The 229,053-nt window shown below is 68.4% G+C and carries 209 protein-coding genes, 2 tRNA genes and 1 riboswitch (2 of these 212 only partly in view); of the genes, 108 read left to right on the top strand and 103 right to left on the bottom strand.

Annotated elements, in window-relative coordinates; translation table 11 throughout:
- A protein-coding gene (locus ACLD0U_RS03625) for a glycosyltransferase family 2 protein (protein ID WP_410339861.1) crosses the window boundary here: on the top strand, positions 1-555 show its 3' portion. Its footprint begins 510 nt before the window's first position; the window shows 555 of its 1,065 coding nt (coding positions 511-1,065); its start codon lies off the left edge, out of view; its stop codon occupies positions 553-555.
- A gap of 16 nt (positions 556-571) precedes the next feature.
- On the opposite strand, the gene ACLD0U_RS03620 is transcribed toward ACLD0U_RS03625, so the two are convergent.
- From ACLD0U_RS03620 to ACLD0U_RS03610, 3 genes are read right to left on the bottom strand one after another with little or no spacing between them, the layout of a single operon-like run.
- Positions 572-2,008, bottom strand: a complete 1,437-nt coding sequence (locus tag ACLD0U_RS03620; RefSeq protein WP_410339860.1) for a CDP-glycerol glycerophosphotransferase family protein — start codon at positions 2,006-2,008, stop codon at positions 572-574.
- A complete protein-coding gene (locus tag ACLD0U_RS03615; protein ID WP_410339859.1) occupies positions 2,005-3,258 on the bottom strand; it encodes a CDP-glycerol glycerophosphotransferase family protein in 1,254 nt (417 codons plus the stop codon). The genes ACLD0U_RS03620 and ACLD0U_RS03615 overlap by 4 nt, the downstream gene beginning before the upstream one ends.
- Before the next feature lie 49 nt (positions 3,259-3,307).
- Complete coding sequence (locus ACLD0U_RS03610) at positions 3,308-4,870, bottom strand: trypsin-like peptidase domain-containing protein (RefSeq protein WP_410339858.1); 1,563 nt, start codon at positions 4,868-4,870, stop codon at positions 3,308-3,310.
- Between the two features lie 96 nt (positions 4,871-4,966).
- Between ACLD0U_RS03610 and ACLD0U_RS03605 the strand changes: the two genes are divergently transcribed.
- Positions 4,967-6,184 (top strand): aminotransferase class I/II-fold pyridoxal phosphate-dependent enzyme, encoded by a 1,218-nt coding sequence (locus tag ACLD0U_RS03605; protein ID WP_410339857.1) that lies wholly within the window; start codon positions 4,967-4,969, stop codon positions 6,182-6,184.
- Here ACLD0U_RS03605 and ACLD0U_RS03600 read toward each other — a convergent pair.
- The gene (locus ACLD0U_RS03600) at positions 6,160-6,966 is read right to left on the bottom strand and encodes a carbon-nitrogen hydrolase family protein (protein ID WP_410339856.1); all 807 of its coding nucleotides are present in this window, start codon (positions 6,964-6,966) and stop codon (positions 6,160-6,162) included. The two genes, ACLD0U_RS03605 and ACLD0U_RS03600, sit on opposite strands and share 25 nt — an antisense overlap.
- Before the next feature lie 137 nt (positions 6,967-7,103).
- Between ACLD0U_RS03600 and ACLD0U_RS03595 the strand changes: the two genes are divergently transcribed.
- Positions 7,104-8,504 (top strand): glutamate decarboxylase, encoded by a 1,401-nt coding sequence (locus ACLD0U_RS03595; RefSeq protein WP_410339855.1) that lies wholly within the window; start codon positions 7,104-7,106, stop codon positions 8,502-8,504.
- 64 nt (positions 8,505-8,568) lie between these two features.
- On the opposite strand, the gene ACLD0U_RS03590 is transcribed toward ACLD0U_RS03595, so the two are convergent.
- The 4 genes from ACLD0U_RS03590 to ACLD0U_RS03575 all read right to left on the bottom strand — a co-directional run bounded on the left by ACLD0U_RS03590 (position 8,569) and on the right by ACLD0U_RS03575 (position 13,183).
- Positions 8,569-8,642 (bottom strand) — tRNA-Met (locus ACLD0U_RS03590).
- A 53-nt stretch (positions 8,643-8,695) separates the two neighbouring features.
- Positions 8,696-8,899: a DUF1918 domain-containing protein gene (locus tag ACLD0U_RS03585; protein ID WP_179411323.1), complete on the bottom strand. Its 204-nt coding sequence runs from the start codon at positions 8,897-8,899 to the stop codon at positions 8,696-8,698.
- A gap of 219 nt (positions 8,900-9,118) precedes the next feature.
- Positions 9,119-12,037 carry a UPF0182 family protein gene (locus ACLD0U_RS03580; RefSeq protein WP_410339854.1) on the bottom strand — a complete coding sequence of 973 codons (2,919 nt, stop codon included), beginning with the start codon at positions 12,035-12,037 and terminating at the stop codon, positions 9,119-9,121.
- 60 nt (positions 12,038-12,097) lie between these two features.
- Entirely contained in the window at positions 12,098-13,183 is a 1,086-nt protein-coding gene (locus ACLD0U_RS03575; protein WP_410339853.1) for a PDZ domain-containing protein, read from the bottom strand.
- A gap of 118 nt (positions 13,184-13,301) precedes the next feature.
- On the opposite strand from ACLD0U_RS03575, the gene ACLD0U_RS03570 reads away from it, so the two are divergent.
- Positions 13,302-14,702: a zinc-dependent metalloprotease gene (locus tag ACLD0U_RS03570; protein ID WP_410339852.1), complete on the top strand. Its 1,401-nt coding sequence runs from the start codon at positions 13,302-13,304 to the stop codon at positions 14,700-14,702.
- A 786-nt stretch (positions 14,703-15,488) separates the two neighbouring features.
- Here the strand turns inward: ACLD0U_RS03570 and ACLD0U_RS03565 are convergent.
- Positions 15,489-17,240 carry an ATP-dependent helicase gene (locus ACLD0U_RS03565; protein ID WP_179411915.1) on the bottom strand — a complete coding sequence of 584 codons (1,752 nt, stop codon included), beginning with the start codon at positions 17,238-17,240 and terminating at the stop codon, positions 15,489-15,491.
- Positions 17,237-18,148, bottom strand: a complete 912-nt coding sequence (gene nudC, locus ACLD0U_RS03560; protein ID WP_410339851.1) for an NAD(+) diphosphatase — start codon at positions 18,146-18,148, stop codon at positions 17,237-17,239. The genes ACLD0U_RS03565 and nudC overlap by 4 nt, the downstream gene beginning before the upstream one ends.
- A 179-nt stretch (positions 18,149-18,327) precedes the next feature.
- On the opposite strand from nudC, the gene ACLD0U_RS03555 reads away from it, so the two are divergent.
- Positions 18,328-19,728, top strand: coding sequence for a phosphotransferase (locus tag ACLD0U_RS03555; RefSeq protein ID WP_410339850.1), 1,401 nt, complete (start codon positions 18,328-18,330; stop codon positions 19,726-19,728).
- Here ACLD0U_RS03555 and ACLD0U_RS03550 read toward each other — a convergent pair.
- Complete coding sequence (locus tag ACLD0U_RS03550; RefSeq protein WP_410339849.1) at positions 19,674-23,156, bottom strand: UvrD-helicase domain-containing protein; 3,483 nt, start codon at positions 23,154-23,156, stop codon at positions 19,674-19,676. The two genes, ACLD0U_RS03555 and ACLD0U_RS03550, sit on opposite strands and share 55 nt — an antisense overlap.
- A complete protein-coding gene (locus tag ACLD0U_RS03545; protein WP_410339848.1) occupies positions 23,153-26,419 on the bottom strand; it encodes an ATP-dependent helicase in 3,267 nt (1,088 codons plus the stop codon). Before ACLD0U_RS03545 ends, ACLD0U_RS03550 begins: the two co-directional genes overlap by 4 nt.
- A gap of 148 nt (positions 26,420-26,567) precedes the next feature.
- Between ACLD0U_RS03545 and ACLD0U_RS03540 the strand changes: the two genes are divergently transcribed.
- Together ACLD0U_RS03540 and ACLD0U_RS03535 are read left to right on the top strand one after the other, a co-directional pair.
- Entirely contained in the window at positions 26,568-26,792 is a 225-nt protein-coding gene (locus ACLD0U_RS03540) for a DUF3107 domain-containing protein (protein ID WP_179411329.1), read from the top strand.
- Between the two features lies 1 nt (position 26,793).
- Positions 26,794-27,081, top strand: a complete 288-nt coding sequence (locus tag ACLD0U_RS03535) for a hypothetical protein (protein WP_410339847.1) — start codon at positions 26,794-26,796, stop codon at positions 27,079-27,081.
- A 191-nt stretch (positions 27,082-27,272) separates the two neighbouring features.
- On the opposite strand, the gene ACLD0U_RS03530 is transcribed toward ACLD0U_RS03535, so the two are convergent.
- The gene (locus ACLD0U_RS03530) at positions 27,273-27,983 is read right to left on the bottom strand and encodes a ferritin-like fold-containing protein (protein WP_179411331.1); all 711 of its coding nucleotides are present in this window, start codon (positions 27,981-27,983) and stop codon (positions 27,273-27,275) included.
- Between the two features lie 236 nt (positions 27,984-28,219).
- On the opposite strand from ACLD0U_RS03530, the gene ACLD0U_RS03525 reads away from it, so the two are divergent.
- Positions 28,220-29,746: a DEAD/DEAH box helicase gene (locus ACLD0U_RS03525; RefSeq protein WP_179411332.1), complete on the top strand. Its 1,527-nt coding sequence runs from the start codon at positions 28,220-28,222 to the stop codon at positions 29,744-29,746.
- A gap of 10 nt (positions 29,747-29,756) precedes the next feature.
- Here ACLD0U_RS03525 and ACLD0U_RS03520 read toward each other — a convergent pair whose 3' ends face one another.
- Together ACLD0U_RS03520 and ACLD0U_RS03515 are read right to left on the bottom strand one after the other, a co-directional pair.
- On the bottom strand, positions 29,757-30,659 hold the full coding sequence (locus tag ACLD0U_RS03520; RefSeq protein WP_410339846.1) for a DUF817 domain-containing protein: 903 nt from the start codon (positions 30,657-30,659) through the stop codon (positions 29,757-29,759).
- An 84-nt stretch (positions 30,660-30,743) separates the two neighbouring features.
- Positions 30,744-31,622: a PHP domain-containing protein gene (locus ACLD0U_RS03515; protein ID WP_410339845.1), complete on the bottom strand. Its 879-nt coding sequence runs from the start codon at positions 31,620-31,622 to the stop codon at positions 30,744-30,746.
- Between the two features lie 54 nt (positions 31,623-31,676).
- Here ACLD0U_RS03515 and ACLD0U_RS03510 point away from each other — a divergent pair, with 54 nt between their 5' ends.
- The 3 genes from ACLD0U_RS03510 (at position 31,677) to ACLD0U_RS03500 (ending at position 35,807) form a co-directional block, all read left to right on the top strand.
- Complete coding sequence (locus tag ACLD0U_RS03510) at positions 31,677-32,699, top strand: endonuclease/exonuclease/phosphatase family protein (RefSeq protein WP_274368665.1); 1,023 nt, start codon at positions 31,677-31,679, stop codon at positions 32,697-32,699.
- 156 nt (positions 32,700-32,855) lie between these two features.
- Positions 32,856-34,316 (top strand): S8 family peptidase, encoded by a 1,461-nt coding sequence (locus tag ACLD0U_RS03505; RefSeq protein ID WP_410339844.1) that lies wholly within the window; start codon positions 32,856-32,858, stop codon positions 34,314-34,316.
- A 72-nt stretch (positions 34,317-34,388) separates the two neighbouring features.
- Positions 34,389-35,807: an aminopeptidase P family protein gene (locus ACLD0U_RS03500; RefSeq protein WP_206550179.1), complete on the top strand. Its 1,419-nt coding sequence runs from the start codon at positions 34,389-34,391 to the stop codon at positions 35,805-35,807.
- Positions 35,808-35,888: 81 nt separating this feature from the next.
- On the opposite strand, the gene ACLD0U_RS03495 is transcribed toward ACLD0U_RS03500, so the two are convergent.
- The gene (locus ACLD0U_RS03495; protein ID WP_410339843.1) at positions 35,889-36,536 is read right to left on the bottom strand and encodes an HAD family hydrolase; all 648 of its coding nucleotides are present in this window, start codon (positions 36,534-36,536) and stop codon (positions 35,889-35,891) included.
- Positions 36,537-36,597: 61 nt separating this feature from the next.
- Here ACLD0U_RS03495 and ACLD0U_RS03490 point away from each other — a divergent pair, with 61 nt between their 5' ends.
- Positions 36,598-37,212 (top strand): phosphotransferase, encoded by a 615-nt coding sequence (locus ACLD0U_RS03490; RefSeq protein WP_410339842.1) that lies wholly within the window; start codon positions 36,598-36,600, stop codon positions 37,210-37,212.
- Positions 37,213-37,254: 42 nt separating this feature from the next.
- Positions 37,255-38,730 carry a DUF222 domain-containing protein gene (locus ACLD0U_RS03485; protein ID WP_410339841.1) on the top strand — a complete coding sequence of 492 codons (1,476 nt, stop codon included), beginning with the start codon at positions 37,255-37,257 and terminating at the stop codon, positions 38,728-38,730.
- Positions 38,731-38,754: 24 nt separating this feature from the next.
- On the opposite strand, the gene ACLD0U_RS03480 is transcribed toward ACLD0U_RS03485, so the two are convergent.
- Both ACLD0U_RS03480 and ACLD0U_RS03475 read right to left on the bottom strand, forming a co-directional pair.
- Positions 38,755-39,438 carry an alpha/beta family hydrolase gene (locus ACLD0U_RS03480; protein WP_410340267.1) on the bottom strand — a complete coding sequence of 228 codons (684 nt, stop codon included), beginning with the start codon at positions 39,436-39,438 and terminating at the stop codon, positions 38,755-38,757.
- Positions 39,439-39,451: 13 nt separating this feature from the next.
- Positions 39,452-40,252: a general stress protein gene (locus ACLD0U_RS03475; RefSeq protein ID WP_410339840.1), complete on the bottom strand. Its 801-nt coding sequence runs from the start codon at positions 40,250-40,252 to the stop codon at positions 39,452-39,454.
- Between the two features lie 70 nt (positions 40,253-40,322).
- Between ACLD0U_RS03475 and ACLD0U_RS03470 the strand changes: the two genes are divergently transcribed.
- The 3 genes from ACLD0U_RS03470 to ACLD0U_RS03460 are packed head-to-tail and all read left to right on the top strand — an operon-like array spanning position 40,323 to position 43,220.
- Positions 40,323-41,585, top strand: coding sequence for a magnesium transporter (locus ACLD0U_RS03470; protein WP_206550181.1), 1,263 nt, complete (start codon positions 40,323-40,325; stop codon positions 41,583-41,585).
- A gap of 2 nt (positions 41,586-41,587) precedes the next feature.
- Positions 41,588-42,106, top strand: a complete 519-nt coding sequence (locus ACLD0U_RS03465) for a DUF1003 domain-containing protein (protein WP_179411918.1) — start codon at positions 41,588-41,590, stop codon at positions 42,104-42,106.
- Positions 42,093-43,220, top strand: coding sequence for an Mrp/NBP35 family ATP-binding protein (locus ACLD0U_RS03460; protein WP_410339839.1), 1,128 nt, complete (start codon positions 42,093-42,095; stop codon positions 43,218-43,220). The genes ACLD0U_RS03465 and ACLD0U_RS03460 overlap by 14 nt, the downstream gene beginning before the upstream one ends.
- Before the next feature lie 30 nt (positions 43,221-43,250).
- On the opposite strand, the gene ACLD0U_RS03455 is transcribed toward ACLD0U_RS03460, so the two are convergent.
- Positions 43,251-43,655 carry a twin-arginine translocase TatA/TatE family subunit gene (locus ACLD0U_RS03455; protein ID WP_206820776.1) on the bottom strand — a complete coding sequence of 135 codons (405 nt, stop codon included), beginning with the start codon at positions 43,653-43,655 and terminating at the stop codon, positions 43,251-43,253.
- Positions 43,656-43,741: 86 nt separating this feature from the next.
- On the opposite strand from ACLD0U_RS03455, the gene ACLD0U_RS03450 reads away from it, so the two are divergent.
- Positions 43,742-44,374, top strand: a complete 633-nt coding sequence (locus ACLD0U_RS03450; RefSeq protein ID WP_179411344.1) for an O-methyltransferase — start codon at positions 43,742-43,744, stop codon at positions 44,372-44,374.
- 83 nt (positions 44,375-44,457) lie between these two features.
- On the opposite strand, the gene ACLD0U_RS03445 is transcribed toward ACLD0U_RS03450, so the two are convergent.
- The 3 genes from ACLD0U_RS03445 to dapE all read right to left on the bottom strand — a co-directional run bounded on the left by ACLD0U_RS03445 (position 44,458) and on the right by dapE (position 47,013).
- On the bottom strand, positions 44,458-44,631 hold the full coding sequence (locus ACLD0U_RS03445) for a DUF3117 domain-containing protein (RefSeq protein WP_179411345.1): 174 nt from the start codon (positions 44,629-44,631) through the stop codon (positions 44,458-44,460).
- 91 nt (positions 44,632-44,722) lie between these two features.
- Positions 44,723-45,958, bottom strand: coding sequence for a hypothetical protein (locus ACLD0U_RS03440; RefSeq protein WP_410339838.1), 1,236 nt, complete (start codon positions 45,956-45,958; stop codon positions 44,723-44,725).
- Positions 45,940-47,013 (bottom strand): succinyl-diaminopimelate desuccinylase, encoded by a 1,074-nt coding sequence (gene dapE / locus ACLD0U_RS03435; RefSeq protein ID WP_179411346.1) that lies wholly within the window; start codon positions 47,011-47,013, stop codon positions 45,940-45,942. Before dapE ends, ACLD0U_RS03440 begins: the two co-directional genes overlap by 19 nt.
- 83 nt (positions 47,014-47,096) lie before the next feature.
- On the opposite strand from dapE, the gene ACLD0U_RS03430 reads away from it, so the two are divergent.
- Complete coding sequence (locus ACLD0U_RS03430) at positions 47,097-48,044, top strand: DapH/DapD/GlmU-related protein (protein WP_410339837.1); 948 nt, start codon at positions 47,097-47,099, stop codon at positions 48,042-48,044.
- Positions 48,045-48,135: 91 nt separating this feature from the next.
- Here the strand turns inward: ACLD0U_RS03430 and ACLD0U_RS03425 are convergent, their stop codons facing one another.
- Positions 48,136-52,158: a S8 family serine peptidase gene (locus tag ACLD0U_RS03425; protein WP_410339836.1), complete on the bottom strand. Its 4,023-nt coding sequence runs from the start codon at positions 52,156-52,158 to the stop codon at positions 48,136-48,138.
- A 145-nt stretch (positions 52,159-52,303) separates the two neighbouring features.
- On the opposite strand from ACLD0U_RS03425, the gene ACLD0U_RS03420 reads away from it, so the two are divergent.
- Positions 52,304-53,275 carry a helix-turn-helix domain-containing protein gene (locus tag ACLD0U_RS03420; protein WP_179411349.1) on the top strand — a complete coding sequence of 324 codons (972 nt, stop codon included), beginning with the start codon at positions 52,304-52,306 and terminating at the stop codon, positions 53,273-53,275.
- A gap of 236 nt (positions 53,276-53,511) precedes the next feature.
- Positions 53,512-55,104, top strand: a complete 1,593-nt coding sequence (locus ACLD0U_RS03415; RefSeq protein WP_410339835.1) for a DEAD/DEAH box helicase — start codon at positions 53,512-53,514, stop codon at positions 55,102-55,104.
- A gap of 114 nt (positions 55,105-55,218) precedes the next feature.
- Here ACLD0U_RS03415 and ACLD0U_RS03410 read toward each other — a convergent pair whose 3' ends face one another.
- The 6 genes from ACLD0U_RS03410 to ACLD0U_RS03385 all read right to left on the bottom strand — a co-directional run bounded on the left by ACLD0U_RS03410 (position 55,219) and on the right by ACLD0U_RS03385 (position 59,686).
- Positions 55,219-56,538: a citrate synthase gene (locus ACLD0U_RS03410; RefSeq protein ID WP_179411351.1), complete on the bottom strand. Its 1,320-nt coding sequence runs from the start codon at positions 56,536-56,538 to the stop codon at positions 55,219-55,221.
- A 139-nt stretch (positions 56,539-56,677) separates the two neighbouring features.
- Positions 56,678-57,787, bottom strand: a complete 1,110-nt coding sequence (gene dapC / locus ACLD0U_RS03405) for a succinyldiaminopimelate transaminase (protein ID WP_206823367.1) — start codon at positions 57,785-57,787, stop codon at positions 56,678-56,680.
- Positions 57,788-58,108 (bottom strand): ferredoxin, encoded by a 321-nt coding sequence (fdxA, locus tag ACLD0U_RS03400; protein WP_179411353.1) that lies wholly within the window; start codon positions 58,106-58,108, stop codon positions 57,788-57,790.
- A gap of 47 nt (positions 58,109-58,155) precedes the next feature.
- Entirely contained in the window at positions 58,156-58,566 is a 411-nt protein-coding gene (locus ACLD0U_RS03395) for a histidinol dehydrogenase (protein WP_224817529.1), read from the bottom strand.
- Positions 58,567-58,628: 62 nt separating this feature from the next.
- The gene (locus ACLD0U_RS03390) at positions 58,629-58,943 is read right to left on the bottom strand and encodes an AzlD domain-containing protein (protein WP_179411354.1); all 315 of its coding nucleotides are present in this window, start codon (positions 58,941-58,943) and stop codon (positions 58,629-58,631) included.
- Positions 58,940-59,686, bottom strand: a complete 747-nt coding sequence (locus ACLD0U_RS03385) for an AzlC family ABC transporter permease (RefSeq protein WP_206550188.1) — start codon at positions 59,684-59,686, stop codon at positions 58,940-58,942. Before ACLD0U_RS03385 ends, ACLD0U_RS03390 begins: the two co-directional genes overlap by 4 nt.
- Positions 59,687-59,751: 65 nt before the next feature.
- Here ACLD0U_RS03385 and ACLD0U_RS03380 point away from each other — a divergent pair, with 65 nt between their 5' ends.
- The gene (locus ACLD0U_RS03380; RefSeq protein WP_179411356.1) at positions 59,752-60,297 is read left to right on the top strand and encodes an XRE family transcriptional regulator; all 546 of its coding nucleotides are present in this window, start codon (positions 59,752-59,754) and stop codon (positions 60,295-60,297) included.
- A 16-nt stretch (positions 60,298-60,313) separates the two neighbouring features.
- Here the strand turns inward: ACLD0U_RS03380 and ACLD0U_RS03375 are convergent, their stop codons facing one another.
- Positions 60,314-61,195, bottom strand: coding sequence for a phospholipase (locus ACLD0U_RS03375; protein WP_410339834.1), 882 nt, complete (start codon positions 61,193-61,195; stop codon positions 60,314-60,316).
- A gap of 273 nt (positions 61,196-61,468) precedes the next feature.
- Entirely contained in the window at positions 61,469-63,379 is a 1,911-nt protein-coding gene (gene typA, locus ACLD0U_RS03370; protein WP_179411358.1) for a translational GTPase TypA, read from the bottom strand.
- Positions 63,380-63,499: 120 nt separating this feature from the next.
- On the opposite strand from typA, the gene ACLD0U_RS03365 reads away from it, so the two are divergent.
- Positions 63,500-64,258, top strand: a complete 759-nt coding sequence (locus ACLD0U_RS03365) for a CPBP family intramembrane glutamic endopeptidase (RefSeq protein WP_410339833.1) — start codon at positions 63,500-63,502, stop codon at positions 64,256-64,258.
- Between the two features lie 19 nt (positions 64,259-64,277).
- Here ACLD0U_RS03365 and ACLD0U_RS03360 read toward each other — a convergent pair whose 3' ends face one another.
- The 9 genes from ACLD0U_RS03360 to ACLD0U_RS03320 form a co-directional block, all read right to left on the bottom strand.
- Entirely contained in the window at positions 64,278-64,835 is a 558-nt protein-coding gene (locus ACLD0U_RS03360) for a PH domain-containing protein (RefSeq protein ID WP_410339832.1), read from the bottom strand.
- A gap of 16 nt (positions 64,836-64,851) precedes the next feature.
- Positions 64,852-66,507, bottom strand: coding sequence for an ABC transporter ATP-binding protein (locus ACLD0U_RS03355; RefSeq protein ID WP_179411361.1), 1,656 nt, complete (start codon positions 66,505-66,507; stop codon positions 64,852-64,854).
- Positions 66,504-67,448 (bottom strand): ABC transporter permease, encoded by a 945-nt coding sequence (locus ACLD0U_RS03350; RefSeq protein ID WP_410339831.1) that lies wholly within the window; start codon positions 67,446-67,448, stop codon positions 66,504-66,506. Before ACLD0U_RS03350 ends, ACLD0U_RS03355 begins: the two co-directional genes overlap by 4 nt.
- Entirely contained in the window at positions 67,435-68,367 is a 933-nt protein-coding gene (locus tag ACLD0U_RS03345) for an ABC transporter permease (RefSeq protein WP_410339830.1), read from the bottom strand. The genes ACLD0U_RS03350 and ACLD0U_RS03345 overlap by 14 nt, the downstream gene beginning before the upstream one ends.
- 80 nt (positions 68,368-68,447) lie before the next feature.
- Positions 68,448-70,076, bottom strand: coding sequence for an ABC transporter substrate-binding protein (locus tag ACLD0U_RS03340; RefSeq protein WP_410339829.1), 1,629 nt, complete (start codon positions 70,074-70,076; stop codon positions 68,448-68,450).
- 180 nt (positions 70,077-70,256) lie between these two features.
- Positions 70,257-73,061, bottom strand: coding sequence for an aminomethyl-transferring glycine dehydrogenase (gene gcvP, locus ACLD0U_RS03335; protein ID WP_410340266.1), 2,805 nt, complete (start codon positions 73,059-73,061; stop codon positions 70,257-70,259).
- A gap of 56 nt (positions 73,062-73,117) precedes the next feature.
- Complete coding sequence (gcvH, locus tag ACLD0U_RS03330) at positions 73,118-73,495, bottom strand: glycine cleavage system protein GcvH (RefSeq protein ID WP_179411366.1); 378 nt, start codon at positions 73,493-73,495, stop codon at positions 73,118-73,120.
- Positions 73,492-74,622: a glycine cleavage system aminomethyltransferase GcvT gene (gcvT, locus tag ACLD0U_RS03325; protein ID WP_410339828.1), complete on the bottom strand. Its 1,131-nt coding sequence runs from the start codon at positions 74,620-74,622 to the stop codon at positions 73,492-73,494. The genes gcvH and gcvT overlap by 4 nt, the downstream gene beginning before the upstream one ends.
- A gap of 166 nt (positions 74,623-74,788) precedes the next feature.
- Positions 74,789-74,882: riboswitch (glycine riboswitch) on the bottom strand.
- Positions 74,883-75,012: 130 nt separating this feature from the next.
- A complete protein-coding gene (locus ACLD0U_RS03320) occupies positions 75,013-77,190 on the bottom strand; it encodes a chitobiase/beta-hexosaminidase C-terminal domain-containing protein (protein WP_410339827.1) in 2,178 nt (725 codons plus the stop codon).
- 160 nt (positions 77,191-77,350) lie between these two features.
- Here ACLD0U_RS03320 and ACLD0U_RS03315 point away from each other — a divergent pair, with 160 nt between their 5' ends.
- The 7 genes from ACLD0U_RS03315 to ACLD0U_RS03285 all read left to right on the top strand — a co-directional run bounded on the left by ACLD0U_RS03315 (position 77,351) and on the right by ACLD0U_RS03285 (position 84,931).
- Positions 77,351-78,034 carry an NUDIX hydrolase gene (locus ACLD0U_RS03315; RefSeq protein WP_410339826.1) on the top strand — a complete coding sequence of 228 codons (684 nt, stop codon included), beginning with the start codon at positions 77,351-77,353 and terminating at the stop codon, positions 78,032-78,034.
- A gap of 144 nt (positions 78,035-78,178) precedes the next feature.
- Positions 78,179-79,471, top strand: a complete 1,293-nt coding sequence (gene nadA, locus ACLD0U_RS03310; RefSeq protein WP_410339825.1) for a quinolinate synthase NadA — start codon at positions 78,179-78,181, stop codon at positions 79,469-79,471.
- 11 nt (positions 79,472-79,482) lie between these two features.
- Positions 79,483-81,024, top strand: coding sequence for an L-aspartate oxidase (gene nadB / locus ACLD0U_RS03305; RefSeq protein ID WP_410339824.1), 1,542 nt, complete (start codon positions 79,483-79,485; stop codon positions 81,022-81,024).
- The gene (gene nadC / locus ACLD0U_RS03300; RefSeq protein WP_410339823.1) at positions 81,021-81,872 is read left to right on the top strand and encodes a carboxylating nicotinate-nucleotide diphosphorylase; all 852 of its coding nucleotides are present in this window, start codon (positions 81,021-81,023) and stop codon (positions 81,870-81,872) included. Before nadB ends, nadC begins: the two co-directional genes overlap by 4 nt.
- Position 81,873: 1 nt before the next feature.
- Complete coding sequence (locus tag ACLD0U_RS03295; RefSeq protein ID WP_410339822.1) at positions 81,874-83,016, top strand: cysteine desulfurase family protein; 1,143 nt, start codon at positions 81,874-81,876, stop codon at positions 83,014-83,016.
- Positions 83,017-83,188: 172 nt separating this feature from the next.
- Entirely contained in the window at positions 83,189-84,136 is a 948-nt protein-coding gene (locus ACLD0U_RS03290; RefSeq protein ID WP_347401208.1) for a glycosyltransferase family 2 protein, read from the top strand.
- Between the two features lie 27 nt (positions 84,137-84,163).
- A complete protein-coding gene (locus ACLD0U_RS03285) occupies positions 84,164-84,931 on the top strand; it encodes an SDR family NAD(P)-dependent oxidoreductase (protein ID WP_410339821.1) in 768 nt (255 codons plus the stop codon).
- Positions 84,932-84,950: 19 nt separating this feature from the next.
- On the opposite strand, the gene ACLD0U_RS03280 is transcribed toward ACLD0U_RS03285, so the two are convergent.
- The gene (locus tag ACLD0U_RS03280; RefSeq protein WP_410339820.1) at positions 84,951-86,834 is read right to left on the bottom strand and encodes an ABC transporter ATP-binding protein; all 1,884 of its coding nucleotides are present in this window, start codon (positions 86,832-86,834) and stop codon (positions 84,951-84,953) included.
- Positions 86,835-86,977: 143 nt separating this feature from the next.
- Between ACLD0U_RS03280 and ACLD0U_RS03275 the strand changes: the two genes are divergently transcribed.
- Positions 86,978-88,444, top strand: a complete 1,467-nt coding sequence (locus tag ACLD0U_RS03275; protein ID WP_410339819.1) for an MDR family MFS transporter — start codon at positions 86,978-86,980, stop codon at positions 88,442-88,444.
- 62 nt (positions 88,445-88,506) lie between these two features.
- Here ACLD0U_RS03275 and ACLD0U_RS03270 read toward each other — a convergent pair whose 3' ends face one another.
- Positions 88,507-88,665, bottom strand: a complete 159-nt coding sequence (locus tag ACLD0U_RS03270; RefSeq protein WP_410339818.1) for a hypothetical protein — start codon at positions 88,663-88,665, stop codon at positions 88,507-88,509.
- 84 nt (positions 88,666-88,749) lie between these two features.
- On the opposite strand from ACLD0U_RS03270, the gene ACLD0U_RS03265 reads away from it, so the two are divergent.
- The 3 genes from ACLD0U_RS03265 (at position 88,750) to ACLD0U_RS03255 (ending at position 90,379) form a co-directional block, all read left to right on the top strand.
- A complete protein-coding gene (locus tag ACLD0U_RS03265; protein WP_410339817.1) occupies positions 88,750-89,247 on the top strand; it encodes a DUF6328 family protein in 498 nt (165 codons plus the stop codon).
- 149 nt (positions 89,248-89,396) lie between these two features.
- Positions 89,397-89,687, top strand: coding sequence for a Fe-S cluster assembly protein HesB (locus tag ACLD0U_RS03260; protein WP_410339816.1), 291 nt, complete (start codon positions 89,397-89,399; stop codon positions 89,685-89,687).
- A gap of 116 nt (positions 89,688-89,803) precedes the next feature.
- Entirely contained in the window at positions 89,804-90,379 is a 576-nt protein-coding gene (locus tag ACLD0U_RS03255) for a 1-acyl-sn-glycerol-3-phosphate acyltransferase (RefSeq protein ID WP_410339815.1), read from the top strand.
- Positions 90,380-90,389: 10 nt separating this feature from the next.
- Here ACLD0U_RS03255 and ACLD0U_RS03250 read toward each other — a convergent pair whose 3' ends face one another.
- The 3 genes from ACLD0U_RS03250 to ACLD0U_RS03240 all read right to left on the bottom strand — a co-directional run bounded on the left by ACLD0U_RS03250 (position 90,390) and on the right by ACLD0U_RS03240 (position 91,922).
- The gene (locus ACLD0U_RS03250) at positions 90,390-90,959 is read right to left on the bottom strand and encodes an alpha/beta hydrolase (RefSeq protein WP_347401110.1); all 570 of its coding nucleotides are present in this window, start codon (positions 90,957-90,959) and stop codon (positions 90,390-90,392) included.
- A 105-nt stretch (positions 90,960-91,064) separates the two neighbouring features.
- On the bottom strand, positions 91,065-91,502 hold the full coding sequence (locus ACLD0U_RS03245) for a VOC family protein (RefSeq protein WP_410339814.1): 438 nt from the start codon (positions 91,500-91,502) through the stop codon (positions 91,065-91,067).
- A gap of 39 nt (positions 91,503-91,541) precedes the next feature.
- Positions 91,542-91,922 (bottom strand): hypothetical protein, encoded by a 381-nt coding sequence (locus tag ACLD0U_RS03240; protein WP_410339813.1) that lies wholly within the window; start codon positions 91,920-91,922, stop codon positions 91,542-91,544.
- 293 nt (positions 91,923-92,215) lie between these two features.
- Here ACLD0U_RS03240 and ACLD0U_RS03235 point away from each other — a divergent pair, with 293 nt between their 5' ends.
- The 4 genes from ACLD0U_RS03235 to ACLD0U_RS03220 all read left to right on the top strand — a co-directional run bounded on the left by ACLD0U_RS03235 (position 92,216) and on the right by ACLD0U_RS03220 (position 95,146).
- Positions 92,216-92,950: a DUF981 family protein gene (locus tag ACLD0U_RS03235; protein WP_242519408.1), complete on the top strand. Its 735-nt coding sequence runs from the start codon at positions 92,216-92,218 to the stop codon at positions 92,948-92,950.
- Between the two features lie 99 nt (positions 92,951-93,049).
- Entirely contained in the window at positions 93,050-93,958 is a 909-nt protein-coding gene (locus tag ACLD0U_RS03230; protein WP_410339812.1) for a DUF2268 domain-containing protein, read from the top strand.
- Between the two features lie 29 nt (positions 93,959-93,987).
- Positions 93,988-94,758, top strand: coding sequence for a MerR family transcriptional regulator (locus ACLD0U_RS03225; RefSeq protein ID WP_410339811.1), 771 nt, complete (start codon positions 93,988-93,990; stop codon positions 94,756-94,758).
- 4 nt (positions 94,759-94,762) lie between these two features.
- Positions 94,763-95,146 carry a helix-turn-helix domain-containing protein gene (locus ACLD0U_RS03220; protein ID WP_179411386.1) on the top strand — a complete coding sequence of 128 codons (384 nt, stop codon included), beginning with the start codon at positions 94,763-94,765 and terminating at the stop codon, positions 95,144-95,146.
- A 2-nt stretch (positions 95,147-95,148) separates the two neighbouring features.
- Here the strand turns inward: ACLD0U_RS03220 and ACLD0U_RS03215 are convergent, their stop codons facing one another.
- The 4 genes from ACLD0U_RS03215 to ychF all read right to left on the bottom strand — a co-directional run bounded on the left by ACLD0U_RS03215 (position 95,149) and on the right by ychF (position 98,222).
- On the bottom strand, positions 95,149-95,679 hold the full coding sequence (locus tag ACLD0U_RS03215; protein ID WP_410339810.1) for a GNAT family N-acetyltransferase: 531 nt from the start codon (positions 95,677-95,679) through the stop codon (positions 95,149-95,151).
- A gap of 98 nt (positions 95,680-95,777) precedes the next feature.
- A complete protein-coding gene (locus ACLD0U_RS03210) occupies positions 95,778-95,960 on the bottom strand; it encodes a hypothetical protein (RefSeq protein ID WP_410339809.1) in 183 nt (60 codons plus the stop codon).
- A gap of 385 nt (positions 95,961-96,345) precedes the next feature.
- Positions 96,346-97,089: a class I SAM-dependent methyltransferase gene (locus ACLD0U_RS03205; RefSeq protein ID WP_410339808.1), complete on the bottom strand. Its 744-nt coding sequence runs from the start codon at positions 97,087-97,089 to the stop codon at positions 96,346-96,348.
- Between the two features lie 59 nt (positions 97,090-97,148).
- Positions 97,149-98,222: a redox-regulated ATPase YchF gene (gene ychF, locus ACLD0U_RS03200; RefSeq protein ID WP_179411395.1), complete on the bottom strand. Its 1,074-nt coding sequence runs from the start codon at positions 98,220-98,222 to the stop codon at positions 97,149-97,151.
- 251 nt (positions 98,223-98,473) lie between these two features.
- Here ychF and ACLD0U_RS03195 point away from each other — a divergent pair, with 251 nt between their 5' ends.
- Together ACLD0U_RS03195 and ACLD0U_RS03190 are read left to right on the top strand one after the other, a co-directional pair.
- Positions 98,474-99,064 (top strand): 3'-5' exonuclease, encoded by a 591-nt coding sequence (locus ACLD0U_RS03195; RefSeq protein WP_410339807.1) that lies wholly within the window; start codon positions 98,474-98,476, stop codon positions 99,062-99,064.
- A gap of 28 nt (positions 99,065-99,092) precedes the next feature.
- The gene (locus tag ACLD0U_RS03190) at positions 99,093-99,476 is read left to right on the top strand and encodes an ankyrin repeat domain-containing protein (RefSeq protein WP_410339806.1); all 384 of its coding nucleotides are present in this window, start codon (positions 99,093-99,095) and stop codon (positions 99,474-99,476) included.
- Between the two features lie 28 nt (positions 99,477-99,504).
- Here ACLD0U_RS03190 and ACLD0U_RS03185 read toward each other — a convergent pair whose 3' ends face one another.
- Positions 99,505-99,789 carry a hypothetical protein gene (locus tag ACLD0U_RS03185; RefSeq protein WP_410339805.1) on the bottom strand — a complete coding sequence of 95 codons (285 nt, stop codon included), beginning with the start codon at positions 99,787-99,789 and terminating at the stop codon, positions 99,505-99,507.
- Between the two features lie 92 nt (positions 99,790-99,881).
- Positions 99,882-100,868 (bottom strand): class II fructose-bisphosphatase, encoded by a 987-nt coding sequence (gene glpX, locus ACLD0U_RS03180; protein WP_179411399.1) that lies wholly within the window; start codon positions 100,866-100,868, stop codon positions 99,882-99,884.
- A 182-nt stretch (positions 100,869-101,050) separates the two neighbouring features.
- Here glpX and fbaA point away from each other — a divergent pair, with 182 nt between their 5' ends.
- Entirely contained in the window at positions 101,051-102,079 is a 1,029-nt protein-coding gene (gene fbaA, locus ACLD0U_RS03175) for a class II fructose-bisphosphate aldolase (protein WP_179411400.1), read from the top strand.
- Between the two features lie 57 nt (positions 102,080-102,136).
- On the opposite strand, the gene ACLD0U_RS03170 is transcribed toward fbaA, so the two are convergent.
- Complete coding sequence (locus ACLD0U_RS03170) at positions 102,137-102,895, bottom strand: GntR family transcriptional regulator (RefSeq protein WP_206550217.1); 759 nt, start codon at positions 102,893-102,895, stop codon at positions 102,137-102,139.
- 208 nt (positions 102,896-103,103) lie between these two features.
- On the opposite strand from ACLD0U_RS03170, the gene ACLD0U_RS03165 reads away from it, so the two are divergent.
- The gene (locus ACLD0U_RS03165) at positions 103,104-104,003 is read left to right on the top strand and encodes a transporter substrate-binding domain-containing protein (protein WP_410339804.1); all 900 of its coding nucleotides are present in this window, start codon (positions 103,104-103,106) and stop codon (positions 104,001-104,003) included.
- Positions 104,004-104,019: 16 nt separating this feature from the next.
- On the top strand, positions 104,020-104,745 hold the full coding sequence (ehuC, locus tag ACLD0U_RS03160; RefSeq protein WP_410339803.1) for an ectoine/hydroxyectoine ABC transporter permease subunit EhuC: 726 nt from the start codon (positions 104,020-104,022) through the stop codon (positions 104,743-104,745).
- On the opposite strand, the gene ACLD0U_RS03155 is transcribed toward ehuC, so the two are convergent.
- Positions 104,630-104,875, bottom strand: a complete 246-nt coding sequence (locus ACLD0U_RS03155) for a hypothetical protein (protein ID WP_410340265.1) — start codon at positions 104,873-104,875, stop codon at positions 104,630-104,632. The two genes, ehuC and ACLD0U_RS03155, sit on opposite strands and share 116 nt — an antisense overlap.
- Here ACLD0U_RS03155 and ehuD point away from each other — a divergent pair.
- The gene (gene ehuD, locus ACLD0U_RS03150; RefSeq protein WP_410340264.1) at positions 104,796-105,401 is read left to right on the top strand and encodes an ectoine/hydroxyectoine ABC transporter permease subunit EhuD; all 606 of its coding nucleotides are present in this window, start codon (positions 104,796-104,798) and stop codon (positions 105,399-105,401) included. The two genes, ACLD0U_RS03155 and ehuD, sit on opposite strands and share 80 nt — an antisense overlap.
- On the top strand, positions 105,385-106,200 hold the full coding sequence (ehuA, locus tag ACLD0U_RS03145) for an ectoine/hydroxyectoine ABC transporter ATP-binding protein EhuA (RefSeq protein WP_410339802.1): 816 nt from the start codon (positions 105,385-105,387) through the stop codon (positions 106,198-106,200). The genes ehuD and ehuA overlap by 17 nt, the downstream gene beginning before the upstream one ends.
- Before the next feature lie 89 nt (positions 106,201-106,289).
- On the opposite strand, the gene ACLD0U_RS03140 is transcribed toward ehuA, so the two are convergent.
- The 3 genes from ACLD0U_RS03140 to ACLD0U_RS03130 are packed head-to-tail and all read right to left on the bottom strand — an operon-like array spanning position 106,290 to position 109,208.
- A complete protein-coding gene (locus tag ACLD0U_RS03140; protein WP_410339801.1) occupies positions 106,290-107,564 on the bottom strand; it encodes a hypothetical protein in 1,275 nt (424 codons plus the stop codon).
- A gap of 37 nt (positions 107,565-107,601) precedes the next feature.
- Positions 107,602-108,159: a DUF6264 family protein gene (locus ACLD0U_RS03135; RefSeq protein WP_179411406.1), complete on the bottom strand. Its 558-nt coding sequence runs from the start codon at positions 108,157-108,159 to the stop codon at positions 107,602-107,604.
- Positions 108,156-109,208 carry a 4-hydroxy-3-methylbut-2-enyl diphosphate reductase gene (locus ACLD0U_RS03130; protein ID WP_206821692.1) on the bottom strand — a complete coding sequence of 351 codons (1,053 nt, stop codon included), beginning with the start codon at positions 109,206-109,208 and terminating at the stop codon, positions 108,156-108,158. Before ACLD0U_RS03130 ends, ACLD0U_RS03135 begins: the two co-directional genes overlap by 4 nt.
- A 117-nt stretch (positions 109,209-109,325) precedes the next feature.
- On the opposite strand from ACLD0U_RS03130, the gene xseA reads away from it, so the two are divergent.
- The 8 genes from xseA to ACLD0U_RS03090 all read left to right on the top strand — a co-directional run bounded on the left by xseA (position 109,326) and on the right by ACLD0U_RS03090 (position 116,062).
- Positions 109,326-110,603: an exodeoxyribonuclease VII large subunit gene (xseA, locus tag ACLD0U_RS03125; protein ID WP_410339800.1), complete on the top strand. Its 1,278-nt coding sequence runs from the start codon at positions 109,326-109,328 to the stop codon at positions 110,601-110,603.
- A 1-nt stretch (position 110,604) separates the two neighbouring features.
- Positions 110,605-110,844, top strand: a complete 240-nt coding sequence (locus ACLD0U_RS03120; RefSeq protein ID WP_179411408.1) for an exodeoxyribonuclease VII small subunit — start codon at positions 110,605-110,607, stop codon at positions 110,842-110,844.
- Positions 110,841-111,482, top strand: coding sequence for a DUF4245 family protein (locus ACLD0U_RS03115; RefSeq protein ID WP_179411409.1), 642 nt, complete (start codon positions 110,841-110,843; stop codon positions 111,480-111,482). Before ACLD0U_RS03120 ends, ACLD0U_RS03115 begins: the two co-directional genes overlap by 4 nt.
- Entirely contained in the window at positions 111,479-112,153 is a 675-nt protein-coding gene (locus ACLD0U_RS03110) for a carbonic anhydrase (protein ID WP_179411410.1), read from the top strand. The genes ACLD0U_RS03115 and ACLD0U_RS03110 overlap by 4 nt, the downstream gene beginning before the upstream one ends.
- A complete protein-coding gene (locus ACLD0U_RS03105) occupies positions 112,150-113,571 on the top strand; it encodes a class II fumarate hydratase (protein ID WP_410339799.1) in 1,422 nt (473 codons plus the stop codon). The genes ACLD0U_RS03110 and ACLD0U_RS03105 overlap by 4 nt, the downstream gene beginning before the upstream one ends.
- Positions 113,572-113,773: 202 nt before the next feature.
- Positions 113,774-114,613, top strand: a complete 840-nt coding sequence (locus ACLD0U_RS03100; RefSeq protein ID WP_410339798.1) for a DUF559 domain-containing protein — start codon at positions 113,774-113,776, stop codon at positions 114,611-114,613.
- Between the two features lie 55 nt (positions 114,614-114,668).
- Positions 114,669-115,229, top strand: a complete 561-nt coding sequence (locus tag ACLD0U_RS03095; RefSeq protein ID WP_410339797.1) for a hypothetical protein — start codon at positions 114,669-114,671, stop codon at positions 115,227-115,229.
- 284 nt (positions 115,230-115,513) lie between these two features.
- A complete protein-coding gene (locus ACLD0U_RS03090; RefSeq protein WP_410339796.1) occupies positions 115,514-116,062 on the top strand; it encodes a hypothetical protein in 549 nt (182 codons plus the stop codon).
- A 148-nt stretch (positions 116,063-116,210) separates the two neighbouring features.
- Here ACLD0U_RS03090 and ACLD0U_RS03085 read toward each other — a convergent pair whose 3' ends face one another.
- A complete protein-coding gene (locus tag ACLD0U_RS03085; protein WP_410340263.1) occupies positions 116,211-117,518 on the bottom strand; it encodes a PhoH family protein in 1,308 nt (435 codons plus the stop codon).
- 290 nt (positions 117,519-117,808) lie between these two features.
- Entirely contained in the window at positions 117,809-118,591 is a 783-nt protein-coding gene (locus ACLD0U_RS03080) for an isoprenyl transferase (RefSeq protein WP_179411415.1), read from the bottom strand.
- Between the two features lie 139 nt (positions 118,592-118,730).
- On the opposite strand from ACLD0U_RS03080, the gene trhA reads away from it, so the two are divergent.
- Positions 118,731-119,417 (top strand): PAQR family membrane homeostasis protein TrhA, encoded by a 687-nt coding sequence (gene trhA / locus ACLD0U_RS03075; RefSeq protein ID WP_179411926.1) that lies wholly within the window; start codon positions 118,731-118,733, stop codon positions 119,415-119,417.
- Between the two features lie 66 nt (positions 119,418-119,483).
- Positions 119,484-119,957: an S-ribosylhomocysteine lyase gene (locus tag ACLD0U_RS03070; protein WP_179411416.1), complete on the top strand. Its 474-nt coding sequence runs from the start codon at positions 119,484-119,486 to the stop codon at positions 119,955-119,957.
- 9 nt (positions 119,958-119,966) lie between these two features.
- Here ACLD0U_RS03070 and ACLD0U_RS03065 read toward each other — a convergent pair whose 3' ends face one another.
- Positions 119,967-120,215, bottom strand: a complete 249-nt coding sequence (locus tag ACLD0U_RS03065; RefSeq protein ID WP_179411417.1) for a hypothetical protein — start codon at positions 120,213-120,215, stop codon at positions 119,967-119,969.
- 74 nt (positions 120,216-120,289) lie between these two features.
- On the opposite strand from ACLD0U_RS03065, the gene ACLD0U_RS03060 reads away from it, so the two are divergent.
- Positions 120,290-120,676 carry a DUF4307 domain-containing protein gene (locus ACLD0U_RS03060; RefSeq protein ID WP_179411418.1) on the top strand — a complete coding sequence of 129 codons (387 nt, stop codon included), beginning with the start codon at positions 120,290-120,292 and terminating at the stop codon, positions 120,674-120,676.
- A 121-nt stretch (positions 120,677-120,797) separates the two neighbouring features.
- Entirely contained in the window at positions 120,798-121,286 is a 489-nt protein-coding gene (greA, locus tag ACLD0U_RS03055; RefSeq protein WP_179411419.1) for a transcription elongation factor GreA, read from the top strand.
- A gap of 85 nt (positions 121,287-121,371) precedes the next feature.
- Here the strand turns inward: greA and ilvA are convergent, their stop codons facing one another.
- Positions 121,372-122,601, bottom strand: coding sequence for a threonine ammonia-lyase (gene ilvA / locus ACLD0U_RS03050; protein WP_410339795.1), 1,230 nt, complete (start codon positions 122,599-122,601; stop codon positions 121,372-121,374).
- Positions 122,598-123,794, bottom strand: a complete 1,197-nt coding sequence (locus tag ACLD0U_RS03045; RefSeq protein WP_410339794.1) for an AI-2E family transporter — start codon at positions 123,792-123,794, stop codon at positions 122,598-122,600. The genes ilvA and ACLD0U_RS03045 overlap by 4 nt, the downstream gene beginning before the upstream one ends.
- A gap of 69 nt (positions 123,795-123,863) precedes the next feature.
- On the opposite strand from ACLD0U_RS03045, the gene ACLD0U_RS03040 reads away from it, so the two are divergent.
- Entirely contained in the window at positions 123,864-125,159 is a 1,296-nt protein-coding gene (locus ACLD0U_RS03040; protein WP_410339793.1) for a winged helix-turn-helix domain-containing protein, read from the top strand.
- 38 nt (positions 125,160-125,197) lie between these two features.
- Here ACLD0U_RS03040 and ACLD0U_RS03035 read toward each other — a convergent pair whose 3' ends face one another.
- The 18 genes from ACLD0U_RS03035 to ACLD0U_RS02950 all read right to left on the bottom strand — a co-directional run bounded on the left by ACLD0U_RS03035 (position 125,198) and on the right by ACLD0U_RS02950 (position 141,820).
- Positions 125,198-125,764 carry a LemA family protein gene (locus ACLD0U_RS03035; RefSeq protein ID WP_179411423.1) on the bottom strand — a complete coding sequence of 189 codons (567 nt, stop codon included), beginning with the start codon at positions 125,762-125,764 and terminating at the stop codon, positions 125,198-125,200.
- A gap of 71 nt (positions 125,765-125,835) precedes the next feature.
- Positions 125,836-127,149 (bottom strand): D-arabinono-1,4-lactone oxidase, encoded by a 1,314-nt coding sequence (locus tag ACLD0U_RS03030; protein WP_410339792.1) that lies wholly within the window; start codon positions 127,147-127,149, stop codon positions 125,836-125,838.
- Entirely contained in the window at positions 127,146-128,405 is a 1,260-nt protein-coding gene (locus ACLD0U_RS03025) for an alanine racemase (protein ID WP_224817484.1), read from the bottom strand. Before ACLD0U_RS03025 ends, ACLD0U_RS03030 begins: the two co-directional genes overlap by 4 nt.
- Before the next feature lie 28 nt (positions 128,406-128,433).
- Positions 128,434-128,823, bottom strand: a complete 390-nt coding sequence (locus ACLD0U_RS03020) for a DUF1304 domain-containing protein (protein WP_410339791.1) — start codon at positions 128,821-128,823, stop codon at positions 128,434-128,436.
- The gene (locus ACLD0U_RS03015; protein ID WP_410339790.1) at positions 128,820-129,395 is read right to left on the bottom strand and encodes a DUF1697 domain-containing protein; all 576 of its coding nucleotides are present in this window, start codon (positions 129,393-129,395) and stop codon (positions 128,820-128,822) included. The genes ACLD0U_RS03020 and ACLD0U_RS03015 overlap by 4 nt, the downstream gene beginning before the upstream one ends.
- A 41-nt stretch (positions 129,396-129,436) precedes the next feature.
- Positions 129,437-129,509, bottom strand: a tRNA-Leu gene (locus ACLD0U_RS03010).
- Between the two features lie 85 nt (positions 129,510-129,594).
- Positions 129,595-131,037 (bottom strand): NAD(P)/FAD-dependent oxidoreductase, encoded by a 1,443-nt coding sequence (locus ACLD0U_RS03005; protein WP_410339789.1) that lies wholly within the window; start codon positions 131,035-131,037, stop codon positions 129,595-129,597.
- A 20-nt stretch (positions 131,038-131,057) separates the two neighbouring features.
- Positions 131,058-132,410 carry a S8 family peptidase gene (locus tag ACLD0U_RS03000; RefSeq protein ID WP_410339788.1) on the bottom strand — a complete coding sequence of 451 codons (1,353 nt, stop codon included), beginning with the start codon at positions 132,408-132,410 and terminating at the stop codon, positions 131,058-131,060.
- Positions 132,407-132,970: a DUF501 domain-containing protein gene (locus ACLD0U_RS02995; RefSeq protein ID WP_410339787.1), complete on the bottom strand. Its 564-nt coding sequence runs from the start codon at positions 132,968-132,970 to the stop codon at positions 132,407-132,409. The genes ACLD0U_RS03000 and ACLD0U_RS02995 overlap by 4 nt, the downstream gene beginning before the upstream one ends.
- An 84-nt stretch (positions 132,971-133,054) precedes the next feature.
- The gene (locus tag ACLD0U_RS02990) at positions 133,055-133,618 is read right to left on the bottom strand and encodes an FtsB family cell division protein (protein WP_206550237.1); all 564 of its coding nucleotides are present in this window, start codon (positions 133,616-133,618) and stop codon (positions 133,055-133,057) included.
- 62 nt (positions 133,619-133,680) lie between these two features.
- Positions 133,681-134,961 (bottom strand): phosphopyruvate hydratase, encoded by a 1,281-nt coding sequence (eno, locus tag ACLD0U_RS02985; protein WP_206823273.1) that lies wholly within the window; start codon positions 134,959-134,961, stop codon positions 133,681-133,683.
- 74 nt (positions 134,962-135,035) lie between these two features.
- Entirely contained in the window at positions 135,036-135,560 is a 525-nt protein-coding gene (locus ACLD0U_RS02980) for a TetR/AcrR family transcriptional regulator (RefSeq protein WP_206550239.1), read from the bottom strand.
- Complete coding sequence (locus ACLD0U_RS02975) at positions 135,557-135,976, bottom strand: DUF4260 family protein (protein ID WP_410339786.1); 420 nt, start codon at positions 135,974-135,976, stop codon at positions 135,557-135,559. The genes ACLD0U_RS02980 and ACLD0U_RS02975 overlap by 4 nt, the downstream gene beginning before the upstream one ends.
- A 67-nt stretch (positions 135,977-136,043) precedes the next feature.
- A complete protein-coding gene (locus ACLD0U_RS02970) occupies positions 136,044-138,428 on the bottom strand; it encodes a metallophosphoesterase family protein (RefSeq protein WP_410339785.1) in 2,385 nt (794 codons plus the stop codon).
- A 173-nt stretch (positions 138,429-138,601) separates the two neighbouring features.
- On the bottom strand, positions 138,602-139,264 hold the full coding sequence (locus ACLD0U_RS02965; protein ID WP_224817477.1) for an O-methyltransferase: 663 nt from the start codon (positions 139,262-139,264) through the stop codon (positions 138,602-138,604).
- A gap of 139 nt (positions 139,265-139,403) precedes the next feature.
- A complete protein-coding gene (locus ACLD0U_RS02960) occupies positions 139,404-140,402 on the bottom strand; it encodes a CPBP family intramembrane glutamic endopeptidase (RefSeq protein ID WP_410339784.1) in 999 nt (332 codons plus the stop codon).
- Positions 140,403-140,417: 15 nt separating this feature from the next.
- Positions 140,418-141,473, bottom strand: a complete 1,056-nt coding sequence (locus tag ACLD0U_RS02955) for a DUF1648 domain-containing protein (protein ID WP_410339783.1) — start codon at positions 141,471-141,473, stop codon at positions 140,418-140,420.
- On the bottom strand, positions 141,470-141,820 hold the full coding sequence (locus ACLD0U_RS02950; RefSeq protein ID WP_206550244.1) for a GntR family transcriptional regulator: 351 nt from the start codon (positions 141,818-141,820) through the stop codon (positions 141,470-141,472). The genes ACLD0U_RS02955 and ACLD0U_RS02950 overlap by 4 nt, the downstream gene beginning before the upstream one ends.
- A 98-nt stretch (positions 141,821-141,918) precedes the next feature.
- On the opposite strand from ACLD0U_RS02950, the gene ACLD0U_RS02945 reads away from it, so the two are divergent.
- Both ACLD0U_RS02945 and ACLD0U_RS02940 read left to right on the top strand, forming a co-directional pair.
- Positions 141,919-142,392, top strand: coding sequence for a DUF4442 domain-containing protein (locus ACLD0U_RS02945; RefSeq protein ID WP_410339782.1), 474 nt, complete (start codon positions 141,919-141,921; stop codon positions 142,390-142,392).
- A gap of 38 nt (positions 142,393-142,430) precedes the next feature.
- A complete protein-coding gene (locus ACLD0U_RS02940; protein ID WP_410339781.1) occupies positions 142,431-143,663 on the top strand; it encodes an APC family permease in 1,233 nt (410 codons plus the stop codon).
- Positions 143,664-143,669: 6 nt separating this feature from the next.
- On the opposite strand, the gene ACLD0U_RS02935 is transcribed toward ACLD0U_RS02940, so the two are convergent.
- Genes ACLD0U_RS02935 through ACLD0U_RS02925 form a run of 3 tightly spaced genes read right to left on the bottom strand, consistent with a single transcriptional unit; the run spans position 143,670 to position 146,853 of the window.
- Entirely contained in the window at positions 143,670-144,935 is a 1,266-nt protein-coding gene (locus tag ACLD0U_RS02935) for a histidine--tRNA ligase (protein ID WP_410340262.1), read from the bottom strand.
- 60 nt (positions 144,936-144,995) lie between these two features.
- Positions 144,996-145,670 (bottom strand): MazG family protein, encoded by a 675-nt coding sequence (locus ACLD0U_RS02930; protein ID WP_410339780.1) that lies wholly within the window; start codon positions 145,668-145,670, stop codon positions 144,996-144,998.
- A 10-nt stretch (positions 145,671-145,680) separates the two neighbouring features.
- Positions 145,681-146,853 (bottom strand): Na+/H+ antiporter NhaA, encoded by a 1,173-nt coding sequence (locus ACLD0U_RS02925; protein WP_179411444.1) that lies wholly within the window; start codon positions 146,851-146,853, stop codon positions 145,681-145,683.
- Positions 146,854-146,921: 68 nt separating this feature from the next.
- On the opposite strand from ACLD0U_RS02925, the gene ACLD0U_RS02920 reads away from it, so the two are divergent.
- Positions 146,922-149,588: a phosphoenolpyruvate carboxylase gene (locus tag ACLD0U_RS02920; RefSeq protein ID WP_410339779.1), complete on the top strand. Its 2,667-nt coding sequence runs from the start codon at positions 146,922-146,924 to the stop codon at positions 149,586-149,588.
- A 130-nt stretch (positions 149,589-149,718) separates the two neighbouring features.
- Positions 149,719-151,086: an NADP-specific glutamate dehydrogenase gene (gene gdhA / locus ACLD0U_RS02915; protein ID WP_179411446.1), complete on the top strand. Its 1,368-nt coding sequence runs from the start codon at positions 149,719-149,721 to the stop codon at positions 151,084-151,086.
- Between the two features lie 99 nt (positions 151,087-151,185).
- On the opposite strand, the gene ACLD0U_RS02910 is transcribed toward gdhA, so the two are convergent.
- A complete protein-coding gene (locus ACLD0U_RS02910; RefSeq protein ID WP_179411447.1) occupies positions 151,186-151,782 on the bottom strand; it encodes a gamma carbonic anhydrase family protein in 597 nt (198 codons plus the stop codon).
- A 148-nt stretch (positions 151,783-151,930) separates the two neighbouring features.
- On the opposite strand from ACLD0U_RS02910, the gene ACLD0U_RS02905 reads away from it, so the two are divergent.
- Positions 151,931-152,791, top strand: coding sequence for an SDR family oxidoreductase (locus tag ACLD0U_RS02905; RefSeq protein ID WP_410339778.1), 861 nt, complete (start codon positions 151,931-151,933; stop codon positions 152,789-152,791).
- Between the two features lie 79 nt (positions 152,792-152,870).
- Here the strand turns inward: ACLD0U_RS02905 and cydB are convergent, their stop codons facing one another.
- Together cydB and ACLD0U_RS02895 are read right to left on the bottom strand one after the other, a co-directional pair.
- Complete coding sequence (cydB, locus tag ACLD0U_RS02900) at positions 152,871-153,908, bottom strand: cytochrome d ubiquinol oxidase subunit II (RefSeq protein ID WP_179411449.1); 1,038 nt, start codon at positions 153,906-153,908, stop codon at positions 152,871-152,873.
- A gap of 26 nt (positions 153,909-153,934) precedes the next feature.
- A complete protein-coding gene (locus tag ACLD0U_RS02895; protein ID WP_179411450.1) occupies positions 153,935-155,518 on the bottom strand; it encodes a cytochrome ubiquinol oxidase subunit I in 1,584 nt (527 codons plus the stop codon).
- 151 nt (positions 155,519-155,669) lie between these two features.
- On the opposite strand from ACLD0U_RS02895, the gene ACLD0U_RS02890 reads away from it, so the two are divergent.
- Both ACLD0U_RS02890 and ACLD0U_RS02885 read left to right on the top strand, forming a co-directional pair.
- Positions 155,670-156,026, top strand: a complete 357-nt coding sequence (locus ACLD0U_RS02890; RefSeq protein WP_179411451.1) for a BlaI/MecI/CopY family transcriptional regulator — start codon at positions 155,670-155,672, stop codon at positions 156,024-156,026.
- Between the two features lie 4 nt (positions 156,027-156,030).
- Positions 156,031-156,870: a M56 family metallopeptidase gene (locus tag ACLD0U_RS02885; protein WP_206823254.1), complete on the top strand. Its 840-nt coding sequence runs from the start codon at positions 156,031-156,033 to the stop codon at positions 156,868-156,870.
- Between the two features lie 20 nt (positions 156,871-156,890).
- Here the strand turns inward: ACLD0U_RS02885 and cydC are convergent, their stop codons facing one another.
- The 4 genes from cydC to ACLD0U_RS02865 form a co-directional block, all read right to left on the bottom strand.
- Positions 156,891-160,325, bottom strand: coding sequence for a thiol reductant ABC exporter subunit CydC (cydC, locus tag ACLD0U_RS02880; protein ID WP_410339777.1), 3,435 nt, complete (start codon positions 160,323-160,325; stop codon positions 156,891-156,893).
- Positions 160,326-160,370: 45 nt separating this feature from the next.
- The gene (locus ACLD0U_RS02875) at positions 160,371-161,177 is read right to left on the bottom strand and encodes an alpha/beta fold hydrolase (protein WP_410339776.1); all 807 of its coding nucleotides are present in this window, start codon (positions 161,175-161,177) and stop codon (positions 160,371-160,373) included.
- Between the two features lie 39 nt (positions 161,178-161,216).
- On the bottom strand, positions 161,217-164,771 hold the full coding sequence (gene mfd, locus ACLD0U_RS02870; protein ID WP_410339775.1) for a transcription-repair coupling factor: 3,555 nt from the start codon (positions 164,769-164,771) through the stop codon (positions 161,217-161,219).
- Positions 164,772-164,852: 81 nt separating this feature from the next.
- On the bottom strand, positions 164,853-165,770 hold the full coding sequence (locus tag ACLD0U_RS02865; RefSeq protein WP_410339774.1) for an EamA family transporter: 918 nt from the start codon (positions 165,768-165,770) through the stop codon (positions 164,853-164,855).
- Positions 165,771-165,842: 72 nt separating this feature from the next.
- On the opposite strand from ACLD0U_RS02865, the gene ACLD0U_RS02860 reads away from it, so the two are divergent.
- The 14 genes from ACLD0U_RS02860 to ACLD0U_RS02795 all read left to right on the top strand — a co-directional run bounded on the left by ACLD0U_RS02860 (position 165,843) and on the right by ACLD0U_RS02795 (position 180,993).
- Positions 165,843-166,412 carry a GNAT family N-acetyltransferase gene (locus tag ACLD0U_RS02860; RefSeq protein ID WP_410339773.1) on the top strand — a complete coding sequence of 190 codons (570 nt, stop codon included), beginning with the start codon at positions 165,843-165,845 and terminating at the stop codon, positions 166,410-166,412.
- Positions 166,413-166,650: 238 nt separating this feature from the next.
- Positions 166,651-167,514 carry an Fpg/Nei family DNA glycosylase gene (locus tag ACLD0U_RS02855; protein ID WP_410339772.1) on the top strand — a complete coding sequence of 288 codons (864 nt, stop codon included), beginning with the start codon at positions 166,651-166,653 and terminating at the stop codon, positions 167,512-167,514.
- 259 nt (positions 167,515-167,773) lie between these two features.
- A complete protein-coding gene (gene ribD / locus ACLD0U_RS02850) occupies positions 167,774-168,823 on the top strand; it encodes a bifunctional diaminohydroxyphosphoribosylaminopyrimidine deaminase/5-amino-6-(5-phosphoribosylamino)uracil reductase RibD (RefSeq protein WP_410339771.1) in 1,050 nt (349 codons plus the stop codon).
- A complete protein-coding gene (locus tag ACLD0U_RS02845; protein WP_410339770.1) occupies positions 168,823-169,458 on the top strand; it encodes a riboflavin synthase in 636 nt (211 codons plus the stop codon). Before ribD ends, ACLD0U_RS02845 begins: the two co-directional genes overlap by 1 nt.
- Positions 169,455-170,723, top strand: coding sequence for a GTP cyclohydrolase II (gene ribA / locus ACLD0U_RS02840; RefSeq protein WP_410339769.1), 1,269 nt, complete (start codon positions 169,455-169,457; stop codon positions 170,721-170,723). Before ACLD0U_RS02845 ends, ribA begins: the two co-directional genes overlap by 4 nt.
- A complete protein-coding gene (gene ribH, locus ACLD0U_RS02835) occupies positions 170,720-171,193 on the top strand; it encodes a 6,7-dimethyl-8-ribityllumazine synthase (protein ID WP_179411461.1) in 474 nt (157 codons plus the stop codon). Before ribA ends, ribH begins: the two co-directional genes overlap by 4 nt.
- Positions 171,194-171,246: 53 nt before the next feature.
- Positions 171,247-171,603, top strand: a complete 357-nt coding sequence (locus ACLD0U_RS02830; RefSeq protein ID WP_179411462.1) for a Fe-S protein — start codon at positions 171,247-171,249, stop codon at positions 171,601-171,603.
- 236 nt (positions 171,604-171,839) lie between these two features.
- Positions 171,840-173,012, top strand: a complete 1,173-nt coding sequence (locus tag ACLD0U_RS02825; RefSeq protein WP_179411463.1) for an ABC transporter substrate-binding protein — start codon at positions 171,840-171,842, stop codon at positions 173,010-173,012.
- A gap of 25 nt (positions 173,013-173,037) precedes the next feature.
- Entirely contained in the window at positions 173,038-173,916 is an 879-nt protein-coding gene (locus ACLD0U_RS02820; RefSeq protein ID WP_179411464.1) for a branched-chain amino acid ABC transporter permease, read from the top strand.
- Positions 173,916-175,637, top strand: coding sequence for an ATP-binding cassette domain-containing protein (locus tag ACLD0U_RS02815; protein ID WP_206550262.1), 1,722 nt, complete (start codon positions 173,916-173,918; stop codon positions 175,635-175,637). Before ACLD0U_RS02820 ends, ACLD0U_RS02815 begins: the two co-directional genes overlap by 1 nt.
- A complete protein-coding gene (locus ACLD0U_RS02810) occupies positions 175,630-176,355 on the top strand; it encodes an ABC transporter ATP-binding protein (RefSeq protein ID WP_410339768.1) in 726 nt (241 codons plus the stop codon). Before ACLD0U_RS02815 ends, ACLD0U_RS02810 begins: the two co-directional genes overlap by 8 nt.
- Positions 176,352-177,575: an alpha-hydroxy acid oxidase gene (locus ACLD0U_RS02805; RefSeq protein WP_179411467.1), complete on the top strand. Its 1,224-nt coding sequence runs from the start codon at positions 176,352-176,354 to the stop codon at positions 177,573-177,575. The genes ACLD0U_RS02810 and ACLD0U_RS02805 overlap by 4 nt, the downstream gene beginning before the upstream one ends.
- A 98-nt stretch (positions 177,576-177,673) precedes the next feature.
- The gene (locus ACLD0U_RS02800) at positions 177,674-179,554 is read left to right on the top strand and encodes an ABC transporter ATP-binding protein (protein WP_206820846.1); all 1,881 of its coding nucleotides are present in this window, start codon (positions 177,674-177,676) and stop codon (positions 179,552-179,554) included.
- A gap of 122 nt (positions 179,555-179,676) precedes the next feature.
- Positions 179,677-180,993 carry a DUF2254 domain-containing protein gene (locus ACLD0U_RS02795; protein WP_410339767.1) on the top strand — a complete coding sequence of 439 codons (1,317 nt, stop codon included), beginning with the start codon at positions 179,677-179,679 and terminating at the stop codon, positions 180,991-180,993.
- 78 nt (positions 180,994-181,071) lie between these two features.
- Here ACLD0U_RS02795 and ACLD0U_RS02790 read toward each other — a convergent pair whose 3' ends face one another.
- Positions 181,072-182,943: a phosphoenolpyruvate carboxykinase (GTP) gene (locus ACLD0U_RS02790; protein ID WP_179411470.1), complete on the bottom strand. Its 1,872-nt coding sequence runs from the start codon at positions 182,941-182,943 to the stop codon at positions 181,072-181,074.
- Between the two features lie 109 nt (positions 182,944-183,052).
- On the opposite strand from ACLD0U_RS02790, the gene ACLD0U_RS02785 reads away from it, so the two are divergent.
- Positions 183,053-184,498 (top strand): helix-turn-helix domain-containing protein, encoded by a 1,446-nt coding sequence (locus ACLD0U_RS02785; protein WP_206550268.1) that lies wholly within the window; start codon positions 183,053-183,055, stop codon positions 184,496-184,498.
- Positions 184,499-184,627: 129 nt separating this feature from the next.
- Here ACLD0U_RS02785 and ACLD0U_RS02780 read toward each other — a convergent pair whose 3' ends face one another.
- Positions 184,628-185,404 carry a thioesterase family protein gene (locus ACLD0U_RS02780; protein WP_410339766.1) on the bottom strand — a complete coding sequence of 259 codons (777 nt, stop codon included), beginning with the start codon at positions 185,402-185,404 and terminating at the stop codon, positions 184,628-184,630.
- Positions 185,405-185,584: 180 nt separating this feature from the next.
- Positions 185,585-187,033, bottom strand: coding sequence for a glyceraldehyde-3-phosphate dehydrogenase (locus ACLD0U_RS02775; protein WP_179411473.1), 1,449 nt, complete (start codon positions 187,031-187,033; stop codon positions 185,585-185,587).
- 261 nt (positions 187,034-187,294) lie between these two features.
- Here ACLD0U_RS02775 and ACLD0U_RS02770 point away from each other — a divergent pair, with 261 nt between their 5' ends.
- Positions 187,295-188,701 (top strand): amidase, encoded by a 1,407-nt coding sequence (locus ACLD0U_RS02770; RefSeq protein ID WP_410339765.1) that lies wholly within the window; start codon positions 187,295-187,297, stop codon positions 188,699-188,701.
- A gap of 19 nt (positions 188,702-188,720) precedes the next feature.
- Positions 188,721-189,371, top strand: coding sequence for an HAD-IA family hydrolase (locus ACLD0U_RS02765; protein WP_410339764.1), 651 nt, complete (start codon positions 188,721-188,723; stop codon positions 189,369-189,371).
- Positions 189,372-189,406: 35 nt separating this feature from the next.
- Here ACLD0U_RS02765 and ACLD0U_RS02760 read toward each other — a convergent pair whose 3' ends face one another.
- Both ACLD0U_RS02760 and ACLD0U_RS02755 read right to left on the bottom strand, forming a co-directional pair.
- Positions 189,407-190,486, bottom strand: coding sequence for a hypothetical protein (locus tag ACLD0U_RS02760; RefSeq protein ID WP_410339763.1), 1,080 nt, complete (start codon positions 190,484-190,486; stop codon positions 189,407-189,409).
- A gap of 24 nt (positions 190,487-190,510) precedes the next feature.
- Positions 190,511-190,948, bottom strand: a complete 438-nt coding sequence (locus tag ACLD0U_RS02755; RefSeq protein ID WP_179411477.1) for an Lrp/AsnC family transcriptional regulator — start codon at positions 190,946-190,948, stop codon at positions 190,511-190,513.
- 149 nt (positions 190,949-191,097) lie between these two features.
- On the opposite strand from ACLD0U_RS02755, the gene pdhA reads away from it, so the two are divergent.
- The 8 genes from pdhA to paaI all read left to right on the top strand — a co-directional run bounded on the left by pdhA (position 191,098) and on the right by paaI (position 200,287).
- Positions 191,098-192,228: a pyruvate dehydrogenase (acetyl-transferring) E1 component subunit alpha gene (gene pdhA / locus ACLD0U_RS02750; protein WP_410339762.1), complete on the top strand. Its 1,131-nt coding sequence runs from the start codon at positions 191,098-191,100 to the stop codon at positions 192,226-192,228.
- Entirely contained in the window at positions 192,225-193,262 is a 1,038-nt protein-coding gene (locus tag ACLD0U_RS02745; protein ID WP_410339761.1) for an alpha-ketoacid dehydrogenase subunit beta, read from the top strand. The genes pdhA and ACLD0U_RS02745 overlap by 4 nt, the downstream gene beginning before the upstream one ends.
- Complete coding sequence (locus ACLD0U_RS02740) at positions 193,259-194,797, top strand: dihydrolipoamide acetyltransferase family protein (RefSeq protein ID WP_410339760.1); 1,539 nt, start codon at positions 193,259-193,261, stop codon at positions 194,795-194,797. Before ACLD0U_RS02745 ends, ACLD0U_RS02740 begins: the two co-directional genes overlap by 4 nt.
- 104 nt (positions 194,798-194,901) lie before the next feature.
- On the top strand, positions 194,902-196,089 hold the full coding sequence (locus tag ACLD0U_RS02735; protein WP_410339759.1) for a thiolase family protein: 1,188 nt from the start codon (positions 194,902-194,904) through the stop codon (positions 196,087-196,089).
- Positions 196,090-196,231: 142 nt separating this feature from the next.
- On the top strand, positions 196,232-196,972 hold the full coding sequence (locus ACLD0U_RS02730; protein ID WP_179411482.1) for an enoyl-CoA hydratase/isomerase family protein: 741 nt from the start codon (positions 196,232-196,234) through the stop codon (positions 196,970-196,972).
- On the top strand, positions 196,969-197,820 hold the full coding sequence (locus ACLD0U_RS02725; RefSeq protein ID WP_410339758.1) for a 3-hydroxyacyl-CoA dehydrogenase family protein: 852 nt from the start codon (positions 196,969-196,971) through the stop codon (positions 197,818-197,820). The genes ACLD0U_RS02730 and ACLD0U_RS02725 overlap by 4 nt, the downstream gene beginning before the upstream one ends.
- On the top strand, positions 197,820-199,901 hold the full coding sequence (gene paaZ / locus ACLD0U_RS02720; protein ID WP_410340261.1) for a phenylacetic acid degradation bifunctional protein PaaZ: 2,082 nt from the start codon (positions 197,820-197,822) through the stop codon (positions 199,899-199,901). Before ACLD0U_RS02725 ends, paaZ begins: the two co-directional genes overlap by 1 nt.
- A gap of 5 nt (positions 199,902-199,906) precedes the next feature.
- A complete protein-coding gene (gene paaI, locus ACLD0U_RS02715; RefSeq protein WP_410339757.1) occupies positions 199,907-200,287 on the top strand; it encodes a hydroxyphenylacetyl-CoA thioesterase PaaI in 381 nt (126 codons plus the stop codon).
- Between the two features lie 16 nt (positions 200,288-200,303).
- Here the strand turns inward: paaI and ACLD0U_RS02710 are convergent, their stop codons facing one another.
- The gene (locus tag ACLD0U_RS02710; protein WP_410339756.1) at positions 200,304-202,418 is read right to left on the bottom strand and encodes a RecQ family ATP-dependent DNA helicase; all 2,115 of its coding nucleotides are present in this window, start codon (positions 202,416-202,418) and stop codon (positions 200,304-200,306) included.
- 100 nt (positions 202,419-202,518) lie between these two features.
- On the opposite strand from ACLD0U_RS02710, the gene paaA reads away from it, so the two are divergent.
- The 10 genes from paaA (at position 202,519) to ACLD0U_RS02660 (ending at position 211,060) form a co-directional block, all read left to right on the top strand.
- A complete protein-coding gene (gene paaA / locus ACLD0U_RS02705; protein WP_410339755.1) occupies positions 202,519-203,508 on the top strand; it encodes a 1,2-phenylacetyl-CoA epoxidase subunit PaaA in 990 nt (329 codons plus the stop codon).
- A complete protein-coding gene (paaB, locus tag ACLD0U_RS02700) occupies positions 203,508-203,795 on the top strand; it encodes a 1,2-phenylacetyl-CoA epoxidase subunit PaaB (RefSeq protein WP_179411488.1) in 288 nt (95 codons plus the stop codon). Before paaA ends, paaB begins: the two co-directional genes overlap by 1 nt.
- Complete coding sequence (gene paaC / locus ACLD0U_RS02695) at positions 203,792-204,607, top strand: 1,2-phenylacetyl-CoA epoxidase subunit PaaC (protein WP_206823167.1); 816 nt, start codon at positions 203,792-203,794, stop codon at positions 204,605-204,607. The genes paaB and paaC overlap by 4 nt, the downstream gene beginning before the upstream one ends.
- On the top strand, positions 204,604-205,134 hold the full coding sequence (gene paaD, locus ACLD0U_RS02690) for a 1,2-phenylacetyl-CoA epoxidase subunit PaaD (RefSeq protein WP_410339754.1): 531 nt from the start codon (positions 204,604-204,606) through the stop codon (positions 205,132-205,134). Before paaC ends, paaD begins: the two co-directional genes overlap by 4 nt.
- Positions 205,134-206,294 (top strand): 1,2-phenylacetyl-CoA epoxidase subunit PaaE, encoded by a 1,161-nt coding sequence (paaE, locus tag ACLD0U_RS02685; RefSeq protein WP_206823160.1) that lies wholly within the window; start codon positions 205,134-205,136, stop codon positions 206,292-206,294. Before paaD ends, paaE begins: the two co-directional genes overlap by 1 nt.
- Positions 206,295-206,328: 34 nt before the next feature.
- Entirely contained in the window at positions 206,329-207,099 is a 771-nt protein-coding gene (locus tag ACLD0U_RS02680) for an enoyl-CoA hydratase/isomerase family protein (RefSeq protein WP_410339753.1), read from the top strand.
- A gap of 56 nt (positions 207,100-207,155) precedes the next feature.
- Positions 207,156-207,761, top strand: coding sequence for a TetR/AcrR family transcriptional regulator (locus ACLD0U_RS02675; RefSeq protein ID WP_410339752.1), 606 nt, complete (start codon positions 207,156-207,158; stop codon positions 207,759-207,761).
- Positions 207,758-208,360: a GNAT family N-acetyltransferase gene (locus ACLD0U_RS02670; protein WP_206820864.1), complete on the top strand. Its 603-nt coding sequence runs from the start codon at positions 207,758-207,760 to the stop codon at positions 208,358-208,360. Before ACLD0U_RS02675 ends, ACLD0U_RS02670 begins: the two co-directional genes overlap by 4 nt.
- A 41-nt stretch (positions 208,361-208,401) precedes the next feature.
- Positions 208,402-209,214: a class II glutamine amidotransferase gene (locus tag ACLD0U_RS02665; RefSeq protein ID WP_410339751.1), complete on the top strand. Its 813-nt coding sequence runs from the start codon at positions 208,402-208,404 to the stop codon at positions 209,212-209,214.
- 121 nt (positions 209,215-209,335) lie between these two features.
- Entirely contained in the window at positions 209,336-211,060 is a 1,725-nt protein-coding gene (locus ACLD0U_RS02660) for a thiamine pyrophosphate-binding protein (RefSeq protein ID WP_410339750.1), read from the top strand.
- 18 nt (positions 211,061-211,078) lie between these two features.
- Here ACLD0U_RS02660 and ACLD0U_RS02655 read toward each other — a convergent pair whose 3' ends face one another.
- The 6 genes from ACLD0U_RS02655 to ACLD0U_RS02630 all read right to left on the bottom strand — a co-directional run bounded on the left by ACLD0U_RS02655 (position 211,079) and on the right by ACLD0U_RS02630 (position 217,956).
- Positions 211,079-211,711 carry a response regulator transcription factor gene (locus ACLD0U_RS02655; protein ID WP_206820867.1) on the bottom strand — a complete coding sequence of 211 codons (633 nt, stop codon included), beginning with the start codon at positions 211,709-211,711 and terminating at the stop codon, positions 211,079-211,081.
- 5 nt (positions 211,712-211,716) lie between these two features.
- Entirely contained in the window at positions 211,717-212,847 is a 1,131-nt protein-coding gene (locus ACLD0U_RS02650) for a sensor histidine kinase (protein WP_410339749.1), read from the bottom strand.
- A gap of 18 nt (positions 212,848-212,865) precedes the next feature.
- Positions 212,866-213,621 (bottom strand): ABC transporter permease, encoded by a 756-nt coding sequence (locus tag ACLD0U_RS02645; protein ID WP_179411498.1) that lies wholly within the window; start codon positions 213,619-213,621, stop codon positions 212,866-212,868.
- Between the two features lie 3 nt (positions 213,622-213,624).
- Complete coding sequence (locus tag ACLD0U_RS02640) at positions 213,625-214,578, bottom strand: ABC transporter ATP-binding protein (protein ID WP_410339748.1); 954 nt, start codon at positions 214,576-214,578, stop codon at positions 213,625-213,627.
- An 87-nt stretch (positions 214,579-214,665) separates the two neighbouring features.
- On the bottom strand, positions 214,666-216,522 hold the full coding sequence (locus ACLD0U_RS02635; protein WP_179411500.1) for an FAD-dependent monooxygenase: 1,857 nt from the start codon (positions 216,520-216,522) through the stop codon (positions 214,666-214,668).
- 60 nt (positions 216,523-216,582) lie between these two features.
- On the bottom strand, positions 216,583-217,956 hold the full coding sequence (locus ACLD0U_RS02630) for an MFS transporter (protein ID WP_410339747.1): 1,374 nt from the start codon (positions 217,954-217,956) through the stop codon (positions 216,583-216,585).
- A 156-nt stretch (positions 217,957-218,112) separates the two neighbouring features.
- On the opposite strand from ACLD0U_RS02630, the gene ACLD0U_RS02625 reads away from it, so the two are divergent.
- The 7 genes from ACLD0U_RS02625 to ACLD0U_RS02595 all read left to right on the top strand — a co-directional run bounded on the left by ACLD0U_RS02625 (position 218,113) and on the right by ACLD0U_RS02595 (position 225,959).
- On the top strand, positions 218,113-219,744 hold the full coding sequence (locus tag ACLD0U_RS02625) for a fumarylacetoacetate hydrolase family protein (RefSeq protein ID WP_410339746.1): 1,632 nt from the start codon (positions 218,113-218,115) through the stop codon (positions 219,742-219,744).
- Complete coding sequence (locus tag ACLD0U_RS02620) at positions 219,741-220,418, top strand: GntR family transcriptional regulator (RefSeq protein ID WP_410339745.1); 678 nt, start codon at positions 219,741-219,743, stop codon at positions 220,416-220,418. The genes ACLD0U_RS02625 and ACLD0U_RS02620 overlap by 4 nt, the downstream gene beginning before the upstream one ends.
- Complete coding sequence (gene hpaE / locus ACLD0U_RS02615; RefSeq protein ID WP_206550299.1) at positions 220,418-221,914, top strand: 5-carboxymethyl-2-hydroxymuconate semialdehyde dehydrogenase; 1,497 nt, start codon at positions 220,418-220,420, stop codon at positions 221,912-221,914. Before ACLD0U_RS02620 ends, hpaE begins: the two co-directional genes overlap by 1 nt.
- 15 nt (positions 221,915-221,929) lie before the next feature.
- Positions 221,930-223,096, top strand: coding sequence for a 3,4-dihydroxyphenylacetate 2,3-dioxygenase (hpaD, locus tag ACLD0U_RS02610; RefSeq protein WP_179411504.1), 1,167 nt, complete (start codon positions 221,930-221,932; stop codon positions 223,094-223,096).
- Positions 223,097-223,098: 2 nt separating this feature from the next.
- A complete protein-coding gene (locus tag ACLD0U_RS02605; protein WP_206551251.1) occupies positions 223,099-223,881 on the top strand; it encodes a fumarylacetoacetate hydrolase family protein in 783 nt (260 codons plus the stop codon).
- A complete protein-coding gene (locus ACLD0U_RS02600) occupies positions 223,866-224,666 on the top strand; it encodes an HpcH/HpaI aldolase family protein (protein ID WP_206820874.1) in 801 nt (266 codons plus the stop codon). The genes ACLD0U_RS02605 and ACLD0U_RS02600 overlap by 16 nt, the downstream gene beginning before the upstream one ends.
- A 63-nt stretch (positions 224,667-224,729) precedes the next feature.
- Positions 224,730-225,959: an MFS transporter gene (locus tag ACLD0U_RS02595; RefSeq protein ID WP_410339744.1), complete on the top strand. Its 1,230-nt coding sequence runs from the start codon at positions 224,730-224,732 to the stop codon at positions 225,957-225,959.
- Here the strand turns inward: ACLD0U_RS02595 and ACLD0U_RS02590 are convergent.
- Positions 225,949-227,313 (bottom strand): short-chain fatty acid transporter, encoded by a 1,365-nt coding sequence (locus ACLD0U_RS02590; RefSeq protein ID WP_224817429.1) that lies wholly within the window; start codon positions 227,311-227,313, stop codon positions 225,949-225,951. The two genes, ACLD0U_RS02595 and ACLD0U_RS02590, sit on opposite strands and share 11 nt — an antisense overlap.
- Positions 227,314-227,421: 108 nt before the next feature.
- On the opposite strand from ACLD0U_RS02590, the gene ACLD0U_RS02585 reads away from it, so the two are divergent.
- Together ACLD0U_RS02585 and ACLD0U_RS02580 are read left to right on the top strand one after the other, a co-directional pair.
- Complete coding sequence (locus tag ACLD0U_RS02585; RefSeq protein ID WP_410339743.1) at positions 227,422-228,135, top strand: DUF6882 domain-containing protein; 714 nt, start codon at positions 227,422-227,424, stop codon at positions 228,133-228,135.
- A gap of 26 nt (positions 228,136-228,161) precedes the next feature.
- Positions 228,162-228,719 carry a hypothetical protein gene (locus tag ACLD0U_RS02580; RefSeq protein ID WP_206550302.1) on the top strand — a complete coding sequence of 186 codons (558 nt, stop codon included), beginning with the start codon at positions 228,162-228,164 and terminating at the stop codon, positions 228,717-228,719.
- Positions 228,720-228,755: 36 nt separating this feature from the next.
- On the opposite strand, the gene ACLD0U_RS02575 is transcribed toward ACLD0U_RS02580, so the two are convergent.
- A protein-coding gene (locus ACLD0U_RS02575; RefSeq protein WP_410339742.1) for a bifunctional methylenetetrahydrofolate dehydrogenase/methenyltetrahydrofolate cyclohydrolase crosses the window boundary here: on the bottom strand, positions 228,756-229,053 show its 3' end. 578 nt of this gene lie beyond the right edge of the window; the window shows 298 of its 876 coding nt (coding positions 579-876); the start codon falls outside the window, past its right edge; it ends in the stop codon at positions 228,756-228,758.

Here is a 229,053-nt window from a genome sequence, read left to right as displayed (position 1 = left end):
ATGCGCCGCGAAGTGCTCGACGAGGTCGGCATGTTCGATGAGTCGATCCGTCGCGGCGAGGATTGGGAGCTGAACCTGCGCATTCGCGAGGCGGGCCACACGGTCTGGTTCGACCCGCGACTCTCGGTCACCTACTGGCCGCGCGAGAACTGGTGGCGCCTGGCGCGCCAGTTCCGCGCTACGGGCGCTTGGCGCGGCGAACTCGTGCGGCGGTTCGGACGCAGCAACGGGCTGCGGTTCTTCGCCCCGCCCGCGCTGGTGCTCGTGACCGCCCTCGCGCTGATCGTGGGCGTGCTGCAGCTGACCGGCGTGCTGCACGGCCTTCCGGGTGTGCTCGCCTCGATCGTGTACGCGCCCCTGATCGCATACGCCGTACTCGTGCTCGTTGTCGCACTGACGGGGCGCCGCGGACTACGAGAACGCCTCTGGACGCTGGCCGTGCTGCCGACCATGCACTTCGCCTGGGGGCTCGGCTTCCTCGCCGGGGTGCTGCGCGGCGCCGGCGACACCGTCGACGCCTCGCGGCTCGGCGACCGCAACACCCCGCTGCCCTGAGCGCCGGCGGGCACCGTCAGGCGGTCAGCCACCCCTGGTCGAGGATGCGCGCGACGACACGCTCGGCGGCTTCGCCGTCGTCGAGTCGGTTGAACTGCGACCGCCATGCGCCATACCGACGTTCGTACGCAGACGGCACGTCGGCATCTTCCAGGGCCCGCACGAGCTCTTCCTGCGAGTGTACCAATGGCCCCGGCGCGCGCTCGGCCAGGTCGAAGTAGAACCCGCGCAACTCGCCGCGGTAGTGCTCCAGGTCGGGCACCAAGAAGTACATCGGCCGTCCGGTGACACTGAAGTCGAACATCACCGACGAGTAGTCCGTGATCAGCGCGTCGGCGATCAGCAGCAGACGCGAGGTCTCGGGGTACCCGGTGACGTCGATCACGCGCGCGCCGGCGTGATCACGCCCGGGCTTGATGGTGCGCGAGTGGCCGCGCACGAGCACCACCGAATCGGTGTCGACCGCGAGCTGCTGCGGGTCGATGAAGTCGACCATCTCGGAACGGTCATCGCGCCAGGTCGGCGCATACAGCAGCACGCGCTCATCGGCGCCGATGCCGAGCGCGGCGCGGATCGGAGCCGGATCTCCTGTGGTGAGCAGATCGTTGCGGGGGTAGCCGTCGACCCAGATCGGCTTACCGAAGAACGCGTATGCCTTCTTCAGGATGCGCGCCGCGTACGTGTTCTGCGCCAGCAGCACGTCCCAGCGACGCGACTCCTTCACCACGGCAGCCATCCGCCGCGGCGCGAATCCGGGCCGATGCAGTGCAAGGCGCTTGAGCGGCGTGCCGTGCCAGGTCTGCAGCACACGCTGGCCGGGCTTGCGCACGAACCTGTGCCGCAGCCAGTCGTTGACGATCAGCATCCGCGACTCGGCACGCGCCCGCCACCACTCTGGGCCGCCCTCGATGACGGCGATGGCGCCGTCGGGCACTTCCACCGACAGATCGGTGACGCTCCAGTAGCGGGTGACGGCCGGGGCACGGTCGGCGAGCACCCGATCGATCGCCCGCGGGTTGCACCCCGCGGTCTGCCCGTAGAAGCTCTCGAAGAACACCGCGTTCTCGCCGGCGCCGATCTGCGACGCGTAGCGCTCCTCGAGCGTGCGCTGCCCTTCGGGAGTCTCGTAGATCGGGGCGATGGCCGGGGCGATCGTCACGTCTGCACCGTGCACCGAGACGCGTAGCGAGGGCAGCAACACCGGCTCGACGGCAAGGTCGTCGACATCGATGCCGTCGACGCTGAGCGCGTACTGCCCCGAGGGCAGGGGCAGTTCTGCGCCGCCCCACCGCGAGACGCGCAACGGAAAGGTCGCCTTCCACGTCTTGCCGCCGCCGGTCATCTTCGCGTCCAGGCGTGCGCGCGGTCCGTCCAGGCTCGCGGCGGCCGGCCGCGCGCCTGTGCCCGCGATGATCAGCGTCTGCGCGTCCTCGTCGATCCGAGCGGTCGTCATCGTGCTCCCTTCGGCGCGGGGATCCCCCGCGCGCGGATGGCCTGGTACACGCGGTGCGCATTGCGCCCGTCGCGATGTGCGTGCATGTGCGCGCTGAGCGCGGCAGAGCGATCGGATGCCCGTGAGTACGCTGCGGGATCACCGAGCATCTCGTCGATCCGATCGATCGCTGTCTCCCAGTCGTGGGCGTAGTCCTCGCCGGCGACGTCCTCGTAGCGTCCGTAGAACCCCCGCGTCGCGGAGTACTCGGCGACGTCCGGTGCCAGGTACACGACCGGCATCGACAGCAGCCCCACGTCGTAGGCCATCGACGAGTAGTCGGTGATCAGCACGTCGATCCGGGGCAGCGCCGGGGTCACATCCGGCAGCAGCTCGGCTCCCAGCATCCGCACCCGTCCGCTGGACCACGGTGGGGCGTACGCTCCCTCGCCCAGCGGATGCGAGCGGATGAACAGCACAGCATCGTGCTGTTCGAGCAGCCGCACGATGCGCACCCACTGCTCGGCGGTGGGCACGGCGGGATCTGCGGCGCCGTCGCGCCAGGTGGGCGCGTACAACAGGGCGCTCTGCTCGGATAGCAACGGCCCGGTGCGCGTCAGGATGGCGGTCGCGTCGGCGACGCGCTGTTCAGCAGTGCCCGTCGAGAGAACATCGACCCGCGGTTCGCCGGTGACGATGACGCGGTCATCCCCCAGTCCGAACGCCGATTCGAGGCGCCCACGCGAACGGTGCGAGGCGGCGGGGAGGATGCGGATGCGCTGCGCCGCACGGCGATACATTCCGGTGAGCACACGGCCCAGCAGGGCTGCGCCGGGGATACCCTTCGGCACCTGGACGGTGATGGGTGAGTCCAGTCCGATGCGCTTGAGCGGAATGCCGTGCCACAGCTGCACGACGAACCCGTCGCTGCTGCCATAGCGGTTCACATCTCCGAGGCCGTGTGTGACCACGAGCACGCCCGCGCGGGCGGTCGCCCACCAACCGCGCAGTCCGTCCCGCCGGCGCGTGCGGATGCCCAGCGCCTTCGCGTCGGCCTCATCACGGGCATCCCGGGTCAACCAGATCGTGCGGTGCCCGGCATCCGACGCCTCGCGCTGCAGGGCGAGCGCACCGTCGCCCACGCCGGCGCCGCAGCCGAACACCCAGATGTCGCCGCGCGGCACCAGGAACGTACCTATGCGTCCGAGGGCATACAACGGCAACCGGACCAGCTTGGCCGCGTTGCCGGTTCCGAATGAGAAGGACGCCACCCCGTGAGCCTATCGCGGGGTGGCGTCCTGATCTGAGAACGAACCGGGGTCAGAGCACCAATTCGCCCACGGTGACCTCGGCGGTGTAGGTCTGCCCGGAACGGACGTAGGTCACTTCAGCGGTGCTGCCGGCTGCAGCGGCGCGCACCTGCGCGGTCAAGTCGCTGGCGCTGGTGATCGGCGCCCCGTTGAACTCGGTGATGATGTCACCGGCCCGCAGGTCGGCCGTCGCTGCCGCACCGCCTGGCGTCGGCTCGACGATCACTGCGCCGGCGACCACGGCACCTTCGACGGTCGAGGCGTCGCGCACCGTCGCACCGAGCAGACCGTGCGTCGCCTCACCGTTCTCGATCAGCTCGTTCGCGACGCGCTCGGCGATGACCGACGGGATCGCGAAGCCGAGTCCGATCGACCCGGACTCGTCGGCGTTTCCTGCGGTGGCGATGGCGACGTTGATGCCGATCAGGCGGCCCTGACTGTCAACGAGCGCACCGCCCGAGTTGCCGGGGTTGATGGCGGCATCGGTCTGGATCACGGCGATCGAGATCGACTGCTGCGCCTGCTGGGCCCCCATGCCGGGGATGTCGAACTGGAAGGGGCCGCCCTCGCCGTTCTCGGAACCGTCGCCGGGCTGCTCGGACTCGTCGGCGTTGTCGGGCAGCGCCGAGGATGCGACCTGGATGCTGCGGTTGAGCGCGCTGACGATACCGGTCGTCACCGAGTTCGACAGCCCGAGAGGCGCGCCGACGGCCACGGCGGTGTCGCCGACATTCAGTTCACCCGAGTCGGCGAACTCGATCGGCGTGAGGTCTTCAGCCCCTTCGAGCTTGATCACGGCGAGGTCGTAGATCGGGTCGGATCCGACGAGGGTCGCCGAGTAGATGCGTCCGTCCGAGGTGGTCACGCGGATCGTCGGGTCGGCGACGGCGCCACCGAGCGTGGCGACGTGCGCGTTGGTGAGCACGTGCCCCTCGTCGTCGAGAATGACGCCCGAGCCGCTACCGGCCTCTTGGCTGCCGGCCACCTCGATCGTGACGACGGACGGCAGGACCTGGGTCGCGATGGCGGTGGTCTCGTTGACAGAACCGGGGTTGTTGACCGTCACCGTCTGCGGGCCGGTCGCCGACTGCGACACCGGCTGGTTCAGCATGGCTGAGCTCAGCGCACTGCCGCCGAACCCGGCAACGCCGCCGACGATGGCCGCGGCGAGCAGCAGGCCGGCGAACTTGACGGTGCTTCCGCCCTTCTTCGGTGCCTCAGCAGTGGCGTTCACGTCGGGAACGGGCTGCGTGGCACCGTACTGCGGCACGTGCGACGCCTGGGGGCCCTGCGGGGTCTGCGGTGCCGCGCCGAAGGCGGCGCCCTGCTGGGGTGCGCCGTGCTGGGGCGCCCCCTGCGCGGCCTGCCAGGTCGGGGCTGGCTGCTGGTGGGAGCCGAACGTCGGCGGGATGCTGTGACCGCCGGCGGCGGGCTGAACCGGCTGAACAGGCTGAACCGGCTGAGCCGGCTGTGCGGGCTGGGCGGACGCCTGGGCGTCCGACGGCGTCGGGGTCGCACCGACACTCGGCTGCTCGGGGGTGGAGGCTTCGCCGGAGGTGTTGTTGTCGTTCATATCTGCTCCTTCACAACGCCCCACTAGCGTGACAAGTGAGTCTGTGCGTTTGGTATGGCGAAGATGGATGTCTCCTATGGTCTTAGCCTGTTCTGCATGGATATCATTCCCGGCGCTTGGCGACGCACAGCAGCAGGGGCAGGCCTGCTCTCCCCGCAGGGCGAGGTGGCGCCCACAATCTTCGCAGAGATGTCCGCCGCGGCGGTGCGCACCGGTGCGATAAATCTGGGGCAGGGCTTCCCCGACGAAGACGGCCCCTCTGCCGTGCTCGACGCGGCGCGAGAAGCCATCGCGCAGGGCGCGAACCAGTACCCGCCCGGCCGTGGCATCCCCGATCTGCGGGCGGCGATCAGCGAGCATCAGCAGCGTTTCTACGGCCTCGATGTGAACCCCGAGACCGAGGTGATCGTCACGGCGGGCGCCACCGAGGCGCTGACCGCGACTCTGCTGGCGCTGATCGACGGACCGGACGACGAGGTCATCGTCTTCGAGCCGTACTACGACTCTTACGCCGCCGCGGTGGCACTGGCCGGTGCGCGGCTGCGTACCGTGGCGCTGCGCGCCCCCGGCTTCCAGCCCGATCTCGACGAGCTCGCGGCGGCGGTCACCGATCGCACCCGCATCATCCTGGTCAACGACCCGCACAATCCGACCGGCGCGGTCTTCACCCCGCAGGTGCAGGCCGAGGTGGTGCGCCTGGCTGAGCGGCACGATGCGATCATCGTCACCGACGAGGTGTACGAGCACCTGTCTTTCGACAACCCGCACGTGCCGATCGCGACGCTGTCCGGGGCCGCCGAGCGCACGCTGACGATCTCGTCGGCGGGCAAGACCTTCTCGGTGACTGGTTGGAAGATCGGCTGGGTACACGGACCCGCCGCCCTGATCACCGCCGTGCTGACCGTCAAGCAGTACCTGACGTATGTGAACGGCTCACCGTTCCAGCCGGCGGTCGCGGTCGGATTGCGGATGCCCGATGCCTACTTCTCGGATGCCCGTGACGCGCTGCGCGCAAAACACCGGCTACTGGGCGATGCACTGTCGGCAGCGGGCTTCACCGTGCACACACCGCAGGGCGGGTACTTCACCGTCGCCGACGCCACCACGCTCGGCGGGACCGACACCGCGGCGTTCTGCCGAGCCCTGCCCGAGCGGGCGGGCGTGGTCGCGATCCCGCTGAGCGCATTCGTCTCGGCCGCCCATCGCGCCGACTACGCCGGGCTGGTGCGTTTCGCCGCGTGCAAACGCACCGAGGTGCTCGAAGAGGCGGCCAGGCGGTTGGGCTCGCTTCACTCCACCGGTTCTACCCGGTAGCGGCGCAGCGCCAGCGCAGGATTCGTCGTGCGCGTCCGAGCGATCAGCTCGGGGTCGACAGGCGCCACGGCGATCCCCTCCCCCGAGCTGACCCCGGCGACGACGACACCCTGCGGGTCGATGATCTGCGACAGCCCGACTCCGACACCACCCGGATGGTCTGCCGCAACCACATAGGCGGTGTTCTCGATGGCACGTGCCGTCAGCAACGTCGACCAGTGGTGCTCCTTGAGCGGCCCGCGCACCCATTCGGCCGGCACGACCATGGCATCCGCCCCGGCATCCGCCAGTGTGCGCGCCACCTCGGGAAAACGCAGGTCGTAACAGGTCATCAGTCCGAACCTCACACCGTCGACGTCGAACACGGCGCTCACGCCGACCGGCCCCGGCGCGACCCAGTCGGACTCGCGCTGCCCGAACGCGTCATACAGGTGCTGCTTGCGGTAGACGGCCAGTACTCCGGCATCCGACACCGCGACGACGGTGTTGTGCACCCGCCGGCCTTCTGCCGGCTCGATCATGCCCGCGATCACGACCACGCCGTGTGCGGTGGCCGCCGCGCGCAGGGCGGCGACGAACGCACCGTCGACCGACTCGGCATGCGTAGCCAGGGTGTCATCGAACGACGGGATGAAGTAGTTCGAGTACTCCGGCAGCACGACCACGCGCGCGCCGCGCCGCGCCGCCTGCGCGATGAGCGCGGCGACGCGCTCGCGATTGCCCGCCGGGTCGACCCCGGGCGCGAACTGGCAGACGGCGACGAGCGGGGCGGATGCTGACATGTGCCCATCCTGGCACGCGGCAGCGACCACCTAGAAGGTCGAAGCAACCGCCGACCCGTAGTCAACACCTGCGCTCAGCACTAGGGTGTTGACCAACGACCGCAGGACCGCCCCGTTGACGACGCCGGGAGGCACACATGTCTGAGCTTTACCGTGCTGCGATTGCAGCGGATGACTCCGCGGAGTTCTCGATCAACCCCGTGTTCACGCGCCCCGGCGAGGCGACGACCCTGGCGAAGTACGAGATCCCCGAGGGGATGATGGACCCCGACACGGCCTATCAGATCGTGCACGATGCCGCGATGCTGGACGGCAATGCACGCCTGAACCTTGCAACCTTCGTCTCCACCTGGATGGACGACAACGCCAAGCGGCTGCATCTGGAGTCAGCCGACAAGAACATGATCGACAAGGACGAGTACCCGGCGACTGCCGAGATCGAGGATCGCTGCTGGCGGATGCTCGCCGATCTGTGGAACATTCCCGACAAGTCCGACATGATCGGCACATCGACGATCGGCTCGTCGGAGGCATGCATGCTCGGTGGCCTCGCGTTGAAGCGCCGGTGGCAAGAGCGCCGACGCGTGGAAGGCGCGTCGACCGAGCGTCCGAACCTCATCCTGTCGGCCGGGGTGCAGGTGGTCTGGGAGAAGTTCTGCAACTACTGGGATGTCGAGGCGCGCTACGTTCCCGTCACCGAGGATCATCTGGTGCTCGACGGCTTCGAGCTTGAGAAGTACGTCGACGAGAACACGATCGGCGTCGTGGCGATCCTGGGTCAGACCTACACGGGCCTGTACGAACCGGTGCAGCAGATCGCAGCGAAGCTCGACGAGATTCAGGCGGCCACAGGTCTAGACGTGCGGATCCACGTCGACGGGGCATCGGGCGCGATGGTCGCACCGTTCTGCCAGCCGGATCTGGTCTGGGACTTCCGCATCGATCGGGTCAACTCGATCAGCACGTCCGGGCACAAGTACGGTCTCGTCTACCCCGGTGTCGGCTGGGTCGTGTGGCGCAGCAAGGCCGCCTGCCCCGAGAGCCTCATCTTCCACGTCAGCTACCTGGGCGGTTCCATGCCCACGCTGGCGCTGAACTTCTCACGCCCCGGCTCACAGGTGCTGCTGCAGTTCTACCAGTTCTTGCGCCTGGGACGCGCGGGCTACCGCGCTGTTCAGCAAGAGGCGATCGATGTCGCGACGTATCTGTCCGGTGAGATCGCGAAGATGAACGACTTCGCCCTGATCAGTGCGGGCGACACCATTCCCGTGTTCGCGTGGAAGCTCACGGCAGGCTCGCGCTACTGGGATCTCTACGACCTTGCCGACCGGTTGCGCATGCGCGGCTGGTTGGTGCCGGCGTATCCGATGCCCGATGACCTGGCCGATGTGGTCGTGCAGCGCATCGTCGTCCGGTCGGACCTGAGTCGCGACCGCGCCGAGTACCTGCTGACCGCGATCCGTGAAGAGGTCGCGTTCCTCGATGGACTCACGGCGCCGCTCCCCCGCGAAGTGAAGCGGCAGGGATTCGCGCACTAGAACGCCCAGACTGCCGCGAATGCAAGAAGACCCGGCCTCTTTCGAGACCGGGTCTTCTTCTTTGTTGCGGGGGCAGGATTTGAACCTACGACCTCCGGGTTATGAGCCCGGCGAGCTACCGAACTGCTCCACCCCGCGGCACATCTATAGCCTAACACGGGTGTACAGACGGGGCGAATCGAGCGGGCCGCTCAGCCTCCGCCGGGCGTGTCGCCGCGGTGTTCGATCTGAAGATCCGGCCCCGGGAACAGCAACGTCTCGCTGCCGTCGTCAAAGCGGATGAGGAACGGGGCTCCCCCGTCGTCGCCCCGCACCTCCAGCACTTCGCCGTGCCGCTCGGCATCTCCCACATGTGCACCGTGGATCACGATCCGCGATCCGACTGCCACCTGCATCCTGACCACCTCCGTGCCCTCATTCTGCGGTGTGCGGCGCTGATACGCCAGGGGTCTCGCGATGCATCCTCGGAGATCTGCACAACTTCGGACGCCTCCTGCACGGGCATCCGAGATTGCGCAGAAGTCCGACGTTGTGCCGCGCGGGGCGTAACCGCGCCCCACGCAAAAGAGGTGGACGCCCCGTCAGGGACGCCCACCTCTCTCACACAGCGGATGCTACTGCTGAGCCTGCTCCTCCAGAGCGAGCAGTCGCTCGATCGCAGCGGTCAGCTTCTTGTCCTCGATACCGAACTGCTCCAGGTCGCCGGCCTTGAGAGCGGCTTCGCGCGCCGTGAGCGCGTTGCGTGCATCTTCCAGGGCCGCGGCCATGGCGTCCGACGGCGGCGCGGGCGTGCTGCCCTCGTCCGGGTCGGCGGGCTCGGTCGGCTCGGTCGGGGCATCCGGATCGGCCGGAAGCACGTCCTCATCACCACCGGTGGCGCCGGCGTCACCGCCGAACAGGGCATCGAGCGCCTCGGTCAGCGTGTCCTCGAACGCGACTCGGTCACCGAACGCGACCAGGATCTTGCGCAGGTTCGGCAGCTTCGTCCCCTCGGACGACTGCACGAACACCGGCTGCACATAGAGCAGACCGCCACCGACCGGCAGCGTCAGCAGGTTGCCGTACTTCACCTCGGAGTTACCGAGCGTCAGCACGTTGAGCTGATCGGCGATCTGGGTGTCGGAGTCGAACGTGTTCTGCACCTGGCCGGGGCCGGGCACCGTGGTAGCCGCATCGATCTCCAGCATTCGCAGTGTGCCGTAACTGTCGGACTTCACACCCGCTTCCGACCCGGCATCCGAGTCGACCGCGAGGTAGCCCATCAGCACCTCACGGCTCTCACCCTGCTGCGCGGCCGGAATGAACGTCGAGAACATCGAGAAGCTGGGCTCCTCCTGCCCCGGCATCTGCATCGACAGGTAGTACGGCGGCTGCAGACGGTCCTGCGCCCGCGGGTCGTTGGGCGTCTGCCAACGGTTGACCTCCTGAGCGAAGGCGTTCGCGTTGTCGATGTGGTAGACGCCGAGAATCTCGCGCTGCACCTTGAACAGATCGGTGGGGTACCGCACGTGGCTCATCAGCTCGCCCGACATCTCGCTGATCGGCTCGACCGTGGTCGGGTAGATGTTCGTCCACGCCTCCAGGATCGGGTCCTCTTCATCCCACGCGTACAGCGTCACCGAACCGTCGTACGCGTCGACGGTCGCCTTGACCGAGTTGCGGATGTAGTTGATGTTGTCGAACGCGACGACGGATGCCGGCGTGCGCGAGTCGGCGATGGCCTCCTGCAGGCTGACCGTCGTCGAATACGGGTACGTCGCACTCGTGGTGAAACCGTCGACGATCCAGACGATCCGCCCATCGACCACACTGGGGTACGGGTCCTGGTCGAGCGTCAGGTACGGCGCGACCTTCTGCACGCGCTCGCGCGGGTCGCGGTCGTAGAGGATCTGCGATTCCTCGTTGACGAGGTTCGAGAACAGGATCTGCTCGGACTGGAACTTCATCGCGTACAGCAGCTTGCGGAAGGTGCTGCCGATCTGCGGGCCACCGTCTCCATCGAAGGTCGTCTTCGTGTCGCTGGCGCCGTCCTGGCCACGCGGGAAGTCGATCTCGACCGGATCGGCGCCCTCGGGCGCACCCACGATGGAGTACTCGGGCGAGGACTCGCCGAAGTACACGCGGGGCTCGTAATCCTGAATCTCGGTCAGCACACCCTGCGTCGGGATGCCGCGCTCGAGGAACACTGGCTCGCCATCGTCAGTGCGCTGGTTTCCGGCCATCGCGACCAGGCCGTAGCCGTGGGTGTACACCGCGGCGCGGTTGTTCCAGCTGTCACCGCCACCGAGGCGGGTCATGTCGAGGTCTCGCACCGAGACCACGGTGTCCTGCATCTCGCCGTCGATCTCGTAGCGATCGACATCCAGCTCGGGGGCGAACTGGTAGTACGAGCGGTACTGCTCGAGCTGTCGCACCGTGGGGCTGATCACGGCCGGGTCCATGATGCGAACCGATGCCGTCGTCTCGGCGTCGGCGCGCAGCTGACCGGGCTCGGTGTCGGTCGTGGCCTTGAACGGCATGACCTCCATGTCATCGACGCCGTATGCGGCCTTGGTGCTGTTGATGTTGCGCTCGTAGAACTCGGCCTGGTAGGCGTTCTCGTTCGGCGCGACCTGGAAGGTCGTGACGACCCACGGGTAACCGACGCCGACGACGAGCGACGCGACCACCAGCAGCGCCGTACCCACCAGCGGAAAGCGCCAGCGTCCGATGATCGCAGTCACGAAGAACAGCACCGCGACGACGGCGGCAATGATCGACAGCACGGCGAGACCAGGAATGGTGGCATTCACGCCGGTGTATGCCGCACCGGTGATGCGCCCCTCGGGCTGCACGAGCGTCAGGTAGCGGTCGAGCCACAGGCTCACCGCCTGCACCAGCAGGTACAGCCCCGCGAGCACGGCGAGCTGAATGCGCGCCGGCTTCGAGATGCGCAGCTCACGCTGACCGATCTGCACCGAGCCGTACAGGTACGACACCAGCGCCGTGATCACCAGGCTCAGCAGCAGCACCGCCGAGACGAACGCGAGCAGCATCGAGTAGAACGGCATCGCGAACAGGTAGAAGCCGGTGTCGACACCGAACTCGGGGTCAAGTGCGCCGGTCGAGACACCGTTCGCCCAGAGCCATACCGTCTCCCAGTTGCCCGCGGCGGCGAAGCCGGCGAACACACCGAAGAAGATCGGCAGTCCCCACATCGCCAGGCGGCGCAGCGGCTCGATGACCTCCTGGTAGCGATCGAGCTGCGAGCTCAGCCGCACGTACACCGGGCGAAGCCGGTACGCGAGCTGGATGCACAGGAAGATCGGCACCGCCATCCCGAGGAACCCGATGACGAACATGGTCGCCGTGGCGAGCCACTGCGTCGTCAGAACCGACGCGAAGTCGAGCTGATCGAACCACAGGTATTCGGTGTACAGGGAGGCGAACACGAAGAACCCCGCGATGAGGGCGGCGATCACTGCCACCGAGATCACGAGGATTCTTCGGGAGGTGCTTGGTGTGGCCGGCTGGGGCGCTGAGGTGGTGGTCACCGTCCCATCCTATGAGGCGCCCCTATGCTGTGGCCGCGAGTACGCTCAGCGCGGACGCCCTCAGGGCGTGCAGGTCGCCAGTTGCGCCGTGTCATCGCCCTCGGCGACGACTTCCAGGATCTCGAGCGACTGCTCCAGCGAGTCGGTGCTGTACACGTCGAGCCCCGCCGGCACATGCCCGACGACCTCCTCGCAATTGCTCGCCGGTGCGAGGAAGACGGTGGCGCCGCCGTCGCGCGCCCCGTGCATCTTCTGTCGGATGCCGCCGATCGGCCCCACGGTGCCCGTGGCGTCGATCGTGCCGGTACCCGCCACGTTCTCTCCGCCATTGAGATTGCCCGGAGTCATCGTGTCGATGATCCCGAGCGCGAACATCATGCCGGCACTGGGCCCACCGACGTTGTCGAGCTGCAGGTGAACGTCCACCGGAAAGTCATACTCGGTCGTCAACGAGACGCCGATCAGCCAGAAGGGGTCGCCTGCGGCATCCGTCGTCTCGTCGGGCGTGAGTGAGAGCTCGAACTGCTCGCCAGCGCGGTCGACGACGAGGTCGACCGCGTCGCCCTCGCCCTGCTGGATCCTGTCGCGCAGCACGCTGGCGGAGTCGACGTCGATCCCGTCGACCGAGACGATCGTGTCACCCGGTGCGAGCACTCCCTCGGAGGGGGTGTTCACGAGCGCCTCGACCACTTTGACCTCGGCGCCGACGTCATACCCGAGCTCGATCAGCGCTGCCGCCGTCGCCTCGTGCTGCGAATCGACCATCAGATCGGCGTTGCGCGCATCGCGCTGCTCGGTCGTGACGCCCGCGGGGAAGACGGAATCGAGAGGAACGACCGCGCGCGACGGATCGAACCACGCGATCGCGAGCTCGAACCAGGTGGGCGTGCGCTCGCGGTTGCCGACCACCTGCAGAGTGGTGAGGTCGAGCGTTCCGGCGGTGGGATAGGTGCGGGCACCCTCGACCTCGATCAACGGCACCTCCTCGCCGTCGGCGTTCAGCGCCGTGCCGAGGGTGTCGTAGATCGGACCGGGACGCTGAATCACGTACTGGGTCGGCATGAACGTCAGTCCTACGAGGGCGACCAGCGCGACACTCAGTGCCACGACACCGGTAATGGTGCCGTTGTTGCGGCGTGATGACACGAGACCTCCGGGCGTTCGCGAGCGGCGTACAGGGATCCGGGGCCTTTGGGTCCGAGCACAGGATCGTGTGACTAGCGTAGAACGCACACGCTACGGGCATGCTGAAAGGGCTATCCGCATGGCACAGGACGATCAGGATCCGTCGGACTTCGAAGAAATGCTCCGACGCATGATGTCGGGCGGCCAGGTCGACCCCGAGGCACTGCGCGACGCGCTGTCGAACATGGGTGGCCCCGGCGGCATGCAGTTCGACCCGGCGCAGATGGCCGGCTTCATGTCGCAGATGCAGGGCATGTTCGGCGGCGACCCCTGGCAGAACGCCGAGCGCCAGGCGTTGCACATCGCCAACCGCGACGGGCTGGGCATCACCGACGGCTCGCGGTCGTCGCTGGTCGAGGCGTTCGGTCTGGCGAACCTCTGGCTGAGCGAGTCGACCACCATCTCGGAACTGGCTTCCGCGCCGCAGGCGATGACCCGCGGCGAGTGGGTGGAGCGCACCCTGCCGGTCTGGAAAGAGATCGCCGCCCCCGTCTCGACCTCGATCGCGGATGCCCTCACGGGCGCTCTCGAGACCCAGGTGCCCGAAGAGATGCAGGGCATGGTGCAGGGCGCCGGGCAACTGATGCGAGGTCTCGGCGGTTCGCTGTTCGCCGCCCAGTTCGGTCAGGTGCTCGGGCGCCTCTCGCTCGAGGTCGTCTCGGGCGGTGACGTCGGGATCCCGGTGCTTCCGGCCGGCACCGCCGCCGTGATCCCCCAGAACATCGCCGCCTTCGGTGAAGGGCTGGAGATCCCCGAAGACCAGATCGCCCTGTACCTGGCCGTGCGCGAACTGGCGTACGCGCGTCTGTACCGCCACGCCAAGTGGCTGCACCTGCACGTGCTGTCGCAGATCACCGACTTCGCGCGTGGCGTGACCGTCGACATCGACGCCCTCGAAGACGTCGCGTCGCGCCTGGACCCGTCCAACCCCGAAGAGCTCCGCGCAGCCATCGAGGGCGGTGCGCTGCTGCCGGCGCAGTCCGAGGCGCAGCGTGAAGCGCTCACGCGCCTGGAGAACCTCATCGCGACGATCGACGGCTGGGTCGATGTGGTCACCGAGCAAGCCATCGCCCGACTGCCCGACGGCGCTCGTCTCGGCGAGGCCGCCCGGCGTCGCCGTGCCGTTGGTGGCCCGGCCGAGGATGCCCTCGGCGCACTCGTGGGGCTCAAGCTGCGTCCGCGACGCCTGCGCGAGGCCTCTGCCATGTGGCGCGCTGTGACCGACGCCGTCGGCGTCGCGGCTCGCGACGCACTGTGGGACTACCCCGACATCATGCCGCAGTCCTCGGACATCGATGACCCGACGGCGCTGATCGCCCGCCTCGAAGCGATGCAGCGCGGCGAGGCACCTGCCGCCGACGAACTCGACGAAGCACTCGCGCGCCTGCTCGACGGCGAGGATTTCAGCGAGGGCGGCCCCGGTCGTGGTGACTCGGGCGATTCCGGTGACGAGCGTCCCGAGGGAGACCGCCCGGTCTGACCGTCGGTTGTCCCCACGTCGGTGCCAACCGGAATCCATCCACAGATCCGCGAAACTCGCCCCAGCCGCTGCGGCACACGGTGAGAATCGGTGGCATGAGTCGCCTGACCCCGCAACCGCTCACCCGTCTGGACCCGCGCCACCCCCTGCTGTGGCGCGATGAGAGCACCGTGCAGTTCGGGATGGAGGGGCAGTTCGGCATGGAGGGCGCCGTGCAGGTGGCGGTCGACGAGCCCTGGGTCGAGCCGCTGCTGCAGAAGCTGGTGACGGGCATCCGCGCCGGCTCGTTCGACGTCGTCGCGCACGGCGTCGGCGCCCCGCGCCTCGCGGCACGGCGGATGCTGGAGACTCTGCGTCCTGTGCTCGAGCGCGAATCGCCCACCGCTCCCCCGGTGTGGATCGACGAGGTGAACATCGCCGACGGCCGAGTGCCCTGGCGCATGCAGCAGGCGCTCGTCGATGAGGGGATCGGGCTCGCCCCGCGGGGCGCCGGCGACGCGGTGTCGGTCGTTGTGATCGGCGGTGCGGCCGCCGCACTGCAGTTGGCGCCCTATCTGCGCGATGACGTTCCGCATCTGCCGGTCGCGTTCGAGCAACGGGCGACCGTGGTCGGTCCGCTCGTCGTTCCGGGGCGCACACCCTGCCTCTCATGCCGTGACGCACATGAACGCGATCGGGATGCCGCGTGGCCGGCTCTGCACGCGCAGCTGGTCGGCCGGTCGGCAGACATCGGCACGGCGCGCATCGCGCACGCCGCCGCGCTGGTCACCCGACTGCTGCGCACACCTACGCCGGGGGCGGGGTTGATGGTGCGGGGCGAGCCTGACGGACGGAACGCCTGGCGCTCGGTGCGGTATCACGAAGAATGCCGGTGCCGCGAGACGTCGTTCCGATCTCGGCCAGAAAGCGCGATGGAGGCCGTTCCCCTCGACCTGCCGAGCGCGACCACGACACCGCCAGCGTTCGCGCGGCCCGCGTGATGCCGACGTAGGCGAGCCGGCGTTCCTCGTCGACCTGCTCGAATGTCGAGGCGTACGAGATCGGCAGCGCGCCCTCAGCCCAGCCGGCTAGCAGCACATGCGGCCATTCCAGTCCCTTGGCTGCGTGCAACGTCGACAACGTCACGGTGTGCAGCACCGGTTCGTGCTGATCCTGCGCGCGCGCCATCAGGTCGTCGGCGAAGGCCCGCAGGGTCGTGCCGACGGGTGCCTCCTCGGCCAGACGCAGGATCGCGCGGCGCGCCTCCCAGCCGTCGCGTTGCGCCCCACCGGCCGCGGGTGGTTCCTCGGTCAGGCCGAGGCCGCGCAGCACGTCTCGCACGGTCGGCAGGAATCCGGTATCCGTCGGCGCAACAGCCGCTCCCCGCAACGCCAGCAGCGATTGACGCACCTCGGGCATGTCGAAGAAGCGGGTGCCGCCGAGCACGCTGGTCGCGATGCCGCGCGCGGCGAGCGCCTGCTGCAGCACCGCCGACTGGGAGTGCGCGCGGTAGAGCACCGCGATGTCGGCCGGTGAGGCGCCGGTGCCGATGCGCTTGATGATCGCGTCGGCGATCCCGTCTGCCTCTTCGCGCTCGCTGTCGTAGGCGGTGAGGGTCGGCGTCTCACTGCCGATACCCGCGGCGCGGGGCACCAGAGCCAGTGCACCGGGACGCCCCCGCATCAGTGCGTTGGCCGCATCGAGGATCGGGGCCTGGGAGCGGTAGTTCGTCTCCAGGCGCACGACGGTGGCGTCGGGATAGCGCCGGTCGAACTCCAGCAGGTAGCGCTGCTGCGCGCCCGCGAACGAGTAGATCGTCTGGCTCGCGTCGCCGACGACGCAGATATCGCGGCGATCCCCCAGCCACAGCTCCAGCAGCCGGTTCTGCAGCGGCGAGACGTCCTGGAACTCGTCCACGGTGAAATGCCGGTACTGCTCGTGGACGGCGGCGGCGACCCGCGGCTCGCTCTCGAGCATGCCCGCACATGCCAGCAGCACATCCTCGAAGTCGAGTTGTCGACGGTCGTCCTTGAGCTGCTCGTACGCGGCCTGCAGTTCGACGAGCTGCTCGGGGCGGATGCCCGAGATCGGCCGTTCGAGTTCGGCGTACTGCTCGATCGTGAGCATCGAGACCTTGCGCCATTCGATCTCGCTCGCGATATCGCGCAGCGTCGCCGTGCTGGGGCGCAACCGCATTGCGTCGGCGGCCTGCCCCAGCATCCGCACCTTGTTGTCGATGATGCTCGGGGCGGGGTCGCCGGTGATGGTCGGCCAGAAGAAGTTCAACTGGCGGAGGGCGGCGGCGTGGAACGTTCGGGCGGCGACGCCCGCAACGCCCAGCGCGCGCAGTCGACCGCGCAGCTCACCCGCGGCCTTGGCCGTGAACGTGACCGCCATCACGCGTGAGGGTGAGTAGGCGCCGGTGTCGACGCCGTGCGCGATGCGGTGCGTGATCACTCGCGTCTTACCCGTGCCGGCACCGGCGAGGACGGCGACGGGACCGCGCAGCATCGCAGCGGCCTCGCGTTGTCGGTCATCCAGAGCGTCGAGCACGCTCACCGCGCGCACCCCGCCATCGTGCCACCGCTGGTGCGCGGATGGGCGTACCAGTCGGAGATCAGCCGTCGCGCAATCGAGGCTTCGCCCGGAAGTCCCACAGGCCCGTCACCGGCGAGCGCGCTACCGATCTCATCGCGTGTGAGCCAGCGCACGTCGACGATCTCGTCGCCGTCGGCGACCGCGCTCTCGTCAGCGGCGACGGCACGGAATCCGATCATCAGCGACCGCGGATACGGCCACGGCTGCGAACCGATGTAGTGCAACTCGCTGAGCCGCACGCCGGCTTCTTCTTCGATCTCGCGGTGCACCGCGCTCTCCAGCGACTCTCCGGCCTCGACGAAGCCTGCGAAGCAGGAGTACATCCGACCGCGCCAGTTGACGTTGGCGCCCAACAGCAGTCGCTCGCCGTCGGGGCTCTCGATCGCGACGATCACGGCGGGGTCGGTGCGCGGAAAGTGCTCGCGCCGGCACTGGTCACACCAGCGCGCCCAGCCGGCCTGGGTCAGGGTGAGGCGGGTGCCGCACGAAGGGCAGTGGCGTGCGTCGGCCAACCACGCGGCGAGCGCGATCGCGGTGACGAACACATCGGCGTCGTACGGCGTCAGGTCGCCGCCGACATCACGGAGCCCCAGCCAGGTCTCGTCGGGCGCGGCATCGATCGAGTCGGTGCGTGGCGGGACGGATGCCAAGAGCAGGGCGGTTCCATCCGCCTCGCGCCCGAGCAGTGCCCACTCAGCGTCGCCGACGGTGTGGGCGTCGACGCGCAACAGCGTTCCGTCGGCGATGCGCAGCCGCGCCTGTCTGACCACGATCACACGTGTGCCCGGTTCGGCGATCAGACGTTCGATGACGCCTGGCTCAGTACGCAGATCAGCGGCCCGGTCGAGGAGGGCTTCCGATGCGATCATGCGTTCCCCCTGGTGTTGTCGTGCAGTGTTTCTTCGTGCATGTTCTCGTTGCGTCCGTGTTCACGGTTCGCTTCCCGGGTGCCGCCGATCGCCTGTGCGCGGCACGACCCGCCCGGTTATCCCGCGGCGCGGGCGTGGCGCGAGCGCACCGGCGAGGCTGCAGACCTACCCTGGAGAACATGGCACGCTCTCCTTTCACTCTAGTGGCGGCGGTCACCGCGGCTCTGCCGGGCGCTGAGGTCGTCGGCGCCCGCGCGCTGACCTCGGACGGTGACGGAAGGTTCGATTCCGCGGTGGCGACGCTCGCCGACGGACGCGAGCTGGTGATTCGTGTCGCAGAGGACGACGCGGCCGCGCTGGAGCTCGCCGAGGAGGCGCTCGCGCTGCGGGCGCTCACCGCGGGCGCCCGCGAGATGCTGCCGTTCCGGGCGCCGACGCACGTCGGCGAGACGCGCGTCGGCGAAGCACGGGCACAGGTGACCGATCTGATGCCGGGCTTCCAGATCGATGCACCGTTGATCCCGGCGGGGCCCGGTGCTGCGGTGTCGATCGGTGAGACGATCGCCGCGGTGCACGCACTGCCCGAATCGGTGGTGCGCGCTGCGGGACTCGCGATGCACGATGCGACGACCGTGCGCGCCGAGGTGCAGCAGATGATCGATCGTGCCGCGGCCACGGGTCGGGTCCCTGGGCGGTTGACCACGCGCTGGCGCGATGCCGCCGCCGATGACGACCTGTGGCGCTTCGAGACGACCGTGGTGCTGGGCGGAATGCAGGCGCAGTCGTTCCTGTTCGAGGACGATCCCGACGCGGGCCCGCGAGTCATCGGAGTGCTGGGCTGGCGCGGCTTGGCCGTCGGCGATCCGGCAGAAGACCTCGGGTGGCTCTCGGGCGCTCCCGAGGCCAGCGCCGACGTGCACGACGCCTACATGGCCGCATCAACGCGGGCGATCGACGACGCGTTGCGGGTGCGGGCCCGCCTGCATGCCGAGCTGGGCTTTGCCCGGTGGCTCGTGCACGGTGCCGAGCTTCGCCGTCCGGAGATCGTCGAGGACGCCGCCGCGCTGTTGGAGTCGCTCTCCGACGGTCTGCGGAACGACGACCTGCGCGTGGTCGCCACCTACACCGGTGGTGTGGATTCGGCACTCGATGTGCTGGATCAGGTACCCGAGACGGTGGCCGCGTCGGTCGACACCTCGATGCAGACCGACGCGTACCGCCCGGAAGACCTCGTATGGCACACCGATGCCGGCGACGAGGATGCGGATGCTGCCGAGGACGAGAACGCCGCGGCGGAAGACTCCTCAGCCGATCGGCCGTCGTGGGAGGAGCCGACGCAGGACCTCACCGGCGCCGCGCGCCTGGCCGAAGCGGACCTCGACTCCCCCGAGACGACAGCATCGGATGCCGCGGGCGAGCCCACTGCCGCAAGCCACGGAGACGGCAAGCGCGCAGACGCCGACCAGGGCGAGACCGAGCACAGCGACGAGTCCGAGCACAGCGACATGGACTCCGCGGAGGAGGCTCAGCGTGCGGCGCGCGCGGCGCTCCAGCGCTGGACCAACTCGGGTTCCGAGTAGACGCGCTCCCCGCGGATGACGAGGTCGTCGGCGACGTAGTAGAGCGCCACGTCGATCTCTTCCAACGGCACGCCGAAACGGCGGTGGTAGGCGAGACGGTAGAGGGCGAGCTGCAGCATCCGCTCTTCGCGTTCCTCGGCGTTGCGCGGTGCACGTCCGGTCTTCCAGTCGACGATCTCGATGCGTCCGCCGCGGTCCTCGCGGCGGTACACCGCGTCGAGTTTGCAGATCACGATGTGGCCCCGAGCGTCGGTGGCGCTGCCAAAAGCGAAGTCGATCTCGATCTCAACGGCGATCGGCTGCAGCCCGGCCCATTCGCTCTGTTCGAACGTCTCGCGCAGTTGCGCCAACGCGCGCTCGTCGTCAGAGGCCCCCTCGGCGGCCATCTCGCCGAAGGGCGCGGACGTGTCCGGAGCGTCGGCGTCGATCTCCCACAGCGCCCCTTCGGGATCGGAATGCGCCCCGACCAGTCCTGAGCGCTGTTCGACCCAGGCGTGAAACAGCGTGCCGATACGGGTCTGCGTGTACGGACGCTCGGGCATCGGACGCCCGAGATCGCGCAGCGTGCCCCGGTAGTCGGTGACCCAGTCCTTGAACCGTGACGCCGGCACGCGCACCGGCGCTTCCTCGGCTGTTCCCGCCAACCGCTCCGCTCGCTCGGCGAGGAGACGCTCCAACTGGGCGGACGGCGTGACGACGACCCCCGACGAATAGGCAGCGCGGGCGTGCTGCTCGGCGTGCGCTACCCGGGAGCGACGGTCGCCCAGGGCATCCATCGGCCAGCTCCGGGTCAACCCCGGCCCGTCATAAGGGTTCTCCTCGGGATCGACCGGTGCGATGTCGTCGAGGCCGAGCACCTCGATCGCCTCACGCAGGAACGGGCTGGGCACGCGCGGTTTGGTCTGCCCGGCCCAGTGCGCGCCGGTGAGCAGCAGGTCCTGCCGCGCGCGGGTGACCGCCACATAGGCGAGTCGCCGTTCCTCCTGCTGCTGATACTGGCGATAGGCGTTCTTGAAGCGTCGCAGTGCCCCGCCCTGCGGATAGGCCTTGGTAACGCCCGCGGCGAGCGCATCAAGCGCCGCTTTGTGACGCTTGGCCGGCGTATCACCCGCCGCGTCCATCTCGGCCTGCGGATCCCAGTGGAACACCGGAAGCGCGTCGCGATCGCCACGCAGAGCGAACGGCACGACCCCGAAGCCGAACCAGCCCGCGGTGTCTTGAGCGCGACCGGGCAGTTCGTCCTCGACGAGACGCGCCACCGCGACGGCGTCCCATTCCAGTCCCTTCGAACCATGGATGGTCAGCAACTGCACGACGCCCGGCTCGGGCGGCTCGGGGCGCGGCATGAGCTCGTCGGTGCTCTCTGCCTTGGCGAGCCACGCCAGCAGGCTGCCGATCGTGCCGCGGTCGTCGGCGCTGAGGAACGCGCGCACCTCATCGGCGAACGCGCGCAGCTGCGTGGCGGCCACACGTGCAGGGCCGCGGGATTCGTTCGCAGCCAGCTCGATGTCCAGGCGCAGCTCGAGCTCGATCAGGCGGATCAGCTCGGGAATCGGCAGGCCCGCCGAACGCCGCAGCCGTTCGAGGATCTCACCGGCCTCGCGCAGCCGGCTTCGCCCCTGTGGGCTGATCCCTTCGAGCACGCGATAGTCGTCGGGCGTGCCGCGCACGAAGTCGACGGCGTCGACGATCGACACGGCCTCGTCGGCACCGCGCGATGAGCGCAGCCGCTCTCGCACCTCGTCCGAGAGCGGCGAGAGCGAGGCGTCGCGCCCGGCGAGCACATCGGCGAGGTCGTAGAGGGCGGCCATGTCGGCGACGCCGATCGCGAACCGCGGACCCACCAGCAGTCGGATCAGTGCCGATCCTGCGGTCGGGTCATGGATGACGCGCAGCATCGAGACGACATCGACGACCTCGGGGGTCGACAGCAGCCCGCCGAGCCCGAGGATTCGGTGCGGGATACCGTGGCGCGACAGCGCTCCGGCGAACGTCTGCATGTGCCGCTTCGAGCGGAACAGGATGGCTCCGGTGTGGGCGCGATCGGCTCCGGACGCGGCGTGCGCCGCGCGCCGCTGTCCGAACCACTCGGCCACACACTCCGCCTCATCGTCGACGGTGTGCGGAAAGAGCACCTCGACCCGCCCCGCACCCGCACCGGGGCGCGGTTCGAGCGCGGGAACGTCTAGTCCCTCGCGCTGCAGCGGTTCGAGCACACGGTTGGCGACGTCGAGGATGCGGGTGTCGTTGCGCCAGCTCGTCATCAGGCTGTACGTCGTGGCCGACTGCTCGTGCGCGAACGAGCGTCCGAACGCGTACAGGTTGTCGGCGCTCGCTCCGCGCCAGCCGTAGATCGACTGGTGCGGGTCGCCGACCGCCATCACGGCGCTGTCACGGAAGAGCGCCGCGAGGAAGCGCGTCTGAATCACCGACGTGTCCTGGTATTCGTCGAGCAGCACCACACGATGCTGCTCGCGCAGTTCGGAACGCACATCGGGGGCCGTCTCGACGATGTCGAAGGCGCCGCCGACCTGATCGGCGAAATCGAGCACGCCCCGGCGGTGCTTCTCGGCGATGTAGTCGCGCACCAGACGCACCAGCACCGGCATCCCCAGCAGGTTGACCACGGCGGTCTCGACGTCGCGGTTCGTGCGGTACGGCTCGAAGGCGGCGGCCTGCGCGGTCGTGATGCGCTCGATCTCGTCGAGGTCGGCGCGGTGATCGAGAACGTCCGCGGCGAGCTTCTGCACGGCGTCGATGAGGGAACCGAGCGACCGTTCGATCTCTTCCAGTCCCGGCAGGTCGGCGCGCAGCACGACCGCTCGGGCGATCAGCCAGGATGCCGATTGGCTCAGCATCGCTGCCTCGGGGTCACGGCCGATCCGCGCGGCGTGCTCGCGCACGATGCTGTCGGCGAAGGCGTTGTACGTCGACACGCGTGGTCTGACGAGCAAGTCCTCGGCCGTGCGTGCTGTGCGCGGATCCCAGCCGGTGTCGAAGCGCTCGGCCAGGTCGTCGAGCACCTGTGTGCGCACCGTATCGCGCTGTGCTCCCGCTGCCGCGTCGTGCACCCGGCGCAGGGCGTCGGTGCGCACGATCTCGGGCAGGTGCGGCAAGAGGCCACGACGACCGAAATGATCGATCATCTCCAGTCGGAGGCCGATGCGCTCGGCGAGCTCACCGGCCGCTTTGCGGGTGAAGGTCAGGCCCAGCACCTCGTCCGGACGCACATGGCCGTTCGCGACCAGCCACACCACGCGCCCGGACATCGTCTCGGTCTTTCCGCTGCCGGCACCGGCGACCACGAGCGCGGGCGCGGGCGGCGCATGGATGACGCGCTGTTGTGCCTCGGTGGGGACGGGCAGCCCGAGCGCGAGGGCGATGTGCTCGGCCGAGATCTCGGACGGCCGCGCCCACGCGGCGCTCACGCGCTCACCGCCGGCACGGTGTGGATGTGACACGGTGTGACGCGCACCTGGGTGTCAGCGCAGTGCGTCTCGACCTGGGCGGTGAAGCTGCTGGCGGCCATTCCGCGACCGGCATCCGCGACGCGGCGCAGAAACGCTGCCCGTGCGTCGTCATCCAGGGTGTGCTGATGGGCGACCCGGTAGTTCGCCTTGCCCACCGTCTTCGAAACGATCACCAGCCGGGCTCCGGCCAGAGCCTCGGCCGGCGCGTCGTCGAGCAGCCCCTCCTGCACCGCGACCTGATAGGCCGCCAGTTGCGCGTGCTCGAGCACATTGGCTTCCGTGTCGGGTTCGTACTTGCCCGTCTTGAGATCGACCACGATCACCCGTTGCTCTCCGTCACCATCACCCATCCGCTGCCACTTCTGCCCCCGCGCAGGAGCATGCTCGCCGCCGTCCACCGGGTAGACCTCCACGCGGTCGATCACGCCGCTGACCAGCGCACGCGGACGCTCAGCGATGACCGTCGCATCCGCTCCACCGGGCGTCGTCGCCGTAGCATCCGCAGCAGGTTCGGTGGGAAGCGCCTGCGCCTGCCCCGTCTCGAGATCGACGGTGAAGCGGAACCGCGCCTCGGCTCCGACGACCCGTCCCCCGTCACGAGCGACCTCACCGACGTAGTCGTGCACGCGCTCGACGTAGAGGTCGGCCCGACGACGTTCCTTGCGTCCGATCCACGCGGTCTCGAAGTCGAGTTCGGGCCAGTGCTCGTCAACGATGGCCCGCATGGCATCGAGCGCGCCATCGGGCACCTTCTCCATCGCCTCGTGCACGATCGTTCCGATGCCGGCAGAGGGCGGGGCGACGGTGTCGCCCCCGAGCGACGAGATCACCCAGTTCAATCCGCATTCCTCGAATGCCTCCAGACGCGAGGGCGACACGCGCACCGGTGCCGCGTCGAGGTCGCGCAGCGGCGCCGTGGTGGACGGCGGAGTGAGCCCGTACCACTCGTCGGGAGCGGCTCCCGGAACTCCGGACTCGGCGAGGACCCGCAGTTGTCCGGCAGCGTGCGCGAGGTCGGCGGGGTCGTCGGTCGTGCTCAGCGCACGACGATGGCGGGCGACGAGGCCGCGCAACGTCAGCGGGTGCGCGTAGCGCTCCTCGTCGTGCTCGGCGGGCGGCGCCGGCGGCAGGAACGAGAAGAACGGGCTCGGCGACATGTCGTCGTCATCCACCGCCGTCACGACCAGGCGCGTGCGTGCCCGCGATACGGCGCGCACGAACAACCGCAGCTCGTCGTGCAGTGCAGCGCGCCGCCGATCGAGAATCCCGGGTACCTCCTCGGGCAGGCCGTCCCGCGCAGCCGTGATGGCCTCGGCGAGACGCCACGTCTCGAGCATTCCGCCACGCAGCCGAACGTTGGGCCAGATGCCGTCCTGCACACCCGCCACGACGACGGCCTCGAACTCGGCGCCCAGCGCGGCCGCGGGTGTCATCAGCGTGACCAGCCCGGGCCGCTCGGGGGTGGACAGGGTGTCTTCGGGAACCTCGCTGTCGAGGATGTCGCGGATGAAGAGTGCCGCCTTCTCGTGCGGCGTGCGCTCGACGAAGCGTTTGGCCGCGGCGAACAGGGCGACGAGACTGTCGAGCGACCGCGCCACCTCGGCTCCGCCGGGCTGGTCAGCGGCGGCACGCCAGGCGCTCTGCAACGGTGTTCCGCCGATCGTGCGGGCGCGGTCCCAAACCGTCCAGAGCAGCTCGTGCACCGTCGCACCGGCCGTCGCCGCCTCATGCACCTGGGCGAGGGTATGCGCGAACCGTTGGGCGACGCGCGCCTCGGCCGCATCGACTCGGTCGAACGCGACCGGGAACTGCATCGCTTCGCGCAGCAGCTCGCGGGCGGGTGTTGATCCCCCGTCTTCGAGTTCGACATGCCGCAACCGTGCGCGCAGCCGCCGCAGACCCACCGCGTCGAGACCGCCGAACGGCGAGGTGAGCAGTTCGGCGAGCAGATCGGCCTCGCGGTCCTCGGGCGCCGTGAGACCGAGCCGCACCACCTCGGTGATCTCGCGCACGATCCGCTCGCTTCCGAGCGGTCGCGGCACACCGGCGGCTCTGGTGGGCACCTCACGTGCGGCGAGCTCTGCTTCGAGCATGACGATCTGCCGCGTATCGTGTGCGATCACGGCGATCCCGCTCCACGGGATGCCGTCCGTCAGGTGCCACTCGCGCAAGGTCGCGGCGATGCGATCGACCTCTTCGTACGGCGACGGCGCGATCAGTGTGCGCACGCCGGCGTTGCTCTGCCCGACAACCGGTTCCGTGGCCTCGGGAGGACGCCGGTGATCCACCCGGCCCGCCACGCCGATCGCCTGCGTGATGGTACGGGTGAGCGCGGTCAGCTCCGGGCTCTGACGATGCGCCCGGTCGAGCACGAACACCTCGCCCAGCGCCTGCGCGAGGTCGGCGAACAGCTGCGGGCTCGCCCCACGGAACGCACCGGACGAGATATCGGGGTCTCCGAATGCGAGCACCGCGATCTCGCGCGCACGCAACGCACGCACCAGGCGGATGCCGCCGCGGGTGAGTTCCTGGGCATCGTCGATCAGCACGACGCGAAGCTGCGCGAGCGGGCCGAGCGAGGCAGCATCCGCCGTGTGCAGGATGCCGGTGGCCTCACCGAGCAGTTCGGGAATGTCGCGGTGCGCGACGCGCATGCCCCCCATGACGTCGCGATACTCGTCGAGGAAGTCGGCGGCGGCCTGCCAGGTCGCGCGCCCCGAACGCTCCAGCTCGCCCGGTTCGACGGCCAGTTCAGTGCATTCGGCCAGGAACGCGCGCAGCTCGGAACGGAACGCCTTCGATGCGCGCACGCCGGGGCTCAGCGCCTCGGGCCATTCCCGGAGGCCGTCCTCGGCGTCGCCCGCGAGCAGGTCGGCGAAGATGCGGTCCTGATCGGCGCCGGTCAGCAGCGCCGGCGGGTCGTCGCCGCGGTGCACCGTGACACCACGCACGATCTGAAAGGCGAACGAGGCGAGCGACCGCGCCAGCGGCCCCGGCGTCGCCTGATCGATGCGCACGCCGATGCGGTCGCGCAGCACCGTCGCCGCCTGCCGGCTCGGGGTCAGAACCAGCATCTGTTCGGGGCGCAGCCCCGAGTCGAGCAGGTGCACGACACGGTCGACGAGAGCCGTCGTCTTGCCCGTGCCCGGTGCGCCGATGACCACCCCGGAGGTCGCCGCCGGCGCGTCGACGAGGGCCCGCTGCGCAGCATCCTGTGTCATGAGATCCACGCTATCGGCGCGTGCCGACACTCCCCCGGCGCACACCACCGAGCGCTGTGCGCCCCTGGCGAACGCACCGTCTGACGCCGCCTGCCCCGCGGCGCCAGCCGGTAGAGTTGCCGATGTTCGCAGAACGTCAGGAGATCGCGTGGAAATCCGCATCGGCATCGTCAACACCGGCCGTGAGCTCAGCTTCGAGACCAGCAGCAGCGCCGACGAGGTGCGCAAGCAGGTGACTGAAGCACTCGAGCAGAACGCGAGCCACCTCAGCTTCGCCGACGCCAAGGGCAGCTCGTACATCGTGCCCACCGCGAACCTCGCGTACGTCGAGCTCGGCAGCGAAGAGTCGCGCCGGGTCGGTTTCGTCGCCTGACATGTACATCCTGCTGGCGCTCATCGCCGCGTGCGCGCTCGGCGTCGCTCTGCACTTCCTGATGCCGCGCCGAGACCTGCGCGGCATCACGGTCACGCCCGCTGTCGCGACGGCAGCGGCCGCCGCGATCTACACGATCATGCAGTGGGCGGGCATCGGCGAGGGCAACGTCTGGCTGTGGATGGCGAGCATCGGCGGAGGTCTGCTGCTCGCCGGCCTCGCGACGGCCGGTATCAGCGCGCAGCGCGCGCACCACGACCGAGCGCAGAAGCAGGCACTCGGCATCTGAGACCGGCACCGGGCATCCGCCCCGCGCTTCCGGCATCCGTCACGCGTCCGCAGTGTCGGAAATCCCAGACGGAGCGCGTCGCCTGCGGTGTGTCGCCCAACGACACGCCGCGCGCACCGCGACTCGTCTGAGATTTCCCACGCAGACAGAGACAGCGGAATCCCCCGCGACGAAAGCGCCGGAGTCGGATGCTACGAAGCGAGCCCCATGGCGTCCATGCGCCGCGCGTGCGCACCCATCAGCTCGGTGTACACCGGCTCGATACGCGTGTCGTCCGCTTCGAGGCGTCCAGGACGCAGCGCACCTCGGCACACGAGCAACGTGTCACCGACCAGGCGTCGCCCCCACATCGATAGCAGCGAACGCCATTCGTCGTCGCTCTCGATCGTCTGCTGGATGATCGAGACGATCTCACTGCCGCCATCGTCCTCGCGCAGGATCGCGGCGACGCGCTCCCCCGTCTCGCCGTAGCTCGAGGCGAGGGCGAGATAGAAATCGTCGAGCATGCCGGCGGTGAGGTACACGGCCAGCAGCGTCTCTTCCTGATGCACGCCGATGGTCTTGCGGCGAAACGCGTCGAGGTTCTCACGAAAGGGCAGCATGACCTCGGTGGGGTCGTCGCCCAGGTCCGAGATGATCGCCACGATGCCGCGGTGCTTGTCGAGCGCCGCACCCGCGGCGCGAGACAGGGCCTCTTTGCGGGCGAGCTCGTGAGTTCCGCGGATGCCACGGGTGAGCGTCTCGAAGTACCCCAGCTGCAGGTAGGCGGCCTGTCCGAGGAAGCGGTTCAGCTCAGGGGCGAGCTCGGCGAAGTCGACGCGGGTCGCGCCACTGCCCTCGCCCTTGCTGCGCAACGTCAGGGTGCGCCGGGCCGGTTTACGCTTCCAGAACCAGTTGACCACGTGATCAGGTTACCGGGCAGGGCCCTCACCCACCGCACCCCGCATTCTGGCAGCCCGCCACGGGCCGGGCACCACAGGTTTTCTCGGGCTTCCGACTCCCCCTCCGGTAGGCTGGTCGCGTCCTGCCATCGGAGCAGGGCCCCGCGCCTGTGGCAGCAGTTGACGGCGTGGATCCGTAACGAGGCGCCGCTGGCACGACAACCGCCGCCCGGGCGCCGGACAGGCAATGACATACCGTGACCTCATTCGCTGATCTGGGAATTGATCAGGACATCGTCGACGCACTCGCCTCGAAGGGCATCGCCGACGCGTTCCCCATCCAGGAGCAGACCATCCCCCTCGGCCTTCCGGGCCAGGACATCATCGGCCAGGCCAAGACCGGCACCGGCAAGACCTTCGGCTTCGGCATCCCCGTGGTGCAGCGCCTCGGCGAGAACCCCGAGCCGGGCGTCAAGGCTCTGATCGTCGTACCCACCCGCGAGCTGGCGGTGCAGGTCTACGAAGACATGGACCTGCTGACCTCGAACCGCTCGACGAGCGTCGTCGCGATCTACGGCGGCAAGGCGTACGAGGGCCAGATCGACCAGCTCAAGGCCGGCGCGCAGATCGTCGTCGGCACCCCGGGTCGTCTGATCGACCTGGCCAACCAGCGTCTGCTCGACCTGTCGAACGCGACCGAGGTCGTGCTCGACGAGGCCGACAAGATGCTTGACCTGGGCTTCCTCGCCGACATCGAGAAGATCTTCTCGAAGGTGCCGCCGGTGCGTCACACGCAGCTGTTCTCGGCCACGATGCCCGGACCGATCGTCGCACTCGCGCGCCGGTTCATGACCAACCCGATCCACATCCGCGCCAACGACCCCGACGAGGGGCTGACGCAGGCGAACATCAAGCACATCGTCTACCGGGCGCACTCGCTCGACAAGGACGAGGTCATCGCCCGCATCCTGCAGGCCGAGGGACGCGGCAAGGCCGTGATCTTCACCCGCACCAAGCGCGCGGCGCAGAAGCTCGTCGACGAGCTGAGCGACCGCGGCTTCAATGTCGGCGGGGTGCACGGCGACATGGGCCAGGAGCAGCGTGAGCGCTCCATGGCCGCCTTCAAGGCGGGCAAGCGCGATGTTCTCGTCGCCACCGATGTCGCCGCGCGCGGTATCGACGTCGACGACATCACGCACGTGATCAACCACACCATTCCCGATGAGGAGAAGACGTACCTGCACCGTGCCGGCCGCACCGGCCGCGCGGGCCGCACGGGCATCGCGGTCACCTTCGTCGACTGGGAAGACCTGCACAAGTGGGCCTTGATCAACCGTGCGCTCGAGTTCGGCCAGCCCGAGCCCGTCGAGACGTACTCGTCGAGCCCGCACCTGTACACCGACCTCGACATCCCCGAGGGCACGAAGGGGCGCCTGCGCACGGCTCCGAAGGCCGAGAAGCCGGCGCAGCGTAAGCAGCGTCAGCCGCAGAAGGCGGCGGATGCTGCCGCTGAGGGCACCGACGAGGGCACCACGCGCCGCCGTCGGCGCCGGCGCCGCAGCTCGCCTGCCGAGCAGGTCGGTGCCACGTTCGTCGAGGGCGCCGAGGGTGCAGAGGCTCAGGCATCCGCTCCGTCGACGGGCACCCACGCGACCGACCGCGACGCCGAGGGTGCGGGCACGCACGACGGCGACGCGACCTCGGAGCACCGCGACGGCAAGCCGGCCCCGCAGCGCCGCCGCCGTCGTCGCCGCAGCGGGGGTGCCGCTCCGAGCGGTGCCTGACACCAGATCGTCATCGAGGCCTCTCCTGCTGAACGGGAGGGGCCTCGATCGGTTCCGGGGACGACGCCATCGGCGCGCGCGGTGGATACACCCATGCGACCAGCACCACCGAGATGATCATCAACAGGAACCACGAGCCCATCTTGCTGAGCGAGACGGGCTGCCATCCGGCGACCTGATCCGGGTACACCCATGCTCCGGCCCACGTGCCGATGTTCTCGGCCGCCCAGAGGAACAGGGCGACGCCCGCGAACACGAGCAACAGCGGCAGACGTACGATGCGCACACGAATCCGCGCGTGCATCACGGTGCCGCCCCACAGCACGACAACCGCGCCGAACAGCACCCATCGGGCATCCCACCAGAAGTGATGCGTGAAGAAGTTGACATAGATCGCCGCGGCCACGATCGCAGTCAGCCACCGACGGGGGTAGCGGGAGAAGCGCAGGTCGAACAGCCGGTACACCCGCACCATGTACGACCCCACAGCCGCGTACATGAAACCGCTGAAGAGGGGCACGCCACCGATGCGAAGGACTCCTTCGGCCGCATAGGCCCACGACCCGACATCCGTCTTGAACAGTTCCATCACCGTCCCCGTGATGTGGAACAGCACGATCACCCGCAGTTCTCGCACGGTCTCCAGCCCGAACACCAGCATCGCAACCTGGATGAGCACTGCCGCGAGGGTCAGCGCATCGTTCCGCGCGAGTGCGGCGTCATCCGGATAGAGCAGTCGCGCCGCGATGAGCGCCACGAGCAGCGCCGCACCGAAGATGCACGCCCACGCCTGCTTGAGCACGAAGACGATGAACTCGATCGCGGCGGCGCGCGCTCCACGGGCGGCCGCATCCTGCAGCATCCGATCGGCGATCGCGTCGATGCGCTGCTCGAGCGCGGTTCCCCATTGCATGGTTCGGACGCTAGCGGCACCACCCGAGCGGCCCCCGGGAACAACCCGACCATTCGCTGGACTGCCTCCGTCCGCAGCGCTCGCTCAGGGGTACTGCGGTGCAATCCCCGTCGCGCGGTCGATGAGACGCGACACCATCTCGTTCGTCGTCGTGTTCTCGCCGGGACGGTTCGGCTTGCCCGTCAGGCCGTGATAATCACTGGAGCCGGTGACGATCAGGTCGTGTCGCACGGCGAGGTCGCGCAGTGTCCGCTTGCCTGCTGCAGTGTTCTCACGATGATCGATCTCGAATCCGGCCAGCCCCTCGGCGATGAGCCGTTCGAGGTAGCTCACCGGTAGCATCCGATCGCGTCCCGCCGTGGCGGGGTGCGCGATGATCGCAACTCCGCCGGCGCGCGTGATCAACCGCACTGCCGTCAGTGGGTCAGGAGCGTAGTGCGGCTCGTAGTACCCGCTGCGCGGGTGCAGGATGCTCTCGAACGCCTCGGTGCGGTCGCGGACGAAACCGCGGGTGATCAGCGCGTCGGCGATGTGCGGGCGGCCGACCGTGGCATCCGCGGTGGTGTGCGCGAGCACGTCTTCCCAGACCAGTTCGTAGTCCCGCGAGATGTTGCGCACAATGCGTTCGGCCCGGCCCACCCGGTCGTCGCGGATGCGCGCCGTCTCGGCCGTCAACGCCGGATCGGTCGGATCGAACAGGTAGCCGAGCACATGCACACTGCGCCACTCGTGCTTGGCAGAGAACTCCATGCCGGGCAGGAAGGTCATGCGCAGCGCTGCGGCTGCGGCGGCCGCCTCGCCCCAACCGGTGGTGCGATCGTGGTCGGTGAGCGCGAAGGTGCGCACCCCGTGGGCATATGCCTGGCGCACGACCTCCGCAGGTGATTCGGTGCCATCGGAGTGGTTCGAATGCAGATGCAGGTCACTCGGCCCCGAGAAGCGGAACGCAGCATCCGACGTCATCCTCTGAGCGTACCGCCAGGGCGGACACAGCCGATTCCCCTAGGCTTTCGTCCGATGCTACGCACGGTCGGAATCCTCATCTCGGTGCTGTTCGCGATCGCGACGGCGATACTCGTGTGGCCGCAGTTCTTCCGGCTCGAGACGACGTTCCCGATCGCGCAGGTCATTGCCGCGCGCCCAGTGCTGATCGCTGCGTTCCTCGTCGTCGCCGTGCTGGCGCTGCTGCTGATGCTCGCCAGGCCGCTGCGCGGCTTCGCCGCATCGATCCTGATCATCGCGCTGCTGGGCGCCGGGGCCAACGGAATCGTGGGGGCGGTGCGAGGATTCGGCGACGATGCCCTCCCCGCGAAGTCGGATGCCAGCCTGCGCGTGCTCACGTGGAACACCGCCGGCGCTGCGGTTTCGGCCGAGACGATCGCCGGGGTGATCGAGGAGCAGCAGATCGACGTCGTCACCCTCCCCGAGACGTCGGAAGAGGTCGGTGAGCAGATCGCGCTCATGATGCGCGAGTCGGGCAATCCGATGTGGGTGCACCACGTCAACATCCATCCCGATGTGCCTGACGGGCCGCAGGCGTGGCAGACGACGATCCTCATCTCGGCCGAGCTGGGCGACTACTCGGTGATCGAGTCCTCGACGGACGGCACGAGCAACACCGGATCCGTGCCGAGTGCCGTCGCGATGCCCGTCGACGGCGAGGGCCCGACGATCGTCGCGGTGCACGCGATCGCCCCTCGTCTCGCAGCGATGGACCAGTGGCGATCGGATCTCGCCTGGATCGCCGACCAGTGCCCCGAGGGCGACTTCATCCTCGCGGGCGATTTCAACGCCACAGTCGACCATATGGCCGCGCTCGGCATGCATGACGGCACCATGGGGCACTGCCGCGATGCGGCGATCGACACCGGCAACGGCATGGTCGGCACCTGGCCCGCAGACCTGCCCCGTCTGGCCGGGGCGCCGATCGACCACATCATGGCCAGTGAGACGTGGCGGGCGTCCGGGTCGATCGTGCTCTCGGATGCCGGTGGCAGCGACCACCGCGCGATCGTTGCGCAGCTGGAGCCCGCGGACTGAGCGCGCCGTAGGCGGCATCTTTGAGAAGCCGTTGTATCGCCCGTGAGCTACCGATAGAAATGCTCAGGAGGGCCACCGCCCTTCCGGCAGAAGCCGGTCTTCCAACGATGAAAGGCCGTCATGAAACCCCAATCCCCACGTCGAGCGCTGCGCTGCATGATCAGTGCCGCCGCCGCACTCGCACTCGTCGTCGCGGGTGGCCTGAGCGCCACCGCCGCCACCGCCGAGACCTCAACGCCCGTTCCGATCTCCCCACCGGACGGCACCGTGATGAGCTATGTCGTCAACACCGGCCAGGCCAACCCCGGTCAAACGCGCAAGGCCGAGAACGCGGTAGCCGCGGCGGGCGGCATCGTCGTACAGAGCTGGCCGCAGATCGGCGTCATCATCGCGCAGTCCGACCGTGCGGCGTTCCGCGACGACGTCACGGTCGCCGGCAAGAACGCCATCGCCTCGGTGGGCGCCACACGCACCGCAGAGGTGAAGGACAAGGTCACAGGACCTGGAATCCCGTGGGGTCCGGGTTCGTCGGGCTGGAACCAAGGGAAGAACAAGCCCGTGAACGGCGATGAGCCCACCGAACCGATCCCCGGATCAAGCTCCGACCTGTACTCCGAACTGCAGTGGGACATGGAGATGATCCAGGCCGACGAGGCCAACCTGATCACGGATGGCAGCCGCAATGTGCTGGTCGGTGTGCTCGACTCGGGCATTGACCCCACGCACCCCGATCTCGTGGCCAACATCGATCCGGCAGAGTCGGTCAACTGCACGGTCGGCGGTCGCCCCGACCAGTCCGAGGACGGCTGGTACCCGACCACGTCGGACCACGGTACCCATGTGGCGGGCACGATCGCCGCCGCGCGCAACGACCTCGGAATCGTCGGCGTCGCGCCGAATGTGCGTCTGGCTTCGGTCAAGGTCGTCAACGACGACGGATACATCTATCCCGAGTACGCGATCTGCGGCTTCATGTGGGCCGCCCAGCGGGGCATGGACGTGACGAACAACAGCTACTACATCGACCCGTTCGAGTTCTGGTGCGATGACCAGCCCGACCAGGCCGCCGTTCAGGAGGCCGTGGCGCGCGCCGTCAGGTGGTCGGCGTACAAGGGCGTCGTCAGTGCCGCCGCTGCCGGCAACTCGGCGCTCGACCTGCGGACGAACACGGTCGACACGGGCAGCCCGAACGACAGCGAGGCCGTGGAGCGCACCATCAACTCCGGCTGCAAGGATCTGCCGACCCAGTTGCCGGGCGTCGTGACCGTGTCGTCGCTCACCGACACCGGGCAGCTGTCGTACTTCTCGAACCGCGGGCTCGGCGAGATCGACGTCGCCGCACCCGGTTCCCGCATCGCGTCGACCGTTCCCGGCGGATGGGCGTACAAGAGCGGCACCTCGATGGCGTCACCGCACGTCGCGGGTGTGCTCGCGCTGATGAAGTCAGTACACCCCGAGCTGACGCCGGCGCAGATGATCGACAAGCTGCGCGACGATGCCACACCGACGGCGTGCTCTGCGCCGCAGTACGACTATGGCCCGGCCTGCGAGGGTACGGAAGAGATGAACAGCTACTACGGTCACGGGATCGTCAACGCCCTGAAGGCCGTGCAGTGATCTGATCTCACGCACGCAGGGCCCGAGTGATCCCACTCGGGCCCTGTCAGTGAAGGGTGCGAGAATGGATGCATGAGTACTCCCGCTGACAGCGACACGATCGCCACGACCTCCGACGACGCTGCCGTCGCCGAGAACCCTCGCAAGCAGCCGTTCCCCCAGGGGTTCCTCGACACCATCTCGACGGGTTGGGCCGACCGCCCCGAGTCGATGCCGTCGGCCCGTGCGCAGGCCCCGTTCGCCGCGGCGCGGCGGGCGAAGGTCTCTGCGGCTTTCCCCGGCAAGCGCCTGGTGGTTCCGGCCGGTTCGTTCAAGCAGCGCAGCAACGACACCGACTACCCGTTCCGTGCCCACTCGGCGTTCGTGCATCTGACCGGCTGGGCGAACGACTCCGAGCCCGACTCGCTGCTCGTTTTCGACCCGACCGACGACGGCCACGACGTCACGCTGTACTTCCGCGAGCGCGCCGACCGCACCACCAGCGAGTTCTACTCGGATGCCACGATCGGTGAGTTCTGGATCGGTCCGCGCCCGTCGCTGGCCGGTGTTGCCGCTGATCTCGACGTCGCGACCGCGCACGTCGACACCTTCGTCGCCGGCGATGACGACCTGGTCGTCGAGAACGACGCCGACCTGACCCGTTTCGTCTCCGAGCTGCGGCTGGTCAAGGATGAGTACGAAGTCGCCGAGATGCGCCATGCGGTCGCGGTGACGGCATCCGGATTCGACGACATCATCCGCGACTTCGACAAGGCGATCGCCCACCCGCGTGGCGAGCGCATCGTCGAGGGTGCGTTCCACCAGCGCGCACGCAGCGACGGGCACTGGGAGGGCTACGACACCATCGCCGCCTCGGGCCACCACGCCTGCTACCTGCACTGGACCCGCAATGACGGGGCCGTCGTGCCCGGCGACCTGATCCTGATCGACGCCGGTGTCGAGGTCGACAGCCAGTACACGGCCGACATCACGCGCACGCTGCCGGTCAACGGCACGTTCTCCGAGGTGCAGCGTCGTGTCTATGACGTCGTGCTGGAGGCCGCGGATGCCGCCTTCGCTGCGGCGAAGCCCGGCGCCAAGTTCCGCGAGGTGCACGAGACCGCTATGTCGATCATCGCTAAGCGCACCGCCGAGTGGGGCGTGCTGCCGGTGACCGCCGAAGAGGCGCTCGACGCTGACAAGGGCGGTCAGCACCGCCGGTACATGGTGCACGGCACCTCGCATCACCTCGGCATCGATGTGCACGACTGCGCCCAGGCGCGCCGCGAGATGTACTACGACGGCGTGCTGGAGCCGGGCATGGTCTTCACGATCGAGCCGGGTCTGTACTTCCAGATCGACGACCTCACCGTCCCCGAAGAGCTGCGCGGTATCGGCGTGCGCATCGAGGACGACATCCTCATGACCGAGGACGGCCCCGTCAACCTCTCGGCTGACATCCCGCGTACCGCGGACGACGTCGAGGCATGGATCGCGCGGCTGAAGGGCTGATCACTGTCACAGGTGCTCGACGGCCCGCCGGCCGTCGATGAGGAACTCGCGGGCGACCTGATCGCCCGCGAGTTCCTGTGTCTATGGGGTGCGGTCGGAGCGGCGAACGCCGCCCACGAGTGGCGCCCGTGGCGTCGCGTACTCAAGCACCCCGGCAGCATGCAGCGCCTGTCGCAGTCCGTCGATTCCGACGAAGTGGTGCGTCGGAATGCCGAGAGAGACGGCGCCGGCGAGTTTCGAGTGCGAGTCGTCGGTGAAGAACACCTCGTCCGGCTCGAGCGCAAGCGCATCGAGCAGGTGTTGGAAGATCCGCACATCAGGCTTGGCGAAGCCGATCTCCGCGGAGTTGAAGACGATGTTGACCCGAGAGGCAATTCCGAGCTCGTGCAGTTCCGTGCGGATCGTGTCGGTTCCGTTCGTCAGGACAGCAGTGCGGATGCCCGATGCCCGAAGCTCATCGCTGAGCGCCAGCATCGACTCATCGGGCTCGGACGGGTGAGCCGCCCACTCCTGCGCAGCACCGGGACTACCCAGCACGGCACCGACGTGTAGCATCCACTCTGCCCGCGTCAGCGCTCCCGTCGTGACTGCGGACAACAGCGTCTCTTCGAAAGCCGCAGAGTGGATGCTCCCACTCGCGAGACCGTGCCGCGCTTCGATCTCTCCCACATGCGACGGGTCGAAGTGACGAAGCACGCCATCGAGGTCAAAGACAACCGCGCGAATCATGCTCTGCGTCCCCGGGTGTGCGCCGTCATGCGTCCCAGCGTCTCACGCGTACGCTGGTGCGGTGTTCGAAGACGAGGAACTGCTCACGGGCGGCAACGTCGCGGACGAGGTGATGCGCATCGGCAGCTCGGTGCGAAAGCCGGCGACCGGCGCGAGTCCCGCGGTGCACGCGTTGCTGCGCGCGGTTCGGGCGCGCGGTGTCGCCGCACCGGAACCGTACGGATTCGACGCGCAGGGACGACAGGTGCTTGAGTTCGTTCCCGGCGTGGCCCCCGACCACCTCGACCTCGCCGACCTCGCGCGCGTGGGAGCGCTGGTGCGCAGTATCCACGACGCCGCGGCCGACTTCCACTCCGTCGGCGACGCCGACTGGGATGTGCTGCTGCCCGCACCGGGAGCGCCTGAACTGATCTGCCACAACGACTTGACGCCGTGGAACCTCATCGTCGGCGAGCGCTGGCTGTTCATCGATTGGGACGGCGCCGGCCCCAGCACTCGCCTGTGGGATCTCGCGTACTCGGCATCCGCTTTCACGTTGAACGACCGCACCGAGAGGATCGGCGAATCCGCGGCGAGGCTGCGTGCGCTCGTTGACGGACACGGGGCGCACTGGTCTGCGGTCGCCGACCACGTGCGCACGCATCGGGAACAGTGGGCGCGAGCACTCCGCGACTAGATCAAACGTTCGAATGTCGGCGGCCGGGCGCACAATGAAGTCATGGCACTCTTCACCGAGATCGAGCAGCATGTCGCCGCTTTGCGTGCGCTGCTCGGTGACGATGTCGAGAGCGCCGAACTCGGCGCGGTCATGTCGCAACTTGCCGGCGACGAACTGATGGATGCGGTCACGTCAGCCGCGACGCTCGTGCGTTCCCTGGAGCGCATCAGCGTCGTCGGTGCTGGCATCACCGCGCGGCGATCGACTCGCGACGACGGGCACGGCGGCTTCGCGCAGGCACGCGGCCACCGCACGCCGGCCGCACTCGTGCAGGATCTCACCGGAATCAGCCGGGCAGAAGCGCAGCGGCAGGTTCGGCTCGGCCTGTCGGTACTCGAGGCAGGACTATCGGATGCCGGTGACTCGGCATCCCCGACCGATGAACAGCCCGCAGGCGTGCGCGCGGCGACACGGGCACCGTGGCACGCACCACTGTCGGCGGCCATGATGCGCGGGCTCATCTCGTCCACTCAGCAGGATGCGATCCAGCGGGGCCTCGGCGCCCCGCCCGACGACACCGAAGACAACCAGGCGGCGTGGAGCGCCGCCGCCGAACAGTTGATCGCCGACGCAGCGGAACGCACCGTCGAGGAGTTGCGTACCCAGGCCCGAGCGATCCGCGACCAGCTCGACCCCGACGGCGCTGCGCGCCGGTTCGCGGAGCGGTACGAACGGCGCAGTTTCCGCACGTGGATCGACGCGGACGGGCGCGAGTGCGGCCGGATCGAGTTCGAGGACGAAGGCGCCGCTTGGATGCGTGCGATTCGTGATGCCGCGCTGCGGCCACGACGGGGCGGCCCCCGATTCGTCGACGCGTCAGAGACAGAACGGGCCGACGGCCTCAGCGCCGACACGCGCACCAACGACCAGCTGTCGTACGACCTGCTGATCGACCTGCTGCGGGCAGGTTCGCTCGCCGAATCAGAGACCGTCTTCGGCACGCGACAGGCCGGAGTGCGACTGGTCCAGGTACACGATGCCGGCACCGGCGCACCGGTCAGCGCGCACACCGAGGACTACGGCATGCCGTTGCCGTTCGGCACCGTCGAACAGCGCATCTGCGACACGGGGACCGTGCAGATCACGGTCGACCCCACGGGCAACCCGCTGAACGTCGGACGGGAGCATCGACTGTTCACGCCGACACAGCGCGTCGCCCTGTCGATCCGTGACGGCGGATGCCGGTGGCGAGGCTGCGATCGCCCCGCCTCGTACTGCGAAGCACACCACATTGACGAATGGAACGCCCAGCAGGGCCGCACCGATATCGACCGCGGAATCCTGCTCTGCCGCTACCATCACGGCCAGTTGCACCACGGGGGATGGAGCATCACGCGCGAGCACAAGGGCGATTTCGTGTTGCATCCGCCGGGCGCTGAACCGCCTGTGCCGCTTCGCCCGCGCGCCGCACGCGTCGCTGCGTGGGCGGGCATCGACCCGCCGCCTCAGAGATTCAGACCGCCACCCGCGGCGTGAGGCTGCGGCGCAAGTCAGAGAGAACTACTCCCCCGTCGCAGACCGGCCGCGCTCGTCGATGAACTCTGCGACGAGCGGCGCCAGTGACGCACCGACCTCGTCCGCGGGACGCTTGCGCCCCTTCACCTCGAACGAATGCCCGCCGCCCTCGATCCACGCGATCCGGGCATCCTGGCACGCCGTAACCGCCTGCTCCAACTGCTGCACCGGCTGAACGAACGGGTCGTTCGTTCCCTCGACGAACAATTGTGCGGGACGCACGGCGGGCAGATGCTCGATCCGCGGCTTCTCAGGCTTGCCCGGCGGATGCAACGGGTACCCGAGATACACCAGCCCATCCACTTCCAGACCCTCAGCGACAGCCATCGACGCCATGCGACCGCCATAGGACTTTCCGCAGGCCCAGACGGCCCCGGACGCCCCGTCGGCATCGGCACGAATCGCCGACACGACCGCGCGCCACGTCAGGATCGCATGCGCGGCAGGACCCGGCATACGCCGCCCCGCCTCGACGTACGGAAAATTGAACCGCACCGTCGTGAAACCACGATCACGCAGCCCCGCCGCGAATCCCACCAAGAACGGATGATCCATCCCTGCGCCCGCACCGTGCGCGATGGCCACGGCGCCACGCGACTCACCCTCCGGGCGCTCCCACGCCGTCGATACCGAGATATCGCCGCTCGGCAACGCCACCTGCACGCTCATCGTCACGTCGACGTCAGCGGTCAGAGGTCTGCTGACCTGACGCACCGTCACCGGCATCCGACACGTCACCGCCGGCTGCGGCATCTGAACTCGCACCGTCTGAAGCATCCGATTCCGAGCCGGAGGCGCTTCCAGCCCCGGCAGCCGACTCAGCGACCGGCGCCGGAAGCGGCGGCGGGGGCGGCGGAGCCGTGTGCGGAGCGGGCGCAGCCACGTGCGGAGTCGACTGCGCACCCGACGGCTGCGAACCAGCCGCCGGCGCCCCGGCTCCCTGCGCTCCATCCGGGGTGATCCGCTCGCCATAGCGCGGCGGCTCGCTCAGATCGACCGGCGGCCGCGTCGAGGCGGGCCGCACGTGCCCCACCACCTGACGTGCCTTGGCGAGCGACGCCGCCTGCACACGCACCTCGTAGTGGTCGGCGATCATCTGCGAGACACTGGCAAAGTCCCGACGGCGCCGCACGATCGCGTACGTGATCAGACTCATGATCATGCCCAGCGCGACGCCGACGAGCAGGAATCCGAGGAACAGCGTGATCGGGGCCTCGGGGTTGCCGAACAGCATGATCGCCGACAGCAGCAGACCGATCAGCACACCGTTGATCGCCCCCGAGCGAGCCGCCGCTGCATAACCGAGCCGGCCCGTCACCCGCTCGACAGTGCGCACCCCCTCACCGACGATCGCGATGTCCCGGGCAGGAACCTCGCCCGCGATCAGCTTCGACACCGTCTTCTGGGCGGCTTCGTAGTCGCGCGTCGACGCAATCACCTCACCGAGATCATTGCCGGTCACCGGACGATTCAGCATGCTCATCCCGCCATTGTCCCATCGACACCTATCAGAGAGCACCGATCCCGCCGAAGCTCCGCACTACGCTGGAGCCGTGAGCACACAACGGGTCTTCGTCGCGCGATTGGCCGGATGCGCCGTGTTCGATCCCGCCGGCGATCGCGTCGGCAAGGTCCGCGACGTCGTCGTCGTGTATCGCAGCACCGCCGCACCGCGCGTCATCGGTCTCGTGATCGAGATCCCCGGGCGCCGCCAGGTGTTCCTGTCGATCGGACGCGTCACCTCGATCCGCGCGGGTCAGGTCATCAGCACCGGTCTGATCAACGTGCGCCGCTTCCAGCCCCGGCACGGCGAGGTGCGCGTGCTCGCCGAGTTCCTCGGCCGGCGCGTGCGCCTCATCGACGGCTCAGAAACAGCGACCGTCGAGGACGCCGCGATTGAGCAGGACCGCCACGGCGAGTGGGCGATCACGCAACTGTTCCTGCGCAAACCGAAGACGAACCCCTCGCCGTTCGCGAAGGGCCCCACCGCGTTCGCTGCGTGGAACGAGGTCGCGGAACTGCGGATGCCCGGCGAGAGCCAGTCCGCCGAGCAGCTCGTCGCCTCGTACTCCGAGATGCACGCCGCTGACCTCGCCACCTCGTTGCTCGACCTGCCCCAGCAGCGGCGCATCGAGGTCGCCGGTGAGCTTCCCGACGAGCGCCTCGCCGACGCGCTGGAAGAGATGCCCGAAGACGACCAGGTCGGCATCATCGACCGGCTCGGCGACGAGCGTGCCGCGGACGTGCTCGATGAGATGGAGCCCGACGACGCGGCCGACCTTCTCGCGCAGCTGCCCCCGGACCGCCTCGAGCATCTCCTCGCGCTGATGGAACCCGAAGAGGCCGCTGATGTGCGCACCCTGCTGCGATACGGGCCCGATACCGCCGGCGGGCTGATGACGACCGAGCCGATCATCTTGTCGGCCGACGCGACTGTCGCCGAAGCGCTCGCGCTCATCCGCCGGCATGAGCTGCACCCTGCCCTCGCGGCGGCCGTGTTCGTCACCCTGCCGCCGTTCGAGACCCCGACCGGACGCCTGCTGGGGGTCGTGCACTTCCAACGGATGCTGCGCTACCCACCGCATGAGCGCCTCGGAGCGATCCTCGACGACAGCCTCGAACCGGTATCGGTGGGAGCCTCGGCCGAAGAGGTCGCCCGCATGCTCGCCAGCTACGACCTGGTGTCCTTGCCGGTCATCGACGGCGCCCACCGCCTGGTCGGCGCCATCAGCGTCGACGACGTACTCGACTACCTGCTGCCCGACGACTGGCGCACCGCCGCGCACCCGTCCGAGTCTCCCCAGGGCGGTGCATGATGATGGCCCGCTCCCCTCGCCTGGACACGCCCCGCAACCGCTCCGGCGGCCGCTCCACCGGGCGCATGCCCGCTCCCTCGCGTGACAGGTTCGGCCGGTTCACCGAGTGGGTCGCCCGCGCCATGGGTACCCCGGCGTTCCTGGTCATCCTCACGCTGTTCTGCGCGGCGTGGATCACGTGGAACACGGTCATGCCCGAGCCCGTGCGCTTCGACGACGCGGCGCTGGGCTTCACAGCGCTCACCCTCATGCTGTCCTTGCAGGCCTCGTATGCGGCGCCGCTGATCCTGCTCGCGCAGAACCGCCAGGATGACCGCGACCGCGTGCAGATCGAACAGGATCGGCAGCGCGCCGAGCGCAACCTCGCCGACACCGAGTACCTGGCCCGCGAGATCGTGGCCCTGCGACTCGCCCTCGAGGAGCGCAGCTCGCAGACGGTGACCCGCGACGTGCTGAGACACGAGCTGAAGGCCATGCTGGCCGAACTGCAGGACGAGGAGAAGACAGATGACGCTCGCTGACCGCGTACGCACCGCCGTCGCCGCCGTCAGCGACCCCGAGCTGCGCCGCCCGATCGGCGACCTCGACATGGTGCGCGACATCACCGTCGAAGGCGAGACCGCACGCGTGGGCATCGTCCTCACCATCGTGGGATGCCCTGCCGCCGCGCGCATCGAGAGAGACGTGCACGATGCGGCAGCGTCCGTTGCGGGCATCGCCCAGGTCACGGTCGAGGTCGGTGTCATGACGTCTGACGAGCGCCGTGCGCTGACCGAGAAGCTCCGCGAGGGCCGCCCGGCCCGGCAGATGCCGTTCGGTCCCGACTCACTGACCCGAGTGATCCTCGTCTCCAGCGGAAAGGGCGGCGTCGGCAAGTCGACCCTCACCGCCAACCTCGCCGTCTCGCTCGCCCGGCAGGGGTTGCGCGTGGGACTGGTGGATGCGGACGTGCACGGCTTCTCCATCCCGGGCTTGTTGGGCATCGCACCGGGCACGCAGCCGACGCGCATCGACGATCTGATGCTCCCGCCGGTGGCGCACGATGTAAAGACCGTCTCAATCGGTATGTTCCTGCGCGAAGGCGAGGGGGCCGTCGCATGGCGCGGGCCGATGCTGCACCGCACCGTGCAGCAGTTCCTCACCGACGTGTTCTTCGGCGACCTCGATGTGCTGCTGATCGATATGCCCCCGGGAACGGGCGACGTCGCCATCTCGATCGGGCAGCTTCTGCCGCACGCCGAGGTTCTGGTCGTCACGACACCGCAGCCGGCCGCATCCGACGTCGCGATCCGCTCGGGACTGGTCGCCCGCCAGACGGGCCAGCGCGTGATCGGCGTCGTCGAGAACATGTCGGGGTTCACCCTCCCCGACGGCACCGTGCTCGATCTTTTCGGCGCGGGCGGCGGCGCGCAGGTCGCTGCCGCGCTCAGCGCAGATGCGGATGCCGCGGAGGTGCCACTCCTGGCATCCATCCCGCTCAGCCCGACGCTGCGACACGGGGGCGACGTGGGCGTTCCCGTCGTCCTGGATCAGCCCGACGACGTGGCCGCGCAGGCCATCAGCGCCCTGGCCCGTGACATCGCACGCAACGGTCGCGGTCTTGCCGGTCGCCCATTGCCTCTGACTCTGAACTGAGCCGGCCGGCCGACGCGCGCACCGGTCGGATCAGGTGGCTTCGGCGTCGAACGGGGGCGGCGTCGCTCGTGAGAACGCGGTGCGTGTCATCGGCGGACGCGCCGGCGCCGTGGGGTCGCTCGTGAAGGGATTGCTCGTGGCCGGGGTCGCCGCCGCTGACGGCTTCTGCTCGAAGTCGGGCTCTTCGATCAGCGCATCGCGGATGATCCGGCGCGGGTCGTACTGCCGCGGATCGAGCTTGCGCCAGTCGACCTCATCGATCTCGGGCCCCAGCTCGTCGCGCATCTTGCTGCGGGTGTCACGCAGATACTCGCCCGCGCGCCGCACGAACTTCGAGAACGCCTCGGCGGCCTTCGGCAGCCGCTCCGGGCCGATGATGAGCACAGCGACAAGGCCGATCAACAGCAGCTTGTCCATGTCCAGGCCCCAATTCATCACACCAGGCTACCCGCCGCGCCTCCCGTTCTGAGCCACCGGGTGCGCCTACGCTGTCAGTAACCCGTTTTTCCAGGAGAAGCACCATGAGCGAGCACGACGCGAACGCCCGATTCGCCCGCGAAACCATCGTGGAGCCGTCGGCGATCGCCCGCGCCCGCGCGCACGGCCTCGAGCTCGGCGCCACCCCGATCAGTCCCGGCGTCGGCGCCCAGTGCGCCGTGCTGGCCGCTGCGGTCGGAGCCCGCTCCATCGTCGAGATCGGTACCGGCGCCGGTGTCTCCGGCCTGTGGCTGCTGCGTGGCGCTCCCCAAGCGGTGCTGACCACGATCGACAACGAGCCCGAGCACCTGGGCGTCGCACGCCAGTGCCTCGCCGAGGCGAAGGTGCCACCGTCGCGCACGCGGTTCATCACCGGTCGTGCCGCTGATGTGCTCCCCCGCATGAACGAGGGCGCCTACGACATCGTGCTCGTCGACGCCGACCCCGAGAACGTCATCGAGTATGTGGCCCACGGCCTGCGCCTGGTGCGCACCGGCGGGCTCGTACTGATCCCCCGTGTGCTCGCCGGAGGCAAAGTCGCCGATCCTGTGCAGCGCGATGCGGTCACGACGGCCTACCGCTCGCTCATCCAGGAGACCCAGGAGTCTCAGGCGGTGATCGCCGCGCTGTCGACGACCGGCGAAGGACTGCTGCAGCTGGCGCGAGTCGCCGACTGATACCGGCCCCCAGACACGAACAAGAGCGAAGACGCGAAGAAGGGCGATGGAATCCTCCATCGCCCTTCTTCTGTGCGTTGTTGTCAGGCCGCGTTCACAACGGCAGCCAGCACGTCGTGAAGCTCCTTCGCTTCATCGTCGTTCACGGAGACGACCAGACGGCCGCCGCCTTCAAGCGGAACCCGCACGATGATGAGTCGCCCTTCCTTCACGGCCTCCATCGGTCCGTCGCCGGTCCTCGGCTTCATCGCTGCCATCGTGGCTCCCTTTCCTCGGTGGTATGAGACCACTTTATCGGTATGGATGGGGTCCTACGCGCGTAACCACACGATATATCGCGGTATGACGCTAGGGCACCTGCCAGTAGGTCTGCGCTGAGCCGTACATTGCGAGGATCCACAGCGCCTGAAGAAACAGGCACAGCAGCAGCACTCCCCACCGGTAGATCCGCGATTTCGGCACGCCCAGTGCTCCCGCGAGCGGCGCCAGTGGAACCAGCAGGCGGAACGTACTCGACTGAGGGAAGAACACGGCCAGCAGATACAGCAGGTAGCTGGCGCTCCACAGCCGGATATCGATGCCCAATCGTCGTACGGCCCGCGCGCGCAACAGCATCCATGCCGCCCCCGCGACGAGCGCGAGCAGAAGGATCCACCCCATCCACGCCGGCATCCCCCACTGCTGCGCCCAGAACTCCGCACCGCGCACGAACCCCTCGAAGGGGAAGAAGTGCGGGTTCGGGTCTTCCAACCAGTTGCGGCGCCACGACAGCTCGGTCTTCAGGTACGCGCCCGGGTCTCGGGTCACGACACCGGCGATGACCTGCCAGCTGAATCCGACGACCGTGGCCAGCGCGCCGAGCGCGACGATATGCACCATGTCGCGCACGGGAAGCGGCTCGCTGGTGCGGCGCACCCAACGCGCGATGCCGTGCAGCCCGAGGAACAGCGCGAAGGCGAGGATGCCGGGGCGCGTGAAGCCCATGACCGGAATCAGCAGGTACACCCACGCGTACCGGTGCCGGGAGACCAGGTCGATCGCGATCAGCAACAGCATGAGGAAGAGCGACTCGGCGTAGCCGACCTGGAACAGTGCCGCGAGCGGACCGTTCGCGAAGAACGCGACCGCCCACAGCGCCGCCGTCACCCCGATCCGTCGTCGGAGCAGGCGATACAGCGCGAGACAGGCGAAGAAACCGGCGGTCAGCGAGATCAGCAGGGCGCCGACGCCCCAGTCACCCAGCCCGACGAACTTCGCGAGATAGGCGTAGACCGGCATGAACGCCCAGGCGTTCTCGGTGACCTCACCCGACGGGGTCAGCGGCAGCGTCGACGGGTAGCCGTTCTCGGCCACCCACCAGTACCACTGCGCGTCCCACCCGAGCACGTACTCGCCGAGCGTGGGTTGGATGCCGAACCTCGATGACGATGACGACAGGCTCGATGCCAGCATCAGCAGGCCAGTGGTGGCCAGTCGCGCGCACAGATAGATGATCGCGATGCGGCCGACCACCGGCATCCGCTGCCAGGCGCGCAGCGCCGACGATCCGCCGCGCCCGCCGGCGGTCAGAACCCGCTCAGCCACGCCCGCAGCCCGCGCTCGACGTCGTCGATCTGCGCGACCGGCACACGCTCCTCGTCGTGGTGGGCCAGGTGAGGATCCCCGGGACCGTAGTTGACGGCGGGGACGCCCATCGCCGAGAAGCGCGCCACATCGGTCCAGCCGTATTTGGCGTGAGCCTCTCCCCCGACGGCGGCGAGGAAGCGCTGGGCGATCGGAGCGTCCAGACCAGGACGCGCGCCGGCGGCAGCATCCGTGAACTCCACCTCGAACCCCTCGAAAGCGCTGCGTACATGCGCTTGCGCGTCGTCGATGCTCTTGTTCGGGGCGAAGCGGTAGTTGACCTCGACCTCGCAGAGATCGGGGATGACGTTCCCGGCGATCCCGCCGCGGATGCCGACGGCGCTCAGCCCTTCGCGGTACGACAGCCCGTCGACGTCGATCGTGCGCGCGCGGTACTCGGCCAGCCGCGCGAGAATCGGAGCGGCCCCGTGGATGGCGTTCTCGCCCACCCACGAACGCGCGCTGTGGGCGCGCACACCGTGCGTGCGCACGATGGCGCGCAGTGTGCCGTTGCACCCGCCCTCGACCCGCCCGTCCGACGGTTCGCCGAGGATGGCGAAATCGGCGGCGAACAGGTCAGGACGCGATGCCGACAGCAGGAACAAGCCGTTCTGCGACTCATCCACCTCTTCGTTGTCGTACCACATCCACGTGATGTCGACACCGGGATCGACGAGCTCGGCGGCGAGCTTGAGCTGTACGGCCACTCCCGCTTTCATGTCGACCGTGCCGCGCCCGTGAATGTACGCCTCGCCGTCGATGACGACGTCGCGCGTCGGGACGTTGCCGTTGATCGGCACTGTGTCGATATGGCCGGCGATGACCACCCGCTGCGGGCGTTGGAGGTTCGTGCGGGCGACGACCGTGTTGCCGTGCCTACTCACCTCGAGGTGGGCGCAGCGCGATACCGCCGTCTCGATCTCGTCGGCGAGCGGTCTCTCACCGCCGGAGACGCTGGGGATGTCGCACAGCGCGCGAGTGAGGTCGGCGGCGGATGCGGTCAGATCGAGCACCATGCGCTCCAGCCTATCGACGCGCACCGCGCGCCGCCGGTGCGAACGCGCGCGCTGTCGCGGCGAGCGCGCGTTACCGTAGAAGGATGAGCAGCGTATGGGGCATCGGTCTGGCGACGATCACGACGGCGGAGTCCGCCGCACCCGACACCGTGCTCGACGCGTGGTTCGCCCGCGTCGGTCTCGGCGAGTCGGATGCCGATGACGACCCCGCACTCGAATCGTACGCCGGAGCCGATGAGCGCCGCGCCGTGCGCACCGAGATCGTGCGTCTGTCGCTCGATCTCGACGCTCCGGTCGCCTCTACACCGGACGCGTATCTGCGTCTGCACGCGCTCTCGCATCTGCTGGTGCGTCCGAACGAGATCAATCTTGAAGGCGTTTTCGCTCACCTTCCGACGAACGCGTGGACGAACGGCGGCCCGATGCTGCCCCAGGACGCTGCCCGCCTGCGCCCCATGCTGCTGCGCCACGGCCTGCAGGTGCAGGGCCTCGACAAGTTCCCCCGGCTGACCGACTACGTGCAGCCCGAGGGTGTGCGCATCGCCGACGCGTCGCGCGTGCGCCTGGGCGCGCACCTGTCGCCGGGGACGACGGTGATGCACGAGGGTTTCGTGAACTTCAACGCCGGCACCCTCGGACCGGCGATGGTCGAGGGGCGTATCTCGCAGGGCGTCGTCGTCGGAGCGAACAGCGACATCGGTGCGGGTGCCTCGATCATGGGCACGCTGTCGGGCGGCGGCAGCCACCGGGTGTCGATCGGCGAGCGGGCCCTGCTCGGTGCCAACGCCGGCATCGGCATCTCGCTCGGCGACGACAGCGTGGTCGAGGCGGGGCTGTATGTCACCGCCGGATCGAAGGTGGTGCTCAGCGACGCTCCACGCACCGCCGACGGCGCACGCCCGACGGTCAAGGCGGCCGAGTTGTCGGGGCGCCCCGGCGTCCTGTTCTGGCGCAACTCGGTCACCGGCGCGATCGAGGCGAAGTCGCGCACCGGTCACGGCGTCACGCTGAACGACGCGCTGCACGCCTGAGCGCACGGGTTCTTCGAGACCGAACACACCGCAACGGCGCCGCCGGGAGAGTTCCCGACGGCGCCGATGCTGTCTTGCTTCAGGACGCGAGTCAGTCCGCGAACGACGCGAGCACCTCGTCGAGCGTGATGCCCTTGTGCTTGCTCTTCGGAGTCGGAACCGTGTCGGCGGTGGGGTTGCGCACGAGGTAGTTCATCTCGACATAGGCGAGATCGTCGGCATCCACCGTGCCACTGAAATCGACGTCGGCGGCACGCACGTCGGTTCCCCGCGCATCGCGGATCGCGATGGCGTCGAGAATGTCGACGACGTCGTCGCCGTTGACATCACCGGCGACCATCGAGGCGGTGAAGGTCGCGGTCCGGCCGGCGAGCCCGCCGTCGCTGTCCTTCGTCGACAGCGCGAGCGGCTGGTACCACGTGAAGTGCCCCGGCAGTGTGATCGTCATCCGCCACGGCTGGTCGCGCAGCGGAACGCCACCGGCCTCAACCGATCCGCTCGCGCCGATGGTCATCGAGCGCGTCGTGCCGTCGGATGCCGTCAGCGTGCCCTCGGCACCCACGGTCGAGTGGTCGAGGTCGCGGTCGGGTGCGCCCGCATCGGTCAGCAGCCCCTGGGCGAAGAATCCGCCGCTGGCAAGGCCGGTCGGAGCCACGGCCGCGACCTGATCGAACGCACGCTGCATCTGCACGCCCGCGCCGCCGGTGGTCTTCACGTAGGTGCTGACCGTCGCGAATCCGGTCGTCTCGGCGGCGACCGTGTCGGCCACCTCGAACACCATGTCGATCAGCGGAAGGTCATCACCGGTGTACTCCTTCGGGCCGTCGAACACGATCGGCACGCTGAGCTTGCTGACGCCCGAGCTCGTCTCAGTCACGGTCATCTCGCCGGCGATCCTCCCGTAGTCGGCGAACGCGTCCTGCGCGACCGGGCGGATGTTCGTCGTATCACGGGGCTGGAAGTATGCTTCGAATCGCATCTCGCCGAAGTCACTCGCATTGTGCGTGGTGAACGACATCGTGACGGTGTCGCCGACGCGTGCCGACGTCTTGTCAGCATCGCCGAGCACGTACGCCTGCGTGTCCTTGAACCACATCGTCTGGATGCGTCCGCCGATGTTGCCGGCCGCATCGACGCCGAGGAACCGGTGCGACTGCACCGCGCTCGGCAGCAGCCCGATGTCCGTCGAGAAGCCACCGTCAGCGGCCGGGGCGATCGACTTGTAGGGCATGATCTGGGCCGAGAACAGCTGGATGCTGTTGTCGCTCTGGTCGATGTCGATGCCCGCCGCACGGATCGTCTCGACGTCGCCGTCGACGAGCGAACCCGTCAGCGGGAAGCTCGACTGTCCCTGAGTGAACTCGTGCACCGAGTCGGTCTCGTACGCGGCGGTGAACTGCGGCGCCGTGACATCGACGTAGAAGTCGACCGTTCGCGAGAACTCGGCACCGTTGTCGTCGCTGCCGACAGCACGCAGCGTGTGCAACCCGGGCGCGACCGTGGCGATCTTGTGCGAGATCGGGAAGTCCTTGTCACCTGTCAGCGGCAGGTAGTCGCCGTACCAGGCGAACGGTCCGTAGCGCAGGCCGTCCTTCATCAGCGACGGATCGATCCCGCCGACGTAGCCGATGTCGGCCCCGCTGTCGGCGTCCACGAGGAAGAGATCGAGCGTACGAGACGGCGTTGCCACACCCAGCGAGAACTTCGCGGCGGGATCGTACGAGTCGGCAACGGTCGTCATCACCGGCTTGATCATCGTGAAGTCCGAGATCTCGGCGTCGTCGACGCGCAAGCCGAGCGGCAGGCGCAGCGGCTCGTCGTCGTCGGGGACGGTCACGAGGACGAATGCCCCGTAAGTGCCGTCCTCAACGCCGGCGGGCACCTCCACGGTCACGGTGACCTTCTTCGTCTTCCCTGCCCCGACCTTGACCGACGACGGAACGTCGACGCGGATGCCCGAGGCGACGATGTCTCCGGTGCCGGCACCGTGCGCGGTGTCGTACGACAGTTCGTACGTCTGCGTGCGCGAGCCGTGGTTGGTGACCTCGATCGTGCGGCTGATCGTGCTCTTGGCCGTGGCGGGTGCCATCCCCAGCGACAGCGCTCCGGTGATGTCGTCGATCGCCTTGACGCCGCGCTGTGCCGGCATCCACAGCTCATCGATCACCTGCACGTCGACCGTGCTGGCAACGGCCTGTCGCGGATCCACCTGGCCGGCTCCCGATTCGAACACGCCGCTGTCATCGCGAAGATCATCGGCGGTGTTCATCAGACGCGTCTTGATGTCGGCAGGAGACAGCTCGGAGTCGGCCTGCAGCATGAGTGCGGCGAGCCCGGCGACGAACGGCGTCGCCATCGACGTGCCCGACTTGCGGCCGTACGCCTCGCTGTAGGGGATGTCGGCCTTCGGGTCGACGTCCCAGGTCGGGACGGTCGACATGACCGAGACGCCGGGAGCGGTGATCTCGGGTTTGATGTCGGTGGTGCCGTTGGCCGGTCCCCTCGAGCTGAAGCCCGCCAGGCGGTCGGCCTCGGTCGTCACCGTGTCGAACTCGCCGAAGGTGACCTCTCCGACACCGTCGACCAGCGCACCGCGCACCGCTTCGCCTGCGTCTGCTGTCGTGCCGAACGTCGGAACGTACCCGTCATTCTCGCCGAGGTACACATCGATGAGCCCTTCGGCGCGGTTGTTGACGACGATCGCACCGACGGCACCGCGGTTGCGTGCGTTGGCGACCATGTCGTTGAACGTGATCGCACCGCGCTGGATGAGGACGATCTTGCCCTTGACATCCTTTCCGCTGTAGCCGGCGGGTTTGCCGTCACCGACGTCGACCAGTGCGACCGTGCGCCCGGCGAGGTCGGTGACCGAGGCATCATCGCGCTTCTGCGCGATCACGCGCAGTCCGGCGACGGCTGAGCCCACGGTCGCGTCGGTGGTGGCGAGCGTGAGCGGGCTGTCGTTCGCGCCGACGGTGAGGGCGAGCGCCGAGCTACCGGGAGAGCCGAGCGTCGCCGCTCCGCCCTCACCGTCATTGCCCGCTGCAATAACGGTGGTGACGCCGGCCAGGGTGAGGTTGTCAGCGGCGATGCTCAGCGGGGAGCGGTGGTCGTTGTACGAGCCGCCGAGCGACATGTTCACGATGTCCATGCCGTCGGCGAGAGCGTGCTCCATGCCCTCGAGGATGTCCTCGGTGGTGCCGCCGCCGTAGGGGCCGAGCACGCGATAGGCGTACAGGTCGACGTCCGGCGCCACTCCGTAGGCGCTGCGGCCGCCGAAAGTCTTGTCCTGGCCGGCGATGATGCCCGCCACATGCGTGCCGTGACTGGTGTAGTAGGTGGCGCCGCGCACCTTCTCGGGACGGCCGGAGCCCTTCCAATCGTCGTACGTGGTTTCCATCGGGTCGTCGTCATCGTCGACGGCGTCATAGCCCCCGCGGTAGGCGTCGGCGAGCGCCGGGTGCCGGTAGTCGATGCCGGTATCGAGCACACCGACCTTGATACCGTCGCCATCGATCCCCTCGGCGCGCAGCGCGGCGACCTCGTCGTACGTCGCGCCCCCACCCGTGATTCCGGCCTCGGCATCCGCCTCGGGAAGATCGACAGTGAACGTCTGATTCGGCCACACCGACGCGACGTCGGATGAGGCGAGCAGCGCGCGGACGTCGGTGCCCTTGGCACGCACGACCACGGCGTTGATCGCCTGGTCGTAGCTGCGAACGACCTTGATGCCGTTGCCCTGTGCGTGGGCGCGCAGACGCTTCTGCGAGGCGGCAACGGCGCGCTTCGCGTCGGCCGCCGAGAGCTTCTCGCCGTCGATCTTGGCGAGCGCTCGGGCGGTGGCCGGTGCGGGCTGGCGCAGTACGACGACGAAGTCCGCGACCTCGGCGGATTCCAGGTCGACGCCGTCGGCGATCCGGATCTCTTCGGGACGCTCGAGTCGCACGGATGCAGCGAGCGCGTGCCGTTGGGATGACGTCGTGGCGGTGAGCACATCGGAGGCATCCGGCTGCGCGGCGAACGCTGACGACGGCACGAGCATTGTGCCGATCATCGCCGTCGCCGCGACGGCTGCCGCGCCGATGTGGCGGCGGGTGTGGGGGCGGGGGGACATGGGTGACTCTCCTCGGGAGTGAACGGGTGTCTGGCACAACAGTGCCACTCATGAATGGGCGTATGGTGGCGCATATACGACATGGCCATTTCTCGTCGCCCTCCGGCGTCGACGGGGCCACGTCCGAGCCGCGAGAGTGGAGGACATGATGGGACTGGACGTGCTGGGTCTCGGCATCGTCGAACACCGCATCTACGAGCACCTCGTGCGTCACCGCGCGCTCTCTGCCGCCGACCTCGCGATCGAACTCGGCCTGCGCGACGCACAGGTCGGCTCGGCGATCGACGCGCTCACGACGCGCGGGCTGGTCGCGCGAGAAGGTCCGGCGCCGGGCCGCCTCATCGCCGCACCGCCCGACGTTGCCCTCGGCGGCCTGATCCTCGACCACGAGGACCGCCTCCGACAGGCACAGGCAGAGATGCTCGCGCTGGAGCAGCTGTACCGCAACGCCGGCACGGGCGAGGCCGACGTCGTAGACGTCGTGCGCGGCAGCGAGGCCGTCGGCCACCGTTTCAACCAACTGCAACGCAGCGCACGCAGCGAGGTGCTGCTGTTCGTCAAGGGCGACATCGTCGCGATCGACCGCGAACAGAACGTCGAGGAGGAGCTCGCGCATCAGCGCGGCATCCGGTATCGGTACGTTCTCGAACGCGCACGCCTGGAAGCGCCCGGCATGCTCGACGCCGTGCGCGGTGCCATCGAGGGTGGCCTCGACGTGCGCGTCGCCGGCTCGCTCCCCACGCGCATGCTCATCGTCGACCGCACGATCGCCATGGTGCCCTCGGCTGCGGACGGCGAAGACCAATCCAGCGGCGCCCTGCTGCTGCACGCCGGAGGACTGGTCGGACTCGCCCTCTCACTGTTCGAGCGCACCTGGCAGGCCTCATCGCACCTGATCACCCGCGACACCGGCGATATCGAAGAAGTGGACCTCGACGCCGAGGAGCGCGAAGTCCTCGCCCTGATGGATGCGGGACTGACCGATCGCGCGATCGGGCTGCGCATGGGCAGCTCGGTGCGCACCGTGCAACGCCGGGTGCGCGAGCTGATGGACCGGGCCGATGTCGACACACGTCTGCAGCTCGGCGTCGCTGCCGTGCGTCGCGGCTGGTTGTGAGGCGGCAAGCTGTGAGCGCACGTCGGGTCTCTCGACGCGGTGTTGCTAGACTTGACAGGTCGTCCGCTCAGCGGGCGATGCGTCGTCGACACGGAGTCTGCGAAGACTGACAGCGAGCATCACGCTCCCCTACCGGCATCCGACCGGCCTTTCGCACGGCGAAACGATGCGCACGCCTGCGCCGTCGCCCACCCTCGACCTTCCGCACGCTCTCGCGTGCCTCCTGGAGTTCTCCTATGCCTACCTTCCTCGAACTCGGCGTGCCCGCCGCTCTCGCGAACGTTCTCGCGGCCGACGGCAAGACCGAGGCGTTCGCCATTCAGCGCGACACGCTGCCCGACTCCCTGGCCGGGCGCGATCTGCTCGGCCGCGGCCGCACCGGCAGCGGCAAGACCATCGCCTTCGCACTGCCGCTCGTCGCTCGCCTGGCAGAATCAGAGACGCGGCGACGTCCGGGCCACCCGCGCGGCCTCGTGCTCGCCCCCACCCGCGAGCTCGCGACGCAGATCGCCGCGACCATCACCCCGCTCGCCGCAGCCACCGGCATGCGCGTCACCACCATCTTCGGTGGCGTCAGCCAGCGCCCGCAGGAGCAGGCGATGCGCGGCGGCGTCGACATCGTCGTGGCATGCCCCGGCCGGCTCGAGGACCTGATGAAGCAGGGCGTCGTCTCGCTGGATGCCGTCGAGATCGCCGTGCTCGACGAGGCCGATCACATGGCCGACCTCGGCTTCCTCCCCGGAGTCACCCGCATCCTCGCAGCGACCCCGAAGAACGGGCAGCGCCTGCTGTTCAGCGCGACCCTCGACCGCGGCATCGACGCACTGGCCAAGCGCTTCCTGCACAACCCCGTCAGCCACGAGGTCGACGAGGCGAGCGTGCCGGTCGGCGAGATGACTCACCGCGTGCTCGTGGCCGCCGACGCCGACGCGAAGAAGGCGCTCGTGCAGGATCTGGCCTCGGGCCTTGGCCGCCGCATCCTGTTCACCCGCACCAAGCATCACGCGAAGAAGCTCGCCAAGCAGCTCACCGCGGCGGGCATCCCCTCCGTTGATCTGCACGGCAACCTGGGCCAGAACGCCCGTGAGCGCAACCTCGCGGCCTTCGGTGCCGACCCCTCCGCCGGTGGCGTGCGGGTGCTGGTGGCGACCGACGTCGCCGCCCGCGGTGTGCACGTCGACGACGTCGAGCTCGTGGTGCACGTCGACCCGCCCGTCGAGCACAAGGCGTACCTGCACCGCTCGGGCCGCACCGCACGCGCCGGCGCCGCGGGCACCGTCGTCACGCTGATGCTGCCCGAGCAGCGCCGCGATGTGAACGACCTGCTGCGCAAGGCAGGCATCAAGGTCGCCCCCGAGCCGGCGACCGCAGACGCCGTCGCCGAGCTGGTGTGCGAGCGCGCACCGCACGTCAAGCCCGCTCCGCCGCAGCCCAAGCAGCCGCAGGGCAAGAAGAAGAGCAACGCCCAGACGGGAGCCGGCACCGCGACCGGCGAACAGGCCGCAGGCCGTTCGTCGCGACGCCGCCGCGGACGTGGCGGCGCCCAGGCCGGCGCGCATGCTGGTGCGCAGAACAGCGCATCGACGGGCGGCGCCCGCGGCCAGCGCGGCGAGGGTCAGCGCGGCGACGGTCAGCGCGCGCAGAACCCGTCCCCGCAGCCTCGGGGTGAGCGTCAGGCTCCGCGCGATCAGGCTGCACGCGGACAGCACGCTCCTCGCGCCGAGCGCGCGCAGCAGAGCGGTTCGTCCCGTCCGGCCCACGGCGGCCCGACCGCAGGATCCGGACGCCCGCAGGGCTCCCGGCGCGTCAGCCGCCCCCAGGGTCGCTGACGTCTGCCCCACTGGGTCCCGCTTGCCGCGCCGGCAAGCGGGACCTTTTGCTACGGGAGCAGGAAAACACAAAGCCCCCGCCGTCGAGGCAGGGGCAGAGCGTGACGACGCGGATCAGCGCGTCGGGAAGGTGCGCTCAGGCGAACCGATGTACAGCTGCTGCGGGCGGCCGATCTTGTTCTGCGGGTCGAGGTTGAGCTCGCGCCACTGCGCCAGCCAACCGGGCAGACGACCGATGGCGAAGAGCACCGTGAACATGCGGGTCGGGAAGCCCATGGCCTTGTAGATGACGCCGGTGTAGAAATCGACGTTCGGGTACAGGCGACGCTCCTTGAAGTAATCGTCGGCGAGGGCGATCTCTTCGAGTTCCTTGGCGAGGTCGAGCAGCGGGTCGTTGACGCCGAGCGATGCGAGCACCTCGTCCGCGGCCTCCTTGACGAGCTTCGCGCGCGGGTCGTAGTTCTTGTAGACCCGGTGGCCGAAGCCCATGAGCTTGACGCCCTCTTCTTTGTTCTTCACGCGCTCGACGAAACGCTGCACGCTCTGACCCGATTCGCGGATCTGGCCGAGCATCGTGAGAACGGCCTCGTTGGCCCCGCCGTGCAGCGGGCCCGACAGCGCCTGAATCCCGGCCGAAACCGAGGCGAACTGGTTGGCACCGGTGGAACCGACCAGGCGCACGGTCGAGGTCGAGGCGTTCTGCTCGTGGTCCTCGTGCAGGATCAGCAGCAGCTCGAGCGCCTTCGACATTACGGGGTTGACCTCGTACGGCTCGGAGAGCACACCGAAGTTCAGCTTGAGGAAGTTGTCGACGAAGCTCAGCGAGTTGTCGGGGTACAGGAACGCCTGCCCGACGCTCTTCTTGTGCGCGTATGCGGCGATGACCGGCAGCTTGGCGAGCATGCGCACCATGTTCAGCTCGACGTGCTCGGGGTTGTTCGGGTCGGTCTGCCCCTCATAGTAGGTCGACAGCGCCGCGACGGCCGACGAGAGCACCGACATCGGATGCGCCGTGTGGGGTAGCGCCGAGAAGAAGCGCTTGAGATCTTCGTGCAGCAGCGTGTGCCGGCGGATGCGCTCGTCGAAGTCGGCAAGTTCCGAGGGTGTGGGCAGTTCGCCGTAGATGAGCAACCAGGCGACCTCAAGGTACGAGCAGTTCTTCGCGACCTGCTCGATCGGGTATCCGCGGTAGCGCAGGATGCCCTTGTCGCCGTCGATGTAGGTGACGGCCGACTTGGTCGAGGCGGTGTTGACGAATCCGTAGTCGAGGCCGGTGTACCCGGTCTGGCGGGTCAGCGTCGAGAAATCGATGCTGTCGATTCCGCTGGTTGCGCGCAACAGGGGGAACTCCGCCGTCGTGTCGCCGATCGAGAGAGTCGCCTTCTCGGGCTGAGCTGCGCTCACGCCAACCTCCTGCTGAATCAGTATCGTCATGGGGCGATGGCCACAGGGCACCGACACGAGGCCGCGGGCTCCGCGCATTCACATCGCTTTTACAGCCTAGCCGTGCGTTCGGCCTACTGTGACATCCACCAAAAGATCACCGCAGCTTGCGCGCGATCCACACAAAGCCTCAGGCGGATGCCATCAGCCGCGCCGCGGCCTGCTGCACGCGCTCCGACGGTGCGGTCAGCGAGAGGCGCACGTGCTGTGCCGAGTGCGCACCGTAGAAGTGGCCGGGGCCCGCAAGGATGCCGAGCTCTGCGAGCCGTCCCATCGATTCCCAGGCGTCGCGCCCCTCGGTCGCCCAGAGGTACAGTCCCGCCTCGGAGCCGTCGATGCGGAACCCCGCGGCCTCCAGCGCCGGTACGAGCGCGTCGCGGCGTTGCCGGTAGAGCTCTTTCTGGGCGGCGACATGCGCGTCATCGCCCAGGGCAACGGCCATGGCGTGCTGCACGGGTGCTGGTGGCATGAGTCCCAGGTGCTTGCGCGCGGTGAGAATACCGCCGACGACGCGTGCACAGCCCGCGATGAATGCCGCACGATAGCCGGCGAGGTTGGACTGCTTGCTCAGCGAGTACACGCTCAGAAGGTCCGATCGCGTGCCACCGGTGACCCGTGGGTCGAGAACCGACGGGATCGACTCGTTTCGCCAGGGGCCGTCCCACCCGAGTTCGGCGTAGCACTCGTCACTCGCGAGCACGGCGCCGAGTTCACGGGCGCGCTTCACTGCGACGCGGAGCTCGTCAAGCGTCCAGGTGCGCCCGTCGGGGTTGCCCGGAGTGTTGATCCAGATCAGCTTGGAACCCTCTGGCCATTCGGCCGGGTCGTCCGCGGCGACGGGCGTCGCGCCGGCGACCGTCGCGCCGACGGCGTACGTCGGATACGCCACCCGCGGGTGCACGACGATGTCGCCTTCACCGAGCCCGAGCAGGGTCGGCAGCAGGGCGACGAGTTCTTTCGACCCGATCGTGGGCAGCACATTCGCTTCACGCAGGTCGGGCACGCCGCGTCGCCGGGCGTACCAGTCGACGATCGCTTGGCGCACGCTGGGTGTTCCGGTGGTCTGCGGGTACGCGTGCGCGTCGGTCGCCTCGGCGAGCGCCGCGCGGATCACTTCCGGCGTCGGGTCGACCGGCGAGCCGATCGAGAGGTCGACGAGTCCGTCGGGATGCTGGGATGCGCGCTCACGGTACGGGACGACGGCGTCCCACGGGTAGTCGGCGAGGTCGCGGACGCTCACCTACTCCCCCTGCGGGGGAAGTACCGAGACCACGGGGTGGTCGAAGTCGTAGACGCCGACCTTCGCGGCGCCGCCGGGCGAGCCGATCTCGTTGAAGAACTCGACGTTCGCCTTGTAGTAGTCGGCCCATTCCTCGGGCAGGTCGTCCTCGTAGTAGATCGCCTCGACGGGGCAGACCGGCTCGCAGGCGCCGCAGTCCACGCACTCGTCGGGGTGGATGTACAGCATCCGATCCCCTTCGTAGATGCAGTCCACGGGACATTCGTCGACGCAGGCGCGGTCCTTGACATCGACACAGGGAAGGGCGATCACGTACGTCACATGATCAGTCTACGACCCCTGCGGCGCAGGGCGCCCCGGGGCGGCGGTCAGGACTCGGGTGTGCGCGGCGTCGTCGATGTCGACATCGATGACGAGAGCGCGCGCAACCGACTCGTGTCCGGCCACATCACCGTGAGCAGGACGATCCCCGATGCGACGTACATCCAGATGTTGCCCAGCGGCGTATTCGGCACGACGACCGATCCCCCGGGCCCGCGTTGGGAGATGATCAGGATCAGCGCCATCATGCCGAGCCCAGCGGCGAGCGCGGCCCAACGGTCGCCGGTCAGCGCGCGCAGGGCGATCAGCAGCGCGGCGCAGCCGATGGCGCCGACGATCATCCCGACCGGTACGGGGCCGAGCATGAAGCTGTGCGCGATGGTGGCCGCGACGCCGTAAACGGCGCCGACGAGGGCTGCTGCCAGCCAGGACAGGCCACGGGAGAGGATGCTGCGCACAGCTCAACCCTAGTCGCCCGCGGGCTGCGAGCACCTGCGCGTCGGAACGTCGGATGCTACCGTCAGGCCGCCCAGCCGAGCATGCGCAGCAGTGCCGCCACGGCGGCGGCGGCCGCGACGACGACGATGAACGACTGACGCATCCACAGCAGCCCCGCGGCCACCAGCACGGCCGGCAGCCTGGCATCTACCACCACGGCCTGCCCCGCGCCCAACGATTGCACGGCGACGAGGGCTGACAGCAGCGCCACGGTGAGCAGATCCGAGATGCGCGCCGGGCGCGGTGCCTCGAGGACGCGCGCGGGGATCAGATAGCCGAACGCTTTCAACCCCACGCAGATGCATGCGGCGAGCAGTACCGCGCTCCAGACGCTCATGCCGTGACCTCCTCGGACGGGGTCCGATCATCTTCGCGGCTGAACCAGTTGAACCACCCGACGATGATCGCGACGACGGCGGCCACCAGCACCGGCAGTCCGGGCATGAGAAAAGGGGTGAGCGAGCCCGCCACGACAGCGGCGGCGACGCCGACGGCGATCGCCTGACGCTGCTTCAGGCGCGGCCACAGTAGCGCCAGGAAGGCCGCCGCGGCGGCGGCATCGAGTCCCCAGGCCTTCGGGTCGCCGAGCACGTCGCCCAACAGTGCTCCGGCGAGGGTCGTCAGGTTCCACCCGATGAAGACACCGAGTCCGGTGATCCAGAACCCGAGCCTGCGCAGTCGCGTCGAGCCCTGCGAGATCGCGACGGCGGTGGACTCGTCGATGGTCAACTGCGCAGCCGCCGTGCGGCGCCAGAATCCCTCGCCGATGATCGGCGACATGCGCATGCCGTAGGCGATATTGCGCACGCCGAGCAGCGCGGCCGACGCGACGGCTGATGGCAGGGCCGCCATCCCGCCGGCGCTGAAGACGCCGATGAAGGCGTACTGCGATCCGCCGGTAAACATCACCAGGCTCAGCACGCACGTCTGCCAGACATCAAGACCAGAGGCGACGGCGAGCGCGCCGAATGAGATGCCGTAGGCGCTGGTCGCGATGGCCACGCCCAGCCCTTCGCGCCACACTTCACGCGCGGCCGCGCGATCATCGATGACCGCCGGTGTTCGATCCGTTGAACGCATGCCCATCATTCTGAACGATGCGCGTGGTCCAGTCAAACCGAACGAACGTTTGACATACTGAACAGATGGACCTGCGCGAACGACTCGCCCACTCCCTGCGCCGCGAGCGCGAGGCGGCCGAGCTGTCGGTGTCGGAGCTGGCGCGACGCGCCGGGGTGTCAAAGGCGACGATCTCGCAATTGGAGAGCGGATCCGGCAACCCGAGCGTCGAGACGCTGTGGGCCATCGGCGATGCCCTCGGCGTGCCGTTCGCGACACTGGTCGAGGAGCGCACGAGCGCACCGCGTCTGATCCGCCTGGGCGATCACGCCGGCGTCCCTTCCGCCGCAGCCCCGTATCTGGCGACGCTGCTGTCAGCCGCGGCCCCCGGCACCCGCCGCGACATCTACCTCATCCAGGCAGAGCCCGGTGAACCACGCCGCTCGCTCCCCCACCACGCGGGCACCACCGAACACGTCATTCTGATCAGCGGTGAAGCGCTGATCGGCCCGGCCGAGGCACCCGTGCTCATGCATCCCGGCGACTACCTCTCATACGCCGGCGACGCGGCGCACGTCTTCGAGGCGCACGTTCCCGGCACGAGCGCCGTACTGGTGTCTGAACTGCGCTAACGCGCGGCGAGCGAGGTCAGTACCAGTTGACCGCCTGCGAATGCCCCCACGCGGCGCACGGCGAGCCATACGCGCGCTGAATGTAGTCCAGCCCCCACGAGATCTGCGTGGTCGCGTTGGTACGCCAGTCACTGCCTGCAGTGGCCATCTTGTCGCCCGGGAGTGACTGCGGGATGCCCGTGGCACCGCCGTTGGGGTTGTACGCCTGGTAGTCCCAGCCGGATTCCTTGGTCCACAGCGAGACCAGGCACGAGAACTCTCCCTCGCCCCAGCCATAGCGCTCGGCGGCCATCGCTCGTGCCGTCGCCTTCGCACCCTCCGGCGTATTGGCGGCCGCCTGCGCCTCAGCGGCACGACGGGCGTCTTCGACTGCCTTCTTCGCCGCCTTCTCCGCGGCGATACGTTCGGCCTCGGCCTTGAGCCGGGCATCCTCGGCGACCTTCATCTCCTTCGCCGTGGTCAGCGCGTTCTGCAGAGCAGAGGTGTGCCCCTGTACAGCATCCGCTTCGCGGGCGACCGCCGCAGTGAGCTCGGCGACACGGTCCGCGGACAGACCGTTGGTGTCGGACAGCGTGTTGACGTTGCTACGCAGCTCGACGAAGTCCACCGCCGTCGCCACGGACCCCGGCTGCACCTCAGAGGCGAGCACGACCGTGTTCAGTGCCTGCGCATTGACGAGCGCGAGCTTGCCGTCTTCGACAGCATCCGCCGCCTCTTCCAGCGCCGTCTCGCTCGGCACGGCGCCGAGCGCGGCCGGCGCGTAGACGATTCCGGCGGCGACACCGGCGAGGATCGCGGCTCCCGCGGCGAGTCCGATCATCGGGCGGCGCTTCGTCGACGGGGCAGGGGCTGTGGCGGCGGCCCGACGGGACGCACGGCTGATCTGAAGGTGGGGCATGGGTTCGACTTTCGGGTCGTCGTCGGCCCGGACCCGCTGGGGGCTGCTCATCGGGAGCGAACGCCCGGGCACGAGAGACGAGTCTGACGCACCCACCTGGACGAAACCCTGCCCTCACCTGGACAATCCTTGACCACCGCCCGAGAATCCGCGCCGCATCCTCAAGGGAAGATATGTTATGGGTTCGTTACTTTAGTAGTGTCGGACGCTCGGACAGCGCGAAGGCCCCGCATGCCGGATACGGCGTGCGGGGCCTTCGAGAGCTGTTGCGACTTACGCGTTGGCGTCCTGGCGCTTGAGGCGGGAGGCCTCACGTGCACGGGTGGTCTGATCGAGGTTCACCTTGCGGATACGCACGACCTCGGGGGTCACCTCGACGCATTCGTCGTCGCGCGCGAACTCGAGGCTCTCTTCCAGAGACAGCTCACGCGGCGGCGTCATCGACTCGAACGAGTCGGCGGTCGCCGAACGCATGTTGGTGAGCTTCTTCTCCTTGGTGATGTTCACATCCATGTCGTCGCTACGCGAGTTCTCGCCGATGACCATGCCCTCGTAGACCTCCTGCGTCGGCTTGACGAAGAACGACATGCGCTCCTGCAGGGCGATCATGGCGAACGGCGTGACGACACCCGAACGGTCAGCCACGATCGAGCCGTTCTGGCGCGTGGTGATCAGGCCGGCCCAGGGCTCGTAGCCGTGCGAGATGCTGTTGGCGATACCGGTGCCGCGCGTCGTGGTCATGAACTCGGTGCGGAACCCGATCAGACCACGGGCCGGTACGACGAACTCCATGCGCACCCAACCGGTGCCGTGGTTGGTCATGCCCTCCATGCGGCCCTTGCGGTTCGCCAGCAGCTGGGTGATCGCGCCGAGGTACTCCTCGGGGGCATCGATGGTGAGGTGCTCGAACGGCTCATGCGTCTTGCCGTCGATCTTCTTGGTCACCACCTGGGGCTTGCCGACCGTGAGCTCGAAGCCCTCGCGTCGCATGTTCTCGACGAGGATCGCCAGCGCCAGCTCACCGCGGCCCTGGACCTCCCAGGCATCCGGGCGCCCGATGTCGACGACCTTCAGCGAGACGTTACCGATCAGCTCGCGGTCGAGGCGGTCCTTCACCATACGGGCGGTGAGCTTGTGGCCGCGCACCTTGCCGACCAGCGGCGAGGTGTTCGTACCGATGGTCATCGAGATCGCGGGGTCGTCGACATGGATCTGCGGCAGCGCGCGCACGTCGTCGGGATCGGCGATCGTCTCACCGATGGTGATGTCCTCGAAGCCGGCGATCGCGACGATGTCACCGGGGCCCGCGGACTCGGCCGGGTAGCGCTCCAGCGCACGGGTCATCAGCAGCTCGGTGATACGCGCATTGGCCGTGGTGCCGTCGGCACGCACCCAGGCGACCGTCTGCCCCTTCTTCAGCGTGCCGTTGAACACGCGCAGCAGCGCAAGGCGGCCCAGGAACGGGCTGGAGTCGAGGTTGGTGACCCAGGCCTGCAGCGGCGCCTCGTCATCGTACGACGGAGCGGGGATGTGCTTGAGGATCGCCTCGAACAGCGGCTCGAGGTCGTCGTTGTCGGGCAGGTCACCGTTGGCGGGACGGTTGAGCGATGCAGCGCCGGCACGACCCGATGCGTAGACGACGGGCACGTCGAGCAGTGCGTCGACGTCGAGGTCGGGAACGTCGTCGACAAGATCGGATGCCAGACCCAGCAGCAGGTCCTGTGCCTCGGCCTCGACCTCGACGATGCGCGCGTCGGGGCGGTCGGTCTTGTTCACGAGCAGGATGACCGGCAGCTTCGCCTCGAGCGCCTTGCGCAGCACGAAGCGGGTCTGCGGCAGCGGCCCCTCGGACGAGTCGACCAGCAGCACGACGCCGTCGACCATTGACAGGCCGCGCTCGACCTCGCCACCGAAGTCGGCGTGACCGGGGGTGTCGATGACGTTGATCGTCACCGGCACGTCGGTGTGAGCACCGTTGTACGTGATCGCGGTGTTCTTCGCGAGGATCGTGATGCCCTTCTCACGCTCAAGATCACCGGAGTCCATGGCGCGCTCGTCGACGTGGGCGTGTTCGCCGAAGGAGCCCGTCTGGCGGAGCATCGCGTCAACGAGCGTGGTCTTGCCGTGATCGACGTGTGCGACGATCGCGACGTTTCGGAGATCAGAGCGGAGGGCGTGCGCCATTGAGGATTCCTCAGAGAATTGGTGGGATGCGCCGGGATGCCGACGTTACAGAATAACGCACGGCCGCTGACCGCCCGCTGACCGTGTACCCGCGCTGTGCCGAGCACTAGCATCGGTGGGATGAGTCGGGCACGGATCTGGTGGGAGATCGGAATCGTGCTCGCGCTCGGGCTCGGGCAGTCGGCGGTGTACGCCGTGGTTCAGCTGGCCTACCGCCTCACCGACGAGACGCCGCTCGGCGATCAGACCGCGACGCTCAACCCCTCTCGCAGCGACCGCGAGTTCTTCGACCTCATCTATCAGCTGCTCTCCATCGGCTTCGGCATCGTTCCCGTGCTGCTCGTCTGCTATCTGCTCTGGCAACCGCGTACGCCGCACCTCGCTGATCTCGGACTGGACGGCACCCGCCCCGGCCGCGACATCGGCCGCGGCGCCCTGCTCCTACTCGCCATCGGCATCCCGGGGCTCGGCCTCTACCTGCTCGGCCGGACGCTCGGCTGGTTCGTCGCCGTCGACCCCGCCGGACTCGACGCGCACTGGTGGACCGTCCCCATCCTGTTGCTGTCGGCGGCACGCGCTGCGATTCAAGAGGAGTTCGTGGTGCTGGGCTATCTCTTCGCGCGCCTGCGCCAACTGGGATGGGGACCATGGCCGATCATCGTCGCCACCAGCCTGCTGCGCGCCACCTATCACCTGTATCAGGGGCCAGGTGCGTTCATCGGCAACTTCACCATGGGCCTGCTGTTCGGCTGGCTGTTCGCCCGCACCGGCAGGTTGCTGCCGTTCCTGGTGGCGCACTTCCTGATCGACGCGACCGTGTTCGTGGGCTACCCCTGGGCGGCAGCGACCTGGCCGTCCCTGTTCGGACTGCCCGGCTGACGCCCCACCGCGCCGATCGTCAGCGGGTGACGGCCACCGCGACGGCGGCCCAGACCACAAGAACCGCGAGCGCAGTGAGCGCGGGCCAGTCCCAGGTGCGCTGCACTCGGGCATCCGCATCGACCGAGCCGGCGGCATCCGCACGCAACCGCTTCATCGCGGCGATGCCATCGTCGGTCTCGGCAACGCCCTCTTCCTTGACGCGTCCCGGCGCAAGACGCCGCGCGCGCGTGCGCGAGGGACCGCCGAAGCACGACACGACGGCGTCATCGACAAGAGTGATCTCGAGCTGCCAGCGCATCGCGATGCGCTGCACCCGACTCCACGGGATCTCGATGCGACGCAACAGGTTCTGCACCTGCACTCCCCGCTCATCGGCACGCACGTCCGAGGCCAACCCGACCACGTACACGCACCACACCACGAGCAACGGCCAGGGGGCGAGCAGCAGCGTGTTCGCTAGGCCCGACCGCACGGCCGCGTCGACGAGCAGCAACGCGGCCACCACGGATGTCAGCACCAGAAGCAGCATGCTCCCGGAGCGTCGGAACATCCGCGGCGGCCGCGTGCGACTCATCTGTCGTTCTCCGTCGTCACGCCGCGCCACCGCCGAGGGTCAGCGACGCCCCGGGGATCGCGTCGAGCAGTCGCCTGGTGTACTCCTCCTGGGGTGCCGAGAAGATGTCATCGACGGTGCCCTGCTCGACGATGCGCCCCTTCTCCATCACGCACACCAGGTCGGCGGCGACGCGCACCACGGCCAGGTCGTGCGTGATGAACAGGTACGTCAACCCGAGCTCCTGCTGCAGGTCTGAGAGCAGGTTCAGAATCTGATCCTGCACCAGCACATCCAGCGCCGAGACGGCCTCATCGAGCACGACGATGTCGGGCTTGAGCGCCAGCGCCCGTGCGATAGCCACACGCTGGCGCTGACCACCCGACAACTCGTTCGGGTAGCGCGATGCGAGCTCCTGCGGCAACGCGACCTGGTCGAGCAACTCGAGCGCACGCTTGTGCTGCTCGTCTTTCGATCCGATCCGGTGCACGTGCAACGGCTCGGTGATGAGACTGCCGATGCTGCGCAGCGGATCGAGGGAGCCGTACGGATCCTGGAACACTGGCTGCATGCGGCGACGCAGTGCGAACACCTCGGCGCGCGACAGCGTGCTCGTCGGATTGCCGTCGATGACGATCTCGCCATCGGTGGGGTTCTCCAATTGCAGCAGCATCTTTGCCACGGTCGACTTGCCCGAACCGGACTCGCCCACCAGCGCAAGGGTCTTGCCCCGCGGGATGCTGAACGACACATCGTCGACCGCCCGGAACTGCTCGTGACGCAACCCACCGGTACGAATCGAGTAGTCCTTCACGAGCCCGCGCACCTCGACGACCGCCGGAGCGTCATCCGCAGGCGCCACGGACTCGGCCGCACGAGTGCTGCTGCCGATCCGCTTCGACGCCAGACTCGGGGCCGCAGCGACGAGACGCTGTGTGTACGGATGCCTCGGGTTGGTGAGGATCTCGACACTCGGACCGGCCTCGACGATCTCGCCCTGGTTCATCACGATGATCCGGTCGGCGCGCTCCGCGGCCAGTCCCAGGTCGTGTGTGATGAGCAGCACCGAAGTGCCGCGCTCGCTGGTGAGCGAGGCAAGGTGGTCGAGGATCACCCGCTGCACGGTGACGTCGAGAGCACTGGTGGGCTCGTCGGCGATCAGCAGCTTGGGATCAGCTGCGAGCCCGATGCCGATCAACGCGCGCTGGCGCATACCGCCCGAGAACTGATGCGGGAACTGATGCATACGCTTGGCAGCGTCGGCCAGCCCTGCTTGCTGCAGAACCTCGACCGCACGGTCGTGCACCTGCTTCTTGCCCTGCGCCAGCCCGTTGGCCCGCACGGCCTCTTTGACCTGGAAGCCGATCGACCACACGGGGTTGAGGTTCGACATCGGGTCCTGGGGCACGTAGCCGATCTCACGACCACGGATGCGCTCCATCTGCCGGCGATCGGCCGTGGTCAGCTCACGCCCGTCGAGGGTGATGCTGCCTCCCGTGACCTCACCGGTTCCCGGCAGCAGGTCGATGATGGCCGCGGCCGTCGTCGATTTGCCCGAGCCGGACTCGCCGACGATCGCCAGGGTCTCCCCCGCCATCACGTCGAAGCTGACACCGTGCAGCACCTGGCGCGTCTTCTTGCCGCTGCGGAAGGCGACCTTGAGGTCGCGGATGCTGAGAAGAGGTTCGCTCATCGCTGTGCCCTCGCCTTCGGATCGACGGCGTCGCGCAGCAGCTCGCCGAGGGTGATGAATGCCAGCACCGTCAGGGTCAGAGCCAGCGACGGCCAGAACAGCGCCATGGGCGCGGTGCGGATGTTGGCCTGTGCCTGACCGATGTCGAGCCCCCACGACATCGTGCTGCCGCCGAGGCCGACGCCGAGGAACGACAGCACCGACTCGGCGACGATCGCCCCCGCGAGTGCGAGAGTCGCGACCACGATGACCGGGGCCATCGCGTTCGGCAGTACGTGCACGAGCAGCGTCCTGAACCGCGACATGCCCACGGCCTCGGCGCCCATCACGAAGTCGGCCTGTTTCACGCGCAGGATCTCGGCACGCATGATGCGCGCCGTCGAGGCCCACGCGAATCCACCGATGGCGAAGGCCAGGACGAACACGTTGCGCACCGGCATCACCGACATCACCACGATCGCCGCGATGATGTAGGGAATCGTGAAGAAGATGTCGCCGACGCGCGAGAGGAACGAGTCGAGCCAACCGCCGTAGAACCCGGCGAACGCACCCATCACCACGCCGATGACCGTGCCGATCAGGGTCGCCAGCACGCCGACCACGAGCGACGTGCGGGTGCCCCAGATGATGCGCGAGTAGACGTCGCACCCCAACCGGGTGAATCCCAGCGGGTGCCCCGGTTCGGGTCCGCCGTTGCTGTCGGCGAGCTGGCAGCCGTTGTTCGGCGCCACGTTTGTGAACAGCGACGGCCACAGCGACACGACGATCACCAGCAGCACGAAGGCCGCCGAGATCCAGAAGATCGGCCTGCGCCGAAGGTCGCGCCACGCGTCGAGCCACAGGTTGCTGGGCTTGGCGTCGACACGCACCGCATCGACGCGCACAGTGGTGGTCTCGACGGGAGCGACGTAGTGCTCCGGAGTCGAATCAGTTCGAGACATAGCGGATCCTCGGGTCGAGCAGGCCGTAGATCAGGTCCACGATGATGTTGATGAACACGTACACGACGACGAACACCGTGACAAACGACACCACGGTCGGGTTCTCGCCGCGAATGATCGCCTGGTACAGGGTGTTTCCCACACCGGGCACATTGAAGATGCCCTCGGTGACGGTGGCACCGACCATCAGCACGCCGAACACGGTGCCCAGATCGGTGACCATCGGGATCAGTGAGTTGCGCAACACGTGCACGGGGATGACGCGTCGGCGCGGCAGCCCCTTGCTGTACGCCGTGCGCACCCAGTCCTGACCGAGGGTCTCGATCGTCGAGGCGCGGGTCAACCTCATGCTGGTCGCATACACGCTGAGTCCCAGCACGATCGCCGGCAACCAGAGATCGCCCCAGTCATTGTTGGCGCCGACCGTGGGTCTGAACCAACCCAGTTGCACTGCCAAGAAGTACTGCGCAAGGAAGGCGAGCACGAAGATCGGCAGAGCCACGAAGATCAGTGCCACGACGAGCATCGAGTTGTCGAAGAGGCCGCCCTTGGTGAGCGCCGAGAACAGACCGATCACGATGGCGAGGACGAAGGCGATACCGACGGCCATCACGGCGAGGCGCAGTGTCACGGGGAAGGTACGAGCGAGAACCTCGCCGACCGGCTGTCCTGAGAAGCTGGTGCCGAAGTCGAGCCGGAAGATACCGGCGATGTAATAGAAGTACTGCACGACGAACGGCTCGTCGAGATGGTACTGCGCGCGCAGCCTCTCAAGCAGAGCCGGGTTGGGCTGACGATCTCCGAACAGTGCGGCGATCGGATCGCCGGGCATCGCGAAGACCATGAAATAGATCAGCAGGGTGGCGCCGAAGAACACCGGGATTGCCTGCAGGATCCGTCTGAGGATGTAAAGAGCCACCCTCGACCTCCCTTCGGGTAAGGCACAAAGATGACGAGGCGGTGGTGGATTCACACCACCGCCTCGTCATCAGAGGGGTGTTAGCCCTTGGTGATCTGGTAGAACAGCGGCACCGAGTTCCAGCCGAACTCGACGTTCTCCACGTTCTCGGAGAAGCCTCCGACGACGTTGGAGTACCACAGCGGAAGAACCGGCAGGTCCTTCAGCAGCACTTCCTGAGCCTGCTGGAACAGGCCGTTGGCGGTGTCGGGGTCGGTCGACGAGATGCCGTCGGCGATCAGACCGTCGAACTCGGCGCTGGAGTAGTCACCGTCGTTCGAGCCGGCGTTGGTCGCGTACAGCGGTCCCAGGAAGTTGTACAGACCCGGGTAGTCGGCCTGCCAGCCGGTGCGGAACGCGGTCTCGATCGTGCGGTCGGTGACCTTGCCGCGCAGTTCGGCGAAGGTCGGGTACGGAGCGCCCGATGCCTCGATGCCCAGCACGTTCTTGATCGAGTTGACCGTGGCGTCGACCCAGGCCTGGTGGCCACCGTCGGCGTTGTAGGCGAGCTGGAACTCACCGCTCCACGGGTTGATGCCGTCAGCTGCGGCCCACAGCTCCTGTGCCTTGGCCTCGTTGAAGTCGAGCACCTCAGAGCCGGTGAGCGAGTCGGACCAGCCGTCGATGACCGGCGAGGTGAAGTCGCTGGCCGGGGTGCGGGTGCCCTGGAAGATCACATCGGTGATCTCAGCGCGGTTGATCGCCATCGAGATGGCCTGGCGACGCAGGTTGCCCTCTTCGCCGCTGAAGTGCTCAAGGCGCTCGGGGATCGTGAACGACTGGAAGATCGCAGCCGGCTGGTTGACCGCACGGTCGCCCAGGTCGGACTCGAAGGTCGCGAAGGCCGAGTCGGGCAGAGCGTCGAGTACGTCGAGCTCGCCACCGAGCAGGTCGGCGTACGCGGCATCCTGCGACGCGTAGAACTTGATGTTCAGTCCGCCGTTGGCCGGGGTGCGCGGGCCGTCGTAGTCGGGGTTGACCACCAGGTCGATACCGACGTCGTGCTGCCAGGCGCCCTCGCCGTCGAGCATGTAGGGGCCGTTGCCGATCGGATTCTCACCGAACGCGTCGAGGTCGTCGAATGCCACGTCGGGCAGCGGGTAGTAGGCCGAGTAGCCGAGGCGCTGCGCGAAGTCCGACGCCGGCTTGTTCAGCGCGATCGTGAACGTGTAGTCGTCGACCTGCTCCAGACCGCTCAGCTCGGAGTCCTCGTCGTAGCTGAAGCCCTCGATGTCTTCGAAGAAGTAGCTGGAGAGCTGCTCGTTCGAGGCGAGTGCACCGTAGTTCCACGCCTTGATGAAGTTGTCGGCGGTGATCTCTTCACCGTCGGTGAAGGTGAGGCCTTCGCGGATCTTGACCGTCAGGTTCTGCGGGTCGTCGACCGTGATCTCTTCAGCGACGTCGTTGAACACCGAGCCGTCTGCTGCGTAGCCGACCAGGCCCGCGAAGATCGAGTCGAGGATCTTGCCGCCACCGGTCTCGTTCGTGTTGGTCGGGATCAGCGGGTTCTGCGGCTCGGAGCCGTTCGCCGTGATGATCGCGCCCGCATCGCCGGCGCCCCCACCCGTGTCTCCGGAATCGGCGTCGTCGCCGCCTGCGCAGCCGGCCAGCACCAGGGTGCCCGCCGTGAGCAGACCGACCCCGACGAGGGTGATCTTGTTTCGCTTCATTGCTATGTCCTCCTGTGGACCGGTACAAGAGCACGACGTCTACGTCGCACCGCTATGCCGCCAGGCTACCCTGCGTGAACCGGATCCCGGGTCCGCCGTTAATGAACCGTTACTGAGTTCACAGACGACGACACCCCCGCTGCGAAAACAGCGGGGGTGTCGGTACCGTGCGATCGGATGCTACGCGAATGCCTCGATCGGCGGGCAGGCGCACACCAGGTTGCGGTCACCGAACGCCTGATCGATGCGGCGCACCGGCGGCCAGTACTTGGTCGCGATGAGCGAGCGCACCGGGTAGGCGGCGATCTCACGCGGGTAGGCGTGCGACCACTCCCCTGCGATCAGGCTCGCCGCGGTGTGCGGGGCGTTCACCAGCGGGTTGTCGTCGGCGGGCCAGGTGCCCGCGGCGACGGCATCCGCCTCTGCCTTGATGCTGATCATGGCCTCGATGAACCGGTCGACCTCGCCGAGGTCCTCGGATTCGGTCGGCTCGACCATCAGCGTTCCCGCCACCGGGAACGACATGGTCGGCGCATGGAAGCCGTAGTCGATCAGGCGCTTGGCCACATCGTCGACGGTGATACCGGTCGCTTCCTTGAGCGGACGCAGGTCGAGGATGCACTCGTGCGCGACCCGTCCCTGCTCACCCGTGTAGAGCACCGGATAGTGCTCGGCCAGACGCGCGGCGATGTAGTTTGCCGACACCACGGCGGCCGCCGTGGCACGACGCAGACCATCCGCGCCCATCATGCGCACGTACGCCCACGTGATCGGCAGCACACCCGCCGAGCCGTACGGTGCGCCCGAGACCGGACCGCCCTCGAAGACGTAGCCGCCCGCGTGCTCGCTCTTCTGCGCCTGCGGATGCCCGGGCAGGAACGGCGCGAGGTGCGCCTTCGCCGCCACGGGACCCACACCGGGACCGCCACCGCCGTGAGGGATCGCGAAGGTCTTGTGCAGGTTGAGGTGCGAGACGTCGCCACCCAGATCACCCGGGCGGCCGTAGCCGACCAGGGCGTTCAGGTTCGCGCCGTCGACGTAGACCTGTCCGCCGGCCGCGTGCACAGCCGCCGTGATCTCGGTCACCAGCTCTTCGTACACGCCGTGCGTGGACGGGTAGGTGATCATCAGGGCCGACAGCGACTCGGCGTGGACCTCGATCTTGGCGCGCAGATCGTCGAGGTCGACGTTGCCGAACTCGTCGGTACCGACGACAACGACCTTCATACCGGCGAGCACTGCCGACGCGGCGTTCGTGCCGTGCGCCGACGACGGGATCAGGCACACCGTGCGGTGCTCATCACCGCGCGACAGGTGGTAGCCGCGGATGGCCAGGAGGCCCGCGAGCTCACCCTGCGAACCGGCGTTCGGCTGCAGCGAGACCGCGTCGTAACCGGTGACCTCGGCGAGCCACCCCTCGAGCTGATCGATCAGCGCCAGCGATCCCTCGACGTCCTCGCGCGGAGCGAACGGGTGCAGCTGGGCGATCTCGGGCCAGGTGATAGCGGCCATCTCGGTCGCGGCGTTGAGCTTCATCGTGCACGATCCCAGGGGGATCATGCCGCGATCGAGCGCGTAGTCGCGGTCGGCGAGCTGCTTGAGGTAGCGCATCATCGCCGTCTCGGAGCGGTGCGTGTGGAACACCGGGTGCGTCAGGTACTCGTCGTCGCGCAGCAGTTCCTGCGGCAGCGCGGTCACTCCACCGATGAAGCCGAACGCGCCACCGGATGCACCCAGCAGACCTGCCACGCTCAGCACCTCTGAAACCGTGGTGGTCTCATCGAACGACACCGAGACCGTCTCGGAGTCGACGAAGCGCAGCAGGAAACCGCGTTCGTATGCACGCGCAACCACACCTGCGGCATCCGCCGTGCGCACCTGCACCGTATCGAAGAAAGCGTCGTGCACAACCTCGACACTTGCCTTCTCGAGCTCGGTCTTCAGCAGACGAGCGTACGTCGCCACGCGCTGAGCGATCGCACGCAGCCCGTCCGGGCCGTGGTAGACGGCGTACATCGAGGCCATCACGGCCAGCAGCACCTGAGCGGTGCAGATGTTCGACGTGGCCTTCTCGCGGCGGATGTGCTGCTCGCGGGTCTGCAATGCCAGACGGTACGCAGGGTGCCCCGTGGCGTCCTGAGACACTCCGACCAGGCGACCGGGCAGCTGGCGCTCCAGGCCCCCGCGCACGGCCATGTAGCCGGCGTGCGGACCACCGAAGCCCATCGGCACGCCGAAGCGCTGGGTGGTGCCCACGGCGACATCGGCGCCGAGCGAGCCCGGCGAGCGCAGCATCGTCAGCGCGAGCAGGTCGGCCGCGGCGACGGCGATGCCGTTCGCGACGTGTACCGCATCGAAGACGGCCGACGGATCCCAGATGCGCCCCGAAGCGCCCGGGTACTGCACGAACGCGCCGAACAGTTCGTCGGGCATCTGCTCGCCACCGGCGAGGTCGCGCTCGACGAGCTCGATACCGACGGCATCCGCACGGGTGTGCAGGAGTGCCTTGGTCTGCGGCAGCGCGTCAGCGTCGATGACGAACACGTTCGACTTCGACTTCGCGGCGCGACGCGCGAGAAGCATCGCCTCGGCGACGGCGGTCGACTCGTCGAGCATCGACGAGTTGGCCGTAGTGAGCCCGGTGAGGTCGGCGACCATGGTCTGGAAGTTGATCAGCGCTTCCAGACGGCCCTGCGAGATCTCGGGCTGGTAGGGCGTGTACGCCGTGTACCAGGACGGGTTCTCAAGGACGTTGCGCTGGATCACGCTCGGCGTGAAGGTGCCGTAGTAGCCCAGGCCGATCATGGCCCGGTTCACGGTGTTGCGCGAAGCGAGCGCGCGCAACTCGGCGAGCGCCTCGGCCTCGCTGGCGGCGGTCGGGATGCCCGAGTCGGCGGCCGGCTCGGTGAAGATCGACTGCGGCACGGCCTGGCGCATCAGCGCCTCGACCGGCGCGTCTCCGTCGACGCCGAGGGCGGCGAGCATGTGCTGCTGCGCCTCATCGGTGACACCGATGTGACGGTTCGCGAAAGAGACCACTCTCAGCCTTCCGTGATCGCGACGTAGCCGTCGCGGTCGAGCAGACCATCGAGCGCGCCCTCGGCGATCTCTACCTTGATCAGCCACGCGTCCTCGAACGGCGAGGAGTTCACGAGGGCCGGGTCGTCGACGACGGCGTCGTTGATCTCGACGACCTTGCCGGTGACGGGCGAGTACAGCTCGGACACCGACTTGGTCGACTCGGCTTCGCCGAACACGTCGCCGCGGGTGAGGTCGGTGCCGACCTCGGGCAGCTCGACGAAGACGATGTCACCGAGCGCGTCCGCGGCGAAGTCGGTGATGCCGATCGTCGCGGTGGCGCCGTCGACGGCGACCCACTCGTGCTCTTCGCTGTACTTGAGGGTGTTGAGATCGGTCATTTCTTCCTCCGGTAGAAAGGCAGGGCGGTGCGGGCGGCGGGGATCTTCGTTCCCCGGACGTCAAGGAACAGCTCGGTGCCCTCCGCGGCTGCGGAGGGGTCGACGTAGGCCATCGCGATCGGGTGGCCGAGGGTGGGGCTGAGCGCCCCGCTGGTGATCTCGCCCACCACGGTTCCGTCGGCGAGAACCACGGGGTAGCCGGCGCGGCCGGCGCGGCGACCTTCGGCGGTGAGACCGATCAGCACGCGCGCGTCATCAGCGGGGACGTGCGCGCCCTTGCCGACGAAGTCGTCCTTGTCGGCGACGACGACGCGGCCGAGCCCGGCCTGTGCGGGGCGGATCTCTCGCGAGAGCTCGTTGCCGTACAGCGGCATGCCCGCCTCAAGACGCAGGCTGTCGCGGGCGGCGAGGCCGGCAGCAACGAGGCCGTGCTCCGCGCCCGCAGCGACGAGGGCATCCCACAGCGACGCCGCGTCGGCAGCATCCACCAGCAGTTCGAAGCCGTCCTCACCGGTGTACCCGGTGCGGGCCAGCAGCAGGGGCTTGCCGTTGAAGGTGGCGCTCGCCCACGCGTAGTACTTCTGCTCGGCCCACGGCACGCTGACGTCGGCAATGGCCTCGGTCGCGGCGAGGATCGCCTCGGAGACGGGGCCCTGCACGGCGATCAGGCCGTAGGCGTCGGAGACGTCCTCGACTGTCACGTCGAAGCCCTCGACGCGGGCGGTCAGCGCCTCGCGGACGGCGTCGCGGTTTCCGGCGTTGGAGATGACCAGGAAGTCGTCGTCGGCGAGACGGTACACGATCACGTCGTCGACGATGCCGCCATCCGCAGTCAGCAGCAGCGAGTACTTCGCCTTGCCGACGGTCATGGCCGACAGACGTCCCGCGAGCGCGAAGTCGAGGTACGCCGCCGCAGAAGCGCCGCGCACCGTGAACTCGGCCATGTGCGAGATGTCGAAGATGCCGGCGGCCTCGCGTACGGCGCGGTGCTCGGCGAGGTCCGACGTGTAGCGCACCGGCATCTGCCAGCCACCGAAGTCGGTGAAGGTCGCCCCGAGCGCCTCATGGCGCTCGCGGAGCGGGGTGTAGCGCGGGCTGTCGCCCTGCGGTTCGAGCTGTTCGGTCACGGAGTTCTCCCGGTCTGGTTCGGGCAGGATGCCGTCGTCGGCATCCTCGGAACTCCCCCTCTGTCATCGGGCCTGAGAGCTTCGCCCTGGCCCGTCGACGATCACGATCGTCTTGGAGGGGGCTTTCACCGTCGGCGGATGCTGACGCATCGCTTTCCAGAGCGGCCGGACGTGCACGGTATCTGTACCTGAGAGATTGGCGGGGAGGCTTGCTCCTTCGGTGCCCGGTTGCGTTCACCGAGCTCTCCCGCGCAGGTCGTACGGCCTGTGTTCAATTAGCAGTCCCAGCATAGCGGCAGAGCCCACTCGGCGTGCGACCCGGATGCCGCACTGCGATGCGACGCGCGAAGGCCCTCCCGCACAGCGGCGGGAGGGCCTTGGTGGTGCGGATCAGTCGTCGATCTTTGCCAGGTAGTGCGCCAGCGCCGCCTCGAGGTCATCGGTCGCTGCGTCAAGGCGTGTCTGCGAGACGTTCAGGGTCGTCCGCAGCGCGTCCGCATGCGCGTACGCATCGACCAGTGCCCGCTTCCACGGAGCTTTGCCCCGCACCGTCGCGACGGTGTCACCGGCCGCGGCAAGAGCGTCGGCCAACCCCGCGCGGTCGACGGCCACAAGGTGGTCGGCGATGCCGTCGCTGAGCGCCGAGATGTGCACTGCCGACGCGTCGACGGCATCCTGCGAGGGCCCGCTCGGGGCATCCGCCGGGATCTCGGTGGGCGCCTGGGAAAGGGCCTCGTCGAGTTCGGCGAGCGCGGCGAGCGCGGCGGCCGGGTCGGCGATGTGGATGCCGAGGTCCGCGGCGCCCGACTCGAGCTCCTCCCCCAGCACACGGCGCACGGTCGCCGCGATCTCCTCCGCCTCGGCGAGCGCCGCGTCGAGGGCGACGCGGTCGAGCGCACCGGCGACGAAGCGGAACGAGCGAGGCTCTGCAGCGTTGCCGTATGAGTCGTACGCCACGAGGGTCGCCTCATAGACATGGCCGAGCGTCAGTTCGCGATCGATGGGTCCGGTCACGGAGTTGCCGGCCCGCAGCCCGAGCGGGATCTGCAGCACGTCGGGACGGGGCATCTGGGTGTACTGCGCATTGATGCGGTCACGGGCGGTGAGGAAGTTCGCGGGCTCACCGGCAGTGACGTCGTTGAGCACCAGGGAGTAGCTCTTGACGTACTGGTCGTCCTGAGCCTGCGGCAGCCGCAACACCAGTCCGTCGTCGGTGCGCCGCACGGTCGGCTCGGCAGCATCCGCCCAGACCGGTGCGACGGCATTGCGGTTGGCGGCGGTGTAGGTGAACGCGGCCTTGGTCGCGGCGCCGTCGGCGCCGCGGGCGATCACCCACGTGGGACCGGCGACGGTACCCGTCGACGCGAAGGGCGGGTTCTTCTGGAAACCCCAGACACCGTTCTCGTCATAGGTGCGTCCCTCATCGGCCGCATAGTTGATCCGGTCGATCTCGACGCGGTCGTCGTACACCTCGACAAGCACCGACTGCGCCGAAGCCAGGGTGGCGTTCTTGACGAGCCCGTTGCCGAAGGACTGATACACCGAATCGGTCTCGCCATACGACATGGAACCGTCATTGACCGATGTGAAGGCATCCTGGTGGATCGAGCGCTCATCGTTGATGTTGAGGTGCGAGTGGCCCGAGAAGTAGACGACCTGCGGAAAATCGGCGAGGTTGCTGCGAAGCCCCGAGTTCGACGACTGCGCGCCGTCCCACACGGTGGCCGGCAACGGCCGGTGACCGAAGACGAAGATCGGCGACCCCGTCGTCTCGGGATCGGCGGTCAACGACGACAGACGCCCGTACAGCCAGGACGCCTGCGTGCTGTTCCACCGCTCGGTGTTGACGATGAAGGCGGGAAAGCCCGCGATCTCAGTCTGGTAGTACCCGCCGTTCTCGGTCTCCTGCGGAAACCAGTCGGCGGGGTACTCGGCTGCCATGCGCTGAACGTAGTCGTCATGGTTGCCGAAGCTCAGCAGCACCTGAGTGTCGTCCATGCCGGTACGGGCGAGATTCTGCTCGAGCATGGCGCGCGGGAAGCGGTGGTCGGCGGCGCTGTTGTAGTAGTTGTCGTTGATCTGATCTCCGTTGGAGATGATCGCGTCGGGCTCCGGGGCGATGCGGGCGAGCGCGTCGAAGTAGGTCTCCCACTTCGCCACGAGGTCGGGGCGGTCTGACGAGAGGTGGATGTCGCTCATGACGGCGAACTGTGCGAGGGGCTCCTCGTCAGCCTTGATGAAGTACCCCTCCAGCAACGGGGCGCTGGGCCCGTCATCGGTGTAGGCCACTGCTGTGAGCGTCGACGTCTCATCGATGCGCAGCGGTTCGGTGTAGAGCGGGCTACGCGGAGTGGGCGTCGTACCGTCGAGCGTGTAGCGGATCTCGGCATCCGCCTCGGCGGTCAGCGTGACGGTCTGGGCGCCGATGTGACGACCACCGTCGACGCTCGCACGCGGTGGTGCGGCTTCAGCGGTGGCCCCGCCGGCGGCGAAGGCGGCCGGCGCGGCGGCACCGGCGAAGAGGAGGGAGCCGCCGACGAGGGCGGCGACCATACGAGGGGCAGACATGGTGCTCCGTTCAGAAGGGGAGGTGAGCGAACGCCTCGACTCTCGTGCGCGGATCAGAACGACTTGTATACCTTTCTTGAACTCCTCGGGAACACCTATGAATACTGCTTCATCGACACGAGCACACGACGGTGAACGGGAGGGGCGGCACCGAGAGATTATGATCGGTCGGCGAGGAGGTACCGTGCCAGAAACCCGTACCGGTGCGATCCGCGTCGCCGTCTCGACCGTGATCTTCACGCTCCGCAGCGCCCCGGGCGGCGATCGGTTGATGCTCCCCCTCGTCCGGCGCACGCGAGAGCCCCACCTCGGCCAGTGGGCGTTGCCGGGCGGCTGGCTCGACCCGACCGAGAACCTCGACAGCGCGGCATCCCGCACCCTCGCGCAGACCACCGCGCTCAAGCCGAGCTACCTCGAGCAGCTGTACACCTTCGGCGACGTCGACCGCGCGCCCGACCGCGCGATCGCGATCGTCTACTGGGCACTGCTGCGCTCCGACCTCGTCGACGCGCAGCGCGCAGCCGCCGGCGCCCCCGAGAACGTCGAATGGTTCGATGTCGACGCCATCCCCACTCTCGCCTTCGACCACAACCGCATCGCCGACTACGCCCTCTGGCGACTGCGCAACAAGGTGGGATACAGCCGCATCGCCGCAGGCCTCCTGCCGGATGAGTTCACCCTCACCGAGCTGCGTGAGGTGTACGAGGCCGTGCTCGGGCAGCGCCTCGACCCGTCGAACTTCCGACGGCTGCTCGAAGGCTCCGACGAGCTGGTGCCGACCGAGTCGTTCCGCACCGGCAAGCACCGGCCCGCCCGGTTGTACCGCTACGTCGCGACGGCCTGAACCAGCCCGCCATTCCCGCCGGCGGCATCCGCACCCCTCCCCCGGCGCGGTCATCAGCCCTGCCTCGGATTGCACTTAGTGTCACTTCGACATAATCTGAACCCGACACACTAAGTGTCGAAGTGACCAGAAGGCGGCGCCGCGATGCCCACTACGACCGATCCGTCCGTCGACCACGCCATTCAGGCGATCGTCTCCGGCGCCTCGACGGATGCCACCTGCACCACCGACCTGGCCGCAGGGCCGTGGGATTTCGATGTGCGGCCCGGGTACGGTCCCGGCTCGTCCATGGGCGACGTCATCCCCACCGGCGCACCACGCCAGGGTGAGCTGCCCACCGAGTACCGCGAAGCCGACGAACAGCAGCTCGAAGACCGCATCCGCGCAGCGAAGGCGACGCTCGGCGACCGCGTCGTCGTACTCGGCCACTTCTATCAGCGCGAGGAGGTCGTGCGCCACGCCGACTACGTGGGCGACTCGTTCCAGCTCGCCAACGCCGCGCTCGAACACCCCGACGCCGAGGCGATCGTGTTCTGCGGCGTGCACTTCATGGCCGAGACCGCAGACCTGCTCTCGGGCCCCGACCAGTCAGTGATCCTGCCCAACCTGGCAGCGGGGTGCTCAATGGCCGACATGGCGGACATCGACCAGGTCGAGGACTGCTGGGAGCAGCTGGCCGACGTTCTGGGCCCCCTCGACAAGCCCGACGCCGAGGGCCGCGTGCCGGTGATTCCGGTGACGTACATGAACTCCTCCGCCGCGATCAAGGGCTTCGTCGGACGCCACGGCGGCATCGTGTGCACATCGTCCAATGCAGCCACCGTGCTGGAGTGGGCCTTCGAGCGGGGCCGCCGTGTGCTGTTCTTCCCCGACCAGCACCTCGGCCGCAACACCGCGAAGGCGATGGGCGTCACCCTGGACCGCATGCCGATGTGGAACCCGCGCCGCCCACTCGGCGGATCGTCCGCGCAGGAGCTCATCGACTCGCAGGTCATCCTGTGGCACGGCTTCTGCTCAGTGCACCGGCGGTTCACCGTCGACCAGATCGACACCGCCCGCGCTGAGCACCCCGGCGTGCGCGTCATCGTGCACCCCGAGTGCCCCATGGAGGTCGTCGACGCCGCCGACGAGGCCGGATCCACCGACTACATCCGCCGCGCCATCGCCGGCGCGACCACGCCTGCGACCTTCGCAATCGGCACCGAGATCAACCTCGTGAAGCGGCTGGCCGCCCAGCACCCGCAGCACGAGATCTTCTGCCTCGACCCCGTCGTGTGCCCGTGCTCGACGATGTACCGCATCCACCCGGGCTACCTCGCCTGGGTGCTCGAAGAACTCGTGGCGGGCCGCGTGCAGAACCGCATCCGGGTGGCCGATGACGTGGCGGCGCCCGCACGGGTCGCGCTGGAGCGCATGCTGGCCGCCAAGCCCCGATGAGCCGAGACGCGGTGGCCAGGCGCAGTGTGATCGTCGTGGGGTCCGGCATCGCCGGGCTCACCACGGCGCTGCGCGCTCGGGCTCGGGGTCAGCGCGTCGACCTCATCGTCAAGGGCGGGTTGCAGGACGGCTGCACCCCGTTGGCGCAGGGCGGCATCGCCGGATGCTACGGCCCGTCTGACTCCCCCGCCCTGCACGCCCTCGACACGCTGCAGGCAGGAGACGGCCTGGGCGATCCGCTGGCGATCGCCGCACTCGTCGACGGAGCGCAGGCGGCACTCGGCCGGCTGCTATCGGCCGGCGTGCCGTTCGATCGCACAGCGCAGGGCGAGATAGCCCGCGGCCTGGAAGCGGCGCACAGCCGACCGCGCATCGCGCACGCGGGCGGGGACGCCACCGGCGCGGCGATCTCCCGGGCATTGGTCGCGCAGGTGCGCGCCTCGGGGGTCAGCATCCACGAGCAGGCGTTCGCGACGGATCTTCTGGTCGTCGGCGGCCGAGTCCGCGGCATCCGCCTCCTCGATGGCACGACCCTCGAGGCGGATGCCGTCGTGCTGGCGACCGGCGGCGCCGGGCAGCTGTTCGCGCACACGACGAATCCGTCTGGCGCGACCGGCGACGGCATCGCCATGGCCTTGCGGGCCGGGGCCGCCGTCGCCGACCTGGAGTTCGTGCAGTTCCATCCCACCGTGCTGGCCCTCGGCTCGCCGTTCCTCGTCTCCGAAGCGGTGCGTGGGGCAGGTGCCGTGTTGGTGGATGCCGACGGCCACCGGTTCCTGATCGATCAGCATCCGAATGCCGAACTCGCGCCACGGGACGTGGTCGCGCGCGCCGTCGCCCGGCAGGCGGCCGCGCAGAATGCTCCCGTGCGACTGGACGCGACATTGCTCGGCGCGACGGCCCTCGCCCGCCGTTTCCCCACCATCGACGCAAAACTGCGCGCACGAGGACTCGACTGGGCACGCGATCCGGTACCCGTGACGCCGGCCGCGCACTATCTGATGGGCGGTATCGCGACCGATCTCGACGGGCGCACCACGCTGCCCGGGCTGTGGGCTGTCGGCGAGACGGCGCGATCCGGAGTGCACGGCGCCAACCGCCTCGCCTCGAACTCACTGCTCGAAGGCGCAGTGTTCGGCGCCCGGGCAGCGGATGCGCTGGCCGACGAAGCGGCCACTCCCCCGCTCCGGTCGCAATTCCTCCCGCAACCGGCACCGACCTCCGCACTCCCGTCGCAATTTCTCCCGCAACCGCCCGCGCGAAGCGGGAGAAACTGCGACCGGAATCACACCGACTTCTCCCGCAATGCCCTGCAGCAGCTCATGTGGGACAGCGTCGGCCTGCTGCGCGATGCCGACGGGATGTCGGATGCCCGCGCGCGCCTGTCCGCCTGGAACGTCCCAGCGGGCAGCGACGCCACCGCCCAGGAGGATGCCAATCTGCTGACGGTCGCCCGGGCCGTGGCATCCGCCGCCCTCGCGCGCACGCAGTCGCGCGGCGCGCACCATCTCTCGTCGTCCCCGCACTCGTCCGCCCTGATCGGAGCCGCATGATCACCCCCGCCGTACTCGAACGCACGGTGCGCGCCGCGCTGGAAGAGGACGCCCCCTGGGGCGATATCACCAGCACCGCCCTGCTACCGGAAGAGGCCACGGCCACAGCCGACCTCGTCGCGCGTGAGGACGGCGTCTTCAGCGGTGGTGACGTGTTCTCCGCCGCCTTCCGCCTCACCGATTCCGCGGTGCAGGTCGACGGCCTGGTCGCCGACGGTGCGCGCTTCGTGGCGGGCGACGTGCTCGCCACGGTCACGGGACCCGCCCGCAGCGTGCTGACCGCCGAGCGCGTCGCGCTGAACTTCACCCAGCGGATGTGCGGCATCGCGACGCTCACCGCGCGCTACGTGGATGCTGTCGCCGGCACCGGTGTGCGCATCGCCGATACGCGAAAGACGACGCCGGGCCTGCGCGAGTTCGAACGGCACGCGGTGCTCTCGGGCGGGGGCAGCAACCATCGGCGCTCGTTGTCGGACGCCGTGATGGCGAAGGACAACCATCTGGCGGTGCTGCAGGCGAGTGGCCAGGATCTCGCGTCGGCCCTGCGGGCCGGGCTCGCACGTCTTCCGCACACGACGCACGTCGTGATCGAGGTCGATCGACTCGACCAGATCGCCGCTGTGCTCGAAGGCGGAGCCGACACCGTGCTGCTCGACAACTTCTCCCTCGACGACCTGCGCGCAGGCGTGCAGATGCTGTCAGGGCGAGCCGTGGCCGAGGCCTCCGGTGGTGTCACCCTCGACACGGTGCGCAGCATCGCTGAGACCGGTGTGCAGGTGATCTCGGTGGGTGCCCTCACTCATTCGGCACGCGCCCTCGACCTCGGGCTCGACCTGCGGATCGACTGACGTGCTCTACCTGGATCACGCCGCGACGTCTCCGGTGCGGCCGGAGGTGCTCGAGGCGATGCGCCCGTACCTCACCGGTGTGTTCGGCAACCCCTCCAGTCATCACACCGTGGGCGAAGCCGCGGCCGAGGCGTTGGAGTGGGCACGCTCGCGCGTCGCGGTGGCGATGGGCATGCGCACCGGCGATGTCGTGTTCACCGCGGGCGGCACGGAATCGAACAACCTGGCCGTCAAGGGCATCGTGCTCGGCGCGATGTCGGCGGCGGAGCACCGCCGCCCGCATGTGATCACGACGCCGATCGAGCACGAGTCGATTCTGGAGTCGGCGCACTACCTGCAGCGTTTTCACGACGCTCGGGTGACTCTGCTGCCGGTCGACGCCGCTGGCACCGTCTCGCCTGCCGACCTCGGTGCGGCCCTCGCCGACGGCGCCACGCTGGTCAGCTTCGGGCACGCGAACAACGAGATCGGCACGGTGCAGGATGCTGCAGCCCTGATCGCCATCGCGCGTGAGCTCGCAGTGCCGGTGCACGTCGATGCTGTGCAGTCGGCGGGATGGCTCGATCTGTCTGGGCTCGGTGCTGATGCGGTGTCGATCGCCGGGCACAAACTGGGCACGCCCAAAGGAATCGGTGCACTGGGGGTGCGCGGCAGGGTGCCGTTGGAGCCCCTGTTGCACGGCGGTGGGCAGGAACGCGGGCGGCGCAGCGGCACCGAGAACGTCGCGGGCGCCGTCGGGCTGGCCACCGCACTCGACCTGATCGAATCCGAACGAGAGCAGGCGGTCGCCGCCGTCGCCGCGCAGACCGCGGAGTTCATCGCCGCAGTGCTGCGCTCCGTTCCGCAGGCGGAGCTCACCGGGTCGCCCGATGAGCGGCTTCCGAATCTTGCCAGCTTCACGTTCGCGGGCACCAGCGGCGAGGCCGTGCTGCTCGAGCTCGAACGCCGCGGTGTGGTGTCGTCCAGCGGCTCGGCGTGCGCGGCCGGCAGTGACGACCCCTCCCCTGTGCTGCTGGCCCTGGGCATCTCCGCTGCCACTGCACAGACCTCGGTGCGGTTCACGTTCAGCCGCGCACCACTGCCCCCGGGCTCCGCGGCTCACCTGGCGGCATTGACCGCGGCAGCCGTGGACGCGGTGCACTGATTCCGGCGGCCATGGCCGCTGTGCGCTGAGTCCCGCGTTCGCAACTCCGGAAGAACTTGAGCCAGCAGAAGATCTGCCCGCGGGAGCCAAGGCCGGTGCCGCGCAGACGGGTTGTTTTCTCCGGAGTTGTGAACGGCCGCGACGGGTGCATCCGCGTCGTAAGCTCGTCACCGTGCCCGGTTCTTCTCCTTTGGTGACCATGATCGTGCCCGGGCGCGACGTCGCGGGCTTCGCCCCGGCCGCGATCGCCTCGCTGCAGGCGCAGAGCGAGCCGCGCTGGCGCGCCCTGCTCATCGACGACGGTTCGCTTGACGGCACCGGTGCCGTCTTCGACGCGGCGGCCGCTGCGGATGCCCGCTTCGAGGTGCTGCGTCATGCCGAGCCGCTCGGATTGGGCGCCGCCCGCAACGCCGGCCTGTCGCGGGTCGACACCGAGTTCGTCGGTTTCCTGGATGCCGACGATGAGCTCACGCCCGACGCCATCACAACCTGGACCGCCACTCTCGCCGAATCGGGCAGCGACTTCGTGGCCGCCGCCTATGTGCGCTCACGTCTCATCGACGGCGTCTATCGCCCCGGCCGCGTGCAGCCGTGGGTAGCGGATGCCACCGATCCCCGCCGACTCGGTGTGACGCTCGCCGAGCATCCCGCGGCTGCGGCGAACATCGTCGCCTGGTCGAAGTTGAGCCGCACGGCGCTGTGGAACGATCTGCGTTTTCCTGAGAACGTCGCGTATGAGGACCAGGTCGTCGCGCAGCGGATGTACACGCAGGCGCGCGCGTTCGATGTGATCCCCGATGTCGTCGTGCACTGGCGGGTGCGCGCCGATGGCACCTCTATCACGCAGGGCAAGGGGCATCTGCCGGTGCTGCGCGACTACCTCGCCGCGATGCACGGCGGCCTGGATGTGCTGCGACGCGCACGCCACTCCGAGGCGATCAGACACCGCATCGCTTTGATTCGGGCGATGGACCTCCCTCCGCTGCGGCATCTGGCTGCGCAGCACCCCGACCCGGCGTACTCCGCGACTTTGCAGGTGTTCGAGGCGGCTCTCGAATCGATGCCCGAGCACGCCGATGCGCATCCCGACCCGCGCCTCGTCGACGCACTGGCGTGGTGACCGGGCGGCTTCTGCCAGGCTGAGCGCATGAACCTCGACGCACTGTTCTCGCTGCAGGGTCTGACCGCGGTCGTCACCGGCGGCTCCTCGGGAATCGGCCGCGGCATCGCCCGCGCTCTGGCCGGTGCCGGGGCATCCACCGTGGTCCTCGCGCGCGGAGCCGACCGCGTCGGCGCTGTCGTCGCCGAGATCGAGGCCGCCGGCGGGCACGCCGCCGGTGTCGTCGCCGACCTCAGCACGCGGGAAGGCATCGCCGAGGCGGGCGACGCGGCAATCGTTCCCTTCGGAGACCCCGACATCCTCGTGAACTCCGCAGGAATCAACCTGCGTCCGCCGCTCGAGCAGATCGACATGGACGTGTGGGACGCGACCATGACGGTCAATCTCGAAGCACCCTTCCTGCTCAGCCAGCGCTTCGCGCCGCACATGCGTGAACGCGGTTTCGGGCGTTTGATCCACGTCAGCTCGCAGCAGGCGCATCGCGCCTTCGTCACCAGCGGCGTGTACGGCGTCTCCAAGGGTGGGCTCGAGTCACTCGCCCGCTCCCAGGCGGAAGCCTGGTCTTCACAGGGCGTCACAGCGAACACACTCGTGCCGGGATTCGTGCTGACCCCGCTGAACGCCCGATTGCAGCAGGACCCCGACAAGGTGCAGCACCTCGCCGAACGCACCATGGTCGGTCGCAACGGGATGCCCGACGACTTCGCCGGCATCTCGGTGTTCCTCGCCGGACGCTCGTCCGGCTACATCACCGGACAGTCGCTATTCGTCGACGGTGGGCTCTCGGTGCACTGACAGATCGGTTCGGCCCGCGTCAGTCCTCGCGGTTGTCGATCACGCGCGATGCCGCCAGTTGCTGTGCCGCGAGCGTGGCGTAAAGACCGCCGGCCGCGAGCAGTTCGGCGTGCGTTCCCGACTCGACGATGCGGCCCGCATCGATCACGTGGATCATGTCGGCGCCGATGACCGTCGACAGGCGGTGCGCGATCGTCAGGGTCGTGCGGCCTTCGGATGCCGCATCCAGAGCGTCTTGCACAACCCGCTCCGACACGGTGTCGAGCGCCGAGGTCGCCTCATCGAGCAGCAGCACGGGCGGATCCTTCAGCAGCACCCGGGCAATCGCGATGCGTTGCTTCTCGCCGCCCGATAGGCGGTAGCCCCGTTCGCCGACGATCGTGTCGTAGCCGTCGTCGAAACCGTCGATGACGTGGTGGATGTTGGCCGCGCGGCACGCGCGTTCGATCTGCTCGTCCGTGGCATCCGGCTTCGCGTACCGCAGGTTCTCTCGGATGCTGGCGTGGAACAGGTACGTCTCCTGCGAGACGATCCCGACGTGGTCGATGACCGATTCCTGCGTCAGGTCGCGCACATCGGCACCGGCGAATCGCACCTCGCCTTCCGAGGCCTCGTACAACCGCGGCGCGAGATAGAGAATCGTGGTCTTGCCCGCCCCGGAGGGGCCGACGAACGCGACGTGCTCCCCCGGTTCGGCTGTGAACGAGACGCCGTCCAGTGTCGGCCGGGCATCGGCCGCAGCATCCGGATACCGGAAGACGACGTCGTCGAACTCGATGCGACCGCGGGGCCCTGGAGCGTCGGCGAGGTCGATCGCCGTTGCCGCATCACGGATCTGCGGCACCATGTCGAGGTATTCGAAGATGCGCGCGAACAGCGCCGCCGAGGTCTGCAGGTCGAGCGCGACGCGCATCAGCCCCATCAGCGGCATGAGCAGCCGCGCCTGCACCGTGGTGAACGCGACGATCGCACCCGCCGTGATGTCGGGGGCACCCCCGGTCAAGAAGAACCCCGCGACGAGGTAGATGATGGCGGGAACACTCGACATCAACACCTGCACGACGGCGAAGAACCCCTGACCGCTCATCGCGCGCCTGACCTGCAGACGCACCTGGTTGCGGTTCTCCTCCTGGTAGCGCACCGACTCGGTGCGCTGCCGGTTGAACGACTTCGACAGCAGGATGCCCGAGACGCTCAGCGTCTCCTGCGTGATACTCGTCAGCTCGGACAGCGACTCCTGTGTCTCGTTCGCGATGCGCGCCCGCACCTGCCCGACCCGCCGCTGCACGAGCACCAGGAAGGGCATCATGACCACGGCGATGATCGTCAGACGCCAGTCGATGAGGATCATCGCCACGAGCGACGCGATCACCGTGACGGTGTTGCCGAGAATGCTGGTGACCGTGTTGGTGAGCACGCCCGAGACGCCGCCGACGTCATTCTGCAGGCGCGATTGGATCACACCCGTCTTGGTGCGGGTGAAGAAGCCCAGTTCCATTGCCTGCAGGTGTTCGAACAGCCGCACCCGCAGATCACCGGTGACGTGATTGCCGACTGTCGATGTGAGCCACGTCTGCACGACGCCAAGCGCGGCGGAGAGCAGGAACAGCCCGATCATCACGCTGACCAGCACGACCAGCAACGACATCACCGGGCCATCGCCGCCCGCCGGGAACAGCGCGTCGTCGAACACGCGCTGCACCAGCAAGGGCGGGATCACCGCCAGGCCCGCTCCGACGATCACCAGGGCTGCGGTGATGAGCAGGCGTCCCCGGTACGGGGCGAACAGGGCGACGACACGGCGGCCGAGGCCGTCGATCTTCGGCGCGCTGGCGTTCTGACGTCGCTGCGCTTCGATGTCGACTCCGCGGAATGGGCCGCCGCGGCCGCCAACCATGCTCATGTCCACAGAGTAGTGCGCCGAACTGGGCGCAGAAAAAGGGAATGCGCGCCGGAACCGACGGGTTACGATAGACGGCTGGCCTTCGGCATCCACCTCACGAGGACTCGCGGTCAGCCATCCGCACACGACCACTGAGGAGACCCATGTCTGCCGTAGAGACCGGCCCATCCCCCACGGTGCGCGCCGACATCCCGCGCAAGGACATGGCAGTCATCTGGGTGCTGCTGATCGCCGCGTTCGTCGCGATCCTCAACGAGACGACGATGGGCATGGCGATCCCGCACCTCATCACCGATCTGCAGATCACGCCCATCGCGGCGCAATGGGTGACCAGCGCGTTCATGCTGACGATGGCTGTGGTCATTCCGACGACGGGCTTCCTGTTGCGCCGGTTCACGACGCGGCAGATGTTCCTTGCAGCCCTCACGCTGTTCTCGGCGGGCACGTTGCTGGCGATCTTCGCCATGGGATTCCCCATGCTGCTCGGCGCGCGCATCGTGCAGGCGTCGGGCACGGCGATCATGATGCCGTTGCTGATGACGACGGTCATGAACCTCGTCCCGCCGGCTTCACGCGGCCGCATCATGGGACGCGTCAGCGTCGTGATCTCGCTGGCGCCGGCGCTCGGGCCCACCATGTCGGGCTTCCTGCTCGATCACTTCGGATGGCGCGCGATCTTCGTCGTCGTGCTGCCCATCGCCCTGATCGCGATGTTCATCGGATGGCGCTGGCTGACCGATGTCGGCGAGACCACGCATGCGCCGATCGATGTGCTCTCGATCGTCCTGTCGGCCTTCGGGTTCGGCGGCCTGGTGTACGGTCTCACGCAGATCGGCGGTCTCGCCTCGGGCGCGAACCCCGTGCCGATGGTGCTGTCGCTCGTGATCGGCGTGGTCGGTCTGGGTCTGTTCCTCTGGCGCCAGGTCGTGCTGCAGCGCAAGGACGATGCGCTGCTGGATCTGCGTATCTTCCTGTCGAAGGACTTCTCGCTCGCCATGGTGCAGATGTTCCTGCTCTCGATGGCCTTCTTCGGCAGCATCACGATCATCCCGCTGTTCCTGCAGGACGGCCTGCAGCTGGATGCCACCAGCGCCGGCCTGGTCGTACTGCCCGGTGCCCTGGCGATGGGTCTGCTCGGCCCCGTGATCGGCCGCATCTACGACAGCCGCGGCACGCGCGTGCTGCTCATCCCCGGTGCGTTCCTCGCCTCGGCGATGCTGTGGGTGTTCTCGACGCTCGACACCAACAGCTCCGTGTGGCTCGTGCTGGTCGCGCAGACGTTGCTGTCGATCGGACTGGCGCTGTCGTTCACACCGCTGTTCACGGCGGCACTGGGCTCGTTGAAGCCGAAGTTCTACTCGTACGGCAGTGCCGTCATCGGCACCGTGCAGCAGGTCTCGGGCGCGGCGGGCATCGCCGTCATGATGACCGTCTTCACCGCGATCGTCGCGGCAGGCGGCGGCACGGAGGTGCCCGGTGCAGTCGCAGCGGGCACCCGTGCAGCGGTATTGATCGGGGCGATCATCGCAACGGTGACGATCATCGGCGCGTTCCTGATCCGCAAGCCGGTCGATGACACCGACGAAGCCCCGGCTCACGCCGGTCACTGATTTCCGCTCGGCGTGAACGGCGTCCCGCGCTCGACGCGGGGCGCCGTTTGCGTGAGTGCGGCTCAGTCGGCCTTCTCTGCGCCGACGGATGCCGGTGATGCACCGGGTACGGCGCACACGCCGTCGACGCACGCGCCCATCGCGGTGTCCTCACCCAGCAGCTGCAATCCGGGGAGTGCCGCGAAGCCCTCGCCACCGTCGACTCTCTGCGCATCAGTCATGCCTCGATGCTACGCCTCACCGCGTGACCGGGCATCGCCGGTCGCGCTTTCGCCGGCATCCGATGCGGTGTACCGTGCGGTGGCATGAGCAGTATGCCCGCCGGCGATGGCGCTGCTGGCCGTTCCGATGGCCGCGGTGAAAGCTCCGATGAGCGCGCGGACCGCAACTGGGAAGAGATGATGCAGGAGCTGCGGGTCATGCAGACGGGCACGCAGATCCTCACCGGCTTCCTGCTGGCGGTCGCATTCCAGCCGCTGTTCCACGAGCTGACCGAGAGCCAGCGGGTGCTGTACATCCTGCTGGTGCTGCTGGCGGCGACCGCGACGATCCTTGCGCTGGCTCCGGTGGGCATGCACCGGGTGCTCTTCGGCAGGCGGCGCAAGACCGAGCTCGTACGCGCGGCCAACCGCATCGTCAAAGCGAACCTCGTGGTGATCGCCGCGGTGACGGTGGGCGTGACGATGCTGATCATCGATGTCACGTTCACGCGCACGTTCGCACTGATCGCCGGGGGTGCCGGCATCTTCGCGATTATCTGCTTGTGGGTGTTGTGGCCTCTGTTCCTGCGCCGGCGTCGGTGAACAGCATCCGCATTATCCAGATCCTGCGCGCCCGAGGTGGGAAACCCCTCAGAGTCAGGCGCTGAGCTTGAACCCGTGCGGCAGGTGCGGAATCGTGGCCGGGACATCGCGCTGGACGGCGTGGTGTCCGCAACCGGAAGGAGAGCGCGATGCTCACCCTGACCGAGAACGCCAACACGATCGCGGCGACCATCGTCGCCCAGCAGAGCACCGGCCCGGATGCCGGCCTGCGCATCCATTCCTCGGGCACCGAGGCTGAGCCGCGCTTCGCGGTCACGGTCGCCCCCAGTCCCGAGCCCGGCGACGCCGTGGTCGGTGACGAGACCACCCGTGTCTTCCTCGAAGAGACGGCCGCAGAGGCACTCGGCGACAAGATGCTGGACGCCGCCGTCGACGAGCAGGGCGCAGTGTCCTTCACCCTGCTGCCGCAGCCGGCCTGATTCCGCGCCGCACGAGAGCCGTCGTCCCCACCCGGGGCGGCGGCTCTCGTCGTCTCCGCTCCACGCACATGCGGTGCATGCCTTCGCATGCATGCGGCGTCACTTAACCTGGAAGGATGCTTCGACGCCTCATCGCGCGGGTGTACTGGACGTTCTCGCGCTGGACGTTGAGCACGCAGCCCGCACCCACTCGTCCCACGGTGCTGATCGGCGCCCCGCACACCTCGAACTGGGACTTCGTGCTCATGCTCGCCATCGCCTGGCGACTGGGCATCGAGGTGCACTGGCTGGGCAAGAAGAGCCTGTTCCGCGGCTGGCGCGGCCCTGTGATGCGGGCGCTCGGCGGCATCGCTGTCGACCGCGACGACCCGAGCCGCATCGTCGGCGATGTGGTCGCGCAGGCGCACGCCGGCGAGGTGTTCGGACTGGTGGTCACTCCCGACGGTACGCGGAGCGGGCACACCCACTGGAAGTCTGGTTTCTACCGGATCGCCCGCGAGACCGGGATGCCCGTGACCCTGGGCTACGTCGACCGCACGACGATGACCACCGGGTTGGGCCCCACAATCGACCTCACCGGAGATGTCGCGGGCGATATGGACCGCATCCGCGCGTTCTACGCCGACAAGTCGGGACTGCGCCCGGAGCACCGGGTCGAGCCCCGACTCCGCGACGAACCGCGCTCACGCTGAGCTCAGCAGGTCAGTCCCAGTCGAGGTACTCCTCGATGACGACCGCCGTCTCAATGGGGTGGGTCGCCGGGAAGTAGTGATCGGCGCCGGGAATCGTGGTGACGCTCGCGCGCTCGGGGGCCGTGGCGCGCAGCGCCTCGGCATTGGCGGCCGGGGTGACGTCGTCCTGCTCGGCCTGGATGATGAGCACGGGGATGCCGGATGCCAGCGCGATCGGCTCATCCTCGACGCCGAGCATGAGCAGGCCGTTGACCCGGTCGGTGTGGTCGGCTGCGAAGACACGGGCGATCGTGCTGCCGTGTCCGTGACCGCCGATCCACGTGTCGTCGATGCCGAGGTGGTCGAGCACGGCGAGGGCATCCGCCGCACGCTCCTGCACGGTCACGCCTTCTGCCTGGGCACGGGACCCCACGCGCACGACGCGGAAGCCGGCCTCTTCGGCGAGGTAGTGCGAGATCACGCCGAGACCGTCGGCTTCGAGCTCACGGTTGGTGACCAGCACCAGAGTGACGGGCCCCTCACCCTCGTCGATGAACGGCACGGCGCGGCCGTCGGGCTCGAAGGTGGTCTTCTCTGTCACAGTGGTGCTCTTTCTGTGGAACCGGATCTCGACGCGTGTAGCGCCCCCATCACCGTATGCAACGACGGTACTCGCCGACAAGTTCGGCAGAATCTGCATGCCCGGTCAGGCCGGTGAGAGCACCTGCGCGAGCATCACGAGGATGCCCGAGGGACCACGCAGGTAAACGAGCCGGTACATGTCCTGGTAGTTGGCGACGCCGCGAAGCGGGTGGCATCCGTGGCGCGCAGCGACCTTCAGTGCCTCGTCGAGGTCATCGACCGAGAACGCGACGCGGTGCATGCCGATGTCGTTCGGATTCGTCGGCGTCGTCTCGATCGCTTCCGGGTGGATGTACTCGATGAGTTCGAGCTGCCCCTGCCCGTCCGGCGTCTGCAGCATCGCGATCCGTGCGTGGTTGCCGTCCAGACCGGTGACGACCTCAGACCACTCCCCGCTGACGGTGTCTCGACCGACCACGTGCAGACCCAAGTCGGTGAAGAAGGCGATCGTGGCCTCGATGTCGCGCACGGTGATTCCGACGTTCTCCAGCGTGATGCCCATGCGGGCCAGCGTAGCGGCGGAGCGGTGCTCAGGCCATGGTCAGCCGCAGAGCGGCTCGAGCGAGGACTTCACCTGCTCGATCGCCCGAATCGCCTCTGGTGCGTTCGGGTCGGCCACATCGGCGAGGCGGTCGGCGTTGGTTCGGATGACGTCGCCGACCTGGCCACCGATGTCATCAGCGACGCCTTCGAGGGTGATGACGAGACCGTCCCGCGCTGCCGCAAGGTCTTCCGCAGTCGCATCACCCTGCGCGAGCAGTCCCTCGTACTGTGCATACATGTCGTCGACCGACTGGCAGACCTGCTCGACATCGACGCCGAGGGCCTCGCCGGTGAGCTGCGCGATCGACGAGCACCCGGTGAGTGCGCCGATCGCGAGCACTCCGACGGCAAGAACGGGGACCCGGGCGATTCGACGCATGCCTCAAGGGTAGTCGGCTCGGGGTGCGCTCGGCCTGAGCGACCGCCCCCAGCAGACATTGGAAGAGCATAGGGTTAAGAGCATGCTCCCTCATGAGCCGCGCATGATGTGCCGCTCTTTCACCCCCACCGCGCAGGGCCGGTCAGTACTCGACCGCACCCGGCGGATTGCGACGGTTCAATAGCCCGACTCACGGCCAACGCCGACGACCGTTGCAGGCTCGCGCACGACGCGCGTCGACGTTGGTTGCGCCCCCATACCCGCGCGCGAGCAGAGAAAGAAAGACAGGAACAATGGACGAATTCCTCGGTGGAAGCGAAACAGGTCTGGTCATCGACTGGACGCAGATGCCCACCTACAACACGATCATGTCGCTCGCCGCAGGTGCCGGCCTGCTGCTGCTCGTGCTGCTCGGGCGGACGCTGCACCGCGACAAGCAGTTCAAGGCGGAAGGCTGGGCGCTCAGCGCCGGCGTGCTCGGTGGAATCCTCACCCTCACCGGCGCTCACATGACGTTGACCTGGCCGTTCGCGAAGTACTTCCCCTTCGACAACATCGTCTTCGGTGAGACCAGCCTGGGCCTCGGTGTGCTGCTGCTCGCCGCGGCGCTGTACCTGTGGAAGCGCGGCGACCAGATCGTCGCCGCCGAAGATCGCCCCGCTGAGGTCGCAGCTGTTGCCAAGCCCCTCGGCATCTTCATCTTCGGTCTCGGTCTCGCCCTGTTCGGCATTGCCGCAGCGGGTGTGTACTTCCAGCTGTTCGCCGCCCCCGCGGATGAGCCCATCTCTGGCATGTTCGCGGAGTGGCCGATCGTTGAGGCGATCTTCATGTCGGGCCTGTTCGCCCTCGTCGGCGTCGGCGCCGTGCTCTTCCCGTTCGCGCTGAACTCGTTCACCGCGACCAAGCCGCTGACCAAGATCGCGAAGTGGATGGGCGGAGTCTGGGCCGTCTCCGGTGCCGCGTTCCTGCTTTTCGGTGCGATGAACTTCTACACCCACATCGGCCTGATCGTGAACACGATGCAGTAACACCGCCGTTGCCCTACTGCTTGGCCTGCCGTTCTCCGGGACGGCAGGCCGAGTGGTTGTATTGACCTTGCCGCAACGGCAACCTTTAGCGTCGGTCGCATGACCATCACCATGATCGACAGCGCGCCGATGATGCGCCAGGCGCTGACAGCAGCATCCGACCTTCGAGCCGACCTCGTACGAGAGATGTGGGCGCCGATGGCGGGTATGTACCATTTCGTCCCCGGCGGCGTCGACCTCGCCACCGTCCACCGGCAAGGCTTCGGTTTTGATTGGGACTCCCCCACCGAGGCCGCGCAGGACGGGCTCGCTCGACTCGTCGAAGCGGATGCCTGGAACCGCATCCGCACCGCACTCGACACCGGCGCGGCGGCGCTGAAAGCAGCGAACCCCGCTCACGAGGTGCCCGACATGACGGTGCTGCTCGTGCTGGGTGACCACACACATGAGCACTTCATGAACGAGGTGAAGGGCCTCTCGGCCTTCGGCGGCATCAGCGGCTACATCACTCTCACCCTCTGGCCGACGCCGGAGGTGATGGACCGCCTGGAGGCCATCGTCATCCACGAGTTGCACCACAACGTGCGCTACTCCCCCGGCGGAGTGATCTGGGACCCGCTGACCGTGACGGTGGGCGAGCAGGTGATCTCGGAGGGGCTCGCAGATCTGTTCGCCGCCGAGCTCTACGGCGAGCGCGGATTCACTCATTTCGTCAGCGATCGCGTGCGCGGCGATGATGACGTGCTGGCGAAGGTCGCGTCGGGTCTCAGCGTGACCGGAATGCAGAACTTCGCCTCGTGGGTGCACGGGGATGCCACCGCGCGGCTCTTCGGCGCGGAACCGGTCGGCCTGCCCACGGGGGCCGGCTATGCGGCGGGGGCGCGCCTGGTGCGGGCGTACCTCGACGCGGCCGGAACGACGGCCGCCGCGAGCATCTTCACACCCGCCGCCGAGATCGTCGATGTCGCCATGCGGCGTCTCGGTCTGGCGCACGCTCTGCGAGACTGACGAGCACAGCGCAAGGCAGGAGGCGGCCGGTGGAGTGGACAGTGAACGAGTTGGCGCAGCGCGCCGGCATCAGTGGTCGCACGTTGCGTCACTACCACCAGATCGATCTGCTCACCCCGGACCGCATCGGCTCGAACGGATACCGCTACTACGGGCCGCATGCGGTCGCGCGCCTGCAGCGCATCCTGATGCTGAGGGAGACCGGGATGCCCCTGGCCGACATCGCGGCCACACTGGCAGCATCCGCTGGGCCCGAGGCAGAAGTCGCCGCGCTCGAGTCGCACCTCGCGCAGCTCTCGCGGGAGCGGGAGAGTCTCGACCGGCGCATTCGCGCGGTCGAGCACACCGTGCACATGCGCCGAGAGGGCCGCGAGCCGCGCATGGATGTGATGCTCGAGGGGTTCAACGACCGCTACGAGCATGAGGTCGTCGAGCGGTGGGGACGCGATGCGTTCGAGGTGTCGAACCAGTGGTGGCATAAAAAGTCACTACGTCAGCAACGCGAGTGGAAGGCACGCAGCGAGGCGCTGCTGGCCAGGTGGCGTGAGCTTCACGAAGCGGGGCTCGCCACCGACTCCCCCGCCGCGCAGGCGCACGCGGTCTCGCACGTGGACTGGCTGTCGGAGATCCCCGGAACGCCGACGCACGAGGGCGATGCCGCGAGGTCGGCCGAGATGATCCTCGGCCTCGCGGATCAGTACGAGACGCACCCCGACTTCCATGCCGCGTTCGGTTCGGAGAACGCGGCACACTTCGCCGCGGATGCGCTGCGACGGCACGTCGCGAACGCACTACGCTGATCGGATGCCAGCACAGCAGCGCCCAGTCGGCACCCGCCTGACCCGCACCGAGCGCCAGCTCATGGAGTTGCTGTGCTCGGGCACGGATGCGCAATCAGCAATCGCCCGCGAGCAGCTGATGCAGGCGCAGTGGGGCGGGTACCCCCACGCCGAGTGCGAGTGCTTTCTGCTGACCTTCGAAGGCAAGGCCGGCCTCGCGCCGATCGACCACGACGGCGGCCCGTTCGCCATGGTCGAGGTCTCAGCACACAGCGAGACGCTCGGGTTCATCGAGCTCTGGGTCGTCGACGGCTACCTGCACTCCGTCGACTACATGCCGTTCGGCGATGACCACGTGCAGATTCCGACGCGCGAGACGCACGAGCTGACGTTCGCCGGGCGGGGGTAGGTTCACTCTGCGTATGCGCCAGGAGCGCGCACGTAGCGCCCGATGCCGTCAGCACGACCCACAAAGCGAAATGAGCGCCGCTCGACCATCGCAACCGACGCCACGTTTGCCGGGTCAATGTGCGCCTCCACATCAAGAGCACCAAAGAGCTCACGCACGACCAGGAGACCGGCGTCTAACATGACACCGGCAAGGCCTTGCCCCCACCTCGCAGGCGCGAGCCAGTACCCAATCTCAACGGTGTCCTCGCGTCGCGACGCAACGAAGAGACCCGCCCGCTCGCCCTCCGTCTCGGCAACATGCCAGCGCACAGCGCCCGGCTCTGAAGCTGGGAGGCCGCGAAGCGCGAGGTCGATTCGCGAGTCGATTTGCTCGGCAGACCAGGGAGACCCATCACCCACGAACTTCACGACGCGTTCATCCGTCGCCAACGAGGCGAAGAACTCACGGTCACCGATCTCGAAAGAGCGCAAGGTAACCACGGGGCGATTGCGCGTGGCCGGTGGGCGAGAGATGGATTCGGAGGAGCGCATGGCACGATGCTACCGATGCCCCCGGCCGGCAAGAACCGACCCTGCAGGTCGAGAGACGCCGTCGGCTCAGCCTCCGTCATGAAGCCACAGATGTACGGCTATTCATCGCCGCCCAGCAGCGGCCACGGCTCGTATGACACATCGGCGAAGTCAGCGACCTCCGCCTGCAGACGCTTCGCGATGGCTGCGCCATCCTGTCGCCACCTCTCGCGCACCGCATCATCCTTCCAACCGCCGAACGGATCGAAGTTCGCGTCCCAATGGGCGTTCCACTCAGCCATGTCGCGCGTCAGGTCCTCCGACAACCCATACATGTCCGGTGTGGTGGTGTAGCCGACATCCCAGGTGGGCGTCGACTTCTCCCAGAGCGGCCAATCGCGGCCGTAGTCAGGGAACAGGCGAATCGCTCGCCGAGCTGGGGAACACCATCCATGCGAGGGAGCCTACAAGCTGCGTTTCGTCACTTCGACTCGCTTCGCTCGCTCAGTACACCGCTCGCTCCGCTCGCTCAACGACCGGGCACGTCACACGTTGAAGCGGAACTCCACCGGGTCACGTCACCGTTAGCGGTGTCAGCGACCGCTCGCACGAGGCGACTCTTGCCACGACGCGCTACACGCGTGACATCAGAGATAGGCACCTGCAGAGCACCCCAACGTCAATGGCCTACGCCTTGGTCGCGTACACGCGGAAACGCCGCTGCGTGACCTTGATGGGGCGATCTTCGTCCAGCGCCACCAACTTGGCCTCGTGGTCAGATACGGAGAAGTTCGGTGCATCCCAAGGTGTCAAAGCAAGATAGGTGATCAGGGCTGTCACATTCTCGAACTCCATCGTGCCGTGCCAGTCGTCCACGACGTCGACGCGCAGCCCCGCCGCCTCTATGTCGTTGACAAAACGACGCGAAGTCACGTGCGGATACTCAAATGGCTCGTCAAACCACTCGTGGATCTCCTCCGCATCGCGACCGTCGACCTGCTGCGTCAACAGCCGACCGCCAGGGGCGAGCACCCGTGAAATCTCCTGCGGATCAATCGACTCATGACGCGACATCACGAGGTCAAGGCTGCTGTCGGCAAGTGGCATGCGCGCGTCGTGCTCCGAGTCGTATCTGACGACCGTGATGCCCCTCGGGGCGAGAGCTTGTTGCGCTACTGCGACGTTCGACTCCCAGCCCTCCGTGGCGATGATGCTCTTGCCCGCGATGCCATCCGTGCCCACGAGATCCAACAGCCTCTCGCCGCCACCCGTTCCAAGATCCACGATCTGCCGCGCACGAACCATCGCGGAGCGACAGTCCCGTTCGAAGTCCCACCACGGTTCGTCCGCGATCAGCTGTCCGTCGAGAGTCGAGAAGTCCCAACCGACCATGGTCGACTCTTCATACGCACGTCGCCACTCATCGATCATGAGACCAGCATAGGCAGGCGTTTCGTCTTGCCTGCGGCTCGCTCAACGACTGGGGTGGGTCACACGTTGAAGCGGAACTCCACCACGTCGCCGTCCTGCATGACGTAGTCCTTGCCCTCAAGACGGGCCTTGCCCTTGGCGCGGGCCTCGGCGACGGAGCCGGTCTCGACGAGGTCGTCGAACGAGATGACCTCGGCCTTGATGAAGCCCTTCTCGAAGTCGGTGTGGATCACGCCTGCGGCCTGCGGCGCCTTGGCCCCCTGAGGGATCGTCCAGGCGCGCGACTCCTTCGGCCCGGCCGTCAGGTAGGTCTGCAGCCCCAGGGTCGCGAAGCCGATGCGTGCGAGCTGGTCGAGACCCGACTCGGTCTGCCCGGTCGCTTCGAGCAGCTCGGCAGCGTCCTCGGGATCGAGGTCGATGAGCTCCGACTCGATCTTCGCGTCGAGGAAGACGGCCTTGGCGGGCGCGACGAGAGCTTCGAGTTCGCCCTTCTTGGCATCGTCGGTCAGCACCGACTCATCGACGTTGAAAACGTAGATGTACGGTTTGGCGGTGAGCAGGCCCAGCTCGCGCACGGGCGCCAGATCGATACCCGAGGTCGACAGCAGCTGACCGCGCTCAAGCGCATCCTTCGCCGCGAGCGCCGCGTCGAGCACCGAGCCGTCGATCGTCTTGCGCTTGACCTCCTTCTCGAAACGAGGCAGCGCCTTCTCGATCGTCTGCAGGTCGGCGAGCATCAGCTCGGCGTTGATGGTCTCCAGGTCGTTCTGCGGGTTCACCGCACCGTCGACGTGCACCACGTCGTCGTCGACGAAGCCGCGCACGACCTGCGCGATGGCGTCGGCCTCGCGGATGTTCGCCAGGAACTGGTTGCCCAGTCCTTCTCCCTCGCTCGCTCCGCGCACGATGCCGGCGATGTCGACAAACGACACCGTCGCCGGCAGGATGCGCTCGCTACCGAAGATGCCGGCCAGCGTCTGCAGACGCGGGTCGGGCAGGTTGACCACACCGACGTTCGGCTCGATCGTCGCGAACGGGTAGTTCGCCGCGAGCACGTCGTTCTTGGTCAGCGCGTTGAAGAGGGTGGACTTGCCGACGTTGGGCAGACCGACGATTCCGATAGTAAGAGCCACGGGAGCCAAGTCTACCGGGGGCCGTTGCCGTCCATACCGCGGCCGAGCAGGAAGCCGCCTTCCGAGAACAGGACGGTTCACGAGAACAGGACGGTTTCGTCAGAACGGTCCTGTTCTCGTCGAAGCGCCTGTTCTCGAACAGCGGATGCCCTCCGCACACCGGATGCCCGCATGCCGCCGTCACGACCGGATCACCCGCCGCGGCGGCGCGCCTGATCGGATGCGACAGACTCCGCACCGAGACTTGTTGCGTGCCACTGGATTTCACTGCGATCGACTTCGAGACCGCGAACTCCAGCCCTGCCTCGGCCTGCTCCGTGGGTCTGGTGCGTGTGCGCGGCGGAGCGGTCGTCGCCCAGACCGGCTGGCTGATCCGCCCCGCCGTCGGACATGACGAGTTCAATGAGTGGAACATCAAGATCCACGGCATCCACCCGCACGACGTCGCAGGCGCCGACACGTGGGCCCAGCAACTCGACCGCCTGTGCGGTTTCGCCGGTGACGACGTGCTCGTGGCTCACAACGCCGGGTTCGACGTGAAGGTGCTGCGACGTTCTTCGGAAGTCGCGGGCTTCGACGCTCCCCCGTACCGCTCGCTGTGCTCGCTCGCCGTCGCACGCAAGACCTACGATCTCGACTCGTACCGCCTGCCTGTCGCGGCGGCCGCCGCCGGGTTCGGCGACTTCGACCACCACGACGCTCTGGCCGACGCGCGTGCGTGCGCGCAGATCGTCATCGACGCCGCCCGCCGTGCCGCGGTGCACGACGTGGATGCCCTCGGCTCGGCACTCGGCGTGAAACTCACCTCCGCACCTCAGCCCGCCCAGCGCGCAGTCGCCTGATCCCGCCGCCATCGGCGAGAATGGTGCGATGACGAGCGGACTGAGCCCAGAGGTCATCGACGGCACCTTCGACCTGGCCCGCCAAGGGCGAACCGGCCCACTGGGCGAGATGATCGACGCCGGTGTGCCCATCGACGTGCGCAACGCCAAGCAGGACACGCTCTTGATCGTCGCGACGTACGCCGAGCAGGCCGAGACGGTTGCCGATCTGGTCGCCCGCGGCGCCGACCTCGACGCCGTCAACGCGAACGGGCAGACCGCCGTCGCGTGCGCGGTCTTCCGCCGCAACGAATCACTGCTGCGGATGCTGCTCGATGCCGGAGCCGATCAGGTCGCCGGAGCGCACACGGCAAAACAGGTCGCCGACCAGTTCGGACTGACCGGTATGCGCGCGGTACTCGACTCGTACTAGGGCGTAGCTTCTGCCGAGAACGCGTAGATCACGCGCCGCCGGGCACCCACGACAACAGCGCGATCACGACACCAGAGGTCACGACGAACGCTCCGATCATCCACCAGGAGCTCAGCTCGTGCCCCTCGTCACGGCGCACGCGGAAGAGAACGTCAGCCCGGCGGGCGGGGTCGACCTTCGGCTGCGTGGCGACGACCGTCTGCTGGGCGAGCGCCGCCGCGATCTGCTCGTCGGTCACGCGCAGGATGCGTCCCGTCTTGGTCGTGATCTGCTGCACGCGACTCGGCTGCTCAGACTGCTCGTTCGTCGACATCCCGAGCTCTCCTGTTCTGGCTTCGCCGGTGCACTGCGGGCATCGGTCGTACCCATTGTGCCAGGATGCCCTGGGAATCGGGGGATCTGCCGTCAGAGCCACTTCGAGACGAGGTGGTCCGAGACGATGCGACGCAGCGTTCCGGATGCGCTGCGCAGCACGACGCTCTCGGTGTAGAGGTAGTTGCCCTCACGGCGCACACCGCGCACGAGCTGCCCGTCTGTGACACCCGTGGCGACGAAGATCGTGTTGTTGCCCTGCACGAGATCGTCGGCCTCGTAGACCTTGTCGACGTCGAGCCCCGCGTCGATGCCGCGCTGGCGCTCCTCGTCGTCGCGTGGCCAGAGCACGCCCTGGATGTGACCGCCCAGCGCCTTGATGGCGCACGCGGTGACGATGCCTTCGGGGCTGCCGCCGATGCCGACGCACATGTCGGTTCGTGCGTCATGCCGGGCGGCGTTGATGCCCCCGGCGACGTCGCCGTCGCTCATCAGGCGGGTACCGGCGCCCGCCTCGCGGATCTCGTTGATGAGCTTCTCGTGGCGAGGACGGTTCAGCACCGAGACGACCATCTCGTCGACGGGCTTGTCGAGCGCCTTCGCCAGCCGGCGGATGTTCTCGCCGATGGGCAGGCGGATGTCGACCACGCCCACTCCGGCGGGTCCGGTGACGAGCTTGTCCATGTAGAACACGCTGGAGGCATCGAGCATCGAGCCGCGGTCAGAGACAGCGAGCACCGAGAGGGCGTTCTGGCGCCCGGCTGCGGTGAGCGAGGTGCCATCGATCGGATCGACGGCGATGTCGCACTCCGGCCCACGCCCCCTGCCGACTTCCTCGCCGTTGAACAGCATCGGGGCGTCGTCCTTCTCACCCTCACCGATCACGACGCGGCCCTGGAAGTCGACGGTGCCCAGGAAGGCGCGCATGGCGTCGACGGCGGCGCCGTCGGCGGCCTCTTTGTCACCGCGGCCGATGAACGGAACGGCCCGGATCGCCGCCGCCTCGGTCGCCCGGACGAGCTCAAGAGCGAGGTTGCGGTCGGGGCGAAGAGGGCTGAGATCGGCTGTAAGGCTCACCATGCGGTCAGCATAGCCAGCGGATGCGACGAAACCGGCGACTTTTCGCGATTTCCACATGAAGGATTCACGGTTCTTAACGCGGGAGCAGGAATGTGACCCGAGCGCGCGCAACAGCGGAAAGATCTCTCGTGCGCGCGGCTACAGTTGAGGCTGACCCCCGCCCTTCAGAAGCAGGAGATTTCATGCCCATCGCCACTCCGGAACAGTACGCAGAGATGCTCGACCGAGCGAAGGCGGGCGGGTTCGCATACCCCGCCTTCAACGTCTCCAGCTCGCAGACGATCAACTCTGTTCTTCAGGGTCTGACCGAGGCCGGCTCGGACGGCATCATCCAGGTCACGACCGGTGGCGCCGACTACTTCGCCGGCCACACCGTCAAGGCCCGCTCGACCGGCGCACTCGCCTTCGCGCGCTACGCGACCGAGGTCGCCAAGAATTACCCCGTCACCGTGGCACTGCACACCGACCACTGCCCGAAGGATGCACTGGCCGGCTTCGTCGAGCCGCTCATTGCAGCCTCCGAAGAAGAGGTCAAGGCGGGACGCAACCCGATCTTCCAGTCGCACATGTGGGACGGCTCGGCTGTGCCGCTCGACGAGAACATCGCCATCGCCAAGGAGCTCCTCCCCCGCATGAAGGCGATCAACGCCATCCTCGAGGTCGAGATCGGCGTCGTCGGCGGCGAAGAGGACGGCGTCGCCCACGAGGGCTCCAACGACGCGCTCTACACGACGTTCGCCGACGTCGACCAGGCCATCCAGGCACTGGGCCTCGGCGAACAGGGTCGCTACATCGCCGCGCTCACCTTCGGCAACGTGCACGGCGTGTACAAGCCGGGTGGCGTCAAGCTGCGCCCCGAGCTGCTGGGCGAGATCCAGGCCGAGGTCGCCGCGAAGTACAACACCGGCGCCAAGCCGCTCGACCTGGTCTTCCACGGCGGGTCCGGCTCGACCGACGAAGAGATCGCCCTCGCGGTCGCCAACGGCGTGATCAAGATGAACATCGACACCGACACCCAGTACGCATACACGCGTGCGATCGCCGACTACATGTTCAAGAACTACGACGGCGTGCTCAAGGTCGATGGCGAGGTCGGCAACAAGAAGCAGTACGACCCGCGCGCCTGGGGCAAGATCGCCGAGACCGCCATGGCGGCTCGCGTGGTCGAGTCGACCAAGCAGCTCGGCTCGTACGGCCAGTCCAAGAGCTGACACATCCCACCACAGCGAAGCGCCGTCGGATCCCCGGCGGCGCTTCGTCGTCAGAAGTCAGTCGCGCATCGCTCCGTCGATCGGCTGGAACACCTGCGGCTGCTCGTCGAGGTCGACCTCGACGGTGTCGACGTCTGCGTCTCCGCGCAGGCGAGAGACAGCATCCGAGAACTGCTTCTCGAGAGCCGCGGCCGCGGCGTCGGCGTCGCCCGCGGCGAGCGCGTCGAGCAGCACCGTGTACGTCGGTGACACCGAACGGCGCACGGAGTAACCGTCGGCGACGCTGAAGCTCATGATGCGGGTCTGCATCACCAACGCGGCCATCGCGCGGGTCATCCGCTCGCTGCCCGCCGCATCGACGAGCACCTGGTGGAACTCCAGATCGGCGTCGCCGATCGCGCGGGCATCCTCTCCGTCACTGACCGCGACGAGGTCGTCGAAGGCCTTGCGGATGCGTTGCAGTGCCCCCGCGTTGCCGGCGCGCGCGACGCGCCGCGCGGCCTGTGCTTCGATCGCCAGACGCATCTCATAGACGTCGGCGATCTGATCCCCCTCGATCACCGCGACGCTCATCCCGCGCCCCGGAATCGCAACGAGGATGCCCTCCTGCACCAGCCGCTGTGCGGCCTCACGCAACGGGCTGCGGCTCACTCCCAGCTGCGCGGCGATCTCGACCTCACCCAGTGAGGCGCCGACCGCGAGCGCGCCCGAGAAGATCGCCTTGCGCAACTCGATCGCGATGAGGTCAACGGTCGACAGCCGCGACACGCGCGGCACTGCGGCCCGGCCGACGGAGCGGGGCAGGTCTCGGGGCATATGGGTCTCCTCATCCACAGAACGCGGTGCGCGCGGTCTCTCATTCTCGCGCGTTCAACGGTGTTTTCCTCGCAGACTCCGCGACGATCTCCATGTCGGATTGTCGACAATCTGCACGTCTGATTGTACGTTGATCGACAGTTTCCCGTATCGTGTTCCGCGGTCGCCGCCCACTCCGGCGCGACAGACAGCCACACAGAGGAGCATGATGAGCAAGCGCACGACCCGAACCGCACTCGCCACCCTGGGTGTACTCACACTCGCCCTCGCCGGTTGCGCATCCGGCGACAACGGCTCTGCCGGCGGCGATGGCGGCGGAGACGCCCAGACCACGCTCGAGAAGGCGCAGGAGTCCGGCACCATCACGCTGGCCGTCGCATCCGAGCGCCCCTACTCGTGGGTCGAGGGCGGCGAGCCCACCGGGGCGACGATCGCGCTGCACAAGCAGATCTTCAGCAACCTCGGCATCGACGACATCAAGGTCGAAGAAGTCGAGTGGAACTCGCTGATCCCGGGTCTCAACGCCGGTCGCTGGGATGTCATCAGCGCGGGAATGTCGATCCTGCCCGACCGCTGCGAGCAGGCCGCGTTCAGCGATCCCGAGATCATGTACACCACCACCCTGGCCGTGCCGACCGGCAACCCCGAATCGCTCAGCGATCTCGGCTCGGTCGCCGACAGCGGTGACGTCACGCTCGCCGTGCAGTCCGGTGCGATCGAAGAGGGCTACGCCGACGCCCTGGGCATCAGTGATGTGATCAAGGTCGACAGCGCCGCCGCCGGCCTCGAGGCGGTGCAGTACGGCCGCGCGGATGCTTTCGCACTGACCGCCGTGTCGCTGAACTGGATGACCCAGGACAACGCCGACCTCGAGACCACCGGCGCTTTCGTGCAAGAGCTCGACGGTGTCGCGCAGGTCGGCGCAGGGTCAACCGTGTTCCGTCAGGACGACAGTGATCTGCTCGCGGCCTACAACGAGGAACTCGCGAAGATCACCGGCGACGAGCAGGCCTACCTCGACCTGGTCGAGCCGTTCGGGTTCACAGCCGAGAACCTGCCGCCGGCAGACCTGACCACCGCGCAGTTGTGCGCAGGCGAGCTCGGCTGACCGCCCCGCACCTCACGTGACCGATAATCTCGAGGCGCTCCAGCGGGCGCTGCCCTACCTGCTCGATGGGTTGTTGATCACCCTTCAGCTCACGGTGGGCGGCGCCCTGCTGGCGTTCGCCATAGCCATCTCACTCGGGCTACTCGCCCGCTTCGACAACATCCTCGTCCGCGGCTTCGCACGCACGGTGATCGAAGTGTTCCGCGGCACCTCACTGCTGGTGCAGTTGTTCTTCTTCTTCTTCGTCCTCCCGCTGCCCCCGTTCAATCTCGAGCTTCCGCCCGTCCTCGTCGGCATCCTCGGGCTCGGGCTGAACTACGGCGCCTACGGTGCCGAAGTCGTGCGCGGATCGATCAACGCGGTGCCGCGCGGACAGTGGGAGGCCACGACCGCACTCAGCCTGTCGCGCACGCAGCGCATGTGGCGGGTGGTCTTTCCCCAGGCATGGGCGCTGATGATCCCCTCGCTCACCAACCTGCTGATCCAGTTGCTGAAGGGCACCGCCGTCGTGTACCTGATCACGATCGTCGACTTCACGGCCGAACTCAACAAGCTGCGTATCGACACCGACGTGTTCTTCGCCTACTCCCTGGGACTCGTCGTCTACTTCGTGATCGCCTACCTGCTCACCCTCGCCATGAACGCAATCGAGGCGCGGGCCAAGCACCGCCTGGGTCAGGGCACACGGCTGCGTGAGGCCGTTGCCGCACCCACCGTCGATGCAGAGGGGAACACGCCATGAACGAACGAGCCATCTGGGACTGGGACCACGCCCTGGCTGCCCTGCCCGACATGCTGTGGGCCTTCCTCACCGTCACGCTCGTGGTGACCGTACTCGGTAGCATCATCGCCGCTGTCCTCGGTCTGATCATCGCCCTGGCGAGAAGGAGCGCGCCCCGCCCGGTCGCCGCCGTGCTGACGTTCGTGATGAACTTCATCCGGATGACACCTTTGGTCGTGCAGCTGCTCTTCGCGAACTACGCGTTCGTCGCCATGCCGCCACTCGCGCTCGGCGTGATCATCTTCGGCATCCACTACGCCACCTACATGGCCGAGGTGTACCGTGCCGGAATCGACGCGGTACCTCGCGGCCAGTGGGAGGCCGCCACCGCGCTGTCGATGTCGCGTCGCCGCACCTGGACAGCGGTGGTGTTCCCGCAGGCGCTGCGCTCGACGCTTCCCGCGCTCGGCAATTACGTCATCTCGATGTTCAAGGAGACCCCCTTCCTCGCGGTCATCACCGTGACCGACATGGTGCGCGCCGCCCAGCTCTACGGCGGCCAGAACTTCCGGTTCATCGAAGCCATCATCATGGCGGGGATCCTGTTCCTCGTCGCCAGCTACCCGACATCGCTGCTCGTCGGACGATTGGAGAAGCGTCTTGCCTACTCGAACTGATACTCACACCGGCGCGATCACGCTGGACAACGGCGAGGTGCCCGCCATCCGATTCGACAAGGTCGAGAAGCGCTTCGGTGACCACATCGTGCTACACGACCTCGACTTCACCGTGCGCAAGGGTGACCGCGTCACGCTCATCGGCCCCAGTGGCTCGGGCAAGACGACGATTCTGCGCCTGGTGATGACTCTCGAAGAGGCCAACGCGGGCTACATCCTCATCGATGGCAAGCCGCTCACGCATGTCGAGCGCGACGGCAAGCGCGTCGAACTCAAAGAGAAGCATCGCAACGAGATGCGCAAACGCATCGGCATGGTCTTCCAGCAGTTCAACCTGTTCCCGAACATGACCGTGCTCGAGAACATCATCGAAGCACCGGTGCACGTGCTGAAGACGCCGAAGACCAAGGCTGTGGCACGAGCACATGAGCTGCTCGAGATGGTCGGCCTGCCCGATAAGGCGGATGCCCACCCGACCCAGCTCTCCGGCGGACAGCAGCAGCGTGTCGCAATCGCTCGCGCGCTGGCGATGGAACCCGAGATCCTCTTGCTCGACGAGGTCACCAGCGCCCTCGACCCCGAGGTGGTCGGTGAAGTGCTGAACATCCTGCGCGACGTCGCCCGCAACACCGACGTGACAATGCTGATCGTCACCCACGAAATGCAGTTCGCCCGCGATGTATCGAACCGGGTGATGATGTTCGACGGCGGACGCATCGTCGAAGAGGGATCGCCCGAGAAGATCTTCACCGACCCGCAGGAGCAGCGCACGAAGGACTTCCTCGCCGCTGTACTGTAGGCGCGGCCGCGCGCTCCACGCATCGTGCCCGCCCGGAATCACCGGGCGGGCACGATGCTGTCTACGGACAGAGCGTCAGCGGGGTGCGGTCAGCGGCGGCGGCGCAGCCGCACGACCCAGATGGCGAGGTCTGCGATCGCATCGATGATCAGAAGGATGCCCATTCCGCGACCGATACGCGACCGCGTCCGCGTGAAAGCCACACCGGCGGTGAGCTCGGCGACGGCGATCGAGATGCCGACCAGCGGGCGCTTGCGCACGAACCGCGAGAAACGGGCGACCGGTCGATCGCGGCGTGTCAGCGCCGTCGTCTCGCCCATGCCCGCGACGAAGAAGTCCACCAGCGTGCGTCCCCACCCACGGGCGACGAACCGCCGCCCCGTCGTCTGCTCGCCCAGGCCGGCCTCGATCAGCGCGACGGGCACGTCGAAGGCCGCGACGAAGGCACGCAGCCGCTCATCTGCGCCGACCACACCGCCGAGAACCTCGGGCAGGCACGCCCGACGAGCGGCGTCGAGGTCGATCGCGGCGCCCATGCCGAGTTCGATCAGCTCATCGCCGATGCCATCAGCCTCCGTCAGCATGCGACGGTACACCTCGGCGCTCTCGGGCACCTCGATCGCGTCGATGTCGAGCACGGGGCGAGTGTGCTGCTCGGCGTTCGGCCACACCATCGCGGTCGCTCCGTTCGGCGCGGTCACCTCGACCCACGCCTCGCCGTACTCGGGCCGGTTGACCTCGATCACCGGCAGATCGGCGCGTCCGTTGGTGAGTGCGACGTGCGGCTGACCGGTGCGGTAGTCGTACATCGACCACGTTCCCGCTTCGAGGTAGTCGACCTCGGTGCCCAGCAGCTGCGCGGTGGCACGCGCCGCCCAGGGGCCGCGGCGTGAGAACTCCGCGACCCGCACCGGCTCGGGCTGGAACAGGTCGTCGTCATCATCATCGTCGTCATCGTCGTCGTCCGGCATTCCAAAGCCGGCAAGGTCATCGGGTGAGACCGCCGAGTCGTCGAGCTCTTCGAACGCCGCGCCGAACTGCTCGTCGAGCTCGGCATCGACCTCTTCGAACTCCTCCTCATCGCCGTACGCGAGGTGCAGGATGAGACCCGCGGCCTCGAACAGCTCGATCAGCCGGTGGGCCGAGAGGTCGAAGTGCAACCGCCCGTTGTCATCGAGAGCAACGATGTCGTCCTGCTCGGTGACCGGGATCAGCAGCACCGTCTCGTCGCCGTCGAACTCACGTCGTGCGGCGAGCACCCGTTCATCGCGCAGGATGCGCTCCGCCGCGACCGTCGGATCGTCGCCGTCGGGAGATTCGACCGATGCGTAGGTGATCTGGAACGCGGTCTGCTCAGCTGCCATGGCTCGAGGCTACCGGTTCAGAACACCTCGCCCGGCGCTATCCGGCGGGTGGCGTCAGCAGGCTCTGCGTGAACGCCGGATCGCCCATCATCGGCACCGAGACGCAGAACGAAACCACGAGCATCGTGGCCACGGCACCGACCAGCGGAACCCACCATGCCATGCGCCCGCGCTTGAGCAGACGGAACGAGAACCAGGCCGTGGCGAGGTACCCGGCCAGCATCACGAGCACCGAGATCACACCCCAGGTACGCGCCGCCGCGAAGTTCGAGAACTCGCCGTCGATGCCGAGCATCTGCAGCGAGAGGTTGAGCGTCGTCGCCAGGTCGACGAACCCGGGGATCGACGTGAGCACGTTGACCAGGCCGAGCGCCAGCAGCGCGATCGTGATCAGACGGTTCATCGGTCCTGCGGGCGTCCGAGCGTCCACCGACTGCGATGCCGGAGCGACGTCGGCAGAAACAGCCTGCGCCGCGGGCGGCGCGATCACCGGCGCGGATGCGGCAGCATCCGCCTCCAACGGTGGCAACCCTGCCCGCGCGCGCTGCTCTTCGGGAGTCGCGTACTCGCCGTACTGCGGCCGGTCCGTACTCATGCGCGAGCCGCTCGGCCGCCGAGAGCGCGATCGTCGCGCTTGCCGTTGAGATCCTGACGCAACTCCTTGGGCAGCGAGAACATGAGGTCCTCCTCGGCCGTGCGCACCTCTTCGACGTCGACGTAGCCGGCCTCACTGAGCGCCTCGAGCACTTCGCCGACAAGCACCTCGGGCACCGAGGCCCCGCTGGTGACCCCGACGGTATTGACACCGTCGAGCCACGCCTGGTCGACCTCATCGGCATAGTCGACTCGGTAGGCGGCCTTGGCGCCGTACTCCAGCGCCACCTCGACCAGGCGCACGCTGTTGGACGAGTTCGCCGAACCGACCACGATCACCAGATCGGCGTCCTTGGCGACCTTCTTGATCGCCACCTGACGGTTCTGCGTGGCATAGCAGATGTCATCCGACGGCGGGTTGTGCAGTTCGGGGAAACGCGTGCGCAGCCGATTGACGGTCTCCATCGTCTCGTCGACCGACAACGTGGTCTGCGACAGCCAGACCACCTTCGACGGGTCCTTCACCTCGACGGTGTCGGCCTCTTCAGGCGAGTTGACGATCGTGACCCGCTCAGGCGCGTGACCGGCGGTACCCTCGACCTCTTCGTGACCATCGTGACCGATCAGCAGGATCTCGAAGTCGTCGCGCGCGAAGCGCACGGCCTCGCGGTGCACCTTGGTCACCAGCGGGCACGTCGCGTCGATCGCGTGCAGGCCACGATCGGATGCCGCCCCGACGACGGCCGGTGAGACACCGTGCGCGCTGAAGACGATGTGCGCTCCCTCGGGCACCTCGTCGACCTCTTCGACGAAGATCGCGCCCTTCTGCTCGAGCTCGGTGACGACGTGGATGTTGTGCACGATCTGCTTGCGCACGTATACCGGCGCACCATAACGCTCGAGGGCCTTCTCGACGGCGACGACCGCGCGGTCCACACCGGCGCAATAGCCGCGCGGAGCGGCCAGCAGCACCCGCTTCTCACCGTCGACAGGACGGTTCTCGAGGCGCTCGCGCGGGGTCGTGCGGCGGCGTCCGGGGATCTGCGGCATGGGAAGCGAGATGGCGGGTGTACTCACGCCGCCAGTCTACCGAGCGTGCCTGTCCGAGGGCCGGGAGCGACAGCTCTGGGTGCCCGGCCCGTCGGTGGCATCCGGAACAATGGACGCATGACCGTCTTCGAAGCCGCCACCGTGCCCGGCGAGCCGCCGCCCGCCGACTCGGTCGCGCCCCGCGATTCGACCGCGGACGCCCCGACATCGGTCGCGCGGCTCAACGGCACCATCCGCGACTTCATCGCGCGCTGGAACACGGTGTGGGTCGAGGGTGAGATCACCTCGTGGAACCAGCGCGGCGGCAACGTGTTCGCGCGGCTCAAGGACGTGCGCTCCGACGCGCACATCTCGATCCGGGTGTGGTCGAGCGTGCGCGCCCGGATTCCGGGCGACCTGGCGGTCGGCGACCATGTCGTCGCTGCTGTGAAGGCCGACTACTTCGTCAAGGGCGGCGATTTCAGCTTCATCGTCTCGGCGATGAAGCACGTCGGTCTCGGTGATCAACTCGAGCGCCTCGAGAAGCTGCGCGCCCAGTTGCGCCAAGAGGGTCTGTTCGACGCCGGTCGCAAGCGCCCGCTGCCGTTCCTGCCGCATTGCATCGGGCTGATCACGGGCGAGAAGTCGGATGCTGAGAAGGACGTGCATCGCAATGCCGAGTTGCGCTGGCCGCACGTGCGGTTCCGCACCGAGCACGTCGCGGTGCAGGGTGATCGGAGCGTGCCCGAAGTGCTCGCGGCGCTGCAACGTCTGGATGCCGATCCCGAGGTCGATGTGATCATCATCGCCCGCGGTGGCGGCGACCCGCAGACTCTGCTGGGCTTCAGCGATGAACGTCTGATCCGCGCGGTGGCAGCGGCATCCACACCCGTGGTGAGCGCGATCGGCCACGAGAACGACCATCCCCTGCTCGACGACGTCGCCGACCTGCGCGCGTCGACCCCGACGGATGCCGCCAAGCGCGTCGTGCCCGACGTCGGCGAGCAGCGCGCGATCGTCGCGCAGTTGCGCGCACGCGCAACGACCCGCCTTACGCAGCGGATCGCGCACGATATCGCCCAGCTCGAACAGCTGCGATCGCGCCCCGTGCTGCGCTCGCCCGACCCGATCATCGAGCAGCGCGCGCAAGACGTCTGGCTGCTCGTGTCGCGCGGCCGCGACACCGTGGGACGCGGAGTGGATGCCGCGCAGCGGGCGACCGCCGAGTTGCGGGCGTCCCTGCGGGCGCTGTCGCCGGCGGCGACGCTGGCCCGCGGCTACGCGATCGTGCAGCAGACCGACGGACGCATCGTCTCGGATGCTGCCGATGCGCCCACCGGAACGGAATTGACGGTGACGGTCGAGCACGGTGCGCTGCGCGCCCGCTCCGAAGGCGCCCTCAGCGAAGACGGATAGGATGAGACGTGTGACCGCGCCCAACGACTCCCCCGTCGAATCGCTGTCGTTCGAGGCCGCGCGCGACGAGCTCGTGCGCGTTGTCGCCGAACTCGAACAGGGTTCCCCCACGCTCGAACACTCCCTCGCCCTCTGGGAACGCGGTGAGGCCCTCGCCGCCCGCTGCGAGGAGTGGCTGGTCGGCGCGAAGCGCCGCCTCGATGCGGCCCGCGAGTCAGCATCCGACGGAGACGACGAATGAGCAAAGAGCGACCGATCGTCGCGGGCATCAACCGCGCCGAGACTCCGCAGGAGACCGCCGACCGCAAGGCAGAGGCAAGCCGTGTCTACCGCTCCAGCCAGACGTTCCGCAACCTGATCGCGGCCCTCATCGTCACCGTCGGCGTCGTGGCGATCGTTGTCTTCGGTGTGCCCCGCGGTGAGCCGACGCCGAAGCCCGAGATCGATGTCGCCGCCATCGCCGCCGACGTCGAGACCAACATGCAGCGCCCGGCGATCGTTCCTGACGTCGACGAGTTCTGGCGTGTGAACGCGGCCGAACTCGGCGGCGGAGCCGTGCCGGTGTGGAACGTCACGCTCGCACCCGCGGCCGACGACGAGCGCGGCTTCGTCCGCGTCGCACAGGCGTTCGGCGCCGATGTCTCGTGGGCACCCCAGGTGCTCGGGGGCCGTGCTGCCGACGACACCACGACCATCGACGGTCGCGAATGGGACGTCTTCAATCTCGGCGAGAGCGGTGACGCCAACATCTCGTACGCGATCGGCACCCAGGCCGGCCCCGATTATGTGCTGCTGTACGGCTCGCGCTCGGCGGAGTCGACCGCGGAGCTCGCCGAATCGCTCAGCACGCAGCTGGACGCACTGGAGGAAGCCGAATGACCACGAAGCTCACGCCCGCACAGGCCTGGCAGGAGATGCGCGACGGCAACCGGCGCTTCGTCGCCGGTGAGCCTGCGCACCCCCACCAGGACGTCAACAAGCGCCATGAGCTCGCCGACGGACAGGCTCCGATCGCGACGCTGTTCGGATGCTCGGACTCGCGCCTCGCTGCCGAGATCATCTTCGACAAGGGTCTGGGCGACCTGTTCGTCGTACGCAACGCCGGCCAGGTGATCGGCGAGTCGATCGTCGCCAGCCTGGAGTACGCCGTGGGGATCCTGGGTGTTCCGCTGATCGTCGTGCTGGCGCATGACTCCTGCGGCGCTGTGCGCGCGGCCATCGACGGTACGGCGATCGACGCCGCCCCGCTCCCCGCGGGCATCTGGAAGCTCATCGCCCCGATCGTGCCCGCAGCCCGCAAGGTGCTCGCTGAGACCGGCGGCACCACTCCCGCCGACATCGACGCCGAACTCGTCGGCCGCGAGCACCTGCGCAACACCGTCGCAGACCTGCTGCACTCGTCCGAGCTGATCAGCAACGCCGTCGCCGAGGGCCGTCTCGGAATCGTCGGCGCCAACTACCGGCTGGCCGAGGGCACCGCAGTACCCGCAGTAACCGTAGGCATCGACACCGAGGGGAACGACCCCGCGTCCAAGGAGGAATCGGAATGACCGGCACGCAGCAGCACAGCGGCGACAGCTCGCAGGGCTACCGCATCGAGCACGACACCATGGGCGAGGTGCGTGTGCCCCTCAACGCGCTCTACAGCGCACAGACCCAGCGTGCCGTCGAGAACTTCCCGATCTCGGGCACGGGCCTGGAGTCGACGCAGATCGCCGCGCTCGCCCGCATCAAGAAGGCCGCGGCTCTCGCCAACAAGGAGCTCGGCACGCTCGACGGCGCCATCGCCGACGCGATCGCACAGGCAGCCGACGAGGTCGCCACCGGAAAGCACGACGGCGAGTTCCCCGTCGACACCTACCAGACCGGTTCTGGCACGTCGTCGAACATGAACATGAACGAGGTGCTGGCGAACCTGGCCACCAGCATCCTGGGTGCCACCGTGCACCCGAACGACCACGTCAACGCGTCGCAGTCGTCGAACGACGTCTTCCCGACGTCGGTGCACATCGCCGTCACGCAGGCGCTGATCGACACCCTGATCCCGTCGCTCGATCACCTCGCCGTCGCCCTCGAAGCGAAGGCCGACCTGTGGAAGGACGTCGTCAAGGCCGGTCGCACCCACCTCATGGACGCGACGCCCGTGACCCTCGGCCAGGAGTTCGGCGGCTACGCCCGTCAGCTGCGCCTGGGCATCGAGCGCGTGCAGTCGGCTCTCCCCCGCGTCGCCGAGGTTCCGCTCGGTGGCACCGCGGTCGGCACCGGCATCAACACGCCGCTCGGCTTCCCGCAGAAGGTCATCGAGCTGCTCGCAGCCGACACCGAGCTGCCGATCACCGAGGCGAAGGACCACTTCGAGGCGCAGGCGAACCGCGACGGTCTCGTCGAGGCTTCGGGCGCTCTGCGCACCATCGCCGTCTCGCTGACCAAGATCAACAACGACCTGCGCTGGATGGGCTCCGGCCCCAACACCGGTCTCGGTGAGCTGCACATCCCCGACCTGCAGCCCGGCTCGTCGATCATGCCCGGCAAGGTCAACCCCGTCGTTCCCGAGGCCGTGCTGATGGTCTGCGCCCGCGTGATCGGCAACGACGCGACCGTGGCCTGGGCCGGTGCTTCCGGCTCGTTCGAGCTGAACGTCGCGATCCCGGTGATGGGCACCTCGCTGCTGGAGTCGATCCGTCTGCTCTCGAACGCCGTGCGCGTTCTGGCCGACAAGACCGTCGACGGCCTGCAGGCCAACGTCGAGCGCGCCGCCGCTTTCGCGGGCATGAGCCCGTCGATCGTCACGCCGCTGAACAAGGTCATCGGCTACGAGGCTGCCGCGAAGATCGCGAAGCACTCCGTCGCCAAGGGCATCACCGTGCGCGAGGCCGTCATCGAGCTCGGCTACGTCGAGCGCGGCGAGATCACTGAAGAGGTGCTCGACCAGAAGCTCGACCTGCTGAGCATGACGCACGCCGGCTGATATCTGTTGATCGGGGCGCCTGCGCGTTTCTGATTCCGGAGGCCGACACGCCAGATGTCGGACCGAACATGCGGTTCGGTCCGACAGGTGGTGTGTCGGCCCCCGTTCTGTATCTGTCCCCAGACGGATACACACAGCGAGTTATCCCCTGTTGCCGGGGTTGGGCACCTCTCGCGTCGCCGCACGGTCGGATGCTGGAAGCATGTTCGATCCAGAGGTTCTCGTCGCGCGACTCGGTGGCCTTGCGCGCGGTGTTCGCCTGCAGGAGTACGGCATCAGCCGCGGTCAGCTCAGCAAAGCCGTCCAGTCCGGACGCCTCGAACGACTACGACCGGGGGTGTTCGCCACCACGGGCCTCTGCGGCGCGGTGCGTGATGCCGCACGGCACGGTGGTGCCCTGACGTGCGCCCACGCGCTGCGCCAGCACGGCGTGTGGGTGATGACAGCCCAAGATGGTCCTCCGCACGTGTGGCTGGGTCGGCGAGGTCGCGCTCATGCGCATGTCGGATGCCGGTGCACGAGCCACTACTTTCGCGGGCGAACTGCTTTCGGCACCGTCGATGTGGAGACAGCGCTGGTGCACCTGTACCACTGCGAAGGGGCCGAGTCGTTCTTCGCCTCGTTCGAATCGGCGTGGCGGCGCGGCAAGCTGTCGCGTGCGGCGCGGGGGCGTATAGGCGAGGCATTGCCAGCTCGTGCGCGGTGGATGCTGGCGATCGCACGCCCCGATGCCGACAGCGGTCTGGAATCGCTACTGCGCCTCCGCCTGCACATCCTCGGCATCTCATTGGAGTGCCAGGTCGTGATCATCGGCGTCGGCAAGGTCGACTTCGTCATCGGAGGGCGACTGATCCTTGAGGCCGATGGCAGGGAGAATCACGAAGCGCCTGACAAGCGGCACAAGGATCTACAACGGGATGCTGCCGCATCCCGACTGGGATACGAGACGTTGCGCTTCGACTATGCGCAGATCATCCACGATTGGGCGTCCGTCCAGGCCGCCATACTGGGCGCGCTCCGGAGATTGCGGGATCACGCATGATCGCGGCTGTGGATAACTTCGGCGGGCGTCGTGCTGTTCGGGCTACCGTGTTCGGGTGACGATGATGACCTCGCCTGCGAAGACGACACTGCGCCTGCGACCTGCAGCAGCACTAACCTGCGCCGGGATCACGCTCGCGATGCTCGCAGGCTGCTCGCCCCAGCCCGAGCCGACACCGACCGAGACCCCGCTCTTTGCCAGCGAGGAAGAAGCCTTCGCGGCCGCGGAGGAGACGTATCGGGCGTATATGACGGCGTACAATGCCATCGACATCCAGGACCCCACCACTTTTGAAGCGACTCGAGAGTTCGTTGGCGGTGATTTCGCCACCGAGGAACGAAAGACGCTCAGTAGGTTCCACGCGGAGGGATACACACGCACAGGGTCGACTCACATCCTCGACTTCAGCGGTGAAACATATACAGAAGCGGAGGCGGTGGTTGCGCGCACGTGCAACGACGTGAGCGAGACTGATTTCGTGAGCACAGATGGCAACTCCATCGTGTCCAGCGAGCGTCAAGATGTCTATGCCCTTGATCTGACCTTCACAGTTCAAGCGAGCACCCTGCGACTCACGGACGCAGTTGCCGTCGAGGACCCAACGTGCGCGCCATAGCCGCTTCGGGCGCGGCGGTAGTAGTACTAGCGGCAGGTCTGTTGCTCCCGGCCACTGCGTACGGAGAGTCCAAGGGTCCGTGTTCCACTGCCGCGCTAGAAGCGGGACTCTGCAGTGTGCAGATGGGAGATGACGGCGTCGATGCATCCGCAAGCCGAACCCACGGAGGTGATAGCGGCCATCAGCCGGGGAGTAGCCCGGCTCCCGAGTACCCCGTCCACCAAATCGACTACGTCCCGCCGCGGCAGCCGACGCCGGAAGAGTGCAAGATCAACTGGGACTCGATGATCCGTTGCTGGGAGCACGTCGAGCGCGGTGAGGACGACCCCGAAGACAGCACCCCGTCGATCCCCGAAGTCACGATCACCGACCTGGCCTCCTTCTCCCCCGATCCCGGCACGCTCACCGGCGAACCCGACAACCTCGGGATCGCCGGCCTGCCCACCAACTTCACCACCGACACCGCCGAGCACACCCGTGACGGCGAACTGTTCGGCTTCCCCATCCGCGTCCGATTCACCCCCATCACCCACACCTTCCACTACGGCGACGGACAATCACAGGCATCCGACACCCCCGGCGCAAGCTGGGACGCCCTCGACCAAGCCCAGTTCACCCCCACCGACACCAGCCACACCTACGCCGAACGCGGCACCTACCAAGCCCGCGTCGACACGGCCTACAGCGCCGAAATTGACCTCGGCGTCGGCTGGTTCCCCCTCACCGGGCAACTCGACATCCCCGGCACCCCGCAAACGATCCGCATCTACGAAGCCCACACCGCGCTCGTCGCCCACACCTGCACCGAGAACCCCACCGCCCCCGGCTGCTGACACAGAAACAAATCGGGGGCCGACACTCCAGATGTCGGACCAAACCCGCGAAACGGTCCGACATCTGGCGTGTCAGCCCCCAGACTGTACCCCCCCGTCGCGCCCGGCTGCCAGCGCGGCAACCGGGCGCGGGGCGAGCTCGACCCCCTCAGCTGAGCTCGCTGCCCTCCAGCAGATCAGTGACCAGCGCCGCGATCGCCGAACGCTCCGAGCGCTGCAACGTCACGTGTGCGAACAGGTCATGGCCCTTCAACGTCTCGATCACACTCGCGACACCGTCGTGCCGGCCCACGCGCAGGTTGTCGCGCTGACCGACGTCGTGCGTCAACACGACCCGCGAGTTCTGTCCGATGCGGCTCAGCACCGTCAACAGCACGTTGCGTTCCAGCGACTGCGCCTCATCGACGATCACGAACGCGTCGTGCAACGAGCGTCCACGAATGTGCGTGAGCGGCAGCACCTCCAGCACCCCCCGCTCGATGACCTCGTCGAGCACGTTGCCCGACACGACCGAACCGAGGGTGTCGAAGACCGCCTGCCCCCATGGGTTCATCTTCTCGCCCTGATCGCCGGGCAGATATCCGAGCTCCTGCCCGCCGACGGCGAACAACGGACGGAAGACGATGATCTTCTTCTGCTGCTGGCGCTCCAACACCGATTCGAGACCGGCGCACAACGCCAGCGCCGACTTGCCCGTGCCGGCTCGTCCGCCGAGCGAGACGATACCCACCTCGGGATCGAGCAGCACATCGATCGCGATACGCTGCTCGGCCGAACGGCCATGCATCCCGAACACCTCGCGGTCGCCGCGCACCAGCCGGAACTCGCCGTCACCGACGACGCGCCCCAGTGCCGACCCGCGTTCGGAATGGATGATCAGGCCCGTGTTGACCGGTACACCGCGCACGTCCTCGCTGAGGCCCACCTCGGTCTCGTACAGGTCGCTCATGTCATCGCCCGACAGATCGAGAGTCGTGATGCCGTTCCAGCCCGAATCCACCGCCTGCTCGGCGAGGTACTCCTCGGCGGCCAACCCCAGCGACGCGGCCTTGACCCGCATCGGCAGATCCTTCGAGACGATCGTGACGCGCTGCCCGTCCTGCGCGAGCTGAGCGGCCGTCGCGAGGATGCGACTGTCGTTGTCGGTGAGTCGGATGCCCGCAGGCAGGAGCGACATGTCGGCATTGCCGAGTTCGACACGCAGCGTGCCGCCGTCACCGACCTCCACAGGAAAGTCAAGACGTCCGTGTTCGATGCGCAGGTCATCCAGGTGACGCAGGGCGCGGCGGGCGAAGTAGCCCAGCTCGGGGTCGTGGCGCTTGCCCTCAAGCTCGGTGATCACGACCACCGGCAACACGATCGAATGCTCCGCGAAGCGGAACAATGCCTGCGGGTCACTGAGGAGCACCGAGGTGTCGAGCACATAAGTGCGAAGATCCGTGTCGTCCTGCGACACGGATCGAGTCCCGTTGGTCCGGTTGGTGGCCGGCTGCTGCGCTGTACGTGTGGTCACGATCCACTCCTACTTCCCGGGAGCTGATCCCGGCTCTGCAGCGAGTCGACCAGGGGCCACGAGTCGCGAACCTGGTGGCCGACCCGATCGGGTACGGTACCCGATGCCTTGAAGGTACGCCCGCCGCGTCCGTGATCGCCACCGGCGCGGCGGGCGTGTCGCCTTAACGTTCAGGGAACGGGAAGTGATCGGATGCCCTCGACGAGGCATCCGAGAACCTGTGTGCCCGGGTCCTAGCGCCCGAAGCGCCGGTCGCGGTCTGCGAAATCGCGGATGGCCCGCAGGAAGTCGACCTTGCGCAAGTCCGGCCCCAACGCCTCTACGAAATAGAACTCGCTGTGCGCACTCTGCCACAGCAGGAAGTCGCTCAGACGCTGTTCACCGCTGGTACGGATCACGAGGTCGGGATCAGGCTGTCCCCCGGTGTAGAGGTGCTCGCCGATCATCTCGGGAGTGAGGTGCTCGGCCAGGTCGTCGAGCGTGCCACCGGACTCGTTGTGCGCCCCGATGATGCTGCGCACAGCATCGACGATCTCGTTGCGCCCGCCGTAGCCGACGGCGAGGTTGACGTGCAGGCCGGTGTGTCCGCTGGTGCGCTGCTGCGCGTCATCCAGAACACGTGCCAGCTCGGTGGGCAGCAGATCCGAGCGACCCACGTGCTGCACCCGCCAGTTGCCCTGCTGCGAGAGCGTGTCGGCGAGCTCGGCGATGATCTCGATCAGGTCGCTGATCTCCTGCGAGTCGCGCTTGGTCAGATTGTCGGCCGAGAGCAGGTACAGCGAGACGACACGGATGCCGAGCTCATCGCACCAGCCGAGGAACTCGCGCATCTTCGCGGCACCGGCACGGTGCCCGTCGGCCGCAGATTCGAAGCCCAACTGCCGCGCCCAGCGCCGATTGCCGTCGATCATCATCGCGACATGGTGCGGAACGGACGCCGGATCGATGCGCCGGCGAAGACGATTTCCGTAGAGCCGGTAGAGGGGTCCCTGCCCCGAGCTCTCGCGTGCACTCACGTGCCTACGCTACCCCCAACCGCGACCTGCTCCCTGTGATCGTCCAGGATATGTACGGCCCAGGGAATGCCGCCGACCGTAGAGTGAACCTGTGAGCACCCGAGCCGCGAACAACGTCGATGTCCCCCAGCTTCCTCTGATGGATGCCGCCGCGGTCGATGCCGTGGCCGAGATCAAACCGAGCTGGCGGGGCTGGATCCACGCCGCCACGTTCCCGATCGCGATCGCCGCCGGCGTCGTGCTGATCGTGCTCGCCGACGGCGCCCCTGCGAAGTGGGCTGCCGCCGTGTTCATGACGACCTCGCTGCTGCTGTTCGGCAACTCGGCTGTCTATCACCGCTTCAACTGGGGCCCCAAGACCAAGGTCGTGCTCAAGCGCATCGATCACGCGAACATCCTGCTGCTGATCGCGGGCACCTACACGCCGATCGCGACGCTGGCGTTGCCGCCCGAGAAGGGCGTACTTCTGCTGTGCCTGGTCTGGGGAGGTGCGATTCTCGGCATCCTGTTCCGCGTCTTCTGGATCCACGCGCCGCGCTGGCTGTACGTCGCGCTGTACCTCGCACTCGGATGGGCAGCCGTGATGTACATGGTCGATCTGGTCAACGCCAACGTGGCGATGATGGTGCTGGTGTGCGTGGGCGGCCTGCTCTACACGGCCGGCGCGATCGTGTACGCGTTGAAGAAGCCGAACCCGTGGCCGGGGCACTTCGGCTTCCACGAGATCTTCCACGTCTGCACGGTGCTGGCGTTCCTGTGCCACTGGACCGCGTGCCTGCTGATCTCGATCGCGCCGCACGCCCCGTCGCTGGGTCTTCCTGCGTAACCCGCTGTCACTCGCACGCGGCCGCGCGACTACGCTCGAGAGACACCCCGCAGCAAGGAGCATCCCATGGCCGACGTCGAGAGCTTCACCCTCGATCACACCGCAGTCATCGCCCCCTACGTGCGCCTAATCGGCGTCGAGCACGGCCCGAAGGGCGATGCCATCTCGAACTTCGACGTGCGGTTCGTCCAGCCCAACGAGGGCGAGATCCCCACGGCGGGGCTGCACACCATCGAGCACACGCTGGCGAGCGTGCTGCGGGACCACATCGACGGTGTCATCGACATCTCGCCGTTCGGCTGCCGCACCGGTTTCCACCTGATCATGTGGGGCGAACCGGCAGTCGCCGATGTCGTGACCGCGATCCGCGCCGGACTCGAGTTCATCGCGGGGCCCGCCGAGTGGAGTGATGTACCCGGTGTCTCGGCTGTGGAGTGCGGCAACTACCGCGACCACAGCCTGCACTCCGCAAAGGCATGGTCGCAGCGCATCCTCGATCAGGGGATCAGCCTCGACGCGTTCGCACGCGTCGGCGTCTGACCGGCGACGTCAGGCGCGCGCGTCGCCCTCGTCGTCGGATGCCTCCCGCTGGGCCGCCTCTTCAGCATCCAGCTCTTCGCGGATCTCTTCGCGGTAACGCACCCGGCGGATGCGGCGGTTCATGTCCCACACGAGCAGGATGACGGCGACGACGATCAGCACGATGATCGCGAAGCCTGCGAAACCGGGCGTCACCGAATCGGGATCGACTGTCATCGTGGGCGTCGGCATCGGGGTCTGCTCGCCGAACAGGATCATGAGTCCGCCTTTTCTCCGCAGGTCGAATACCCTGGGAGTACCAGCCTATCCGCCGCTCGAGACACAGGAGACCCGTGACCACCGCACGCGAACTCGATGAGCGATACGGCCGCACCGGTCGCCGACCGTTGCTCTGGATCATCGGCGGCATTCTCGCCGCCGCCGTGGTGGCGTACTTCGGATGGATCACCGTCTCGAGTCAGATGAATGCCGTGGATGCTGATGACCTCGGCTTCTCGGTGGTCGATGAGCACCGCGTCGATCTCACATTCCAGTACACGGCGCCCCGCGGCGCGGACGTCGCCTGCGCGGTCGAGGCGCTCGATGTCGAGTTCGGCGTCGTCGGTTGGAAGATCGTCGAGTTCTCGGCCTCGGATGAGCACACCAGCGCGGTCAACGTCAGCATCCCGACCGTCGCCGAGGCCACCACGGGTTTGGTGAAGTCCTGCTGGGTCGCTTAGAATCAACCCCAAGATGACCGACGCCCCGGCCCGTGCCGGGGCGTCTTGGCATATTCCCGGGAGTCGGTTGACGTCCCGGAGTCCTCAAGCCCCTGAAGGGGCCCGCACGAAGGAGCACGCTGTGTCCACAGACGCTCAGGTACCGTTCCTCACGCAGGAGGCATACGACCGCCTCGTCGAAGAACTCGAACACCTCTCGACCGTCGGCCGCGACGAGATCGCGGCGCGCATCGAAGCCGCCCGCGAAGAAGGCGACCTCAAGGAGAACGGCGGATACCACGCCGCCAAGGATGAGCAGGGCAAGCAGGAGGCGCGCATCCGCACCCTGCAGCAGCTGCTGAAGACCGCCAAGGTCGGCGAGGCGCCTACCAGTCGTGGCATCGTCGAGCCGGGCACCGTCGTGACCGCGCTCATCGCCGGAGACGAAGAGGTCTTCCTGCTGGGCAGCCGTGAGATCGAGGCGAGTGGCGACCTCGACGTCTACAGCGAGGCCAGCCCGCTCGGTCAGGCCATCATGGGCCTCAAGATCGGCGCGAAGTCGAGCTATGAGGCGCCCAACGGCCGGGCGATCGCCGTCGAGATCATCGGCGTCGAGACCTACACCGGCTGACCCGCCGCAGGACAGCGACACGGCGGGATGCGCATCCCTAGGATGCGCATCCCGCCGTGTTTCGTGCTTGCGGTCGGCGAGCCGATCAGTCCGGCATCACCGAGGGTTCGAACCCCGCGGCGCGCAGCGCGTCGAACGCGAGCTGCGTGTGCTCCGGTCCGCGGGTCTCAATGGACAACTGCAGGATCATGTCGCTGATCTGCAGGCCGTGCCCGTGCCGCGTGTGCAGCACTTCCATGACGTTCGCCCCCACCTGGGAGAGGATCTCTGAGACCTTGGCGAGCTGACCGGGGCGGTCGGGCAGCGGGATGCGCACGGTGGCGTAGCGGCCCGAGGCCGCGAGACCGTGCGCGACGACGCGCTGCAACAGCATCGGATCGATGTTGCCGCCGGAGAGGATCGGCACCGTCGTGCCGGTGGCTTTCACCTTGCCCGCGAGGATCGCGGCCACGCCGACCGCGCCTGCCGGCTCGACGACGACCTTGGCGTGTTCGAGCAGCACCAGCAGCGCTCGGGCGATGTCGTCCTCCGACACCGTGACGACCTCGTCGACGAGCTCGTTGATGATCTCGAAGGGCACCGCCCCCGGCTGGGCGACCAGGATGCCGTCCGCGATCGTCGGCTGTGTCTGGATCTCGACCGGGTGCCCGGCCGCGAGCGACAACGGCATCGCCGCGGCATTCTCTGCCTGCACGCCGACGATGCGCACCGGGCGTCCGGCCTCGGCCGCAGCCTGTTTGATGGCCGCGGAGACTCCGGCGATCAGACCGCCTCCGCCGATCCCCATCACGACGGTGTCGACGTCAGGCACGTCTTCGAACACTTCGAGTCCGAGTGTGCCCTGCCCGATCACCACGTCGCGGTGGTCGAAGGGATGGATCAGAACCGCGCCGGTGCGCTCGGCGAACTCGGCCGCCAGCCGCAGCGAGGTCGCCACGGTCTCGCCTTCGAGCACGACCTCAGCACCGTAGCCACGGGTGGCCAACAGCTTCGGGACGGGCACACCGAGCGGCATGAAGATCGTCGCCGGGATACCGAGCGACTGTGCGGCGAGCGCGACGCCCTGGGCGTGGTTTCCTGCCGACGCCGCGACCACGCCGCGCAGGCGCTCCTCAGGCGTCAGCTGCGCCAGGCGGTAGGTCGCCCCACGGATCTTGAACGATCCGGTGCGCTGCAGGTTCTCCATCTTCAGCAGCACCGGCGCGCCGAGCGAATCGCTGAGCATGCGGGAGAGCTCGATGGGAGTGTGCGAGATCACCCCATCCAGGCTGTCTGCTGCGGCTCTGAACTCGGCCAGGCTCGGGGCGGCGGTCATCGGTTCCTCCTCGGCCGCTCACGCGGCACAGTGCTCCAGATCAGGTCAGCTTGGGGTTCTTCACCGGTGCGCCAGGCACCAGTGCTGATGGTCACGGCGGCGACGTTGACGAACGCGGCCAGCGGCACGGCGAACAACGCGCCGGGGATGCCGGCGATCATCGCACCGCCCGTGACGACGAGAACGACAGCCAGCGGGTGAACCTTCACGGCGGCGCCCATCATGATCGGCTGCAGCACGTGCCCCTCGACCTGCTGCACCAGCAGCACGACACCGAGCATCGCGAGCGCGATCCACCAGCCGTTGTAGACCAGAGCGAGGAACACCGCGAAGGTACCGGTCAGAACCGCTCCGACGATCGGGACGAACGCACCGAGGAACACCAGCACCGCGACGGGGATGGCCAGCGGCACGCCCAGCAGCGCCGCCCCCACGCCGATACCGACCGCGTCGATCGCCGCGACGGCGAGCTGAGTGCGGGCGTAGTTGACGACGGTCGCCCAGCCGTTGGTCGCCGCGGCGTCGACGGCCGGCCGCGCGCGGCGCGGGAAGACCTTCAGCGTCCAGCGCCAGATCCCTCCGCCGTCGGCGAGCAGGCAGATGAGGATGAAGAGCGCGAGCAGTGTTCCAGTGACGATGTGCGCCGCCGTGCCCGTGACCGCGCCGGCCGCATTCCACAGCAGCGAAGCCTGCTCGGTGAGCAAGTTGAGTCCCTGCTGGATGTACCCGTCGATCTGCTCGGCCGAGAGGTGCAGGGGACCATCGACGAGGAACAGGCGGAACTGGTCCAGTGCTTCCTGTGTCTTGGCCTGCACGTCTGGCAGCTGCAGGCGCACCTGCCAGATGACCAGCCAGAAGAGCCCGACGACGATGCCGAGCGTGCCCGCGATGGTGATCGTGATCGCGAGCCACCGGGGAAAGCGAGCGCGCACCATCAGCTGGAAGCCGGGCCACACCAGGGCGGTGATGAGAATGCCGATCATCAGGGGGATCACCAGCAGCTTGAGCAGCATGACCAGCCAGATGAACAGTGCGACGGCCCCGGCGATGACCAGCAGACGCCACGAGTAGGCGGCCGTCACACGCAGCGGCCACGGCACGGCCTCATCGGACTCGATCTGCACGGTTCGATGAGTGGACGGCGGCTCATGACGGAACGGATTGCGGAACCTCGGCCTGGGGTTGTCGCTCATTGTGCAATTCTACGTACGCGCGCCTGAGCGTTCCGGAACCATGTCGGCGGTGCCCGCTAGCCTGGCCGCATGACCCCCACCGGCACGCCGCCGCGCCGCGGCGCGGACACGCTGACAGCATCCGAAGCCCGGCGCATCACGCTCGCGGCGCAGGGATTCTCACGTCGGATGCCCGCGGCCGTCGCCCCCAGGCACTTCCACCGCACGATGGATCGGCTGGGCGTGCTGCAGATCGACTCGGTGAATGTGTTCGCGCGCTCGCATTACATGCCGATGTTCTCGCGGCTGGGTGCGTATCCGACGTCAATGCTGGATCGCACGTTCCTGTCGCGCACCACCCACTACGTCGAGTACCTCGCGCACGAGGCGACGTTCATGCCCGTCGACGACTGGCCGTTGTGGGGATTCCGCATGCGCGGCTGGCAGCAACGGATCTCCTCCCCCGACGAGTGGGGTCACGTGCATACCCGTACCCTCGACTGGGTGCGCGCGGAGTTGCGCGATCGCGGACCGTTGCGTCCCGCCGATCTGCGCGACGACGCACCCCGGGAACGCGGCAGTTGGTGGGACTGGGACGACGCGAAGCTCGCTCTGGAGCATCTGTGGCGGTGCGGCGAGGTCGCGATCGCCGGACGCATCGGGTTCGAACGCCGTTACGGCCTGGCCGAGCAGGTCATCCCGGCCGAGTTGCGCAACACGAACATCGAGCGGGCCGATGCGGTGCGCGAACTGGTGCGCCGCGCTGCGCGCTCGTACGGCGTCGCGACGGTGGCCGATCTCAACGACTACTACCGGCTGCGGGATCAGGCCGGAGTGCGCGCCGCGGTCGACGAGCTCGTCGATTCCGGTGAGCTCGAGCCGGTGTCGGTGCGCGGCTGGGAGCGCGGCGGTCGACCTCTGCCCGCGTGGCGACACCGCGACGCCGTGCTCGCTCGGCGCATCGACCGAGCCGCGCTGCTGACGCCGTTCGATCCGGTGATCTGGTTCCGGGATCGTGCGCTGCGCGTCTTCGATCTCGACTATCGCATCGAGATCTACGTGCCCGCGGCGAAGCGCCGCTACGGCTACTACTCGCTACCTGTTCTGGTCGGTGACCGGATTGTCGCCCGCGTGGATCTGAAGGCCGACCGTGCGGCGTCGGTGTTGCGTGTGCAGTCGGCTTGGTGGGAACCGCACGCCGTCGCCGAGCGCGACGCTCCCCGTGTGGCGGAAGAGTTGGTGCGCGCGGCGCGTTGGCAGGGATTGGAACGTCTGAGCGTCTCGGGCTGGGGCGATGCCTCGGATGCTATCGCGCACGCCCTGCACGGCCAGGAGACGCCGGTTGATCGGCACGAGCACCCGCGTGAAGTGGTCAGCGCGATCTGAAGCTTCTGCTGCCAGAAGAAGAGTGCTGAGTTCGCGGCTCAGAACTGGACGCGCGGCGGTTCGGAGACCGCACCGTCGTCGGCGACCTCGAAGAACTCGCGCTCGTTGAAGCCGATCCCCCGGGCGAACATGTTGTTCGGGAAGACCTTGATCTTCGTATTCAGCTCGCGCACGCCACCGTTGTAGTAGCGACGGGCCGCCTGGATCTTGTCCTCGGTATCGACGAGCGAGTGCTGCAACTGCAGGTAGTTCTGGCTCGCCTGAAGTTGCGGATATGCCTCGGCGACGGCGAACAGGCTGCGCAGCGCCTGCTGCAGGTGACCTTCGGCGACGCCGGCCTCAGCCGGGCCGCTGGCAGAAAGGGTTTCGGCGCGTGCGCGCGTCACTCCTTCGAAGACGGCCTTTTCATGCGCCGCATAACCGCGCACCGTCTCGATGAGGTTGGGGATCAGGTCGGCGCGCCGCTTGAGCTGCACGGTGATGCCGCTCCAGGCCTCGTCGACGCGGACGTTGAGCTGCACCAGCGAGTTGTACGTCGACCAGAGATAGATACCGACGAGCACCAGCACGCCGACGACGATCAGTACCGGCCACAGCCATTCCATGCGGTCCCCCTCTTGGATCGAGATCCATCCTATGCGCCCGTCACTGCACGTCCGCTGGGCGGCACGGTACGTCACGCGCCGAGAATGCGTTCCAGATGCCGGTTGCCGAAGAGTCGCTCGGGATCCAGGCGGTCGCGCAACGCCACGAAGTCGTCGAACCGCGGGTAGCGCTCGCGCAGCTGCTCAGCGCCGAGCGTGTGCAGCTTTCCCCAGTGCGGGCGCCCGCCGTGCTGCAGCATGATCTGTTCGACGGCCTCGAAGTACTCGCGCGGATCGGCACGCCAGTACCGGTGCGCGGCGACATAAGCGCTGGCCCGCCCGCTCGCGGTCGACATCCACAGGTCGTCGGCCGCCGCGAACCTTACCTCGATCGGGAACTCGATGCGCCACCCTCGGTCGTCGATCAGTTGCTGAAGCTCACGGAACGCGGGCACCAGCTGGTCGATGGGGAGGGCGTACTCCATCTCTCGGAAGCGCACGGTGCGACGTTGTGTGAGCACGGTGTGGGAACGGTCGGTGTACTCGCGGTCACCGGTCAGCTGCACGGCAAGCCGGTTGAACCGAGGGGTGATGGCCGGCACCGCCTGCGCCGCGGCGCACACGACGCGGTACACGCCGTTGGACAGCAGCGTCTCATCCACCCACTTGCCGAGGCGCGGGAGCGGCTGTCGTCGTGCCGATTCCGGCAGACGGGTCTGCGTCTTGGTCAGCGCCACCTCGGTGTGCGGGAACCAGTAGAACTCGAAATGATCGTGCGCGACGGCGCGCTCATGCACCGAGGCGAGCACGTCGTCGAGCGGGGCGGGCTCGTCGATCGCTTGCAGGATGAACGCGGGAACGCACTGCAGCGTGACCTCGACGATGATGCCCAGCGCACCGAGACCAAGTGCTGCCGCCGGCAGCAGCTCGGGGTTGTGCGTCTCGTCAATGCGCAGAAACTCCCCCTCCGCCGTGATGAGGGTCAGTCCGCGCACCTGAGTGGCGATCCCGCCGAAGTCTGTGCCGGTGCCGTGCGTTCCCGTCGAGATCGCCCCACTGATCGACTGTCGGTCGATGTCGCCGAGGTTCTCCATCGCGAGACCGTAATGGCGCAGCAGACCCGGGATGCGATGCAGGCGTGTGCCGCCGAGCAGTGTGACCCGTCCGCTGGCGGCATCCGCCGAAACGAGGCCCTGCAGGTCGTCGAGCTCCAGTAGCACGCCGGGGGCGACAGCGATACCGGTGAAGCTGTGACTCGCGCCCACGGCTTTCACCGTCAGGCCTTGCGAGACGGCGGCCTTGACCGCACGTTGCACGCCCTCGGGGGATCGCGGCCGTTCCACGCGCACCGGGCGCACAGTGGCTGAGCGGCCCCAGTTCTGCCAGACTCCCCCGGGTCGCGTCATAGGAAGGCCTTCCCCTCTCCTCGGTACGTCGGGACCTCTCCGATGACGGCCCCGTCGGCGATCACATGGTACGTGTTGATGCGTTCAGCGGGTTCACCGCTCTTCGCGTGCCGGAACCATACCCGGTCGCCGATCCGCAGATCGCCCGCGGCTGTGCCCTGCAACGGCGTCTGCACTTCACCGGCTGCTTCTCTCGGGAGCGTGCGCAGACGCGGAGGCCACACCGGCGCGGGCTGCCGAGAGGCGGCGGCGGGGCCAGAGGCGATCCATCCGCCGCCGAGTACCGTGGCGATCTCGCGCTCTGGCTTTCGCACGACGTCGAACGCGAATGCTGTCGCGGGCGCTGGCGAAAACGACCGATAGCCGTCGAACAGGTGCCCGGCGAGCAGGCCGCTACCGGCCGTCGCCTCGGTCAGGGACTGGTCGCTGCCGGTGAACTCGAGCGAACCGGTTCCCCCGCCGTTGAGGAACTCCAACGGCGCGATACCAAGCAGGACATCCGCGATCTCAGCACGGCGCTGGCGCAGTTCTTCGCGTGAACGCGCCTGCACCATCCGGATCAGCGGAGCATCGGCACCCGCAGCATCACCCTGTCCGGCGATCTGGGCCTCATACATCTGCAACCCGACGAGCCGGAACCCCGGGCGGCGGACGACCTGACGCGCGAACCCGGCGACGTCGGCAGCCGTGTGCAACGGAGACCTACGTACCCCGACGTGCCCGATGGTCGCAGAACGCAAGGACGCATCCACATCGATCGCAACGCGCACCTCGGGACGGCTACCCGGAGCGGCGATGGCATCGATCAGATCGAGATGAGCGATGTCGTCGATCATCAGTGTGATGCGTGAGGCGAGCTTCTCATCCGCGACGAGCGTCGCCAGCCCCGCGCGGTCGACCGTGGGGTACCCGAGCACGATGTCGTCGTGTTCCTGGGCGAGCCACAGCGCCTCGTCCAACGTGAAGGACAGGATGCCGCGATAGCCCGGGATGGCGAGTACGGCATCGAGCACGGCCCGCACGCGCACCGACTTCGTCGCGACGCGGATCGGCAACCCCCCGGCACGGACCAGAAGATCGAGCGCGTTGTACCGCAGCGCATCCTGTTCGATGATCGCGACCGGCGCTGGCAGGTGCGCCGTCGCATCACTCAGCGAGCGCCAATAACGCTCTGGCGACCGCCACGCGGCCGTCTGCGGACGTGCGTCAGCGCGGGCGTCGGCGTTCGGACTCCGTTCAGCGGTGAGGTCGAGCACCCCTCCACCATACGGGGCGATCGCGTCGTCAGAGTGCGAGACCGAGGGCCAGGGCGATGACGCCGAGCAGCGGAATCACGCCCTGCTTCAACGCTGCTCCCGCTTTGTCGGGGCTCGACAGCAGCAGCACAAGGCTCGCGGCGACCATCGAGCCGGTGCCCGTGAACACCAGCGTCGCGCCGACCGTGTGCGCGCCCGCGGCGAAGAACACGGTTCCGAGCATGGTGATGACTGCGAGGAAGAGGTTGTAGAAGCCCTGATTGAACGCGAGCTCCTTCTGCGTCTTGGCCTGCTCGAAGGTGCCGGTGCCGAAGATCTTTCGCGCACGCGGGCTGGTCCACGCGATGGACTCCAGATAGAAGATGAAGACATGCACCAGCGCGGCAGCGGATGCCAAAACGAGCCCTGCAACGATCATGATCGGAGTTCCTTTCCTGTGCCTCCGTGCGGGGCGACCACGTCGGCGCGGCCCCGTACCTGCTTCAACAGACGTTGCAGCGTGCCCAGCGTGCGAGCAGTACACGGCAGCGCGAGCGCTGCTTCGACCACAGCCGTCATGTTGCCGGCAGTGTTCTTCGGCTTCCATATGAGACCACTCACCGCGTCGGCATCGACGCGCAGCAGCTGGACGAGTCCGTCTCGCCCTCCGGCACGCAGCGCGTCGGCGCCGGGGACGACACGATCGTAGAAGACGATCATCTCCCGGTAATGATCGTTGCCGGCTTCGACAGGCGGGAAGTCAGCGATGATCTGCTCGACACGGTCGAGGCTGCGGACCATCACCGCGTCGTCATAGGTCCCGCTCAACAGCTGCCTGACGTGCTGCGCCGTCGCGGCAGGATCTTCTGCGTCGAAGATCACTGTGCCGTTGGATTGAAACGATCTGGCCTGAGCTGCTCCCGCATCGGCGAAGGCGCTAAGAAGCGTGGCCCGGCCGGGGCTTCCCGCGTGCCCCAGGTTCATGTTGCGAAAGAACGCGACAGACTCCATCTGCACACGATAGCGGCAGCCCGCAGAGTTGCGTCACTCCGTGCCCCCACTGGGATTCGAACCCAGACTGAAGCGATTTTAAGTCGCCTGCCTCTGCCGTTGGGCTATAGGGGCGCAGGTCTCAGCCTACCCAGGCCCGAGACACGCAAAGGGCCCGCGCGACATCTCGCGCGGGCCCTGCAGGCGTTCGATCAGAGGGTCAGGCTCCCGCCGCGACCTTCTGCTTCTCAGCCGACGTCTTCTCAGCGTCCTTTGCGGGTGCGTCCTTCACGGCAGCGTCCTTGACCGGTGCCGCAGCGGCCGCCGGGCGCGGGCGTGCCGCGAACTCCTCGAACACCGCGCGCGGCTGCTGCACGGCTTCGAGGTTGACGATGTCGCGGCCGAGCCACAGGTTGTTCCACCAGCCCCACAGCACGCGCCACTTGCGCTCCCACGACGGCATCGCCAGTCCGTGGTATCCGCGGTGCGCGAGCCAGGCGACGAAGCCCTTCAGAGCGATCTTGCCCGACTGGAAGACACCGTTGTACAGGCCGAGACCGGCCACGGCGCCGAGGTTCTTGTGGAAGTACTCGCGGGTGCCTTCGCCGCGCAACACGGCCACCAGGTTCTTCGCGAGCACCTTCGCCTGACGCACGGCGTGCTGGGCGTTCGGCACGCAGTAGCCGCCGACCCCGCCACCCGAGAGGTCCGGCACAGCCGAAACGTCACCGGCGGCCCAGGCACCCTCGACGGGCTCCTCGGCGGTTCCGACGCGCAGGTCTGCACGGGTCTGGATACGGCCGCGCTCTTCGACGGGCAGGTCGCCGCCACGAACGACAGTGGGGTTGGCCATCACGCCGGCCGTCCAGACGATCAGGTCGGTCGGGATGACCTGGCCGGTCGAGAGCTCGACGTTGCCATCGACAGCACCGGTGACCTGAGTGTCGAGGTGAACGTTCGCGCCGCGCTTGGCGAGGTCCTTCAGCACCCACTCGCTGGTCTTCAGCGAGACCTCGGGCATGATCCGGCCCATCGCCTCGATGAGGTGGAAGTGGGTGTCCTCGAACGACAGCTGCGGGTACTTCGCGATCAGCGACGAGGCGAGCGAGCGCAGCTCGGCGAATGCCTCGATACCCGCGAAGCCACCACCAACGACGACAACGGTCAGCAGACGGTCGCGCTCGGGACCGGCCGGCACCGAGGCCGCCTTGTCGAAGTTCGACAGCAGGCGGTCGCGAACGGCGACGGCCTCTTCGATGGTCTTGAGCCCGATGGCGTTGTCGGCGATGCCCGGGATCGGGAACGTACGCGAGACGGCACCGGCGGTGACGACGATCTGGTCGTACGCGAACTCGTACGGCTCGCCGACCAGCGGCGTGATCGTGGCGACCTTGTTCGCGTGGTCGATGCCGGTGACCTTCGCGGTGATCACGTTGGTGCGCTTGAGGTGGCGACGGTGCGCGACGACAGCGTGGCGCGCCTCAATCGAACCGGCGGCGACCTCGGGCAGGAACGGCTGGTACGTCATGTACGGCAGCGGGTCGACCATCGTCACATCAGCTTCACCCTTGCGAAGGTGCTTCTCAAGCTTCCATGCGGTGTAGAAACCTGCGTAGCCTCCACCGACAATCAGAATGCGGGGTGCAGTGCTGTTCTGAGGCACAGGGGGACAACTCCTCGTCGTCAGGGGGTGGGAACGCGTCGACCGCGCTCCGTTCGGATGCGCCGGGCAGCTGCGGTGACGCCAAGCGCTATCAGGATACCAGGCACCGTGAGCGCCAGAAGCGGCAGGGTACCGTATCGCAGTGACTCCGCTGTCGGCAGCAACGGGGTGCCCGCCTCGGTGGGCGGCTCCGGCGGCGGCAACGGCGGGATGGTCACCGGTTCGGTCGTGTCCTGCGGATCCGGCCGATCCGGGGCATCCGCTCGTCGGTACACCCGAACCCACTCCTGCAGGTCTCCCATCGGGTTGCTCTCCACGCGCGGCACCGACGCGGTCACTGCGGCGTGTACGTCGAGCAGCCCGTAACCGTACAGCGGGTCGGGGGTGCGCTGCATTTCGGGCACGGGAACCGCAGTCTTGACGATCCGGTTGATGACGTTGGCGGCATCCAGGTCAGGGTGCGCCGCGCGCACCAGCGCCACGGCGCCGGCCACGATCGGCGCGGCACCGCTGGTGCCGTTCCACCCGACGATCTCGCCGTCCGCCGTGTAGCCGATGAGCGACTCGCTCGGCGCCATCACACCGATGGTGATGCCCTGCGTGGATGCCCCCTGGCTGGCCACACCGGTCTGGTCGACGCCGCCGACGGTGAGCACGCCGGGGATCGTCGCCGGGGCACCGATGATCGTCGTGCCGCTGTCACGGTTGCCCGCTGCGGCGACCACGACGACGTCGTGCTCGTAGGCGTAGAGGAAGGCCTCATCCCAGCTCTTGTCCCAGTCGAGAGTGTTCGTGGTGAACGACAGGTTGATGACATCGGCACCGTTGTCGACCGCCCACTTGATGCCCTCGGCCACCTGGTCGCTGAACGGCACCGTGGCCGATGTGCCAGGAAACCCGAGAGACACCGACAGCAGATCGGCGCGCGGCGCAACACCGATCAAGCCCGTACCGTCGACGTTGCCCGGTGCCGCCGCGATCGAGCCGACCAGCGTGCCGTGGGCCCGGTTGACCACACCGACCGGTGTGCGTCCGTCGTTGGCACCGGCCCCGGACACGTCCGTACCGCCGATGACAGCGTCGCCGAAGATCCCCGCGGCCTCTCCGATACCGGTGTCGAGCACCGCGATGGTGACACCTTCGCCGCGCGTGACCTGCCACGCATCGCGGATCTTCGCACCATCGAGCCAATACTCGGTGGCGCGCACGGGATCCGATGGGTCGTCGGGAATCGGCAGCGGCGCCGGAGTCTCTTCGGTCTCGGCGTCGTGCACCTGCGCGGCGGCCGACTCCCCCGGCACCGCGCCGAGGATCACGGAGCTCGTCATCACCGCGATCGCGGCGATGCCCGACAGCATCCGCCGTGCCGTCATTCCGAGGCGTCCCCTTCGGAAGCCGGAGTGTCATCCGCGTCGCGCAGAGCCGCGCCCGGCGCGGCGCATGCGCACCGCTCGGGCGACCAGCTCGATCGCACCAGCGCTTCGTCACCGATCGGATTGAGACCGGGCCCGGCCGCAAGGGCGTGACCGGCAAGTGCGTGCAGGCACTTCACACGGGTCGGCATGCCACCCGCCGAGATGCCGTCGATCTCGGGGACCTCGCCGAACTGGGCGCGGTCGGCCAGGTACGCCTCGTGTGCACGCTGGTACCCGGCGGCTACGTCCTCGTCCTCATCGAGCATCTGTGCCAGCTCGGGCATCACCTGCGTCGCCTCAAGCGTCGACATGGCTGCGGTGGCCGCAGGATGGGTCAGGTAGTAGAAGGTCGGGAAGGGCGTTCCGTCGTGCAGGCGCGGCGCCGTCGCGACGACGGTCGGGTTTCCGCACACGCAGCGCGCGGCGATACCGACGACACCGCGTGCGGGGCGCCCCAACTGATCGGAGACCACGGCGATCTCGGCGGCGGTCGGTGGCTCAAACGGCGGTCTCGTCACTACTCCAGAGTACGGGAGAGCGCCTGTGTGCCGACTCAGCGCGGGCTGTGTTCCGACGGTGTCCGCCTCCGGCGGCATCACGGGTCAGCGCGCGGGCGTGCCGACGGCGGTCTGTGCCAGCCCGGCGGCGGTCATGCTGCGCAGCAAGTGTGGCATCCAGTCTGCTCCGCGCTGCTGCAGTTCCTCACTGACGTCCTGCTGCGCGGGCGGCAGGTCAGCGGGGTCGAGATCGAAGTCGACGAGGTAGGGCACCTGACCGGGCCTGACGTAGTAGAGCCGTTCACGCGCCTGAGTGGTGATGTACACCGGATCATCCCAGCGCGCCTGCTCGCGCTCGAGCTCGGCGATCTGCTCCTCGGTCAGCTGCACCGAGTGCTCGAGGGCGGCGATCTTCTGGCGCTGGTCGAGGTACGTGCCGATGGTCGGCACGAGCACCCAGGTGCCCAAGACCACGAGTGAGAGCATGATCGCTGCGAAGGCCGAGAGGCGGATGCCGCTGGCCCACTCCCGCACATCGACGGCGCGGTCGGCGAAACGGGTGCGCGTTCTGCGGCTCGACGGGGCGGATGCCGGGGTGCGCGGTGCGTGCTGCGGGCGCGGCTCATCGCTGTGCGGAGACGATGAAGGGGGAGCCGGTCGTCGTGCCATGCTCCCCCTCCTTCGTAGCGTCTCAGTGCGGTATCAGCCGTTCAGCGTCCGCGTGTCTTGGCTCAGCGGCCGAAGCGCGGGAACGCCGATGCACCGGCGAACACCGCGGCGTCACCGAGGTCCTCTTCGATGCGCAGAAGCTGATTGTACTTCGCGACGCGCTCGCTGCGGGCGGGCGCACCGGTCTTGATCTGACCGGCGTTGGTCGCGACAGCGAGGTCGGCGATCGTGGTGTCTTCGGTCTCACCCGAACGGTGCGAGAGCATGGCCGTGTAACCGGAGCGCTGCGCCAGGCTGACCGCGTCGAACGTCTCGGTGAGCGTGCCGATCTGGTTGACCTTCACCAGCAGCGAGTTGCCGACGCCACGGGCGATGCCGTCGGCGAGGCGCTCGGGGTTGGTGACGAACAGGTCGTCTCCGACCAGCTGCACCTTGCTGCCGAGGGCATCCGTGAGCAGCTTCCAGTTGTCCCAGTCGTCCTCGGCCAGCGCGTCCTCGATCGTGACGATCGGGAAGTCGTTGACCAGGCCCTGGTAGTACTCGATCAGCTCGGGGCCGGTCCAGTCCTTGTTGTCGAGGCGGTACACGCCGTCGTTGAAGAACTCGGTCGCGGCGACGTCAAGACCCAGGGCGATGTCCTTGCCCGGAGTGAAGCCCGCCTTCTCGATCGCCTTGATCAGGAACTCCAGGCCCTCGCGGTTGCTGGGCAGGTCGGGAGCGAAGCCGCCCTCGTCGCCGAGACCGGTGGCGTAGCCGGCGGCCTGCAGCTCGCTGCGCAGCACGTGGTAGGTCTCGACGCCCCAGCGCAGCGACTCCGAGTAGGTGTCGGCGCCGATCGGGGCGAGGAAGAACTCCTGCATGTCGATGCCGTTGTCGGCGTGCTCGCCACCGTTGATGACGTTGAACAGCGGAACGGGCAGCACGTGCGCGTTCGGTCCGCCCAGGTAGCGGTACAGCGGCAGGTCGGCCGAATCGGCAGCGGCCTTGGCCACAGCGAGGCTGACGCCGAGGATGGCGTTGGCGCCCACGCGCTTCTTGTTGTCGGTGCCGTCGACCTCGTTGAGGATCTCGTCGACGATGCGCTGCTCGCTCGCCTCAACGCCCTCGATGGCGGGGCCGAGCTCGTCGAGCACAGCCTCGACGGCCTTCAGAACGCCCTTGCCGCCGTAGCGACCCTTGTCGCCGTCGCGCAGCTCGTATGCCTCGAAAGCGCCGGTGGATGCACCGGACGGGACGGCGGCGCGCTGCACGATCCCGTCATCGAGGAGCACCTCCACCTCGACGGTCGGGTTTCCGCGCGAGTCGAGAATCTCGCGTGCGCCTACTGCCTCGATGAGTGCCACAGATGTGCTCCTTTTCAGAGAGGAAAGGTGGTGTGGAGCGACGTCGATCCGTGGCCCAGTCTAACCCGGGGTGCTCAGCCCGCCGGGGACGCATGACGCGGCGCCAGCGATGACACCAGAACCGCCCAGGACGGCCCGGGATCCGCGCCGGGTGGAAAGCGCTGGGCGATCTCGAGCGCGACCAGGCCGTGCGCGAACGCCCATGCGGCCCGCGCCCGCGGGTGATCCTGCACGCTCTCGCCGAACAGGTCGAGCAGTGCGCGCATCGCCCGCTCCTCCGCGCCGGGTTCGAGCTGGGTGCGGTCGAGCGGATGCTGGGTCATCAGACAGTACAGTTGCGGTGCAGCGAGCGCCTGGGCACGGTACACCTCGGCGAATCCCGCCAGCCCGTCAGCGCCCTCCAGTGCAACGCCGAGCCGCACGAAGCCGCGAGAGATGAGCGCGTGCACGATGGCGTCAAGGCCTCGGAAGTGCTTGTACAGGCTCGGCGGTTTGATATCGAGCGCACGGGCGAGTTCACCGATTCCGAAGCGGTCCGCCCCGACGTCTTCGAGCACCCGTTCGGCGACGTCGAGGATCTGCTCGCGGCGAGCGCTCATGCCTGGCACGCGCCGGGCGTCGGCGTACCGGCGACCGATCGAATGTACCCGTCGCGGTCTCGCAGTCCGTAGCCGACGGCACGGTCGACGGCGATGTGTGCCAACCAGGCGAGCCCCATGCCAACGACCACGGCTCCTCCCGGCGCACCTCCGACCACGGGAAGCGTGATCAATGAGCCACCCGCGATGAGCAGCACCGGAAAGCGTGCGAGGTGCAGCATGTTGTACCCCACCACCCGGTCAGGGCGCAGCGCACCCGAACGGGTCGGGTCGAAGGCGCCGATGAGAGCGACATCGGGCAGCAGTGCAAAGGCGATCACCGGACCACCGACGATCCAGCCGTAGTCGACCGATGAGATCACGGACAGCGTGATCGCGGCGGCGGCGAGAGTTCCCCAAAGGATGCGAATGACCATGCGGCTAATGGTATTAGCCGCATGGTCATTCGTCAATCATCGCCGCGTGCGTCCGCGGCAGAGAAGGTCAGCCGATCCGGCCGCGTCGACGGAGGGCGAAGAACGTCACCGCGCCGCCGACGGCGAGCAGGACGCCACCCCCGAGCAGGAGCCCTACCGGGAGGGACGAGCCCGTCGCGGCCAGGTCACCGCTCTCGCCGGGCGACGCGACGTCGGTCGCGACCACCATGATCTCGACGCCTGCGCTCTCACCCGACGCGGCGACGAGGACGATCTCGTGCGCCCCCGGCTCGGTCGTCGCGGGAATCGTGACCGTTGCGGAGAGTTCGCCCGAGGCATCTGCCACCGCCGTGCCCAGAACGACCGGATCGGAGTGCAACTCGATGGTCGCCGCCTCGCCCGCGGCCAGGCCGGATGCCGAGATCGTCACCTCGCCACCGGCAGCGACCGACGACACCGACGTGGTGATCGCGAGCTCTCCGCCATCGCCAGGCTCAGTCGGGTCGGTCGGCTCGGTCGGGTCAGTCGGGTCGGTCGGCTCAGGCGTGGGCTCCGGGTCGACCGGCTCCCCTGCCTCACGACCCAGCGCGAACCGGTCGATGACCCACGGTGAGGTCTCTGGGGTGCGCACGTCGTACGCGTACGAGACGACCTCGTTCGCGGCCGTGTCAAGCATCGCGAACACCGCCAGATCGTTGGACTGCACGAACGGCTGGGGGTCTCCGGTTTCCGTGCGGAACGGCGCGACGTTTGGCACCACGGCCTCAAGGCCGCCCGGGTTGCCCTGCGACAGGTAGTTCGAGGCATCCCAAGGCTCCGGCGGCAGGGGCCTGCTGCGACCGCTCAGCTCGTGATACGCGCCGTAGGAGTTACCGGTATTGCTGGTCTCGAGGTAGTTGACTCCGTTCTCGGAGACGAAACGGTTCCACAGGTGGGAGTGACCGTTGTGCACGAGATCGACGCCGGCGGACTCGAGCAGAGGCGTCAGGTCGTTCAGCAGCATGTTGTTGTCGGGTTCGTACTCGTAGCGCACGCCGACGACCTCGCCCTCGGCGTTGGTCTCTTCGATGCGCGTCGGTTCGGCGAAGTGCGGCATGACGTTGTCACCGAGCCCCTGCGGCCCCTCGTGCAGCATGACGACCCGAAAGCGCGCGTCTTGGAAGTCGTCACTCGCGAGTTCCGCCTCGAGCCATTCGTACTGCTCGCTGCCCTCTTCGAGCGACTCGAACACGAACTCGCCGTAGCCCTGCTCCAGGGGCGCGTCGAGGTTCGCCGCCGCCTCCTGATAGCGGCTGGTCGAGGTGCGCTCCTGCGCGTCGGCCTGCGCGGCGGTGCCCCGCCAGATGCGCGTCGAGTACAGCGAGACGAGCCGGATGTCACCGAAGGTCACCGCGTAGTAAGTCTCGCCGCCGGGTGAGTCATCGGGAAGCGTGAACATCTCCTCGTAGCTGGTCGTGCTGAACGAGTTGTTCTCGATCCACTGCGCTTTCACGTCGGGGTCGGCGGTGGGATTCACGTCCGCGGCGACCTTCTCGTACTCGGCCTCGGCGATCTCCACCGGCACCGGCGCGCCGAACGAGGCCCCGATCTTGGTCTTTCCGTCTACCCGGCCCTGCACCTCGTGGTTGCCGACCGCGGGGAACAGCACGGCGTTCTGCACGATCTCGCCACCGGAGTACTGTTGCACGCCATTGTTGTCGATGCGTCCGCCGTTGCCCTGGAGTGCGGCGAAGAAGGCGCTCCCGCGGGTGTCGTCGAACCACTCCGATGCGCGGTCGGGGTGGTTGACGAGGTCGCCGGCGAGGAACACCGCGTCGATGTCGCCGATCGTCTCGGCCGCCATCTGCAGGTTCGCGGGAGTGTTCGCCATCGCCTGGTGATCGCTCGTGATCAGCACCCGCAGGTCGTCGCCGGCCTGCGGCGACGGCGCGAGCGAGAAGGTGCCTGAGACGACGGTTCCGTCGCCGTCGGTCGAGACGACGCGGTAGTCGACGCGTTCACCGGCGGCGAGCCCTACGACGGCGGCTTCGTGACGCCACACCTCGCGCGCTGCGATGCCGTCCTCGGCAGAGGGCAGGAGGTCTTGCGGCAGGCGCGAGGAGGCGTCCTCGGCAAGTCGCGAGAAGCGGGACGATTCCGCCGCGTAGGCCGTGACACCGGAGAAAGTCACCCCAGTGGCCGCAGCGCGTGCCTGCTCCACGGTCAGCGACGACACGCCCTCACCGACGAGCACGACGTTCCCATCACCTGCGTACTCGGTGGCCCAGACCACTCGCACGCCGTCGGCGGTGGGGAGTTGCAGGAACGGATCGCTCAGCAGCGCGAGATCGCCCACCGGGTCGGTCGTCGGATCCTCGGCTGCGTGGGCAGCCGAGGCGAGCGGCACTGCGAGTGTGGCGCAGAGCAAGGCGCCCAGAGCGACCGTGGAGGTACGCGAGCGGCGTCGGTTCATGGGGTGGAGATCCTTCCGTTTCGGCGCGCGCGATCCTGGCGCGAATCGCGCGGCGCAGGGGGTAGATCTCGGATGCTAGGGACGCGACCTGAACACGAATGCACGCTCGGGTGAACTGCCGGGTGACTCCCCTGGCAGCCGTTCCCGCGTCTTGTGCGTCCCGGTCGTCTCGCTCAGACGACGACGGCGAGTGCGACCCCGTCCCATCCCTTCAGACCGACGGTCTGCAGGGCCGTGGCATCGAAGCGTGGGTCATCTGCCAGCATCCGCAGTCCCGCGCGCGTGCCGACCACCATCGGATCGGTGCTCGACGCGTCGGCGACATCGCCGTTGCGTCCGATGTTGTCGACGATCACGACGGTGCCCGGATGCCCGAGCTTCGCGGCCCAGTCGAGATAGGTGGTGTTCGATTCCTTGTCGGCGTCGATGAACACCAGGTCGAAGCCGCCGACGAGCGTCGGCAACACGTCGGCGGCGCGTCCGATGCGGATGTCGACGCGGTCACCGACCCCGGCCGCGTCGATGCTCGCTCGTGCCACGGCGGCGTTGCCGCTCTCGGCCTCGATCGTGGTCACCCGCCCGCGCTCACCCACGGCGCGGGCCATCCAGATGGTCGAGTAGCCGCCGAGCGTTCCGATCTCGAGCACCCGTTCGGCACCGCTGATGCGTACCAGGAGGTTCAGGAGCTTGCCGGCCACGGGCGCGACCTCGATCTCGGGCATCCCAGCGCCCCGCTGTGCGGCGAGCGCCGCCTCGAGCGCGGGATCGTGCCCGACGAGCGTCTCGGCGAGGTAGTGGTCGACGTCGTGCCAGTTCTGCGGTGTGGATTCGGCCATGCCCTCAGCCAACCCGGCGCGCCGCGCGCGGTCAAGACTCTGCGCTGTGTGGGAAACCCCAGACCGTCCGCGCGGCCGGCTGCGCGCCGCGCCGCGACACACCGATCGGATGCCGGATGGTCTGGGATTTCCGACGGGATCAGGCCACCGGCGGGGCGGGTGGCGCGACCGGCGGGGCGACGGAGGCCCGGGGCTTGGGCTCTGCCAGGTTCGGCTGCTGACGGAACTGGCCGGTCAGCAGCAACACGACGATGATCGCGCCGCCGACGATCCAGCCCGAGACGCCCAGCGCCAGCGACAGGGCCGGGTCGGTGACAGCCCCTGCGGCGAGGAACACGATCGGCAGGCCGGCCGCCGCGTTGAGCGCACCGTGCGCGAACACGGCCGGCCACATCGACGCGCTGCGCAGCCGCAACCACCCCAGCAGGACGCCCCAGACGATGCAACCTGCCGTCATCAGCAACACCCCGGTGATGTCGGTGCGACCGAAGTTGTAGCCGAGCAGAATGACCGGTGCATGCCACACGCCCCAGATCGCGCCGCTGATCAGCAGTGCGGGCCAGGTGCCGTAGCGGCGCAGTGCGGGCACCAGGAATCCCCGCCACCCCAACTCTTCTCCGAAGGCCATCACGGCGTTGATGGTCGCCGCCGCGAACGGGATCGAGGCCAGCTGCACGGCAACCAGCACCCACGCGGGCGGCAGCGGCGTTCCCGCGGGCACCGACGATTCGAGCGTCTGCGCGAATCCGGAGAGCCCGATGAAGTCGGCCGAGAGCCACCCGAGCGCGACCGACAGGAGCATCGCCGCCACGACGACGGCGACCGTGCCGAACAGGCCGATCACCATCATCCACACGACCCGCTTCCCGGGGCGCAACGGCCACATTCCGAGAAACCGCAGCCGCTCGCCCTTCGGAATCGGATGCATCGTGAACATCACGATCAGCAGTGCAAGAGCCGGCGTGAACATCATCAGGGGCAGCAGTACGCCGGTCAGGGGCGAGGCGAGGCCGTCACCCAGCCACAGCGGCAGCGCCACCAGCCAGGCCAGGCCGCAGGCCAGCAGAACGAAGGCGAGGATCGGGCTGAGCCCGATAGTCACCTTCTGACGAGTCGTGGACTGTTGTACAGCATCCATTGTTCTCCTCCGGTTTCACGCCTGCGCCGACCGGGCACGGTCGAGATATGCCTGCAGCGTCGCGGCGCCGACCTCGGCGCCGTCCACGGTCACCACCAGGGTGCGCTTGCCGCGCCGCTGCACCTCGATCGCCGGTCCGGTTCGAAGCACGATACCGTTTCGGCCATCTGTGCTGAGCCGCCATCCCCAGCCGCCGAACTCGGCGAAGGGGTGGCACTGCACGGCGCGCACCGAGACGATCTGCTCAAGCGGCACCTCGATGCGCGGGAATCCGAGGAACGAGCGCACCCGAAGGCCCTCGGCACCGGCCCGCACTCGGAACGACGACATGGCGCCGACGGCGACGCCGATGAGCACGATCACCAACAGCGGGATCCACACGATCTCCGGCGCCTGCACGGCTGTCACCGCAGCGATACCGACCAGCGCGGCGATGCCGACACCCAACGCGATCATCCCCGCACGCGCCATCGACGCGGTCGCCAACCAGACGATCCGCTCCCCCGCCGAGATCGACGCGAGGTGGGCAGGCTGCAGCGCCACAGCCGGCGTCGGATGCACGTCCGGTTGCAGCACCCAACCGGCGGCGGTGAGCACGAGCAGCGCGCTGAACCCGCCGATCACGGTCGGCAGGATCGACCCCGCCTGCGTCGCGTCGTCGAGTCCGCGCTGCATCCAGACCGAGCCGGTGGTGAGAACGGCACTGAAGCCCGACATTCCCAGGGCAACAGCACCGAGCAGACGCGCGCTGCCGCCCCACTGCCCCCGCGCCACGCTGAGCACGGTGATCACCATCAGCACCGGCACGCCGAATCCGAAACCGATCGACAGCCACAGGTACGTCACCGGCGCACCGAAGCCGTCCACACCGCCCGGCCCCCAGTGGGTCGCCGCCGGATCGGGCACGTCGGGCAACCACGCGAGCACAAGCCCGGCCGCGATCGCCGTGAGCATGACAGGCAGCACGAGTCCGACGACGACGAGGGCGCGGCGGGCGCGCCGCAGTTCGTCGTGCCGCACGTCCGTGACGGACAGTTCGGGGGCATCGCTGCTGCGGGAACGGTCGTTCATCGGTTCGTCTCCTTGATGAGGGCGGCGAGGGTGGTGGGCGTGACGCCGAGCCCGACGGCACGGCGCACGAGGGCGGTGATGTCGTCGGCAAGCGCGGCGAGAGGGGCGGCGGATGCTGAGATGACCGCGCCCCGGCCACGACGCAGATCGACAAGACCCTCGTCGCGCAGTTCCTGGTAGGCGCGCAGCACGGTGTGGACGTTGACGTCGGTCGCATCGGCCAACTCGCGCGCCGCCGGCAGACGATCGCCGGGGCGCAGTCGCCCTGCGAGCACGTCACCCCGCACCGACGCCGCGATCTGCTCGAACAGCGGCCGTGGACTCTCGGGGTCGATCCGGATCAACATGAGCACCTCCAACACGTTTATTCTAGTTCAAATAGAACAGTTGTCGATAGTATCCAGCCGATCACGGCCACCAGAGCCTCCCCCGGCAGACTGACCGCATGCGCATGACCCCTCGTCGCCTCGCCCTCGGCATGAGCCTGTGGGCTCCGAACCTCTTCAGCGGCATCCGCGTGCGTCGGTTCTCGGAAGACTGGACGCACGCCACCGTCGAACTGCACGTCAACGTGTTCACCCGCAACTACGTCAAGACGGCCTTCGGCGGATCGATGTCAGCCATGACCGACCCGTACTTCTTCATGCTCGTGATGCACCAGCTCGGTCGCGATTACGTGGTCTGGGACACCCGCGGCGAGATCGAGTTCGTCAAGCCCGGACGCGGCGTGCTGACAGCCCACTTCCACGTGTCGCCTGAGCAGGTGCAGCGTCTGCGCGAGCGCGCGCACGGCGGGGCGAAGGTGCTCGAGTGGTTCGAGACCGAGATCACCGACGCAACCGGCGACACCGTGGCACGCGTGCGGCGCGAGGTGTACGTGCGCGAGAAGAAGCGCGTCACCGACGCCCGCGGCGCGTAGGTCACCGCCCGTTCACCAGACGGTGGGACCATGATCGGATGCCCCTCGCTCGCCGCCTGAACCTCGCCGACGCCATCGCCATCGGACTCGGCTCGATGATCGGTGCCGGCGTGTTCGCCGTCTGGGCACCCGCCCTCGGCGCGGCAGGCTCCGGCATCCTGATCGCCCTCGCGATCGCGGCGTTCGTCGCCTTCGCCAACGCGACTTCGTCGGCACAGCTCGCCGCGGTGCACCCGGTCGCCGGCGGCACCTACGCCTATGCGCGCGCCGAGATCGGCCCCTGGTCGGGGTTCATCGCCGGGTGGTGCTTCGTGATCGGCAAGATCGCCAGCAGCGCTGCGATGGCGATGACCTTCGCCGCCTACGCGGCTCCCGAGGGGTGGCGTGTGCCGGTGGCCGTTCTCGCGGTCGCCGCACTGGTGACCGTGAACTGCTTCGGCATCACGCGTACCGCCCTGCTGACCCGCATCCTGGTGGTGCTCACGCTGCTCGGGCTCGCTGTCGTCACTGCCGCCGGCGCCACCGCCGCCCCGGGCGCGACCCCTGACGCGTTGCCCGACGCCACCCTGTACGGCATCCTGCAGGGCGCCGGTCTGCTCTTCTTCGCCTTCGCCGGCTACGCCCGTATCGCCACCATGGGCGAGGAGGTCACCGACCCGGCCCGCACGATCCCGCGCGCCATCGTGTTCGCCCTCTCGGGCGCAGTCGTCGTCTACGTGGTGATCGGGATCACCGTCGTGTCGACTCTCGGAGCCGACGCGATCGGCAGCGTGCATCCGCTCGCCGATGTCGTCGCCGCCGCGGGCTGGGCAGGCGCAGAACCCGTCGTGCGCGTCGCAGCCGCGACGGCATCGCTCGGGGCTCTGCTGGCTCTGCTGACCGGTATCGGACGCACCACCCTGGCGATGGCGCGCGAACATGACCTGCCGCGATTCCTCGCGCACGTCGACCCGCGATGGCACGTCCCGCGCCGGGCTGAGATCGCGATCGGCCTCGCGGTCATCGGCATCGTGCTGATCGCCGATCTGCGCGGAGCCATCGGTTTCTCATCGTTCGGCGTTCTGCTCTACTACCTGATCGCGAATGCCGCGGCGTTCCGCCAGCACGGCGCTGCGCGCCGCTACCCGCGGTTCCTGCAGGTGATCGGCGCGCTCGGATGCCTCATGCTGGTCAGCACCCTGCCGCTGATCGCCTCCGCGATCGGCACGGTGGTGCTGCTGATCGGCGCGGCGTACCGCGCCGTGCGGTTGCGCGTCGCCGACCAGCGATGACCTGCCTCAGCCGAGCGACTTGACCTCGACCGCGCCGACCACGTCTCCGGCCCGCACCGCGGCGAAGCCGGTGTAGCCGTCGGCCGTCGCGCGCTCCAACAGCGCCTTCATGTTCTTCGGACGGCGCTCCAGACGCACCCGTGCCGCACCACCGTCGCGCAGCAGCGCCGCCTTGTGCGCCAGCAGCTCACCCACCGGAACATCGGCATCGTGCACCAGCACCACCGCCTGCGCGGCCTCGGCCTCGACCTCGGCGACCAGATCGACAATGCGCTCGAACCCGATCGAGAAGCCGACGGCGGGCACCTGCTGGCCGAGGAACCGGCCGATCATGCCGTCATAGCGACCGCCACCGCCGAGCGAGTAGTCGACCGACGGGTGGGCGAGTTCGAAGATCGTGCCCGTGTAGTACCCCATGCCCCGCACGAGGAAGGGGTCGTAGACCAGCGGCGGCTCGCCGGCATCCGGACGCGCGGCACTGACCGCCTCGCCGAGTGAGACCAGGTGCGCGACGATCTCGTCGGGGGCCCCCTCGGGAAGTGCCTTGCGGATCTGCCGCTCGCCGTACGGGTTGTACTCCATGGTCTGCGGACGCGTCAGGAACGCTTCGAACGCGTCGACCGCCGCGGCGGTGACCCCGCGATCGCGCAGCTCGGCGGCGACACCCGTGGGTCCGATCTTGTCGAGCTTGTCGATCGTGATCAGCACACCGGGGCGCTCATCCTCGCTGAAACCGAACGAATCCAGCATCCAGTCCAGCGCGCGCCGGTCGTTCACGCGCACGATGCCGCCTTCGAGGCCCAGAGCGTCGATCGTGTCGATCGACGCGACGATGAGCTCGGCCTCGGCGCGAGCGGTCTCATCGCCCATGATGTCGATGTCGCACTGCACGAACTGGCGGTAGCGGCCCTTCTGCGGGCGCTCGGCGCGCCACACCGGCCCGATCTGGATCGAGCGGAAGACGCCGGGCAGCTGACCGCGGTTGGTCGCGTAGAAACGCGCCAGCGGCACCGTCAGGTCGTAGCGCAACCCGAGATCGCTGAGCGCCGCCGGGTTATCGGCCGCGGCACGAATGCCCTCGGCATCGAGCCCACGGCGCAGGATGCTGTACGACAGCTTCTCGTTGTCGCCGCCGATTCCGGCATGCAGACGCGCATGCTCCTCGACCACCGGCGTCTCGATCTCGTCGAAGCCGTGCGCACGATAGCGCTCGCGGATGACGGCGAGCACACGCTCGCGACGGGCCTTGTCAGCGGGGAGGAAATCGCGCATTCCGCGCGGCGGGTTCACAGTTGCCACGGGTCTATCTTTCCAGGTCTGCGGCCGAGCGCGTCAGCCGCCCGACTCGGCGGCGCGCACGTCGTTCTCGAGAACACGCAGGCGCTCGCGCAGGGCACGCTCGGCGTCCCATCCGTTCGCGCGGGCGTGGGCGACCAGCGACAGCAGCGCGTCGCCGAGGTCGGCCTCGGATGCCGGCAGCGGCGCCGGCTCGTCGCGGGGGTGTTTCGTCTCGGTCGCTGCGTTCGCTCGCTCAACGACCGGGTGAACGCGCCCGAGCACCTTCTGTGCTCGCGCCAGCACAGGCATCCCTGCGGGAATCCCGTCGAGCACGCTGCGACGCGCGTGCTTCTCGGCGGCCTTCGCCGCGTTCCAGTGCACCAGCACCTCTTCGGGCGTCTCAGCGATGGCATCCGAGAAGACGTGCGGATGCCGGCGCACCATCTTCTCGGTGAGGCCGCGCGCGACGTCGTCGATGTCGAAAGCGCCGTCCTGCGCGGCGATGGCCGCGTGGAACAGGACCTGCCAGAGCAGATCCCCGAGCTCTTCGCGCAGGTCTGCGCCGTCGCCGGTCTCGACCGCCTCGATGACCTCGTGCGATTCCTCGATGAGGTACGGCACGAGGTCGCGATGCGTGATCTGCTGAGACCACACGCACCGCGCGCGCACCTGCCGCATCGTCTCGGCGGCAGCGCGCAGCGGGTCCGAAAGGTGCGACGGGTCGGTCATGGGTGTCTCCTCAGTCGAGAATGGCGACCGTGGCGCGACGGTAGTGGCGCGCGCGCCACGAGACGATGAAGCCCGACAGCACCAGTGCGATCAGCGAACCGCCGAGCACGCCGAGGATCGCCTCGTCGCGCACGAGCTCGTCGCCGGCGAACGCGAGGTTGGCCAGCAGCAGCGACACGGTGAAGCCGATACCGCCCAGCGCACCGGCGGCGAGCAGATCGGGCAGCTCCAGTGCGGGCGGCGTGCCCTTGGGGCGGATGCGCATGGCGATCCATCCGAACAGACCGATGCCGATGATCTTGCCCACGGGCAGGGCCACCAGAATGCCCCAGAACGCGGGCGAGAGCTGGCTGGGCGCCACCTGCGGGATCACCACGAACGCCGCGACGAACGCGAACAGCGGCAGGATGACCCCGTTCACCGTCGGTTCGAGACCGTGCCGCACCTGCTCGGCCGGCGCCGGCGACATGACGAGCCCCAGCAGCACACCCGCGATCGTCGCGTGGATGCCCGACGAGGCGACCAGTCCCCACGTAGCGACGGCGATGACGCCCATGACCACGGCGATGCCCGACGAGCCGTTCTTGGCCACGATGCGGCTGAGCACGCCGAACCCGATCACGCCGACGGCGGCGAGCCCCAGCTGCACCCAGTTGACGTCGTGCGCGAACAGCACCGCGATGAAGACGATGCCGATGATGTCGTCGAGGATCGCCAGTGCAAGAAGGAAGACGCGCACCGACGTGGGCAGCCCCTTGCCGAACATCGCGAGTACGCCGAGCGCAAAGGCGATATCGGTGGCCGTCGGAATGGGCCAGCCGCCCGCCGTCGCGGGCTCTGCCCCGGCGATCAGCAGGTAGACGGCGATCGGCACGAGCACGCCACCGGTCGCGGCGATCGCCGGCTGCACAGCCTTGCGGGGCGAGTCGAGCTCACCGTGGGTGAGTTCGTAGCGCAGCTCGATGGCGACGACGAAGAAGAACACCGCCAGCAGTCCGTCCGACACCCAGTGGGCGATCGACAGGTCGAGTGCCGTACCCGGGATCGCGATGTGCGCGTCGAGGACGGCACCGATCGCATCGTGCGTGGGCAGGTTCGCCAGCAGCAGTCCGAGCCCGGCGGCGATCAGCAGGAGCGCCGCGGGAAACTGCTGTCCGCGGAGGGGGTTGTCTGAAATGCGCATCGCGTCCATCGTAGGCGGCGTGTGTCACGTGGCGCGGGCGACATCCACGACGGGGATACTCTCGAAGAATGTCCCCCGAGCCTACGAACACCGAAGCCATCCGCGTCATCACCCGCTTCGAGGCATCGAACGGCATCCCCGAGGCGATGCGCGCCGACGTGCGCATGCTGGGCGGGCTGCTGGGTCAGGTGCTGCGCGAATCCGGCACTCCCGGACTGTACGAGGACGTCGAGCGCCTGCGCCTGGCGACGATCCAGGCCGCGGATGCCGACAGCACCGACGCCTTCGAACGCGCCGCATCCATCGCCGACGCGTTCACGATCGAACGCGCCGATGAGGTCGCCCGCGCCTTCACCTGCTACTTCCACCTGGTGAACCTCGCCGAGGAGCACCAGCGCGTCCGCGTGCTGCGGGAACGCGCCGGACAGCCCGGTCGCGAGGACGTCGCCGACACCGTCGCCACCGCCTACGCCCGGCTGCGTGCAGAGATCGGAGAGGATGCCGCCCGCGAGCGCCTCGCCGACCTGCGCTTCCACCCCGTCTTCACCGCGCACCCGACCGAGGCTCGTCGCCGGGCGGTATCGGGCAGCATCCGCCGCCTCTCCGACCTGCTCGGGCAGCACGATCTGGCCAGCCCCGGCGGCTCCGAACAGCGCCGCGCCGTGCGTCGGATGCTGGAAGAGATCGACACCCTGTGGCGCACCGCGCCCCTGCGGGCTGAGAAACCCACCCCCACCGACGAGGTGCGCACCGTGATGGGCGTCTTCGACGAGACGCTGTTCACCACCGTCCCTCACGTGTACCGCCGGATCGACGACGCTCTGCGCGGCGAGGGCTCCGGATCGAGCGCCCCCGTGGTGCCCGCGTTCGTGCGGATCGGTTCGTGGGTCGGCGGCGACCGCGACGGGAACCCGTTCGTGACCGCTTCGGTCACCCGTGAGGCGGCCGAGATCGCCTCGGAGCACGTGCTGCGCGGCCTGGAGCGCGCGATCGAGCGCATCGGTCGCACCCTGACGCTCGATGCCGAGAGCACGCCTCCGACCGCCGAGGTGACCGATCTCTGGGATGCCTTCGCACGAGACCACGCCGACGCGGCGGCCGAGATCGCCAAGCGCTCGCCCGGCGAACCGCACCGCCGTGCCATGTTCGCGGTCGTTCACCGCGTACACGCCACCCGCGTCGAGACCGAGAGCGCCTACGCCGCTCCCGAAGAGCTGCTGACCGATCTGCGTGCCGTGCAGAGCTCACTCGCAGCATCCGGGGCCCGCCGACACGCGTTCGGAGGCCTGCAGCACCTGATCTGGCAGGTCGAGACCTACGGCTTCCACCTCACCGAGCTCGAGGTGCGCCAGCACTCGCAGGTACACGCCGAGGCGCTCGCAGAGCTCGACGCCGGCGCCGAGCTGAGCGAGCGCACGCAGGAGGTCCTGGAGGTCTTCCGCGCGATCGCCGACATCCAGCGCCGCCACGGGCTGCGCGCCGCGGGCCGCTACGTCGTCTCGTTCACCCGTTCGGCCGACGACCTCGCCGCCGTGCACCGGCTCGCCCACTACGCTCTCGGCGACCAGGCTCCCGTGCTCGACGTCGTTCCGCTGTTCGAGACCTTCGCCGACCTGCAGGCGGCGCCCGGCATCATGGCCGAGGTCGTGCAGCAGCCCGCGTTCCGCGCGCGACTGGACGAGACCGGCAACCGACTCGAAGTCATGCTGGGCTACTCGGACTCCTCCAAGGACGTCGGTCCGGTCGCCGCGAACCTGGCACTGTACGAAGCGCAGCGCGACATCGCGCAGTGGGCCGTGGAATCGGGCATCCGACTCACCCTCTTCCACGGTCGCGGCGGCGCCCTCGGGCGCGGCGGCGGACCGGCGAACTCGGCGATCCTCGCCCAGCCGCCGCACTCCGTCGACGGCCGCTTCAAGCTCACCGAGCAGGGAGAGGTGATCTTCGCCCGCTACGGCGAACCGGCCATCGCCATGCGACACATCGACCAGGTCGCCGCGGCGACGCTGCTGGCGTCATCGCCCAGCGTCGAGCAGCGCACCAGCGGCGCCGCCGAACGCTTCGCCGGCATCGCCAAGGTGATGGACGTCGCCTCGCGCGAGCGATTCTTCTCACTGGTGGGCGCCGACGGCTTTGCCCCGTGGTTCGCCACCGTCACCCCGATGGAAGAGATCGGTCTGCTCGCCCTCGGCTCCCGCCCGGCCCGCCGCGGCCTGTCGGTCGAGTCGCTCGAAGACCTGCGGGCGATCCCGTGGGTGTTCGCCTGGACGCAGGCGCGCATCAACCTGGCCGGCTGGTTCGGACTCGGAACGGCACTGCAGGCCGTCGGAGACGAGCAGGCGCTGGTCGAGGCCTACCGCGAATGGCCGTTGCTGCGCACCATGATCGACAACGTCGCCATGAGCCTCGCCAAGACCGACGAACGCATCGCCGCCGAGTACCTGTCGCTCGGCGACCGCGACGACCTCGCCGGCATCGTGCTCGACGAACTGCGACTGACACGGGAGTGGGTGGTCCGTCTGACCGGTGGCGAGCAGCTGCTGGCCGACAAGCCGATCCTGCAGCGCGCCGTCCAGCTGCGCACGCCCTACGTCGATGCCCTCTCGTTGCTGCAGTTGCGCGCGCTGCGCGCCCTGCGCGCCGACGCAGATGCCCCCGCCGCCGACCCGGAGCTGCAGCGCCTGCTGCTGCTCTCAGTCAGCGGAGTCGCCGCCGGTCTGCAGAACACCGGCTGACAGCATCCGCCGCGTCTTGTCGTCGGTACCAGCGGATCTCGCGCGTTAGAGTGAGATCTCTGCCTGATCCGGCGACGCATCACGCGACACGATCGCATACATCACATCCCCCGTCAGAAAGCTCCCCCGCGTGACCGATACCACTGCCGATTTCCACCCGCTCAACGTTGCCGCTCAGCCCGTCTTCGACGCCGTGCTGCACGTCAACCCCAACGAGCCGGAGTTCCACCAGGCAGTGCACGAGGTGCTGCACTCCATCGGCCCGGTGCTCGAGCGCCGTCCCGAGTACTTGGACAAGGGTGTGCTCGACCGCATGGTCGAGCCCGAGCGGCAGATCATCTTCCGAGTGCCGTGGATGGACGACTCGGGCAAGCTGCAGGTGAACCGCGGCTACCGCGTGCAGTACTCCTCGGTGCTCGGCCCCTATAAGGGCGGCCTGCGCTTCCACCCGTCGGTGAACATCTCGATCATCAAGTTCCTCGGATTCGAGCAGATCTTCAAGAACGCGCTGACCGGTCAGGGCATCGGCGGCGGCAAGGGCGGCTCGAACTTCGACCCGCACGGCAAGAGCGACGCCGAGGTCATGCGCTTCTGCCAGTCGTTCATGAACGAGCTGTTCCGCCACATCGGCGAGCACACCGATGTGCCCGCGGGCGACATCGGCGTCGGCGGCCGCGAGATCGGCTACATGTACGGCATGTATCGCAAGATCACCAACCGCGCCGAGACGGGAATCCTCACCGGCAAGGGCATCGGTTGGGGCGGCGCGCAGGTGCGCACCGAGGCGACCGGTTACGGTGCCGTGTTCTTCGTGCAAGAGATGCTCGCGGTGCACGGCGAGAGCCTTGAGGGCAAGCGCGTCGCCGTCTCGGGCTCCGGCAACGTCGCGATCTACGCGATCGAGAAGGCCACCCAGCTCGGCGCGCGTGCGGTGACGGCATCCGACTCGTCGGGCTACATCGTCGACGACGCGGGAATCGATCTGGGGCTGCTGCGCCAGATCAAGGAGGTCGAGCGCGGTCGCATCATCGAGTACGCCAAGCGTCGCCCCGGCACCCGCTTCGTGGAACGCGGAAACGTCTGGGAGACCCCGGTCGACATCGCGATCCCGGCCGCCACGCAGAACGAGCTGAACCTCGAGTCGGCGCAGATGCTCATCGCCAACGGCGTGCGCGCCGTCGCCGAGGGAGCCAACATGCCGTGCACGCCTGAGGCCGTCGGCGCCTTCCAGGATTCCGATGTGCTGTTCGCCCCGGGCAAGGCCGCGAATGCCGGTGGCGTTGCGACGTCGGCGCTGGAGATGAGCCAGAACGCCTCGCGTCAGCGCTGGAACTTCGCCGACAGCGAGCAGAAGCTGCGCGACATCATGGCCGACATCCACGATGCGTCGTTCCGCGCCGCCGAGCGCTACGGCACCCCCGGCGACTACGTCGCGGGCGCCAACATCGCGGGCTTCGAGCGCGTCGCCGACGCGATGCTCGCCCAGGGCGTGATCTAACCCCCACTCCCCCGTCTATCTGTCACAAAGCCCTGGAATTCCGGCCGAATTCCGGGGCTTTGTGACAAATAGACGGATGCCGGAGGGCGGACGCCGCGGTCAGAGCCTGTGGTCGTCGGCGTGGCGGGCCAGTGACGTGCCGTAGCGCTCAGTGAGCTGCACCATGAGGTCAGGGGTGTCGCGGTCAACGCCGAACACGTGCCCGGGAAAGTCGAGCTCGGGCATCGCCGCGGCGATCTCATCGGCCTGGTCGGGTGAGAACAACCGCACGGGGTCGCCAACTGCCACCCATCCGATCGGAACGACGGTTCCCTCGGGCAGCACGGCCCGGCGCTGCACGATCGCATTGACCCGGATCTCGCAACGTGCCCCCACGATCGCCCCGTTGAACACCCGCGCACCCGAGGCGAAGAACACCTCTTCACCGACGGTCGCGCCGGCGATACTGGCCAGGGTGCCCACCAGGGTGTGATCCCCGATATGCACGGCGTTGGCGGCCGTGGCACGAATCAACGCATTCTCCATCACGATCACGTACTCGCCCAGTGTGATGGGCCCGCCTTCCGCCGTGATCACGGCGCCGTGCAGCACCTGGCAGTTCGGTCCGATCTCGACATCGCCCGAGATCACAGCGGTCGGCGCCACGACGGCGGTGTCGTGGATGCGGGGCCGAGCCCCGAGGTGCTCGTACATCATGCGGCCAGACTAGCGTTCCGCGGGCGGTGTTCCGAGGCCAGCTGCTAACGTGAGGCCCATGCAATGCGACTGAGTCTTCTCTGATCCCCTCCGCCGCGCACACGGCGGTCCGTTCTGGCAGAAAGACCCGCACATGCAGCATCCACTCTTGGGGCGTTCAGCCCTGGTCACCGGCGCTTCCCGACGCAAGGGCATCGGCTACGCCACCGCCCGCGAGCTCGCCGCCCTCGGGGCGAGCGTGTTCATCCATCACTTCCAGCCGCACGACGACGAACAGCCGTGGGGCGCCGACGAACTGGGCGCGGTGCGCGACGGCATCCGCGCGGCGCTCGTCCCCGGCGCCACCTTCGGTGATCTTCATGCCGACCTGCGCGACCCGACCGCCATCGATGCACTGCTCGACGCGGCCACGAGCCTGACCGGCTCGCTGGACACCCTGGTGTGCAATCAGGCGCTCAGTGGCAGCGACGGCAGCATTTTCGACATGACGGCAGACAGCCTGGATGCGCACTGGCACACGAACGCGCGGGCATCGCTGCTGCTCACCGCCGGCTTTGCGCGGCGGGTGCGCGCACACCTCGGACATTCGGATGCTACGGGCGCGAGTCCCGGCGATCGCACGACCTCAGCGCGACCGTTCGAGAAGCCCACCGGCCACGTGGTCTGGATGACCTCCGGCCAGCTCGACGGGCCGATGCGCGGCGAAGTCGCGTACGCCACCAGCAAAGCCGCACTGGCCGGGATCACCAAGACAGTGGCGGCCGAACTGCTGGATGTCGGCATCGTGCTGAACACCGTGAACCCCGGCCCGGTGAACACCGGCTATCTCGACGCCGACACGACCGATCGTGATCTGGACTGGGTGCCCGGGTTTCTCGCATCCACCCCGTTCGGACGTTTCGGGCGCCCCGATGACCCGGCCCGACTCATCGCGTGGCTGTGCAGCGATGCGGGTTCGTGGGTGGTCGGGCAGGTGCTCACCAGCGACGGCGGCTTCACGCTGCGCTGAGGCGGCGCCTACGCCGACGCAGCACAAGGCGCCCTTGCCCGGAGGTGATCGTCCGAACAAGGGCGCCTCGACGAGTGGCTCAGCGGGCGCGCAGCACCGCCGGCAGCACGATGTGTGCCTCGGGGATCATGCCCGGGGTGACGCGCTTGCGGAAGATCCAGTAGCTCCAGGCCTGGTAGAGCAGGATGACCGGCAGAGCGACGACGGCGACCACCGTCATCACGCCCAGGGTGTACGAGCCGTTGGCGGCGTTCCAGACGGTGAGGTCGAACGCCGAGTCGACGGTCGATGGCAGCACCAGCGGGAACATGCCCGCGAAGATCGCACCGGCGCCGAACAGACCGAACCCGGCGTAGCCGACGAAGGCGTAGCCCTCGTTGCGCTTGCGGGCGGCCACCCAGCCGAGCACCGCCGAGACGACGGCGAGCGCGATGAACACCCAGGCGAGGATGCTGCCACCGTGCGCGATCTGCACCCAGATCGCCCAGAGCGCGGCCGGCACCAGGCACAGCGGCGCCCAGCGAGCAGCGAACCGGCCGGCCCTCTCGCGCACGGGCCCGTCGGCCTTGAGACCGAGGAAGGTGGCGGCGTGGGCCAGCGAGAAGCCGACCACGGCGAGTCCGCCGAGCACGGCGGTCGGGGTGAGCCAGACGAACGGTCCGCCCACGCGGTCGCCGTTGCCGTCGATCGGCAGTCCGATGGAGGTCAGCGCGAGCGCCGCACCGATGCAGAACGCGACGATGAGCGAACCGAGGCCGATCATCCAGGTCCAGAACGTGCGCCAGCCTTCGGTGTGGATCTTGCCGCGGTACTCGATACCGACCGCTCGCACGATCAGGCCCACCAAGGCGATGGTCAACGGTACGTACAGCGTCGAGAACAACGAGGCGTACCAGGCCGGGAACGCGGCGAACATCGCCGCGCCGGCGGTGATCAGCCACACCTCGTTGCCGTCCCAGACCGGGCCGATGGTGTTGAGCATGACCCGACGGTCACGCTCGGAGCGCGTGGAGAAGCTCATGTGCATGCCGACACCGAGGTCGAAGCCTTCGAGCAGCAGGTAGCCGATCCACAGAACGGCGATGGCGATGAACCAGACGACGGGAAGCGGTTCCATTTCGATGTTCCTCTCGAGTCAGCCGGTCAGTACGCGAACGCGAGCACGTCGTCTCGCTTCTCGTCGCCGTCGGGGTCGTCACCGTGGCCGTCACCGGCCGCGAGCTCGGGCATGGAGGCCGCGACACCGCCGCGGATGTATTTGACCATCAGGTATCCCTCGATCACGAGCATGATGCCGTACACGAGCGTCAGGGTGATGACCGAGAACAGCATCTCGCCCGCTGTGACTCCGGGAGAGACGGCCGCCGCGGTGAACATGAACACGCCGTCAACGCCGGTCGGGTCGGGGTTGGGCGCCACGACGAAGGGCTGGCGTCCGAGCTCGGTGAAGATCCAGCCCGCGATGTTCGCGGCGAACGGGGCGACGATGCCGAGCAGCGCCAGGCGCATGATCCAGGGAGAGCGGGGCACGGTGCCGCGGCGGGTGAGCCAGAGGGCGACGACGCCGCCCAGCGCGACGATGCCACCGAGTCCGATCATGAGGCGGAAGCCCCAGTAGGTCACCCACATCACGGGCACGTAGTTGACTTCGGCTCCCGCGTGGATGCCGTAGAGCTCGTCGTCGGGGATGGTCGCGCCGTACTGGTCGATGTACGTGGGTTCGAGGTCGCTGATGCCGGGCATGTCGGCACCCCATTCACCGGTGCCGAGGAAGCCGAGCACGCCGGGGATCTCGATGAGCGTGACGACGTCGGAGCAGTCGGTCGAGCCGGGGTCACCGAGCGACAGCACCGAGAACGACGAACCGGTGTGGCAGGCGGCCTCTGCGGCGGCCATCTTCATGGGCTGCTGTTCGTACATGAGCTTGCCCTGGATGTCGCCGGTCACGACGGTGCCGAGGAAGCCGGCGATCGCGACGATGGCACCGACGCGCAGCGACCAGATCCACACACCGTGGTCGGTGCGGTCACGCCCGGGGACGCCCTGGGCCTCTCCGACGACGACGTTGCCGGCGTCATCGACCGTGTCGATGCCGTCGTGACGACGACGCCACAGGTGGTACCACGAGATGCCGAGCAAGAACATGCCCGCCACGACCAGGGCCCCCAGAATGGTGTGCGTGTACGCGGCGAGGGCGGTGTTGTTGGTAAGCACTGCCCAGACGTCGGTCATGACCGGGCGTCCGTCATCGCCGAGCTCCACGCCGACGGGGTGCTGCATCCAGGAGTTGGCGACGATGATGAAGAAGGCCGAGATCCACGAGCCGATCACGGCGCACCACAGTGCTGCGAGGTGGAGCCCCTTGCGCAGGCGGCCCCAGCCGAAGATCCAGATGCCGAGGAAGGTCGACTCGACGAAGAACGCCAGCAGACCCTCCATGGCCAGCGGTGCACCGAAGACGTCGCCGACGAAGCGGGAGTACTCGCTCCACGCCATGCCGAACTGGAACTCCTGGACGAGTCCTGTCGCGACGCCGACGATGAAGTTGATCAGGTAGACCTTGCCCCAGAACTTGGTCATACGCAGGAACTTCTCATCGCCCGTGCGGACCCACCGGGTCTGCATGATCGCCACCATGAGGCCCAGCCCAAGCGTGAGCGGGACCATCAGGAAGTGATAGACGGTTGTGATTCCGAACTGCCATCTTGCGATGTCGAGCACGTCCACGCGGTGTCTCCTTCTGGATGCGGAATGCGATCGGCTCTACCGACCTCTTGAATTCTACGACACGTAGAACTATTTCGACGAAGCATAGAACAAATTCGACAGCAGGTAGAATCAAAGTCACCCATACGTCGCGAAAGGGAAGGAGGACGACATGGGAACGCTGGGAGAACTGGAGCGGGCCGTCATGGATGCCCTCTGGGACGCGAACGGGGCGCAAAGCGCCTATGACGTGCAGCACACCCTCGAGGAGCGCGGTCGCACGCTCGCCGCAACGACCCTTCTGACCGTGCTGTCACGCCTCGAGAAGAAGGGGTTCGTGGCATCCGACCGCTCCGCCCGCCCGCACCGTTACACCGCGCTCGCCTCGCGCGCCGACCACGTCGCTGAGCTCATGCACTCGGTACTGGGAGACGCCCGCGATCGCACGGCTGTGCTGGAGCGCTTCGTCGGCGGCGTGTCGACCGAGGATGCCGCGGTACTGCGCCAACTACTCGGACGCGCGAGCTGAGCCTGTGCCGCTGCCGCTGGCGACCGCGGTGCTGAACGCCGCCGACCCGACGCTCGACGGTGCGCTGGTGATCCCTCACGAGGTCATCGTCGCGGGTGCCGTGGTGCTGGGAGCCATCGCGATCGCCCTCGCCTGGCCGGTACCGGTAGCGCTCTCGCGCGCCGGCTGGCCGATGCGCGCCCCTGTCATCACGCTGCTGCTGTGGCAGGGCATCGGGCTCGTCGGCGGCCTGTCGATGATCGGTGCGCTGGCGTTGACCGGCTATGCCGCACTGCCGCAGCACCCCTGGCTCGCGGCTGTCCCCGCGATGCTGTTCACGGCATACCTGCTGGTGCACCTCGGCGTGACGGTCGTGCAGGTGACCCGCCAGCGCCGACGCCACCTCGCGCTGCTCGAACTGCTCACCTCACCGCATCCGACGCGGGCCCGCACGCGCGTGATCGACGACGCGGTCCCGGTGGCCTACTGCCTGCCCAATGGAACGGGCTCGGTGACCGTACTGTCGCAGGGTCTGCTCGACCGGCTCGACCCCGACGAGCTCGTCGCGGTGATCGCGCATGAGCGCGCGCACGTCGAGCAGCGCCACGACCTGCTGTTGCTCGCCTTCCGTGCCTGGCGGTCGGCGCTGCCGTGGTTCCCGACCGCCGCGCGCGCCGAGGTCGAGGTCGCCGCCCTCGTCGAGATGCTCGCCGACGATCACGCTCGCCGCGAGGTGCGCGATGAGGTTCTCGCCCGTGCGATCCTGCAGGTCGGCGCCGGCGGGATCAACGGCGGCGCCGTCGCCGAGCAACCGGTCTCGGGCTCGATGCGGGTCAGCGACCGTTTCCGCCGCCTCGCCTCCTGACGCATCCGCGCGAAGGGCCGTTAGCCGACGCGCTCGACGATCGGCCGCGAGATCGTCTCGCTGCTCAGACGCACGACCGAGTCCCCCGGCTGCCGGTCGGCCGCGCGGTGCGAGACGAGCATCACGATGCGATCGGTCGTCGCCGCGCGCACGTCGGCCATCATCGCCGCCGCCGTGGGCTCGTCCAGGTGCGCGGTCGGCTCGTCGAGCAGGATGACATCCGCCCGGGTGAGCAGGGCACGCGCCACAGCGAGCCGCTGGCGCTCCCCACCCGACAGGGCCGACCCGCCCGCGCCGACGCGCGTGTCGAGCCCGTCGGAGAGCCCGTCGAGCAGGCGCGTGAGTCCGGCCCGTTCCAGCGCCTGTTGCATGAGGGCGTCATCGGGCGCGTCGTCGCGCGACCGTGACAGCAGCAGATTGCCCCGCAGCGTCGAGTCGAACACATAGGCGTCCTGCGGGCACCAGGCCACGCGGTCTCGCCACCCGCGCTCATCCAGTTGCGTGAGGGGGTACTCCCCCGCGCGGATGCTGCCCGCTTCAACCGGCAGCGACCCCATCACGGCCGAGAGGATGGTCGACTTCCCGGATCCGGAGGGCCCGTCGATCACCAGCCACCGTCCACGTTCGGCGGCACCGCTGATGTCCTGCACCGCGGGCGTCGCCGCTCCGGCGTAGCGGATGGTGATGTGCTCCAACCCGACCCGGGCGATCTCGCCGGGGCTCTGCGCGCCCCACTCGGCCACGGGTGCGGGCCGCAGGATCGGATCGAGACGGCGGATCAGCGCACGCAGCGTGGGCGTGCGCTGCACCGCCGACACCAGTTCGGCGAGCGGCTCGAGCACACCGAGCGCGAGCAGGGCGATCACCGACACCAGTTCGGCGGGGACGCCGGGCGACAGCACGGGAACCAGCACGGCGAGGATCGCGGTGGCGGCGGTCACCACCGCCGCTCCCAGCCCCGCCGACCAGGCGGCGCGCCGCTCGGCGTCAGCGAGTTCGTCGGCGGCGGCGTTCAGGTCATCCAGCGCGTGCCGGGCGACACCGTTGCCGCGCAGGTCGTCGGCGGCGGATGCCAGTGCCGAGGTGCCGCGCACGATCGCCGATCTGGCGGCGATGCGCGCGGTGCCGGCGCGTCGCTCTCCGGCGATGGCGAGCACGGATGCCAGCGCGACCGCACCGAGCAGCACGAGTGCGACGAGCATGGTCAGGTGCGGGGTGACGTATGCCGTGGTGATGATCGTTCCGGCGATCACCAGCAGCCCGGCGCCGATCGGCGGGATCACCCGCGGAAGCTGATCACGCAGATCATCGGCGAGGGTGACGAGGTAGTCGAGGGGCGCGCCCCCTTCGAGCAGGCGGCGCGAGCCGGCGCCGCGCGCCGCGATCGCCTTCCACAGGCGCAGGCGAAGGTCGTCAACGACGAGGAACGCCGCCCGGTGCGTGACGAGTCGTTCGGCGTAGCGGCCGGCTGCCCGCCCGATACCGAAGGCACGGACGGCGACGATGGCGACGAGCAGGTACATGATGTACTCCTCGACGCTGGCGCGCACGATCAGCCATCCCGACACGGCGGTGAGCGCCGCGGCAAGTCCGGCCGCGAGTGCGGCGAGGCCGACCGCGCCGGCCCAGAGCCAGGCGTGCGGGCGCAACAGCGAGCGCAGCGTGAGGCCGCGCCGGCCGGGCTGACTCCGCGGGGGCGCGGTGGCGCCCTCCGCAGAGGATGCGCCGGTCGCCCCCGGGACAGATGCCACGGGAAGTGCTTCCGCAGAATCGGATGCCACAGAATCGGATGCCACAGACGCGGATGCCGGGGTGTTCTGCGCTGCGCCGAGCACCGGCGATACGGCCGAATCGTCCTCGGTCGAGACGACCGGCACCCGCTGTGTCGCCAGGGCCAGAGTCTCGGCCTCATGGCTGGCGAAGACGACGGTGCACCGGTCGGCGCGGCGCAGCACCGCCCGGCGCACGCGCTCGGCGGAGTCGCTGTCAAGGTGTGCGGTGGGCTCATCCAGAACGAGCAGTCGAGCCCCGGCATCCACTCGCGCCAGCGCTCGCGCGACCGCGAGGCGACGCAACTCGCCGGGGCTCAGCTCGGCGACGGCGGCATCGGCGAGAGCCCCCAATCCCAGCTCGTCCAACCCGGCCGGCCCGGCACCGTACAGGGCGAGCTCATCGCGGGGCGTCGCAGCGAAGGCGCGCGGTGCCTGCGGCGCCCACGCGACGGCATCCGCCGTGATGCCCTCGATGGCGCCCGAGACCTCGGTGTCGACGGGCAGCACCCCGGCGAGCGCGCCCAGCAGCGTCGACTTGCCGGCACCGCTGGGACCGGTGACGGCGACGATCCCGGTCAGTTCGGCGGTGACGCTTCGCAGCGCGGGTTCGGTGCGGCCGGCGTAGCGCACGGCGAGTGCGTCCAGGTGGATGGCGTCAGCATCCGCCGTCGCGGTGCGCGCATCGCGCGCGAACGGACGCGCGAGCAGCGCCTTGGCGCGGTCGAGCGCAGACAGTCCGTCCTGCGAGGCGTGGAACGCCGTACCGACGTCGCGCAGAGCCTGAAAGCACTCCGGCGCGAGGATCAGGGCGAGCAGTGCCGGCTCGAGCTCCATCGTGCCGTTGAGCAGCCGCAGTCCGAGGAACACGGCGACGATCGCCACCGAGATCGTCGCGATCAGTTCCAGGGCGAGCGCCGAGAGAAAGGCCCAGCGCAGTGTCTCTTCGGTGCGCGCACGGTAGCGGCTCTGGATGCCGTCCAGCGCGCGGGTCTGCTCATCGATGCGCCCGAGCCCGACGAGCACGGGCAGGCCGCGCGCGAGCTCGGTGAGATGGTCGGCGAGGCGGGTCAGGGCGTTGAGAGCAGCGTCCGTGCGCTGCTGCGTGTGCTTTCCGATCAGCACCATGAACAGCGGCACCAGCGGCACCGTGAGCACGATGATGAGAGCGCTCAGCCAGTCGGCGCCCAAGATGCGCAGGCCCACCAGCAGTGGGATGACGGCGGCCGATACGAGAGCCGGCAGCGACTGCGTGTAGTAGTCGTCGAGATCGTCGAGCGCGTCGGATGCCAGCACGGCCGTGCCCCCGCCGGCGCGGTCGCCCGCGGCGATGCGGCGCCAGATCTGCCGACGCAGGTCGCGCTTGACGGCGGTCGCGACGCGGCGCGCGACGACGGTGGTGGCCCATTCCCCTCCGGTGCGCAGCAGTACGCCGGCCAGGCCGAGCACCAGGACGAGTTGCACGGTCGACGGCGCGAGCCCGCCCGACGCGAGCCCGGCGATACCACGGGCGACGGCCTCGGCGATCAGCACGAGTCCGGCCGCGCGTGCGGCGGCGAGCACGCCCAGGCTGTACAACGAGCGCTTCGGCACGGGCCCGAGATCGGGGCGGCGGAAGCCGGGGGCCTGAGCGGCTCGGGCCGCTTCAAGGGCCCACGGGTCGTTCGGGATCGGCTGTACGCTCACGCGACGATTCTACAGTGCGTAGAAATCACGTCCCGGCCGGTATGTTCATGCCTCACCGACCTCGGCGAGCGCGCTCACCAACGCGCGCGTGCTGCTCTCGGGGGCATCCCACGTGACGACGTGGCCCGCGCCAGGGACGATTCTCTCGGCCACACCCTCGAACGCCGCCCAAGCCGGCATCGCCGTAGCGATGTTGCCGGTGCTGTCCCGCGCACCGCGGATCAGAGCGAGCGGCACCGGGGTGCGGTACTGCGGATCGGGATCGGCGAAGGATGCCGTGGCGCGCCACACGTCCATGAAGCGCTTCTTCGGCATCCGATGGAAAATCCGTTCGATCTCTTCGACGGCGCCGGGCTCGACCGCCGACGCCCTCGCCATGACCCGCGGCAATCGTGACGCGGGGATCAGCGCCAGCACCGGGGCCGCGAGCGCGAGCGCGAAGCGCTCCCGCCCGGTGAGAGGCCCGGCGTTCCAGGTCGCGTCGACGACGATCAGCCCGCCCGCGCGCTCCGGATGCTCGCGCACGAACGCCTGCGCGAGATTGCCGCCCAGCGAGTGCCCCACGAGCACGGGCCGATCGAGTTCCAGGGTCTCCAGGAGTGCCATGAGGTCGGCGAGGGCATCCGCCGCGGTGAAGCGCACCCCGGTACCCAGCTCGGAATCGCCATGACCGCGCAGGTCGCACAGCACGACGCGGTGCCCCATCGCGATGGCCGCGTGCGCCTGCGCGCGGAACATCGTGTGGTCCATGCCCGCACCGTGCAGCAGCACCACTGCGCGCCCACGTCCGCCGCTGTCGTGAAAACGCACTTCCGCGCCGGGACGGTGCAGCGTGCGATCGACGGCGATCATGCTCCGACCGTAGACCACGCCCGACCGGCCATACCAGCCCTAGCCGGCGGTTGCGGCTTTCACGGGTTCGGGGAACATCGCGGTGAACAGGTTCCCGACCCAGTCGATGAGCTGATCGGTCTGATCCGAACCCGCATCAGCGGTCGGCATCGGCACGACAAGCGCCTCTCCCCCGCCCACGAGCTTGGCCTTCGGATACAGCCGCTGCAGACGCACCTTCATCGAGTCCTCGAAGCGTGCCGGGGCGATGCGCAGGTTGGAGCCCATCGCGACGACATCCGACAGGCCGGCCTTCGCCGCACGGCGACGCAGCCGCGCCACTTTCACCAGCGTCGACACCTCGTCGGGGAACGCCCCGTACCGGTCGACCAGCTCTTCGACGACCAGATCGATCGCATCGTCGGCCGCCCCCGCACCGGCCGCGGCCGACAGCTTCTGGTAGGCCTCCAGGCGCAGGCGCTCACTGTCGATGTAGTACTCGGGGATGCGCGCGTCGACGGGCAGTTCAAGACGCAGTTCGGTCTCGCCCGAGGTGTCCTCGCCGCGGAACGTCGCCACGGCCTCGCCGATCATGCGCAGGTACAGGTCGAATCCGACACCGGCGATGTGACCGGCCTGCTCGGCGCCCAGGAGGTTTCCGGCACCGCGCAGCTCGAGGTCCTTCAGCGCGACCTGCATACCCGAACCGAGGTCGTTGTTGACGGCGATGGTCTGCAGGCGATCGGCGGCCGTCTCGCTGAGCGGCTTAACGTCGTCGTACAGGAAGTATGCGTAGGCGCGCTCGCGTCCGCGACCCACGCGACCACGCAGCTGATGCAACTGCGACAGACCGTACTTGTCGGCGCGGTCGATGATGATCGTGTTGGCGTTGGAGATGTCGAGACCGGTCTCGATGATCGTGGTCGAGACGAGCACGTCGTACTTGCGCTCCCAGAAGTCGTCGACGACCTGCTCGAGCTGGTGCTCGCCCATCTTGCCGTGTGCGACGGCGATGCGTGCCTCGGGCACCAACTCGGCGAGCTCGGCCGCGACCCGCTGAATCGACTGCACGCGGTTGTGCACGAAGAACACCTGACCCTCGCGCAGAATCTCGCGGCGGATCGCCGCCGCGATCTGCTTGTCGCTGCGCGCCCCGACGAACGACAGGATCGGATGCCGGTCCTCGGGCGGCGTCTGCAGAGTCGACATCTCGCGGATGCCGGTGACGGCCATCTCGAGCGTGCGTGGGATCGGCGTGGCGCTCATGGCGAGGATGTCGACGTTCGTCTTCATCTTCTTGAGGGCATCCTTGTGCTCGACGCCGAAGCGCTGCTCCTCGTCGATGATCATCAGACCGAGGTCCTTGAAGATCACCTGATCGGTGAGCACACGATGCGTGCCGATGACCATGTCGACCGAACCGTCGACGAGTCCCTGCAGGGTGAGCCGGGCCTCTTTGTCGGTCTGGAAACGCGACAGGGGGCGCACCTTGACCGGGAATCCGGCGAAACGCTCGGTGAACGTCTCAAGGTGCTGCTTGACCAGCAGCGTGGTCGGCACGAGCATGGCGACCTGCTTGCCCTCCTGGATCGCCTTGAAGGCAGCACGGACGGCGACCTCGGTCTTACCGAAGCCCACATCGCCCGACAGCAGACGGTCCATCGGGATCGGCCGTTCCATATCGGCCTTGATCTCATCGATCGTCTGCAACTGGTCGTGGGTCTCGGCGAACGGGAAGGCCTCTTCGAGTTCGCGCTGCCAGGGCGTGTCGGGGCCGAAGGCGTGCCCCTTCGCGCTCATGCGCGCCGAGTAAAGCTTCACCAGTTCGACGGCGATGTCGCGTACCGCGCGGCGCGCCTTGCCCTTGGCCGCGGCCCAGTCACTCCCGCCCATCTTCGACAGCGTCGGGGCTTCGCCGCCGACGTACTTCGAGAGCAGATCGAGCTGATCGGTGGGCACGAACAACTTGTCGCCCGGGTAGCCGCGCTTGGCAGGCGCGTACTCGAGCACCAGATAGTCACGTGTGGTCTTGACGGCGTTGCGGCCGCCGCTGGACACCTCGCGCTGCGCCATCTCGACGAAGCGCCCGATGCCGTGCGTGGCATGCACCACGTGGTCGCCGGGCTTCAGCTGCAGCGGATCGACGACGTTGCGACGACGCGACGCCAGCTTCTTGACCATCCGCTGATCGCCGCCGACGGTGCGGCCGTAGAACTCGTTATCGGTGAGCACGGCGAGCCGGGCATCCGGCACCTGGAATCCCGACTCGATCGTCGCGGCGGCGATCGACGCCACACCACCCTCGGGGGCGTCGACGAGATCGTCGACGATGCGCGCGGCGAGCCCGCGGTCGCTGAGCACGTCGCGCGCCCGCTCGACCAGCCCCTGCCCCGAGGCGACGATGACCACGCGCCACTTCTCGGCGAGCTTGGATTCGACGAACGCGATCGCCCCGTCGACGTTGCCGTGGAATGACGGGATCACCGACGAGTCGAGGTTGGCGGCATCGTCGTCATCGGTCGCGAACGGGCTCAGCCGCCACCACACGCCGTCCCGGTCACGGACGATCTCACGCAGCCGGGCCAGCGAGATGAAATCACCAGCGCCGAGGTCGATCGGAGCCGAGGCGCCCGAGGTCGCCGCGCTCCACGCCGCATCCAGGAACTCGCGGTTCGTCTCGCCCAGATTCTGCGCCCGCGCGCTGGCGCGCTCGGGGTCGATCACGGCCGTGGCAGACCCTGCGGGCAGGTACTCGGCAAGCGTCACCAACGGGCCGGCGACAGCCGGCAGCAGCGACTCCATCCCCTCGACCGGAATGCCCTCCGACATCTTCTCGAGCATTCCGCCGATCGCCGGGAACCCCGCCACCAGGGCGCCCGCGCGCTCGCGCACCTCAGCGGTCAGCAGCAGCTCACGGCTCGCGGGCAGCGACACCCCGGCGACATCGCCGGGTAGTGACCGCTGGTCGGCGACCGAGAACGCGCGGATCTGGTCGATCTCATCACCGAAGAACTCCACCCGCACCGGGTGGTCAGCGGTGGGCGGGAAGACGTCGAGGATGCCACCGCGCACCGCGAACTCACCACGGCGCGACACCATGTCGACCCGCGTGTAGGCACGCTCGACCAACTGCTCGACAGCGCCTTCGAGCTCGAGTCCGCGACCGCCCACGGCGAGTTCCAACGGCGCTGCGTCGCCCAGGTTCGCGGCCAACGGCTGCAGTGCGGCGCGCACCGACGCGACCACGACGAGCGGCTTCTCCCCACTCCAGGTGGTGATGCGGCGCAGCGTCTCCAAGCGCCGCCCGACGGTGTCGGGGCTGGGGCTCAGGCGCTCGTGCGGCAGGGTCTCCCACGCGGGGAAGGTCAGCACCTCAGCATCGGCGAGGTAGGCCTCCAGCGCCGTCGCGACCGACTCCGCGCGCCGGCCCGTGGGGGTGACGATGAGAGCGGATGCCGGTTTGCCGGACGCTGCGCGTTTGTGCAGCAGTCCCGCCACGATCGGCACGTCGAGTCCGTCGACGGCGGAGATATCGGCATCGGTCTGCGCCCAGGTGAGGGCGTCACGGTACAGGTTCGCCTCTTCCAAGGCGCGCAGAATCCCCGGAACAGTCACCGGAGAAGTCTACGCGGAGCGCCGACATCGCGGGCATCCGACGTCAGCGCGGGCATCCGCCCTCGCCGGCAGCGCACGCTGTCAGCGCGGCCCGATCGCCTCGGGGTCCGCCCCCGACGCCGACCGAGGGCGCCGCGTCGCGCGGAACCCCTCGACTGCGAGGATCGCCAGGGCGACCGCGAGGATGCCGTAGACCAGGGCATCCGCTCCCTGCATCCGCTCTCCCAGCAACAGCGCCACCCCGACGAGCATCACCGGCTCGGCGTAGCCGAGGAGCCCGAACACCGGCATCGACAGCAGCGACGACGCACCCAGGTAGAACGTCATCGCCACGGCACTGCCCACACCGATCGCGGCGAGCGCCGCGACCTCTACCGCGGTCGGCTGCATCGGCTCGGCCAGCGCCAGCAGCGCCACCGCGAGCGGCGACAGCAACGCGGTCTCAAGACCGAAGACCATCGCACCGTCGAGCCCGAACCGCTGGCGCAACACGAAGTACACCGTGTAGGGAATGCAGACCATGAGCGTCACCCACGACAGGGCAGGCGTGGCGATCAACTTGACGGCGACCGCGACGGCGGCCAAACCGACGACGACCCACTGCGCCGTGCTGACGTGCGCGTGCAGCAGAAAGCGGCCGCCGAGCACGAGACAGATCGGCAACAGCAGGAACCCCAACGCGGTATCGAGGCCGTGCCCGTGCATCGGCGCCCACATGAACAACCACAGCTGTGCACCGACGATCGCGGCCAGCAGCAGGCTCAGCAGGGGCATCCACCACCGCGTGCGCAGTCGGCGCCACAGCACCGCGACGGCGCGACGGGCCGCGGGATGCAGCAGCGCCGCGGCGTAGCAGACGGCGGTGAGCAGCACGCGCCAGGCGAAGACGACCTCGGCGGACGAGCTGACGAAACCGGCGAGGTAGAACATGCCGGCGAAGATGGTCGATGCCAGCAGCGAGAACAGCACGCCTCGCGGCGATGACCGCTGCACGACCACGGCTCGTCCTCCCCTGATAACGGCTGACAGCCGCGTTCCTGATTCTACTCGCGCGCCCGCTACGCTGGCGCGATGGAACCGGTGGCCCTGCGCACAGAACGACTCGTCCTCAGCATCCCGACCGAGGCCGACGCCGACGCGATCACCGCGGGCTGTCAAGACCCCGAGGTGCCGCGCTGGACGACCATCCCCAGCCCGTACTCGCGGCAGAACGCCGTCGAGTTCATCGACCTCGTCAGTGGATGGTGGGCCGATGGCGTCGAGACGGTGTGGGCGATCCGCAAGGACGGCGAGCTGGCCGGCATGGTCGGGCTGCACCGGATCACGACGCATCCGCACGGCGGAGAGGCCGAGATCGGCTACTGGGGTATCGCGGCCTTCCGTGGCCAGGGCATCATGACCGAGGCCGCCCGCGCCGTCGTCGACTTCGCGTTCGACGAGTTGAAGCTGGCCCGGCTTGCCTGGCGCGCAGTCGTCGGCAACACCCCGTCGGCCCGCACGGCGCGGGCGCTCGGCTTCCGCTACGAGGGGCTGGTGCGGCAGGGCCTGACGAGTCCACGTGGGCGTGACGACGGCTGGGTGGCCGGCTTGCTGGCATCCGACGATCGCACCCCCGTGCCCTGGCCGGTGCTCTCCTCCTGAGGTGCTCTCCCCCTCCCCACGAGGGGTCAAGAAACGCGCAGTCCGGGCGTGCGCACGCGACATTTGTTGACCCCTCGTGCGCTGACGCTCTCCCCTGTGGCTCCCTCCTCCCACGAGGGGTCAAAAAATGCGCAGTTGGGGCGTGCGCACACGACATTTCTTGACCCCTCGTGGGGAGGCACGTGAGGAGGTGAAGGGGGTCTCGACGCGTGTCGGCGGGGCGTGCCAGGATGACCGCATGCCCGAAATGCCGGAGGTGCAGGGACTGGTCGACTTCCTCGGCGAGCGCGCCACGGGGCGAGCGATAACGCGCGCGAGCGTCTCGGCGATCGCCGCACTGAAGACCTTCGACCCACCGATCACGGCGCTGCAGGGCGCCATGATCACGGGCGCTGCCCGGCACGGAAAGTTCATCGACCTCGCACTCGGCGATCAGCTGCACCTCGTCGTCCATTTGGCGAAGGCGGGCTGGCTGCGGTGGTACGAGAACCTGCCCACGACTCTCATCAAACCGGGCAAGAGTCCGATAGCCCTGCGCATCGCGCTCGACGACGGCAGCGGGTTCGATCTGACCGAGGCGGGCACGAAGAAGTCGCTCGCCGTCTCGGTGGTGCGCGATCCGCTCGATGTGCCCGGCATCGCGCGCCTGGGCCCCGACCCGCTCGACCCGGCGTTCACGCGGGAGGCGTTCGCGGCCGTGTTGGCCGGCCGCCGCACGCAGATCAAGGGGCTGCTGCGCGATCAGGGTCTGATCGCGGGCATCGGCAATGCCTACAGCGATGAGATTCTGCATGCCGCGAAGATGTCGCCGTACGCACCCGCGGCGAACCTGGACGACGCCGATGTCGATCGGCTGTACGAGGCGATGCAGACTACTCTGCGCACGGCGATCGACGAGGCCGCCGGAAAACCCCCGGCCGATCTGAAGGATACGAAGCGGTCGGGCTTCCGGGTGCACGCACGACGAGGGCAGGCCTGCCCCGTCTGCGCAGACGAGGTGCGCAGTGTGTTCTTCGCCGACCGCAGCCTGGAGTACTGCCCGACGTGCCAGACGGGCGGCAAGGTGCTCGCCGACCGGCGCCTGTCGCGGCTGTTGAAATGAGAACCCCGGAATGTTGATTCGCGGGAATGCAATCGCACGCGCGGCGTTGAGTAGACTCTGAGCATCAACGTGCTCCGGGGTCGGTGAGAATCCGAACCGGCGGTGACAGTCCGCGAACGCCTGGCGACAGGCGCCGATCCGGTGAAAATCCGGAACCGACGGTGATGCGAGCGAAGCTCGCTAGTCCGGAAGAGAGGCAGCACGAGCAACGCGTGTGCGCGTTCGCTGCCGTCCCCGGAATCCCAGAGAAGGATGACCGATGGCAGTGACCGAGACCGAGCGCACCGCGATGCGCCGCGCGCTCGAGATCGCGACGAGCGGCCCGCGCGGACTGAACCCGCAGGTGGGTGCGGTCATCCTCTCCCCCTCCGGTGAGACGCTCGCCGAGGGCTGGCACCGCGGCGCCGGCACGGCGCACGCCGAAGTCGACGCGCTCTCGAAGCTGACAGCGGATGCCGCCCGCGGGGCCACCGCCGTGGTCACTCTCGAACCCTGCAACCACACCGGTCGCACCGGCCCGTGCGCACAGGCGCTGATTGATGCCGGAGTCACGCGTGTCGTTTACGCGCTCGACGATCCGGGCGCCGAGTCCAGTGGTGGCGCTGAACGGTTGCGCACCGCCGGTATCGAGGTGGTGTCGGGCGAGCAGGCCGGCGCTGCCCACGACCTCATCACCGACTGGCTGGAGCTGCAACGGCTGGGCCGCCCACACGTCACTGTGAAGTGGGCGCAGAGTCTGGACGGCCGGGCCGCGGCATCCGATGGCACCAGCCAGTGGATCACCGGACCCGAGGCGCGTGCTGACCTGCACCGACGTCGCGCGGCGGCCGACGCGATCGTCGTCGGCACCGGAACCGTGCTCGCGGACGACCCCGCGCTCACCGCACGCGACGGCGATGCCCTGCACACCCGCCAGCCGGTGCCGGTCGTGATCGGAACGCGGCCGACACCTTCGGATGCCACCGTGCACCGGCATCCGCACGCTCCTCTGTTCTTCGCCACGCACGACGTCACCGCCGTCGTCGCCGCGCTCGGCGAACGCGGCGTGCAGCGCGTGTTCGTGGAGGGCGGACCGACGCTCGCCAGCGCGTTCGTCGCCGCGGGCCTGGCCGACAGTGTGCTCGCCTACATCGCCCCTGTGCTGCTGGGCGGGGACCGCCTGGCACTGACCGATATCGGCGTCGCCACGATCGGCGACGCCCGCCGCCTTCGGGTCGATGAGTGGATTCCGCTCGGCGCCGACCTGCTCGCCGTGGCGCGTCCCGTCGCCACGCGCGTCGACTCTGTCTCCCCACCGGAAGGAAGCTGATGTTCACCGGAATCATCGAAGAGATCGGCGAGATCGCCGCGATCGCGCCCTCGGGCGACGGTTGGCGTCTCACCGTGCGCGCTCCCAAGGCCGCATCGGATGCCGTCCATGGCGAGTCCATCGCGGTGAGCGGCGTGTGCTTGACGGTCGTCGGCTCGACCGAGGACACGTTCGACGCCGATGTGATGCGGCAGACGCTCGATGTGTCGGCGATCGCCGACGCACAGGTCGGCACCCGGGTGAACATCGAGAAGGCGATGCCAGTGGGTGCGCGTCTGGGCGGACACATCGTGCAGGGACACGTCGATGGCATCGGCACAGTGGCCGAGGTGCGTCCCGGCGCCGAGTGGCGGGTGCTGCGCATCGGCCTGCCCGCCGAGCTCGCACCGCTGGTGGTCGACAAGGGGTCGATCGGCGTGGCCGGCACGTCGCTCACCGTGAGCGCCGTGAGCGAGCCCTCAGCCGCCACGGACGGGCACTGGTTCGAGGTGTCGCTGATCCCCGAGACCTTGGATGCCACCACGCTCGGCGCGCTCGAAGCGGGCGACACCGTGAACCTCGAGACCGACATCCTCGCCCGACACGTCGAACGCCTGCTGGCGTTCCGTTCCCACCCGGAAGGAGGCTCGCGATGAGCCTTTCCCCCATCTCCGACGCGCTCGACGCGCTGCGCGCCGGCCGCCCGGTGATCGTCGCCGACGACGAGAACCGCGAGAACGAGGGCGACATCATCATCTCGGCCGAGCTCGCCACCCCCGAGGTGATGGCGTGGATGGTGCGCTGGACGTCGGGGCTGATCTGCGCGCCGATGCCGGCCGACCTCGCCGATCACCTGAACCTGCCGCCGATGGTCGAGGCCAATGAAGATGCCCGGTCGACGGCGTACACCGTCAGCGTGGATGCTGCCGAAGGCGTGACCACCGGAATCAGCGCGCACGATCGCGCACTCACTCTGAACGTGCTGGCCAACCCCGACTCGATCAGTTCGAGCATCATCCGCCCCGGTCACATCTTGCCGTTGCGCGCGGTGGACGGCGGCGTGCGCGAGCGCGCGGGGCACACCGAGGCCGCCGTCGAACTGATGCGCATGGCCGGTCTGCGACCGGTCGGCGCGATCGCCGAGGTCGTCGACGAGGACGGCAGCATGATGCGCCTGCCCGGTCTGCTCGAGCTCGGTGCTCGCGACAATGTTCCGGTGATCACGATCGAGCAGATGATCGCGCATCTCGACAAGCATGAGCCGCTCGACGCCGATGCACCGCACACCCCGCACCGTCGGGTGAGCCTGCGCGCTGACGCCACCGTGCCCACCGCGCACGGCACGTTCCGCATGCTCGCGTACAAGGACCGCGTCACGGGCACCGATCACCTCGCCATCGTCTCGGGCACGCTCGGTGAGACGGCTCTGGTGCGGGTGCACTCGGAGTGCCTGTCGGGTGAGGCGTTCGGTTCGTTGAAGTGCGAGTGCGGCCCGCAGCTGCAGTCGGCGCTCGATCGCATCGACGACGAGGGCGGTGTGGTCATCTACATGCGCGGTCATGAGGGCCGCGGCATCGGGCTGATCAACAAGCTGCGCGCCTACAGCCTGCAGGAGGAGGGCCTCGACACGGTCGACGCCAATCTCGCCCTCGGTCTGCCGGCCGACGCCCGCGACTACGCGGCAGCCGCCGGCATCCTCACCGACCTCGGTGTCTCGCGTGTGCGCCTGCTGACCAACAACAGCGACAAGGTGAACAAGCTGCGCGAACTCGGACTCGATATCGTCGAGCAGGTGCCGCTGATCGTCGGAGTCGGCCCCAACAACCACCAGTACCTCGAGACCAAGCGCGACCGCATGGGCCACATCATCGGCGAAGCCGAGCTGGCCGAGGCGCTCGCGCAGGGAAAGGACCACGCATGAGCCACGCCGGAGCCCCCGCCGCCGCACCCATCGACGGAAGCGGTCTTCGCATCGTCGTGATCGCAGGCACCTGGCACGAGACGATCTCGAACGGCCTGATCGCCGGAGCCCAGCGCGTGCTGGATGCCGCCGGAGCCGAGCACTCGCTGGTGCGCGTGCCGGGCTCGTTCGAGCTCGCAGTCGCCGCGCAGGCCGCCTTCGCCGGTGGTGCGGATGCCGTCGTCGCGCTCGGCGTGATCATCCGCGGTGGCACCCCGCACTTCGAGTACGTCTCGGCGGCAGCCACCGATGGACTGAACCGGGTATCGCTGGATGCCGGCAAGCCGGTCGGCTTCGGACTGCTCACCCTGGACGACGAGCAGCAGGGCCTCGACCGGGCAGGACTGGAAGGCTCGAAGGAGGACAAGGGCGCCGAGGCCGCGGATGCTGCCGTGCGCACTGCTCTGGTGGTGCGGGAGCTGCGCGGCTGATACGCGCCGCGTAGCAGATCCCACTCTCTTTCGCGGATGGCTACTCTGGGGTCATGGAGACCCTGCGGCACATCGTTGTATTCATCCACCTGATCGGTTTCGCCGTGCTGTTCGGCGCCTGGGCCGTGCAGGCCTTCGGCGGCAAGCGCGAAGTGACCCGTCTGATGCACATCGGCATCTCGATTGCGGCTGTGGCGGGGCTCGCTCTCGCCGCCCCCTGGGGCATGCCCGAAGGCGCCGAGCTCAACCACATGAAGATCGGCGTCAAGCTGGTCATCCTGCTGGTCATCGGCGCGTTCCTGGGCATCGGCCAGGCGCGCCAGAAGAAGCACGGCGCGGTTCCGCCCGCTCTGTTCTGGGGCATCGGCATCCTGACGCTGACGAACGCGGGACTCGCCGTCCTCTGGTGATCCGCTGAGCGCGGCTGTAGCCCCGGAGCGCCCGACGCTCCGGGGCTACAGCTATGCCTCGGTAACATCCGTGTCGTGTGGCATCCGGTGGCCGCGACCCCCACTAGGCTCGATCCAACGCCGATTTCGCGCGCATCGATGAGGCTGACGCGCGCGCCCGGTGAGCACAACGTCTTGTACTCGCCCCCTTCGGCGAACTCCCCTGCAATCCGTGTGCCTCGCTGATTGGAATCCCCATGCGCAAGCTGCTCAGTTCTGCTGTTTTCCTGTCCGCTTCCGTTCTGGTGCTCGCCGGCTGCAGTAGCAGCGACACCGGCGGCGGCGCATCGGCCGAGGGTCTGAAGGGCTCGGGCAGCGGTGACAGCTGCGTCATCGACGCGACCGTCCCCGTGGGTGCTGCGCTCAGCCTGACCGGTGGGGCGGCGAGCTACGGCGAGTCGCAGCAGATGGGTCTCGAGCTCGCGCTGGAGCACCTCAACGAGAAGGACGGCGTCGCATACGATCTCACCGTCGAGGACGACGGCACCGACCCGCGCCAGGCCATCAGCGTCTTCGAGGGCTTCGTCTCGGCGGGATCGAGCGCCATCATCGGCCCGACCCTGTCGAACACGGCGTTCCAGGCGCAGCCCATCGCGCAGGAGTCCGGCGTTCCCGTGCTCGCGATCTCGAACACCGCCACGGGCATCACCGCACAGGGTGACTTCGTCTTCCGCGACTCGCTCACCGAGGCTCAGGTGATCCCGCAGACGATCGCCGCCGCCAAGCAGAACCTGGGCCTTGAGAAGGTCGTCGTGATGTACAGCAACGACGACGCGTTCACCGAGTCGGGTGTCGAGGTCATGCAGTCGGCGCTGGATGACGAGGGCGTCGAGGTGCTCGACACGCTCACGTTCTCGGTCAAGGACACCGACTTCCGCAGCCTGCTGACGGCCGCGAAGCAGCAGAACCCGGATGCCATCGTCGTCTCGGCCCTGATCGAGGCGGCTATCCCGCTGGTGACCCAGGCGCGCGAGCTGGGCATCGACCAGCCGATCATCGGCGGCAACGGCTTCAACAACCCGCAGCTGATGGCTGATGCCGGCGAGGCCGCCGAGGGCGTCATCGTGGGTGCCGCGTGGAACTCCGCGTCGGACAGCCCCGAGAACACCGCTTTCATGGCCGACTTCGAAGAGAAGTTCGGTTCGGCTCCCGACCAGTTCGCCGCGCAGGCGTACTCGGGGCTGCTGGTCATCGACCACGCCGTGCGCACCAACTGCTCGGGCGAGCGTTCCGACGTGCAGTCGGGCCTGACCCAGGTGACCGACCTGGCGACGCCGCTCGGCGCGATCAGCATCAACAGCGACCGCGACGCCGAGCACCCGGCCGTCGTGCAGATCGTGAAGGACGGCAAGTTCACCGTCCTGAACTGATCGCCGCAACGCAGAGAGACTCCCCATGCAGCAGTTGTTGAACGGCCTGTTCCTCGGGTCGATATACGCCCTGTTCGCCATCGGTTTCACGTTGGTGTTCGGGATCCTCGACCGACTCAATCTGGCTCACCCGGCCGCGTTTGCCGCTTCGGCGTTCTTCGGCATCTGGCTGACCGAGTCGTTCGACATGCCCATCGCCCTGGTCCTGGTGATCGTGTTCGCTTTCGGCGCGCTCCTGGGCCTTCTGATCGAGCGCATCGCGTTCCGGCCGCTGAAGGATCGCCCCGACGCGCACTTCGCCGGTCTGATCTCGTCGATCGCGGTCGGTGGCATGCTCATCGCGCTGCTGCAGGCGGTGTTCGGTCCGAACACGCGCCGGTTCCCTGCCGACACCGTGCCGGCCGAGACGATCGACTTCGGTGCCGGCGTGACCGCCAGCGTGCTGCAGATCGTGATCGTCGCGGTCTCTCTGGGACTGATGATCGGGCTGACCGTGCTGGTGGGGCGCTCCTCTCTGGGGCGTTCCATGCGCGCGGTCGCCGAGAACCCGGGCGCCGCCCGGGTTCTCGGCGTGAACGTCGACCGGGTCACGGCGACGACGTTCGCGATCTCGACGGCACTGGGTGCGGTGGCGGGTGTGCTGTTCGCGCTCAGTGTGAACAGCGCCCAACTGGGTATGGGCACCGCGATCGAGTTGAAGGGCTTGGCGGTGATCATCGTCGGCGGCATGGGGTCCTTGCCCGGCGCACTCGTGGGCGGTCTGATCCTCGGCGTCGCCGAGGTCTTCGCGATCCAGTACGTCGGCTCGAGCTGGCGAGATCTGATCGCCTTCGCCCTGCTGTTCCTCATCCTGCTGGTGCGTCCGCAGGGTCTGTTCGGCAAGCGGAAGGTGCGTGAGGTCTGATGCTGTTCACCGAATCCACGCTCGTCTTCATCGCGCTCAACGGGGTCTTCGCGTTCTCGTTCTACGCGGTGCTCATCGCCGGCCAGCTGAGCCTGGCGCAGGCCGGGTTCGCGGGCCTGGCCGCATTCACCGCGGCGGCGATCACGCCGGCGCCGACGGTGTGGGGGCCGATCCCCACACTGCTGTTCGCGATCACTGTCGGCATGCTGGTCGGTGCTGCCGCCGCCGTCGTCCTCGGTCTTCCCACCATGCGCCTGCGCGGTGTCTTCCTGGCGATCGCCACGCTCGGCGCGGCCGAGGCCATCCGCATCTTCCTGCTCAATGCCGAATGGACCGGCGGGGCTCAGGGCATGCCGGTACCCAAGATCATGAACCCGGCGGCCGCGTGGATCATCCTGCTGGTGGTCGCGTACTGGTTCTGGCGGCAGGCGCGTTCGCGCTATGGCCGGGCGCTGGACGCGATCCGCGAGGATGAGCTCGCCGCGCGCTCGATCGGCATCAACGTCGGCGGGCACCGGCTGAGCGCATTCGTCGCGGCCGGCGTCATCGCCGGTCTGTACGGCGTTATGTGGGCCTACTACCTGCGGCTGATCGCCCCCGAGGATTTCGCGTTCGAGAAGGCGATCGACGGCCTGGTCACTGCCGTGGTCGGCGGCACCGCCAACTTCCTGGGCCCGATCCTCGGCAGCGGCTTCCAGACGCTGCTGCCCGAGCTGCAGCGGGTGATCGGTATCGAGGCGGGGTGGATCCGCCCGTTCATCTCGAGCCTGCTGCTGCTGCTGGTCATCCTGTACCTGCCGGGCGGTATCGCCAGCCTCATCCCCCGTCGCAAGCAGCGGATCGATGTGTCGACGCTCGACAGCGGCGAGCCGTTCGTCGGCCGCATGCACCCCGCCAAGGGCGAGGTCATCGCCGAGCTGAAGGGGTTGTCGAAGGAGTACGGCGGCGTGCACGCCGTGCGCGGTGTCGACCTCACCGTGCGCAGTGGAGACGTGGTCGGTCTGATCGGCCCCAACGGTGCGGGCAAGACCACGCTGGTGAACATGATCAGCGGCCTGACCCCGCCGTCGTCGGGTTCGGCGACGGTGCTGGGCGTGCCGATCGGGCGCACGCCAGTACACAAGATCGCGGCTGCGGGTGTCACCCGCACGTTCCAGCACTCGAAGCTGTTCAACCGGCTGACGGCGCTCGAGAATGTGCTGATCGGTGCGCACCTGGTCGCGAAGCCGACCTTCCTGCGCCGTCTGCTGTGGCTGCCGTCGGCGCGCCGCGACGAGCGTCTCGCGCTCGAGCACGCCGCCCGCTGCCTGCGCCGCGTCGGCCTGCTCGATAAGGCCGATGTCACCGCCAAGGGCCTGTCCTACGGCGACCAGCGTCGGCTCGAGATCGCGCGCGCTCTGGCTGCCGACCCTTCGCTGCTCATCCTCGACGAACCGGCCGCGGGCATGAACCATGTCGAAGCCGAGGGGCTTTCCGAGCTGATCCGCTCGCTCACCGACGATGGTCTGACGATCATCTTCATCGAGCACAACGTCGGCATGGTGCTCGACACGTGCGACCACATCATCGTGTTGAACTTCGGTGAGGTGCTCGCTGACGGCACGCCCGCCGAGATCGCCGCGGACGAGCGCGTCATCGAGGCCTACCTGGGCGCCGCCGACGAGAGTTCCGCGCCGCACACCTCGACGCCCGTCGCTCGTTCGGAGGAGAGCAATGACTGATCCGCTGCTGAGCGTCACCGACCTGTCGGTTTCGTACGGGCGCGTGCACGCCGTCCGCGGCATCTCGTTCGACGTCGCGCCTGGGTCGCTGGTCACGCTCGTCGGTGCCAACGGGGCCGGCAAGTCATCGGTCATCAATGCGATCGCCGGTGTGGTCAAGCCGTCGGCCGGCAAGATCGTGTTCGACGGCGTCGACGTCACCAAGTCGAAGTCGCACCACCTCGTGCCCCGTGGCCTGGTGCAGGTACCCGAGGGTCGGCAGATTCTGGCGACGATGACCATCGCCGAGAACCTGCAGCTGGGGGCCCGTTTCTGCGGCGCCGGTGCGAGCGCGGGCATCGACGAGATGTACCAGCGGTTCCCGGTGCTCGGCGAGCGCCGCAAGCTCGCCGCCGGTTCGCTCTCGGGCGGTGAGCAACAGATGCTGGCGATCGCCAGGGCGATGCTTGCGCGTCCGAAGCTGATCCTGATGGATGAGCCTTCGATGGGGCTCGCACCGAAGATCGTCAACGAGGTCTTCGGCGTGATCGACGAGGTGCTCGCCGGAGGCACGACCGTGCTGCTCGTCGAGCAGAACGCCCGTCGTGCGCTGCAGGCGGCCAGCGAGGGGCACGTGCTGCAGAACGGCGAGATCGTCCGTTCCGGGGCATCCGAGGCGCTGCTGGCCGACGACGACATCATCCAGGCGTACCTGGGCACCGGACGGGAGAAGGAATGACCGACCGACGTCGCATCGCCCGCCGCATCCCCACCTGGGGCGCCGTCGCACCGTTGCTGGGATTCCGTCGCCCGGTTTGGAACGGCGTCGATCGCCGCCTCGCCCAGGCACTGTCGGTGAAGGACCTCGCGCGCATCGCGCGACGCACGACTCCCCGCCCTGTCTTCGACTACGTCCACGGCGCCGCCGAGGACGAACTGAGCATCGCCCGTGCCCGGCAGGCGTTCGCGGGCGTCGAGTTCGAGCCGCGCGTACTGCACGACGTGGCCGAGGTCGACACCTCCACGACGATCCTGGGAGCGCGCGCCTCGTTCCCGCTGATCATGGCGCCCACCGGGTTCACGCGCATGATGCACCACGAGGGCGAGATCGCCGTCGCGCGGGCTGCGGCCCGTGCCGGCGTGCCGTACACGCTATCGACCATGGGGACGACCTCGCCGGGTGAGCTGCGCGGCGCCGTCCCGGACGGCGCCAACTGGTTCCAGCTCTACCTGTGGAAGGACCGCGACGGCACGCGGCAGCTCATCGACGAAGCGCGCCGCACCGGCTACGACACGCTGGTGCTGACGGTCGACACGCCCGTCGCAGGAAACCGACTCCGGGATGCGCGCAACGGGCTGACCATCCCGCCGACGCTGAATCTCAAGACGATGTGGGACATGGCCTGGCATCCGTCGTGGTGGTTCAACGTCCTCACCACCGATCCGATCGAGTTCGCCAGCCTGCGCTCGTTCGACGGCACGGTCGCAGAGTTGGCGACGAAGATGTTCGACCCGAGTCTGAAGATCGAGGACCTCGCTTGGCTGCGCGAGGAGTGGGACGGCAAGCTGGTCGTCAAGGGCATCCAGTCGGTCGCGGACGCGGAGCGGGTGGTGGATGCCGGAGCCGATGCCCTGGTGGTCTCCAACCACGGCGGACGTCAGCTCGACCGGGCGCCCACTCCCCTGCGGCTGCTGCCCGAGGTCGCCTCGGCGGTCGGTGACCGCACCGAGATCTTCCTTGACACGGGCATTCTCTCGGGTGCCGACGTGCTCGCAGCCGTCGGACTGGGTGCGGATGCCTGCATGGTCGGCCGCGCGTACCTGTATGGCCTGATGGCCGGCGGCGAGCGCGGGGTGGATCGGATGCTGCAGATCATGCGCGCCGAAGCGGTGCGCACCATGCAGCTGTCGGGCGTGTCGACGGTGAACGAGCTGCGTGGGCGGGTGCGGTTGGGCTGACCCGGCGCGCCGGGTGTAACCAGACAGGCACCGCATAAGAACTTCGGCGGAGAATAGAGGGGATCCCCCAAGCATCCTCCCTCCAGATCGAGGTCCTCATGTCTCGCACGGCGCCAGCACGCCGACGCGGACGCCGTGCGCAACAGGACGGTCCGCGCGCCACGTTCCGCCAGCTCCTCCCCTTCCTGTTCGAGCATAAGAAGGTACTCGTCGTGGTCGCGGTGCTCAGCATCGTCGGCGCGGCGGCGTCGCTCGTGCAGCCGCTGCTGGTCGGGCAGGTGATCGACCGTGTGCAGCGTGACGAGGCACTCGGCACGCTGGTGTGGTTGCTGATCGCGTTCGTTATCGCCGCCTCGGTGATCTCGGGCTACCAGCACTACCTGCTGCAGCGCACCGGCACAGCCGTGGTGTACTCCAGCCGCCGCAAGCTCATCGCGCGAATCCTGCACCTGCCGATCAGCGAGTTCGACTCGCGACGCACCGGTGACCTGGTCTCGCGCGTCGGCACCGATACGACGCTGCTCTACGCCGTTCTGACGCAGGGGCTGGCGGATGCCGTCGGCAGCAGCATCCTGTTCGTCGGCGCGCTGATCGCGATGCTGATCATCGATCCGCTGCTGTTGCTGCTGATCGTCGTCGTCATCGGTGCCTCGGTCGTCGTGGTCGTGGGGCTCAGCGGCCGCATCCGCACCGCATCCGCCGCCCAGCAGCACAAGGTGGGCGAACTTGCCTCCGGCGTCGAACGGGGTATCTCATCGATCCGCACCATCCGCGCTTCCGGTGCGACGGCGCGCGAGACCGCAGCGGTCGATGAGCTCGCCGGCGAGGCGTACGGACTCGGTGTGCGGATTGCGAAGATCTCGTCGATGGTCGTCCCGATCGCCGGCATCGCCCTGCAGCTGTCGTTGCTCGTCGTGCTTGGTGTGGGCGGTTTCCGGGTGGCATCCGGCGCCCTGACCATCGCGTCGTTGGTGACCTTCATCATGTTCCTGTTCATGCTGATCATGCCGCTGGGGCAGGCGTTCGGCGCGATCACCTCGGTCAATCAGGCGCTCGGTGCGCTGGGTCGCATTCAAGAGGTGCTGGATCTGCCGACCGAGAGCCAGGACGACGAATCGGATGCCACAGTCACCGCCGCCCCGGTCGTCGGCGCCCCGGCCATCGAGTTCCGCGATGTGCGCTTCCGTTACCCCGACAACGTCATCGCCGCGCGTGAGGCCGCCGCGAAGGAGGCACAGAACCTGCTGGTCGACGCACACCTGGAACACGCCTCGGACGATGTCCGGGCCGATATCGACCGCGACGTACTCAAGGGCGTCTCGTTCGCTGTGCCGCGCGGTGCACGCGTCGCGTTGGTCGGGCCGAGCGGCGCCGGCAAGAGCACGATCCTCTCGCTTGTCGAGCGATTTTACGATCCGACGGGCGGATCGATTCGCCTGGCCGGGCACGATGTGCGCACCTACCCGCGTGAGCAGCTGCGCGCGCAGTTCGGGTACGTCGAGCAGGATGCCCCCACGCTCGCCGGAACGCTGGCCGAGAATCTGCGTCTTGCCGCCCCGGACGCCACCGACGAGGAGTGCGAACGGGTGCTGCGTTCGGTGAACCTCGGCGATGTGCTCGAGCGCAGTCCGCTGGGGCTGGCTGCGCCGGTCGGTGAGGACGGCGTGATGCTCTCGGGTGGTGAGCGCCAGCGTCTGGCCATCGCACGTGCCCTGCTGACCGAGGCGCCGATTCTGCTGCTGGACGAATCGACCTCGTCTCTGGACGGTGTGAATGAGCAACGGATGCGAGAGGCGATCGACGCCGCAGCCGAGGATCGCACGCTGCTGGTCATCGCCCACCGTCTCTCGACCGTCGTCGACAGCGATCTGATCGTCGTGCTGCGTGACGGCGTCGTCGAAGGACAGGGCACTCACGACGAGTTGATCGAGTCGACACCGTTGTACCGGGATCTCGCACGGCATCAGCTGCTCGTCTGAGCATCGGGTGGCGCCGACACCCCCACTTCGCGCCGAGACCCCGTCGTATGGACGTCCATACGACGGGGTCTCGGCGGTATCTAGGGGTCTCGGCGAGTCAGGACGCGGGCGTACTCTGAAGCATGCGTTCCTGGTACCTGCGTGCGCGCGAGTCGTTCTGGTTCGTGCCCGCGCTCTTCGCTCTCGGCGCGGTCGCACTCGCTCTGGCACTGATCGAGGTCGACCGCCTACTGCTGGCGACCGGCATGGCCGTGCCTCTGGCGACCGGTGGCCTCTCCGCCACCGGTGGGCGCGCGATACTCACCGTGATCGGTGGCACGATGCTGGGCGTGGCCGCGACCTCGTTCTCGATCACCATCGCCGTGCTCGCCACCGCTTCGTCGACCTACGGACCGCGCCTTGTGCGCAACTTCATGGCTGATCGGGGCAACCAGGTGGTACTGGCGGTGCTCACCTCGACGTTCTTGTACACGCTCGTCGTGCTGCGCGCCGTGCGCACCGAACAGGACTCCAGCGACGCGTTCGTGCCGGCCCTCGCTGTCGGGTTCGCCGTCGTCCTTGCCGTGTGCGATGTCGCGGTGCTGGTGTACTTCATCCACCACATCGCTCGGTCGGTGCAGGTCACCACGCTGCAGGCCCGGGTGTCCGACGAGCTGATGGCCGCGATCGACTTGCTGTACCCGTCTGAGCGCGAGCGCACCGAGGATGCCGTCGAGTTCGCCGGCCTGCGCGCGGCGGGAGTCGTCACGGCTGCGCGAGCCGGGTACGTGCAACACGTCGATCTGCCCGCGCTCACCGAGTATGCGCGCCAAGTGGATGCGCTCATCCAGGTGCTGGCTCCTCCGGGGCGTCATGTGCTCGCCGGGGACGCTCTCGCACGGGTCCTCCATTCTTCAGAGCACAACGTCGATCCCGGTGCGGATCGCCTTGAGAGAACCGTACGGGCGGCGATTACCATCGAGCGCTACCGCACGCCGCAGCAGGACCTGCGCTATGCCGCGCAGGGGCTGACCGAGACCGGGATCCGTGGACTCGGCAGCGGCACGAACGACCCTTACACCGCCGTGTCGGCGATCGATGCGCTCGGAGTTGCTCTGACCGAGTTGTTCCGTCGCCCACCGGCAGCGACCGTGCACTCCGACGCGTCGGGCCGTGCACGCGTACTATGCGCGTGGCCGACCCCCGCGCAGGTGCTCGCCGATGTGATGCTGGCTCTGCGCACCTACGCGATGGGGCATCCTCTCGCCGTGCACGCCGCAATCCGGATGCTGATGCGTATTGAAGCGGTAGCCGTGGGTGATAACCGGACGGCCCTGCGTGACGAGGTCGCGGCGTTCCGCCAGGCGTACCTCGCAGCCTCGCCCACAACGGTCGACACGACGCCCATCGTGGCCTCGTTGGACGGCCTGATCACCCGCGTGGACGCACCGAGAGCATGACGCGACGCCGGGATGCCGGCGACCACTCAGCCATGGGTCGTCTCCGGCATTCCGGCGTCGCGAATCTGCGTTGGAGGTTCAGCGCGCGGTGCTCAGGCGGTAGCGCAGTGCCTCCAGCTCGCTGTGCAGCGCGGCCGGGAGCGTGTCGCCGAAGACCTTGTAGAACTCCTCGGTGGAATCTGCCTCGGCCAGCCACGCATCGACATCGACGTCGAACAGCTCATCCAGATCGGCGTCGGTGACGTCGAGGCCGTCGAGGTTGAGGTCTTCGCGCAACGGCAGGCGTCCGATCGGGCTGTCGACGGCTGCGACTTCGCCCGAGATACGGCGGATGATCCAGTCGATCACGCGCGAGTTGTCGCCGAAACCGGGCCAGAGGAACCGACCGTCCTCCCCGCGGCGGAACCAGTTGACCTGGAAGATGCGCGGAGCGCGATCGAACCGCAGCGAGCGGCCGACCTTCAGCCAGTGGCCGAAGTAGTCGCCCATGTTGTAGCCGCAGAACGGCAGCATCGCGAAGGGGTCGCGGCGCAGTTCGCCGACCTTGCCCTCGGCCGCGGCGGTGCGCTCGGACGAGATTGTCGACCCGAGGAACACGCCGTGGGTCCAGTCGGTCGCCTCGACGACGAGCGGCACGTTGCTGGCACGGCGTCCGCCGAACAGGATGACATCGAGCGGCACGCCCTCGGGGTCCTCCCAGTCCTCGGCGATCTGCGGGCACTGCGATGCAGAGACCGTGAAACGCGAGTTGGGGTGCGCGGCCGGGCGACCCGAGTCCGGCGTCCAGTCGTTGCCCTGCCAGTCGATCAGATGCGGCGGCGGGGTCTCGGTCAGCCCCTCCCACCACACGTCTCCGTCGGGACGCAACGCGACGTTCGTGAAGATCGTGTTGCCCCACAGCGTCTCGACCGCGGTGACGTTGGTCGACTCGCCTGTTCCGGGCGCCACGCCGAAGAATCCCGCCTCGGGGTTCATCGCGTGCATCCGCCCGTCCTCGCCGGGACGGATCCAGACGATGTCGTCGCCGAGCGTCTCGACCTTCCAGCCGGGAATGGTGGGGCGCAGCATGGCCAGGTTGGTCTTGCCGCACGCCGAGGGGAATGCCGCGGCGACGTGGTACGCACGCCCCTTCGGGTCGGTGACCCGGATGAGCAGCATGTGCTCGGCAAGCCAGCCCTCATCGCGGGCGATCACCGACGCGATGCGCAACGCGAAGCACTTCTTGGCGAGAATGGCGTTGCCGCCGTAGCCCGAGCCGTACGAGTACACCTCGAGCGTGTCGGGAAAGTGCACGATGTACTTCTCATCGTTGCAGGGCCATTCGACGTCTGCCTGGCCCGACTCGAGCGGAGCGCCCACCGAGTGCACGGTCTTGACCCACGGCGCGCCCTCCGCGATCTGGCGGGTGACTGCGTCGCCGACGCGCGTCATGATGCCGATGGATGCCACCGCGTAGGCGCTGTCGGTGACCTGGACGCCGATGTGCGAGAGCTTGCCGCCGACGGGACCCATCGAGAACGGGACGACGTACATGGTGCGGCCGCGCATCGAGCCTTCGAAGACGCCATCGAGCGTGGCGCGGATCTCGGCCGGGGCGACCCAGTTGTTCGTGGGGCCGGCGTCTTGCTCACGCTCGGAGGCGATGTAGGTGCGTCCCTCGGTGCGCGCGACGTCGCTGGGGTGCGAGCGGGCGAGGTAGGAGCCTGGGCGCCACTCGGGGTTGAGTTTGAGGAGCTTGCCCTCGTCGACGAGGGTGTGCATCAGGGCGTCGTTCTCGGCGCGCGACCCGTCGATCCAGTGGATGCGATCGGGCTGGGTGAGCGCGGCGATGCCATCGACCCACTCGCGCAGCTCAGCCATGGCCGGGGTGTCATACGCGGGCACGGCACCGAAGCTGCGCAGCGGTGCGGCGGCAGGGATGCTGGGTGCGTACGTCTCGGCGAGTGCCATGTCTGCTCCTTGATAGGGGATGCGATACGTCCATCATCCGTGAGTTTTCCTTTCACTTTCGGGCGGTTTGCGTTGAAAGAAAAGCTGATCTTTCGGCTATGCTCAAGGAATGGCGAGCACCAGCGGACTCGAACTCAGCACTCTCGGACATCGCATCCGGCACCACCGCACGGCGAAGGGCTTCACTCTCGATGACCTCGGCGCGCGAGTGGGGATCGCCGGTTCGCAGCTCAGCCTGATCGAGAACGGCAAGCGCGAGCCGAAGCTGTCGCTGTTGCAGGCCATCGCCGATGCGTGCGCCACCGACGTCGCCGACCTCATCTCGGGAGAGCCGCCGAACAAGCGCGCCGCTCTCGAGATCGAACTCGACCGCGCGCAGGCCAGCCCGGTCTTCCGCCAGCTCGGCATCTCACCCATCCGGGTGTCGAAGGGCATGAGCGACGAGACCATCGAGTCGGTTCTCGGCCTGCACCGTGAACTGCACCGCCGTGAGAGCGAGGCCATCGCCACGCCGGAAGAAGCCCGTCGCGCCAACACCGAGATGCGTCTGACGATGCGCTCGAAGGGCAACTACCTTCCCGAGATCGAGGCTCTCGCAGAGAAGCATCTCAAGGCCGCGGGGCACATCTCGGGCGCGCTGACGCACCGCACGGTCAGCATCATGGCCGAGAAGCTCGGTTTCGAACTCATCTACGTCGACGATCTACCCCACTCGACCCGCTCCATCACCGACCTCGAGAACGGCCGCATCTACCTGCCACCGGCGTCCATTCCCGGCGGTCACGGACTGCGATCGATGGCGCTGCAGGCGATGGCGCACCGACTGCTGGGCCACACCCCTCCGACCGACTACGCCGACTTCCTGCAACAGCGCCTGGAGATCAACTACTTCGCGGCCTGCTGTCTGATCCCCGAGACCGCGGGCGTCGCTTTCCTGCAGCAGGCGAAAAAGGACCGCAACCTCGCCGTCGAGGACTTCCGCGATGCGTTCGGCGTCACCCACGAGGCCGCGGCCATGCGCATGACCAATCTGATGACACACCACCTCGACATGCGCCTGCACTTTCTGCGCGTCGACGAGAACGGCGCCATCACGCGGGTGTACGAGAACGATGACCTCCCCCTGCCGATGGACGTCACCGGTGCGGTCGAAGGCCAGCCGGCGTGCCGCAAGTTCTCGGCCCGCGCCGCGTTCGAGCAGCGCAACCGTACGACGGAGCACTACCAGTACACCGACACCCCGTCGGGCACCTACTGGTGCGCGACGCAGACCGGTTCGGCCAGCGACGGCGGGTTCTCGATCACCGTGGGCGTTCCCTTCGATGACGCCCGCTGGTGGCGCGGACGCGAGACCCAGCACCGCGCACAGTCGAGCTGCCCCGACGAGACGTGCTGCCGACGGGCATCCGCCGCGATCAGTCAGCGCTGGGAAGGGCGCGCCTGGCCGAGCGCCCGCGTGCACACGCACATGTTCTCGCCGCTACCGCGCGGCGCCTTCCCCGGAGTCGACGACAGCGAGGTCTACTCGTTCCTCGACCGGCACGCCGGCGAGTAGAACACGTGGCGCACCTGTCCGGGGCGGTTGCCGGCACGCGTCACTGAGAACAGGCTCGTTCACGAGAACAGGATGAATCCCGCCGATTCAGCCTGCTTCGGGTAACGAGCCTCTTCTCGTGGACGCGTGTCAGCGTCGGCGCAGCGTCAGGGTCTGTGACGACGTACCCAGTGGCCCTGCCTCGTCGCTGAGCACCGACTCTGTCAGTCCGATGCCGCCGGGGCCGAACGACACCGACGTGTCGAGACCGATCCACTCGCCCTGTGGCTCGCGGAACAGGCTCGCGGTCAGGTCGACGTTCGGATAGAGCAAGTCGGTGGGTGACACGCGGATCGCGATACCGTTGGCGAAGTCGAGCGCCCCGAGCATCCGCGCGCGCGCCGACACCGCTTCATCCGCCAGCAGCGGCACCGTCGGACGAAGCCAGCTCTGAGCCCGCCCCGGCCCGAAATCGCGGTGCCGGAACTCCACCGAACGGATCGCCCCGCCCTGCCAGCCGGCGTCCATCCTCCAGCCGGCCAGGTCCGCGCGCGGTGGCATGGACGCCAGCGACGTGCCGGCGAGGTCGGCCGTGTCGCCGGTCTGCAGCATCCACGCCCGCAGTGTCAGCGCCGCGCGCCCGCCCTGGCTGAGCGTCGCCTCGACGAGTTCGATGGTGCGGCCGGGCCGCACCACGCGGGTGCTGACCTCGAACGCGGCCATCGGGATGACACCGAGGATGTCGTAGTTGGCCCGAGCGAGCACCAGCGGCGTATCCGCGCGGCGCACCGCGTGATCGGCCTCGATGATGTGCGCCAGCAGCCCCAGCACCGGAGCGACGTGCTGCTCGTCGGGGTTCCATGCTCCGCCGACATGGTCGGTGGGCTCGAACTCGGTCGCAGACAGTCGACGGAAGTAGCAGCTCACAGGGTCATCCTCTCGCACCTGGGCGTCGGAAATCCCAGACGTTCCGCGCCCCGCACGGCATGTCACCACCGGACACGCCGGTGCGACGGCATCCGATCTGGGATTTCCGACACGAGACCGACCCGCACCGGCCGACACGCACCGCCCGACACGCGCCCGCCTCGCGCCGGCCGAACAGACTCAGGCGTTGAGCGTCACCTCGCGGCGCGGCGGAAGCACCACCGGGTGCGCCCCAGCCATCACTTCGAGCACGCGCACCACCTGGCACGAGTAGCCGTACTCGTTGTCGTACCAGACGTACAGCACCACATCGCGATCGTTGGCGATGGTTGCCAGACCGTCGACGATGCCGGCACGGTGCGAGCCGACGAAGTCCGTCGAGACGACCTCGGGGCTCTCGACGTAGTCGATCTGCTGACGCAGCTTGGAATGCAGCGACGCGCGGCGCAGGTAGTCGTTGAGCTGGTCCTTGGTGGCCGGGTTCTCCAGCGTGAGGTGCAGCACGGCGAGCGAGACGTCGGGCGTGGGAACGCGGATGGCCGAACCGGTGAGCTTGCCGGCCAGCTCGGGCAGTGCGCGGGCGACGGCCTTGGCCGCTCCGGTCTCGGTGATGACCATGTTCAGCACCGCCGAGCGGCCGCGACGGTCGCCCTTGTGGAAGTTGTCGATCAGGTTCTGGTCATTGGTGAACGAGTGCACGGTCTCGACGTGTCCGCGCACGATCCCGTATGCCTCGTCCATCGCCTTGAGCACCGGGGTGATCGCATTCGTGGTGCACGATGCAGCCGAGACGATGCGGTCATCGTCGGTGATGGTCGAGTCGTTGATGCCGTGCACGATGTTCTTCAGGTCGCCCTTGCCGGGGGCCGTCAGCAGCACGCGGGCAGCGCCCTTGGCCTGCAGGTGGCGGCTCAGGCCCTCTTCATCGCGCCAGCGTCCGGTGTTGTCGACGATGATCGCGTCGCGGATGCCGTAGGCGGTGTAGTCGACCGTGGACGGGTCGTCGGAGTAGATGACCTGGATGCGGTTGCCGTTGGCGATGATCTGGGACTTCTCCTCATCGACGTCGACAGAGCCCTCGAACCGTCCGTGCACCGAGTCGCGCAGCAGCAGCGATGCACGCTTGACGAGGTCGTTCTCGGCCCCGCGACGCACGACGACGGCGCGCAGGCGCAGCCCGCTTCCGCCCCCGGTGTGCGCGATGAGGATGCGCGCGAGCAGTCGGCCGATACGTCCGAATCCGTACAGGACGACGTCAACGGGCTCGGCCGGTTCGGCCCCGAGCGCCGGGGCGAGCGCCTCGCGCAGATAGTCGACCAGGTCGCGGTCGCTGCCGGCGTGCTCGGCGATCAGACGGGCCACGTCGATGGACGACGCGCCGGGCTTGATCTCGCACAGGGCCTCGAGGACGGCGAGGGTGTCGTCGAGCTCGAGGCGTCCGTGGCCGAGCGCGGCGACGCGCTCGTGCACTTCGAGGATGCCGGTGGTCGAGAGCCCGAGCAGACGATGACCGTGCAGCGACGTGACGACGTCACGGGTGCGGTTGAGCTTGCCGATGAGCGGGATCATCCGCTCAGCGAGTTCTTCGTCTGCCTGCCATTCGTCGCGATGCGTCGCGATGTCGTACATGTGCGTCCTTGCGGTGGTGCTGGGCGCCGGATGGGCGCGGCGCGGCGGGAACGGGCGGATCTGCCCGCTTCCAGCGTACGAGCCCGCCCCTGAAAGGTCGCGCGGATCCGGTGCGCAAGAACGACGGTTGCGACGATCCCGTTAAGTTTCGCGATTCGGATGCCCGCTGCGCGGAGGATTCGCGTGATTCTGCGCCGGTTGCTGAGGACGGGTGCGGGTCGCATCGCGCCCGATGTCGCGGGCGGCGCCTAGGCTCGGCTCATGGCCGAACTGCACGACCTGACCGCGATCGACCAGGTGGCGGCGCTACGTCGCGGCGAACTCTCGCCCCTCGAGGTGGTGACGCACTATCTGGCGCGGATCGCGCGCCTGGATGACCGTGTTGGCGCGTTCGTCGAGGTGACGGCGGATGCTGCACGCGAGCGCGCGGAGAGTGTGACGCGGGCCGAGCCGGTCGGCGCTCTGTGGGGGTTGCCGTTCGCCGACAAGGACCTCGTGCCGCGGGCCGGCGTGCCGACGCGGTTCGGGTCGCGTCTGCATCAGGATCTCGTTCCGGACGAGACTGCCGATCAGGCCGCCGTGCTCGATGAGGCAGGCGGCATCAGCCTGGGCAAGACGAGTACGCCCGAGTTCGGTCTGACCGGGTACACCGAGACGCAGATCGGACCGCCCACGCGCGACCCCTGGAACCTCGACAACGGCGCAGGCGGCTCCAGCGGAGGCGCTGCCGCGGCTGTTGCGGCCGGTCTGCTGCCGCTTGCGCCGGCATCCGATGGCGGCGGATCCATCCGCATTCCTGCCGCGACGGTCGGCGTCGTCGGCATCAAGCCGTCGCGGGGCCGAGTGCCGTTCGCCTCGGGGCTGGATAGCCCCGGCGGGCTCGCGGTCGCCGGCCCGATCGCGCGCACGGTGGCCGACGCCGCGCTGCTGCTCGACGTGCAGGTCTCGGGGAGGCCGTACGGGTACGCCACGCGCGCTCCAGGGTCCGGGCCGTTCGGCGAAGCGGCGCAGCATCCGACGACCTTCGCGCGCATCGGCGTCACCACGGTCTCGCCGTGGGATGACGACGAAGACATCCGACTCGATCCCGACGCGGCGCGTGCCGTCGACGTCGCGGCGGCACTGCTGTCGGATGGCGGGCACGGCGTCGACCCGTTCGATTGGCGACCCCGCGGGTACGCCGAGATGTTCACGACGATCTGGCGGATGAGCGCGGCGCGCATGACGCTGACCGATGCCGAGTTGGAGTTGGTCGAGCCGATCACGGCGTGGCTGGTGCGCGAGGGGCGCGCACTCAGCGGCGCTCAGGTGCTGGAGGCGCTCACGGCAGCATCCGCATTCGAACGCGACACGATCACCGCCTTTGCGCCGTTCGACGCCGTGCTCACTCCCGCGCTCGCGCTGCCGCCGCAGCCCGTCGGCTGGTTCGACCGGGCGGATGCCGCGCGCGGCTTCTCTCAGCAGGTGCAGTACGCGCCGTACTCAAGCTTCGTGAACGTCGCGGGCCTGCCCGCCCTCGTGCTGCCGGTGACCGTCGACGCTTCAGGCCATCCGGTGAGCGTGCAGTTGATCGGTCGCCCCGGCGGCGAAGCTCAGCTCGTCGCTCTGGCGGCAGGGCTCGAGCGGCAGATGGGTGCATTGCCGCATCCGGCGCTCTGGAGTCTCTGAGCACGACTAGCCTGGTGCGATGACCACGACGTTGCATGCCCGCGCCGTTCTGCTCGACATGGACGGCACCCTCGTCGACTCGACCGCGGTGGTGGAGCGTATCTGGCTGAAGTGGGCCGAGCCGCACGGGCTCGACCCGGCGCACGTGCTGGAGGTCGTGCACGGACGGCAAGGACATCAGAGCATGGCGATCATGCTGCCCGAGCGCGACCATGCGATCAACCTGCGAGAGAACGACGAGATGCTCGCACGTGAGACCGGCGATGTCGACGGGGTCGTCGCGATCGCCGGTGCGGCCGCTCTTCTGGAGGCGCTGCGCGGGCAGCCCCATGCCATCGTGACAAGCGCGAATGTCGCGCTGATGACTGCGCGGATGGATGCCGCCGGCCTGGCGGTCCCCGAGCTTCGGGTCACCGCTGAAAGCGTGTCGGCGTCGAAGCCGCACCCCGAGGGGTTCTTGAAGGGCGCGTCGCTCCTGGGCATCGACCCGGCCGACTGCATCGTCTTCGAGGATTCGGCCGCCGGGGTCGAGGCGGGACTCGCCGCCGGTATGCGCGTGATCGGCGTAGGTCAGCACGCCGCCGCACACGGCCCGACGCTGGCCGTGCCCGACCTGACGCACGTCACGATCACCGAGACCGATGAGGGAATCGCCCTGTTCGTCGAGTGACGCTCAGGCGCTCGCTCTATGCCGCTCCCGGGCGCTCATTCGAGCCACCACTCCTCGTTCTGTCCATCGGGTGAGACCCAGGTCTGCGGCGGCTCGTCAAACTGCACCGCCGCGGTCAGCCAGTAGGTCTCGTCGGGATTCCAGCCTGCGATGACCGACGCACGGCCATCACCCACCTCGATGGCTGTGCCAGCGACCGCGAGATAGGCTCCGGTCTGCAGATGCACGGCATCGTAGTGCTGGGCGACGGACGCCCAGTCCGGGATCACCCACTCCCCCACACGCCCGGTCGTGCGATACCAGTCGTGCCTCCGGGATGCCGTGACCACCAGCGGGAAACGTCGGCAGAGGTCTGCCCACGCCTGTGCCCCGTCGATCTCGAACACGCGAGCATCGGGTGCGATCGTCGCGCGGTGCGCGAAGCCGCGCTCCCAGCCCAAGCCGTCCTCGACGAACCACAGGGCGGCAGGGCTACCGTCGAAGGTCTCGCCTGCTGTCGACGGGGCAAGCCACGCCGGCATCGACCACCAGTCACCGCTCATGTTCGCTGCGGGGTCGACCGGCCGGTCGCGTTGTGCCTGCTGCTCGCCTTCGATCATTCGGGCGCGATGCTGGCGCAACTCCTCGGCAGAGATCGCTCGAGGCGCGGCGTTGCCTTCGTCATCCCACTGCACAGCCCACTGTGCTTCTCGCAACATCGGCCACCACCACGACGAAAACGCCGGCGCCAGGTGCACGGCGACCCGCTGCAACGCATCACGCATTTCGGAGGTCGCCGCCAGTTGGTCCTCCCCGTCGGGCTCCTGCCAGTACCGCGCCATGTCGATCGAGCGCGCCAGTGCCGATCTCGCGTGCGCCTGCGACGGCTCGGCGAACGTCACCTGTGCGAGCACGTGTGCCGCTTCTGCGGGCGACATCGTTTCGGGTTCTGCTGGCGGCCCGTCGCCGATCCAGATCATGGTCCCCGCCGACTCGAACGCGCGGGTAGCGGCGCGTACAGCACGCGAGAGCTGCCATTGCGCCTTCTGCTCCTCGACGGCCATCGCGTACTCCAGCAGAAGGCGCCGCCCGCGCACGCCGGCGAGTAGGTCGTCGATCTGAGGCTCCCGTTTCACGCCCCCAGGCTATGCGAGTGACGCTCAGTCGCGGGTGTAGTCCTCGAAGATCAGGGTGGTGCGGGTCGAGCGGATCGACGGGATCGCCTGGATGTCCTCCAGCACGATGCGACGCAGGTCGCGGGCATCGCTGGCTCGCACGAGCAGAATCACATCGAAATCGCCGCCGACCAACGCCATGTGCTCGACCTCGGGGATCGCGCGCAGGCGGGCCTGCACGTCTTGCCACGTCGCCTGTTCGATCGCGAGCATCACGTAGGCCGACGCATGATGGCCGAGCTGCACCGGGTCGGTACGCACCGTGTACCCCGTGATCACACCGAGGTCGGTGAGTCGTTTGATGCGGGCGTGCGCCCCGGCACGCGAGATGTGCACGGCCTCGGCGATCGCCGTCATCGAGGCGCGCGCGTCGCGGCGCAGTTCGGCGAGGATCGCGTGATCCGTCGCATCCATCTCGGCCATCAGAGCTCCTTCGATCTGTCACAGAATCCTGACACTCTGCACGCAGTACACGCAATACCTGACCAGACGTTCAGGAATCAGGCGAAACGGTTGGACGACTGGCACGGAGAGAGGATGCTGAGATCACCCGTTCGGCGAAGGAGGCGAACATGAGCAACCGCGTGCTCACCCCCGAGACCCTGCTGCCCCGTGACGAGCCGGTGCGCCTGATCGCCCCGGACGGCACCGCCGAACCCGACCAGCACTACCCGATGCCCGACCTCGAGCATCTGCGTGATGCCTACCGTGCGCTCGTCGAGGGCCGGCGCATCAACGATCAGGCCAGCGCGCTCGTGCGCCAGGGCCGCCTGGCGGTGTACCCCTCATCGCACGGGCAGGAGGCGTGCCAGGTCGCCGCCTCGCTCGTACTCGGCGAACGCGACTGGCTGTTCCCGACGTACCGTGACTCGGTCGCCGTGATCGGCCGCGGGGTGAGCCCGGCGGATGCCATGGTGCTGCTCGCCGGCGACTGGCACTCGGGCTACGACCCCACCGAGCACCGCGTCGCCCCGCAGACCACCCCCCTTGCCACGCAACTGCTGCACGCCGTGGGCTTCGCGCAAGCGGCCAAGTACCGCGGCGAAGACACCGTGGTGCTGGCCCTGTGCGGTGACGGCGCCACCAGTGAGGGAGACTTTCACGAGGCGCTCAACTTCGCCGCCGTGTTCGCCGTACCCGTGGTCTTCTTCGTGCAGAACAACGAATTCGCCATCTCGGTGCCGCTGTCCCGTCAGAGCGCCGCTCCCTCACTCGCCCACAAAGCGGTCGGCTACGGCATGCCCGGCCAGCGTGTGGACGGCAACGATGTCGCCGCCGTGCTCTCAGTGCTCGGCGACGCCGTCGATCGTGCGCGCGCCGGCGAAGGACCATCGCTGATCGAGGCGCACACCTACCGCATGCAGGCGCACACCAACGCCGACGACGACACCCGCTACCGCGAGCGTGCCGAGGTGCAGGCCTGGATCGAGCGCGACCCGCTCACCCGCATGCGCGCCTACCTGACCGCGCATGACGCACTCGACACGGCCACCGAGGATCGGATCGCCGCTGACGCCGAACGGATCGCCGCCGATCTGCGCGCAGCGCTGAACGCCGACACCGACCTCGACCCCGAAGACCTGTTCCGCTTCGTCACCACCGATCGCACCCCGCAGCTCGACGAGCAGTGGCAGATGCTGCGCGACGAGATCGCCCGCGGGGCAGCATCCGATGCCGTGTCACCGACGGGAGGATCCCGATGACCATCGCGCACGACGACGTCCGGCTCGACGCCGGCGCCCCCACCACGCAGACGATGACGATGGCGGCCGCGCTCAATCTCGCCCTCGCCGACGCGATCCGCGACGACCCCGCTGTCGTCGTGTTCGGTGAGGACGTCGGCGCCCTCGGGGGCGTCTTCCGCATCACCGACGGACTGACCGAACGCTTCGGTGAAGAACGCTGCTTCGACACCCCGCTGGCCGAGTCCGGCATCGTCGGCACCGCAGTGGGTATGGCTATGAACGGCATGCGTCCCGTCGTCGAGATGCAGTTCGACGCCTTCGCGCTGCCGGCCTTCGAACAGGTCGTGAGCCACGTCGCCAAGCTCGGCAACCGCACCCGGGGCGCGGTGCGCCTGCCGATGGTGATCCGGATGCCCTCGGGTGGCGGCATCGGCGGCGTCGAGCATCACTGCGACTCGTCCGAGGCGTACTACGCGCACACTCCGGGGCTCACGGTGGTCGCACCGTCCACCCCGCAGGACGCCTACTCGATGCTGCGCGCGGCGATCTCCTCGCCCGACCCGGTGATCTTCATCGAGCCGAAGAAGCTGTACTGGACCAAGGGCGAGGTCGACACGTCGCAGGTCGCCCATCTCGGAACAGCGCGCATCGCCCGCGAGGGCACGGATGTGACCGTGCTCGCCTACGCCGCTATGGTGCCGGTCGCGTTGGAGGCGGCCGAGATCGCAGCATCCGAGGGACGCAGCGTGCAGGTCATCGACGTGCGCTCACTGTCGCCGTTCGACGACCAACTCGTGACCGCCGCGGTGCGCGCAACGGGGCGAGCCGTGGTCGTCGCCGAGGCACCCGGGTACGTCAGCGTCGCCGGTGAGATCCAGGCACGCGTCTTCGAGCGCTGCTTCGAGTACCTCGAGGCTCCGGTACGCCGTGTAACCGGGTTCGACACCCCGTTCGCGCCGCCGAAGCTGGAGCACTTCTACCTGCCCGACGCGGATCGCGTTCTCGACGCTATCGACTCGCTGCGCTGGGACGACGACGAGGAGACGCGATGACCACGACGACCGCAAGCGTGTTCCGCCTGCCCGACCTCGGCGAAGGGCTCACCGAGGCGGCGCTCGTGCAGTGGCTGGTACAGGTGGGCGATGAGATCAGCACCGACCAGGCGGTGGCCGAAGTCGAGACCGCGAAGAGCGTGGTGGAGTTGCCCTCACCGTTCGCCGGCACCGTCACGGCGTTGCATGGTCAGGCCGGCGAGACGATCGCCGTTGGCGCGCCCGTACTCGAGGTGTCCTCCCCCGCCGCCTCTTCCCCTCACGAGGGGTCACCCTCCGCGCCCGAGGGATCACCCCCCACCCACGAGGGGTCAACCCCCACCCACGAGGGGTCAAGAAACGCTGGGTCCGCGGGGGTGGAAAGCGTTCTTTCTGACCCCTCGTGGGAGGGAGCTGACGGGGCGGGAGACAAGCCCGGGGCGGCCGAGAAAGAGGCGTACCGCGCCGAGGAACGCGCGGGCGCTGCAGACACGAAAGGTGCGGATGCCGGAGGCTCGGGCAACGTCCTGATCGGCTACGGCACCACCGAACGATCCTCCTCAGGACGTCGGCGTGCCCGTGCCGTGCCACGCTCGCAGAAGCCCGCGCCAGTGGCATCCGCTCCCGTCGCAGATGCTCCCGCGCCACCGGCCGCCGAAGCCGCACCGCGTCGCACCGTGGCCGTGCGCTCACCGCTGGTGCGCCGCCTCGCCCGTGACCTCGGCGTCGACGTGCACACCATCACCGGCACAGGCTCCGATGAGGCGATCACTCGCGGCGACGTGCTGCGCGCGGCCGTCGACGGGGCGGTTGACGGGGCGGCCGCTCCCGTGGCATCCGCCGTCTCACCGTCGGATGCCCTCGCCGTGACGTCCCGCGAGAAGCTCAGTCCGCTGCGCAAGGCCGTCAGTGCGAAGCTGACGCGCAGCCGGTCCGAGATTCCCGAGGCGACGGTGTGGGTCGACGTCGATGCCACGCGACTCTGGCAGTTGCGCGCAGAGATGGCATCCGAGGGTGAGCGGGCGCCGTCGCTCACCGCACTCGTCGCCCGGTTCACGGTGCTTGCGCTGGCGGAATATCCGCTGCTGGCCTCACGGCTCAGCGACGACGCCGCCGAGATTCTGTCGTTCGACGGCATCAACCTCGGGGTCGCAGCCGATACCGATCGTGGCCTGCTGGTGCCGGTCATCGCGCGAGCCCACGAGCTGTCGGTCGGTGAGCTCGACGCGCAGTTGCGCGAGCTCGCCGATGATGCCCGTTCAGGGCGCATGCCGCCGGAGCGCCTGCGCGGATCGACCTTCACGCTGAACAACTACGGCAGCCTCGGCGTTGACGGATCCGCGGCGATCATCAATCACCCCGATGTCGCAATCCTCGGTATCGGCCGCATGATCGAGCGTCCGTGGGTGGTCGACGGCGAGATCGTGGCCCGGCGCATCGCTCAGTTGTCGCTGGTGTTCGATCACCGGGTGTGCGACGGCGGCTATGCGGCCGGCTTCCTGCGCCGGGTGGTCGAGTTGATCGAGCATCCGCTGCGCGCCTACCGAAGAATCTGACCCACCCCTCCCCCGTCTATTCGTCACAGACCTGGCGAAAAACGACCGAATAAGGGCAATAGGCGCCGAACAGACGGGAGGGGCGGATGCTGACAAGGAGAGATATGACCGACGCATTCCTCATCGGCGGCGCGCGCACGGCGGTCGGCCGCTACGGTGGCGCGCTGGCGGGTGTGCGCCCCGACGACCTCGCGGCGCTCGTCGTGCGCGCGGCCGTCGATCGCGCCGGAGTGCCCGACGCCGAGGTCGACGAGGTCATCCTCGGCGCGGCGAACCAGGCCGGCGAGGACAACCGCAACGTCGCCCGCATGGCCGTGCTGCTGGCCGGGTTGCCCGATGAGGTGCCCGCGATCACCGTGAACCGGCTGTGCGCCTCGGGGATGTCGGCGATCGCCATGGCCGCGCAGGCGATCCGCGCGGGCGATGTCGATGTGATGGTGGCGGGCGGTGTCGAATCGATGACCCGGGCCCCCTGGGTTCAGGCCAAACCCGAGCGCGCCTGGGCAAAACCCGGCGCGGCATTCGACACGTCGATCGGGTGGCGGTTCACGAATGCGCGCCTGCTCGCCCGCGAGAAGGCGACCTTCTCGATGCCCGAGACCGCCGAAGAGGTGGCACGGCGCGAAGGCATCACCCGTGAGGATGCCGATGCGTTCGCCCTGCGCAGCCAGCACCGGGCGATCGCGGCGGTGGATGCCGGACGCTTCGCCGACGAGATCGTGGCCGTGCCGACCCGCGCGGGCGACGTGCTCGTCGATGAAGGCCCACGGCGCGACACCAGCCTCGAAGCACTCGCAGCGCTACGCCCGGTCGTTCCCGGCGGCAGCGTCGTCACGGCCGGCAACTCGAGCTCGTTGAACGACGGCGCCTCTGCGGTCGTGGTCGCGAGTGGAGAAGCCGTGCGCCGATTCGGGCTGCGCCCGCGTGCCCGCATCGTCACTGCGACAACGGCGGCACTGGCCCCCGAGATCATGGGACTCGGCCCGGTGCCGGCCAGTGAACGCGCTCTGAAACGGGCCGGGCTCGACGTGTCGGCGATCGGAGCGGTGGAGCTCAACGAGGCGTTCGCGACGCAGTCGCTGGCATCCATCCGGCGTCTGGGGTTGGATCCCGACATCGTCAACGGCGACGGCGGGGCGATCGCGCTCGGGCATCCGCTCGGTTCAAGCGGCAGCCGCATCGTCATCACACTGATGGGGCGCATGGAGCGCGAAGGCGCGGGCCTCGGCCTCGCGACCATGTGCGTCGGCGTGGGCCAGGGCAGCGCGATGATCCTGGAGCGGGTCGCATGACGGGCCGACTCGCGGGAACCGAGGTCACGAGACGCGCTCGCGCGCCGTTCCCGTCGCACTTTCTCACGCATCAACGGCCGGGATGCGGGAGAAACTGCGACCGGAACCCGCACGCGTCCCTCTGGCGATGCGGAGGGAGCCGATGACCGAGCCGCTGCTGATCGAGCGCCACGCCGACCGCGTCGTCGCGACGCTGAACCGGCCCGACAAGCGCAACGCGATCGATCAGGACATGATCGACGAACTGCACGCGTTGTGCGGCGAGCTTGAGGCCGATCCGCGCACGCTGATCCTGGCGGGCTCCGACACCGTCTTCGCGGCCGGAGCCGACATCGCCCAGTTGCGCGAACGGCGCGCCGAAGACGCCCGCCGCGCCATCAACGCCACCGCGTTCATCCGCATCAACGAGCTGCCGATGCCGGTGATCGCCGCGGTCAGCGGGTACGCGCTGGGTGGCGGCGCCGAGCTCGCCTACGCCGCCGACCTGCGCATCAGCTCACCGACGCTGAAGATCGGCAACCCCGAGACGGGATTGGGCATCATGGCCGCCGCCGGGGCGACCTGGCGTCTGCCCGAGATCGTCGGTCACGCGCGCGCGGCCGAGCTGCTGCTGACCGGTCGCGTGCTTGACGCCGATGAGGCGCTCACCTGGGGCCTGATCTCGGCGATCCATCCGGTCGACGGCCTGATCGAGGCCGCGCATGCGATGGCCGACCGCATCGCCGCGAACGATCCGCGGGCGACGCAGCACACCAAGCGGGCGCTGCGCGCCCCGCGCGATCAGCACCCGGATATCGAGCGCGAGCTGCAGGCCGAGCTGTTCGAGAGCGATGAGAAGGAGCGGCGCATGACCGAGTTCCTGCAGCGGAGGGCGAAGCGATGAACGCACCGGATCACGTCGGCGTGCTGGGTGGGGGCCGGATGGGCGCGGGCATCGCCCACGCCTTCCTGCTCGCCGGGGCACGCGTGAGCATCGTCGAGCGCGACGATGAGAGTGCGGATGCTGCCGCGCACCGTGTCGCCGAGAGCATCCGCCGCTCCGCTGAGCGGAACCCCACGCTCGACCCGGCCGAGGCGTCTGCGCGGCTGCGGACGGGCATCGATCTGACGGTGTTCACCGACGCCGGTCTGGTGGTCGAGGCGGTTCCCGAGGACCGCGGCCTGAAGCAGGATGCCCTCGCCCGCGTCGATGCCGTGCTCAGCGACGGCGCGGTGCTCGCTTCGAACACCTCGTCGATCTCGATCGATGATCTGGCTGCCGAGCGCCGCGACCCGACCAGGTTTCTGGGGATGCACTTCTTCAACCCGGTGCCCGCATCGGCGCTGGTCGAGATCGTGCGCGGCGCGGACACGGATGCCGACGTCGTCGACAGTGCGCGAGGCTGGGTCGAGGCGCTCGGCAAGACCCCGATCGTGGTGCGCGACTCCGCCGGGTTCGCCTCATCGCGGCTCGGGGTGATGCTCGGCCTGGAGGCGATCCGGATGCTGGAAGAGGGCGTCGCCAGTGCGTCGGACATCGACGCGGCGATGACGCTCGGCTACCGGCATCCGATGGGTCCGCTGCGCACGACCGACATCGTCGGACTGGACGTACGACTCGGCATCGCCGAGGAGCTCGCCCGTGAACTGGGCGACCGGTTCGCACCCCCGCAGCTGCTGCGCACGATGGTCGCCGAGGGGCGACTGGGCCGCAAGAGCGGCGAAGGCTTCTACACGTGGAACGAGGAATGATGAACACCGAGATTCTGCCCAGCTACGTCCGCGGTGACTGGTGGACCCCTGCCGTCGCCGGCGGCACCGCGGTGCGCGATGCGTCGACCGGTGAGGTTGTCACGCACGTCAGCACCGAGGGCCTTGATCTCGGGGGTGCCCTGGAGTACGCCCGCACGGTCGGCCAGCAGAGCCTCGCGGCGCTGACCTTTCATCAGCGTGCGCTGCTGCTGAAGCAGTTCGCGCTCGCGCTGACCGAGCGCAAGGACGAGCTGTACGCGCTTTCGGCCCGCACCGGGGCGACGAAGACCGACTCGTGGGTCGATATCGACGGCGGCATCGGCGTGCTGTTCTCGTACTCGGGCAAGGGCCGGCGCGAGCTGCCGAACAGCACAGTGCACGTCGACGGGCCGATCGAACCGCTGTCGAAGGACGGCTCGTTCCTGGGCCGGCATGTGTACACGACACTGCCCGGCGTCGCCGTGCAGATCAACGCCTTCAACTTTCCGGTGTGGGGCCCGCTCGAGAAGCTCGCGCCGGCGTTCCTCGCCGGAATGCCGACGGTGATCAAGCCCGCGACGCCGACGGGGTATCTGACCGAAGCGATGGTGCGCATCCTCGTCGAGTCGAACCTGCTGCCCGAAGGCTCGGTGCAACTGGTCAGCGGCAGCGTGCCGAACCTGTTCGACCACCTGCGGCTGGGCGACCTCGTCGGATTCACCGGCAGCGCCGCGACCGCCGAGATGCTGCGCGCCCACCCCGCAGTGCAGACCGGCGGCGTGCGGTTCACGGCCGAGACCGATTCGATCAACGCCTCGGTATTGGGCACCGACGCGGTCGAGGGCACACCCGAGTTCGACGCCTACGTGCGCCAACTCGTGGTCGAGATGACGACGAAGGCCGGGCAGAAGTGCACCGCGATCCGTCGCGCGGTCATTCCCACGGCCGTCGCAGATGCCGTCGTCGACGCCGTGCGCTCGCGCATCGAGGCGAAGACGGTCATCGGCGACCCCCGCGCAGAGGGCGTCACCATGGGCCCCCTGGCCTCGTCCGCGCAACGCGATGAGGTGCGGAGGCAGGTGCAGAAGCTGGTCGACGGCGGCGGTCGGATCGTGATCGGCACAACGGATGCCCCCGAGGTGCGTCTGGCCGACGGCACCACCGGCACCGCGACCGGCGGCGCATTCGTCTCGCCGGTACTGCTGCGTTTCGACCGCGCGGATGCCGACGCCGTGCACGCCGTCGAGGCATTCGGCCCAGTCTCGTCGCTGATCACCTACGACACGATCGCAGAGGCCGCCGACATCGTCGCACGCGGCGGCGGTTCGCTGGTGACCAGCATCGCCACGCACGACCCCGCGCAGGCCGTCGCGTTGGCGACGCGGATCGCGCCGTTCAACGGTCGGATGCTACTGCTCGACCGCGACGATGCGCGGTCGTCGACGGGGCACGGCTCTCCGCTGCCCGGTCTGGTGCACGGTGGCCCTGGCCGTGCTGGCGGCGGCGAGGAGCTGGGTGGCATCCGCGCGGTGCTGCACCACATGCAGCGCACCGCCGTGCAGGGGTCGCCCGAGATGCTCACCGCTCTGACCGGCATCTGGCACGCCGGCGCCAGCGCGAACGCCGGCGACCGGCATCCGTTCCGGAAGGCACTGTCGGAGCTGCGTATCGGCGACCGGATCTCATCGGATGCCCGTGAAGTCACGCTCGACGACATCGAGACGTTCGCGCACTTCACCGGCGACACGTTCTACGCGCATATGGACGAGGAGTCCGCCGCGGCCAACCCGTTCTTCCCCGGCCGCGTCGCACATGGTTACCTGTTGGTCTCGTGGGCAGCGGGGCTGTTCGTCGACCCCGAGCCCGGGCCCGTGCTGGCCAACTACGGTCTCGAGAATCTGCGGTTCATCACACCGGTGTCGCCGGGTGACAGCATCCGCGTCGATCTGACCGCCAAGCAGATCACGCCGCGCGAGACCGACGAGTACGGCGAGGTGCGCTGGGACGCTGTGATCCGCAACCAGGACGATGAGATCGTCGCGACGTACGACGTGCTGACACTGGTCACCAAGGAGGCGGCGGCCGAGGTCGTGACGGCGTGAGGGAGATGATGCGACGCGACGCCGCCTCGGCGATGCTCGGCATGAGCGTCGAGGTCGACGAGCCGGGGCGCGCGGTCGTGTCGATGATCGTGCGCGACGACATGCTCAACGGCTTCGCGATCACCCACGGTGGTCTGGTGTTCGCGCTCGCCGATACGGCCTTCGCGATCGCCTGCAACGAGGACGAGCGGGTCACCGTGGCATCCGGTGCAGACATCACCTTCCTGAAGTCGACCGGTGCCGGTCAGGTGCTGTCCGCGACGGCCGTGCGACGGGTCGTCAGCGGACGCACCGGCCTCTACGACGTGACCGTGCGCGATGAAACCGGCGCCGTGGTGGCCGAGGTGCGAGGCCGGTCGATGATCACGAACCGGGCGGTGGAGTGAGGGTTTCCCCGCGCACTCACCCCCGCATCGCAAGGACGAACGGCAGCACCTCGGTCGCGCCGGCGCGCCGAAGCTCGCGGGCTGCGACGGTGAGTGTCCAGCGGCTGTCGACCTGATCATCGACGAGCAGCACGGGCCCCTCGGGGACGTCGAGACCGTCGGCGCTGAAGCGCTCCCAGAGCCCGGCGAGGCGGAACACGCTGTTGCCGCCGGGCTGTCCACTCGGGCCGCCGCCGGCGAACGCCAGCGAGCCCAGGTACGGCAGCCGCCCGATCTCGGCGATGCCGCGCGCGAGTGACTCGACCAGCAGCGGATGCGAACGCGACGGCATCCCGACAACGGCGACCGGCCGACGCTCCCAGCCCCAATCCGCGAGCACTCGCACGCAGGCACCGAGCACCTGCGGAGAGACAGGAGCGTCCGCGGCTCCTGCGGCGAACATCTCGCGCAGCGTGCCGCCCCAGCCCAGATCGGTCAGGCGCGCCAGCGCCCGGCCCTCCCCCGCCTGCTCCTCTGCCGGGATGCGTCCCTTCACCGGAACGCCGACGCGATCCGCGCCGGTCGGCCATTGTTTGCGCGGTTCGAGCGGCACGCCCACGCGGTCGAGCGACTGGCCGGCGGCATCCGCGGCCGACGTTCCGATCTCGGCCGGGAACCACACGCCCGCACAGTTGTCGCACCGCCCACACGGCGCCGCCGTGTCGTCGTCGAGCGAGCGCTGCAGAAACTCCATCCGGCATCCGTCGGTGTGCTCGTAGTCGATCATGTGCTGCTGCTCTGCGCGGCGCTCGGCCGCGATGCGCTCGTAGCGTTCGGCGTCGTACGTCCACGGCTGCCCGGTCGCGACCCAGCCGCCCTGCACGCGCCGCACCGCACCGTCGACGTCGAGCACCTTCAGCAGCAGCTCCAGCGGGGTACGGCGGATGTCGACGATCGATTCCAGTGCCGGCGTCGAGATCGGCGCGTCGCCGAGCGCGGCGATCACCCGCTCGGCGCGCTCCAGGTCGGGCATGGAGGCCGTCGCGAAGTAGTGCCAGATGTCGCGGTCTTCCACGCCCGGCAGCAGCAGTACGTCGGCGCTCTCGCTGGCACGTCCTGCACGGCCCACCTGCTGGTAGTACGCCACCGGCGACGATGGCGCACCCAGGTGCAGCACGAACCCGAGGTCGGGCTTGTCGAACCCCATGCCCAGTGCGCTCGTGGCGACGAGCGCCTTGACCTCGTTCCGCTTGAGTCGGCCTTCGAGGTCGGCCCGCTCCTCTGCATCGGTCTGCCCGGTGTACGCGTGCACCTCGTGGCCGTGCTCGCGCAGCAGCCGCGCGGTGTCGACGGCTGCGGCCACGGTGAGCGTGTAGATGATGCCCGAGCCCGGAAGGTCGTTCAGGTGGCTGAGCAGCCAGGCGAGCCGCTGCGTCGAGCCAGGCAGACGCAGCACGCCCAGACGCAGGGATGTCCGCGCGAGCGGCCCGCGGATCGTCAGCACACCGGACGGCCCGCCCGTGGCATCCGACCCCACCGCATCGAGCTGCTCGGCGACGTCGGCGACAACGCGGCTGTTTGCCGTCGCGGTCGTGGCGAGCACGGGCACACCCGCGGGCATCGCACTGATGAGGTCGCGCAGCCGCCGATAGTCCGGGCGAAAGTCGTGACCCCAGTCACTGATGCAGTGCGCCTCATCAACCACGAGCATGCCCAGACGCTGCACGAGCGCGGGCAGCTGCTGCTCGCGGAACGCCGGGTTGTTCAGCCGCTCGGGAGAGACCAGCAGGACGTCGACCTCGTCACGGTCGAGCTGGGCGAGCACCTCGTCCCACTCGTGGGCATTGGTGGAGTTGATGGCGACCGCGCGCACACCGGCCCGCTCGGCCGCGGAGATCTGGTCGCGCATCAGAGCCAGCAGCGGCGACACGAGCACCGTCGGTCCCGCTCCCTGCCGACGCAACAGCAGCGTGGCGACGAAGTAGACCGCCGACTTTCCCCACCCGGTGCGCTGCACCACCAGCGCCCGGCGCCGCCCGTCGACCAGTGCCTCGATCGCCTCGTACTGGCCATCGTGGAACTCGGCATCGGGCCGCCCGACCAGCTCGCGAAGCGCGTCGAGGGCGGCCGTGCGGGTGTCGGAGGAAGCCATACCTCCACTCTGCCGCACGCCACCGACAGCGCATCCCTTGCACCTCACCGGCACGCGTGCCAGAATTACCTAACGATCGGTCAGTAAACAGGAGTCGATGATGACAACCCCCGCAGACCTCTCTCTCGTCGAGGGCGACGCCGACGCGCAGGAGCGCTTCGACGATCTCGTCGCGCACGAGCAGCGCATCGAGCCGCGCGATTGGATGCCCGAGGCGTACCGCAAGACGCTGATCCGCCAGATCTCACAGCACGCCCACTCCGAGATCATCGGCATGCAGCCCGAGGGCAACTGGATCACCCGGGCGCCGAGCCTGAAGCGCAAGGCGATCCTGATGGCGAAGGTGCAGGACGAGGCCGGCCACGGCCTCTACCTCTACTCGGCCGCGCAGACCCTTGGCATCACGCGCGACGAGATGATGGACCAGCTCATCAGCGGCAAGGCCAAGTACTCGTCGATCTTCAACTACCCCACCCCGACCTGGGCCGATATGGGCGCGATCGGTTGGCTCGTCGACGGCGCCGCGATCGTCAACCAGGTGCCGCTGTGCCGCGCCTCGTACGGCCCGTACGGCCGGGCGATGGTGCGCATCTGCAAAGAGGAGTCGTTCCACCAGCGCCAGGGGTTCGAGATTCTGCTGCAGCTCATGCAGGGCACCGACGAGCAGCGCGAGATGGCCCAGGATGCCGTCAACCGCTGGTACTGGCCGAGTCTGGCCATGTTCGGCCCTCCCGACGATGAATCGCCCAACTCGGCGCAGTCGATGAAGTGGAAGATCAAGCGCTTCTCGAACGACGCCCTGCGTCAGCGCTTCGTCGGCATGCTGGTGCCGCAGGCCGAGATCCTCGGCATCACGCTGCCCGATCCCGATCTGCGCTACGACGAGCAGACCGGCCAGTACGCGATGGGTGAGATCGACTGGGACGAGTTCTACGAGGTGCTGCGCGGCAACGGGCCGTGCAACGCCGAGCGCCTCGAGCGCCGTCGCACGGCGCATGAAGAAGGCGCCTGGGTCCGCGAGGCGGCAGCCGAGTACGCCCGGGTTTCGTCTCGCCTCGCTCGCTCAACCACCGGAACCGGGGTGGCCTGATGGATGCTGAGACCTGGCCGCTCTGGGAGGTGTTCGTCCGCGCGAACCGCGGGCTGAACCACGTGCACGTCGGCTCACTGCACGCACCGGATGCCGATATGGCGCTGCGCAACGCGCGCGACCTCTATACGCGCCGCAGCGAGGGCGTATCGATTTGGGTGGTGCCCGCCGAGGCGATCACCACGAGCGACCCCGACGACAAGGACGCGTTCTTCGAGAGCCCAGCCGGCAAGAACTACCGGCACGCGGTGTACTACACCGCCTCTGAGGGGGTGCCGCACCTGTGAGCAAGAACGTCACCGTGTCGGTCGACCAGCTCGACCTGGCCGCCGAACTGACCGGCACCGATGCCCGCGCGACATCGGCCGACATCGCCGAGTACGCGCTCTGGCTCGGCGATGACGCGCTGATCCTGTCACAGCAACTGGGCGCCTGGGTCTCGCGTGCCCCCGAGCTTGAAGAGGACGTCGCCCTGGCGAACATCGCCCTCGATCTGCTGGGGCACGCCCGCTCACTACTGCACTACGCCGGCACGTGGGACGGCCGCAGCGAGGATGACCTCGCCTACTTCCGCGACGAGCCCGAGTTCCGCAGCGCCTGGCTGATGGAACAGCCCAACGGCGATTTCGCCCAGACGATCGCCCGTCAGCTGTTCGCATCCGCGTACATGTTCGAGCTGCACTCGGCGCTGCGCGCCTCGTCCGACGAGACTCTCGCCGCGATCGCCGCGAAGTCGGTGAAAGAGGTCGACTACCACCGCGACCACGCCGTGCAGTGGGTGCTGCGCCTGGCGGGCGGCACCGATCTCTCACGCGAGCGCATGATCCGCGCGATCGGCGACGTCTGGCCGTACGTGGCAGAACTGTTCCGCGACGAACCACTGATCGACCGGCTCGAAGGCGCCGCGGTGCGGCCCTCGACGCTGCGCCCCGGTTTCGACGCCGTGATCGACGAGGTCTTCCGCGCCGCCGATCTGCAGATCCCCTCGGGTGGCGACTCGCGCGGTGGCGGGCGCCGTGGGTCGCACGCCACACCGATGGGTCACCTGCTCGCCGAGATGCAGGTGCTCGCACGACGGCATCCGGGGGCGACGTGGTGACCGCCCTCGCGACGTCCCCCGAACACGGCACCGCACGCGAACAGCACGCGTGGCGGGTGGCCGCGACGGTCGTCGACCCCGAGGTGCCCGTGCTCACGATCGAAGACCTCGGCGTGCTGCGCGCTGTGCGCGTCGACGCGTCGGAGCGCGGCGAGCGCGTCGTCGTCGACATCACCCCGACCTACAGCGGATGCCCGGCGATGGACGCCATCCGCGACGACGTCGTGCTGGCACTGACCGCCGACGGCTTCGCCCACGTCGAGGTGCGCACCGTGCTCTCCCCCGCGTGGACGACGGACTGGATGAGCGAGGAGGGCAAACGCAAGCTGACGGCGTACGGCATCGCCCCGCCCAGCGGACGGGCGGCCCACCGGCAGGGTCCGGTGCGGCTCGCCCTCAGCATCCGATGCCCGCGCTGCGGCTCCCTCGACACGCATGAGGTGTCGCGCTTCGGCTCGACCTCGTGCAAGGCACTCTACGAGTGCCGCGCGTGCCTGGAACCCTTCGACCATTTCAAGGTGATCTGATGGCACTCTTCCGTGTTCCCACGGCGCAGGCCCCCGTCACAGTCGCCAGCGGCGACGGCGGCCGGCACCGCGCGCGATTCCACGCACTGACCGTGTCGCAAGTACGTCCGCTCACCAAGGACGCCGTCGAGGTGAGCTTCGCCGTGCCACCCGAGTTGGTCGACGACTACGCCTACCTGCCGGGTCAGTACGTGGCACTGCGGGTGCACCTGGAGGGTGCGGAGGTACGGCGCTCGTACTCTCTGTGCCGCCCGCCGATCCCGGCCGACGAAGGTGGCACGACGCTCAGCGTCGCGGTCAAACGCGACGAGGGCGGGCTGTTCTCGACGTGGGCACAGACCGAACTGACCCCCGGCTTCGAGATCGACGTGATGAGCCCGCAGGGCACGTTCACCTCGGGCCTGGCCGAGCTGGCCGGAGCGCACGTGGTCGGCATCGCCGCAGGATCAGGCATCACCCCGATGATGGCGCTCGCCAGAAGCCTGCTGACAGCATCCGATTCGACGAGGTTCACGCTGTTGTACACCAACAAGGCGACCAGCGACGTGATGTTCCTCGAAGACCTCGCCGACCTCAAGGACCGCTACCCGACCCGGCTCGTGCTGCACCATGTGCTCTCGCGCGAACAGCGCACCGCGCCATTGATGTCGGGGCGCCTCGACGAAGAGCGTCTACGCACCATCTTCGGCGCACTCATCCTTCCCGACACCGTCGACGAGTGGTTCCTCTGTGGCCCGTTCGCGCTGGTCGACCTGTGCCGCGAGGTGCTCGCCGACCTCGGCGTGCCCCGGGAGCACGTGCGCTTCGAACTGTTCACCACCGGCGATGCGCCCGCAGAACGCGGCCCCCGCAAAGTCGAGGTGCGGCAGGGCGAGAAGGCCGTGCGCATCGAGATCAACCTCGACGGCGTCTCGTCGACGGTCGAGAGCCCGGTCGATGCACACGAGTCGGTGCTCAACGCCGCCCTGCGCGTGCGCCCGGATGCCCCGTTCGCCTGCTCGGGGGGTGTGTGTGGCACCTGCCGCGCACGCGTCGTCGACGGCAGCGTGACGATGACCGAGAACTACGCACTCGAACCCGATGAGATCGAACGCGGTTACGTGCTGACCTGCCAGTCGCACCCCACCAGCGACCGCCTCGTCGTCGACTACGACGTCTGACCGCATCCGCCGACAGCCCGCAGGAGGACACGCCATGATCGACCTCGCCATCGCCGATGACGTCGCGCACGTGACGCTCAACGCGCCCGACCGCCTCAACGCGCTCGACGAACAGGCACTGCACGGATTGGACAGCGCCTACACCGAGGCCGAACAGGCCGGCGTGCGCGCGCTCGTACTGCGGGGCGAGGGGCGCGCGTTCTGCGCCGGACGCGACATCTCGGGGGTCGACCCACGAGACGACGACGTGCTCGGATACCTGGGCGGCACGGTCACCCCGCTGCTCAAGCGCATGGCGGCGTTTCCCGCGCCGACGTTCGCCGTCGCGCACGGCGCCTGTCTCGGAGTCGGGCTGGGACTGCTGATCGCCACCGACGTGGTCTATGTCGCGGAGTCGGCCAAGATCGGTTCGCCGTTCGCCGCGCTCGGGGCGACGCTTGACTCGGGCGGCCATGCCCTGTTCGCCGAGCGTCTCGGTGCGCACAAGACACTCGATCTCATCTACAGCGGCCGGCTCATGTCGGGGGCTGAGGCCGTGGCATCCGGTCTGTTCTCACGCGTGTTCCCCGATGACGCGGTGCGGCAGGCGACCGACGACGCCGCGGTCGCGGCGGCCAGCGGCGCGACCGCGGCGTTCCTGGCGAGCAAACAGCTCATCGCCCGCATTCGCGACGAGCGCCTCGCCCTGTGGGAGGCGGTCGATATCGAGAACGCGGCGCAGGCGGCACTGTGCAACACGGACGACTACCGCGAGGGCTTCGCCGCCTTCCAGCAGAAACGCCGGCCCACCTTCAGAGGGCATTGACACCACAGAGGGCCATCACCTTAAAATGAACACATGTTCATTTTAAGGGTGCAATAGTGCGCACCGCCGCGCACAACGAAGCTCTGCGCGACGCGACGCGCGAGACGATCGAGACGGCCGCGGTGCGCGTCTTCGCTCGTCGCGGGTTCGCCGCGTCCAGCATCCGGCACATCGCCGAAGAAGCCCACCTCAGCACCGGCTCGATCTACCGTCACTACGCCAGCAAAGAGGCGCTCTTCGACGAACTGCTCGATCAGGCGACCGCCGGGCAACGCGAAGCCGCCCTCGCTCTCGCGAGCGACACCGACCCGCACCAGCTGGTGCGCGAGTTCACCCGCTCATTCCTCTCGGATCTGAGACGAGGCTCCGGCGAAGCCGAGTTCTTTCTCGTGATGAACCAGGGCTTCCTCACCGACACGCCCGCCGGCACCCGAGAGCGACTGCACACCACCCAGCGACCGCTCTGGCATGCTTTCTCAGCGCTCGTCCGCAGAGGGCAAGCGGCTGGCGACTTCGCCGGGGGCGACCCCGACCAACTCACCACCCTCTACTTCGCCACGCTCTCCGGCATCGCCGGCATGCACTCCACGATGCCCGCAGCGACCGACGACACCGCCGTCGGCATCGTGCTGCGCCTGCTCATTCGAAAGGAACGCGCATGAACATCGAGATCGCCCGCGGCGACGCACTCGGCGAAAGTCATCGCCGACAGATCAGCGACGTCCTGGTGAACGGCTTCGCCGAGGACTTCGAGTACTTCTCGAAGAACCCGCAGACCCTTGCGGGCGCCTTCGCCCACATGATCATCCTGGAACGCTTCTTCGTGGCGCTCGTCGACGGCGAGCCCGCAGCGATCGCCTCGGTGACCGAAGGCGATCAGGAGTGCTTCGCCCCCGACCGCCGCGAGATGCAACGCACCCTCGGATGGTTCCATGGGCTGATCAGCTTCGCCATCGTCCGCAGCCAGTTCCTCGGCGCTTATCCGGGCGCGCGTCCCGGGCTCGCCGAGATCGGCTTCGTGACCACGGCACCACAGCACCAGGGCAAGGGCGTCGCCACGGCGCTGATGACGCACCTGCTCAAGCTGCCCTACGACGAGTTCGTCCTGCGCGACATCAAGGACACGAACGCCCCGGCGCTCGGCCTGTACCGAAAGCTCGGATTCACCGTGTCAGACACGCGCCCCGTGAAGTTCGCCGCACGCGCGGGCTTCTCCACCTACGTCTCGATGAGTCTGGCAAAGACGACAACTCGCAGCTGAGCACACCGCTGGGCGCGCGGGACGCCTAATCTGGGAAGATCATGTGCCGCTTGTTCGCCTTCGTCTCGCCCTCGCGCTCCACCGCGCGCCGCGAGCTGCACCCCGATGGACTCGACAGCCTGCTCTCGCTCGCGCGCCTGCACGGCGACGGCTGGGGGTGGGCGGGTGTCGACGATGACAGCGCGCCCACGATGCGGCGCTCACCGCACTCGGCCGTCACAGATGCCGGCTTCGCCTCGGCCATCGATACACCCGCGCACGCCGCGCTGGTGCACCTGCGGTGGGCGACCGCAGGTCTGCCGGTCAACCTCGACAACGCCCACCCGTTCCTGGTCGACGGCCTGACGTTCGGTCACAACGGCACGATCACACCGCTCGATGACCTGCGCTCGCTGCTCTCACCGGCCAGTGTCGCAGCGCTGAAGGGCACGACCGACAGCGAGATGTACTTCGCGCTGATCCGCGAGCAGGTCACTCAGGGCCTTCCCCTGCTCGATGCCACCGTCCAGGTGGTGCGCCGGCTGCGCGAGCACTTCCCCTATGCCAGCCTGAATGCGCTGCTGCTGAGCGGAGAGCAGCTCATCGTCGTGCACGCCAGCGCAACCAGCGCACTCACCGCGCACGACATCTCGCGCATGGGCCCCCTCGCCGACGATCTGCCGTCCGGCCACAACGAGGACTACTTCGCCCTGCGGTGGCGCCAGTCCCCCGACGGCACAGTCGCCATTAGCTCGACCGGGGTCGCTGGCGACGGCTGGCAAGCGCTACCGGCCGAATCGGTCACCGCGATCCGTCTCGCCGATCGTTCCCGCGAGATCGTCGAGCTGACACCGACAGCCCTCTCGCGCAGTTAGTATCAGAAGGTCCGGCCGTTCGCGGCCGGTGCCCGAAAAAGGGGCACGCAGCACTCCGCGCCGTCGCGTGAGCCGCCAGACACATACGGTTCCCTCCGTCACTGTCTTGAAAGGCTCAGTCATGCCCAGCGTCTCCGCGCACGTCGCCCTCACTCTCGCCCAGCACATCGACCACGTCTTCGGGGTGATGGGCAATGGCAACGCCTACTTCCTCGACGCCATCGAGACGCAGACCGATGCCGTCTTCACCGCCGTGCGCCACGAGCAAGGTGCGGTCGTTGCCGCCGACGCGCATTTCCGGGCATCCGGGCGCATTGCCGCCGCGACCTCGACGTACGGAGCCGGCTTCACGAACACCCTGACGGCGCTGGCCGAGGCCGTGCAGGCGCACGTGCCGCTGGTGCTCGTCGTGGGCGATGAGCCCACCTCGGGTCCACGTCCGTGGGACGTCGACCAGATTGCGCTCGCGTCGGCCGTCGGCGCACGCACCTATACGACCGGACGTGCGGATGCCGCGGCGACCACGGTCATCGCCATCGAGCACGCCCTGACCTACCGGGTACCGGTGGTGCTGGCCATCCCCTACGACGTCGCAGCCCTCGAGGCCGGTGCGGTGCCCGAGGCCCCCGAGCCGCGGGTTCCGGCACCGCTCGCCCCTCGCGGCGAGTTCGGTGCGGGGATGCTCGATGAGATCGCCGATGCGCTCGCGCGGGCAGAGCGTCCGTTCCTGCTGGCCGGTCGCGGCGCCTGGCTGGCGGGTGCGGGCGAGTCCCTCGGTGCTCTTGCCGCAGCCACCGGTGCGCTCACCGCGACGACGGCGCTCGGCCGAGGCGTCTTCCCCGATGCACGTTACGACCTTGGCGTGACCGGCGGATTCGGCGCCGATGGGGCCATGGAGCTGGTGCGCGAGGCCGACGTCGCCGTCGTCTTCGGTGCGTCACTGAACCAGTTCACGATGCGCTTCGGCGACCTGTTCGCGCCGGGCACCCGGGTGTTCCAGGTCGATGTCGCCCCGGCCGCGACCCACGCGCATGTGGGCGGATTCGTCCGCGCCGACGCACGTCTGGCCGCGGAGGCGCTCGTTGCGCGGCTCGCCGCCGTTCACAACTCCGGAGAAACACCGGCGGATCGGCCCGCAGACCGGGTGAACACCACACCGGAGGCCGGTTCTTCCGGAGTTGCGCGCACACCCTGGCGCGAAACCGTCGACGTCACCGCCGCGCGCGCCCAGGCCGACGCCGGCGAGTTCGCCGAGGACGGCCGCCTCGACCCGCGCGCTGCCGCCCGCCGCCTGGCCGAGTTGCTGCCCGAGGACCGCGTCGTCGTGTCGGACGGCGGGCACTTCATCGGCTGGGCGAACATGTACTGGCCCGTCGCCTCACCCGACCGGATGATGATGATCGGCACGGCGTTCCAGTCGATCGGGCAGGGCTGGCCGAGCGTGGTCGGCGCGACCCGTGCGCGCCCCGAGTCGACCGTGGTGCTCACCTCGGGCGACGGCGGTGGCCTGATGGCGATCGCCGATCTGGAGTCGGCCGTGCGTGCGGCCGCCGGCCACGGGATCGCTGTGGTCTGGAACGACGCCGCGTACGGCGCCGAGGTCAACCTGTACGGGCTGAAGGGACTGGCCGAGGGGCCGATGCTGATCCCCGAGGTCGACTTCGCCGCGTTCGCCGCGGCCGTCGGTGCCGAAGGCGTCGTCGTACGCTCGCTCGCCGACATGGAGCGGCTGCGCACCTGGGGCACCGAGAACCCCGACGAGCGCCGCTTTCTGGTGCTCGACCTGCGCATCTCGGGCAAGGTGATCGCCCCGTATCAGCAGGAGATCATCCGCGTGAACTCCTGACGCCGGTCGCCACCAGCCTCAGATCCACCCCTTGTCCTGCGCGATCCGCACGGCCTGTGCACGGTTGGCCGCACCGGTCTTGCCGATGGCCGACGAGAGGTGGTTGCGCACGGTGCCCGCCGAGAGGAAGACTTCGGATGCTATCGCGCCGGCTGACCGCCCGTCGGCGGCCAGGCGCAGCACCTGCTGCTCGCGTTCGCTGAGCGGGCTGGCCCCGTCGAACAGGCTCTGCTCGACGAGCGCCGGATCGAGCACACGTAGCCCGGCGTGCACGCGCCGCACCGCTTCGGCGAGTTGCTCGGCCGGGGTGTCCTTCACGACGAAACCGCTCGCACCGGCGTCGAGCGCCGAGCGCAGGTAGCCGGGGCGGGCAAAGGTCGTGACGATGAGTACGCGGGTGCCGTCGTGTGCGGCGCGCACGCGACGGGTCGCCTCGATGCCGTCGACGTCGGGCATCTGGATGTCCATCAGGCAGACATCGGGGCGCAGCCGGGTGACGGTCTGCACGGCCTGTTCGCCGTCGGCGGCGACGCCCACGACTTCCAAGTCGCTCTCCAGATCGAGCAGAGCGGCCAGGGCGCCCCGCACAAGTGCCTGATCGTCGGCGATCACCAGGCGGATGCGTTCCGGCTGGTGATCCGCATCGGGCATCCGATTCACCATCTCAGCTCCACTCGTGTTCCTCCCGCGGGCCCCGGCCCGAACTCCAGTGCGGCCCCGGCGGCCGCCGCGCGCTCGCGCATGCCGCGCACGCCGTTGCCCTCAGGCGCGCCGTGCGCGGGAGCATCGGATGCCGGGCCCCGGCCGTCGTCGGCCACGATCAGACTGCCCGGGATGATCGTGACATTCACCTCGGACGCCCCGGCATGCCGGAGCACGTTCGTGATCGCTTCGCGCAGCACCCAGCTCGCCGTCAACGATTGGACGGGCGAGAGCGCCGCAGGCTCGCCGTCGACGCGCAGGTCGACGCCGGCCGCCTGCAATGCATCACCTCCGGATGCCAGCTGCTCGACCAGCGTTGTGGCACGGGCTCCCGCCACCGTGGCCCGCACCCCGGCGATGGCCTCGGCGGTGAGCGCGGTGATGTCGGCGAGTTCGGCCTTGGCGCGTTCGGGGTCGGTCTCGATCAAGCGCTGCGCGAGCTGGGCCTTGAGCTGCACGACGGTCAGCGAGTGCCCGATCAGGTCGTGCACGTCACGGGCCGCCGCTTCGCGCCCGGCGCTGGTCGCCAGTTCCCGGCCCAGGCGTTCGGTCTCGGCAGAACGGATGATCAGCCACGTGGTGACCGTGTTGACGACGCCGAGCAGGGCGACGATGACCAGCACCGTCAGGTACGGCAGTCCCCCGGGGATCAGGAACACGCTCAGCGCGGTGATCACGAGGGCGCAGCCCATCGTCACCCAGTGCGCCGCCCTGGTCAGCCCGTACGACGCGAACGACATCAGAAACGGCAGAAAGCTGATGTAGCTGACACCGGCCCCCGGGATGGTCAGCAGCATGCAAGCGATCAGCGCTCCGAAGATCCACCACTGCCCGGCCGGGACGGGCCGACCGAGCCCGCTGTCCAGACGCAGCCCGCGGATGAAGCCGCCGATGTACAGCACGACGAACACCACCAGTGCGGCCCAGCCGAGCACGATCCACCCGACGTCCGCCGTCGACCGCACCAGCGCCAGCGCCGGATAGATCAGGAAGATCAGCCAGACGGCGGCCATCACCCAGCCGTAGCGGTCCCAGGGGTCCCTCTCGGCGGGCGGCCTCGGCGCGGTGCGCTGCGGGCTGGTCATCGTCCCACCCTATTGCCGCTAGCGGCGGGCCTTCGAGCGCTTGATACCGGCGACGACCAGCGCGACGAACACTCCCACCCAGACGGCGACATTCAGAAGCACCGCCCACATCTGATCGGTCTGCCCGGTGGTGAGCATTCCGTCAGTGAGCGGCCAGCGCGACAACGAGACGAATCCGTACAGGGGCGTGAACCGGGCGATGTCGAGCATCACGCCGTCCAGCGGCATGAACACATTCCCGAAGAAGGCGAAGAACGTCATCGAGATCGACGCGAGAGCCGCGGCCGAATCGGCTGTGAAGAACAACCCGACACCGAGCCCGAACAGACCGAAGATGAGGCCGACGCCCAGGATGATCCCCGCGGTGGCGAACCAGCGCCACAGGTCGTCGGCCGCCGCCCCCGTCATCGCGCCGGCTGTGAAGACGGCAAGAAGAGACAGCACCGCGAACGACAGGGCGGTGATCACCTTGGTGGCGACGTAGCCCGCAGTCGTCAGCGGCGTCATCGCGAGCTGGCGCCCCCACCCCTGCTTCGACTCCGCCGAGGCGAGCGAGGTGAGCGAGCTCATCGCCACCGCACTGCCGTACGCGGCCATCGAGGTCATCACGTAGAACGCGACGTTTCCGTTGCCGGCCTGTCGTGAGCCGAAATCGGAGCTCGCCCCGAACAGCAGGTACATCACCACCGGCATCGCCAGGATGAAGGCGAGCGTGTAGGGATTGCGCAGCTGACGCAGCCCTTCGATCCGCAGCATCGTCGTCGTGGTCATCATCGGTCAGTCCTCCGTGAGGGTGGTGAAGGCGGTCTCCAGCGTGGGCGCGGTGATCTCCAGCGCGTGCGCGCCGGCGCCGAGCAGCACGCCCGCGACAGCATCCGAATCGGCACTGCGCAGCGTGACGCGACCGGCGTCGACGCGCAGGTCGACGACGTCGGCGTGCTGCTGCAGTGCGCTCAGCAGTTGCTCAGCACCTTCCGCCGGAAGGGTCGCGGCGACGGAACGCGCGCCGAGACCGGCGCGCAGTTCTGCCGTCGGCGCATCGGCGACGATGCGCCCGCGGTGCATCACGACGGTGCGCCGTGCGAACTGCTCGGCCTCCTCCAGATAGTGGGTGGCGAAGACGATCGTGCGTCCGGCGTCGGCATCCGCGCGCATCACGTCCCAGAACCGGCGGCGTGCGGTGACGTCCATGCCCGCGGTGGGCTCGTCGAGCACGAGGATGTCGGGGTCGGCAGTGAGGGCGAGCGCGAATTTGACGCGCTGTTGCTCACCGCCCGAGCACTTCGACACGCGTCGGCGGGTCAGGTGCGCGAGGTCGGTTCGCTCGAGGATCTCGGGCACCCGGCCGAGCGTGGCCCGACCGTGCAGCGACGCGATCAACTGAACGGTCTCGCCGACCGTGAGATCCGAGAGCAGGCCACCGGTCTGCAGCACGGCCGCGATCACGCCCGAGCGTGCGGCGCGGGCGGGAGCGAGTCCGCGCACGCGCACCGTGCCCGCGTCGGGATCGGTGAGTCCGAGCAACATGTCGAGCGCGGTCGTCTTGCCGGCCCCATTCGGACCGAGCAGCGCGACGACCTCACCGCGGCGGATGCTGAGATCGACGCCGTCGACGGCCTGCACACGATCCGCGCCCATTCCGAAGTGGCGGCTGATGCCGCGCAGTTCGATCACCGCGTCGGCCGGCGGCGCTGCTGTCTGCGCTGTCTGTGTCTGCGTTGTGGTGAGCATGCTTCCAGCATCGCGAGAGCGCGTCGCGGATGCCGGAGGGCGATGTCATGGGTTCGGCATGACATCTGTCATGCCGAACCACGGCGATCAGGATGCTGGCAGCAGCATCCCCTCCAGGAAAGCCCCAAGCTCGTCGACCGCGTCCAGCGGCAGAATCGCGGCCACGTACTGGTCGGGGCGCACGACGATCACCACGCCGTCACGCGACAGCTCGCGCGCCTCGAAGATGTCGACGTCGGTCCACTTGCTCGGCCCGGCTGCGTACACCTTCTCCCAGTCGGTCAGCCCCAGCGGTCCGGTCTTGGGCGCGAACAACTCGGGCGCAGAGGTCACCTCGACCTCTTCGAACGGCTGCTGGAACACGGCCTTCACATCGAAGACGGCATCGACATCAGCATCCGACGGAGTGAAGCGCGCGAACAGCGGCGCGGCCTTCTCTGCCCACGCACCCAGCGCAGCGCCGGTGCGGTCACCGAACGCGTACACGCGCCACCGGCCATCGGCACGTGCATGGTGCCCCAGGTGGATGACATTGCCGTCACAGACGCGCACGACCTCGGCCGATTTGAAGCGCTTGCCGAGCGGGAAGCCCGCGGCGAGGGCCTGGTGGGCGTCGGTGCCCGTGATCATCGACGAGGTGTACTGCGTCATGAATCCGCTGGGGAACTCGGCCGTGCCGAGGTAGAAGGTCGCCAGCTCGGTGGGGTCGGAGATCTCTTCGGGCTTGCGCGCCATCAGGCTTGACCACTCCCGATCGAAGTCGATCAACTGCTGCGCCACCGGGCGGCGCTCGGCGCCGTACGTCGCCAGCAACTCCTCGGGGCTGCGCCCGGTGAGCACGGAACCGAGCTTCCAGCCCAGGTTGAAACCGTCCTGCATCGAGACGTTCATGCCCTGGCCGGCCTTCGCGCTGTGCGTGTGGCAGGCGTCGCCGGTGAGGAAGACGCGCGGCGTGCGCCCCGAGCCGTCGATCACATCGTCGAAGCCATCGGTGACGCGGTGCCCCACCTCGTAGACGCTGTGCCAGGCGACATCCTTGACGTCGATCGAGTACGGGTGCAGGATCGCGTTCGCCTGTCGGATGATCTCGTCGATCGGGGTCTGCCGCACGCGGTGATCGTCGTCCTCGGCGACCGCACCGAGGTCGATGTACATCCGGCTGAGATAACCGCCCTCACGCGGGATGTGCAGGATGTTGCCCGCCTCAGCATTGATCGCGCACTTGGTGCGCCAATCGGGAAAGTCGGTGTTGACCAGCACGTCCATGACACCCCAGGCGTGCGCCGAGATGCCGCCGACGTGCTTGCGTCCGATGGCCTCACGCACCCCGCTGCGTGCACCGTCGCATCCGACGACGTACTTCGCACGGATCGTGCGCTCCCCCGCGCCGTCGCGCACGCGCACCTCGACCGGAAACGCGCCGCCCTCGTGCACGGTGAGTCCCACGAACTCGACGCCGTAGTCGGGCACGATGCGTCCCGGCCCGTCGGCTGCGGCCTCGGCGAAGTAGTCGAGCACGCGCGCCTGGTTCACAATCAGGTGAGGGAACTCACAGATGTCGTACGCGTAGTCGGCCGTCCGCGCGGTGCGGATGATGTTCTGGGGGTTCTCGGGGTCGGGGCCCCAGAAGTTCATCCAGCCGATGTTGTAGGCCTCGGCGATGATCCGCTCGGCGAACCCGAACGCCTGGAACGTCTCGACGCTGCGCGGCTGGATGCCGTCGGCCTGCCCCAGCACCAGACGCCCCTCGCGCTTCTCGATCACGCGCGTGTTCACGTCGGGGTACTGCGACATCTGCGCAGCCAGCAGCATGCCCGCCGGTCCGGAGCCGACGATGAGCACGTCCACCTCGTCGGGAAGATCGGTGGGGCGGTCGACACCCAGGCCCTCGGCGGGCAGCACCCGCGGGTCGTGGGAGACGTAGCCGTGGTGGTGGAACTGCATCGCTTCTCCTTCAGCAGGACGTCGTGGGGCGGATGCCGTCTGCATCCGCCCCTCAGAGGGTCAGGCCTTCGACAGGCCGTAGATCGGGCTCTTCGACTGCTCGGCCTCGTGGTCGGGGCCGAGCGGGATGCCGCTGCGATCACGCAGCAGCAGCGTGGCCAGCAGGCCGATCACGGTCATGCCGGCGAGGTACCAGGTGACGGCCTCGGTCGAGCCGGTGGCCTGCACGATGGCCGTGGCGATCGTGGGGGCGAACGCACCGCCAGCGATCGCACCGATCGCGTACGAGATCGAGACGCCCGAGAAGCGGATGCTGGCCGGGAACAGCTCGGTGTAGAGCGCCGCCTGCGGACCGTAGGTGAAGCCGAGACCGATGGTGAGGATGGCGAGCCCCGCGAACAACAGACCGATGTTGCCGGAGTTCACCAGCGGGAACAGCGTGAACACACCCGCGAGCTGCAGGATCCATCCGAGGATGTACGTGTTGCGGCGGCCGAACCGGTCACTGACCCAGCCGGCGATCAGCGTCGAGACCAGCCACGTTACGGCAGAGCCGGCGACGGCCCACAGCACAGGGCCCCGCTCCATGGCCAGCGGACCCTCGGGGTTGGTGGCGTAGCCCTGGATGTAGCCGCCGGTGGTCATGTAGCCGACGGCGTTGTTGCCGGCGAAGACGAGCGCGGCGATGATGACGAGCGGCGTGTGCTTGCGGAACAGTTGCACGATCGGCATCTTGGCTTCTTCCTTGCGCTCGGCCAGCTCGGTGAACACCGGGCTCTCCTCGACCTTGCGGCGCACGTAGTAGCCCACCAGGATCAGCACGACGCTGAGCAGGAACGGCACGCGCCAGCCCCAGATGAGGAACTGCTCACCGGGGGCGATCGCCGTCATGATCGCCATGACGCCCGATGCCAGCAGCAGACCGAGCGGAACGCCGATCTGCGGCGAGGCTCCGAAGATGCCGCGCTTGGTCTTGGGTGCGTGCTCGACGGCCATCAGCACGGCACCGCCCCACTCGCCACCGGCCGAGATGCCCTGCAGAATGCGCAGCAGCACCAGCAGCAGCGGCGCGGCGAAGCCGATCGTCTCGTACGTCGGCAGCACACCGATCAGGGCGGTCGCCGCGCCCATCAGGATCAGCGTCCACATCAGCACCGCCTTGCGGCCGACCTTGTCACCGAAGTGTCCGGCGAGGAACGCGCCGAGCGGGCGGAACAGAAAGCTCACACCGACGGTGGCGAAGGCGATCAGTGCACTGTTCGCGCCGAGCGGCGCGAAGAAGAGCTGGCCGAAGACGAGCCCCACGGCCGTGGCGTAGATGAAGAAGTCGTACCACTCGACGGTCGTTCCGACGACCGTGGCGAACACGACTCTGCGGCGGTCCCGTGGGCTGGCGATGGTTCCCGTCGGTGTGAACCCGGGCTGTTCGCTCATGGTGCTCCTTTGACTTCCTCGTCGGTGACGTCGTTGTCGGTGGCGGCAGTTGCTTGCCACCCGTTCGGTGATCATATACGATTTCAAATACGACGCACAAGACATCGTTCAGACCGGCAGAATCGGCGAACGACCCAGCGCGAGGAGGCGCCCACCGTGACCGAGATCACCCGTCCCGGCAAGATCATCGCGATCCATCTCAACTACGTCTCGCGCTCCGACCAGCGCGGGCGCCGCCCCGCCGCCCCGTCGTACTTCTTCAAGCCGGCCAGCTCGATCGCGGGCACCGACGGCACCGTCGAACGCCCTGCCGGAGCCGAGCTGCTTGCCTTCGAGGGCGAGATCGCCCTCATCATCGGCACCGCCGCCCGGCGCGTGTCCGTCGAGCAGGCCTGGGCGCACGTGGCACACGTGACAGCCTCGAACGACCTGGGACTGTACGACCTTCGCACCAACGACAAGGGGTCGAACGTCCGCTCGAAGGGCGGCGACGGGTACACCCCGGTCGGGCCGAACCTGATCGCGGCGGCCGACGTCGACCCCGGTGCGTTGCGCGTGCGCACGTGGGTGAACGGCGAGCTCGCGCAGGACGACACCACGGCCGGGTTGCTGTTCCCGCTCCCCCAGCTCATCGCCGACCTCTCGCAGCATTTCACGCTCGAGCCCGGCGACATCATCCTCACCGGCACCCCGGCGGGGTCCAGCGTGATCGTGCCCGGCGATGTCGTCGAGGTCGAGGTAGATGCCCCGGCCGCACCCGGCGCTCCGTCCTCGGGCCGCCTGCGCACCACCGTGACGCAGGGCGAGATCCCGTTCGACGCGCAGATCGGCTCGATGCCGGCCGTCGACGACCTGCAGCGCGAAGAGGCCTGGGGCTCCCGCGAGGCCGCCGGCCTTCCAGCATCCGCCCCCGCGTCCGCGTCGGCATCCGCCCCCACAGCGCCCGCCGCCGCCGCCGTCACCACCCACCCCACCCACGAGGGGTCAAAAAACGTCCCCTCCGCAGCACCCAACCCGACAGTTTCTGACCCCTCGTCGGGAGGAACGTCGGGAGGAGCGTCGGTCGAGCCGGCCGCGGGGCTCTCGGCCGAGCTGCGCGCCAAGCTGATGGAGGCGCCAACGGCCGGGCTGTCGAGCCAGCTGCGCAAGCGCGGACTGCACTCGTGCTTCATCGACGGCGTCTCGGCGAACATCCCCGGCAGCAAGATCGTCGGCACCGCCAAGACGCTGCGCTTCGTGCCCGCCCGCGAAGACCTGTTCAAGACCCACGGCGGCGGCTACAACGCCCAGAAGCGCGCCTTTGACGCCGTCGAAGAGGGCGAGATCATCGTCATCGAGGCTCGCGGCGACGCCACCACCGGAACGCTCGGCGACATCCTGGCCCTGCGCGCGGTTGCGCGCGGAGCGGCCGGCGTCGTCACCGACGGCGGCGTACGCGACTTCGACGCCGTCGCCGAGATCGGCCTGCCGGTGTTCTCGCAGGGCGCGCACCCCTCGGTGCTCGGGCGACGCCACGTGCCCTGGGAGCACGACGTCACCATCGGATGCGGCGGCGCGACCGTGCAACCGGGCGATGTCATCGTCGGCGACGGCGACGGCGTGATCGTGATCCCCGCCCACCTCGCCGAAGAGGTCACCGACGCAGCCCTCGCGCAGGAGGACGAGGATGCCTGGATCGCCGAGCAGGTCGCGGCGGGCCACCCCGTCGACGGGCTGTTTCCGATGAACGCCCAGTGGCGCGCCCAGTACGACGCGCGATCCGCGCCTCAGACAGAGCAGCAGCGATGACGACCGTGCGTGAGGGCAGCAAGTCGGAGCAGGCGTACACCTGGTTGCGTGAGCGCATCAGCTCGCACCGGTACGGCCCCGGCTACCGCCTTGTGCTGGGCACCATCGCCGAAGACCTCGGCATGAGCGTCGTCCCGGTGCGCGAGGCGATCCGCCGACTCGAAGCAGAGGGGCTCGTCACCTACGAACGCAACGTCGGGGCGCACGTGTCGCTCGTCGACGAGGGCGAGTACGCCCACACGATGCAGACGCTCGGCTTGGTCGAGGGCGCCGCGACCGCGCTGTCGGCACCGCTCCTCGACGAGGGCGCGCTCGAGCGCGCCGAAGAGATCAATGAGCGGATGCTGCGACTGCTCGACCACTTCGACGCTCACCGCTTCACCGAGCTCAACCGCGACTTCCATTCCGTGCTCTACGAGCCGTGCCCGAACCCGCACATCCTCGACCTCGTCCACCGCGGGTGGGGCAGGCTGTCGGGCATCCGCGACACCACGTTCGCCTTTGTGCCGGGCCGGGCCCGCCACTCGGTCGAAGAGCACGCCCACATCCTCGAGCTGATCCGTTCCGGCGCCGATGCGCTCACGATCGAGCTCGCCGCACGAGACCACCGCTGGCGCACCATGGACGCGTTCCTGGCCTCCCGCCACCCCGACCGCGAAGAAGAAGGACGATGATGACCGACGTGTACACCCCGGCCGATCTGCCGCAGAAGATCCAGCACTACATCGACGGTGAGTTCGTCGATTCCGCCGACGGCGACACCTTCGCGGTGCTCAACCCCGTCACCAACGAGACCTATGTGCACGCCGCCGCCGGCAAGAAGGCCGACATCGACCGTGCCGTCGCGGCGGCGAAGGCCGCCTTCGAGGACGGCCCGTGGCCGCGGATGCTGCCGCGCGAGCGCTCACGGGTGCTGCACCGTATCGCCGACATCGTCGAGTCCCGCGACGCGCGTCTGGCCGAGCTGGAGTCGTTCGACTCGGGCCTGCCGATCACGCAGGCGCTCGGTCAGGCCCGACGCGCCGCCGAGAACTTCCGGTTCTTCGCGGATCTGATCGTCGCGCAGGCCGACGACGCCTACAAGGTGCCGGGCCGCCAGATGAACTACGTCAACCGCAAGCCGATCGGCGTCGCGGGCCTGATCACGCCGTGGAACACGCCCTTCATGCTCGAGTCGTGGAAGCTCGGCCCGGCGCTGGCCACCGGCAACACGGTCGTGCTGAAGCCGGCCGAGTTCACGCCGCTGTCGGCGTCGCTGTGGGCGGGCATCTTTGAAGAGGCCGGCCTGCCCAAGGGCGTGTTCAACCTCGTCAACGGCCTGGGTGAGGACGCCGGCGATGCGCTGGTGAAGCACCCCGACGTGCCGCTGATCTCGTTCACCGGCGAAAGCAGCACGGGTCAGCTCATCTTCGGCAACGCCGCACCGTTCCTGAAGGGGCTGTCGATGGAGCTGGGCGGCAAGAGCCCGGCGATCGTCTTCGCCGACGCCGACCTCGACGTGGCGATCGACGCCTGCATCTTCGGCGTCTTCTCGCTCAACGGCGAGCGCTGCACGGCGGGTTCGCGCATCCTCGTCGAGCGGGCGATCTACGACGAGTTCGTCGAGCGCTACGCGGCCCAGGCACGTCGTGTGAAGGTCGGCCACCCGCACGACCCTGCGACCGAGGTCGGGGCGCTCGTGCACCCCGAGCACTACGACAAGGTGATGAGCTACGTCGAGATCGGCAAGACCGAGGGACGCCTGGTCGCGGGCGGCGGCCGCCCCGAGGGCTTCCCGACGGGCAACTACGTCGCCCCGACGGTGTTCGCCGATGTCATGCCCGACGCCCGCATCTTCCAGGAGGAGATCTTCGGTCCGGTCGTGGCGATCACGCCGTTCGAATCGGATGCTGAGGCACTGGCCCTGGCGAACAACACCAAGTACGGTCTGGCGGCGTACGTCTGGACGAATGACCTCAAGCGCGGGCACAACTTCGCGCAGTCCGTCGAGGCGGGCATGGTGTGGCTGAACTCGAACAACGTCCGCGATCTGCGCACCCCCTTCGGCGGTGTGAAGGCGTCGGGCCTCGGCCACGAGGGCGGTTACCGCTCGATCGACTTCTACACCGACCAGCAGAGCGTGCACATCACTCTCGGCGAACCCCACAACCCCACCTTCGGCAAGAACTGAGCAAGGAAGCCCGTCATGACCGACAAGACCGCGAAGACCCTCACCTCCTCTGGCTTCTACGTCAGCCAGGAGGCCCCCATCAGCAGCGACAACCCGGTGGCGACGCCCGCGTCGACCCCGCCCGACATCCTGCGCTGCGCGTACATGGAGCTCGTCGTGACCGACCTCGCCGCGTCACGCGAGTTCTACGTCGACGTGCTCGGCCTGTACGTCACCACCGAGGACGATGAGGCGATCTACCTGCGCTCGACCGAGGAGTTCATCCACCACAACCTGGTGCTGCGCAAGGGCCCCGTCGCGGCCGTCGCAGCGTTCTCGTACCGGGTGCGCAGCGCCGAGGACCTCGACCGGGCAGTGGCGTTCTACACCGAGCTCGGCTGCGATGTGCGTCGCAACCCCGACGGGTTCGTACTCGGTATCGGCGACTCGGTGCGCGTGGTCGACCCGCTGGGCTTCCCGTACGAGTTCTTCTTCGAGACCACGCACGTCGAGCGGTTGTCGTGGCGCTACGACCTGCACACCCCGGGTGAGCTGGTGCGTCTGGACCACTTCAACCAGGTCACCCCGGACGTGCCGCGCGCGGTGCGCCACTACCAGGACCTCGGGTTCCGCGTCACCGAGGACATCCAGGACGAATCCGGCACCGTGTACGCCGCGTGGATGCGCCGTAAGCCGACGGTGCACGACACGGCCGCGACCGGCGGTGACGGCCCGCGCATGCACCACGTCGCCTTCGCGACGCACGAGAAGCACAACATCCTCGCGATCTGCGACAAGCTCGGCGCACTGCGCCGATCGGATGCCATCGAGCGCGGCCCCGGCCGCCACGGCGTCAGCAACGCGTTCTACCTGTACCTGCGCGACCCCGACGGCCACCGTGTCGAGATCTACACGCAGGACTACTACACGGGCGACCCCGACAACCCGGTCATCACGTGGGATGTGCACGACAACCAGCGCCGTGACTGGTGGGGAAACCCCGTGGTGCCCAGCTGGTACACCGATGCATCGCTCGTGCTCGACCTCGACGGCAACCCGCAGCCGGTGGTCGCGCGCACCGACAGCAGCGAGATGGCCGTCACGATCGGCGCCGACGGGTTCTCGTACACCCGCCCCGATGAGGGTGAGAAGTCGATGCCCGAGTGGAAGCAGGGCGAGTACAAGCTCGGACACCAGCTGTGACGCTGCCCGCCGAGACCATCACCGCGTTGGCGGCGGAACTCGCCGAGGCCGAGCGCACCCGCGGGGTGATCCCGCGGATCACGGCCCGGTATCCGGATGCCACCATCGAGGACTCGTACGCCATCCAGGGCGTCTGGCGCGACTCGCAGGTCGCCGCCGGACGCCGCCTGGTGGGGCGCAAGATCGGTCTCACCTCGAAGGCCATGCAGCAGGCGACGGGCATCTCCGAGCCCGATTACGGCGTGATGTTCGATGACACCGTGTATTCCTCGGGCGCAGAGATCCCGTTCGACGACTTCTCGAACGTGCGCATCGAGGTCGAGCTGGCGTTCGTGCTGAAGCATCCGCTCGAAGGCCCCGACTGCACGCTCGATGATGCCCTCGCGGCGATCGACTACGCGGTGCCGGCGCTGGAGGTGCTCAACTCGCACATCGAGCTGCAGGGGCGCACGATCGTCGACACGATCAGCGACAACGCCGCGTATGGGGCGATGGTGCTCGGCGACGTGCGCCTGCGCCCCGACGAGATCGACCTGCGCTGGGTACCCGGTGTGCTCTCGCGCAACGGTCAGATCGAAGAGACCGGTGTGGCTGCGGGCGTGCTCGGTCATCCGGCGACCGGTGTGGCCTGGCTGGCGAACAAGTTCCATCAGCACGGCGCGCGCCTGGAGGCGGGCGAGATCATCCTGGCAGGATCGTTCACACGCCCGATGTGGGTCGAGCGCGGCGACACCGTGCTCTGCGACTACCGCGAGATGGGAACGATCGAATGCCGCTTCGTCTAGACCCCACGTTCCGTGAGGCGCTCGCCCGTGCCGAGCGCCCCCTGATCGGCATGTGGCTGAGCACCGGCTCGGCGCTGAACGCCGAGATCTGCGCCGGTTCGGGCCTGGACTGGCTGCTGATCGACATGGAGCACGGGCCGAACACGCTCACCACTGTGCAGCAGCAGCTGCAGGTGGTCGCCGCCTACCCGGCCACGTGCGTGGTGCGGGTGCCGGTGAACGATCCGGTGATCATCAAGCAGGTGCTCGACACCGGCGCGCAGAACCTGCTGGTGCCGATGGTCGCGTCGGCCGATGAGGCGCGCGACGCCGTCGCGGCGGTGCGTTATCCGCCCGAGGGCGTGCGTGGGGTGGGCTCCGCGCTCGCCCGCAGCGGCCGCTGGGGCCGGGTCGTCGGGTATGTACCCAACGCCTCCGAGACGGTGTCGCTGTTCGTGCAGATCGAATCGGCGGATGCTGTCGACGCCGCCGCCGAGATCGCCGGCGTCGACGGTGTGGACGGCGTGCTGGTGGGCCCGGCGGATCTGGCCGCGTCGATGGGAGTACCCGGTCAGCAGGGGCATCCCGATGTGGTCGCCGCCGTGCGCCGGGTCTTCGCGGCGGTGCATGCCGCGGGCAAGTACGTGGGCGTGAACGCCTTCGACCCCGCCGCGGCCGACGCGTACCTCGACGCCGGCGCCCGTTTCGTCACGGTCGGCGCCGACGTGACCCTGCTCGCGCGCGGTTCTGAAGCCCTTGCGGCGCGGTTCATCCCGGCATCCGATTCCTCCTCCGACGCGTACTGAACGACGCCGCTCAAGGCGACGGCGCGGTGTGTGCTTGGATGATCGGATGCTGACCGCCTTCTGGTGAACCGCGGGCTGGCCGCACTGACCGACCGCAACTTCCGCTGGTTCTTCCTGGCGCGTGCCATCACTCTGGTGACCGGATCGATGTCGTCGATCGCGCTGGCGTTCGCCGTGCTGCAGATCGACAACGACCCCGTCAGTCTGTCGTTGGTGCTCGCCGCGTTCACGGTCGCGAACATCGTGTTCGTGCTGTTCGGCGGCGTGATCGCCGATCGGCTGCCCCGCGCCGTGGTCATCCAGGTCTGCTACGTGATCGACATCCTCTCGATCGGCACGGTCGCCTACCTGTTGTTCACCGAGACGGCGACGATTCCGGTGGTGATCGCCCTCGCCGCCGTCAACGGCGCGTCGACCGCGTTCGTCCTGCCCGCGATGCAGGGCATCATCCCCCAGTTGACGACACCCGAGACGCTGCAGCAGGCCAACGCCATGCTGTCTTTCGTCCGGTCGGCGGTGACCATCGGCGGTCCGGTCATCGCCGGCATCCTGGTCACCACGGTCGGTCCGGCCTGGGCGATGGTCGTGCAGGTGATCGGCTGGCTCGTCGCGATCCCCATCCTTGCGCTGGTCAAGCTGCCCCCGCCGGTCGGCGACGGCAGCTTCTCACTGTTCGCCGACCTGCGCATCGGATGGACCGAGTTCTGGAGCCGTTCCTGGCTCGTCGCGGTCGTCTTCGCGTTCATGATCATGAACGCGATCCACGTCGGCGCCTGGGGCGTGGTCGGGCCGTACATCGCCAAGAACGATGACCGCCTGGGCATCGCCGGCTGGGGCTGGGTGGTCAGCGCCGAAGGCGCCGGAGTGCTGCTCATGACGCTCGTGCTGATGTGGGTGCCGTTGAAACGCCCGCTGCGGATGGGCATGATCGGCATCAGCCTCTTCGCCCTGCCCTTGACCGCGCTCGGACTGCATCCGGCGGTTGTGCTCGTGGCGATCGCAGCTTTTCTCGCCGGGGCGGGCGCCGAGGTGTTCAGCACGGGCTGGAGCGTGGCGATGATGGAGAACGTCCCCACCGACAAGCTCAGCCGGGTATCGAGCTATGACATGCTGGGCAGCTTCGTCGTGATGCCCATCGGCACGCTCGTCTACGGCTGGCTCATCACGCACGCCGATCCGGCTGTCGTGCTGACCACCTCGGCGGTGCTCTACGCGTCCATCGCGCTCGGCACCGTGCTGGTGCCGAGCGTGTGGCGCATGGGGCGCACGCGCGCCGTCCCGATCACAGGCTGACGAGCACCAGCACGGTCATCAGCACCACGCCCGAGCCGAGCAGCGTCACGAACGTGTAGCCGAGGATGTCGCGCATCTTCAGACCGGCGATCGCCAGCACGGGCAGCGCCCAGAACGGCTGGATCATGTTCGTCCACTGGTCGCCGTAGGCGACCGCCATGACGGCCACCGCGGGGTCGACACCCAGTTGGTCGGCGGCATCGAGCATGATCGGTCCCTGTACGGCGAACTGCCCGCCACCCGAGGGCACGAAGAAGTTCACGACACCGGCGGCCAGGAACGCCAGCACGCCGAACGTGACCGGCGTGGCGATCGCGACGAACGAGTTCGAGAACAGTTCGATCAGCCCCGAGCCGGCCATGATGCCCAGGATGCCCGCGTACAGCGGGAACTGCACGAGGATCTCGCCGACGTTCGATGCGGCCTTCTTGGTCAGGTGGATCAGTTCGAAGGGGTTGCGCACCAGCAGCAGGATCAGCGCCAGGAACGACCAGTTGACGATGTCGAGGGTCAGCGTGCCACCCTGAACGAAGTGCACGACGAGGTAGACGGCGAGCGCCGCACCGAGCGCGAGGGTGAGGATGCGCGACGCGTCGACGCGGTCAGCGGGGGTGACGACCTGGTCGTCGGCCTCATCATGCTCCTCGGAGCCGACGTGCACCGGCAGCTCGAAGATCGGGTCGTCCTTGCGCGGACGGATCAGGAAGAACAGCAGCGAGCAGACGACGATCACGCTGACGGCGGCCAGCAGGTTCCACGTCGAGAACAGCGTCTCGGTGACGGGAATGACCTCGTCGTTCAGAGCCGGTGCAAGGAAGGACCCCGGCGTCGCGGCGGTCAGTGGGCCCGAACCCGAGTAGCCCATGTGCCAGACGACGAAGCCCGAGTAGCCGGCGGCCACCAGCAGCGGGAAGTGCACCTTCATGCCGCGCTTGCGTGCCTGTACGGCGACCTCACGGGCCAGCAGGGTGCCGACGATGAGTCCCAGCCCCCAGGTGATCAGGCAGGCCAGGGCCGCGACGATGAAGACGAAGACGTACGCGAACGCCGCGTTGCTGGGCACACGGGCGAGCCAGCCGAGCAGCTTGCGCACGGGGCCGGTGTTGGCGAGCATGTACCCCAGCAGCAGGATCAGGCACATCTGCGTCATGAAGGCCAGCAGGCCCGCCAGACCGTCGCCCCAGCTGACGACGACGTCGACAGGGCTCGTCTGTGTCAGTGTCATCGCGAGGATGGCGACGATGAACGTCAGGACGATCGCGAAGGTCAGCGCCGAGGGGATCCACTGTTCGAGGAACCTGTTGATGGGGCGCATGAAGCTGCGCTTGCCGGGGCGTGTCTGCGTCGTGTGCATGACAGCTACTCCTTTGTCTCTGGGCACACGTGTCCGTGCCTCAAAGACCATAGCGAATTCACGGCTGCGGCTTTGGCATCGCACAGCCTCGACACGCACACTGGAGACATGAACTTCGACACCCTGCGCGCCCTCGCCGACCGCGCCGCCCTGTTCACGGCCCTCCGGCAGGACCAGCTGGTCGCCGCCGTCGACGACCTGGGCGAACACCGCTGGAGCGTCGACCTCTCGGCAGGAGTGTTCACCTTCGTCGCCGATGCCGACCCGTCGCGCACTCTGCAGGCGACACCGCACCTGATCGCATCCATCGCACCGGGCCCCCGCTCGCTGATGTGGTCGTGGGCACTGCCCGAAAGCTACGACACCACCGTGGCCGACCGCCTACGGACGTACGGCGAGCAGCACGGCATCGCCGAGCTCACGGCAGGCGAGGTCGCTCTGCCCGACGGCGACGACGGGGACTCCGCGCTGTCATCGCTCGCGCACCTCGTGGGCGGCGCGGCCGTCGAGATCACCGGGCTGTCGCCGTACTACATCGCCAACGTCGGAGACACGCGCGCGGTGATCCTGCTCGACGCTGCGGTACCGACGTTGAGCGTCAGCACCGCGGTACAGGCACTCCCCCGTGTGCTCGCCGGCCTGACGATGCGCGATCCGCGGGCATCCGTCTGGGATCTCTCGCGTCTGGCCGGGTGGCGACTCGAGTGGGCCGATGAGTCGTTCTCGGCGGCCGTCGTATCGGATGCCACCGGCACCGCCACATTCCGGTTCGACGAGCACGCCCGAATCTCCGGCATCGAGAGCACACTCACCGGCGCCTGAACCGGCGGATGTGCGACCCTGGAGGCATGCGCAACGCGATCATCCGGTTCGGTGCCCTCTACGTCTTCAACGCGGCGGCACTGCTGCTGCTCGGTCTGCTGCTGCCGAGCGTGCGCGTGGGCTGGCACGCCCTGTGGGCCGCCGTCGTGCTCACCGCCGCCGCACTGCTGATCAAGCCCGCGCTGCGCGCGGCGTTCCGCAAGGGCGTCGCGAAGTCAGCGCATGAGCGCACGAAGCTCGGCGAGAAGGCAGTGCAGTACGCCAGCGTTTTCGCCGTCGAGCTGATCGTGTGGATCGTAACCGTGCTGCTGAGCGGTGTGCGCGTCAGCGGATTCTTCTGGGGCTGGGTGCTCCCGCCCGTGCTGCTGCTGATCGGCTGGGTCGTCTACGACCGCCTCGACGACCGGTTCCGCGCGAAGGCGGGCCAGATCTACGACGCGACCTCGGCGAAGATCACCGGGCGACGTCCGTCTCCGGCATCCGACGCTCCCGCTCCCGACTCCCCCGCGACCCGCGCGGGGCGCGAGGAGCTCGCCGACGGACTGACACCCGAACAGCGCCGCATGCTCGACGACCTGGGGTGACGCACGCCGCGCCGCGGCGGCGCGTACGGCGTCTCGCTACACCCGCTCGGCGGCCTCGACGACGTTCGTCATCAGCAGCGCGACGGTCATCGGGCCGACACCGCCCGGGTTGGGCGAGAGGAATCCGGCGACCTCGGCAACGTTGGGATGCACGTCGCCGTACACCTTCGACTTGCCCGTCTCGGGGTCATCCTCACGGGTCACTCCCACGTCGAGCACAGCAGCGCCGGGCTTGACGTCGGCAGCGCGGATGAGGTGCTTGACCCCCGCGCCGGCGACGATCACATCGGCCATCCGCAGGTACGGCGCCATATCCGGCGTGCCGGTGTGCACC

This window comes from Microbacterium sp. 2216-1, from assembly GCF_046507855.1.
Taxonomy (GTDB): Bacteria; Actinomycetota; Actinomycetes; order Actinomycetales; family Microbacteriaceae; genus Microbacterium; species Microbacterium esteraromaticum_C.
The sequence above is the reverse complement of the archived record's forward strand: the minus strand, read 5'-3'. Positions and strand labels throughout refer to the sequence as shown.

Coding starts and splice junctions, on each gene's coding strand:
- ACLD0U_RS02930 (WP_410339780.1), bottom strand. CDS start 145,670: ATGACCGACCCGTCGCACCTTTCGGACCCGCTGCGCGCTGCCGCCGAG.
- ACLD0U_RS03240 (WP_410339813.1), bottom strand. CDS start 91,922: ATGCGTCGAATCGCCCGGGTCCCCGTTCTTGCCGTCGGAGTGCTCGCG.
- ACLD0U_RS03505 (WP_410339844.1), top strand. CDS start 32,856: ATGATCAGTGCCGCCGCCGCACTCGCACTCGTCGTCGCGGGTGGCCTG.
- ACLD0U_RS03455 (WP_206820776.1), bottom strand. CDS start 43,655: ATGAATTGGGGCCTGGACATGGACAAGCTGCTGTTGATCGGCCTTGTC.
- glpX (WP_179411399.1), bottom strand. CDS start 100,868: ATGGTGAGCCTTACAGCCGATCTCAGCCCTCTTCGCCCCGACCGCAAC.
- ACLD0U_RS03130 (WP_206821692.1), bottom strand. CDS start 109,208: ATGCCGCAGATCCCCGGACGCCGCCGCACGACCCCGCGCGAGCGCCTC.
- ACLD0U_RS02920 (WP_410339779.1), top strand. CDS start 146,922: ATGTCCCCCGAGCCTACGAACACCGAAGCCATCCGCGTCATCACCCGC.
- ACLD0U_RS02755 (WP_179411477.1), bottom strand. CDS start 190,948: ATGGCCGAGATGGATGCGACGGATCACGCGATCCTCGCCGAACTGCGC.
- ACLD0U_RS02670 (WP_206820864.1), top strand. CDS start 207,758: ATGAACATCGAGATCGCCCGCGGCGACGCACTCGGCGAAAGTCATCGC.
- ACLD0U_RS02950 (WP_206550244.1), bottom strand. CDS start 141,820: ATGTTGATCCGGATCGACCCCGAGAGTCCACGGCCGCTGTTCGAGCAG.
- nadC (WP_410339823.1), top strand. CDS start 81,021: ATGATCACCCCCGCCGTACTCGAACGCACGGTGCGCGCCGCGCTGGAA.
- ilvA (WP_410339795.1), bottom strand. CDS start 122,601: ATGACCGCCGCCCCGAGCCTGGCCGAGTTCAGAGCCGCAGCAGACAGC.
- ACLD0U_RS03065 (WP_179411417.1), bottom strand. CDS start 120,215: ATGATCCTGTTCGGCGAGCAGACCCCGATGCCGACGCCCACGATGACA.
- ACLD0U_RS02585 (WP_410339743.1), top strand. CDS start 227,422: ATGAACTTCGACACCCTGCGCGCCCTCGCCGACCGCGCCGCCCTGTTC.
- ACLD0U_RS02790 (WP_179411470.1), bottom strand. CDS start 182,943: ATGGCACTCGCCGAGACGTACGCACCCAGCATCCCTGCCGCCGCACCG.
- ACLD0U_RS02640 (WP_410339748.1), bottom strand. CDS start 214,578: ATGCTCACCACAACGCAGACACAGACAGCGCAGACAGCAGCGCCGCCG.
- ACLD0U_RS03415 (WP_410339835.1), top strand. CDS start 53,512: ATGCCTACCTTCCTCGAACTCGGCGTGCCCGCCGCTCTCGCGAACGTT.
- ACLD0U_RS03465 (WP_179411918.1), top strand. CDS start 41,588: ATGGCCCGCTCCCCTCGCCTGGACACGCCCCGCAACCGCTCCGGCGGC.
- ACLD0U_RS02650 (WP_410339749.1), bottom strand. CDS start 212,847: ATGACCAGCCCGCAGCGCACCGCGCCGAGGCCGCCCGCCGAGAGGGAC.
- ACLD0U_RS03205 (WP_410339808.1), bottom strand. CDS start 97,089: ATGATCGATGAGTGGCGACGTGCGTATGAAGAGTCGACCATGGTCGGT.
- ACLD0U_RS03340 (WP_410339829.1), bottom strand. CDS start 70,076: ATGAAGCGAAACAAGATCACCCTCGTCGGGGTCGGTCTGCTCACGGCG.
- ACLD0U_RS02955 (WP_410339783.1), bottom strand. CDS start 141,473: ATGAACGACCGTTCCCGCAGCAGCGATGCCCCCGAACTGTCCGTCACG.
- ACLD0U_RS03355 (WP_179411361.1), bottom strand. CDS start 66,507: ATGAGCGAACCTCTTCTCAGCATCCGCGACCTCAAGGTCGCCTTCCGC.
- paaZ (WP_410340261.1), top strand. CDS start 197,820: ATGAACACCGAGATTCTGCCCAGCTACGTCCGCGGTGACTGGTGGACC.
- ACLD0U_RS03270 (WP_410339818.1), bottom strand. CDS start 88,665: ATGACTGATGCGCAGAGAGTCGACGGTGGCGAGGGCTTCGCGGCACTC.
- ACLD0U_RS02725 (WP_410339758.1), top strand. CDS start 196,969: ATGAACGCACCGGATCACGTCGGCGTGCTGGGTGGGGGCCGGATGGGC.
- ACLD0U_RS02825 (WP_179411463.1), top strand. CDS start 171,840: ATGCGCAAGCTGCTCAGTTCTGCTGTTTTCCTGTCCGCTTCCGTTCTG.
- ACLD0U_RS03045 (WP_410339794.1), bottom strand. CDS start 123,794: ATGAGCGACAACCCCAGGCCGAGGTTCCGCAATCCGTTCCGTCATGAG.
- ACLD0U_RS03030 (WP_410339792.1), bottom strand. CDS start 127,149: ATGACGCGACCCGGGGGAGTCTGGCAGAACTGGGGCCGCTCAGCCACT.
- xseA (WP_410339800.1), top strand. CDS start 109,326: ATGACCGTCTTCGAAGCCGCCACCGTGCCCGGCGAGCCGCCGCCCGCC.
- ACLD0U_RS03235 (WP_242519408.1), top strand. CDS start 92,216: ATGGACGAATTCCTCGGTGGAAGCGAAACAGGTCTGGTCATCGACTGG.
- nadA (WP_410339825.1), top strand. CDS start 78,179: ATGCCCACTACGACCGATCCGTCCGTCGACCACGCCATTCAGGCGATC.
- ACLD0U_RS03475 (WP_410339840.1), bottom strand. CDS start 40,252: ATGAGCATGCTGAATCGTCCGGTGACCGGCAATGATCTCGGTGAGGTG.
- ACLD0U_RS03105 (WP_410339799.1), top strand. CDS start 112,150: ATGACCGGCACGCAGCAGCACAGCGGCGACAGCTCGCAGGGCTACCGC.
- ACLD0U_RS03070 (WP_179411416.1), top strand. CDS start 119,484: ATGGCCGACGTCGAGAGCTTCACCCTCGATCACACCGCAGTCATCGCC.
- ACLD0U_RS02600 (WP_206820874.1), top strand. CDS start 223,866: ATGCCGCTTCGTCTAGACCCCACGTTCCGTGAGGCGCTCGCCCGTGCC.
- ACLD0U_RS02775 (WP_179411473.1), bottom strand. CDS start 187,033: ATGTACGACATCGCGACGCATCGCGACGAATGGCAGGCAGACGAAGAA.
- ACLD0U_RS02645 (WP_179411498.1), bottom strand. CDS start 213,621: ATGATGACCACGACGACGATGCTGCGGATCGAAGGGCTGCGTCAGCTG.
- ACLD0U_RS03140 (WP_410339801.1), bottom strand. CDS start 107,564: ATGGCAGCTGAGCAGACCGCGTTCCAGATCACCTACGCATCGGTCGAA.
- ACLD0U_RS02960 (WP_410339784.1), bottom strand. CDS start 140,402: ATGGATGCTGTACAACAGTCCACGACTCGTCAGAAGGTGACTATCGGG.
- ACLD0U_RS03315 (WP_410339826.1), top strand. CDS start 77,351: ATGATCGGTCGGCGAGGAGGTACCGTGCCAGAAACCCGTACCGGTGCG.
- ACLD0U_RS03170 (WP_206550217.1), bottom strand. CDS start 102,895: ATGCCCCGAGACCTGCCCCGCTCCGTCGGCCGGGCCGCAGTGCCGCGC.
- typA (WP_179411358.1), bottom strand. CDS start 63,379: ATGGCGCACGCCCTCCGCTCTGATCTCCGAAACGTCGCGATCGTCGCA.
- ACLD0U_RS03380 (WP_179411356.1), top strand. CDS start 59,752: ATGGACCTGCGCGAACGACTCGCCCACTCCCTGCGCCGCGAGCGCGAG.
- ACLD0U_RS02800 (WP_206820846.1), top strand. CDS start 177,674: ATGTCTCGCACGGCGCCAGCACGCCGACGCGGACGCCGTGCGCAACAG.
- ACLD0U_RS02910 (WP_179411447.1), bottom strand. CDS start 151,782: ATGATGTACGAGCACCTCGGGGCTCGGCCCCGCATCCACGACACCGCC.
- gcvH (WP_179411366.1), bottom strand. CDS start 73,495: ATGACCGATCTCAACACCCTCAAGTACAGCGAAGAGCACGAGTGGGTC.
- ACLD0U_RS02795 (WP_410339767.1), top strand. CDS start 179,677: ATGCGTTCCTGGTACCTGCGTGCGCGCGAGTCGTTCTGGTTCGTGCCC.
- ACLD0U_RS02820 (WP_179411464.1), top strand. CDS start 173,038: ATGCAGCAGTTGTTGAACGGCCTGTTCCTCGGGTCGATATACGCCCTG.
- ACLD0U_RS02925 (WP_179411444.1), bottom strand. CDS start 146,853: ATGCGCATTTCAGACAACCCCCTCCGCGGACAGCAGTTTCCCGCGGCG.
- ACLD0U_RS03035 (WP_179411423.1), bottom strand. CDS start 125,764: ATGGAATGGCTGTGGCCGGTACTGATCGTCGTCGGCGTGCTGGTGCTC.
- ACLD0U_RS03460 (WP_410339839.1), top strand. CDS start 42,093: ATGACGCTCGCTGACCGCGTACGCACCGCCGTCGCCGCCGTCAGCGAC.
- ACLD0U_RS03040 (WP_410339793.1), top strand. CDS start 123,864: ATGACCCCCACCGGCACGCCGCCGCGCCGCGGCGCGGACACGCTGACA.
- ACLD0U_RS03450 (WP_179411344.1), top strand. CDS start 43,742: ATGAGCGAGCACGACGCGAACGCCCGATTCGCCCGCGAAACCATCGTG.
- ribD (WP_410339771.1), top strand. CDS start 167,774: ATGGCAGTGACCGAGACCGAGCGCACCGCGATGCGCCGCGCGCTCGAG.
- ACLD0U_RS03280 (WP_410339820.1), bottom strand. CDS start 86,834: ATGAGCATGGTTGGCGGCCGCGGCGGCCCATTCCGCGGAGTCGACATC.
- ACLD0U_RS03110 (WP_179411410.1), top strand. CDS start 111,479: ATGACCACGAAGCTCACGCCCGCACAGGCCTGGCAGGAGATGCGCGAC.
- ACLD0U_RS02970 (WP_410339785.1), bottom strand. CDS start 138,428: ATGAACCGACGCCGCTCGCGTACCTCCACGGTCGCTCTGGGCGCCTTG.
- trhA (WP_179411926.1), top strand. CDS start 118,731: ATGGATGCCGCCGCGGTCGATGCCGTGGCCGAGATCAAACCGAGCTGG.
- nudC (WP_410339851.1), bottom strand. CDS start 18,148: ATGATCGCATCGGAAGCCCTCCTCGACCGGGCCGCTGATCTGCGTACT.
- ACLD0U_RS02965 (WP_224817477.1), bottom strand. CDS start 139,264: ATGGCCGAATCCACACCGCAGAACTGGCACGACGTCGACCACTACCTC.
- ACLD0U_RS03375 (WP_410339834.1), bottom strand. CDS start 61,195: ATGCCCCACCTTCAGATCAGCCGTGCGTCCCGTCGGGCCGCCGCCACA.
- ribH (WP_179411461.1), top strand. CDS start 170,720: ATGAGCCACGCCGGAGCCCCCGCCGCCGCACCCATCGACGGAAGCGGT.
- ACLD0U_RS03245 (WP_410339814.1), bottom strand. CDS start 91,502: ATGGGCATCACGCTGGAGAACGTCGGAATCACCGTGCGCGACATCGAG.
- ACLD0U_RS03535 (WP_410339847.1), top strand. CDS start 26,794: ATGTACATCCTGCTGGCGCTCATCGCCGCGTGCGCGCTCGGCGTCGCT.
- ACLD0U_RS03495 (WP_410339843.1), bottom strand. CDS start 36,536: ATGATTCGCGCGGTTGTCTTTGACCTCGATGGCGTGCTTCGTCACTTC.
- paaB (WP_179411488.1), top strand. CDS start 203,508: ATGGATGCTGAGACCTGGCCGCTCTGGGAGGTGTTCGTCCGCGCGAAC.
- ACLD0U_RS03165 (WP_410339804.1), top strand. CDS start 103,104: ATGAGCAAGCGCACGACCCGAACCGCACTCGCCACCCTGGGTGTACTC.
- ACLD0U_RS02765 (WP_410339764.1), top strand. CDS start 188,721: ATGACCACGACGTTGCATGCCCGCGCCGTTCTGCTCGACATGGACGGC.
- ACLD0U_RS02660 (WP_410339750.1), top strand. CDS start 209,336: ATGCCCAGCGTCTCCGCGCACGTCGCCCTCACTCTCGCCCAGCACATC.
- ACLD0U_RS03365 (WP_410339833.1), top strand. CDS start 63,500: ATGAGTCGGGCACGGATCTGGTGGGAGATCGGAATCGTGCTCGCGCTC.
- ACLD0U_RS02745 (WP_410339761.1), top strand. CDS start 192,225: ATGACCATCGCGCACGACGACGTCCGGCTCGACGCCGGCGCCCCCACC.
- ACLD0U_RS03000 (WP_410339788.1), bottom strand. CDS start 132,410: ATGACGGCACGGCGGATGCTGTCGGGCATCGCCGCGATCGCGGTGATG.
- ACLD0U_RS02740 (WP_410339760.1), top strand. CDS start 193,259: ATGACCACGACGACCGCAAGCGTGTTCCGCCTGCCCGACCTCGGCGAA.
- ACLD0U_RS03600 (WP_410339856.1), bottom strand. CDS start 6,966: ATGTCAGCATCCGCCCCGCTCGTCGCCGTCTGCCAGTTCGCGCCCGGG.
- ACLD0U_RS02845 (WP_410339770.1), top strand. CDS start 168,823: ATGTTCACCGGAATCATCGAAGAGATCGGCGAGATCGCCGCGATCGCG.
- ACLD0U_RS02770 (WP_410339765.1), top strand. CDS start 187,295: ATGGCCGAACTGCACGACCTGACCGCGATCGACCAGGTGGCGGCGCTA.
- ACLD0U_RS03385 (WP_206550188.1), bottom strand. CDS start 59,686: ATGCGTTCAACGGATCGAACACCGGCGGTCATCGATGATCGCGCGGCC.
- ACLD0U_RS02810 (WP_410339768.1), top strand. CDS start 175,630: ATGACTGATCCGCTGCTGAGCGTCACCGACCTGTCGGTTTCGTACGGG.
- paaE (WP_206823160.1), top strand. CDS start 205,134: ATGGCACTCTTCCGTGTTCCCACGGCGCAGGCCCCCGTCACAGTCGCC.
- ACLD0U_RS02975 (WP_410339786.1), bottom strand. CDS start 135,976: ATGGTCATTCGCATCCTTTGGGGAACTCTCGCCGCCGCCGCGATCACG.
- ACLD0U_RS03510 (WP_274368665.1), top strand. CDS start 31,677: ATGCTACGCACGGTCGGAATCCTCATCTCGGTGCTGTTCGCGATCGCG.
- ACLD0U_RS03120 (WP_179411408.1), top strand. CDS start 110,605: ATGAGACGTGTGACCGCGCCCAACGACTCCCCCGTCGAATCGCTGTCG.
- ACLD0U_RS02710 (WP_410339756.1), bottom strand. CDS start 202,418: ATGGCTTCCTCCGACACCCGCACGGCCGCCCTCGACGCGCTTCGCGAG.
- ACLD0U_RS03520 (WP_410339846.1), bottom strand. CDS start 30,659: ATGCAATGGGGAACCGCGCTCGAGCAGCGCATCGACGCGATCGCCGAT.
- ribA (WP_410339769.1), top strand. CDS start 169,455: ATGAGCCTTTCCCCCATCTCCGACGCGCTCGACGCGCTGCGCGCCGGC.
- ACLD0U_RS03100 (WP_410339798.1), top strand. CDS start 113,774: ATGTTCGATCCAGAGGTTCTCGTCGCGCGACTCGGTGGCCTTGCGCGC.
- ACLD0U_RS03515 (WP_410339845.1), bottom strand. CDS start 31,622: ATGACGTCGGATGCTGCGTTCCGCTTCTCGGGGCCGAGTGACCTGCAT.
- ACLD0U_RS03230 (WP_410339812.1), top strand. CDS start 93,050: ATGACCATCACCATGATCGACAGCGCGCCGATGATGCGCCAGGCGCTG.
- ACLD0U_RS02630 (WP_410339747.1), bottom strand. CDS start 217,956: ATGAGCGAACAGCCCGGGTTCACACCGACGGGAACCATCGCCAGCCCA.
- ACLD0U_RS02830 (WP_179411462.1), top strand. CDS start 171,247: ATGGAGACCCTGCGGCACATCGTTGTATTCATCCACCTGATCGGTTTC.
- ehuD (WP_410340264.1), top strand. CDS start 104,796: ATGCTGTGGGCCTTCCTCACCGTCACGCTCGTGGTGACCGTACTCGGT.
- ACLD0U_RS03480 (WP_410340267.1), bottom strand. CDS start 39,438: ATGAGCGTGCAGGTGGCGTTGCCGAGCGGCGATATCTCGGTATCGACG.
- ACLD0U_RS02990 (WP_206550237.1), bottom strand. CDS start 133,618: ATGGCACGACGACCGGCTCCCCCTTCATCGTCTCCGCACAGCGATGAG.
- dapE (WP_179411346.1), bottom strand. CDS start 47,013: ATGGTGCTCGATCTGACCGCATCCGCCGCCGACCTCACTCGCGCGCTG.
- hpaD (WP_179411504.1), top strand. CDS start 221,930: ATGACCGACAAGACCGCGAAGACCCTCACCTCCTCTGGCTTCTACGTC.
- ACLD0U_RS03620 (WP_410339860.1), bottom strand. CDS start 2,008: ATGACGACCGCTCGGATCGACGAGGACGCGCAGACGCTGATCATCGCG.
- ACLD0U_RS02735 (WP_410339759.1), top strand. CDS start 194,902: ATGACCGACGCATTCCTCATCGGCGGCGCGCGCACGGCGGTCGGCCGC.
- ACLD0U_RS03015 (WP_410339790.1), bottom strand. CDS start 129,395: ATGGAGTCTGTCGCGTTCTTTCGCAACATGAACCTGGGGCACGCGGGA.
- ACLD0U_RS03260 (WP_410339816.1), top strand. CDS start 89,397: ATGCTCACCCTGACCGAGAACGCCAACACGATCGCGGCGACCATCGTC.
- paaI (WP_410339757.1), top strand. CDS start 199,907: ATGATGCGACGCGACGCCGCCTCGGCGATGCTCGGCATGAGCGTCGAG.
- ACLD0U_RS02890 (WP_179411451.1), top strand. CDS start 155,670: ATGGGAACGCTGGGAGAACTGGAGCGGGCCGTCATGGATGCCCTCTGG.
- ACLD0U_RS03570 (WP_410339852.1), top strand. CDS start 13,302: ATGGCACAGGACGATCAGGATCCGTCGGACTTCGAAGAAATGCTCCGA.
- ACLD0U_RS03500 (WP_206550179.1), top strand. CDS start 34,389: ATGAGTACTCCCGCTGACAGCGACACGATCGCCACGACCTCCGACGAC.
- ACLD0U_RS03595 (WP_410339855.1), top strand. CDS start 7,104: ATGTCTGAGCTTTACCGTGCTGCGATTGCAGCGGATGACTCCGCGGAG.
- ACLD0U_RS03275 (WP_410339819.1), top strand. CDS start 86,978: ATGTCTGCCGTAGAGACCGGCCCATCCCCCACGGTGCGCGCCGACATC.
- ACLD0U_RS03425 (WP_410339836.1), bottom strand. CDS start 52,158: ATGTCCCCCCGCCCCCACACCCGCCGCCACATCGGCGCGGCAGCCGTC.
- ACLD0U_RS03090 (WP_410339796.1), top strand. CDS start 115,514: ATGATCCGTTGCTGGGAGCACGTCGAGCGCGGTGAGGACGACCCCGAA.
- gcvP (WP_410340266.1), bottom strand. CDS start 73,061: ATGCTCGCCGCCCTCGGCGTCGACGGAGACGCGCCGGTCGAGGCGCTG.
- ACLD0U_RS02940 (WP_410339781.1), top strand. CDS start 142,431: ATGCCCCTCGCTCGCCGCCTGAACCTCGCCGACGCCATCGCCATCGGA.
- hpaE (WP_206550299.1), top strand. CDS start 220,418: ATGACCGACGTGTACACCCCGGCCGATCTGCCGCAGAAGATCCAGCAC.
- ACLD0U_RS02635 (WP_179411500.1), bottom strand. CDS start 216,522: ATGCAGTTCCACCACCACGGCTACGTCTCCCACGACCCGCGGGTGCTG.
- ACLD0U_RS03210 (WP_410339809.1), bottom strand. CDS start 95,960: ATGGCTGAGTGGAACGCCCATTGGGACGCGAACTTCGATCCGTTCGGC.
- cydB (WP_179411449.1), bottom strand. CDS start 153,908: ATGGAACCGCTTCCCGTCGTCTGGTTCATCGCCATCGCCGTTCTGTGG.
- ACLD0U_RS03155 (WP_410340265.1), bottom strand. CDS start 104,875: ATGATCAGACCGAGGACAGCGGCGATGATGCTACCGAGTACGGTCACC.
- ACLD0U_RS02590 (WP_224817429.1), bottom strand. CDS start 227,313: ATGCACACGACGCAGACACGCCCCGGCAAGCGCAGCTTCATGCGCCCC.
- ACLD0U_RS03390 (WP_179411354.1), bottom strand. CDS start 58,943: ATGAGCGTCTGGAGCGCGGTACTGCTCGCCGCATGCATCTGCGTGGGG.
- ACLD0U_RS03360 (WP_410339832.1), bottom strand. CDS start 64,835: ATGAGTCGCACGCGGCCGCCGCGGATGTTCCGACGCTCCGGGAGCATG.
- ACLD0U_RS03585 (WP_179411323.1), bottom strand. CDS start 8,899: ATGCAGGTGGCAGTCGGATCGCGGATCGTGATCCACGGTGCACATGTG.
- ACLD0U_RS03190 (WP_410339806.1), top strand. CDS start 99,093: ATGACGAGCGGACTGAGCCCAGAGGTCATCGACGGCACCTTCGACCTG.
- ACLD0U_RS02680 (WP_410339753.1), top strand. CDS start 206,329: ATGATCGACCTCGCCATCGCCGATGACGTCGCGCACGTGACGCTCAAC.
- ACLD0U_RS02855 (WP_410339772.1), top strand. CDS start 166,651: ATGCCCGAAATGCCGGAGGTGCAGGGACTGGTCGACTTCCTCGGCGAG.
- ACLD0U_RS03215 (WP_410339810.1), bottom strand. CDS start 95,679: ATGCGCTCCTCCGAATCCATCTCTCGCCCACCGGCCACGCGCAATCGC.
- ACLD0U_RS02860 (WP_410339773.1), top strand. CDS start 165,843: ATGGAACCGGTGGCCCTGCGCACAGAACGACTCGTCCTCAGCATCCCG.
- ACLD0U_RS03020 (WP_410339791.1), bottom strand. CDS start 128,823: ATGATCGTTGCAGGGCTCGTTTTGGCATCCGCTGCCGCGCTGGTGCAT.
- ACLD0U_RS03605 (WP_410339857.1), top strand. CDS start 4,967: ATGGATATCATTCCCGGCGCTTGGCGACGCACAGCAGCAGGGGCAGGC.
- ACLD0U_RS02815 (WP_206550262.1), top strand. CDS start 173,916: ATGCTGTTCACCGAATCCACGCTCGTCTTCATCGCGCTCAACGGGGTC.
- fbaA (WP_179411400.1), top strand. CDS start 101,051: ATGCCCATCGCCACTCCGGAACAGTACGCAGAGATGCTCGACCGAGCG.
- ACLD0U_RS03610 (WP_410339858.1), bottom strand. CDS start 4,870: ATGAACGACAACAACACCTCCGGCGAAGCCTCCACCCCCGAGCAGCCG.
- ACLD0U_RS03185 (WP_410339805.1), bottom strand. CDS start 99,789: ATGTCGACGAACGAGCAGTCTGAGCAGCCGAGTCGCGTGCAGCAGATC.
- ACLD0U_RS03265 (WP_410339817.1), top strand. CDS start 88,750: ATGAGCAGTATGCCCGCCGGCGATGGCGCTGCTGGCCGTTCCGATGGC.
- ACLD0U_RS02935 (WP_410340262.1), bottom strand. CDS start 144,935: ATGCGCGATTTCCTCCCCGCTGACAAGGCCCGTCGCGAGCGTGTGCTC.
- ACLD0U_RS02945 (WP_410339782.1), top strand. CDS start 141,919: ATGCGCATGACCCCTCGTCGCCTCGCCCTCGGCATGAGCCTGTGGGCT.
- ACLD0U_RS02665 (WP_410339751.1), top strand. CDS start 208,402: ATGTGCCGCTTGTTCGCCTTCGTCTCGCCCTCGCGCTCCACCGCGCGC.
- paaA (WP_410339755.1), top strand. CDS start 202,519: ATGACAACCCCCGCAGACCTCTCTCTCGTCGAGGGCGACGCCGACGCG.
- ACLD0U_RS02620 (WP_410339745.1), top strand. CDS start 219,741: ATGACGACCGTGCGTGAGGGCAGCAAGTCGGAGCAGGCGTACACCTGG.
- pdhA (WP_410339762.1), top strand. CDS start 191,098: ATGAGCAACCGCGTGCTCACCCCCGAGACCCTGCTGCCCCGTGACGAG.
- ACLD0U_RS03135 (WP_179411406.1), bottom strand. CDS start 108,159: ATGAGTACGGACCGGCCGCAGTACGGCGAGTACGCGACTCCCGAAGAG.
- ACLD0U_RS02805 (WP_179411467.1), top strand. CDS start 176,352: ATGACCGACCGACGTCGCATCGCCCGCCGCATCCCCACCTGGGGCGCC.
- ACLD0U_RS02580 (WP_206550302.1), top strand. CDS start 228,162: ATGCGCAACGCGATCATCCGGTTCGGTGCCCTCTACGTCTTCAACGCG.
- ACLD0U_RS02785 (WP_206550268.1), top strand. CDS start 183,053: ATGGCGAGCACCAGCGGACTCGAACTCAGCACTCTCGGACATCGCATC.
- ACLD0U_RS02875 (WP_410339776.1), bottom strand. CDS start 161,177: ATGATCGCCGTCGATCGCACGCTGCACCGTCCCGGCGCGGAAGTGCGT.
- ACLD0U_RS03255 (WP_410339815.1), top strand. CDS start 89,804: ATGCTTCGACGCCTCATCGCGCGGGTGTACTGGACGTTCTCGCGCTGG.
- ACLD0U_RS03485 (WP_410339841.1), top strand. CDS start 37,255: ATGGCACTCTTCACCGAGATCGAGCAGCATGTCGCCGCTTTGCGTGCG.
- ACLD0U_RS02655 (WP_206820867.1), bottom strand. CDS start 211,711: ATGCCCGATGCGGATCACCAGCCGGAACGCATCCGCCTGGTGATCGCC.
- ACLD0U_RS03350 (WP_410339831.1), bottom strand. CDS start 67,448: ATGTCTCGAACTGATTCGACTCCGGAGCACTACGTCGCTCCCGTCGAG.
- ACLD0U_RS03545 (WP_410339848.1), bottom strand. CDS start 26,419: ATGACACAGGATGCTGCGCAGCGGGCCCTCGTCGACGCGCCGGCGGCG.
- ACLD0U_RS03430 (WP_410339837.1), top strand. CDS start 47,097: ATGAGCAGCGTATGGGGCATCGGTCTGGCGACGATCACGACGGCGGAG.
- ACLD0U_RS03420 (WP_179411349.1), top strand. CDS start 52,304: ATGATGGGACTGGACGTGCTGGGTCTCGGCATCGTCGAACACCGCATC.
- ACLD0U_RS03285 (WP_410339821.1), top strand. CDS start 84,164: ATGAACCTCGACGCACTGTTCTCGCTGCAGGGTCTGACCGCGGTCGTC.
- ACLD0U_RS03115 (WP_179411409.1), top strand. CDS start 110,841: ATGAGCAAAGAGCGACCGATCGTCGCGGGCATCAACCGCGCCGAGACT.
- ACLD0U_RS02980 (WP_206550239.1), bottom strand. CDS start 135,560: ATGAGCGCTCGCCGCGAGCAGATCCTCGACGTCGCCGAACGGGTGCTC.
- ACLD0U_RS03445 (WP_179411345.1), bottom strand. CDS start 44,631: ATGGCAGCGATGAAGCCGAGGACCGGCGACGGACCGATGGAGGCCGTG.
- ACLD0U_RS03555 (WP_410339850.1), top strand. CDS start 18,328: ATGGCACGCTCTCCTTTCACTCTAGTGGCGGCGGTCACCGCGGCTCTG.
- ACLD0U_RS03410 (WP_179411351.1), bottom strand. CDS start 56,538: ATGACGATACTGATTCAGCAGGAGGTTGGCGTGAGCGCAGCTCAGCCC.
- ACLD0U_RS02730 (WP_179411482.1), top strand. CDS start 196,232: ATGACCGAGCCGCTGCTGATCGAGCGCCACGCCGACCGCGTCGTCGCG.
- ACLD0U_RS03320 (WP_410339827.1), bottom strand. CDS start 77,190: ATGTCTGCCCCTCGTATGGTCGCCGCCCTCGTCGGCGGCTCCCTCCTC.
- ACLD0U_RS03220 (WP_179411386.1), top strand. CDS start 94,763: ATGCCAGCACAGCAGCGCCCAGTCGGCACCCGCCTGACCCGCACCGAG.